Origin of the sequence: Kitasatospora sp. NPDC088391, assembly GCF_044753345.1 — a bacterium.
Lineage (GTDB): Bacteria > Actinomycetota > Actinomycetes > Streptomycetales > Streptomycetaceae > Kitasatospora.
In genome coordinates this window covers 56637-285028 of the sequence record NZ_JBIVNB010000006.1, presented here as the reverse complement: position 1 = coordinate 285028, position 228392 = coordinate 56637, and the positions used below count along the sequence as shown (strand labels likewise).

Here is a 228392-nt window from a genome sequence, read left to right as displayed (position 1 = left end):
GGATCTTCCTGGACGCGGAGGACGGCGTGCTGCACCTGGTCGCCACCGACCGCTACCGGCTGGCGGTCGCCGACTGCCCGGCCGAGCTGTCCGGCCCGGCGGTCTCGGCGCTGCTGCCGACCGCGCTCGCGGACGCCGCGCGGGCCCTGCTCGGCGACGCCGAACAGGCCGAACTGGTCTTCGACGGCGGGCAGTTCACCGTCCGGGCGGGGGGCCGCGCACTCTCCGGGGAGCCCGCCGGGCACGACTTCCCGGACTACCGGCGGCTGCTGCGGCTGGAGCCGACCCACCGGGTGGTGCTGACGGCCGACCAGCTCCGGGCGCTGCCGCTGGACACCGCCGCCGACCCGGACGTCCCGACGGCGGCGCTGACCGCCACCGCCGCCGACGCCCTGCCGGGCGCGGAAGCCCCGGAGGGCCTGCTGGTGCACGTGAACCGGGACTTCCTGCTGGAGGCCGCGGGCGGCGCCGAGCAGCTAGTGCTGGAGCTGGGCGGCCCGATCGCCCCGCTGGCGATCCGCTTCCCGTCCCGGGCCGACACCTTCTCGCTGCTGATGCCGATCGCCCGCTGACACGAGGGTCCGGCGGAGCGCCGTCGCGCCCCGCCGGACCCTCGTGGTCTCCGGGCCGTCAGGCCGCGGTCTGCAGTTCGCGGATCTCGCGCTGCGGGACGGCCAGCACCCGGACGTTGTCCTGGGCGGGCGTCAGGTGGCCGCGCAGCCGGACGGCGAGCGCGACGATCAGCAGGGTGCAGAGCGCCATCGAGGCCAGGTAGAGCGGCCAGGTGCCGGAGCCGACCAGCAGGACGCCGACGGCGGGGCCGACCGCGACCGCGATCTGCTTCACCAGGGCGTACCCGGCGTTGTAGGTGCCGAGCAGCCGGGCCGGGGCGAGGTCCGCGACGATCGGGCCCATGGTGGGCGCGAGCAGCGACTCGCCGACGCCGAACAGGGCGTACACCGCGACGATGGCGACCGTGGCGGCCACCGCGTCGGAGCGGACCACGCCGGCCACCAGGGCCATCGCCCAGGCGCCCAGCCAGACCAGGCCGGCGGCGGCCATCGCGGTGGTGCGGCGGCGGCGCTCGGTCATCCGGACCACGAACATCTGCAGCAGCACGATGGTCAGCGCGTTGGCGCCGATCGCCAGGCCCAGCGTGGACGGCGCGGTGCCGACCGTGTCGGTGGCGAACGCGGCCACGCCGGACTCGAACTGGCCGTAGCAGGTGAAGAAGATCAGTCCGGCCAGCAGGCAGAGCCGGAGCATCGCCTTGTCCGCGACCAGCGCGCGCAGCCCGCCGCCGGGCCGGGCCGCCGGGGCGCCCGGGGCGGCCGGTTCGACGGCCTCGGCGGGCATCCGGGCGGTGCCGGTGACGGCGGCGAGGCCGAGGAAGGTCAGCGCCTCGATGGTGAACAGCCGGGTCAGGCTGGCCGGGTCGGCGGTGTCGACGATCTGGCCGCCGACCAGCGCGCCGATGCCCATGCCCAGGTTGACCAGGGTGAACTGGAGCGCGAAGGCGCGGGACCGCTCGGCCCGGCCGGTGCAGCGGACGATCATCGTGGCGAGCGCGGGCTGGCAGGTGGTGACGCCCGCGCCGAACAGGAAGGAGGACACCAGCAGCGCGGGCGTGCTCGCGGCCTGGCCGAACGCGAAGGCGCCGGCGGCGGCCATCGCGGTGCCGGCCAGCAGCACCGGGCGGGGACCGTACCGGTCGATGCCGCGGCCGGTGAACGGCAGCACGGCGAGCGCGGCCAGCGCGAACACGGTGAACACCGCGCCGGCCGCCGCGGTGCCGAGGCCGCGCACCTGGTCCACGTACACGAACATGTACGGCAGGGTGAACCCGCTGCCGAAGGCGCTGAGCGCGTTCCCGATCTGGACGCGACGCAGTCGGCCGCCCCACTCCTTCACCGCACACCCCTCTTCTTCGTTCGCCGGGGAGCCGGACCCGCGCCCGACTTCAACCCGTAAGATTTCAGACCTAAAGTCTTACCATCGAAACCTTAACGGGTCAAAGGCTTAAGTCCTGCACCCCTCGCGTGGAACAATGGGTGCATGAGCGCACGCAGAGCGGAGCCGGAGACCGCCACCGAACTCGGCATCGCCGAACAGGTGGCCGTCTACCAGCGGGAATTCCCGACCGTGGACCCGCAGGTGGAGACCATCGTGTCGACGCTGTCCCGGCTCGCCCGCCGGATGAACGTGGCCTACGGCCGGCAGCTGTCCACCCTCGGCATCACCTCCGCCGAGTGGGAGGTGCTCAAGGCGCTGGTGATCTCCGGCCGCCCCTACCGGCTGGGCCCGGGAGAGCTGGCCAAGCGGCTCGGACTGACCCCGGCCGCGATGACCCACCGGATCGACCGGATGGTCGCCGAGGGCCTGGTCACCCGGGAGCGCGACGAGGCCAACCGGGTCCGGGTGATCGTCGAGCTGACCCCGGAGGGCCGCGACAAGTGGCTGGAGCTGATGCGGATGGCCGCCGTCTTCGAGGCCGACGTGCTCCAGGACGTCCCGGCGGCGGCCCGCCCCGAACTGTCCGCGACGCTGACCCGGATGCTGCGCCGGATCGAGGAGTCCCAGCCGGACGCCCTCGGCCGCACCGAGGACCTGGACTGCTGACGGTCCCCCGGGAAAAGGACGAGGGGCGCGAGGGAGATGACCTCTCCTCGCGCCCCTCGTCGTCAGGGACGGTCACGCGGCCGGTCGGGGACCGGCGGGATGCCGTGGATCAGCAGGCGCCGTTGTCGGTCCAGACGCCCCACTGGCCGCTCAGCGTCGGGTCCTCGCCCTGGGTCCACCACTTGTTGGTGTAGTTGTGGCCCTTCCACGACACCTTGGTCGGGGCGGCGTAGACGGTGGCGGAGTTCCAGCTCGGCAGGGTGCAGGCGCCGGAGGTGGCGGACTGCGACGGGGAGGCCGAGACGGAGGTCGACGGCGAGGCGGAGACCGAGGTCGACGGGGACGGGCTGGCCGACTGCGAGACCGAGGTCGACGGCGACGGCGAGGCCGACTGGGTCGGGGCGGCCGGGCAGGCGGCGGCGGAGCCGTTGGTCGCGGTCACCATCTTGTCGAACAGGCCGGTCTGGGTGCCCAGGTCGTACATCGAGAAGGCGAAGGAGCCGCCGAGGCCGTTGCAGTGCGCGTAGTCGACCTTGGCCTGGATGGACTGGGCGTTCTCGCCGGACCAGAAGGTGGTGCCGTCGTAGAAGTACGCGGTCTTGGCGGCGTCGTCCCAGTAGGTGTAGTTCGGGTTGTCCACGAAGCCGTTGAGCTCCTTGAACATCCGGATGCCGTTGACGTTGCCGGAGTAGGTGCCGCCGGTCGCCGGGCCGGTCGCCTTCTGGAACAGGCCGTGGTTGGCGCCGGCGGTCACGCCGGTCCAGCCGCGGTAGTAGAACGGGATGCCGACGTTGATCTTCTTCGCCGGGAAGCCGCCGGGGATGCCGTACTGCGGGTCACCCACGGTGTACGCCTTGATGGCGCTGTCCAGCGAGTACTTCCCGTTGCCGCCCGGGACCGGGTTCATCGGGTCGTTGGGGTTGGTGTAGATCGGGGCCTGGTGGTTGGTCGGGCCCTGCGCCTCCCAACCGCCGTGCATGTCGTAGGTCATGATGTCGATGAACGTCAGGTACTGGCCGATCTTGTCGGTCTCGACGTTCTTGATCTTGTCCTGACCGGCGCCGACCGCGGCCGCCAGGCCGTAGGTCTTGTTGTCGGTCTTGCCCTGGGCGTCCAGCTGGCTGCGGAACTCGGCGAGCAGCGAGGTGAAGTTCTGCTTGTCGGCCGGCGCGGCGTGGTTGCCGGTGTGGCCGCCGCCGCCCGGGTACTCCCAGTCCAGGTCGAAGCCGTCGAAGATGCCGGCACCGGTGCCCGCGCCGCCGTAGCCGCCCTCGGAGGGCAGGTTGCCCTTGATGAACATGTCGATGCAGGAGGACACCAGCTTCTTGCGGGAAGCGTCGGTGGCCGCGGCGTCGGAGAAGTACTTCGAGTAGGTCCAGCCGCCGATGGAGAGCAGGACCTTGAGGTTCGGGTTCTTCGCCTTCAGCTTCTTCAGCTGGTTGAAGTTGCCGACGATCGGCTGGTTCCAGGTGTCGCCCACGCCGTCGACCGAGATGTCGGCGCCGAAGCTCTTCTGGTAGTCCGCGAAGGAGTCGCCCGCGCCGTCGCCCGCGTTCGGGTCGTCCTCGTTCTGCGACGCGGCCTTGTTGGCCTCGAAACAGGACAGCGTGGTCGGGTTGATGTTCGCGAAGTCGTAGATCAGGTAGTCGAGCTTCCCGGCGGCACCGGTGTCCTGCATGGTCTTCAGGTAGTAGCCGTTGGCGTAGATCGACCACTGGTCGAAGTACGCGACCTTGATGCCGCCGCTGGTGGCGGGCGCGCCGGTCGAGTTGGTGGGGGCCGCCTGGGCGGTGCCGCCGGTCAGCGCGAGGGTGCCGCCGAGCAGCAGGGAGGCCGCGGTGCCGGCCGCGAGCGCGGCCCAGCCCTTGGGCCGCCGCCGCGCGGGCGACTGGGTGGAAACGGAACGAAGCATGGCTGCGTGACTCCTGGTCGTGGGGGTCCTGCCGCACCCGGGCTCGAACCGTGCGAGGTGGGGCCGCACAGCCATGGGCATGACAGGGGAATCGAGCGATGGCCTGCACAAACATCGGGCGCCGGGAAGCCGAACCGGCGCCGGTGGTATGGACCACCGGCGCCGGCCCAGGGGCTCCCTGCACCTGCCAAGTAAAATGGACTAGACCAACTCGACCGTCAAGAGCGGGTTCTGACGCTTACGCCACGCTTAAGGTTCGGTGTCCGGTCAGTACCGCAGCGCGTTCGCCACCACAGGCGTCACGGTTCCGTTCAGCGCGCGGTTGCTCTTGGCCGTGGCCTGCGCGGACGCCCCGGCGGCCACCTCCGGCACGTTCACCACCGCCGCGTCGAGCAGGTTGCCCGACCCGTCGTCGAAGTTGACCTGAATCGTGTACTTGCCGGACTGGGAACCGTGGTTGGTGACCGTCAGCGGCACCACGACCTTCCCGTCCGCGTCGGTGCTCGCGGTCCCGGCCACCACGTCGGCCTTGGCGTCCAGGCCGCCCTTCACCCCGGCCAGCGCCGAGGAGGCGGCGGCCTGCGCGGAGGCGCCCAGCGAGGCCGCCGCCGAGCCGATCGCGGCCGTCGCGGAGGAGGCCGCCGAGGCCACCGCCGACTTGGCGTTGTCCAGGGCGGAGGACACCCCGGGGGACGGCGAGCCGTCCGAGGAGCAGCCGGCCAGCGCCGCGCCGCCCAGCAGGGCGGCCGCGGTCCAACCGGCGGCGGCCCGCATCGATCGCTTCATCAGTGCTTCCCTTCGGTGAGGGGCGCCCGGCGGGTGCCCGGTGGTGCCCCGCGGCTGCTCAGGAGAGTCCGCTGCCGTCCTCGCGGACCGCCTCGTCGGCGGCCCGCGCCTCCCGCCTGCGCACCTCCTCCTGACGGCGGGTCACCACCGCGGCGGCGCCCAGCGCGCTGGCCGCGAAGGCCAGCAGTCCCATCCAGGGGCGGTCGAGCCGGTGCCCGAGCGCGGCGTCCAGCGAGTAGCGGCCCGCGCCGGAGACGCCCAGCGCCAGGCCGCAGGCGCCCAGCAGCGCCGGGTACTCGTAGCCGCCGCCCTGGGCGAAGAAGCCCGCCGGGGCGTGCACGGAGGTCGCGCCGGCCATGGTGCCGGCCACCATGGCGCCCGCCGCCGGGGTGGCCAGGCCGACCGCGAGCAGCGCGCCGCCGCCCGCCTCGCCCAGGCCCGCCGCCAGCGCGCTGCGCTCGGGCGGGACGAAGCCCATGTGCTCCATCCCCTGCGCGGTGCCGGCCAGGCCCCCGCCGCCGAACCAGCCGAACAGCTTCTGCGTCCCGTGCGCGAACAGGACACCGCCGACGGCTCCGCGCAGCGCCAGCAGACCGAGATCCTTGCGGTGCAGACTGGTCATGGTGTTGCCCCTGGTGTGGGAGAGATGACAGATAGGGCCCATCCCAGCGCGCGCACCGGCCCCGCTCGACCCGGCGAACCCATCCGGGCGACGCCGCCACCGGCAGACAGGAGCTCCCGATGCCCACCGCACCGCAGCCGCCCGCGTACGTCCTGCACGGTGAGCGGGCCACCGGCGAACCCGCCTTCTGGGCCGAACTCGGCCGCGCCGTGCACGCCCCCGACGGCTACTACGGCCGCAACCTGGACGCGCTGGCCGACTGCCTGCGCGGCGGCTTCGCCCCCGAGCCGCCGTTCACCCTGCACTGGCGGCGGGCGATGGACTCGGCGCAGGCGCTGACCCGCCGGGTGACCGGCCCGGACGAGGAGGAGCGCTCCTACTTCGACGCGGTCCTCGACGTGCTCCGCCAGGGTGGCGTCACCGTCCTGCTGGACTGACGCCCCATCATGGGCCCATGTCGACGATCAATCTGAGCACCGTGTTCGTCACCTTCTTCGCCGTCGTCGGCCCGCCCAAGGTGCTGCTCGCGTTCGCGCAGCTCAGCCAGACCCGGACGCTGGCCGAGCTGCGCAAGCTCACCCTGGTCTCCTCACTGGTGGCCGCGCTGGTCGGCCTGGCGCTGGCGTACACCGCGGACTACGCGGCGGCGCTGTTCCACATCTCCGACCAGTCGCTGCAGATCGCCGGCGGGGTGATCTTCTTCATCTACGCGGTGGCCCTGGTGCTCGGGTTCCACCTCGGCGGCGGCGACGACGGCGACCACCTGCAGAACCCGCTGGCCGACGGCGTCCGGGCGCTGCTGCTGCCGTACGTGGCGAGCCCGCTGGCGATCACCGCGCTGCTGGTCGAGTCGCTGACCCGGGACAGCTTCGGCTGGCACTCCACGGTGGCGCTGATGTACGTCGCGGTGATCGCGGTGGACTGCGCCTGCGTGCTGCTGCTCGCCCCGCTGCTGAAGGCCAGCCGGCGCACCTCGCTGGAGGTGGTGTCCCGGCTGCTGGGGCTGCTGCTGGCGGCCGTCGGCGTGGAGATGGTGCTGTACGGGCTGGAGAGCCTGGGCGTGCACTTCGCCGAGTCGCAGAACGGCAGCCACTGACGCCGGGCCGGGACGGCGGGTCCGGTCGGGGCGCCGGGCGGCCGGGCAGCAGCAGGCAGAGCGGGACGGCGAGCAGGGTGAGCGCGGCCGACCAGCCGAAGGCGGTGGCGAAGGCGTCCGCCGGGGCCCCGGTCGCGGCGGACTGGAGGACGGCGGCGAGCAGCGCGGTGCCGAGCGAGCCGCCGATCTGCTGGGCGATCCGGACCAGCACGCCGGCGTCCGGGACCTGCGCCCGCTCCAGGCCGAGGAAGCCGGCGCTGCCCAGCGGGACCATCGCGGTGCCGAGGCCGAGGCCGCGCAGCAGCAGGGCCGCGCCGAGCAGCACCGGGTCGGCGGCGCCGAGCGCGAACGGGACGGTGGCGGCGGCGGTCAGCGCGAACCCGGCGAGGGCGACCGGGCGCGGGCCGTACCGGTCGGTGAGCACCCCGGCCCGGGTGCGGGCCAGCAGCGCGCCGACGCCCTGCGGGATCAGCGCCAGCCCGGCGCCGAGCGCGTCCTGGCCGCGGACCTGCTGCCAGTACAGCGGGAGCAGCAGCATCGCCCCGTAGAGCACGGTGCCGCCGAGCAGGCCGAGTCCGGTGGCGGAGGCCAGCGGGCGGTGGCGCAGCAGCCGCAGGTCGAGCAGGGCGCCGGGGCGGCGCAGGGCGCGGGCGGCGAAGGCGGCCAGCAGGGCGGTGCCGGCCAGCAGCGGGAGCGCGGCGGCGGTGCCGGCGCCGGCCCGGGACAGGCCGTACAGCAGAGCGGCGGTGCCGGGCGGGAGCAGCAGCAGGCCGGGGAGGTCGAGGCGGGGGCGGGGATCGCCGGGGGCGGGGCGGTCGTCGGGGAGGTTGCGGTGGGCGAGCCAGCAGCCGACGGCGCAGAACGGCAGATTGGCGAGGAAGATCCAGCGCCAGCCGGCGACGCTCAGCAGCAGGCCGCCGAGGACCGGGCCGAGCACCGGGCCGAGCGCGGTGGGCAGCGTGACGGCGGCCATCGCCCGGCCGAGGCCGCGGCCGCGGGCGGCCTGGACCACCAGGGTGGCGATCAGCGGCATCATGACGCCGCCGCCGAGGCCCTGGACGACCCGGGCGGCGATCAGTTCGGGGGCGGTGCGGGCCGCCGCGCAGAGCACCGAGCCGAGCAGGAAGACGCCGAGCGCGGCGATCCACAGCCGCTTGCCGCCGAGCCGGGCCTGGGCCCACCCGGCGACCGGGAGGGCGGCGGCGACGGCCAGCAGGTAGCCGGTGCTGACCCACTGGACGGTGGTCGGCGCGGCGGGCAGGTCGGCGGCGAGGTCGGGCAGGGCGACGGTGGTGACGGTGGTGTCGAGGACCACCGCGAGGGCGCCGACCACGACGGTGGCGGCGAGCCGGCGCACGGCGGGGTCGACGGGTTCCCGGGGCGGGGCGGCGGGGCGGGCGGCGGCTGCCGCCGCCGTTCGGGCGTGCCGGATCACGGCAAGGCTCCTTAAGATATAGAGTCCTATCTTGCGAACCTCACGGTAGGGCGCGGAGATAAGATAGGCAAGTCTATCCAAGGAGGACGGATGGCCGAGCGGCGCCGCGGCGCGGAGCTGGAGCGGGCCCTGCTGGACGCGGCCTGGGCGGAACTCGTCGAAACCGGCTACGCCGGGTTCACCATGGACGCCGTGGTCAAGCGGGCCGGCACCAGCCCGCCCGTGCTCTACCGCCGCTGGCCCGACCGGGACGCGCTGGCCCGGGCCGCCATCGCGCACGTGCTGGCCGCCGCCCGGCTGGAGGTCCCCGACACCGGCAGCCTGCGCACGGACCTGCTCACCCTGATGCGGGCGATCAACGCCACCCGCGCCGAACTGGTCGCCCTGATGAGCGTCCAGCTGGCCGGCTACCACCGGGCCACCGGCACCGCCCCCGCCGAACTGCTCGCGGCCGGCGGCCCCGACGGCACCGAGGCGATCTACGACCGCGCGGTGGCCCGCGGCGAGGCCGACCCGGCGAAGCTCACCCCGCGGATCCGCGCGCTGCCCTTCGACCTGCTCCGGCAGGAACTGCTCACCGCGCACGCCCCGGTGCCGGACGAGGTGCTGGCCGAGATCGTCGACACCGTCCTGCTGCCGCTGGTCCGCTGACGGAGCGTCGGGGCGGTCGGGGCGTCGGGCGTTCGGGGCGGTCGGGCCGTCAGGGCGTCAGCGGCCGCCAGGGCACCGGGCTGGACAGGATCATCGAGCTGGTCGGCTGCCCGTAGCCGCCCAGCCGGTCGGTCAGCCGCTCGAACGCCGCCATGTCCGGCACCCCGACCAGCAGCACGCAGCACGCCCCGCCGGTGACCCGGTGCAGCTGGAACACCTCCGGCCAGTGCGGCACCTCCGGGTCGCGCAGCACGCAGCGCGGCCCGTAGCACTGCACCGTCACCAGCGCCATCACCGCCGCCCCGGCCTTCGCCGGGGCCAGGTGGGCGTGGTAGCCGGTGATCACCCCGTCCGCCTCCAGCCGGCGGACCCGCTCGGCGACCGCCGGCGGCGACAGGTTCACCCGGCGGGAGAGCTCGTTGAACGACAGCCGCGCGTCGGCCTGCAGTTCGGCCAGCAGCAGGCGGTCCACCGCGTCCATCGGGGCTCCTTTTCGTTCATGAGGCGATCGGCCGCGATCGGCTTGCGAACAGCAGGCCGACTGGGCCATCCGGGCCACGACGGCCATTCAAGTGCACGCCTCCGCGCCGCACAATGGTGACCGGCCCGTCGAGATCCGGAGCGGGCGGAACCAGGAGGTACCGGCATGACCGGGCAAGCCGACCGTCCACACCTGCGGTTCAGGCCCGAGCAGGAGCCCGGCGTATCCACCCCGTACGCCCGCTACGTGCACCTGGCCGAACTGCACGCGCTCCAGCAGCCCCGCAGCAAGGAGCCCGCGGAGTACTCGTTCATCGTCACCACCCAGGTGATGGAGCTGCTCTTCGACCTGCTGCACCACGAGTGGACGGCCGCCCGCGCCGCGCTGCGCGAGGACGACCTGGACGCCGCGCTCGCCGCGCTCCGCCGCGGCCACCACACCCAGGACGTGCTGGTCTCCTCCTGGGACCTGCTGGCCACCATGACCGCCGCCGAGTTCAACGCCTTCCGGCCGGTCCTCGGCGAGGCCTCCGGCTTCCAGTCCTCCGCCTTCCTGCGGCTGGAGTTCCTGCTCGGCAACAAGAGCGAGCGCCTGCTGACGATGTACCAGGACTCCCCCACCGAGCACCAGGAACTCTCCGCCGCGCTGCGCGCCCCCAGCCTGTACGACGAGGCGCTGGCCCTGCTCGCCCGCCGCGGCCAGGCGATACCCGAGGCGCCCGTCACCGACCGGCACCGGCACGACGACGCCGTCGAGGACGCCTGGCGCGCCGTCTACACCGACCCCGGACTGACCGACCTGGCCCGGCTCGGCGAGGCCCTGCTCGACACCGCCGAGCGGGTCACCCGCTGGCGCCAGCGGCACTACTCCTCGGTCAAGCGCACCATGGGTGCCAAGCCCGGCACCGGCGGCTCCAGCGGCCTCAACTGGCTCAAGCAGGCCGCCGACCAGGACGTCTTCCCCGAACTGTGGACCGTCAGGAACACCCTGTGACCCGAACCCGCGAAACCTCCGCCGCCCTCGACGCCGCCGACCCGCTGCACGCCCTGCGCGCCGAGTTCACCCTCCCCGCCGGGGTGCTCTACCTCGACGGCAACTCGCTCGGCGCGCTCCCCCGCCGCACCCCCGGCCACCTCGCGAAGGTGGTCGAGGGCGAGTGGGGCGACGGCCTGATCCGCTCCTGGAACGACGCCGGCTGGTTCCACCAGCCCGGCCGGCTCGGCGACCGGATCGGCGCCCACCTGCTCGGCGCCGCCCCCGGCCAGGTGGTGGTCTGCGACTCCACCTCCGTCAACCTGTTCAAGGTGCTCGGCGCGGCCCTGCGGCTGCGCCCCGGGCGCACCGCCGTGCTCGCCGAGCGGCGGGCCTTCCCCACCGACCTGTACATCGCCGACGGCCTGACCGGGCTGCACCCCGGCACCCGCCCCGTGCTGCTCGACTCCGCCGCCGACCTGGACGCCGCGCTCGGCCCCGACACCGCCGTGGTGCTGCTCTCGCACGTCGACTACCGCACCGGCGAACTGCTCGACATGGCGGAGACCACCGCCCGGGTGCACGCCGCCGGGGCCCTGGTGGTCTGGGACCTCTGCCACACCGCCGGCGCCCTGCCGATCGAACTGGACGCCGCCGGCGTCGACTTCGCCGTCGGCTGCGGCTACAAGTACCTCAACGGCGGCCCCGGCGCCCCCGCCTACCTGTACGCCGCGCACCGCCACCAGGACGCCGCCCGGCAGCCGCTCACCGGCTGGTTCGGCCACGCCCGGCAGTTCGACTTCGAGCCCGGCTACCGGCCCGCCGACGGCATCACCCGCTTCCTCACCGGCTCCCCGCCGATCCTCGGCCTCGCCGCGCTGGAGGCCGCGCTCGACGTCTGGGAGCTCGCCGACCCGGCCGCCGTCCGCGCCAAGAGCCTCGAACTCACCGACCTCTTCCTGGAGTTGACCGCCGACCTGGACGTCGAACCGGTCACCCCCCGGGAGCACGCCCGCCGCGGCAGCCAGGTCGCGCTGCGCCACCCCGACGGCTACCGGATCGTCCAGGCGCTGATCGCCCGCGGCGTCATCGGCGACTTCCGCGCCCCCGACCTGATGCGCTTCGGCTTCACCCCGCTCTACCTCTCCCGCACCGACGTCCACGACGCCGTCGACGCCCTGCGCGAGGTCCTGGCCACCGGCGAGTGGCGCGAGGAGCGGTTCGGCCGCCGCGGCGAGGTCACCTGACCTGCCGTCACGGCGGAGGGCCGTAACCCCACCACGGGGTTCCGGCCCTCCGACGTGCTCAGCGCACTCAGCTGTGGCGGCCGCGGCCGCGGCGGGCCAGCGCGATCACGCCGCCGCCCAGGCCCAGCAGCACCGCGGCGGCCCCCGCCGCCGGCGCCACCAGTCCGTCACCGGTGCTCGGCAGCGACGGGCCCGACGGCGAGGAGGGCACCGGCTTCGGCGTCCCCGGCGTGCTCCCGGACGGCGCCGGCGCGGAACTGGTGCTCCCCGACGGCGACGGCGAGGCGGAGGACGAACTCGGGCTCGGGCTCGGGCTGCCGCTGTCCGAGGGCGACGGGGACGGGGACGGGCTGGTGGAGTCGCTCGGCGAGGGCGACGGCGAGGGACTGGTGCTGTCGCTCGGCGACGGGGAGGGGCTCGGGCTGGTGCTGTCGCTCGGCGACGGCGACGGGCTGGTGCTGTCGCTCGGGGACGGGGTCGGGGTCGGGGTGGTGCAGACCGGCAGGTCGCCGTCGAACGGGAACGCGTGGAGTTCGGTGCCGGAGCTGGAGTTCTCCTGCACCAGGTTGCCGGCCAGGTACACCCGGCCGTTGGTGCCCGGGTTGGTCAGCGTGGTGGTGCTGCCCGGCTGGCCCGCCATGATCGACCCCATGAACTGGGCCACCCCCGAGATCGTCACGTCGGTGGCGTTCGGGAAGTTCCACATCAGCTTGGACATGATCTGGTTGGTCGAGTCGCCCGGGACCGTCGGCGGCAGCGGGAAGTTGCCGCTGTAGGTGTTGATCAGCACGTCGGTGCCGGTCATGTTGACGATGACGGTCGCCCCGGCCGGGATGTCGGTGAACTCGATGCCCGCCAGGGTGCCCGCCGCGCCGATGTTGCCGCCGAAGTCGAACACCTGCCGGGCGCTGGTGCCGTCGCCCTTGAAGGTGTAGGTGTTGCCGCTCTGCAGCACCACGCCGGTGGCGGTCTGCTGCTTCATGCAGTCGGAGTGGCCCTCGATGATCGGCGTCAGGCCGGTGTACGCGGCCACCGCGTCGGCGCGCTGGATCAGCTGGCCGTCCGGGGTGATGTCCGTGGTGCCGGCGCCCTGGCGCTGGCCGCCGTAGACCACGTTGCCCCACACCGTGCCCTTGGAGTCGCTGCCGCCCGTCCCGAGGATGTTGCCCTGCTCGATGTCCAGGTTCCCGCCGACGGTGACGTGGTCGGTGCCGCTCTGCGGGGGCACCCGGGAGCCGACGCCCGCCACGCCCATGTCGAAGCGTCCGCCGCCGGCCTTGTCGATCTTCAGGTTGCCGATGGTGACGATCTTGCCCTCGGCCTCGGCGGCCCGGCCCTGGACGGTGTAGTTGCCGCCCACGTAGACGTTCAGGTTGTTGTCGTAGCCGGCGAAGTCGCCGTTGTTGTTGTCGTTCGGGTACGGGTTCGGGCAGTTGCCGACGCAGGGCCCCAGCGGCGGGGCCAGCTGGTCGGCCTGCCCGATCGCCGCCAGGGTCAGCACCGGCGCGGCGACGAGGGCGGTCACCACCGCGAACCTGAGCAGCGGATTCCTGGTTCGGACACCGGTTCGCACGGGTACCCCTCTCGCCTGACGGTGGGTCACGGACAGCAGACCCGGCCAGCAAAGGGCCCCGGTGGGCGCGCCCCGGGCAGCGGGCCCCGGACGCGCCGGGGAATCGTTCGAACGGACTATTTTGGGAGTCCGCCGCCGCCGCGTCCCCGCGGCACCCGCCCGTCCGGACGAGGAGCCCCGTGCCGAACCCCCCGCTCGCCGTGCTCGCCACCACCGCCGACGTCCTCGCCCGGCCGGACGCCGACGAGCGGCTGCTCGCCCCGTACGAGCGCGAGCGCGCCGGGCGCTTCCGCCGGGCCGCCGACCGGGACGACTACCTGGCGGCGCACCTGCTGGTGCGGTTCTGCGCGGCCGCGCAGCTCGGCGTCGACCCGGCGGACCTCGCCTTCGGGCAGCGCTGCCCCGGTTGCGGCAGCGACGCGCACGGGCGGCCGCTGCTCACCGACCGGCCGGGGACGTGGCTGAGCCTGTCGCACACCAACGGCATCATCGCGGCGGCGGCCGCGCCCGTCCCGATCGGCGTGGACGTCGAGCACCTGGGCCCGCGCACCACCGATCCGGCGTCCCTCGGGCACGTCCTCACGCCCGCGGAGGCCGCCCTGGTCCGGGCCCACCCGGAGCCCACCCGGGCGTTCCTGCGCCAGTGGGTGCGCAAGGAGGCGCTGATCAAGCTCGGCCGGGCCACCCTCGACTCGCTGCCCGGGCTCGACCTCTCCGCCCTCCCGCTGGACCCGCCCGCCACCCACCGGCACGAGGACCTGTACTACCTCGAACTCACCACCCCCGAGGCGGTGTTCACCGCCGCGGCCACCCTGCCGATCACCCTGGGGTAGCCGCGGCCCGCCGTCCGGCCCGGACCGGCCTCAGAGAATCGTTTCTGCACGCGCGCCGGGCACCAGCGACCCGCCGGACAGCGCGTGGTGGTGCACCGCCCGGGGGTGACGCACCGTCAGCGCAGGAACGTTTCTGCAGGTGCGGGCTTCGACCTGCTCGGCGTCCGGGCCCGGGGGCAGCTCGCCGAACGCCGCGACGAACAGCTCCTCCGCGCGCTCCTCCGCAGACCCCTCGCGGACCGCCCCGTCCCGCAGCACCTCGTCCAGCAGCGCCCCGTCCCGCAGCACCCCGCGGGCCGCCTCGCGCTTGCCGTTCCAGATCGCCTCCAGGCCGAGCAGGTGCCGCAGTTCACCGATCCGGTCCTCGATGCCCTCGGGCTGCGCGGCGAAGGCCCCGCCGACCGGTTCGGGTTCCGGCGGCGAGGACGGCGAGGACGGCGAGGGCGGCTCAGGGCGGTCGATACCCTCCATCCTGGTCTGGAAGTCAGCTTGAATCCGGTCCATCTCGGCCAGAAAGCTGTCCAGCAGGGTGCGCATCCGTGTCCTCCTGTGGCTGTGCCGGTCGCCGGTGTCCGCCCGCACAGCGGTGAGATCGGTCGTCGTTCTTGATCAGATCCGGAATTCCAGACTCCACAACGAGCCCGGTCCGGCCGGGAAACGCCACCCGCCCGATATCACCCGAACAGCCCCACTACGCCCGCTTCGCCCCGTCCTGTCACCGGCCTCCGACGCCCCGCAGCACCCGCAGCAGCTCCGGGTGCGCGCCCGGGGCGGCGGCCACGAAGGAGGCCGCGCCCGGGGTCCACGGGCACCCCTCGGCGTCGGTGACGACGGCGCCCGCCTCGGCGGCCAGCAGGGCGCCGGGGAGCAGGTTCGCCGGGTCCGCGCCGTACTGCCAGAACAGGGTGAGGTGACCGGAGCCGACCTGGGCGGCCTGCAGCGCGGTGGGGCCGAGGTTGCGGACCGCCAGGACGTGCGGCAGCACCGCGGCGAGCGAGGCCCCGGCCGCCCGCAGCGCCACCGGGTCGCCGGCCGCGCCGGGCGGCTGGGCGGTGGCGGCGACCGCGGTGGCCAGGGTGCGGACCCGCGGCGCGCACGGCTCCCCGTCCAGCCGGGTGCCGCCGCCCGCGCACGCCGCGTACGTGCCGCCGAGCAGCGGCGCGTGCACCACGGCCAGCACCGGGGCGCCGTCGCGCAGCAGCGTCGCGGTGACCGCCCACTGCGGCAGGGCGCTCAGGTACTGGACGGCGCCGTCGGTGGCGTCGCAGAGCCACCACTCGCCGGTGGGCGGCACCTCCCGGGCCCACTCGTCGCCCAGCCACCCGGCCTGCGGGCGGAGCGCGCCGAGCCGTTCGCGGAGCAGCGCCGCCGCGGGCCGGTCGTACCGCTCGAAGGCGGCCAGCGCCTCGGCGGGGGCGGCGGCGTCCAGCGGTGCGGCGGGCTGCCGCGCGCGGAGCAGTCCGCCGACCTCGCGCACGGCGGCCTCGGTGGCGTCCAGCAGGTGCCGCATGGGGGTTCTCCTCGGGTCCGGTCTCGGGTTCGGTGTGCCCCGAGGTGTACCGTCGGGGCGGACTTCCGGGACGTCGGAGTGCCGGGAAACGGCGGAGATCGGACAGCGTGGACACTGCGGCGGCGGATGCGGACAGGGTGCTGGACGCGCTGGACCGGCGGCTGGTGCACGCCCTGCAGGTGGACGGGCGGGCCGAGAACGGGCGGATCGCCGAGGTGCTGGGCGTCTCGGCGCGGACGGTGTCCCGGCGGCTGGGGCGGCTGTTCGGGACGGGCACCGTCCGGGTGGTGCGGATGCCGGACACCCGGGCGGCCGCGCTGGGGGCGCTGCTCCTCCGGGTCCGGGTGCTGCGCGGGCGGGTGGACGCGATCGCGCTGGCCCTGGCGGCGCGCGCGGACGTGCCGTTCCTGGACGTGATGCTGGGCGGCCAGGAGGTGTCGGCGGTGGTGCTGGGCGGCGCCGCCGACCGGGACCGGCTGCTGTACGGGCAGCTCCCGGCGACGGACGCGGTGGTGGAGTCGACGGCGTACGCGGTGCTGCACCTGTTCGCGGACGCCTCCGCCTGGCGCTGCGGGGCGTTGACGGCGGATCAGGAGGCAGCGCTGGCCCCGCCCGTGCCGGGCGCCGCCCCGCCGGAGCCGGACGCGCTCGACCACCGGCTGCTGGACCTGCTGGCGGTGGACGCCCGCCGCCCGCACGCCGCGCTGGCGGCGGCGCTGGGCGCGCCCGAGTCGACGGTCCGGCGGCGGCTGCACCGGCTGGCGGCGGGCGGGCTGCTGCGCACCCACGTGAGCGTGGAGCCGCGGCTGCTGGGCGCGGCCGTGGACGCCAACCTGTGGCTGGACGTGGAGCCGGGGCGGCTGGCGGAGACCGGGGCGGCGCTGGCCCGGCACCCGCAGGTGCACGGGGTGCTGGCGACCGGCGGGCCGAGCAACCTGATGGCGGCGGTGTTCTGCCCGGACCACGCGGCGCTGTACCGGTTCCAGACCGAGGTGCTGGGCCCGCTGGGGGTGCGGCGGGCGGAGACCGCGATCGTGGCCCGCCCGGTCAAGCGGGCCGGGGTGCGGCTGCGCCCGCTGTCCTGAAAAGTCCCCGGCGGGCCGGGGCGGCGCGGCAGACTGGGGGCATGTGCCGAAGCATCAAGACCCTGCGCCCGCCGATGACCACCGACGCCGGCCCGGAGGACGTGCACGCGGCGGCGCTCCAGTACGTCCGGAAGATCTCCGGGTTCCGGGCGCCCGCCGCGCACAACCGGGCGGTGTTCGACGCGGCGGTGGCCGCCGTCGCGGCCGCCACCGCCGAACTGCTGGCCGGGCTGGAGGTGCGCGGGGTCACGCCCCCGTCGTCGACCCCGGCCGGATGACCATCAGGACCAGCACCACGGCCCACAGCAGGTTGAACACCCCGGCCGTCATCGGCAGCCTCTTCAGCATGCCGGTGGCGCGGACGGTCTCGGCGTCCCGGTCCTCGGTGGCGTCGAGGGCGTCGACGGTGGCCTGCTGACCGGGCAGCACGAACAGCAGCAGCACGCCTGCGGCCAGCGCGGTCAGCACCATCGAGGCGATCAGCCAGGCGTTGCCGAGCACGCCCATCGCCTGCGCGGTGCCGACGCCGAGCAGCGGCACGGCGAGCCCGATCAGCGCGTACACGTGGCAGATCCGCTGGAGCAGCCGCACCGACGCCTCGGCGCCCGCCTGCTCCGGCCCCTCGGTGAGCGCGGCCTTCGCGCGGCGCGGGAACATGCTCACCGCCACCGCGACCGGTCCGATGCACAGCGCGACCGCCAGCAGGTGCAGACAGAGCAGGAACTTGGCCATCGCGGGCGCAACCCTTCACCACGACTCGGGGGACGGAACGCCCGTCACGCTAGCAGCGCTTATCCGCTCCTCCCGCACGGGCGTCGCGCGGGCGGCGGGCGATGGTCGGCCGGGCGGCGGGCGATGGTCGGCCGGGCGGCGGGCGGTGGTCGGCCGGGCGTCGCGGGCGTCCGGCGGGACTGTTACGGAGCCGGGCGGTGGCCGTTACACGACCGGCGGCCCGCCGAGCGGCGCGGTTCCTAGCGTGAGCGGCGTCAACCGGCGGCCACCGGGCCGCGGGTGACGAACACTCGGAGGAACCCGCATGTCTGGTACCACGTCCGTCCGCCGCGCGGTGCGGTTCGCCCTGGTCTCGGCGGGCGTCGCCGGCGCGCTCGCGCTGCCCGCCACCGCCGCGTTCGCCGACGGCACCCCGGCCCCGACCGCGCCCGCCGCCGTGGCGGCCTCGCCGAGCGCGGCGGCCACCCCCTCGGTGGCGGTCAGCCCGTCGGCCCGCGCCGCGGCCCCGTCGGCCGGCACCCAGGTCACGGCGGTGCCCAAGGGCGGCGCGCAGACCGGTGAGGGCACCGCCTCCTCGTCGCTGCCGCTGGTGCTCGGCACCGGCCTCGCGGCGGTCGGCGCGGCCGGCCTCGGCCTGGTCGTGCTCCGCCGCCGCGCCGGCTCCCGGGCCTAGGACATGACCGATCATTCCCGCCGGACCGGCGGGCGGCGGCGGAGCGCGGACACCGGTGGCACGGCGGACGGCCGCACCGGGACGCCGGTGGCAGCGGACGGGCCGGCCCGGCACGCGCTGCGGCGCCGGCCGGTCGGCGGGGATGGTCGGACCCGCTCCGGACGGCGGCGCGGCCGGCGCCCGGGCTGGGCCCCGGCCCTGGCCGCGGGGCTGCTGGTGGTGGGCGGGGTGACGCTGCTGGCCGCCCGGCACCCGGAGGCCGCGCCGGTGCGGATCTCGGCCGAGCAGGCCGCCCCCTCGGCCCCGTCGACCCCTCCAGGTCCTCTGGCTCCTTCGGTGCCGGCCTCGCCGCCGGTCCGGCTGGTGATCCCGCGGATCGGGGTGGACGCGCCGGTCGAGGACGTCGGCCTGAACCCGGACGGCACCGTGGAGGTGCCGACGCCGGAGCGGGCCGACGAGGTCGGCTGGTACCGGCACGGGCCGCAGCCGGGGCAGCCCGGCCCGGCCGTGCTGCTCGGGCACTACGACACCCGCAAGGGCCCGGCGGTGTTCCACAAGCTGCCGGGGCTGCGGCCCGGCGACCGGATCGACGTCCGGCGGCAGGACGGCAGCACCCTCTCCTACCGGGTGCGCGAGCTGCGGCAGTACGCCAAGAACGCCTTCCCGACCGAGTTGGTCTACGGCGACACAGCGGGGCCGCAACTGCGGCTGATCACCTGCGGCGGCGTCATCGGCGGCGACGGCCACTACACCGACAACATCGTCGTCTTCGCCGACCCGGCCCCCGCCGCCTGACCGCCGGTCGCCCCGCACCGTTCCGACGACCTGCTGTTCCGACGGCCCCCCGTTCCGGCCGGTCGGCGGCGGCCCGTCGGGGTGGTGCGAAACTGGCTGCTCCCCCGACCGCTCCCGAAAGGCGCACCCGACGTGAGGACCCGGCCGACCGTCCGCCGCCCCCTGTCCGGCCGGCTCCCGGCCGTGCTCGCCGTCCTCCTCGCCGTGCTGCTCGGCGCCATCGGCTGCTCGGCGGCCGGCGGGTTGGAGGACGCCGGGGCGACCCGGCCGGTGCGGGCCCATCCGAGCCCGCTGCCGCTCTGGCCGGACGCGGCGGCCGTCGCCCCGGCGACCGCCCCGCAGGTGGCCGCCGACCTGCCGGCCCCCGTCCCGCTGCCCGGGCTGGCCGTCGACTCGCTGACCGCGGTGGACGCCCGCACGGTGCTCGCCAAGGACCCGGAGCTCGGCCCGGGCGAGCGGGCGGCGCTGGACGGCGGCTGCCCGGGCTGCGCCGTCCGGGACGCCCAGTACCGGGACCTGGACGGCGACGGCAGCCCCGAGCTGCTCACCGCCGTGCTGACCGGCGCCGACGCGGGGCGGGCCGTGCTGCACGTCTACCGGCTGCGCGGCCGGGACGTGCTGCCGGTGCTGTCGCTGACCGCGCTGCCGGGCTTCACCGCCGAGACGGTCGGCGCGGACCTGGTGGTCCACGAGCCGACCGGGCAGGCCGCCGAGACCAGCAGCACCTACCGCTGGAACGGCGTCCGGCTGGCCTTCGCCGACCGGCGGATCAAGGCCACCGGCCCCGGCCAGGACGTGCCCGGCTGCCCGCCGGAGGTGGCGGCCGTGCCGTCCCCGGTCCCCTCCCGCCCGGCGGTCGCGCCGTTCCCGGCCGCCACCGCCGCCCCGGTCACCCGGGGCGAGACCGCCCGCCCCACCCCGACGAGGACCCGATGACCGCTCCCGTGCCCGGCGCCCCGCGCATCCTGCTGGTCGAGGACGACGAGGTGATCCGCGAGGCCACCCAACTCGCCCTGGAACGCTACGGGTTCCCGGTCGAGACGGCGGCGGACGGCCTGGAGGGCCTGGAGCGGTTCCGGGCCGCGCCGCCGGACCTGCTGCTGCTCGACGTGATGCTGCCGCTGCTGGACGGGGTCGGCCTGTGCCGACGCATCCGCGAGGAGAGCCGGCTGCCGATCCTGATGATGTCGGCCCGCACCGAGCCGATCGACGTGATCTCCGGCCTGGAGGCGGGGGCCGACGACTACGTGGTCAAGCCCTTCGAGACCGCGGTCCTGGTCGCCCGCATCCGCACCGTGCTGCGGCGCACCGGCCCGCACCCGGCCGCGCCCGCGCCCGCCGTGCCCGCCGCGGCCGGGAGCGGGGCCGCGCTGCGGGTGATCGAGGACCTGGAGGTGGACACCGAGGCGCTGGAGGTCCGGGTGGCGGGCAAGCCCGTCCCGCTCACCCCGACCGAGCTGCGGCTGCTGCTCGAATTCACCGCCGCCCCCGGTGTCCTGATGGAGCGTCAGACCCTGCTGGAGCGGGTCTGGGACTACTCCTGGGGCGCCGACAGCCGGGTCGTGGACGTGCACGTGCAGCGGCTCCGGGCGAAGATCGGCGCGGCCCGGATCGAGACCATCCGCGGTTTCGGCTACAAGCTGCGGCGCACCACGTGACGCTCCGTCGGCAGATCGCCGCGGTGATCGCGCTGGTGTCCTGCCTGGTCGGGACGGCCGTCGGGGTGCTGGTCCACCGGGCCTCGGTGGACCAGCACACCGCGCAGGCCCGGAAGTCCGCGCTGGCCGCCCTCGACACGGTGCTGACCGGCTACGACGCCACCGGGGAGCCGGTCGCGGGCTGGCACGCCGCGGTCGGCGACCCGGCGCTGCCCGCCGAGCTGCGCCGCCTGGCCGAGCGCGGCCGGCAGGGCTCGCTGCTCGGGCCCGGTCCGCGCGGCCCCGCGATGTGGGCCGCCGCCGGGGCGAACGGGCAGGTGCTGTCGGTGCGGATGGACTACGCCGAGGACGCCCGGGCGATCGCCGACCTGGACCGGGCGGTGGCGATCGGCGCGACCCTGTCGGTGCTGGTCACCGTGCTGGCCGGGGTGCTGGCCGCGGACCGGATCAGCAGTCGGCTGCGGACCGCCGCCCGGACCGCCCGGACCATCGCCGGCGGCGACCTGGACGCCCGGATCGGGCCGCTCGGCCGCTCCCGCGACGAGGTCGCCGACCTGGCCGCCGCGGTCGACTCGATGTCGGCGGCGCTGCGCGACCGGCTGGCCGGCGAGCAGCGCTTCACCGCCGACGTGGCGCACGAGCTGCGCACCCCGCTGACCGGGCTGCTGACCGCCTCCGAGCTGCTGCCGCCGGGCCGGCCGACCGAGCTGGTCCGCAACCGGGTGCGCGCGCTGCGGGACCTGACCGAGGACCTGCTGGAGGTGTCCCGGCTGGACGCGGGCGCGGAGACCCCGGAGCTGGCCGAGCTGCCGCTGGGCCCGCTGCTGGCCCGGATCGTGGCCGCCGCCGGGTCCGGGGCCGAGCTGCGCGCCGACGCCGCCGGGACGGTCACCACCGACCCGCGCCGGCTGGCCCGGGTGGTCGACAACCTGGTCGCCAACGCGCAGCGGCACGGTCGGGGCCCGGTCCTGGTCTCCGCCGAGGGCACCGTCGTCACCGTCCGGGACCACGGCCCCGGCTACCCCGAGGAGATCCTCCGCGACGGCCCGCGCCGCTTCCGCACCGGGGCCCGCGAACGCGGCGGCGGCCACGGCCTCGGCCTCACCATCGCCCAGGGCCATGCCGCCGCCCTCGGCGCCGCCCTCCGCCTAGCCAACCACCCGGACGGCGGCGCCGTCGCCGAACTCCGGCTCCCCGGACCGGAGTCGACGCCACCGGCGGGCTGACCGCCGCACGGGAACGGCCCCCGCCGCCGGACCCCGGCCGAAGCCGGGCCCGACCGCGGGGGCCGTCCGTTCAGCGGGTCAGTGGCAGGACTTCTGCACCTGTGCCCGGTAGTCCGAGAGCGTCACGGTCCCGCCCCCGTCCTGCTTCCCGCCCGAGAACCGGACGATCCGGTCCTCGCCGAGCCCGGTGAGCGCGGCGGCGTCCACCGTGAAGGCACCGGTGTGCGGCTGGTCCCCGCGGGCCGCCGACACCCGCACGGAGTAGGTCGCCCCTTCCTGGAGGACGGGCGGTTCTCCTTGGGCCTTCCACCCGGGGGCGAGTGCCCCGGTGTCGACCTGGTCGGTCTTCGCGCCCGTGCTGTCCGCGTCCGCCCGCCAGGTGCCGGTCTCGGTGCCGTTCAGCCTCGTGGTGACCGACACGTGGTCCATGCTCTCGTCCGGGCACCTGCCGGGGTCGACCACGAGGTGTCCCTGCACCACGCGGACCCCGAACACGCGGTCCTCGGCAGGTGTGCACGCGGCCAGCAGGGGCAGCGCGAGGCAGCCGGCGGCCGCGGCGACCGCGATGCGGTGCCGCCGGACGCGCGGGCCGGTGTGTTCACCCGCCACCGGCTCCTGCCTCCTTCGGAAGGACCGCCTCATTTCCAGCCCTCCGCCGTTCGGTAGCTGCCCCAGTAGAGGTTAGCCTCCATCTCGTACTTGTTGGCCAGGGCCGGGTTCCCGGTCGCAATCTTGGACTTGGCGGATTCCAGACCGTAGTTCGCCGAGAACAGGACGGCTCCCTCCCTCGACCACTGCTCGGAGTGGATGACCTCGTGCCGGAACAGGTCCGGTCCGTACTTCTCGGTGAAGTCCGCTCCGCGCTTCTCGGTCATCTGCCGCCGGGTCTCGGCCTCGTCCTTCAACTGGTCGTTGAGGTCCTGCTTGCTGCCGGGGTAGAAGAGCACGTCGCCGACCGTCATCGGCTGCTTGCCGCCGGGCGAACCGCCGTAGCAGATCACCTGCTTCTCGCCGACCTCGCAGGTTTCGGAGTTGTCCATCACCCGTGCCAGTTCATCGGCGCCGTTGAGCTCGTTGGCCCGGCCGAACGGGAACCACCCGAGGCTGTCCAGTGCCATGCCCGCCGTGGTGACGTACTTGCAGGGGCTGTCGCACGGCTTGTAGTACCCCGGCGGCGGCGAGTTCGGTGACGGGGACGGCGTGGGCTTCGAGCCCTTGGACTGCGTCGGACCCGGGGTCGGCGTCGGACCGGGCGTCGGGCTCGGGGGCGGCGTCGGACCGGGCGTCTTGCCACCACCACCGCCGCCACCGCTGTTGCACTTGAGGACGAACGGGTTCGTGCACGTGCTGGTGCTGGGCGGGCACGGCTTCGCCCACATGCTGCCGCCGCAACTCGGGCCCGCCGGGCCGCACTTGTCCTTGATGCCGTCCGCGCAGGGGGCGAGGCCGTCCGGGTCCGTGAGGTTCAGCGGGTTGTTGTTGCCGTAGGCGTAGGCGTTCCACTGCTGCGGATCGGTCGGCCGGAGCAGCGGGTCGGGGTTGACGAAGCGTCCGGTGCGCGGGTCGTACTGGCGGGCGCCGAGGTTGGTGAGGCCGGTGGCGTCGTCCTTGGTGCCGCCGACGAAGCCGTGCGAGCCGGCCCAGGCGCCGGGTTGGGTGCCGCGCGGGTTGCCGAACGGGTCGGTGGGCCTCCTGCTCTCGGCGAGCGTGGTGCCGTCGAGGGCGAGGGTTCCGGTGCCGTGGTGGTCGTCGATCTGCCAGGTGTTGGTGCCGCCCTGGCGGACCAGGTTCAGGCCGCCGGGCATCCGGTAGTAGCGGGTCACGGCCTTGGACTTGACGGCGGTGTCGTAGACGAGTTCGTCGCTGCCGAGGGTGATGGTGGTCTTCCCCGGGTCGCGGCGGACGAGTTGCTTGCCGTCGGGGTCGTAGACGTAGGTGGTGGCGTTGTCGGGGACGGTCCACTTCTGGCCGGCCGGGATCGTGGTGGTGCCGCAGGTGGCGACCACGGTGTCGGTGCCGGAGGTGGTGACGTCACCGGGGACGGCCAGGCAGAGGCCGCTGGCGCCGTTGGTGACGGTGCCGTTGGGCTGTGCGTTCCAGGTCTGTGCCGAACTGCCGTCGCAGGACTGGAGCTTGACCGCCGAGCCGGACGTGCTGCCGGTCGCGGTGAGGCACTTGTTCAGGACCTTGAGCAGGTTGCCGGTGGTGGAGAACTTCTGTGCGCCGCCGGCGGCACAGTTGACGATCTCCGCGGGCGTGCCCGCGGCGGAGCTGCCGTCCTGGGTGGTGAGGCACTTGCCCCCGATGCCCTGGATCTGGACAGCGGGCTTGTAGGCGTCGAGCTTGCCCTCGGCGGTCCAGGCGAGATCGGTGGTGCCGGTCTTGTCGGAGTACTGGGCGGCGGTGTTGCCGGCGGCGTCGTACGTGTTGCCGCCGGAGGTGTCGGTGGTGCCGTTGACGACGGTGCCCGTGCCGGTGAGGGCGTGCGGGCCGCCCTGGCCGTTGCCGTTGTTGACGGTGCCGGCCGCCGTGAAGGTCTGGGTGGTGGCGGTGTCCTTGGCGGTGTCGCCGGACGGGTCGTGCTGGGTGAGGCTCTTGCGGTTGCCGGTCAGGTCGTAGGTGTAGTCCTGCCAGTAGGGGGCGCTGCCGCCGACGGTGTTGGTCGCCGGGGCGACCGCGCCGCTGGTGGGGCTGGTGTTGGCGCAGGCGCCGCGTCCGCCGACGGCCGGGTTGGGGGCGAGGGTGAGGGCGCCCTTGTCCGTCCACGCGGTGGTGAGGCGGCTGAGGTAGTCGTAGGAGAAGCACTGCAGGTCGGTCGCCGACGGCGTGTTGTCCGGGATGCTGCGGATGCCGGTGATCCGCCCGGAGGCGTCGTAGGCGTACGTGGTCTGCTGGACCGCGCCGGTGGCGGCGGTCTGCTTGTCGACGAACTGGGAGAGCTGACGCCCCGTCGACTCGTCGTAGACGTTGGTCAGGACGATCTGGGTGCCCCACGGGTTGACCGTGGTGCGGATCGAACGGCCGTAGGCGTCGTAGTCGTTGGACAGGTCGTAGGTCGACCCGCCGAACGCGCCGTAGCTGCTCAACAGCCCGTACGTGTCGTAGGTGTAGTCGAGCCGCTCCGCGGCCATGGTGTCCAGCTGCGACCGGTTGTCGCGCAGCAGCAGGCCCGTCACCTGGTCGTAGACGGTCTGGTAGGTGTAGGTCAGCGGGCTGGTGTCCGCCGCACCGATCTCCGAACCAGGAATCGTGGTGGTGGCCTTGGTCGGGTGGTACGTCGTGTCGTAGGTGTTGACGGTGGAGACGTAGGCCTTGCCGGACGCCCCGCCCGTGTAGCGGATGGTGGAGGTCGGTCGGCCCTTGACCACCGTGTCGTAGGTGCGGGCGGTCAGCTGCTTGGCCCCGTCGGTGGTCGCTCCGTCGTAGGTGGCCACGGGACGGCCGAGCAGGTCGTAGCTGGTGGTGATCGTCCGGCCCCGGCCGTCCGTGGTGGACGCGGCCCGGCCCGCCGCGTCGTACGCGGTGCTGCTGGTACCGGCGTCCGGGTCGGTGACGGAGGTCTGGCGGCCCCGCGTGTCGTAGCCGTACGACCAGGTGTTTCCGGCCGCGTCCTTGCGGGTGGCGGGCTGGCCGTCGGGGTTGAAGGTGTAGGTGGTGACGTCGGCGTCGGCCGGGTTTCCGGTCGCCGTCGGGGTGCGGTACTGCCACAGCTGGGTGGTCCGGCCGAGGGCGTCGACCACCGTGGAGGTCGGCGCGGTCCCGGACGGCGGGGTGGTGTCAACGCGCTCCGCGCCCGGGTACGCCGTCGTGGTGGTGCTCTGCACCGTCCCGTAGGCCACGAACTCGCTGGTGACCGGGCGGCCCATGCCGTCGTAGACGGTGTGGGTCTGGGCCGGGATCTTCTGGGTGTTGCTCTCCTGGTAGAGCACGGTGCCCGGCCGGGCGGCGTTGTTGTACCAGGTGTTGTTGGCGCGGATCACCCGGCCCTGCGAGTCGTAGGCGGTGTCGGTCAGCAGCCGCCCGGAGTACGCCGACAGCGCGGGCGGGGACTGGGTCTGGATCGTCCGCCCCGTGCCGTCCATGATCGCGGTGGAGGTCACCGAGGTGTAGACGTCGTTGGTGCCGACGCCGACCAGGGTGGTCGTGCTGGTGCTCGGCGGAACCACCTGGCCGTTGACCACGCCGGGGATCGCGTACGCGTAGGCGGTGTTCGGGGACAGCGAGGTGCTGCGGCCCGGGTTCCACACCGCGGTGGTCCGGCCGACCGCGTCGTAACCGACGGTGGTGGCACGGCCGTTGGCGTCGGTCGAGCTCTTGACCAGGCCCCGGGCGCTGTCCAGGACCGTGACGGTGGTGCGGCCGGTGGCCGCGTCGGCGGCTCCGGCCGGGGCCGGGGTCGTCACCGTCATGCCGGTCGGCAGTTCACCGGCCTGCGGCGCGCTGTACGCGGTCGTGGTGGTCGCACCGCCCTTGTGGGCGTCGTCGGTGGTGTTGGGGTCGGTCGCCGTGAGACCCCGGCCGTAGGCGTCGTAGGTCCGGACGCCGGTGACGGTGAACGCGGCCGTGCCGCCGGTGTAGTGGTCGACGGTCTCGGTCGAGGTCGCGTCGCCCTTGCTGCCCGCCTGGCCCAGCGGCTTGCCGTCGTAGTACGTGCGGGTCCAGGAGACGGTGTTCTGCTGCCCGGCGGTGGCGGTGCAGGCACTCGCGCCGCTGACGGTCAGCTCCTCCGACACCAGCGAGGTGACCTGCGGGTCCGGGCCGGCGGCGTAGGAGGTGCGCCTGCAGGTGTCCGGCACCCCGTCGGCGGCGGTGAGGACCGAGACGGTGCGGTTGCCGTGCGCGGCGTCGCCCGTCGTGGTGGTCGTCGTCCCCGTCCACGACCCGTCGCTCTTCAGGGACTTGGCCACGCTGGTGCCGGTGGTGGCGCCGTAGCGGGCGACGAGGGCGGGCAGTCCGGTGCGGTTGTGGGTGGCGGTCGTGGCCGGGCCGGTGCCAGTGGTGACGGTGTAGGCGGCGACGGTGCCGCCGGCCTGCGTGTACGTGTCCGTCTCCAGCGCCCGGCCGGAGAGCCAGTCGGAGTCGGTGACCTGACCGCTCATCGCACCGCCGACCTTCACGGTACGGGTGGTCCCGTCGGCCTTGTAGTCACCGTCCATGCCCTGGTGGTAGGTGGTGGTGCTCTGCGCCTTCGGTCCGTCGTTGCCGTTGCCGGTGACGGTGGTGACGTTCGCGTAGCCGCGGAAGTCGTCCCAGGTGCGGTCCTTGGCGTCGATCATCGGTGAGTTGTTGCGGTGCCAGGCCGCGCTGCCGTACGTGTAGGCGGTGGTCATCGGCGCGGAGCCGGGCGTGCCGGGCGTCACCGTCACCGTCTTCACGGGGTAGCGCTGGAACCAGTCGTCGACCGGGTCCGCGCCCTGCACCTCGTTCGGGGTGTGCCACTTGACGTTGTAGCAGGACCGGATGTCGCTGTCGGCCGAGCCCGGCATCGAGTTGTTCACCCGCGAGCAGTCCGCCGGGTAGTAGTCGACGCCGACCGTGGAGCCGGTCTCGGTGGTGATCAGCTGGATGCGCGGCCGGTTGTACGCCGGGCGGGAGGGCACCAGGTTGGTGCCGTCGACCCGGTTGGGCAGCAGCATCTCGGTGAACGACACCGGCGGCAGCGTCACCGGGGTGGAGCTGGCCTGCTGGTCCTTGCCGGTGCGCTGGACGCTCGCCAGCCACGGGACCTGGGTGTTCTCGGTCGCGTTCTGCACGTTCACGAAGCGGTGGGTGAGCGTGTAGGCGTCGACGTCCTGGTAGGCGCCGTTGTAACGGACCTGCGTGGTGATCGAGTTGAGCCACTTGGTGGACCAGAACGTCGGCCCGTAGTTGGTGCACGCGCCGGTGCTCGCGCACTGCTGGTCCATCGGGACGTCCGGCCAGTCGCCCGCGTGCGCGGAGGTCCGGTTGACCGGGTCGCAGGCCAGGATCGAGGTCACGCAGCGCTCGCCCGAGGCGAAGACGACCTTCGCCGCCGGGTTGTAGCCGCCGTTCGCCGCGATCTGGTCGGAGAGCAGCTGCCCGTACCCGATCGACTGCAGCACACCGGAGCGGGTGTACTGCGTGAGCGTCCCGGAGCCGTTGTTCTGCGCCCCGCCCCGGGAGTAGTTGTTGGTCTCGGGCGCGTAGGTGTACGTGGTCAGGTTGCCGTGCGCGTCCACGACGTAGTCGAGGTTCCAGCGCCAAGCCGTCTGGCACCACGACGACTTGCCCTTGGCGGAGTCGTAGCAGGGGTCCCCGGCATTGGGCGAGTACACCGGCACCGTCCAGGCCGAACCCGAGTCCGGGCCCTTGGTGGACGGGTTGCCGGACGCGTCGGGCAGGTGGTTCAGCCCGAAGTAGTAGACCGTGCCCGAGGTGTCGGTGACCTTGATGTAGGAGCCGTTCCAGGTGCCGTTGGTGGCACCGGTCAGGAACTGCACCTTGCTGCCGTCGTCACCCTTGATCCGCCAGGTGCAGGCCGACTGCTCCATGGTCGCGGCCGCGCCGCTCTGGCAGGAGGCGTCGTCGGGCACCAGTTCGCCCGAGTGGCCGCCCAGCGCCAGCGTCAGGTTGGCCCCCGCCCAGCACTCGTCGCCGGAGTTGGTGATCCCGGCCTTGGAGCACGGCCGGTAGGACCGCTCGACGAAGCCCGAACCGTACTCCCAGCCGTCACCGATCCAGGACGCCTGCGCGTTCGTCGACGAGGTCTTCCCGTCCACCGACGCCGAGTCGTAGGACAGGGACACCGACGGCGCCGTACCGCCCAGGCCCTTCGGCAACCCGACCGGGTACTCGTAGCCGAACGAGCCCGAGGACGAACCCGACGTCCAGCCCTGGGAGACGTTCAACGGCGTCGCCGCGTAGGTGCCCGCACCGCTGGACGCGCCGGACACGGCCGCCAGCACCACGCCCTGCTGCGCGGAGGCCGCGCCGACGCCCTGAATCTGCGTCCGGGCCGCGCCGTCACCACCGGGCAGCACCACGTCGGCCGTCAACTGCCCCGATGCGCGGTCGAGTTGCGACTCCACCGGGGTCTGCTTCAGACAGCCCGCCACCTGCGGCGTCGTCAGCGCACACGCCGGCAGCGCCACCAGTCGCACCCGCGAAGCCCAGTCCGCACCGTAGGCGGGGGCGAGCTTCGCCAGGTCGAGCGAGACCCGCACCGGGCCCTCCCCCGACGCCCCGGCCGCCCGCGACAGCGCCACCACCGGGCCCGGAATCCCCGCCGCACCGGCCGCCTTCGGATCGACCACGTCGACCCCGACCGACTGCTCCGCCACCGCCGAACCCGCCAACGGTGCCAACGCCACCGGCAGACCCGCCGCCCGCGCCGCCTCACCCGCCTCCGGGGTGCCCGAACTCCGCTTCGCCGCAGGCGCCTTCGACAGCCTGACGTCGGCATGCCCCTTCGGTACCGCCACCGGCTTCGCCGGCTGCCACACCGGCGGCACCGGATGCGCCGGCTGCACCGCCCCCAGCAGCGCCGCGTCCTTGCCGTCCACCGACGCCGTCCTCGCCAGCGGCGTGTTCGGCGGCGACCACTTCCGCGACCAGTCCGGCCCCGCCGCGGCCGCCACCGAGACCGGCACCAGCAGCGAGGCGACGACGGCCCCGGCGGCCGCGACGGCGAACCGGGTCCGATGTTTCGGTGGGGATTGAGCCGCTTGACGATAAGTCAGCCACTTTGCCCTTGACATGCTTTGCACCCCTATTGTCCGGATCGGAAGAATCTGATCGACGGTCAGGAAATTGGCGGTGCAGCGTACCAGCGGAAAGTCAATTCGGGTCAACGGAATTTAAAGCGGCAGCATGGTGATCCACGTCACATCGGAGCTTGTGGCGGCCCATTCCCACCGAAGGGGTGACTCGACGTCAAATGTCATGTAAATGCACCATTCACCTGCGCAATCCCGGGAAACCCGACCCCGCGCCGCCCGGCGCGCACCGGCCGGAGGGCGGCCGGGACATTCGATCGATCAGCCCCGAATTCCGGCTCAGTCATCCGATTCGGCGCACGGGAAGCAATCCCGCCCAAATCGTCGCGGCGAGAACGGCGGGACGGGCCCGCCCGAAGGCTTTTCCGAAAAGTCCCGGGCCGGCGGGCGGGCCTTTGCCGCGAGCCTCAGGGGAGTTCGGGGATACGGGCGAGGATCGCGGCGGTGTCGAGGCCGGTCGGGAGAGTGCCGTAGGCCAGGCCGCCGCCGCCGGCCAGGCGGGTGGCGGTGAAGGCCTCGGCGACGGCGGGGTCGCCGTGGCGGAGCAGGACGGAGCCCTGGAGGACGAGGGCGAGGCGCTCGACCGAGTGGCGGGCGCGGTACTCCAGTTGGTCAGGGTCGGCGAGGTCCTTGCGGAGTGCGGCCAGCGCGCCGTCGTAGTGCCGGTCGAGGCCGCTCGCGGCGTCGAGTTCGGCGAACACGGCGGCCACGCTCTCGGGTTGGCGGGCCATCGCGCGCAGCGCGTCCAGCGCGGCGACGTTGCCGGAGCCCTCCCAGATCGAGACCAGCGGGGCCTCCCGGTAGAGCCGGGGCATGCCGGACTCCTCGACGTAGCCGTTGCCGCCGAGGCATTCGAGGGCCTCGGCGGCGTGGCCGGGGCCGCGCTTGCACACCCAGTACTTGGCGACGGCGAGGCCGAGGCGGCGCAGCTGGGCCTCGCCGGTGTCGCCGGCCAGCGCGCGGTCGGTGGCCTCGGCGAGGCGCAGCGCGACCGCGGTGGCGGCCTCGGACTCGACCACCAGGTCGGCGAGGACGTTGCGCATCAGCGGCTGGTCGACCAGCGCCTTGCCGAACGCCCGCCGGTGGGTGGCGTGGTGGAGGGCGCGCAGGGCGCCGTGGCGCATCGCGGAGGCGGCGCCGACGGTGCAGTCCAGCCGGGTCATGTTGACCATCTCGATGATGGTGCGCACGCCCCGGCCCTCCTCGCCGACCAGCCAGCCCACCGCGTCCTCGTACTCGATCTCGGCGGAGGCGTTGGACTTGTTGCCGAGCTTGTCCTTGAGGCGCTGCAGGCGCAGCGCGTTGCGGCTGCCGTCGGGCAGGACGCGCGGCAGCACGAAGCAGGACAGGCCGCCGGGGGCCTGGGCCAGCGTCAGGAACAGGTCGGACATCGGGGCGGAGGTGAACCACTTGTGGCCGGTGAGGCGGTGGGTGCCGTCGCCGGCGGGGACGGCGCGGGTGGTGTTGGCGCGGACGTCGGAGCCGCCCTGCTTCTCGGTCATCGACATGCCGGCGATCAGGCCGCGCTTGCCGTGCGGTTCGCGGAGCCCGAAGTCGTACTCCCGGGCGGCGAGCAGCGGCTCGTAGGCGGCGGCGAGTTCGGGGGTGGTGCGGAGCGCGGGGACGGCGGCGTAGGTCATCGAGACCGGGCAGGTGTGGCCGGCCTCGACCTGGCCCCAGACGTAGAACTTGGCGGCCCGGGCGGTGTGCGCGCCGGGGCGGTCGTCCCGCCAGGGGGCGGCGTGCAGGCCGTGTTCGACGGCGGTGCGCATCAACTCGTGCCAGTACGGGTGGAATTCGACCTCGTCGACGCGGTGGCCGTAGCGGTCGTGGGTGCGCAGCACGGGCGGGTGGTCGTTGGCGAGGCGGGCCCAGTCGGCGGCCTGTTCGCTGCCGGCGAGCCGGCCGAGGGCGTGCAGGTCGTCGGCGGCCCAGCCGGCACCGGCCCGGTCGAGGGCGGCGAGCAGGGTGGGGTCGGCGGCGACGTCGTGGCCGTACGGGTCGGGCACCTGGTTGGTGACCTCGTGGGTGCTTGCCATCAGTGCCCTCCCAGGGCGCGCAGGGTGAAGGTGACCAGTGCGGGCAGCACCGCCTCGGGCGGGCGGCCGTCGGTGAGCGGTCCGACCAGCGCCTCGGCGACGCCGCCGACGATCGCGGCGGCGGTCAACTCGGCGGGCTGGGCGGGGAGTCGGCCGAGTGCGACGGCCCGGTCGATCCGGACGGCGATCAGGTCGCGGAAGGCCCGGCGGAAGACCAGCCGTTCGGCCTCGACGGCCGGGTCGGCGGGTTCGGCGAGCAGGGCGCGGGCGAGCCGGGGCGCCTGGAGGGCGCGGGCGGCGAAGGCGGCGACCAGGGCGGCGATGCCGTCGAGCGGGTCGGCGGCGCGTTCGGCGGCCTCGGTGACGGCGGCGATCTCGCGGCCGCAGACGGTTCGGAACAGGGCGACGGCCAGTTCGGCCTTGCTGCTGAAGTGCTGGTAGACGCTGCCGGTGGCGATGCCCGCGCGTTCGGCGACGGCCGCCATCGAGCAGGCCGCGTAGCCGCGGTCGGCGAGCAGCGCGGCGGCGGCCCGCAGGACGGCTTCGCGCCGGTCGTCGAGGCGGGCTTGGACGGCGGGGGTGCGTCGGTAGGCCACGGCAAGGATTGAAGCACCGATTCACTGCTTCAGGAAGGGTGCGCGCGGCGGGGCCGGCAGGCGCACGGCGGGGAACGCGGCCGGGCGCGCGGCCGGCCGGGAACGCGTCCGGCCACCCGCGGGGAGGGGGTTCGCGGGTGGCCGGACGGGGGTGGGCGCGGCTACGGGCGGGGCAGCACGCAGCCTGCCCTGGTCAGGTCGAGCACGTTGCCCGGGGCGAAGCAGTTCGGGATGGTGTAGGTCTCCTGGGCGTAGTTGATGCCCTGGCGGACCGTCACCGTGCCGTTCTGGTCGACCTCGCAGGGGTTGTCGACGGTGCAGCGTTCGCCGTTCTCGTTGCCGGTGTTGTTCACGGCGACGACCTGGCCGCTGGCGGTGTCGACCACGGGGGAGCCGGAGGTGCCGCCGATGGTGTTGCAGGCGGAGGTGTAGCGGACCGAGTCCTTGAAGGTCCAGCCGCCCTCCTTGAGGCGGTACACGAAGCCGTCCACGTTGCAGGAGTAGATGGTCTTCCAGTAGCCGGAGACCACCTTGATGGCGCTGCCGGCCACGGGGTGGGCGGTGGCCATGGTCAGCGGGGATATCCCGTAGCGGCTCTTGATCGTGGCGTAGCTGCTGCTCAGCCGGTAGAGGGTGACGTCGGTGTCGGTCATCGTCGAGTAGAGGACCCGGTTGGCCTTGACGGTGCCGAGGCTGCTGCCGCTGGAACTCAGCAGGGTGAAGCTGCGGCTGGAGGACTTGTCGGTGACGACCTGTCCGGGGTTCGGCATGCCGGACTCCAGGCAGTGGCCGTTGGTGAGGATCAGGCCGGGGTCGCTGTCGACCGAGTTGGGCATCCGCACCAGCGAGCCGGAGCAGTTGCTGAGCGCGACCGTGCCGGCGAAGTTCACGGTGACGGCGGGGGCGGCGGGGGTCGGGGCGGCAGCGGCGGGGGCGGCGTTCACCAGGGCGGTGGCCCCGGTGACGAGGAGCGCGCAGAGCGCGCCGGTGAGCGGCTTCTTCATGAGGGTGCCTCTCGGAGGGCGTGGGGGTGGGGTTCCCACGGGGGTGCACCTAAATTGGCGCGCCCATGACAGGCTGTCAAGCCCCCTCGCGCCCGGACGCCCGCCGCCGACGGACCGTCAGCCGGCCTTCCAGTGGCGGCTGCCCAGGTTGATCAGCCGCAACTGGGTGCGCACCGTCGCCGCCAGCGCCGCCCGGCCCGCCGGGTCCGCCTCCACCAGCGCCAGCGCCGTCGACACCATCCGGTCCACGTACAGCTCGGCCAGCATCCGGCGGTCCGCCGCCGACCAGTCCGCGGTGTCCGGCTGGACGGCCAGCAGCTGGGCCAACTCCTCGGCGAAGCGCGCCAGTTCGGCGGCGACCGCGTCCCGCACCGGCTTCACCCCGCCGTGCCGCTCACGGGCCAGGAACCGGATGTACGCGGGGTGCGCGGCCACGTGCGCGGCGATCACCTCGACCGAGCGGTCGATCAGCCGCTCCGGGTCGCCCGCGGCCGCGAACACCGCCCGGACCATCTCGTGCAGGTTCGCCAGCGACTCCTCCACCAGCACCACGCCCAGCTCGGCCAGGTCCGCGAAGTGCCGGTAGAACCCGGCCGGGGAGAGGCCGGCGGCCCGGGTCACCTCGCGGACGCCCAGACCGCTCAGGTTCTGCTGCTCCAGCAGGCCGAGCGCGGCGTCCAGCAGGGCGCGGCGGCTGGCCTGCTTCTGGGCCTGGCGGGCCCCCGGGGGCTGGGTGGCCCCGGCGGGTGTCGCGGGGGTCGCCTCGGAGGTCGTCGCGGGGGTCGTCACGGGGTTCAGTAAACAACTGTTTGCCGAATTTGGCGAGCCCCGCTAGAGTACTGACCAGTCTTCAGCGAACACTTGTTAACCGAAATCGGAAGGGGTTCACCGTGCTGCTCGTCGCCCTGCTCGCCCTCGGCCTGCTCGCCGGGGCCGCCGCCCACCTCCCCGGGCCGGTCTTCCTCGCCGCCGCGGCCGCGATCGCCGGCTGGCTGCTGCTCTTCGGCGCCCGCGAACGACTCGGCCGCACCCGCCGCCACTGACCCCGGGAGCACCCGCCATGAACGACACCCGCCGCACCGCCGCCGAGGCCGACCAACTCGCCGTCGCCTCCTTCGTCCTGGGCCTGCTCGGACTCCTCTTCTTCAACCTCGTCCTCGGCCCCCTCGCCCTCACCCTCGCGGCCCTCGCCCTGCACCGCCGCACCACCCGCCCGGCCCGCGCCCTCCTCGGCCTCACCCTCGGCCTCGCCGACCTCGCCCTCCTCGCCGCCACCCTCCACACCGGCCACGGCACCCTCTGGCACCTCGGCTGAAACCGGGGCCCACCGGACGCCCCTGCTTCACGCCGAAGGCCCCGAACGCCTACCTCTCGAACGGGAGGATCGCCGTCGGCGCGTCCTCCGGGGAGGTGGCGAGGTCCTCCCACTCCACGACCCGGTCGATGTCCGCGGCCGCCATCGAGATGTTGGTGACGCGTTCCAGGATCGCCTCGACCACCACCGGGACGCGGAACTCGGCGGCGAGCTTCTTGGCCCGCTCGAACGCGGGCAGCAACTCCTCCGGCCGGGTCACCCGGATCGCCTTGCAGCCCAGCCCCTCGGCGACCCGGACGTGGTCGACGCCGTAGGCGCCGAGTTCGGGCGCGTTGAGGTTCTCGAACTCCAGGTTGACCTGGAAGTCGATGTCGAAGTTGCGCTGCGCCTGCCGGATCAGGCCCAGGTAGGCGTTGTTGAGCAGCACGTGGACGTAGGGGATGCGGTGCTGCGCACCGACCGCCAGCTCCTCGATCATGAACTGGAAGTCGTAGTCGCCGGAGAGCGCGACCACCTGCCCGTCCGGGTCGGCGGTGGCGACGCCGAGCGCGGCGGGGACGGTCCAGCCGAGCGGGCCGGCCTGGCCGCAGTTGATCCAGTGGCGGGGCCGGTGGACGTGCAGCAGTTGCGCGCCCGCGATCTGCGCGAGGCCGATGGTGGTGACGTACCGGGTCTCGGGGCCGAAGGCGCGGTTCATCTCCTCGTAGACGCGCTGCGGCTTGAGCGGCACCTCGTCGAAGTGGGTCCTGCGCTGCAGCGCGGCCCGCCGCCGCCGGGTGCTCGCGGCCCACTCCCGGCGGTCCTTCAGCCGCCCGTCCGCCGCCAGATCCCGGGCCGCCTCCAGCAGCAGGAGCAGCGCGGCCTTCGCGTCGGAGGCGATGCCGAGGTCGGGGGCGAAGATCCGGCCGATCTGGGTGGGTTCGACGTCGATGTGGACGAACGTCCGGCCCGCGGTGTAGACGTCCAGGCCGCCGGTGTGGCGGTTGGCCCAGCGGTTGCCGATGCCGAGGACGAAGTCGGAGGCGAGGAAGTTCTCGTTCCCGTAGCGGTGCGAGGTCTGCAGGCCGACCATGCCCGCGTTCAGCTCGTGGTCGTCGGGGACGACGCCCCAGCCCATCAGCGTCGGGACCACCGGGACGCCCGTCAACTCGGCGAACTCCCGGAGCGGTTCGGCGGCGTCGGCGTTGATGACGCCGCCGCCCGCCACGATCAGCGGCCGCTCGGACGCCTGGAGCAGGGCGAGCGCCTTCCCGATCTGGACCCGGTTGGCGACGGGCCGGTGGACCGGCAGCGGCTGGTACGCCTCGGGGTCGAACTCGATCTCGGTGAGCTGCACGTCGATCGGCAGGTCGACCAGGACCGGGCCGGGCCGTCCGGAGCGCATCAGGTGGAAGGCCTGCTGGAGGACGCCGGGGACCTGCGCGGCCTCCAGCACGGTGGTGGCGGCCTTGGTGACGGGCCGGGCGATGGCGGCGATGTCGACGGCCTGGAAGTCCTCCTTGTGCAGCCGGGCGACCGGGGCCTGGCCGGTGATGCACAGGATCGGGACCGAGTCGGCGATCGCCGAGTACAGGCCGGTGATCATGTCGGTGCCGGCCGGGCCCGAGGTGCCGACGCAGACGCCGATGTTGCCGGCCTTCGCCCGGGTGTAGCCCTCGGCCATGTGCGAGGCGCCCTCGACGTGCCGGGCCAGGGTGTGCCGGATGCCACCGGCGGCCTTGAGCGCGGCGTAGAAGGGGTTGATCGCGGCCCCGGGCACGCCGAACGCGACCTCGACGCCTTCGAGCCGGAGGATCTCCACCGCCGCGCGGGCGGCTGTCATACGGGGCATCGGCTACTCCTGCCGTCGACACTGTCCGGCACTGTTTTCGCAATGCGGAACAATTCTTCTGGGATGCGAAAGCAAGCTAGGCCGGGGCCCGAGCGGCCGTCAAGGTGCGTTCCGACAAGGCATTGCGGCCCGCTCCCCCGCCGCCGACCGCCCCCGCCGCACGGGCTGTCCGTTTTTCACCATCCCCTGTCGGCCCGGCACCTCGCCCACCCCGTCCGACCGGCCGTACGGTCGTTGCGAAGACCGAAAACGACAGACGGGACGATCCGACATGAGCACCATCACCCTGTACGGCGCCACCGGCACCATCGGCTCCCGCGTGCTGGACGAGGCGCTGCGCCGCGGCCACCGCGTCACCGCGGTGGTCCGCGACCCGGCGAAGCTGACCCGGACCCACCCGGCGCTGACCGTGGTGGCCGGCGACGTGCTGGACCCGGCCTCGGTGGCCCGGCACGCCGAGGGCGCGGACGTGGTGGTCAGCGCGGTCGGCGGCGGCGACGGCCCGGGCCACCAGGCGCTGATCGCGCCGTCCTTCGAGGCGCTGGTGGCGGGGCTGCGCACGCTGGGCGCGGACGCGCCGCGGCTGGTCACGGTGGGCGGCGCGGGCTCGCTGCGCACCCCGGACGGCAAGCAGGTGTGGGACACCGAGGGCCTGCCGGAGTTCCTGCTGCAGATCATGCACGCGCACGGCGACGCGCTGGACTTCCTGCGCACCGTCGGCGACGTCCGCTGGACCAACCTCTCCCCCGCGGGCACCATCGCCCCGGGCGAGCGCACCGGCAGCTACCGGGTGGGCCAGGACGACCTGCTGATCGGCGCGGACGGCGAGAGCCGGATCTCCACCGAGGACTACGCGGTGGCGCTGCTGGACGAGATCGAGAACCCGAAGCACCTCGGCGAGCGCTTCACCGTCGCGTACTGATCCCGTCGCACGACGGCGAAGGGCCCCGAACCACCGGGTGGTTCGGGGCCCTTCGCCGCGCTCCCCGGCTCAGTCGGGGACGACCAGCGCGGGGGTCTCGCGGGTGAGCACCTCGCCGCGGAAGAACGCGGGGCTGCGCCGGGTCATCACGGCCATCACCAGCAGGCCGAGCGCCAGCAGGCCGGCCCCGACCACGAACACCGAGCCGACGCCGAACACCGAACTGCCGCTGCCGTAGGACGGATCGACCATGTCGACCAGCGACTTGCCGAAGATCCCGGCCAGGGTGAGCCCGCCGAGCAGCGGGAAGACGCACTTGAGCAGCGCGTCGCGGAGGGAGCGGCGCACCTCGGCGCGGAAGTACCAGGCGCAGGCGAACGCGGTCAGCGAGTAGTAGAAGCAGATCATCAGCGTCAGCGCGGCGATGGTGTCGGCCAGCACGTGCGAGCTGACCAGGGTCATCACGGTGTAGAACGCGCCGGTGCCGACGCCCGCGGTGACGATCGCCCGGCCGGGGGTCCGGTAGCGCTCGCCGACCCTGGCGAAGGACGGCGGCAGCGCCTCGTAGACGCTCATCGCCAGCACGGTGCGGCTGACCGGGATGAAGGTGGTCTGCAGGCTGGCCGAGGCGGAGGCCAGCACGGCGACGAACAGCAGCACGCCGAGCACCGGGCCCATCACCGGACCGGCCAGCACGGCCAGCACGTTGGACGAGGTCTCCGGGTTGCCGAGGCCGGTGCCGGTGGTACCGACGCCCGCGTACATCTGCACCGCGACGGCGGTGAACAGGTAGGAGCCGACCAGCACCACCATGGCCAGCAGCGCGGCCCGGCCCGGGGTCTTCTCGCTGCCGCCGGTCTCCTCGTTGGCGCTCAGGCAGGCGTCCCAGCCCCAGTACATGAAGAGCGACAGCGACAGGCCCGCGACGAAGGCGGTGAAGGAACTGGCCTGGAACGGGTTCAGCCAGCTCCAGGAGAAGTGCAGTGCACCGGCCGCGCCGTGGCCGGTGGACTTGGCGATCGCCATCACGCCGAACAGGCCGAGCACCGCCAACTGGAGCCCCACCAGGGCGTACTGGACGCCCTTGGTGGCCGTCATGCCGCGGTAGCTGATCATGGTGGCGACGGCGATCAGCACCAGGCAGGTGGCGACGTGGATCAGCCGGTCGTCGTTGAGCGCGGCGACCGCGTCGCTCCGGGTGATCTCGCCGAGCAGCAGGTACAGGTACTCGGTGGCGACGCCCGCGAGGTTGGAGAGCACGATGACGGTCGCCACCACCAGGCCCCAGCCGCACATCCAGCCGACCTTCGGGCCGAACGCCTTCACCGTCCAGGTGAAGGAGGTCCCGCTGTCGGGGATCGCCTTGTTCAACTCCCGGTAGGCGAAGGCCACCAGCATCATCGGCAGGAAGCCGGCCAGGAACAGCGCGGGCATCTGCAGGCCGACGGCGGCCACCGTGGTGCCCAGGGTGGTGGTCAGGCAGTAGACCGGGGCGACGGTGGACACGCCGATCACCGCGTTGCCGAGCAGGCCCACCGAGTTGCTGTTGAGGCCCTTGGACCGAACGCCCCCGGGGGCGTCCGCACCGGCGGCGGCCTCGGCGCCGGCCCGCGGGCGGTTGTCGAGCTGAACCATGCCGGAACCGTAACTCCCACTGTTTCCGCAGCTCGCCACGGTCGAAGCCGGTTGATCGCCTGCGTTTCATCGGAGTGATAGGGTTTGTTTCCGTCGATTACATGATCTTTAACCCAAAATTTCCTTCGTTTCAGGCCGCTCGATGGGTGTGGAGCCGGGGACGAAAACCGCAGAGGGTGCGATTTCCGGCTTTTCGACCATCGACGTGAGAAACACCACACACCCTCCCGAACCGGAACCGTCCGTTCGGACACCTCTGGTTCCCGCCGCCCGCCGCCCCTATCGTTCCCCCCGTCACTTCAGGGAGGGGACCGGCATGACCGGCACGCTGACGTCCGAGACCGACACCCGCACCGTCCGGGCCGGCCGCCCCGGGCCGGGGCCGATCCGCTGCTCCGTCGGCGACCTGCTGCTCGCCGACCTCCCGGTCTCGGTGGTCCTGTTCCACCGGCACGCCCTCGACGCCGAGGTCCTCGCCGACGGCCTCGCCCGCGCCCTCGACCGGCTCCCCGAGTTCGCCGGCCGCCTGCGCACCACCGCCGACGGCGACCTGTGGATCGACACCGACGACGCCGGCATCCCGTTCACCGTCGCCGACGCGCCCTACACCCTCGCCGAGTCCTTCGACCGGATGGCACTGCCCGCCAACGGACTGGTCGACCACGTCCGCGCCGCCGAGGCCCGCCGCGGCGGCCACCCGCTGCTCACCGTCCGGCTCAACCGCCTCACCGACGGCGGCAGCGCCCTCGGCATCTCCTGGCACCACGCCGTCGGCGACATGCAGACCTTCGCCACCCTGCTGCGCACCTGGTCCGCCTGCACCGAGGGCACCCCGCTCCCCGAGGTCGACCGCGCCCCCGACCGCGACCACCACCTCGACGCCCACCTGCCCGCACAGGACAGCGGCACCCCCGCCCTCCGGCTCCCCGACCCGGCCGAGAGCGCCGAACTGCGCCGCTCCTTCGCCGCCGCCGCACTCGCCAACCGCACCGTCCAGGTCTGGTTCTCCCCCGCGGAGACCGAACGGCTGCGCGCCGCGCTCTCCGCCGGGGCCGGCCGCCGGCTCTCCGCCAACGACGCCCTCTGCGCCCACCTGCTGCACGTCCTGCGCGAGGTCGACGGCGCCGGCGCGGACGAGCAGACCCTCACCATGCCGGTCAACCTGCGCCGCGTCCTCGGCCTGCCCGACGGCGCGCTCGGCAATCTGCTCGGCGAGATCCGGCTGCCCTGGCGGCCCGGCACCACCCCCGCCCGCTACGCGGCCGAACTCCGCACCGCCGTCGAGGAGTTCACCGAAAAGCACCTCAGCGTCCGGAGCAACCTGCGCTTCCTCGACGCCGTCGGCCGGGACCGCGTCGGCGACTGCGTCCCGATCGGCTTCGACCCCGCCCGCCGCACCCTCACCCTCTCCAGCTGGTGCCGCCTCGGCCTCCAGGACCTCCCGCTGGCCGGCCACCTCCCCGCCGCCTTCAGCCCCGCCGCCACCCTCCAACTCCCCTGGACCTCCTGGCTGGTGGAAGGCCCCGCCGGCCACGGCCACCTCTGGACCGCCGTCCTCCCCACCCGCACCGCCGCCCGCCTCCGCACCGCCGCCGCCCTGCTCCACCCGCACCGCGCGGACGACGACCCACGCCCCGGCCTCGCACCCCGCAAGCTCCTCTGACGCTCAGTCAATGTCCTTTCCCTCTAACCCGTTTACCCTTCCCCCACGGACACCGACGCGGTGGTGTTCGACGTCGGCAACACGCTGACCGACGACACCCGCTACTGGCGGGACCGGGCCGACCGGTTGGGCGTGCCCGCGCACACCGTGTCCGCGCTGGCCGGCATGGTGGTCACCCGGGGCCTGTCGTCGAATGGGGCGCCGCCAAACCCTCGCCGCACTTCTACGCACGGCTCACCGCCTGGACCCCCTCGCCGCCGGCCTGCGCACCGCCCCCTCCGACGCGGACCGATCGGCCTCACCACCGCCGCCGCCCCCGACGCCGACCTCACCGCGGACACGCTCAGCGCGCTCGCGGACCTGCTGCTGCCCCGCCCCCGTCCCCGCCCCTGAGCCGCAACGTCCGCGCCACCGCGTCCAGCCCCGCCTCCCAGTCGAAGCCCCCGCCCCCGTCCACCAGGACCTCCATCCCGGCCTCCCGCAACACCGCCAGGCTGCGGGCGTACTGGGGATGCGCGGCGAGCGCCGCGTTGACACAGGGCGCCACCAGCACCGGCACGCCCTTGCCCACCGCCTCGGCCGCGTAGCCGACCACCCAGGAACCGGTCAGGCCGAGCGCCAGACTGTTGACCGAGTTGAACGTCGCCGGCGCGAACAGCACCGCGTCGGCGGGCGGCAGCACATCCGGCTGCCCCGGCCACCGGTAGGCGCTCTTCACCGGGTGCCCGGTCAACTCCTCCAACTCCGGCACCCGCTCCTCCAACCAGACTCGCGCCGCCGGAGTCAGCCCCACCGCGACGTCCCACCCCCGCCCCACCGCCGACCGCACTACCCCGCCGATCCCCGGCACCACCCCCGCCGCCGAAGCGAACAGGTACACCACCGGCCGCCCGGCCCCCGCGTCTCCCATCCCGCCATGCAACCCCCTCCCCCGGGCCCCGCGCAACGCCCGGCCCCCGGAGGGCACGCATCATGATCCTTCAGGGAAAAACTGGGAGCCGATCTTCGCCGCGGCCGCTCCCCGTCCCCTCCCCGGCCGCCGCCACCGACCCCGGACACACAAACGGCCCGGGCCGGAACTTCCGCTCCGACCTGGGCCTTTGGGTGCCTCAACGCTGTTCACGAGGGTGGGCGCAGACGGTTTCGAACCGCCGACATCCGCCTTGTAAGGGCGGCGCTCTACCGCTGAGCTATGCGCCCTCGCCGCTGTGGACCGGCAGGCCGGTCGCACGACGAATGGACAGACTACCTGGTCCGGGGAGTGGTTCGCCGCTGTGTCCGGAAGGGGGATTCCGCGGGGGGTGCCGGGCGGGGCGGGTGATCGGCAAGAATGGCGGGGAAGCGACGGGACGGTACGGAGCAGGGAGCGCGTGGTGAGGGTGGCCGGCGGCGGTGGCGGGGGACGGGGCGGCTGGTGGGGCGGCGGTCGTCGGGACGCCGCGCGGGAGGACGCCCGGGCGGCCCGGGAGGCGGCCCAGGAGTCGTTCTACGAGCTGGACTCCGCCCAGCGGGACGCGCTGCTCGCGGTCGAGACGGTGAAGTCCGCGGGCGAGCCCGCGACTTCCCGCCGGGTCGAGCAGGAGTTCGCCGATCTGACGGCCCGGATCGACCAGGTCACGGTCGCCTACCTGGGCGCGTTGGACGCCGTCGACCTGGACTCGGCCGAGGTCGATCCGGGCGCCGTCGCCCGGGCCCGGCAGCAGCTCGACCAGGCCAAGCGCGAACTGGACGCCAAGCGCGCCGAACTGGGTGCTTTCCTCAGCCGGCTGCAGCCGCTGGTCGACCACGCCGAGGCGCAGCTGATCCGGGTCACGCCCGCGGTCGAGCGGGCCAAGCAGGCGCTGCTGGCCGCGACCACCGCCCTCGAACAGGCCCGGGGGGCCGGGCTGCGGGCCGACGACCTGGCGGCCCGGCTGGCCGAGCTGGCCCCCGAGCTGACCAGGCTGAACCAGGGCGTCTCGCAGCACGGCGTCCCCGCCACCCTGCAGCGCGCCGAGGACGTGGCCCGGCGGGCCGAGGACGTCCGGGCCGAGGCCGCCCGGCTGCCGGAGCGGGCGGGCGAGATCGACCGCCGGGTCGGCACCCTGCGGACCAGGATCGACGCCCTGGAGAACCGGGCCGGGACGGTCGACCCGGCGCTCAGCGACCTGCGCCGCCGCTTCTCGCTGGCCTGCTGGCAGGACCTGCAGCACGTGCCGGCGCAGACCGCGGAGGCCGTCCGCACCGCGCGGGCCCGGCTCGCCGAGGCGGTCCGGGCCCGGGACGAGCAGCGCTGGGCCGACGCCACCGCGGCGATCGGCACCGTGCGGGCGCTGCTGGACACCGCGGAGGGCTCGGTGTCCGCCGTGAACGAGCGGCTGCGGCAGTTGAACGAGGTGCAGCGCGACCCGCAGCAGGAGATCGAGCGGGCCCGGTTCGCCCTCCGCGACGCGCAGCGGCTCGCGATGGCCGGACGCCAGGCCCCGGACCCCCGGCACGCCGGACCGCTGGACGCGGCGGTGGGCCGGCTGGACCGGGCCGTGGCCTCCCTGGAGGACGCCGGCCGGCACCCCGACTACTGGGCCTTCCTGACCGAGCTGGCGGCCGTCCGGGAGACCGCGGCCGAGGTGGTCACGATGATCCGCGGCCACTGAGCGGCCACTGAGCGGCCGCTGGGCGGCCACCGCCGGAGGACCGCGGCGGGGGGACGGGGCCGCCGGGAAGCGGGCATCCGGCCGCGCCCGCCGGTCCGGGTGGCCGCTTCGCGGGGTGCCCGGCCCGTGCTGGGTACCCTGCTCGGTATGCCTCGCTACGACTTCCGCTGCCGCGCCTGCGGTGCGACCTTCGAACTGAGCCGCCCGATGGCCGAAGCCAACGACCCGGCCACCTGCCCGCAGGGGCACCCCGACACCGTCAAGCTGCTCTCCACCGTCGCCGTCACCGGCGGGGCGGCCGGCTCCTCGGCCCCCGCGCCCAGCGGTGGCGGGGGCGGCTGCTGCGGCGGTGGCTGCTGCGGCTGAGCCCGGTACCGGGCCCGGGGCGGACGCCCCGGGCCCGACGACGGCCGGGCGGGCGGCCGGGTGTCAGACCGGGGTGGGGAGGGTCGCGCCGGAGCGGACCCGTTCCAGCATCTGGCGGATGATCTCCTCGCCCGCCGAGACGCCGATCTCGGTGAGCGCGGTGACGCCCTCGGCCGTCCAGCCGGTCTCGGCGAGTTCGCCGTGCCCGGGGCGCCAGCCGTGGTCGGCGGCGAGCAGGAGTTCGGCGTCGAGCAGGGAGTCGCCGGCGGTGAGGACCGTCCGCGCGCCGGTGCGCTCGCGGACCTCGGCGAGGGCGGCGCTCTTGGAGAGCGGCGCGGGGACGGCGTAGACCTTGCGGCCCTGGAGCGAGACCGTCCAGCCGCGTTCGGCGCACCAGGCGGTGAGGTCCTCGATCCAGCCGGCCGGGAGTTCGGCGCGCTCGACCACCAGGTAGGCGAAGAGCTCGTCGGCGACCCGGCGCTTGTGTGTCCACTCGGGGTCGGCGGTGATCGCGAGGTGCTCGACCACCTCGGCGACGGGGGCGCTGGCGGCCGCCAGCCGGGACCGGATCTCGCGGTGCCAGTCGGGGTCGGGGACGCCGTCGACGAGCAGGTGGCCGCCGTTGGCGCAGACCGCGTACGGGGGGATCCAGCCCGGCGTGGGGCCGGGGAGGTTGATCCGCTCGTACTGGGTGCGGGTGCGGGTGGTGATGGGGACGACCGGGACCTGCGCGGCGAGTTCGGCCAGCAGTTCGGCGGCCGTCTCGGTCATGAAGGAGAGCGCCTTGCCGTCGTGCACCTCCACCGAGAGCAGCCGGGGGGCGAGCCGGTCGGGCACGTCCAGGGCGAGCGCGCGGTTGGAGTAGACGAGGGTGCGGTCGAGGTCGCTGGCGACCAGGAACTGCGGCACGGGCGGGGTCTCCTTCGGTCGGGGATGGGGGGCTCAGGGCTGGACGGCGGTGCCGTCCGCGCCGGTGGCGCCGCGGGTGTAGCGCGGGTGGATCAGCCCGACGCAGGTGTAGGGCAGGTCGTCGGTCTCCTCGACCGGGACGCCGCGCTGGGCGGCGAGCAGCCGCACGTGGTCGAGGTCGGCGCCGGCGCCGCGGCGGGCCAGGATGCGCCAGGGGACGCGGCGCAGCAGGACCCGGGTGGTCTCGCCGACGCCGGGCTTGACCAGGTTGACGCTGTCGATGCCGTACTCGGCGCTGATCCGCTCGACGGCGGCCCAGCCCTCCCAGGTGGGGGTGCGGTCGGCGGTGGCGAGCCGGGCGGTCTCGGCGGCGACGGCGGGGCCGACCGACGGGAAGGCGGCGGCGACGGTGTCGACGAACTGCCGGGAGACGTCGGCGGCGGCCAGGTCCCGGTAGTACTTGGCGCCGTGGAACTCGTCGGGCCCGGTGAGGTCGGCGCGCAGCACGGTGCGGGAGATCAGGCCGGAGACGGTGGAGTTGAGGCAGGCGGAGGGGATCAGGAAGTCGTCGCGGGTGCCGTAGGTGCGAACGCAGCCGCCGGGGTCGGCGAGGACGGCGAGGTCGGGGTCGAAGCCGGTGCCGGCCAGGGCCCCGCCGAGTTCCCGGGTGATGGCGCCCTTGCCCGTCCAGCCGTCGACGAAGACCACGTCGGCGGGGCGGTGGTGGGCGGCGAGGTGGCGCAGGGCGGTGGTGTCGATGCCGCGGCCGCGGACGATGGAGACGGTGTAGTGCGGCACGTCGAGGCCGTGGGCGTGGGCGAGCCAGCGGCGGATCAGGATGCCGACGGGGGTGCCGGCCCGGGCCAGCGAGGCCAGCACCAGGTGCGGGCCGCGTTCGCGCAGCAGGGTCTCGGCGACGACGCCGACGGCGGTGGCGAGGCGGGTGGTGGAGTCGGCCAGCGCGGTGTGGAAGAGCTGCTGGTACTCGGGGCTGGGCTGGTACTCGACCGGGAGCGATTCGGCGTAGTGGGCGCCGCCGGACTGGACGGCCTCCTCGCGCTCCTCGGTGGGCGCTTCGAGCGGGACGTCGGAGAGGTCCTTGAGCAGCCAGGTGACGTCCGCGGCGGGGTAGCTGGAGAAGGCCGGCCCGTGCAGCGGGCGGGCGGCGGGCGGGGCGGGGACGGTGTGTGCGGTCATGCCGGGCCTTCGTCGAGGTGTGCAGCGTGATGCTCGGTCAGCGGGTGGTCGGCGGTGCGTCGGGCGGGTGGCGCGGGGCGGTACGACGGGAGAACGGCGAGCACCACGTGGTCGGCGGCGGTGCGGAGCTGGGGCAGCAGGGCGTCGGGGCCGGTGTGCAGGGCGGGGGTGTCGGCGGGGTCGTCGACGACCAGGACGACGGTGTCGAAGCGGCGGGCCGGGTCGGTGCCGGGGGCGACGTTGTAGGCGTAGCGCTCGGTGGCGTCGGTGTCGGCGGGGTCGTCGTGGGCGGGGAAGACCAGGCCGGTGCGGATGGCGTAGCCGGAGTGGTCGAGGGCGAGCACCGGGGAGCGGGTGGTGGTGGAGAACCGGACCTCGGCGGCGGGGAGCTGCCGCTGGAGGGCGTCGGCGAGCCGCAGCGGGGCGTACATCAGCTCTTCGCAGCCGAGCACCAGGACCCGGCCGGGGCGGGGGCCGACGGCGTCGGCGAGGGCGGTGCCGAGGGCGGGGAGGGCGGCCTCCAGGCGGTGGCGGTGGGCGGGGGTGAAGCCGTGCCGGCCGCCGTCGGGCAGGCCGTCGGGCCAGGGCAGCCGGGCCGTGCTCAGCCGGCCCGGCGCGCCGGCGGGGCGGGGCTGGGCGGGGGCGGCGTCGATCAGGGCGCGGGCCCGGTCGAGGACGCCCTCGGGGAGGTGGACGCCGCCGCCGGCGGTGGCCACCAGGTCGAGGCGGGCGCCCAGCTCGGCGGCGGCGGCGTGCAGCCGCTCGTGGTCGGCGGGGGTGCGCAGGTCGACCAGGGCGACCAGGACGTACCGCTCGCGGGGGTGGGCGGCGTGCAGCGCCCGGATGGTGTTGAGGATGGTGCTGCCGGTGGAGATCTCGTCGTCGACCAGGACCAGCGGGCCGTCGCCGGCCAGCAGGGCGGCGTCCTCGGGGAGCAGCAGGTGGCTGGTGGCGTGCGAGTGCTCCTCCTCGAAGCCGCCGAGCGGGGCGACGCCGGGGACGGGGCGGCGGGTGGAGTGCAGGTAGGGGGCGTCGAGGGCGTCGGCGACGCTGTGGCCGAGGGCGGTGGCGGTCTCCGCGTAGCCGAGGACGGCGGCGCGGGCGGTGTCGGCGGGGCCGAGCAGGTCGGCGACCCGGCGGCCGAGGTCGAGGCCGGCGCCGTGCACCACGGCGGGGCGCTGCGGGACGTGCTTGCCCAGCACCTGGGAGACCAGCAGGTGGGCGCGCTTGGGGTTGCGGCGCAGCGCGAGCCCGATCAGCGAGCCGAGCTCGGGGTCGCCGCTGAGGCGCAGGCCGAGCCGGTCGGTGACCCACTGGCCGGTCCAGACGTCGGCGGTCATCGGAACTCCTGTCACTGTCGCGGGCGGTGCTGGTGGGGCTGGTCGGGCTGGGCACGCTGGTCGGGCTGGTGCGGTCGGTACGGCTGGTGCGGCTGGTGTGACGCACGGTGCCGGTGGTGCCCGGCGGGGCGCACGGGTGTGCGCTCCGGGTTCGAGACTACGGGCCCGGCCGGGGCGCCCGAATCGGCCGACCGGCCGGAGAACGCCCGCCGACCGGCCGGAACGTCCGGGCCGACCGGTGGACGGCCGGGTCGGCCGATCGGCTGACGCGCCGTCAGCCGACGCAGGCGGAGAGCAGTTCGGCGAACGAGACCTCGGGCCGGGCGACGCCGAACACCTCGGCGCGCAGCAGCACCCGCTCGGCCCAGGCCCGGTGCGGCTTGGCCTCGTTCATCTTGTTGGTGTAGGCGGAGCGGCTGACCCCGCCGCCGCCGCGGTGCCGCTGCAGGATGTCCCGGGCGTCGCACAGCTCCTCGTGGGTGACCACGGAGAGCGCGTGCACGGCGGCGACGTGGCTGGGGTGGATGCAGGTCTTGCCGAGCAGCCCGTTGGCGCGGTCGAGCTCGATCTCCCGGATCAGGCCGTCCAGGTCGTGCTCGATCAGCCGCTGGCGGACCCGGTCGGCGGGCGGGGTGGCCTCGGTGAACGGGGTGCGGCGCAGCTGGGGCTTGAACATCCGCTCCTGGAGCGGGAAGTACTCCCAGACCGGCCCGGTGATGGTGTGCCCGGTGCCGTCGGCCCGGCCGAGCACGTTGACCACGTCGCCGATCACGCCGGCCACCAGGGCGACGTCGTAGGCGGTCAGGTCGGGCGAGCGGCGCAGCCCGTACGCGGAGCACAGGTCGGTGACGCCGAGCCGGACGGCGAGCACCCGGGGGCGGTGCTTGTCGAGCAGCCGGGCGATGCCGTGCAGCTGGTCGCGGCGGCTCTCCAGGTGGGCGAGTTCGGGCGATTCGAGGACCGGCATGACGAACAGCCGCCGCCCGCTGCGCTCCTCGGCGGCGCCGAGCGCCTCCAGGAAGGGCAGGCCGCTGTCCTCGGTGAACTTGGGCACCACGAAGCCGCTGAGCAGGCGCAGCGCGGGGCCGAGCCGGGCGGCCAGGTCGGTGATCTGCTCGGGGGTGCGGACCCGGACGAACAGCAGCGGCAGTTCGGCGTCGGCGTCCTGCCCGGCGAGTTCGGTGAGCTGGGCGACCAGGTTGTGCTCGGCGCCGTCGACCTCGTGGTCGGCGATGGCGTCCTCCAGGCAGAGCACCATGGAGACCACGCCGCGGGCGGTCTGCTTGCGGATGTCGCGGGCCAGGGTGGGCCGGGTGGCGGGGCTGTAGAGGGTGGCGCCGAGCGCGGTGGCCAGGACGGCGGTGTCGCTGTCCCGGTCGAAGGCGGCGGGCTGCTCGTGAAAGAGCCGGCTGCGGACGTCGTCCGCGAGATGCCCGAAGTGGCGCAAAATGCTCTCCCGCTGTGGTCTGTTGGGCCCCGCCGGGGGCGGGAACGGCTGTCGGCTCCTCACCAAGTGGGACGGTCGGGGCGAGTGGATAGTTCGCCCGACGCGCCGGGACCGTCGCGGGGAGGGGCGTACCGGGGCCGTTGGCCGCTTATCGTACGGCCGGACGACCTCGGCGAAAGAGTTCGAAACATCGAATTCTCGCAAGATTGTCGGCGTCGTCATCGGGACGCGTCACGAGGGCGCGCCGATGCCGTGCCCCGCGTTGTCCCGGGCCGTGGGCAGACGGCAGGATGGTGCGCTATGACGCACGTGATGGCGAAGGGCGCCAACATCCCGCTGACGGCCGCCGCCGTCCGCGCCGTCCTGCGCTGGACGGATGCCCCGGGCGTCCCGGACCTGGACGCCTCGGCCCTGCTGCTGGACGACCGGGGCAAGGTCCGCGACGACACCGACTTCGTGTTCTACAACCAGCCGCGGCACCCCTCCGGCCTGGTCCGCCACCTGCCGAAGCAGACGGCGGGCGGCGAGGTGTGGGACGCGCTGGAGATCGACCTGGCCCAACTCCCGCCCGAGGTGGACCGGGTGGTGCTGGCCGGGTCCGCCGAGGGCGGCTCCTTCCCGTCCGTGCCGGGCCTGCGGGTGCTGCTGTTCGACGCGGGCGCGCCCGAGGGGACGCCCGCGCTGGCCGAGTTCGCGGTCGACGAGGACGAGCAGGTGACGGCGCTGGTCGCCGCCGAGCTCTACCGCCGGGCCGGGGGCTGGAAGTTCCGCGCCGTCGGCCAGGGCTACCTGGACGGCCTGGTCGCGCTGGCCACCGACTTCGGCATCGCGGTGGACGACGGCATGGCGGACGGCATGACGGGCGGTGCCCCGGCCGAGGCCGCCCCCGGCGGCTCCGCCGACCCGCGGGCGCCCCGCCCCGCCCCCCTGCCGGTGGACGAGGACGACTGGACGCTCGCCCCGGCCGCCCCGGTGCCCGCCCCGCCCCCCGCCCCCGAGCCCGAGGAGCGCCCGGCCGCGGCCCCGCCGGCACCGGTCACCGCCCCGCCGCCGCCCGCGCAGCCGCCGACCGCCCACCACGCCGCGCCGACCGGCGCGCAGCCGCCCGTCCCGGTGCCCGGCGGCTACGGCTACCCCCAGGCCCAGCAGCCCCAGCAGCCCGGCTACGGCTACCCGCCGCCGCCCCCGCAGCAGCACCAGCCGCACCCGCAGGCCGGCGGCTACGGCTACCCCCAGCCGCAGGCGGGCGGTTACGGCTACCCGCAGGCCCAGCCCCGGCCGCAGCAGCCCGGCCCGGGCTACGGCTACCCGCAACAGGGCACCCACCAGCAGCCCGCCCAGCAGCAACCGGCGCCCCAGCCCGCCCCGCAGCAGCCGCAGCAGCCGGGCCCGCCGTTCGCGCTGCCGCCGCAGGGCCCGCAGTTCCAGCCCCGCTGACCGCCGCGCGGCACACCGCCGCGGCACGCCCCCACCGCGCGCCGGGATCGCCGCCGTCCGGCCCGGGAGGACCCGCCTCCCGGGCCGTCGGCCGTCAACTCCCGGGCCGCTCCGGCGTCTTGTAGCCGCGCTCCCACTGCATGCCGAAGCCGTACAGCCGGTCCAGGTCGGACTGGAAGCCGTGCACGTACCGCACCTCGCGGCGGATCGTCAGCTTGCCCTCGCCGTCGTTCTCGATCAGCACCACCGCGCACGAACGGGCCGCCGGGGCGCGCTCGTCCAGCTTGATCTCGATCCGCGGGCCGCTCTGCGGGACGATGGTCAGCACCGCCTGGGTGCGGTCGAAAGCCGGGGTGTCGTCGTAGATGTAGACGAAGATCAGCAGCCGCTTGAACTGGTCCTTCTTCTCCAGGTTGATGTGCATGGTCTCGCCGGAGGGCGCGCCCGACACGTCGTCGCCGGAGAGCTTGATGTACGGCGGCCGGTTCAGGTCGCCGAACAGCCGGCCCAGCGGCTGGACCACGCCCCGCGTGCCGTCGGCGAGTTCGTACATGCAGGCCAGGTCGAGGTCGACGCCGACCGGCGCGGATCCGGCGGTGGCGGGTGCCAGCGGGCGCAGGATGCGCGGGTCGAAGAAGCGGCGCAGCGCGCCGCCCGCGCCGGGCCGTTCGGCGTTGCGGGTCGACCAGTGCAGGTTGATGTACAGGTAGCCGGTGGTGGCCGCGGAGCCGGTGATGGCGTGATGCGGCTGCGACTTGGTCAGCGTGACCTTGAACTGCCCCCCGGTGTCGAAGCTGTCGCCGCGGTCCCCCTTCAGGAACTCCCACACCGAAACCATCGTGTCCTCCCCCAGCACCGGAACCTTCTCGCCTCTCCAATACCCACCCGGGGGGTCCTGAGTCAACGTCAGACCGCTGGCGCGCCCCGCTGGCAGAGGGTTCGTCACTCCCGTACGATGCCCGCCCCCGGGACGCGATATCGTCTCTCCCGCACAGGTGTCCCGTGCGTGTCCCGTGCGCCACCTCCTCCTTCCCCCTGCCCTGCGGAAAGCCGAGGCCCTCCCCGCGATGAACTTCTCCTCCATACAGTTGGTCTGGGCCGTGGTCGGCGGTGCAGCCCTGCTGTTCACGGCCATCCTGGTGGCCTTCCTCCGCTTCAAGAACAACAAGGCCGAAGAGAGCGGCGACTCCTGGGAGCGCAGCGAGGAGCGGCGGCGCCGCAAGGAGGCCGTCTACGGCGGCGCCTCGTACGTCCTGCTGTTCTGCTGCGCCGGTGTCGCGGCGGCGCTGTCGTTCCACGGCCTGGTCGGCTTCGGCCAGCAGAACCTGAACCTGTCCGGCGGCTGGGAGTACCTGGTCCCGTTCGGCCTGGACGGCGCGGCGATGTTCTGCTCCGTGCTCGCGGTCCGCGAGGCCAGCCACGGTGACGCGGCGCTCGGCTCCCGCATGCTGGTCTGGCTGTTCGCGATCGCCTCGGCCTGGTTCAACTGGGTGCACGCGCCGCGCGGCGGCGCGCACGACGGCGCCCCGCAGTTCTTCGCCGGCATGTCGATCTCCGCGGCCGTGCTGTTCGACCGGGCGCTGAAGCAGACCCGCCGGGCCGCGCTGCGCGAGCAGGGCCTGGTGCCGCGCCCGCTGCCGCAGATCCGGGTGGTCCGCTGGCTGCGCGCCCCGCGCGAGACCTACGCGGCCTGGTCGCTGATGCTGCTGGAGAACGTCCGCAGCCTGGACGAGGCGGTCGAGGAGGTGCGCGAGGAGCGCCAGGCGAAGCTGGACGCCAAGTCGCGCGCCCGCAGCGCCGACCGCCGCGAGCGGGCCGAGCTGAAGGCGATCGCCCGGCAGGGCGGCGTGCTGGCCCGGGCCCGGCACGCCCGCCAGGTGCCGGCGCTGGCCGCCGCGGGTGACGCCCCGTCCGCAACGGAGCCTGCCCTAGCCGCCGAGGAGACCACTCTCGACCGGGTGGGCGCCTCCGCCCTGGAGCCCGCCGCCCTGAACGCCGGCCGCCGCCCCCGCGCCGCCGTCGAGTCGACCGGCAGCGGCTCCGCCTCCTCCTCGCCGTACTCGTCCAGCATCGACCTGACCACCGACGAGGACACCCTCTCGATGCCGAAGCTGGACTCGCTGGAGCGCAAGCTCCGCGCCATCGAGCAGCAGCTCGGCTAGCGGCGGCGCGACAGCACCGCGGTACCGAGCAGCAGTACCGAACAGCACCACCGCAGTACCGAGAACGGCCGCGCCCGCCGGGGAACTCCCCCGGCGGGCGCGGCCGTTGCGGTTGGGTACCGGCGGCGCTAGGACTCCGCGCCCGCGCCCTCCAGCGCCTGCTGGCGCTTGTTGCGGACCATCGAGGAGGCCAGGGCCGCGCCGATGAAGGCGACGCCGATCAGGCCGGTGACGATCTCCGGGATGTGGTACTTGATCGAGGCGAGCAGGATCAGCGCCAGCGCGCCGATCGCGTAGTGCGCGCCGTGCTCCAGGTACACGTAGTCGTCCAGGGTGCCCTTGCGGACCAGGAAGACGGTCAGCGAGCGGATGTACATCGCGCCGATGCCGAGGCCCAGGGTGATCTGGAAGATGTCCTGCGAGATGGCGAACGCGCCGACCACGCCGTCGAAGGAGAACGAGGCGTCCAGGACCTCCAGGTAGATGAAGAGGAAGAACGCGGCCTTGCCGCCGACCTGCATGACCGTTCTGCCGCTGCGCTTGGCCTCTTCCTCGGCCTCCTCCTGCTCCTCCAGGCCGGACTCGAAGACCCCGGAGAGGCCGTTCACGGCGAGGTAGGTGGCGAGGCCGCAGACGCCGGCGAGCAGCACCGTCTCGGCGCGGTCACCGGCGAAGAAGCGGGAGGACAGGGCGAGCACGACCAGCGCGATGACCGAGGAGAGCGCGTCCAGCTTGCCGATCTTCTCCAGCGGCTTCTCCAGCCAGCGCAGCCAGTTGAAGTCCTTCTCCTCGAAGATGAAGTCGAGGAAGATCATCAGCAGGAAGACGCCGCCGAAGGCCGCGATGGCCGGGTTGGCGGCCTCCAGGTACTGCGCGTAGGTCTGGCCGTCGTGGGTCTTGGTGGAGTCGAGCGCCAGCTCGATGACCGTCCCGGGGCCGAGCTGGGCGGTCAGGCCGACCACCAGCAGCGGGAAGACCAGGCGCATGCCGAAGACCGCGATCAGCACGCCGACCGTGAGGAAGATCTTCTGCCAGAAGGCGTTCATCCGCTTCAGGACGGTGGCGTTGACGACGGCGTTGTCGAAGGACAGGGAGATCTCGAGGATCGAGAGGATCAGGACGACGCCGAATCCTTCGGCCCCCCAGATCAGGCCGGCGGCGATCAGGCCGGCGATCGTGATGGCGAAGGACCATCCGAACGTACGGAGGAACACGGGGTCGGTTACCTTTCTGGCTACCGGAATTGACCCATTCCGGACTGGTTGTTACTGAACGTTGACGCCGAAGTCGAGCACGATCCCGCGCAGGCCGGAGGCGTAGCCCTGGCCCACCGCGCGGAACTTCCACTCGCCCTGGTAGCGGTACAGCTCGCCGAAGATCATCGCGGTCTCGCCGGAGGCGTCCTCGGACAGGTCGTAGCGCGCGATCTCGCTGCCGTCGGCCAGGTTGACCACCCGGATGTAGGCGTTGGAGACCTGCCCGAAGCTCTGCAGCCGGGCGTCGGCGTCGTAGATGGAGACGGCGAAGACGACCTTGTCGATCTGCACCGGCACCAGGTCGAGGTGGACCTGCACCACCTCGTCGTCCCCGTCACCGTCGCCGGTGAGGTTGTCGCCCTGGTGCTCGACCGAGCCCTCGGGGCTGCGCAGGTTGTTGTAGAACACGAAGTACTCGTCGCCGATGACCCGGCCGCCGGAGCACAGCAGCGCGCTGGCGTCCAGGTCGAAGGGCGCGCCGGTGGTGGACCGGGCGTCCCAGCCGAGGCCGATCTGAACCTGGGTCAGGTTCGGCGCGGCCTTGGTCAGCGAGACGTTCCCGCCCTTGGCGAGGGTGACGGACATCGGACTTCCTCCCAGCTCCCGTCTCCGGGGCTCCCGGGGTGTGCGGCGGAACCGCCGTCGGACCGCCCGGGAGGGCCGGTCCGGCGGATGCGCCCGAAAGGCGCACCCAAGAGGTCTACGCCCCCCGACGGCCGCGCAGTGCTGCACACCCGACTGAACTTCCTGAACTCCGCGCTCCGCCCGGCCCGGTGGCCGCCCCGGGGCCCCCGAGGGCCGCCCCGCGCACTCCCCCCGGCCGGTCGACGGATCGCGGCCGAATCTATCAAGCCCCCGACCCGGCCCTCCCCCGGCGACCCGCCCGGGCCCCGCGGGTACGCTGCTGGCCCGGCCGCCGGAACCGCACCCGGTGCCGCACGCAGAAGCAACGGGGGTACCAGGCCATGCCGTTCGAACCGCTCGACCGCGCCGACCCGGAGACGGTCGGCCCCTACCGGCTGCTGGCCCGGCTCGGCGCCGGCGGCATGGGCCGGGTCTACCTGGCCCGGTCGGCCGGCGGCCGGACCGTCGCGGTCAAGGTGGTGCGCGCCGAACTCGCCGAGGACGCCGACTTCCGCGAGCGGTTCCGCCGCGAGGTGGCGGCCGCCCGCTCGGTGGAGGCCGCCCGCACCGCCCCCGTGGTGGACGCCGACGCCGACGGCACGCCGCCCTGGCTGGCCACCGCGTACGTGCTCGGCCCGGCGCTCGACCGGGCCGTCTCCGCGCACGGCCCGCTGCCGGCCGGCACCGTCCGCACCCTGGGCGCCGGCCTGGCCCGGGCGCTGGCGGCGATCCACGCCGCCGGGCTGGTGCACCGCGACCTGAAGCCCTCCAACGTGCTGCTGGCCGCCGACGGGCCCCGGGTGATCGACTTCGGGATCGCCCGGGCGCTGGACGGCGACCGGATGACCTCCACCGGCGTGGTGGTCGGCTCCCCCGGCTTCATGAGCCCCGAGCAGGCCGCCGGGCGCCGCACCGGCCCGGCCGGCGACGTGTTCTCGCTCGGCTCGGTGCTGGTGCTCGCCGCCACCGGCCACGGCCCGTTCGAGCACGCCGAGGACGGCGGCGCCCCGTCCGCGGCCTCGCTGCTGTACCGGGTGGTGCACGACGGGCCGGACCTGTCCGGCCTGCCCGCGGAGCTCCGCCCGGCCGTCACCGCCTGCCTGGCCAAGGAGCCGGGCGAGCGGCCCGCGCCCGAGGAGCTGGCCGCGCTGCTGGAGGACTCCGCCGCCCCGGCCGGGGCGGGCTGGCTGCCCGCCGCGCTGGCCGCCGAGACGGCCGGCCACGCCGCCGCGGTGCTGGACCTGGAGGCCCCGCTGCGCGCCCACGACCCGCGCCGCGCCCCGGCCGTCCGGACCCCCACCGAGGTCTCCGGCCCGGCCGCCCCGGGCCCGGCCGACCCCGGCACCGTCCGGCTGCGCGCCGCCGACCCGGCCCCCGACGCCGTCACCGCCCCGACCGCGCCCGTCCCCGCCCCGTCCCGCCGCGGACTGCTGCTGGGCGGCGGCGCGGCCGTGCTGGCGGGCGCGGGCGGCCTGGGTGCCTGGATGCTGCGCGGCGGCGGCGCCCCCGGCCCGGGACCGGCCCCGGCCCCGACGACGACCCCGCCCGCCCCGGCCCGCCCGAGCCGCGCCCCGGGCGTGCCGCCGACCCCGCTGTGGACGTACCGGATGTCCTCCAGCAACGTCGGCTCGCTGGGCCTGGTCTTCTCCCCCGGCCTGCTGCACCTGGGCAGCGCCGACCTGATCGCCGTCGACCTGGCGGACGGCAAGGAGAAGTGGATCACCAAGGACGCGATGGCGTACCACCTGGCGCAGGCGGGCGGCTCGCTCTCCTACGGCACGGTCGCGGACCTGATCACGGTGGACGCGGCGACCGGCGCGGTGCTGTGGAAGTACCGCCCGGAGCCCGCGCGGCCGAACGGGGTGCAGATCGCCTCGGACACCGTGCTGGCCGCCGACCGGGACGCGGTGTACGCGATGTGCGCCTACCTGCAGTTGGACGGCTCCGGGCTGCCGGACGCCGGGGCGCGGACCGACAAGGGCATCATGGCGCTGAACCGCAAGGACGGTTCGATGCGCTGGAACCAGCACCGCAACCGGACCGCCGACTACATGGTCAGCTCCGACCTGACCGCGGACACCCTGCTGTACACCGACAGCAAGGAGAACCTGGTCGCCCGCTCGCTCGCCGACGGCAGCCAGAGCTGGGTCGCCCCGACCGACTCCCGGGCCTCCTACCAGCCGGCCCTGCAGGACGGCCTGGTGTTCTGCTCGACCGGCCCGAACGGCCTGCAGGCGGTCCGGGTCGCGGACGGCAAGCAGGTCTGGGCGAAGACCTCGGAGCGCTCGACCCGGCTCTGGTACTCGCCGCCGGCCGCCGGGAAGCACGTCGTCTACGCGGTGCTCGGCGGCATGACGCTGACGGTGCAGGGGACCACCTACACCCCGACCGCCCCGCCCCGGGTGGTGGCCTTCGACGCGGTCCGCGGCACCGAGCTGTGGCACCTGGAGCTGCCGGGCGAGGTCGGGATGGACGACAACCCGGTGCTGGTCGGCGACACCCTCTTCGTCGCGGCCGGCGACCGCGGCGTGCACGCCGTGGACGTGGTGAACCACAAGCTGCGCTGGACGTTCCAGACCGGGGCGAGCGCGTCGCTGCCCTGGCACCTGGCGGGCAACGACGAGCTGCTGATCGCCGTCCAGGGCGACCGGGTGATGGCGCTGCCGCCGGAGTAGCCGCGCCGGGCCGGGACCGCGGACGGTCCCGGCCCGGCTTGCGGCCGCCGGACCGTCAGACGTTGACGCCGAAGTCCTGGGCGATGCCGCGCAGGCCGGAGGCGTAGCCCTGGCCGATGGCCCGGAACTTCCACTCGGCGCCGTTGCGGTACAGCTCGCCGAAGACCATCGCGGTCTCGGTGGAGGCGTCCTCGGACAGGTCGTAGCGGGCGATCTCGGCGCCGCCGGCCTGGTTCAGCACCCGGATGAAGGCGTTCCGGACCTGGCCGAAGCTCTGCTGGCGGTTCTCGGCGTCGTAGATCGACACCGGGAAGACGATCTTGGTGATCTCGGCCGGGACGCCGGCCAGGTTCACCTTGACCTGCTCGTCGTCGCCCTCGCCCTCGCCGGTGAGGTTGTCGCCGGTGTGCTCGACCGAGCCGTCGGCGCTCTTCAGGTTGTTGAAGAAGATGAAGTCGGCGTCGGAGCGGACCTTGCCCTGGTCGGTGCAGAGCAGCGCGCTGGCGTCCAGGTCGAAGTCCGTGCCGGTGGTGGTGCGCACGTCCCAGCCGAGGCCGACGACCACGGCGGTCAGGCCGGGCGCCTCCTTGGTCAGCGAAACGTTGCCGCCCTTGCTGAGGCTGACACCCACGTGGTTCCTCCAAGAATGTTCCGGTTCCCGATCCGTCAACGGCCCGATCGTAGTGCCGGGTTCCCCGACCGCGCCGACAACTCGGCCCGGCCGCCCGGACGAATCCGGGCGGCCGGGCCGGGAGCGCTGCCGGACGGGGCCTCAGAGGGCGCCGAGGGCCGCCAGGTACTCCTTGGTGTCCCGGGCGTCCGGGAGGCCGTTCACGATGCTCCAGCGGACGGTGCCCGCCTTGTCGATCACGAAGGTGCCGCGGACCGCGCAGCCCTTCTCCTCGTTGAACACGCCGTAGGCGCGGGAGACCTCGCCGTGCGGCCAGAAGTCCGAGAGCAGCGGGTACTCCAGGCCCTCCTGCTCGGCGAAGACGCGGAGCGAGAACGGCGCGTCGTTGGAGACGGCGAGCACCTGCACCTCGTCGTTCTGCAGGCGCGGCAGCTCCTTCTGGATCTCGCAGACCTCGCCGGTGCAGACGCCGGTGAAGGCGAACGGGTAGAAGACCAGGACGACGTTCTTCTCGCCGCGGAAGTCGGAGAGCTTCACCGACTCGCCGTGCTGGTTCCTGAGCTCGAAGTCGGGGGCCTGGGCGCCGATCTCGACGGTCATTGCGGGGGCCTTCCTGCCGGAGGGGATGCTGCTGGCAGGGAGATCCTCCCATCCGCCGGGCCCCCGATCGGCCGTCCGGGTGGGGCGGGGCGGTCGGACCGGGCGGTTTCAGCCCTGAGTGAACACCGTGGCGCGGCCGCCCCGGAACGCCGGCGGGGGGGGGGGGGGGGGGGGGGGGGGGGCGGCGCGCCCCCGGGGGGGGGGGGGGGGGGGGGGCGGGGGGGGGGGGGGGGGGGGGGGGGGGGGGGGGGGGGGGGGGGGCGGGGGGGGGGGTTCCCCCCGGGGGGGCCCCCGGGGGGCGCGCCCCCCCCCCCGCGGGGGGGGCCCGGCGGGGGGGGGGGCGCGGGCGGCCCCCGCCGCGGGTCGCGGTCCGAGGGTCAGCGCTTGCCGGCCTTCGAGGCCTTGGGGGTGGCCAGCCGGGTGCCCGCCCAGTCCTTGGCGAGTGCCACCGAACTGGTCTGCGAGAGGCCGGCGGTCTTGGCCGCGTCGGCGATCTCGTGCGCCTCGACGTGGCCGTCCCGGCCGGTCTTCGGCGTCAGCAGCCAGATCAGGCCGCCCTCCGCCAGGTACTCCAGGGCGTCGACCAGGGCGTCGGTGAGATCCCCGTCCTCGTCGCGGTGCCACAGCAGGACGCCGTCGGCGACGTCGTCGTAGTCCTCGTCGACGAGTTCGGTGCCGGTGATCCCCTCGATGCCCTCGCGGAGCTCCTGGTCACTGTCTTCGTCGTACCCGAGCTCCTGGATGACCTGGCCTTCTTCGAAGCCCAGACGGAGAGCGGGGTTGGACTTGTCCGCGGGGTCCGCGGTCGCGCTCACGGGAATAACCTCCAGTATTCGGCCCGGCGTCCGTGCCGGGGCTGTGGCCGTAGTCCACACGGGAGCGGCGGTTCGCGCAAGTACCCGACCCCCGATCCCACCCAAAGGTTGACGTGTCGCGCCGCGACACGCCGCCCATTGTGACCGTGATCGCACCGGTATGTCCGGCTGCGCACCGACATGGATGCTTCGTCTCCTGCCCGCGCGGAGCCCGTTCACACCCCGTACGCCTGCCCGAGATGCGAACGGCATTCGGGCCGGAGGAGGGTGCGGGCGTAAAGTCTCCTGTTGGCCCTCATCCCGGCCGGCCGCCATCGTCCGTCCGGGGTCCCAGGTCGGACCACCTCCTGACCGTACCGCCCAATCGGCGGAACGGTTACCGATCGGTAGATATGACGGATCTCCGAACGCGGTAGCACGATGGAGGGGGCGCGACAACTCAGTTTCGACCGACAGTGAAGGAACAGCGTGGCTTCCGGATCCGATCGCAACCCGATCATCATTGGCGGCCTCCCGAGCCAGGTCCCGGACTTCGATCCCGAGGAGACCGCGGAGTGGCTGGAGTCGCTTGACGCTGCCATCGACGAGCGCGGGCGCGAGCGTGCCCGCTACCTGATGCTGCGGCTGATCGAGCGCGCCCGCGAGAAGCGTGTCGCCGTGCCCGAGATGCGCAGCACGGACTACGTCAACACCATCGCCACCAAGGACGAGCCGTTCTTCCCCGGCAACGAGGAGATCGAACGCAAGATCCTGAACGCGACGCGCTGGAACGCGGCCGTCATGGTCTCCCGCGCCCAGCGCCCGGGCATCGGCGTCGGCGGCCACATCGCCACCTTCGCCTCCTCCGCGTCGCTGTACGACGTGGGCTTCAACTACTTCTTCCGCGGCAAGGACGCCGACGGCGAGTCCGGCGACCAGGTCTTCTTCCAGGGCCACGCCTCGCCCGGCATCTACGCCCGCGCCTTCCTGCTGGACCGGCTGACCGAGCAGCAGCTCGACGCCTTCCGGCAGGAGAAGTCCAAGGCGCCGTTCGGCCTCTCCAGCTACCCGCACCCGCGGCTGATGCCGGACTTCTGGGAGTTCCCGACCGTCTCGATGGGCCTCGGCCCGCTCGGCGCGATCTACCAGGCCCGGATGAACCGCTACCTGGAGCACCGCGGCATCAAGGACACCTCCGACTCGCAGGTGTACGCCTTCCTGGGCGACGGCGAGATGGACGAGCCCGAGTCGCTGGGCCAGCTGTCGCTGGCCGCCCGCGAGGGCCTGGACAACCTGACCTTCGTGGTCAACTGCAACCTGCAGCGCCTGGACGGCCCGGTCCGCGGCAACGGCAAGATCATCCAGGAGCTGGAGTCGCAGTTCCGCGGCGCCGGCTGGAACGTCATCAAGCTGGTCTGGGACCGCTCCTGGGACCCGCTGCTGGCCCAGGACCGCGACGGCGTCCTGGTCAACAAGCTGAACACCACCCCCGACGGCCAGTTCCAGACCTACGCCACCGAGACCGGCTCGTACATCCGCGAGCACTTCTTCGGCGGCGACCTGCGCCTGCGCGCCATGGTCGAGAACATGACGGACCAGCAGATCCAGCACCTGGGCCGCGGCGGCCACGACCACCGCAAGGTCTACGCCGCGTTCAAGGCCGCCCGCGAGCACAAGGGCCAGCCGACCGTCATCCTGGCGCAGACCGTCAAGGGCTGGACGCTGGGCCCCAACTTCGAGGGCCGCAACGCCACCCACCAGATGAAGAAGCTGACGGTCGAGGACCTGAAGCGCTTCCGCGACCGGCTGCACCTGCCGATCACCGACAAGCAGCTGGACGAGGGCTACCCGCCCTACTACCACCCGGGCCGCGACTCGGAGGAGATCCAGTACATGCACGACCGCCGGGAGGAGCTCGGCGGCTACGTGCCCACCCGCAAGGTGCGCCCGCGCAAGCTCGAACTCCCGGGCGACGACGCCTACAAGGCGGTCAAGAAGGGCTCCGGCAACCAGACCATCGCCACCACCATGGCGTTCGTCCGGGTGCTCAAGGACCTGATGCGGGACAAGGGCATCGGCAACCGCTTCGTGCCGATCGCGCCCGACGAGTACCGCACCTTCGGCATGGACTCGCTGTTCCCGTCCGCCAAGATCTACAACCCGCTCGGCCAGACCTACGAGTCGGTCGACCGCGAGCTGCTGCTGGCGTACAAGGAGTCCCCGTCCGGCCAGATGCTGCACGACGGCATCTCCGAGGCCGGCTGCACCGCCTCGCTGATCGCGGCGGGCTCCTCGTACGCGACGCACGGCGAGCCGCTGATCCCGGTGTACGTCTTCTACTCGATGTTCGGGTTCCAGCGCACCGGCGACCAGTTCTGGCAGATGGCCGACCAGCTGGCCCGCGGCTTCGTGATCGGCGCCACCGCCGGCCGCACCACGCTGACCGGCGAGGGCCTGCAGCACGCCGACGGCCACTCGCACCTGCTGGCCTCCACCAACCCCGGTGTGGTCGCCTACGACCCGGCCTACGGGTACGAGATCGCCCACATCGTGCAGGACGGCCTGCGCCGGATGTACGGCTCCTCCGCCGAGCACCCGCACGGCGAGGACGTCTTCTACTACATGACGGTCTACAACGAGCCGATCAAGATGCCCGCCGAGCCCGAGGGCGTGGACGTCGACGGCATCCTCAAGGGCCTCTACCGGCTCAAGGGCGGCGAGGCCGGCCAGATCCCGGCGCAGCTGCTCGCCTCCGGCGTGGCGGTGCCGTGGGCCCTGGAGGCGCAGCGCATCCTCGCCGAGGAGTGGAACGTCAAGGCGGACGTCTGGTCGGCGACCTCCTGGAACGAACTGCGCCGCGACGCCGTCGAGGCGGAGGAGTTCAACCTGCTGCACCCCGAGGAGCCGCAGCGCGTCCCGTACGTGACCAGCAAGCTCTCCGGGGCCGAGGGTCCGTTCGTGGCCGTCTCGGACTGGATGCGGGCCGTCCCGGACCAGATCTCCCGCTGGGTGCCCGGCCAGTGGCAGTCGCTGGGCGCCGACGGCTTCGGCTTCGCGGACACCCGCGGCGCGGCCCGTCGCTTCTTCCACATCGACGCGCAGTCGATCGTCCTGGGCACGCTCACCGAGCTGGCCAAGCAGGGCAAGATCGACCGCTCGGCGCTGAAGGACGCGATCGACCGCTACCGGCTGCTCGACGTGGCCGCCGCCGACCCGGGCGCCGCGGGCGGCGACGCCTGAGCACCACCTGACGCGAAGGTCCGCCCGAGGAGGGAACTCCCCTTCCTCGGGCGGACCTTTCCGTTGCCGGACAGGTGTTCGCGCCCCTGTCGGGGCACCGGGGTCCCGTGAAGTCCCGCACCCCGTGCGGGGATCCGGGGCCCACCGAAGTTCCGCGCCCCGTCAGGGGCGCGGGGAACTGCGGGAGCAACCCCCGCAAGAACAGCGAGGTCCGCCCGAGGAGGGAGATCCCCTCCCCGGGCGGACCCGTGGCAGTACGTCAGATGTGGACGGCCGGGCCGGCGTCGTTGGCGCCGCGCTTGGTGAGCAGGCCGAGGCCGGCGGCGGCCAGCGCGACCACCGCGGCGACCACGAAGGCGGTGCTCATGCCGCTGACGAACGAGGAGTGGACCGCATCGGCCATGCCCTGCACGACGTTCGCCGGGGTGTCGGCCGGGGCCGGCGGGGCGATGCCGAGCTGGGCGGCCTGCTTGAGCTGCTCGCCCTGCTCGCCGGTCGGGAACGGGGCGCCGGTGGCGGCCCACTTGCCGGGCAGCACGTCGGTGACCTTGGAGGCCATCACGGCGCCGAGGACGGCGGTGCCGAGCGAGCCGCCGACCTGCATGGCGGCCTGCTGGAGGCCGCCGGCGACGCCGGACAGCTCCAGCGGGGCGTTGCCGACGATGACCTCGGTGGCGCCGACCATGACGGGGCTGAGGCCGAGGCCCATCAGCACGAACCAGAGCGCCATCGCGCCGTTGCCGGAGCCGATGTCCAGGGTGGACATGCCGAGCATCGCGGCGGTGGTGAACAGCATGCCGCCGACGATCGGGATGCGCGGGCCGACCTTGCCGATCAGGAAGCCGGCCACCGGGGCGCCGACGATCATCATGCCGGTCATCGGGAGCAGGTGGACGCCGGCGTCGACCGGGGCCATCCCGTGCACGTTCTGCAGGTAGAAGGTGACGAAGAAGATGCCGCCGAAGAAGGCGAAGGCCATCAGCACCATCAGCAGGGTGCCGGCCGAGAGCGGCACCGAGCGGAACAGGGCAAGCGGGACCAGCGGTTCCTTCGCGTAGTTCTGCCAGACCGCGAAGAGCACCAGGGCGAGCACCGCGCCGCCGAGGAAGAGCAGGGTGGCGGGGTCGCCCCAGCCCCAGCCCGGGGCCTTGATGATGCCCCAGACCAGCATGAACATCGCGCCGGAGAGCAGCACGATGCCGGGGATGTCGAAGGACTTGGCGGCGTTCTCGGCGCGGACGTCCTTGAGGATCAGCAGGCCGAGCACCAGGGCGAGCGCGCCGACCGGGATGTTGATGAAGAACACCGACTCCCAGCTGACGTGCTCGACCAGCAGGCCGCCGACGATCGGGCCGGCCGCGGTGGAGGCGCCGATGACGCCGCCCCAGATGCCGATCGCCATGTTCAGCTTGTCGGCGGGGAAGGCGCCGCGGAGCAGGCCGAGCGCGGCGGGCTGGAGCAGCGCGCCGAACAGGCCCTGCAGGACGCGGTAGAAGATCACCTGCTGGATCGAGCCGGCGAAGCCGATCGCGGCGGAGGTGGCGGCGAAGCCGACCGCGCCGACCAGGAAGGTGCTCTTGTGGCCGAACCGGTCGCCGATCTTGCCGGCGGTGATCAGGAAGACCGCCAGGGCCAGCAGGTAGCCGCTGGTGACCCACTGGATGTCGGCCGGCGAGGCCTTCAGGTCGAGCTGGATGGCCGGGTTGGCGATGGCGACGACGGTGCCGTCGAGGGCCACCATCATCACGCCGACGGCGACCGTGAGCAGGGTCAGCCAGGGGTGTCCCCGAAGCTTGCCCCCGGCGGCCGGGGCCGCTTCCTTGTCGAGTACAACGGACTGGCTCATGGCTCGGGAGTTCCCCGTTCGTGTGGTCGTGCGCGGGCGCCGCGCCGGACTGCGGCGGCACCCGGCCCCGCCCGTCCCCACGAGCTGCCACGGTCGGGCGCCGCCACCCGCGGAACATTATGTCAGCCGCTGACATTAGACAAAGCGTGACTCCTGTCACTCGATGTCAACTGTCAGGGCGGCGATATCGTTGACCCATGGCCACCACCACCGCCGCCGACCCGATGCCCGTCGGCCTGCGCGAACGCAAGAAGCAGCGGACCCGGGACTCGCTCTGCGGCGCCGCCCTGCGGCTGTTCCTGCGGCAGGGCTACGGGCGGACCACGGTGGACGAGATCGCGGCCGAGGTGGAGGTCTCCCAGCGCACCTTCTTCCGGTACTTCGCCAACAAGGAGGAGGTCGCCCTCGCCGTGCTGGCCGAGGCCGAGGAGGAGTTCCTGGCCCGGCTGCGGGCCCGCCCGGCCGGGGAGAACCCGCTGGAGGCGATGCGCGGCGCGGTCCGCGAGGTCTGGCTGAGCCTGGACGAGGGCCGCGGCTCGGCGTCCGCCGCGCTGGAGCTGTTCGAACTGATCGAGTCCACCCCCACCCTGCTCGCCGCGCACCTGCGGCACGCCATCCAGCAGGAGGTCGAGGTGGCCCGCGTCCTCGCCGAGCGCGAGGGCCTCGACCCGGCCGTCGACCTGCGGCCCCGGCTGCTCGCCGCCGTCTTCGGCACCGTGGTGCGGATCTCGCACCTCTCCTACGCCGCCGCGCCCGACCAGGGCGGCCACGACAAGGACGGCATGCTGGCGCTGATCGAGCGTCACCTCGACCAGCTGGGACCGGCGTTGGCGGGTTCCTGGCGCTGACCCGGGTCCGGGTGCTACCCGGGTAGCACCCGGACCCGGCACCCGGGTATGAGGACAGCGCCCGCGCGCCGCCCTACCCTCGGCCCGGTGAGCACCTGGAAAGACTTCCTCCGCGCCCTGTCCGAACCCGTCCCCGACCGGCGGCCGCCACTGGCGACCGCGCGGCGGAGGTGGGTCCGGCTGGCCCCCTACGGCGCGGTGCTGGCGATGGTCGGCGCGCTGCTGCCCACCGGCATCGTCGCGTTCACCCGGTTCTACGGGGTGGACCCGGCGCTGGGCACCGCGCTGGCCACCGTGCAGGCCGGGTCGCTGGTGCTGGCGCTGACCCGCCCGCTGACCGCCTGGCAGCTGATGGCGCCGTCGGTGGTGGTCGGCGCGGTCGTCACGCACGGGTCGGCCGCCGAGCAGCCCTGGCCGTGGCCGGTGCCCACCCTGCTGGCGTACCTGTTCCTGATGGTCTTCCTGGCGGTCCGCGAGCGCGGCCGCACCCTGCTCGCCGTCTGGCTCGTCACCCTCCTCGGCTGCAGCCTGAGCTGGACCGCCTTCACCGCGCACTTCGACGGCACCTCGGTGGTCGTCGCGGCGGTCTCCGCCGCGGTGCTGCTGCTCGGCTGGAGCCTGCGCGGCCGCGGCGAGGCGCAGCGGCTGCTGGCCGAGCAGGAGCAGATCTCGGAGGCCGAGCGGGCCGGGCGCGCCCTGCTGGAGGAGCGCGCCCGGATCGCCCGCGAGCTGCACGACGTGGTCGCCCACCACATGTCGGTGATCGCCGTGCAGGCCGACAGCGCCCCCTACCGGCTCACCGGCCTGCCCGCGGAGGCGGTCGCCGAGTTCGGGCAGATCGCCACCGCGGCGCGCGGCTCGCTGGCCGAGATGCGCCGCCTGCTGGGCGTGCTGCGCTCCGCCGACACCGCCGCCGACAAGGCCCCCCAGCCCGGCCTGGCCGACCTGCCGCGGCTGCTCGCCACCGTGGGCCAGGCCGGGGTGCGGGCCGAACTCGCCGTCGCCGCGGGCGCGGAGGCGCTCGACCCGGTGCCCGAGGCGGTCGGCCTCTCCGCGTACCGGATCGTCCAGGAGGCGCTGGCCAACGTGGTCCGGCACGCGCCCGGCGCCACCGCCGAGGTCCGGCTGGACGCCGCGGACGGCGCGCTGACCGTCCGGGTCGAGAACGCGCCGCCGCCGGGACGGCCGGGGAAGGCCGCCGGCGTCGAGAGCTCCGGCTCGACCGGGCAGGGCCTGATCGGAATGCGCGAGCGCGTCCGCCTGCTGGCTGGCACCCTGGACACCGGCCCGACCGCCGACGGCGGCTACCGGGTGACCGCCGTCCTGCCGCTGGACGGCACCGATCCGGGGGAGAGCACCGCATGACCATCCGCGTCCTCATCGTCGACGACCAGGCGATGGTCCGCGCCGGGTTCGCCGCCCTGCTCAACGCGCAGAGCGACATCGACGTGGTCGGCGACGCGCCCGACGGCCTGCAGGCGATCGAGGCCAGCGGGCGCACCCACCCCGACGTGGTCCTGATGGACGTCCGGATGCCCGGGATGGACGGCCTGGAGGCCGCCCGCCGCCTGCTCGACCCGCCGCCCGGGGTGGTCCACCGGCCGCGGGTGCTGATGCTCACCACCTTCGACGTCGACGACTACGTGTACGAGGCGCTGCGGGCCGGGGCCAGCGGCTTCCTGCTCAAGGACGCCCCGCCCGCCGACCTGATCGCCGCCGTCCGGGTGGTCGCGGCCGGCGACGCGCTGCTCGCCCCGTCCGTCACCCGGCGGCTGATCGCCGACTTCGCCCGCCACCGGCCCGCGCCGCGCCGCGACCCGCGGCTGCGCCTGAACGGCCTGACGCCGCGCGAGACCGAGGTGCTCGAACTCATCGCCCGCGGCCTCTCCAACCAGGAGATCGCCGCCCACCTGGTGCTCGCCGAGCAGACCGTGAAGACCCACATCGGCCGCATCCTGGCCAAGCTCGACCTGCGCGACCGCGCCCAGGCCGTCGTCCTCGCCTACGAGAGCGGCCTGGTCCAGCCCGGCGCGCAGTAGGGCCGCCCCCGGGTAACCCCCCGGTACGACACGGGGCTTGGCCCCGTGGGGTGACGCCCCGCCGGGTGTCCCGTTCCTACCTTCCTCCCGTTGCCGAAACAGGAGGAGGAACGAGGATGCTGTCACGTCTGCGCCGGGGGACGGCCGCGGCCGGGCTGGTGCTCGCGGCCGTGCTGGGAACGGGGTCGTGGGCGTCCGCCGACACCCAGGCACCGCTGACGGGCCCGCCGCCGGGGGCCGCCGCGTGGGTGGCGGACACCTCGCCGGGCCTGCGGACGCCCGACCCCGGCACCGCCTCCCCCGCCGAGGTCGCCGCCTTCTTCGGGCAGTTGACGCCCGCCCGGCAGGACGCCCTGGTGCTCCGCCACCCGCAGGTGGTCGGCAACCTGGACGGCGTCCCCGCCGCCCTGCGCTACCGGGCCAACGCGCTGGCCCTCGCCGCGGAACTGGACCGGCAGCGCGCCCTGGCCGACGACCCCGCCCGCCCGGCCCGCGACCGCGCGGCCGCCGCCGCGAAGGCCGACCGCTACCGGAGCCTGACCGGCCGCCGGCTGCTCGCCTTCGACCCGCGCGGCCGCGGCCAGGTCGCCGAGGTGTTCGGCGACCTCGCGCCGGGCGGCCGGACGGCCGTCCTGGTGCCCGGCGCCGACGTCGACCTGGGGAACTACGACAGGGCCACCGCCGACGGCTTCGACTCCCTGGCCGGGATGGCGCGTTCGCTGCGCGCCGCGAGCGGCGACCGGGTCGCGGTGGTGGCCTGGGTCGGCTACACCACGCCGCTCGGCATCGGGGTGGACGTGGCCCGCGAGGAGCTGGCGCGGGCCGGCGCGCCCCGGCTGGCCCGGCTGGTGGCGGGCCTCGCCCCGGCGACCGGGCCGGTCACGGTGTTCTGCCACAGCTACGGCTCGGTGGTCTGCGGACTGTCGGAGCCCGACCCGGCGGACGTCGCGGGGCTGGTGGTGCTCGCCTCCCCGGGCATGGGCCTGGACCGGGCCGAGGAACTGGCCGTCCCGGTGTGGGCCGTCCGGCGCAACGCCGAGGACTGGATCTCCGACGTGCCGAACGTCCGGCTGCTCGGCTTCGGCCACGGCGCCGACCCCACCGCCGCGGACTTCCACGCCCGCCCGCTGCCGTCGACCGGCTCGCACGGCCACAGCGGCTACTTCGCCCCGGGCTCGGCCTCCCTCGCCGCCTTCGCCGCCCTCGCCCGGACCGGCTCCCCCACCGCCTGACGCCCCCGCCGCCCGACATCACCACCGCCCGACACCCCCTCAGCGTTCCTCCCGGAAAGGGACTCCCGTGCTGACCACGCTCCGCCGCGCCGCCACGACGACCGACGCCAGGACCCCCGCCACCCGCGACCGCGCCCTGGACGGGCTGCGCGCCCTCGCCCTGCTCTCGGTGCCGGTCGGGCACTGGATGCTCGGCGGCCTCACCCTCACCGACGGCGTGCTGCACAACGCCAGCCCGCTGGGCGCGCTGGGGTTCATGGCCCCGCTCAGCTGGGTGCTGCAGATGCTGGGGGTGTTCTTCCTGGTCGGCGGCCGGGCCTCCGCGCTGTCCTGGCGGCGCGCCGCCGCCCGCGGCACCGGCGCCCGGCAGTGGCTGCGCGGCCGGACGCTGCGGCTGGCCCGGCCGGTGCTCGGGGTGGCCGCCGTCTGGGCGGTGCTGATCCCGCTGCTGCGCGCCCTCGGCGTCCCCGCCGACACGGTGCGCACCGGGGCGGTGCTGATGGTGCAGCCGCTCTGGTACATCGGGATGTACCTGGTGCTGACCGCGCTGACCCCGCTGTGCGTGAAGTTCGGCGCCCGGAGCCGGGGTTGGGGCGCGGGGCTGCTGCTGGCGGCGGTCGCCGCGGTGGACCTGCTGCGGTACGGGCCGTGGGGCGCCGCGATGCCGGGGTGGCTGAGCCTGCTGAACCTGCTGCCGGGCTGGCTGTTCGCCTACCAGCTGGGCGTGGACTGGGCGCACGGCCGGATCACCCGGGCCGGGGCGAGGCTGCTGGCGCTCGGCGGGGCCGCGCTGTTCGCCGTGCTGCTGCTGGTGTTCCACTACCCGGCCAGCATGGTCGGCGTGCCGGGCGCGGCCCGCACCAACTCGCACCCGCCGTCCCTGCTGGTGCTGGCGCTGGCCTCGGCGCAGGGCGGCGCGGCGATGCTGCTGAAGGACCGGCTGGGCCGGGCGCTGCGCCGCCCGCTGCTCTGGCTGCCGGTGGTGGTGGTCAACCTGGGCGCGATGACGGTCTTCTGCTGGCACCAGACCGCGATGTTCCTGACCGCGCTGGCCGGCTCGCGGCTGGGCGGGGCAGTGCCGGGCCTGACCACCGCCCCCGACTCGGGGCTGTGGGCGCTGGAACGGCTGTGCTGGCTGCCGGTGTTCGGCCTGGTGCTGGCGCTGATCGGCAGCCGGGCGCGGCGCTTCGACGGGCCGTGGCCCTCGCGCGCCTGGCGCGCGGCCGCCGGGGCGGGCGCCGCCCTGTTCGCGGTGTACGCCCTCGGCGCGGTCTGAGCGCCCCCAGCACCCCCTCCCCCGGCCGGAACTGACGGCCCGTCGGACGCCGCCGACGGCACGCCGTACGCTGGCGGCCATGGCGACCTTCGAGGAACTGACCGCGCTGGCCCTGGAGCTGCCGCAGGCGCACCGGGAGACCACCTGGGAGCAGGACACCTTCCGGGTCGGCCGGAGGATCTTCGCGATGGGCCGGGCCGAGGCCGGGGCCGCCACCGTGAAGGCCACGCCCGCGGAGCAGGCCGAACTGGTCGCCGCCGCGCCCGCGGTGTACTCGGTCGCCCCGTACACCGGCCGGTTCGGCTGGGTCCGGGTCGAGCTGGCCGGCGTCGGCGCCGAGGAGCTGCGGGAGCTGCTCACCGACGCCTGGCGCTCGGTGGCGCCGAAGCGGGCGCTCCAGGAGTACGACAGGTAGCGTCCGGGCGAATGTGACGGGGAACACTGTTTGCTCCCTGCCTCCGGCACCGGCCGCCCTCTACTCTGGCCACTAGTTGTTGGCAGCTCAGAGCACCGTCGGGCCCGGCCCGCCGAGACGCACCGGCCCGAGGGAGTGGACGCCATGCACCGCAGGCGGGTCAAGCGCATCCTGATCGGCGTCTTCGCGGGCTGCGCCGTGCTGGTGGACGCCGGTGCCGCGGCCGCCCAGGCCGCCGCCTCCACCGAGCAGTTGGCGATCACCACCCCGCCGGCCGGCAGCGCCGCCTGGGTCGCCGACGACTCGCTGGGCCGGGCCCTGCCGGACCCGGCGACCGCCAAGCCGGCCGTGGTCGCCGCCTTCTTCGCCTCGCTGACGCCCGCCGAACTGGACCGGCTGGTCGCCGAGTACCCGCTGGTGGTCGGCAACCTGGACGGGGCCCCGCTGGACGCCCGCTACCGGGCCAACCGGGTCGCGATCACCGCCGAGCGGGACCGGGCCCGGCAGCGTTCCGAGGACCCCGCGCTGGAGCCCGCCGTCCGGGCGCTCGCCGCCTCCCGCGCCCACGACTCGGACCGGCTGCTCGCCGACGGCCGGCAGATCCTCGCCTTCGACCCGCGCGGCCGCGGCCTGGTCACCGAGGTCTGGGGCGACCTGGCCGCCGCCCGGCGGGTCGCCGTCCTGGTGCCCGGCTCGGACGCCGACCTCGGCCACTTCGACCAGACCGCCGACCCGATGCGCTCCCCCGCCGGGATGGCCCGCGCGCTGTACGCCGAGGAGCACGCGCAGTCCCCCGGCACCCGCACCGCGGTGATCGCCTGGACCGGCTACGTCACCCCGCAGGGCCTCGGCCCGGACGCCGTCACCTCCCGGCTCGCCGACGCCGCCGCGCCCCGGCTGGAGCGGCTGCTCGACGGCCTGAAGCAGACCAGCAGCCCCGAGGCGCCGCCCGCGCTGCTCTGCCACTCGTACGGCTCGGTGGTGTGCGGCACCGCCGCCCCGGCCGTGCACGAGGGGCAGCCCACCGACGTGGTGGCGTTCGGCAGTCCCGGCATGGGCGTCGACTCGGTGTCCGAGCTCGGCACCGGCGTCCAGGTGTGGGCCGCCCGCAACCCCGGCGACTGGATCGGCAACGTGCCGTACCTGGAGGTCGGCGGCCTCGGGCACGGCGCCGACCCGACCACCCAGGCGTTCGGCGCGATGGCGATCTCCTCCGCGGGCGCCAACGGCCACAACGGCTACCTGGTCGACGGCACCGCCAGCAGGCACAACTTCGCGGCGATCGCCCTCGGCCACTACGGGGACGTCAGCGCCCGCCCCGTGGACGGGAACTGACGCCCCCTCACCCCCCGAGGGGCCGTCAGAGCTCGCGGGCCTCGGCGGTGGAGCTCATGTCGGCGTAGCGGTCGCCCGCCACCCGGCCGGCGATCGGCTCCAGCTCGGCCAGCTCCTCCGTGGTCAGCCGCAGGCCGGTCGCGGCGACGTTCTCCGCCAGCCGCTCGCGCTTGCGGGTGCCCGGGATCGGCACCACGGACAGGCCGTGCGCCTCGGCGCGCTGCTGCACCCAGGCCAGCGCGACCTGCGCGGGCGTCGCGCCGCGCTCGGCGGCGATCTTCCGCACCGGGGCGATCAGCCCGTCGTTCCCGGCCGCGTTGTCGCCGGTGAACTGCGGCAGGTGGCGGCGGTAGTCGTCGGCGGCCAGCTGCCCGGCGTCGAACGAGCCGGTCAGGAAGCCCCGGCCGAGCGGCGAGTACGGCACCAGCGCCACGCCCAGCTCGGCCGCGGCCGGCACCGCGGAGCGCTCCACGCCCCGGGCGAACAGCGACCACTCGGACTGCAGCGCCGCGATCGGGTGCACCGCGTGCGCCTCCCGCAGCTCCGGGCCGGTCACCTCGGACAGGCCCAGGTGCCGCACCTTGCCGGCCGCCACCAGCTCGCCCATCGCGCCGACCGACTCGGCCAGCGGCACCCGCGGGTCGCGCCGGTGCATGTAGTAGACGTCGATCACGTCCACGCCGAGCCGGCGCAGCGAGGCGTCCACCGCCTGCCGGATGTACGCCGGGTCGTTGCGGATGCCGCGGTAGTGCGGGTCGTCGGCGCGCCGCTCGATGGAGAACTTGGTGGCCAGCACCACCTGGTCGCGGTGCGCCCGGACGAACGGGCCGATCAGCTCCTCGTTGGCGCCCGAGCCGTAGATGTCGGCGGTGTCGAACAGGGTCACCCCGAGTTCCAGTGCCCGCTCCAGGGTGGCCAGCGCCTCCGCCGTGTCGGTCGGGCCGTAGAACTCGCTCATCCCCATGCAGCCCAGGCCCTGCACGCCGACGACCGGGCCGTCGGTGCCGAGCCGGGTGGTCCCGATGCTGTTGCTGCTGCTCATGCGCTCTTCCTGTCCTGTGCGTCGTTCTCGGCTGCTCGTACGTCTTCCGCTTCCCGGGCGTCCACCGCGCCCGGCAGGTCCCCGCAGGGCCGGCCGCCCAGCTCGGCGTAGTGGTCGATCTTCAGGTCGATCACCGCGAGCGTGGCGTGCAGGTCGGCGAGCCGCTGCCGCACCTCCGCGCGGTGCGCGACCAGCAGGTCCCGCCGCTCGGCCCGGGTGCCGTCGCCGGCCCGGAGCAGCTCGACGTACCGCACCATGTCGGCGACCGGCATGCCGGTCAGCCGCAGCTTGGTGAGGAACCCGAGCCGGGCCAGGTCCGCGTCGCTGTACCGGCGCTGCCCGCCGTACGAGCGGTCCACCGGCTCCAGCAGCCCGATCCGCTCGTACCAGCGCAGCGTGTGCGCGGACAGCCCGCTGGCCGCGGAGACCTCGCTGATGCCGTGCCGCGGCGTCGGGTCGGGGGCCCGGCCGGGCCTCCGGAACGCCTGCTCGCACTCGGTGACCTGTGGTGCGGACCCTGCCATCGGAACTGACCCCCGTCTCGGCGACGAACACGACGCTACTGAGTTAGAGCGCGCTCCAAGCAAGCCTGGCACGCCCGGCAGCCGGGCCGGGCCCGGACCGCGCTGGATTAGAGTGCGGCCCATGGAGAGCTTGCGGATGATCGAGGACTGGCCGGTACCCCACGCCGCGGCGGCGGTGGTGCGCGGGAGCGACGGCGCGCTGCTCGGCGCGCACGGGCCACAGGAGCACCTGTTCCCGCTGGCCTCGGTGACCAAGCTGCTCAGCTCCTACGCCGTCCTGGTCGCCGTCGAGGAGGGCGTCTTCGAACTCGACGACCCGGCGGGCCCGCCCGGCTCCACCGTCCGCCACCTCCTCGCCCACACCTCCGGCCTGGCCTTCGACGAGCACCGGGTGATGGCCGAGCCCGGCAACCGGCGCCTCTACTCCAACGCCGGCTTCGACGTCCTCGCGGCGGCCCTCGAAGCGGCGTCCGGCATCCCGTTCGCGCAGTACGCCGCCGAGGCGGTCTTCCGGCCGCTCGGCATGCACGCCACCCTGATCAACACCGCGCACCGGGCGCCCGCCGGCGCGGGCGGCCTCTCCACCGCGGCCGACCTGGCCCGGTTCGCCGCCGAGCTGCAGTCCCCGAAGCTGCTCGACCCGGAGACGGTGCGCGCCGCGACCCGCGAGGTCGCCTTCCCCGGCACCAGCGGCGTGCTGCCCGGCTTCGGCCACCGCCGCCCCAACGACTGGGGCCTCGGCTTCGAGATCCGCGACCACAAGGCCCCGCACTGGACGGGCACCGCCAACTCCCCCGCCACCTTCGGCCACTTCGGCCAGTCCGGCACCTTCCTCTGGGTCGACCCCGCCGCCGACCTCGCCTGCCTCGCCCTCACCGACCGCGACTTCGGCCCGTGGGCCGCCGAGGTCTGGCCCCAGCTCTCCGACGCGATCCTCGCGGAGGCGTGAGCAGACCGGACGCGAAACCGGAGGCGCGGGGAACTGCGCGGCCGAGCGAGCACGCACCGCAAGATCGCGTCGCAGGACGGGAGTTGCACTGCCCTGCGATCTTCCCGGCGCGCTCCTCCGCTTCGCGCAGTTCCCCGCGCCCCTGCTTTCGCTGCCCGGAGCTTCCCGCGTCCTCAGCCGAACCGCACAGGCGTGTGCATCTCCCAGAGCAGCAGTTCCACCCCGTCCTCCCCCGCCGTCGGGTCCGCGAACGCGTCGCCCGTGATCCGGACGGAGTCGCCGGCGGCGGCCGAGCGGCCGCCGCCCTGCGGGCCCGGGACGGTGCGGTAGCCGAGCGAGCCCGCCACCACGTGGGCGTAGCGGAAGGGCGCCGCCGGCAGGGGCGGCAGCGCCGCCCAGGGGCCGACCCGGACCAGCCAGAGCGCGGCGTCGCGGCGGCGCAGCCGCAGGGCCTCGTCGCCGGGCCGCCCGGAGGCGAGCAGGTGCAGGCCGTCCCCGGCGGGGACGGTGCGGAGGCCGACGGCGGGCGCGGCGCCGAACTCGTCGGGCTGGAGCCACATCTGGAGGAAGACCGCGGGTTCGGCGGCCCCGCCGGCGTTGCGCTCGGTGTGGACGACGCCGCCGCCGGTGGACTGCACCTGGACGGTGCCGGGCCGGACCACGCTCGCGTGGCCCGCGTCGTCGCGGTGGGCGAGCGCGCCGGAGACGACCCAGGTGACGATCTCGGTGTCGGTGTGCCGGTGCGCCTCGTACCCGGCACCGACCGCCAGGGTCTCCTCGTTGCAGGCCAGCAGCGCCCCGAAGGAGGTGTTGCGGGGGTCGTAGTGCCCGGCGAAGGAGAAGGCGTGCCGGGCGGTGATCCCTTCGGCGGGTTCCGACAGGTACCGCTCGGCGGTGCGGCGCAGGTCGGCCCGGCCGCGCTCCTTGCGGGCGGGGCCGGACACCGGTTCGAGGGGTTCGGACGTCTGCCCGTCCTGGGGCGAAGAATCCACGCTCACGGGCACCACGGTAGCCGGTGTGACGGGGGCCACCGGACGACATCGGGCCGGGTGGGCACCAGCACCCGTCCGCGTGAGGCAGGCTAGTGCCGTGCCATCCGCTTCAGCGAAACCCGACAAATCATCCGACCGGTCCTCCGGCGAGCGCTCCTCCCCGGAGAAGGCCGCCGAGAAGAAGGCGGCCAGACGCCCGGCAGCGGCCGGGCGGGGCTCCGCCGTGCCGGGGCGGGGACGGATGACGGCCGAGGAGCGGCGGTTGGCCGCGGAGCGGGCCGAGCTGCGGTCGGCCACCCTGAAGCGGCTGGAGAAGTCGGCGGGCAAGCTGGCCTCGGCGGCGATCGCCCGGATGGACGACCAACTGGCCTGGTACCGGCGGATGCCGCCGGAGCACCGGTCGTGGATCGGCCTGGTCGCGCAGGCGGGCATCGCGGCGTTCACCGAGTGGTACCGGCACCCGGAGGCGCCGCAGGCGATCTCCACCGACGTGTTCGGCACCGCGCCGCGCGAGCTGACCCGGGCGATCACGCTGCGGCAGACCGTGGAGCTGATCCGCACCACCATCGAGGTGATGGAGGAGGCCATCGAGGAGGTGGCCGCCCCGGGCGACGAGGCCGGGATGCGCGAGTCGGTGCTGGTCTACGCCCGGGAGATCGCCTTCGCCACCGCCCAGGTGTACGCGCAGGCCGCCGAGGCGCGCGGCGCGTGGGACGCCCGGCTGGAGGCGCTGGTGGTGAACTCGCTGCTGTCCGGCGACGCCGACGAGGGCGTGCTGTCGCGGGCGGCGGCGCTCGGCTGGGGCCAGCCCAGCCAGGTGCGGGTGGTGATGGGCAGTGCCCCGGACGGCGACAGCGAACTGGTGGTCGAGGCGATCCGCCGGGCCGCCCGGTACGCCAAACTGCACGTGCTGACGGGGGTGTTGGGCCGCCGCCTGGTGGTGGTGGTCGGCGGCGACAAGGAGCCGGTGCACGCGGCCCGCGCGCTGATCGGCCAGTTCGCGCCCGGCCCGGTGGTGGTCGGCCCGACCGTCGGCGACCTGCTCTCCGCGACCCGCTCGGCGCACGCCGCCGCCCAGGGCCTGAAGGCGTGCGCGGCCTGGCCGGACGCCCCGCGCCCGGTGCTGGCCGACGACCTGCTGCCCGAACGGGCGCTGGCGGGCGACGAGGTGGCGCGCCATCAGTTGGTGGAGGAGATCTACACACCTCTGGAAGAAGCCGGTTCGGCACTCCTGGAGACGCTGAGTGTCTATCTGGAACAGGCGTCCTCCCTGGAGGGCGCCGCCCGGATGCTCTTCGTTCACCCGAACACCGTGCGCTACCGGCTGCGTCGTGTGACTGATGTCACCGGCTATGCTCCGTCAGACGTACGTTCGGCGTTCACCCTGCGCATCGCCCTTGCTCTGGGGCGTCTCGGTTCCGGGTCCGATCAGGGCTGAGCGAACTGTAGGGAGTCCACAAGCCGACGTGCTTTTCTTCGTCATCGTCGCCTACCCGCCCCCGGGCGTCCGGCGAGAGAGGGTTGAACCGTGCTCGTTATCGTCGCCCCTGGACAGGGTGCTCAGACTCCCGGCTTCCTCAACCCGTGGCTCGAACTGGACGGCGTCGCCGACCGGCTGCGCCAGTGGTCGGAGGTGGCCGGCCTCGACCTGGTGCACGCCGGGACCGGGGCGTCCGAGGAAGAGATCAAGGACACCGCCGTCGCGCAGCCGCTGCTGGTGGCCGCCGGCCTGGTGACCGCGGGGGCGCTGCTCCCGCGGGGCGTGGCCGGCACCGTCGGCGCGCTGGCCGGGCACAGCGTCGGCGAGATCACCGCCGCGGCGCTGGCCGGCGTGCTGTCCGAGCAGGACGCGCTGGCCTTCGTGCGCGAGCGCAGCCTCGGCATGGCCGAGGCCGCGGCCGCCACCGCGACCGGCATGACCGCGGTGCTCGGCGGCGACCCGGCGGAGGTCGCCGCGAAGCTCGCCGAGCACGGCGTGACCCCGGCGAACAACAACGGCGGCGGCCAGATCGTCGCGGCCGGCACGCTGGAGCAGCTGGCCGCGCTGAAGGCGGACCCGCCGGCCGGCGCGCGGCTGATCCCGCTGAAGGTCGCGGGCGCGTTCCACACCGCGCACATGGGCCCGGGCCGGACCCGGCTGGAGAAGCTGGCGCCGACCCTGACCGCCGCGGACCCGGTGACCGCCTACCTGTCCAACCAGGACGGCGCGGTGGTCGGTTCGGGTGCCGAGGTGCTGGCCCGCCTGGTGTCGCAGGTGTCCAACCCGGTCCGCTGGGACCTGTGCATGGAGACGCTGCAGCAGCTGGGCGCCACCGCCGTCATCGAGCTGTCCCCCGCCGGGACGCTCACCAACCTGGTCAAGCGCAACGTCAAGGGTGTCGCCACGCTGGCCCTGAAGACCCCCGCCGATCTCGACAAGGCCCGCGAACTCGTGGCCGAGCACGGCAGCCAGGAGAAGACCGCATGAGCGCAACCATCAAGCCGGTCACCGGCGCCCAGCACTCCCGCATCCTCGGGGTGGGCGGCTACCGCCCGTCCCGGGTGATCCCCAACTCCGAGGTCCTGAACTGGATCGACTCCTCGGACGAGTGGATCAGGACCCGTTCCGGCATCGCCGAGCGCCGCTGGGCGGGCCCGGAGGAGACCGTCGCGGAGATGTCGGTGCAGGCCGCGGGCAAGGCCGTGGCGATGGCCGGGATCACCCCGGAGCAGATCGGCGGCGTCATCGTGGCGACCGTCTCGCACCTGAAGCAGACCCCGGCGATCGCCACCGAGATCGCCCAGCGGCTCGGCTGCGGCACCGCCCCGGCGTTCGACATCTCGGCCGCCTGCGCGGGCTTCGGCTACGGCCTGGGCCTGGCCGACGGCCTGGTGCGCGGCGGCAGCGCCGAGTACGTGCTGGTGATCGGCGTGGAGCGGCTCAGCGACCTGACCGACGTCACCGACCGCTCGACCGCGTTCATCTTCGGCGACGGCGCGGGCGCCGCGATCGTCGGCCCCTCGGACACCCCCGGCATCGGCAAGGTGGTCTGGGGTTCGGACGGCTCGCAGGCCGACGTGATCTCGCAGACCCAGGCCTGGGACACCGCCTTCGCCAAGCCGGACGCCGTCAACGGCGCCGGCGAGGAGATCAAGTGGCCGGCCCTGCGGATGGAGGGCCAGACGGTCTTCCGCTGGGCCGTCTACGACATGGCCAAGGTCGCCCAGCAGGCCCTGGACGCGGCCGGGGTGACGGCCGATCAGCTCGGTGCGTTCATCCCGCACCAGGCGAACATGCGCATCATCGACGCCATGGTCAAGAAGCTGGACCTGCCCCCGAACGTCCCGGTCGCCCGCGACATCGCGGAGACCGGCAACACCTCCGCCGCGTCCATTCCGCTCGCCATGGAGCGGATGCTGGAGCGCGGCGAGGCCAAGAGCGGCGACCTGGCCCTGATCATCGGCTTCGGTGCCGGTCTGGTCTACGCCGCCGCAGTGGTTACTCTCCCCTAGGCGTTTTTTCTCCGCCCCACCCCCTGGAAACCCGCGTCGGCCCGACGGGCCGCACGCAGTCAACACCGAGAAGGAGCAGCCGATATGGCTACCCGCGAAGAGGTTCTCGAAGGTCTCGCCGAGATCGTGAACGAGATCGCCGGCATTCCGGTCGAGGACGTCGCGCTCGACAAGTCCTTCACCGACGACCTGGACGTCGACTCGCTGTCCATGGTCGAGGTCGTCGTCGCCGCCGAGGAGCGCTTCGGCGCGAAGATCCCGGACGACGAGGTCAAGAACCTGAAGACCGTCGGCGACGCGGTGGACTTCATCGTCGCCAACGTCTGACCTCAGGTCAGGCAACCGGTCGGGGCACGCCCGGCGCGCCCCGACCGGCCCCTTTCCGACCGGCCCTCCGGTCCTCCCCCTCAGCTGATGAGAGAAGAAGAAAACCAGTGACTGCTGAAAACCGCACCGTGGTCGTCACGGGTATCGGCGCCTTCACGCCGCTGGGCGGCGACGCCGCCACTTTCTGGGAGGGCCTGCTGGCCGGCAAGTCCGGGGTCCGCGCCCTCACCGAGGACTGGGCCGCCGACCTGCCGGTCCGGATCGCCGCCCGGGTCGCCGTCGAGCCCGGCGAGATCCTGCCCCGCCCGCTGGCCCGCAAGCTGGACCGCTCGGCCCAGTTCGCGCTGATCGCCGCCCGCGAGGCCTGGAAGGACGCCGGCTACGAGGCGCCCGCCACCGACGACGCCAACCCGCTGGCCCCCGAGCGCCTGGGCGCGGTCATCGCCTCCGGCATCGGCGGCGTCACCACCCTGCTCGACCAGTACGACGTGCTCAAGGAGCAGGGCGTCCGCAAGGTCTCCCCGCACACCGTCCCGATGCTGATGCCCAACTCCCCGGCGGCCAACGTCGGCCTGGAGGTCGGCGCCCGCGCGGGCGTGCACACCCCCGTCTCCGCCTGTGCCTCCGGCGCCGAGGCGATCGGCTACGCGATCGAGATGATCCGCACCGGCCGCGCCGACGTCGTGGTGGCCGGCGGCACCGAGGCCGCGGTGCACCCGCTGCCGATCGTCGCCTTCTCCAACATGATGGCGATGTCCAAGAACAACGACGACCCGGAGCACGCCTCCCGCCCGTACGACAAGGGCCGCGACGGCTTCGTGCTCGGCGAGGGCGCGGGCGTGGTCGTGCTGGAGTCCGCCGAGCACGCGGCCGCCCGCGGCGCCCGGGTCTACTGCGAGGCGATCGGCCAGGGCCTGTCCTCGGACGCCCACCACATCGCCCAGCCCGAGCCGACCGGCGCCGGCGTGGCCCGCGCCATCGACGACCTGTTCGCCCGCAACGACCTCGACCGGTCCGAGGTGGTGCACGTCAACGCGCACGCCACCTCGACCCCGCAGGGCGACACCGCCGAGATCAAGGCGCTGCGCCGCACCCTGGGCGAGCACCTCGACCACGTGGCGATCTCCGCCACCAAGTCGATGACCGGCCACCTGCTGGGCGGCGCCGGCGGCATCGAGACCGTCGCCACCGTGCTCGCGCTGTACAACCGGCTGGCCCCGCCGACCGTCAACGTGGTCGACCTGGACGACGACATCGACGCCGACATCGTCCGCGACGAGCCGCGCAAGCTCCCGGTCGACGGCCGGATCGCCGCGCTGAACAACTCCTTCGGCTTCGGCGGCCACAACGTGGTGCTGGCCTTCCGCACCGTCTGACGCACCGTCGGCCCGTGGGGCGGTCCCGGTTCTCCGGGGCCGCCCTGTCGGCTTTCCGGCTCCGTCGGCTTTCCGGCTCCGTCGGCTTTCCGGCTCCGTCGGCTTTCCGGCTCCGCCGCGCCTACGGCTTCGCGGTCAGTTGGACCCCGGTGGCATCCTGGCCGGCCGTGTTGCGGCAGGACCAGTTCCCGGAGGTCCTGGCGTTCAGCAGGGTCAGGCAGCGCCCGAGCGCCAGCTGACCGTAGTAGTTCGGGTGGAAGGACTCCTGGGTGGCGCCCTGGACGGTGCCGCCGTAGTCCAGGAAGCGGGCCCACTCGCTGGTGGTGGCCGACGGCGCGCTGCTCGGCGTGGCCATCCGGGTGCCCTTGGCGCACACCTCGCGGCCCTGCAGCAGGTCGCGCAGGTCGAGGAACTGGACGCCCCGGTCGGCCGCGACGCCGGCCAGCCGGTCGGAGATCTGCGGGACCAGCGCGTCGCGCGCCCAGTCGGCGTCCTGGTCCCAGAACGGGCAGCCGCCGGTGCTGGTCCGGCTCCAGCCGCTCTCCGGGTAGCGGTTCTCCGCGCTGCGCGGGATCGGCGACGGGTAGGACTGCAGCACGATCCGGTAGTCGCCGGGACGGTAGCCGGCGCCCGCCATCACGGCCCGGATCTCGTCGATCGACTTGCCGACCCCGGCCATCGCGGCGTCCATCCGGGCGTCGACCGCGGCCTGCTGGTCGTCGTGGCAGTACGACCACCAGACCTCGTAGTCCTGCACGCAGGTGGAGATCACGTCGGCGAAGCCCAGGTCGTTGCCGCCGATCGAGAGCGTGATCAGCTTGACGTTGTACTGGCCCGCCACCGCGGCGAGCCGGTCGGCCTGCGGGGCCTCGCCCTTGAACGACTGCCCGCCGGAGGCGGCGCGGAAGACGTTGACGGAGGTGGCGCCGGAGCAGGCGAGGTTGACCGCGGTCTGGTTGACGGTGGGGGCGCTGCGCACCTCGGCCACGTCCGAGCGGTCGCACCCGCTCGGGTAGGTGGTGCCGTACACCCGGGTCGGGTCGTAGCCCGTCCCGGTCCAGGCGCGGTCGGTGCCGTCCCGGCTGCCGCCGGTGGTGTCGCTGTTGCCCTTCCAGCGACCGGCCTCTCCGGAGATGTAGCTGTCGCCCATCGAGACCGTCGCGGTGGTCCCGGTGCCGGGGGCGGCGGCGGCCGGGGCGGCGGTGACGACGGGCAGGACGGCGGCGGGCAGGGCGAGCGCCGCTGCGGCGAGCAGGGCGAGGGTCCTCGGGGTGGTGCGTCGGCTCTGGGGCACGGCGGAACTCCTGCGGAGGGCCCCGCGGGTGGGACCGCGGGGCGCTGGTGAGGGTGGGCCGCCGGCCGGTGGCGGGATGAATGTGACATGCCCACCGTTATTACCGCCAGGTATCTGCATCGGGAAACTCACAGCGTCACGGACTTTCTCGCTGCGTCACCGCGGCCCGCCGACCGCCCACCATCTGCCCGCCGTCCGCCCGCCGCCCGCCCGCCGCCTTCGTGGGCCGGGCCCCTGCCGCGGGTCAGACCACCTGGTGGAGCCAGCGCACCGGCGCGCCCTCGCCCGCGTACCGGAACGGCTCCAGCTCGTCGTCCCAGGGCTTGCCGAGCAGCCGGACGATCTCCGACTCCAGGTTGCCGCCCTCGCTGCGGGTGCGCAGCAGCACGGCGCGGAGCCGGTCCTCGGGGATCAGGATGTCGCCGTGGATGCCCGTGACGGCGTGGAAGATGCCGAGGCTGGGCGTGGAGGAGTAGCGCTCGCCCTCCGCCGTGGCGCAGGGCTCGCTGGTCACCTCGTAGCGCAGCAGCTGCCAGTCGCGCAGGGCGGACGCCAGCCGGGAGGCGGTACCGGGCTCCCCCTGCCAGGAGAGTTCGGACCGCCAGTGGCCGGCCGCGGCGGGCTGCCTGATCCAGTCGAGGTTGACCCGCACGCCGAGCACGCCCGCCACCGCCCACTCGACGTGCGGGCACAGCGCGCGGGGCGCGGAGTGGAGGTAGAGCACACCACGTGTCGTCACCGGGACCTCCTGGCTGTGGACGAGGGTCGCCTTCCCCAGCTGCCTCGTGCCGTCGCCGGTCGGTACTGATCCAGTGGCTACCCCGTGAAGCTCAACTTATTCGACATTAGGTCATCAAATCGAGCAAAACGGACAAGCTTTCACCCCATGCTAGTCGGTTCGCCCGGGAGGTCTACCCTCGCAGCGCCCACCTCCCCCGAACGGACCTACGGACGCGCCCCCGCCGGATTCCCTTCCGGCGGGGGCGCGCTGACGGTCCGGAACCCGACGCGGCGTCAGATTCCTTCCGGGGTTCAGAGCTTGACGACCATCTTCCCGGTGTTGGCGCCGCGCAGCATGCCGAGGAAGGCGTCGACGGTGTTCTCCACGCCCTCGACCACGGTCTCGTCGGAGCGCAGCGAGCCGTCCCGCAGCCAGCCGCCGACCTCCTCGAAGAACTGCCCGCGCAGCGCGCCGTGGTCGCCGACGATCATGCCCTGTAGGCGCAGCCGCTTGCCGATGGCGAGCGCGAGGTTGCGCGGCCCGGCGGGCGCGGCGGTGTCGTTGTACTGGGCGATGGCGCCGCACAGGGTGACCCGGCCGTGCGCGTTGAGCGCGCCGATGGCGGCCTCCAGGTGCTCGCCGCCGACGTTGTCGAAGTAGACGTCGATGCCCTCGGGGGCGGCCTGGGCGAGCTGTTCGGCGACCGGGCCGGCCTTGTAGTCGAAGGCGGCGTCGAAGCCGAGTTCGTCGACCAGGGTGGCGACCTTGGCGGCGGAGCCGGCCGAGCCGACGACCCGCTTCGCGCCCTTGAGCCGGGCGATCTGGCCGACCAGGGAGCCGACCGCGCCCGCCGCGCCGGAGACGAAGACGGTGTCGCCGGGCTTGAACGACGCGACCTCCAGCAGGCCGGCGTACGCGGTGAGCCCCGGCATGCCGAGCACGCCCAGGTAGGCGGAGAGCGGGGCGAGGTCCGGATCGACCCGCACGGTGTGCGCGGCGTCCAGCGTGGCGTACTCGCGCCAGCCCAGCCCGTGCAGCACCGCGTCGCCGACCGCGAAGCCCTCGGCCTCCGAGGCGACCACGTACCCGACGGCCCCGCCGTCCATCGGCGCGCCGAGCGCGTACGGCGGGACGTAGGACTTGACGTCGTTCATCCGGCCGCGCATGTACGGGTCCACCGAGAGGTAGGCGTTGCGCACCACGATCTCGCCCGGGCCGGGCTGCCGGACCGGGGCCTCGACCAGGGCGAAGTCGGCGGGCACCGGCCAGCCCTGCGGACGGCCCGCCAGGTGCCACTCGCGGCCGGTCGCGGGGAGGGCCGGGTCCTGCGCCGTCGGGGCCCGGTCTGCCGTCGGGTCTGCCATCACGTACTCCTCAACCTGAAATGTTCAGCGACTCAAGTAATCCTGCGGATGAAAGGTTCATGTTGTCAAATGTTCAGTTAGACTCGATGCCATGGAGAAGGAGCAGCAGCAGGTGCAGGCGCCCCCGGCCGACCCGATCACCCTGGAGGTCGTGGACCTCATGGCGCGCCTGGTCGGACTCTTCCACCGCGAGTACGAGGAGGCCGCGGCCGCCCGCTCGCTCACCGGCGCCCAGGCCAAGGTGCTGGCCCTGCTCCGGCGCGGCCCGATGCCGATGCGGCGGATCGCGCAGACCCTCTCCTGCGAGCCGTCCAACATCACCGGCATCGTCGACCGGCTGGAGAGCCGCGGCTTCGTGACCCGCGAGGCCGACCCGCAGGACCGCCGGGTCAAGCTGGTCGCCGCCACCGGGGCCGGGGTCTCCGCCTCCGCCGAACTGCGCGAGTCGCTGAACTTCGCCCGCGAGCCGCTGGCCGCCCTGGACGACGAGGAGCGCGGCCAGCTGCGCGACCTGCTGCGCCGGATGCTCGACTCCACCGGCAGCAGCGCCGGCGACGGTGGCGCCGACGGCGCCACCGCCGCCGGCACCGAGCGGGGCTGAGCCGCCGCCGGGCGCACCGATTCGAAAATCTCTCGAAAAAGTGATGGTTCGCGGGTAACCAATCCGGTCGCCGAACCGTCCAAGTAGTGACGAGTACCCCGGTCGCGGTGTGGCGGCCGGGGCGAATCCGCCTGCCCTCGGGCGCCCGTTCCCGCCGCCCGCAGAGAGATGCCGGACCGATGACCGACGCCGAACAGCACTCCGCCGCGACCCCGTCCCGCGGCCGTCGAGCAGCCCGGGCCCTCGGGGCCACCGCCGCCGTCCTGGTGGTCGCCGCGGGCGGGCTCGGTGCCTGGTACTACCAGCGGCTCGACCACAACATCACGACCTTCGCCGCCGAGGGCATCGCCACCAGCCGACCGCCGGCCGGACCGGCCGCCACCACCGGCGGACGCCCCGTCAACGTCCTGCTGCTGGGATCGGACACCCGGGACGGCGGCAACAACGCGCTGGGCGGCGGCGACGAGGGGGTCGGCCACTCCGACACCGCGATCCTGCTGCACGTGTACGCCGACCACAAGCACGCGGTCGGCGTGTCGATCCCCCGCGACACCCTGGTCACCGTCCCGCCCTGTCGGCTGCCGAGCGGCAAGTGGACCAGCACGAGGACCAACCAGATGTTCAACTCCGCCTTCACCGTCGGGGAGTTCCCGGCCGGCAACCCGGCCTGCACGCAGAACACCGTCGAGACCCTGACCGGCCTGCGCGTCGACCACACCCTGGTGGTCGACTTCAAGGGCTTCGCCGCCATCACCTCCGCCGTCGGCGGCGTGGACGTGTGCGTGCCCAACAACGTCGACTCCTACGGCATCCACCTCACCAAGGGCCGGCAGACCGTCTCCGGACCGCAGGCCGTCGACTACGTCCGGGCCCGGCACGGCATCGGCGACAGCTCCGACATCGGCCGGATGCGCCGTCAGCAGGCCTTCATGTCCTCGCTGTTCGAGAAGGTCCGGGCGCAGGGCTTCGACCCGGGCACCCTGCTGCCGCTCGCCGACGCCGCCACCCGCTCGCTCACCGTCGACCCCGAACTCGGCTCCCCCTACAAGCTCGTCGAGTTCGCCCAGTCCCTGCGCGACATCAAGCTCTCCGACGTCCAGTTCGTCACCGTGCCCTGGCGCTTCCAGGGTGAGCGCGTCGCCGTCGTCGAACCCGACGCGAGCGTGCTGTGGAACCTGCTGCGCCAGGACCGCACCCTCGACGGCCGCGCCGCCACCGCCCCCGGCACCCCGACGCCCACGGCCCCCGCCCCCGGCCCGACCCCCTCGCCCGACGGCAGCCCCGACCGCACGGCGCTCGCGGTGCCCGTCACCCTCCACAACGCCGCCAAGTCCCCCGGCCTCTCCGGACGCACCGCCACCGCGCTGCGCGGCAGCGGCTACCAGGACGTCACCATCGGCGCCAACACCCCCGCCCGCCCGACCACCCTGATCGAGTACGCCCCCGCCCTGCGCGGTGCCGCCGATCAGCTCGCCCGGCTCTACCCCGGCGCCGAACTCCGCGCCGCCCCCGACACCGAGGGCCTCACCCTCACCCTCGGCCAGGACCGCGCCGACTCCCCCGACCCGAGCGCCACCGGCGCCACCGCCCTGCCCACCGGCATCCCGACCGGCATCACCGAGAACACCCGCCCCGCCGACAGCGACCTCTGCAGCGACCTCAGCTTCGGCTGAACCGACCCCGACGACTGCGGCTGCCCCGAGGCCGGAAGTCGGCGCCGCCACCACGAGCCCGGGGGAAGACGGGGCAGGGAGCAGCGCCAGTGGTGGCCGCAGTCGGCGAACCGGGCTGCCGGGGACGGGTCACCGGGCGGCCGGCAGCCGAGAACAGGCAGCCGGCAGCGAAAAACAAACGGCGGGCGGGGCCGGAGCCCGGCAGTCGGCGGCGGGTGGGCGGCTGTGGACGGCCCGGGATGGGCCGGGATGGGGCGGTACCGGACGACAGGCAGCGAACGGCAGCGAACGGCAGCGAACGGGCGGCAGGCGGCAGCGGCTCAGGCCACCGGGTCGGGGATGCCCGTCACGACCACCGTGACCCGGCAGTCCGCCAAGTCGCCCGCCCGGACCAGCCCGTGGACGGCCTGCAGCGTCTTCGCCACGTACCGGCGCTCGATCGGCACTCCGTGCGCCGCCTCGAACCGTGCGGCGAATCGTTCCAGCTCGGCGGGCACCCGGCCGTAGCCGCCGCCGTGCCAGTCGTGGGTCAGCTCCCAGTTGTCGAACTCCCTTCCGCAGGCAGATCGGTGGAGTGCCGTCACCTCGCGCTCCAGGTAGCCCTCGCCGCGCAGGACCGCCACCCCGAGCGCCCGGGCGCCGGGCGGCAGCCCGGCCGCGATCCCGGCGAGCGTGCCGCCGGTGCCGACGGGGCAGCACACCACGTCCCGTTCGCCCGCCCCGCCCGGGAGTTGGGCCGCCAGCTCCGCGCTGACCACCGCCGCCCCGTGCACCGCGAGCGCGTTCGACCCGCCCTCCGGCAGGACGCAGTAGCCGGGCCGCCGCTCCCGCCGACCGTCCGCGACCTCCCGGTAGGTGGAGCGCTCGACGAACTCCAGCACCATCCCGTCCCGCTCGGCCCGGGCCAGCGACCAGTTCCGCGGCGCGTCCGCCAGCTCCGCGCCGCGGATCACTCCGGTGCTCGCCAGCCCGAGCGCCTTCGCCGCGGCCGCCACCGCCCGGACGTGCGTCGAGTACGCCCCGCCGTACGTCAGCAGGCCCCGGTACCCGGCCGCGACCGCGTGCTCCAGGTTCGGCGCCAGCTTGCGCCACTTGTTGCCCGGCACGGTCGGGTGCGCCAGGTCGTCGCGCTTCAGCCGGAGTTCGACCCCCGCCGCGGCGAGCTCCGGATCGTCGATCACCAGCAGGGGGGTGGGCAGTGCGGCGGGCAGGAGCATCCGCCCACCCTAGGGCCTGGCTTCGAACCCCCCGCGCGGCGAGCAGGCTGCGGGGCTCGGTGTCGTCAGAGCACGGCTATCCCCAGGGGGCGGTGGCCGGCCGCCAGGCGGTGGGTGGCGCCGCTGTCGAGGTCGACCAGGGTGATGCCGTCCCAGGAGCCGTCGCGGGTGAAGCCGCCAGTGACGTAGGCCGTCCGGCCGTCGGCCGATATCGCCACGTCCTCGTGCGGGGTGCCGAGCGGGTGGACCCGTTCGCTGCCGTCGGGTTGGCGGACCGTCAGGCTCGGGCCCCGGTCGTCCCCGGTGATCGGGCCGGAGCCGACCACCAGCAGGCGGCCGTCGGGGGTGAGGGTGGTGCCGTGCTGGTGGGTGTTGGCCGTCATCGGTTCGACGGAGACCTGCCCGGTGCGCGGGTCGACCACCGCGAGCCGCTCGCCCTCGAAGGGCAGCAGCAGTCTGCCGTCGCCCGGCCGGACCGCCGCGTAGTGCGGTTTAAGCCAGGAGCCGAGCCCGCCCTCGGTGCCGTACGGGGCGACCTCGATCCGGCGGGTGGCCAGGGTGTCGGCGGCCACCACCGTCACGTCGAAGGAGTCGTGGCCGGTCGCGTAGACCTCCCGTCCGTCCGGGGAGACGTCGACGTCGAACGGCCGCCGCCCGACCGGGGCCGCCCCGGTGACCTGGCCGGAGGCGGTGTCGACCACCTCCAGCGCCCCGTTCTTCCCCGGCACGTTGACGCCGACGTACAGCCGTCCGCCGTCCGGGGAGAGCGCCAGGCCCATGCCGCCGCCGCGGTACTCGCCCGTCCCGGCGGGGCCGGTGGCCGTCCGGAGCGGGATCAGCCGGGTCAGTGTGCGCGCACGGGTGTCGACCTCGGCGACGCCCTCGGCGGTGCTGACCCAGGACCGGCCGTCGGCCCCGGCCACCACCGCGTACGGCGCCGTGCCGACCCGGACCGAGCCGGTCGCGCCGCGCTGCGGGTCGACGAAGGTGACGGTGTCGGCCCCGAAGTCGGCGACCAGGAGCGTCCCGGCCGCGGTCGGGGAGGCCGCCGGGCCGGTGGCCGGCGACGGGGTCGGCGCGGGGGTCGGCGGCGCGACCGCGACCGACCGGGCCCGGCCACCGCCCCCGGTGCCGCCGTCCGCAGGACCGGCGCAGGCGGCGAGCAGGACGGCGAGCACCGGAGCGGCGACCGCCAACAGCACCGGCAGGGGACGTCGGTGACGGTTCGTCATCGGGAACCTCCGCCTTCGGGAACAGGGGCAGGGGCAGGAGCGGGTTCGGGTGCGGGTGCGGGTTCGGGTGCGGATTCGGGTGCGGGCCGCAGCAGTTCGGCGAGGGCGTCGAAGCCGCGGCGCTCGGCGTGCCGCAGGGGCGTCACCCCGTCGGCGTCGGGGAGGTCGGGCGTCGCGCCGGCGGCGAGCAGCAGGCGGACCACCTCGGTGTGCGCGCGGCCGCCGTCGCCGAGGATCACGGCCTCCAGCAGGGCCGTCCAGCCCAGCCGGTTGACGTGGTCGACGTCGATGTCGGTCTCCGCCAGGACGGCGCGCACGTAGGCGACGTGGCCGCGTTCGGCGGCGGGTATCAGGCTGACCCCGCCGAAGCGGTTGGTCAGCCCGACGTCCGGCCGGGAGGGCAGCAGGGCGCGCAGCATCGGGACGCTGCCGGTGACGCCGGTGGCCAGCCAGGCGCTGTCCTGCCGGTCGTCCTGGGCGTCCGGATCGGCGCCGGCGGCGACCAGGAGTTCGGCGACGGGCACCGCGTCCGCGAGGACGGCGAGCAGCAGCGGTGTCCGCCCCTGCTGGTCCCGGGCCTCCGGCCGGGCGCCGTCCGCCAGGGCGGCCCTTGCGGCGGCGAGGTCGCCGCCGTGCGCGGCCGCGAGCAGGCGCTGGTCGTTCTCGGTCATCACGGTCCTCCTCCTGAGGGACGGCAGGGACGGCAGGTACAGCACGGAATGCCTCAACGGATGCGGGGCTGCGGTGGGGGCCGGACGGGGACCACCGGGCGGGATTGTCGGGCGGGGATGTCGGGTCTATGGGCGGGATGCCGGACGGGGGCCGGGCGGGAAGCCGACGGATCGGCGCCGCACTCCCATATTTGCCCCGCCCCCGGCATCGATTCGTCGTCGAACCGGCCACATCCGGCGAGCGTTCCGGTGGACACCGCCATCGTCCGATCGGTGGATGCGCAACCCGCAACCGCCACATTTCCGCAGCTCAGCAGGCATTCCACCAGCACCGCCCAGCTGGCGCCCGGCACCCGTCCGACCAGCACCCGACCGCCGCGCGACCACCGCCGGGCCACGGCCCGACCGCCGTGCGAGCCCCGGTCCGGCGAGGCGGTGGACGGGCCGGTGACGGCGGAGCGAAGGGCCCGGAAACGGCGGGGCGCGGGGAAGTCGGATCACCATCTGATCTCGGCCCTTCCCACCCCGCCTTTCACTGTGCCATTTTACATGTCACACATCAGATGGCCGGTGCCCCCGCAGCCCGACCACAACCGCTCGGAGCCCCCACCGTGCGTCACATCAAGACAGCCACGGCCCAGTTGGGCCGCCTGCTCGCCCTGGCGTTCGCGCTCGTCCTCACCATCGGACTGTTCGCCCCCCAGGGCAGCGCCCACGCCGCCACCGCCGCCCCCGCCGCGCCCAGCAAGGACACCGCCGCCCAGGACGCCGGCGCCCCGTCCACCCACCCCGTCCCGAAGTCGCCGGACGAGCCGAAGGACGGCCGCCGCACCCCGGGCGAGACCGTGACCGGCACCCGGACCGCGCCGCAGCAGGGCACTGCCACCGCCCCCAGGACGAGCAAGAAGTTCGGTTCGCTCGCCGCCGACGCGAACGGCTGCGACACCGCCGTCTTCGGCTCCCGCAGCGGCAGCGCGCTGGTCCAGGCGGTCACCTCCGCCTCCCTCGACTGCGTGGGCAAGCTCTACAACATCACCGGCGCCGACGCGAAGAACACCTTCCGCGAGCCGCAGATGGTCGCCGTGGCCGACGCCCTGCGCACCGCCGCCACCGGCTACGACGGCACCAACTCGGCGTCCGCCGCCCAACTGGTGACCTTCCTGCGGGCCGGCTACTACGTCCAGTGGAACCAGCCGGACACCGTCGGCGCGTACGGCACCGCCCTGCAGACCTCGATCCGCGGCGCGCTGGACGCGTTCTACGCCGCCCCGCACGCCAAGGACGTCACCGAGGCGAACGGCCAGATCCTCTCCGAGGCCGTCATCCTGATCGACTCCGCCCAGGAGAACGCCCGCTACACCGGCGTGGTCAAGGACCTGCTGGACCGCTACACCGGCTCCTGGTCCGGCGGCATGTGGAACGCCGTCTCCAACACCAAGCTGGTGCTGGAGAACGGCCTCGGCACCGACTCCTTCAACGCCGCGCTGGCCGCCGACCCGTCCGTGGCGGCCTCGATCTCCTCGTTCGTCAAGCGCAACGGCTGGATGATCAACGGCGGCGACCTGGCCACCAACCTGGGCATCGACCTCGGCTCCTTCCTGGAGCAGCCGGTCCTGCAGGCCCAGGCCCGCCCGCTGGTCAAGGACCTGGTCAACGCCTACCCGCTGGTCGGCGCCACCGGCCCGCTGACCATGAACCTCGCCTGGTTCACCGAGAAGAAGGACGCCGGGCACTGCTCCTACTACGGGCTGTGCGACCTGCCGACCCGGCTCGCCCCGCTGGTCCTGACCGTCGACCGGGTCTGCAGCCCGACCCTGCGCATCCGCGCCCAGGCCCTGTCCGCGACCGAGCTGGACAGCACCTGCGCCAGCCTGGCCAACGAGGACGCCCTGTTCCACCGGGTGGTCAAGGACAACGGCCCCGTCCCGGGCGACGTCAACACCCAGCTCGAGGTCGTCGTCTACGACTCCTCCTACGACTACCGCCTGTACGCCTGGTCGATGTACGACATCGAGGTCGACAACGGCGGCATGTACCTGGAGGGCAAGCCGAACGAGGCCGGCAACCAGGCCCGCTTCATCGCCCACGAGGCGGAGTGGCTGCGCCCGTCCTTCCAGATCTGGAACCTCAACCACGAGTACGCGCACTACCTCGACGGCCGGTTCGACTTCTACGGCGACTTCGACGCCGGACAGACCTTCCCGAACATCTGGTGGATCGAGGGCTTCGCCGAGTACATGTCCTACACCTACCGGGACGTGCGCTACGACGACGCGATCGCGCAGGCCGCCAAGGGCACCTACAAGCTCAGCACCCTGTTCGACACCACCTACGACAACACCGACCAGACCCGGACCTACAACTGGGGCTACCTGGCCGTCCGCTACATGCTCCAGTCGCACCCGCAGGACGTCGCCGCCTACCTGACGAAGACCCGCTCCGGCGACTTCGCGGGCGCCCGCGCCGCCATCACCTCGATCGGCACCTCCTACGACACCGACTTCGCCCGCTACCTGACCGCCTGCGGCGCCGGCGACTGCGGCACCCTGGCACCCGCCGTCCCGCTCTGCGCCAACCAGGACGCCCGCTGGTACGACCGGGACTGCCGCCGCGACAACGTCGCCGCCACCACCGGCAACTACAGCTACGGCTTCCTCAACCTGCCGGCCGGCGTGAAGCAGCTGACCATCACCACCTCCGGCGGCACCGGCAACGCCGACCTGTACTGGAACCCGGCCAACTGGGCCACCACCGGCTCCTACGCCGCCAAGTCCGTCAACAACGGCAACGGCGAGACCCTGACCATCACCGACCCGCCCGCGGGCTGGGTGTACTTCAGCCTCTACGCCCAGCAGGGCTTCTCCGGGGTCACCGTCACCACCCAGTACTGACCGACCGTCAACTCCCGCACCGGCCGGGGCCCGCACGTCCGAGGACGCGCGGGCCCCGGCCGCTGTGCCGAACAGGTCCGTTCCCGTCCACGGGCGGGTGAATCGGGGCGCGGCGGGAGGCCGGACGGCGGCCCGGTGCTCTACAGTTTGCGTGGCGCCCCGAGCGGTTCACCGGCTGAGCGGTTCCCCGCGGTGTCCTCGCGCGACGCCCCGGGCTTCGTGCCGGAACAGGGGTCGCGGGTGTGCTGACGTCCCGTCAGCGGCCGAGGTAGGGCGGGTGGGACTCGAACCCACGACCAAGGGATTATGAGTCCCCTGCTCTAACCGGCTGAGCTACCGCCCCCCGACTCGACCTGCCGGGCCGGCGGGCCGGTCCCTGGCAGCAGCAGACGGCCCCTCAGGGCCGCCCCCGGCAGCATAGCCGGTCGATCACCGGTGGTGCGCGCCGGGGGCGCATCCGGGTACGCACGGCCCCGCTCCCGTCGGCGTGTTGGCGACCGGCCCGGCGGCGCGCCCCCGCAGGGCCCGGCCCCCGCAGACGGTTGCCCGGCCGCGCCGGGGCCTGGTAGATCTTGCTGCGACCGCCGCCCGGCCCCGGGCGGACCGGACCGATCCGGCGGAAGCGAGCGACCGTGCCCCGCAGCACCCCAGGCCCCGGCCCGCGCCCGCTCCGCACGGCCGGCGCGACGGCCCTGCTGCTGGCCGCCGCCACGGGCTGCGGCTCCACCGCGCCCGCCCCGACCGACCGGCCCACCGTGACGTCGAGCCCCGCCGCGCCCGACCGGGCCGCCGACCGGGTCGGCCAACTGTTCCTCGACGGCCTCGACGGCGCCCGGTTCTGCACCGCCTCCGTGGTGCACGGCGGCAGCGGCAGCCTGCTGATCACCGCCGCCCACTGCGTCGCCCCGCGGGGCGTCCCCGTGAGCGGCCTGGTGTTCGCCCCCGGCTACCGCGACGGCCGCGCCCCGTACGGGAGTTGGCCCGTCACCGGGGTGAAGGTCGACCCGCACTGGGGCACCGGCGAGGACGACGAGCGCTACGACGTCGCCTTCCTGACCGTCGACCGGCTCGACGGGCGGCGGATCGAGGACGTGCTGGGCGCCGAGCGGTTCAGCACCGACGGCGGCGACGCCGAGGTCACCGTCACCGGCTACCCCAACGCCGGCACCGCGCCGGTCACCTGCCGGACCCGGGCCGTCACGGCCGGGGAGAACGGGCGGCGCTTCGACTGCGCCGGGTTCCCCGACGGCACCAGCGGCAGCCCCTGGGTCACCGGCGACGGCCGGGTGGTCGGCGTCATAGGGGGCTACCAGGAGGGCGGCGACACCGCCGACACCTCGTACAGCCCGGTCTTCGACGAGCGGACCGCCGAGCTCTACCGGCAGGCCGACGGCGGCTGAGCGGCTGAGCGGCCGGGCCGCAGGACCACCGGGCCGCGCGCCCGGCGGGAACCCCCGGGGAAAACACGAGGGCCCCTCGGTCTCGCCGAAGGGCCCTCGCTCTGTACCGATCACCGAGACTTCCGGTGAAGCTCCCCCAATTGGACTCGAACCAATAACCTGCCGATTAACAGTCGGCTGCTCTGCCAATTGAGCTATGGGGGATCGCGCTCCTCCAATTGGACTCGAACCAATAACCTGCCGATTAACAGTCGGCTGCTCTGCCAATTGAGCTATGGAGGATCGTGCTTCCGCCTCGCCCACCCCGGTCTCCGGATCGCTCCGGGGCCCACGGTGCTCGCTGCGGGACATACATTAGCGCACTCAGGGGGGTGTTCCGCCAATCGCTTTCCCCGCCGCCCTCCCCCACCGCGGCCCCGCCGCGGTCGCGGGCCGGTACGGCGCGCCCCGCGCGCGTCCCCCGGTGCGGACGGGGATGCTGGTGCACGGCGGCTCCGGCTGGCCCGGACCCGCCACCGGCCGGGCGGTTCACGGACCGGCCGGGCGGGTAGACGCGGCACACAATCGCGCGGTGACGAAGGGTGGAACCAGGGCATGTGGAAGGTGTCGTTGATCGTGGGCCTCGGGATCGGGTACGTCCTCGGTACCCGGGCCGGGCGCGAACGCTACGAGCAGTTGGCCGGCGCGGCCCGGCAGGTGCGGGAGAACCCGCGGGTGCAGGACGCGGCCGAGAAGGCCAGGCAGCAGGCGGGCGCGGTGGCCGGCAAGGCCGCCGGGGCGGTCGCCGACAAGGTCGGCGAGAAGCTGCCGAACGCGCTGACCGAGCGCGTCCCGTACTTCGCCCGGCAGCACGGCGAGGACGACGGCTGGGGCACCGTCCGCCCCTGAGACCGCCCCCGCACCGCCCGGCGTCCCCCCACCGCCGGGCGTCCCCGGGCCGGGCGTTCCCGGGCCGGGGCGGACGGTGGTCGGACGGGGTGGTTCCGGTACCGACTGGGCAACACTTGCGGCAGTCGGCCCCGCCCCGGCCGCCGACTGCGGCATGATCTCGGCATGGCCATCGTCGCGGGCATCGACAGCTCCACCACTCGCACCCGGATCGTCGCGTGCGACGCCGACACCGGCGCCGTGCTCCGACAGGGCCGGGCCCCGCACCCGCTCCCCGAGGGCGAGGACGCCCGGAGCACGGAGGTGGACCCGCAGAGCTGGCTGCACTCGCTCGGCGACGCCGCCGCCGGGGGCCTGCTGGAGGGCGTCCGGGCGATCGGCGTCTCCGCCCAGCAGCACGGACTGATCGGCCTGGACGCCGGCGGCGTGCTGGTGCGGCCCGCGCTGCTGTGGAACGACCCCCGCTCGGCGGGCGCGGCGGCCGCGCTGCTGGACGCGCTGGGCGGGCCGCAGCCCTGGGCCGAGGCGATCGGCGCGGTGCCGGGCCCCACGTACACGATCGCGAAGCTGCGCTGGCTGGCCGAGTTCGAGCCGGTGTCGGCGCAGCGGATCGCCGAGGTGCTGCTGCCGCACGACTGGCTGGTGTCGCAGCTGCTGGGCGGGCCGAAGCGGCGGACCACGGACCGCGGCGACGCCTCCGGCACCGGCTACTGGTCGCCGGTCACCGGCGAGTACCGGCAGGACCTGGTCAAGCTGGCGCTCGGCCACGAGCTGAAGGTCCCGGACGTGCTGGGCCCCGCCGAGCCCGCCGGGCACACCCCCGAGGGGCTGCTGATCTCGGCCGGCACCGGCGAGAACATGGCCGCCTCGCTGGGCCTGGGCCTGGAGATCGGCGACGCGGTGGTCTCGCTCGGCGGCAACGGCACGATCTTCGCGGTGCACGACCGGGCGGTGGTCGACCCGTCCGGGCTGGTCTCCTCGTTCGCGGACGCCACCGGCCAGCACCTGCCGATGGTGGCGACGCTGAACGCCGCGCAGGTGCTGCGCTCCACCGCCGCGATGCTGGGCACCGACCTGGCGGGCCTGTCGGAGCTGGCGCTGCAGTCCTCGCCGGGCGCGTACGGGATGGTCTTCCTGCCGTACCTGGACGGCGAGCGGACGCCGAAGCTGCCGCAGGCCGCGGGCACCCTGACCGGGCTGCGGGCCGAGTCGATGGCACCGCAGCACGTGGCGCGGGCGGCCGTCGAGGGCATGCTGTGCAACCTGGCCGAGGCGGTGGACGTGCTGCGCGGGCACGGGGTCGCGGTGGACCGGGTGGTCCTGCTGGGCGCGGCCGGGCGGCTGCCCGCCGTGCAGCAGATCGCGCCGCAGGTGTTCGCGCGGCCCGTGGTGGTGCCGCCGCCGGGCGACCACGCGGCGCGCGGCGCGGCCCGGCAGGCCGCCTGGGCGCTGGCCGGGACGGCCGGGCCGCCGCGCTGGGAGCTGCCGGACCTGACGCTGCTCGCCCCCGACCAGGAGCACGACCTGGCGGTCGGCACGGCGGTGCGCCAGCAGTTCGCGGCGATGCGCGAGCAGCACCACCCGGAGACCGCCGCCTCCTGACGGCCCGTCGGGCACCGGCCGGAACCGGTCCCTGAAAGTGCGTCAGGCCGGGCCCGGTGGCACCGTGGGAGCTCCACGAGTGGAGGGACGGTTCGCCATGGCGTTGCACAGGGGACAGGGTTCGGAGGAGCGCCGGCTGCCGTTCAGCCCGCTGCACGTGCTGACCGACCCGATCGGGGCGATGCAGCTCGCGCCGCCGCTGCACCGGCTCCCCCAAGTGCCGGTCCCGCCGCCGGTGGCGTACCAGCTGATCCACGACGAGCTGATGCTCGACGGGAACGCCAAGCTCAACCTGGCGACCTTCGTCACCACGCAGATGGACGAGCACGCGGACCGGCTGATGTCCGAGTGCCGCGACAAGAACATGATCGACAAGGACGAGTACCCGCAGACCGCCGAGCTGGAGCGGCGCTGCGTGGCGATCCTGGCCGACCTGTGGCACGCCCCCGACCCGGCCGCCGCGGTGGGCTGCTCGACCACCGGCTCCAGCGAGGCGTGCATGCTCGCCGGGATGGCGCTGAAGCGGCGCTGGATGCGGCGCAACGCCGACCGGTACGCGGCCGGGGCCCGGCCGAACCTGGTGATGGGCGTCAACGTGCAGGTCTGCTGGGAGAAGTTCTGCAACTTCTGGGAGGTCGAGGCGCGGCTGGTGCCGATGGCGGGCGACCGCTTCCACCTGAGCGCCGAGGAGGCGGTGGCGCACTGCGACGAGAACACCATCGGCGTGGTCGGCATCCTCGGCTCCACCTTCGACGGCTCGTACGAGCCGATCGCCGGGATCTGCGCCGCGCTGGACGACCTGCAGGCGCGCACCGGCCTGGACGTGCCCGTGCACGTGGACGGGGCGTCCGGCGGGATGGTCGCGCCGTTCCTGGACCCGGAGCTGGTCTGGGACTTCCGGCTGCCCCGGGTGGCGTCGATCAACACCAGCGGGCACAAGTACGGACTGGTCTACCCGGGCGTGGGCTGGGCGCTGTGGCGGGACGCCGAGGCGCTGCCCGAGGAGCTGGTGTTCAAGGTCAACTACCTGGGCGGCGAGATGCCGACCTTCGCGCTGAACTTCTCCCGGCCGGGCGCCGAGGTGGTCGCCCAGTACTACTCCTTCCTGCGGCTCGGGCACGCCGGCTACCGGGCCGTCCAGCAGGCCTGCCGGGACGTCTCGACGTACCTGGCCGCGGAGTTGGAGAAGCTCGGCCGGTTCCGGCTGATCACCCGCGGCGACCAGCTGCCGGTGTTCGCCGTCACCACCGTCGAGGACTGCCCGTTCGACGTGTTCGACGTGTCGCGGCGGCTGCGCGAGCGCGGCTGGCAGGTGCCCGCGTACACCTTCCCGGAGGGGCGGACCGACCTGGCGGTGCTCCGGGTGGTGTGCCGCAACGGGTTCACCCGGGACCTCGCGGACCTGCTGCTGGCCGACCTGCGGCGGCTGCTGCCCGAGCTGGAGCGCCAACCCGCGCCGCTCAGCGAGCTGGGCATGCCGCAGCGCAGCGGGTTCCACCACTGAGCGGACGGCGGAGCTAGTCGAGGTAGCCGCGGAGCTGGTCGGCGAAGGCGTGGTCGCGGAGCTTGCCGAGGGTCTTGGCCTCGATCTGGCGGATCCGCTCCCGCGTCACCCCGAACAGGTGGCCGATCTCCTCCAGGGTGCGCGGGCGGCCGTCGTCGAGGCCGTAGCGGAGCTGGACCACCTGGCGCTCGCGCTCGCCGAGGGTGGCCAGCACCGCGTCCAGGTGCTCGCGCAGCAGCAGGAAGGCGGCGCTCTCCGGCGGGGAGGCGGCGTCGGCGTCCTCGATCAGGTCGCCCAGCGCGACGTCGTCCTCCTCGCCGACCGGGGTGTGCAGCGAGACCGGCTCCTGGGCGAGCCGGCGGATCTCCCGGACCCGCTCCGGCGTCAGCTCCAGCACCGCGGCGACCTCGGCGGCGGTCGGTTCGAGGCCGCGCTCCTGCAGCAGGGCGCGCTGCACCCGCAGCACCCGGTTGATCAGCTCGACCACGTGCACCGGCACCCGGATGGTGCGGGCCTGGTCGGCCAGCGCGCGGCTCATCGCCTGGCGTATCCACCAGGTCGCGTAGGTGGAGAACTTGTAGCCGCGCGCGTAGTCGAACTTCTCCACCGCCCGGATCAGGCCGAGGTTGCCCTCCTGCACCAGGTCGAGCAGGGTCAGGCCGCGGCCGACGTAGCGCTTGGCGACCGAGACCACCAGCCGCAGGTTCGCCTCGATCAGGCGGCGCTTGGCGATCCGGCCGAGGACGACCAGCCGGTCCAGGTCGTCGGCGAGGCGCTGGTCGCCGCCCTGGGCGCGGTCCAGGGCCTCCTCGGCGAACAGGCCGGCCTCGATGGCGCGGGCCAGCTCGACCTCCTCGACGGCGGTCAGCAGCCGGACCCGGCCGATCTCCCGCAGGTACTGGCGCAGCAGGTCGGCGGCCGGGCCGGTGCCCTCGTCCAGGGCCGGCTCCGGGGCCTCCGCGGCCAGTTCCTCCGGAGTGGGCCCGGCCTCGGCGGCGGGCTCGACCGGGTCGACCGGGTCGGCGGACGCGGCGGGACCGGCGGGCTCGGCGGGCTCGACCGCTTCGGCGGCTCCGGCGGCTCCGGCGGCTCCGGTGGGCGCAGTGGGTGCGGCGAGGCCGAGCGGGCCGCGGCGGGGTGGGAGCGCGGCGTCCCGGACGGGGGCGGCCTGCGGGGGCCGGGCGGCGGTCTGGTGCTGGCGGGCGACGGAAAGCTCCACGGGCATCCCTCCGGGGGCCGGGCGCGGCCTGGGGGTGCCGCGCCACACCGGAGGGGATACCCAGCCCGGCGGGCCCGGGCACCTGCGGACGGGCAGGAGGTGCGCGAACGGCATCCGCCACGGCGGCAAGTGCCAGGGTCGGCGGGACGCCTGACGACGGGTCAGAGCGCAGCGGAGCCCTTGGAGCGCAACTGCTGGCCGTACTGCTGCAGGGCCCACAGCTCGCTCTGCACCGGGTGCAGCTCCTCGGCGGTGGCGCGGTCGCCGAGCCGGCGCAGGTGGGCGCGGACCTCGGCGACCCGGCGGTCGACGGCCTGCAGGCGCAGCTTGACCAGGAACTCCCCCGCGTACACCTCGTCGGCCTTGCGGCGGGAGCGGATCGGCTCCACGGTCAGCTCGGTGACCAGGCCGCGCACCTGGTCGTCCGGGCTGGCCTCGCGGACGGCGGCGGTGAAGTCGGGCAGGGTCGCGCCGTAGGCGGTGCCGCCGACCTGGCCGACGGCGCGGCGGACGGCGCGGTACGGCGGGGTGGGGAACTCGTCCTCGCCGTACTGGTCGAAGGCCGGGCTGACCAGGTCCGGGTGCTGGAGGGCGAGTTTGAGCAGTTCGCGCTCGACGAACTGGGCCGGGTCGCGCGGGTCGAGCCGGAACGCCGGGCGCTCGGGGCGGGCGGGCTGCTGGGCGGCGGCGTCCGGGCGGCGGAGCATGCGCTGCTGGCCGTTCTGCTGGTTCTCGCGCTGCCAGCGGGCGAGCTGGGCGATCCGGCGGACCACGAACTGCTCGTCCAGGATGCCGACCATGCCGGCCAGTTGGACGGCGTACTCGTGCTGGATCGAGCGGTCCTTGATCTTGACGATGATCCCGGCGGCCTCCTCCAGGGCGGCGGCGCGGCCCTCGGCGGTGTCCACCCGGTGCCGGTCGACCGCCGAGCGGAGGGCGAACTCGAACAGCGGGACGGGGTTCTCGACCAGGGTGCGGACGGCCTCGTCGCCCTGGGCCAGCCGCAGTTCGCACGGGTCCATGCCGCCCGGGGTGATGGCGATGGAGGTGCGGGCGGCGAACTTCTGGTCGTCCTCGAAGGCGCGCAGAGCGGCCTTCTGGCCGGCGGCGTCGCCGTCGAAGGTGAAGACCGTCTCGCCGCGGTACCCCGCGGTGGAGGTGGTGTCCATCAGCAGTCGGCGGATGATCTTGATGTGGTCCTCGCCGAAGGCGGTACCGCAGGTGGCCACCGCCGTGGTGACGCCCGCCAGGTGACAGGCCATCACGTCGGTGTAGCCCTCGACCACCACCGCCCGGCCCGACTTGGCGATCTCCTTGCGGGCCAGGTCGATGCCGTACAGCACGTTCGACTTCTTGTAGAGCGGCGTCTCGGGGGTGTTCAGGTACTTCGGGCCGTTGTCGTCCTCGCGCAGGCGGCGGGCGCCGAAGCCCACCACGTCGCCCGAGCTGTCCCGGATCGGCCAGACCAGGCGGCCCCGGAAGCGGTCGATCAGGCCGCCGCGCTGGCCCTGCGAGGCCAGGCCGCCGACCGAGATCTCCTTGTCGGTGAAGCCGCGGCCGCGCAGGAAGCGCACCAGGTGCTCCCAGCCGGCCGGGGCGTAGCCCACCCCGAAGTGCTTGGCGGCGGCCTCGTCGAAGCCCCGCTCGGCCAGGAAGCGGCGGCCGATCTCGGCCTCCGGCGTGGCCAGCTGCTCCTGGAACCAGGCGGCGGCGACCTTGTGCGCCTCGACCAGCCTGGTCCGCTCGCCCTGCTGGTGGCGCGGGCTGTAGCCGCCCTCCTCGTAGCGCAGGGTGATGCCCGCCTGGGCGGCCATCCGCTCGACCGCCTCCGCGAACGAGCAGTGCTCGATCTTCATCAGGAAGGTGATCGTGTCGCCGGACTCGCCGCAGCCGAAGCAGTGGAAGACGCCCTTGCCCGGGTGCACGTAGAAGGACGCGGACTTCTCGTCGTGGAACGGGCAGACGCCCTTCAGCTGCGCGCCGCCGCCGGCCGCCAACTGCACGTAGTCGCCGACCACGGCGTCGATCGGCAGGGCGGCACGCACCGCCTGCACATCCTCGTCCCTGATCCGACCGGCCACCGGTGAAGTCTACGGGAGCGGGCCCGACAACCCGGCCGGGCGGCCCGGGCCCGGGGCTCAGCCCTTCCGCTCGACCAGGCGGGCGTGCAGGGCGAGCGCGGAGGCGTCGGTGAGGGTGGCGATCCGGTCGATCACGGTGCGCAGCGCGGCCCGGTCGTCCTCGGCCTCGGCGTACTGGGCGGTGAACACCTCGTCCAGCCCGGCCGGGGCGCCGCGCAGCAGGGCGTCGGCCAGCTCGGCGATCACGATCCGCTGGCGGGAGCGGAGTTGGGCCTGCTCGTCGCGCTGCATCACGTACCGGACGGCGACCGCCTTGAGCACCGCGCACTCCAGCCGGACGCCGTGCGGCACCACCAGCTCGGCGGCGTAGCGCGTCAGCGGGCCCGGGCCGTAGCGGGCCCGGGTGGCCTGCTCGGCGGCCAGGCAGAAGCGGCCGATCAGCTGGCTGGTGAGGTCCTTCAGGCCGGCCCGGGCGCGGGCCGTGCCGTCGTAGCCGGTGGGCCACCACTCCTCGGCCTGCAGCCGGTCCAGCGCGGCGGCGAACTCCTCCGGCTCGGCGCCGGGGGCGAACCGCTCGGCGGTCTTGAACAGTTCGGCGCGCTCCTGCGGGGAGCGCAGCGCCGCCGGGTCGATGTGGCGGGCCTGCAGGCCGTCCTCCACGTCGTGGGTGGAGTAGGCCACGTCGTCCGACCAGTCCATCACCGTGGCCTCGAAGCACTTGCGGCCGTCCGGCGCGCCCGCGCGCATCCAGCGGAACACCGGCAGGTCGTCCCCGTACACGCCGTACTTGGTGGAGCCCGGGTCGGTGGGGTGGCCGCCGCGCGCCCACGGGTACTTGGTGGCGGCGTCCAGCGCGGCGCGGGTCAGGTTCAGGCCGACGCTGCGGCCGGGCCACGGCGAGAGCCGGACCTCCGGCTCGTCCGGCGGGGCGAAGCGCTTGGGCTCCAGCCTGGTCAGGATGCGCAGCGACTGCGCGTTGCCCTCGAAGCCGCCGCAGCCCTCGGCGGCCTGGTCGAGCGCCTCCTCGCCGGTGTGGCCGAACGGCGGGTGGCCGATGTCGTGCGCCAGGCAGGCCGTCTCCACCAGATCCGGGTCGCAGCCGAGGGCGGCGCCCAGCTCCCGGCCGACCTGCGCGCACTCCAGCGAGTGCGTCAGCCGGGTGCGCGGGAAGTCGCTGCTCATCGGGGCGACCACCTGCGTCGTCCCCGCCAGGCGGCGCAGCGCGGCCGAGTGCAGCACCCGGGCCCGGTCGCGTTGGAAGGCGGTGCGGCCGGGCCGCTTGTCGGGCTCGGGCACCCAGCGCGCCTCGGACTGCGGATCGTACGGAGCGGTGTTCTTCATATGCCGATCACCGTACGCCCGTTGACGGACATTCGGCCGTGCGCCGCGCGAACCGGCGGTGGCGGGCGGGCGGCGGCGGCCCGTCGGAACGGGTTCCTCCGAATGTTACAGAGGATTCTCTGCAGAGAAGACTATGCAGAGGACTCTCTGCATCCTAGGGTGGAGCCATGAACGAGCACCGCCCCGAAGACCGCCGCCCCGCCGCACCCGCCGCACCCGCCGCACCCGCCGATTCCGCCGACTCCGTGGGCGACCCCGTGGGTGCCGCCGCCGCGGGGGACGCCCCGCGCCGCCGGCTCGACGCCGGTTCGCTGCGCGGGCTCGCCCACCCGCTGCGGATGCGGCTGCTGGACGAGCTGCGGACCAACGGCCCCGCCACCTCGGCACGGCTCGCCGACCGCACCGGCGAGTCCACCGGCACCGTCAGCTGGCACCTGCGGCACCTCGCCGACCACGGCTTCATCGAGGAGGAGACCGGCCGCGGCACCCGGCGGGAGCGCTGGTGGCGGGCCGTGCGCGGCGCCATCGTGCTGTCCGCCGCCGACTTCGACCGGGACCCCGGCGTCCGGGCCGCGCTCTCCGTCTACCAGGCCGAGAACCTGCGCCGGCAGTACCAGCGGGTCGCCGACGCGCTGGCCGCCGACTGGGACGAGGACTGGCGCAACACCGGCTCCGTCACCGACTGGAACAACCTGCGGCTGACGCCCGATCAGCTCCGCGCCCTCGACCTGGAACTGCAGGCCGTGGTCGCCCGCCACACCCCCGACCCGGACGCCGCCCCCGACCCGGCGGCCCGCCCGGTCGTCGTCCAGATCCAGGTACTGCCCCGAAAGGACCCCGAACGGCCATGACCACTCCGGCTTCCGCCCCCGCCGCCGCGCCCACCGCCGCCACCACCGGGCACGGTGGGACCGCCGCCGAGGGGCTCCCGACCGCGCCGGGCACGGGACGGCCGCGCGGGCTGCTGCGCCGCCACCGGGACTTCCGGCACCTGTGGATCGGCGAGACCGCCAACAAGTACGGCTCCGCCGTGACCGGCCTGGCGCTGCCGCTGATCGCGGTCACCTCGCTGGACGCCGACACCTTCCAGGTCGGCCTGCTCGGCGCCGCCGGCTGGCTGCCCTGGCTGCTGATCGGCCTGCCCGCCGGCGTCTGGGTGGACCGGCTGCGCTGCCGCCCGGTCATGCTCACCGCGACGGCGGTCTCCCTGGTGCTGTACGCCACCGTCCCGCTGGCCGCGCTCGCCGGGACGCTCACCCTCTGGCACCTGCTGGTCGTCGCCCTGCTCGCCGGGGCCGCCGGGGTGTTCTTCCAGACCGCCTACACCGCCTTCCTGCCCCAGCTGCTCGACCCCGCCGACCAGGCCGAGGGCAACGCCAAGCTGCACGGCAGCGCCTCCGCCGCGGGCATCGCCGGACTCGGCACCGGCGGCCTGATCGCCCAGCTGGCCGGACCGGTCAACGGGCTGCTCGCCAACACCGCGACCTTCCTGCTCTCGCTCGGCTGCACCGCCCGGATCGGGCACCGCGAGCCCGGCCGCGGCGAACGCCCGCGCCGCGCCCTGCGCCAGGAGATCGGCGAGGGCCTGCGCCTGCTCGGCTCGGACGTCTGGTTCCGCACCTTCACCCTGTTCGGCGCCGCCTCCAACCTGGTCCTGACGGGCTACCAGTCGCTGCTGGTGGTCTTCCTGATCCGCGAGGTCGGCGTCGACAAGGGCACCGTGGGCCTGCTGCTCGCCCTGGCCTCCACCGGCGGCATCGTCGGCGCCGCCGTCGCCCGCCGGGTCGCCGCCCGGCTCGGCACCTCGCGCGGCATGCTGGTGCTGGAGCTCGCGCTGCCCGCGCTGGCCGTCCTGATCCCGCTCACCGGCCCCGGCGCCGGCCTCGGCTGGTACCTGCTCGGCGGGTTCGGCGTCTCCTGCGGGATCGTCGCCGGAAATGTCATCAAGTCGACCTTCCAGCAGCGCTACTGCCCGCCGGACCTGCTCGGCCGGCTCTCCGCGAGCAGCGCTGTGCTCAACTTCGGCGCCATCCCGCTCGGCGCGCTGCTGGCCGGCTTCCTCGGCACCCAGATCGGCGTCCGGCCCGCGATGTGGCTGATGACCGCCGGGGTGCCGCTGGCCGCCCTGATCCTGTGGTGCTCCCCGATGCGCCGCGTCCGCGACCTGCCCACCGAGCGCCGGGCGGAACGGAACTGACAGTCGGTCGGCTCTCCGGTCGGCTCTCCGGTCGGGTTCCGTGGAGCGGACGGTACGCGGCAGCAGGGGCTGCGGTGGTCAGGCGACCGCCAGGACCGTCCGCGACAGGCAGGACCGGTAGCGCTCCAGGACCAGCCGGGCCAGCAGCGGGTGATCGCCGAGCGGCGCCGAGGTCAGGACACCGCCGGCCGCGGCGGCCAGCCGGGCGAAGTCGCCGGGGGCGGTGAAGTAGGAGGCGACCGCGACCCGCGCGTGGCCCTCGGCGGTGAGTTCCCCGACCCGCGCGGCCACGCTGGGGCCCCCGGCCGCCACGTACCCCGGCCGGACGGTGACGCCCAGCCGGGCGGACAGCAGCGCGGCCTGCGCCTCGCTGTCCCGCGCGGCCTCGGGGTCGCGGGAGCCGGAGGCCGCGAGCACCACCGGCTCGCCCCGCCAGCCGGCCGCCGCCAGCCGGTCGGCCAGCGCCTCGGTCAGCAGCGGGTCCGGGCCGAGCGGCGCGGCGCACTGCCCCGCCAGGTGCCCCGCCCCGGCCAGTGTCCGGGGGATGTCGACCTTGCTGTGGTAGCCGCGGCCGAGCAGCAGCGGCACCAGCACGACCCGGCCGCTGAGGCCATCCAGCACCTCGGGCAGCCGGGGGTCGTTCAGGCCCAGGTGCGCGAGCCGGACGTCCAGCTCCGGACGGGCCCGCCGCACCCGGTCGTGCAGCAGGCCGAGCTCGGCGGCCGCGGCCGGATCGTGCGAACCGTGCGCCACCAGCACCAGGGCCGGACGGCGCGCCGCGTGCAGCACCCGCAGCGGGGCGACGCGGCCGGGGATCGAGGTGGTGATGGTCATGACTCCACCATGCCGCACCTCTGTTTCCCCCCGGTTGCCCACCGGTCACGGGGGGTTTCTCCCCTCTCACAGACCGCCACCCGACCGTGAGCGCCGGGGCCGCCGGTGGCGGGTGAGCACCCCGCGGGCGGGTGCACCGGCCGATCAGCGTCCGGCCCGCGACGGGCCGCCGGGCTGACGCGGGACGCGCGGGCACCCGGGCGGGTCGGTGAGGACGGCTCCCGCGCCGGGCGCGGCACCCGGCTCGGCACCGGGATCGGCGACGGTGGCCGCCGTGCGGCGGGCGGGCGCGACGGGAACGGCGGGCACGGCGGCGTGCCACGGGACGGCGGCCCGGGCGTCCGGCTCCCAGCCGTGCTGCCACCGGTCGGCCGCCTCCGCCGCTCCCCCGGACCCGCCGCGCTCCTCGCACTCCTGCAGGAGCATCAGGGCCTCCCGATGGGCGAGCGGGTCGCCCGCCTCGGCGGCCCGGCGGTACCACTCCAGGGCCTGGCCGGTCCGGCGGCGGTCGACCAGCATCCGGGCGCCCGCGAGCAGGGCGTCCCGGTCACCGTCCTCGGCCGCCCGCCGGTACCAGTCGAGCGCCTCCTCGATCCGGCCGCGGCCCTCCAGCATCTCCGCCGCCTCCCGGGCGGCCTGCCGGTCGCCCGCCCCGGCCAGCCGCTGCACCCAGTCGATCGCCCCGTCCGTCCCCACCGAACCGGACAGCATCCGCGCGGCCTCCCGCAGCCGCTCGGGCTCCGGCCGGTCGGTGGCCCGCAGGAGCAGGTCGGCCTCGAAGTAGCGGCCCGCGTCCTTCAGCAGCTCGACCGCCTCCTCCAGCCGGGCGGCGGCCGGCCCTGCCGAGCACCGTTCCACCGGACGGGACTGCGGCCGGTCGGGACGGGAGCCCTCGGGGCGGGGGTCTTCCTGGCAGGAGCCCTCGGCCTCGGGGCGGCCGGTGGCGGGGCGGCTGTCGACCGCCGGGCGGAGGACGGTGGGCGCGGACAGTGCCGGCAGCGCGGGCACCTCGCCCGGTGCCGTCGCCGTCCGCCCGTCGAGGTGCAGCAGGAGCTGCACGGAGTCGGGCAGCGGGTGCCGGTCCCCGGCCCGCTGCGCGGCCAGGTACCAGTCGGCGGACTCCCGCTGTCGGCCCAGTTCGCCGAGCAGGCGGCCGAGTTCACGCATCGCGTAGGTGTCGCCGTAGCGGGCGGCGAGCTGGTGGCAGCGCACCGCACCGGCGCTATCACCGCGCCGTTCGAGCAGGTCCGCGGCCTGGAACAGCGCGGTCTCACTGCCCGCGTCGGCGGCCTTCCGGTACCAGGCCAGCGCGCCGTCCAGGTCCCCGTCGCGCTCGCACTGCTCGGCGCGGTCCCGCAGGGCGTGGTGGTCGCCGAGGTGCGCGTACCAGGGCAGGTTGCCGTACTGGCCCTGCCGGGACAGCATCGCCGCGGCCTCGGGCCAGGCCGCCTCGTCGCCGGACGCGGCCGCCCGCTCCCACCAGGCGGCCGCCTCGTCGACCCGGCCCGCCTCCTCCAGCATCCGGGCGGCCTCGTGCACGGCCGTCGGGGAGCCCTGTTCCCAGGCGCGCTCCCACCAGGTGACCGCCCGGTCGGTCCGACCGGCCGCGGCGTGGTTCCGGGCGCACGCGGCCGCGGCCTCGGGGTGCCCGTCCGCCGCGGCCTGCTCGAACCACTCCAGGGCCTCCTCGGCGCGGCCGAGTCCGGTCAGCAGGCGGCCCGCCCGGTAGCGGGCGTTCGGGTGGCCGATCCGGGCGGCTGCTTCGAAGCGGAGCAGCGCGGGCCCGGTATCGCCGCGCCGACCGAGCAGTTCGGCGGCCCGGCAGAGGGCGTCGGCGTCCCCCGCCTGTCCGGCCCGGTCGAGCCATTCGACGGCCTGCCCGTCCCGACCGGCCTGTTCCAGCAGTTTCGCTGCCCGCATCGGTGCCTCCGGTGCTCCGAGGTCGGCTGCCGCCGCGTACCAGTCGACGGCTTCCGTGACACGGCCCGCCTCGGCGAGCATGGCAGCGCCCACCGACAACGCCCCGGTGTCGCCCGCCTCGACGGCCGCGGCGCACAGGGTGATCGCCGTCCGGGTGTAGCCGCGCCCCGCCGCCGCGCGGGCGAGCGCGGAGCGGGCGGCCGGGTCCGCGTGCCGGACCAGGCACTCCCACAGGCCGGCCGGGACCGCCCGCCCCTCCCGTTCGCGCTCCCGGACCGACTGCCGCGCCAGGACCTCGGACAGCCGCACCCGCCGGTCGTCCCGCGCGTCCTCGCCCGGTGGCGGGTCCGGCGGCGCGGCGGCCCCGCCCGGGGTCCGGTCGACCGTCAGGAGCCGGCCCGTCCCCGGGACCGCCCTGCACAGGTACACCATCGCCTCGGCCACCCATCCGGCTCCGAGGGCGTCGCGCTCACTGTCCGTCAGGTAGTGCGGGGCGGCGGCCACCAGCAGCACCGCGGGCAGCTCCGGACCGTGGCCGAGGCGCACCGCGTCCACTCCGGCGTCGACCAGGGCCCTGGCCGCGGGCGGGGCCGCGCGGTAGCGGCTGAGCAGCCGCCGACCGGCCGGTGTGGAACCCGTCCGCTCCCGGTGGCCGGCATCCGCGGCCGCGCCCGCGCCGGTGTTCGCCGAGGTGCTCGTCGTGGAGGTCGTCGAGGTCGTTGCGGCATTCGTCGCGCCGTTCACCGTGCCGTCCGCTGCCTCGTGCCTCACGCCGCTCGCCGTGCCGTTCGCCGCGCCTGGTTCCCGGCCCGACCGGTCGGGGTCGTGGTCCGGGTCGGCCGCGCCCGCGCGGCCGGGGTCCGGACGGCCGGTGCCGGTGTCGCCGGGGTCCGCGTGGTCGGCCGCCATGAGCGCGGACCAGTACGTGGCCCGGTGCGCGGGTCGGCCGGCGGCACGGGCCAGTTCGCCCGCCACCGCGGTGAGGCGGTCGAGTTCGCGCGGCACGGAGCGGCCGGACAGCCAGCCGTTCAGGGTGGACGGGCCGATGCCGCCGAGTCTGGCGAACCGCTTCTGGGTGACCGTCCGGCCACCGGCCCGGCGGGCCGCCTCCCAGAGCAGGAGCAGCTCGCGCAGCACCGCCGAGTGGGCCGCCCGCCCCCGCACTCGTACGTCTGCTGCCATGCCAGCTCCCCGGCCGGACCCGGATCGGATCTTGGAACCCGCTCCCCTGCGTGCAGGGTACGCACTCCGGTAGTGGGTCGTACCGAGTTCTGCACGAATCACCTACCGAATCGGCGTTCCTGCCCCCGCGCGCCCGCTCCACCTGGTAAAGGCCCCGCGCTGCTCGCCGGGCGGGCCCGGACGCGGGCGCTCTCACAGCGGCTGCCCCGTGCCGCTGAGGTCGAAGTTCCGGCGGTGAAACAGCGCGGCACCGGTCGGGAAACACCCCCCGACCATGCTCGGTGCCACGACAGCGACCGGGCTGCGGGCGGACGGCGGCCCACCCGGTCCGGGCCTCCGGCGGGACCGGGGGCCCGCTGCCGCACCGGGCCGAAGACGGTCCGGTCCACGTCCGGCCAGCCCGCCAGTTCCGGTGGTCCGCCACCCGGAGCACGACCTCGGAGGGACTTCCCGATGACCACCACCAAGCCCACACTGCTCCTGGTCGGCTACGGCATGGTCGGCCACCGCTTCCTGGAGGCCCTGGCCGAATCCGGCGCCGCGACCCGCTTCCGGGTCGTCGTCCTCGCCGAGGAACCCCGGCCCGCCTACGACCGGGTCGGCCTGACCTCGTACTTCTCCGGGAAGACCCCCGAGGACCTGCTGCTCGCGGAGGACGGCTTCACCGATCGGCACGGGTTCGAGGTGCACCTCTCCTCCCCCGCCGTCTCACTCGACCCGGCGGCCCGGACCGTCACCACGGCCGCCGGGCACACCGTCCCCTACGACACCCTGGTGCTGGCCACCGGCTCGTACCCGTTCGTCCCGCCGGTGGACGGCCGGGACGCCGAGGGGTGCTTCGTCTACCGCACCATCGAGGACCTGCAGGCGATCGAGTCCTACGCCGCCGGGGCCAGGGTGGGCGCGGTGGTCGGCGGCGGCCTGCTCGGGCTGGAGGCCGCCGGCGCGCTGACGGGCCTCGGCCTGGAGACCCACGTGGTGGAGTTCGCACCGCGCCTGATGCCCGTTCAGGTCGACGACGCCGGCGGCGCCGCGCTGCGGCGGACCATCGAGTCGATGGGCGTGGTGGTCCACACCGGGATCGGCACCAAGTCGATCACCGTCGCCGAGGGGCGCGCCGTCGGCATGTCCTTCACCGACGACTCGCAGCTGGCGACCGACCTGGTGGTGTTCTCCGCCGGTGTCCGCCCCCGCGACCAGCTGGCCCGGGAGGCCGGTCTGACGGTCGGTGAGCGCGGCGGCATCGCGGTGGACGAACTCTGCCGCACGTCCGACCGGCACATCTACGCCATCGGCGAGTGCGCCCTCGCGGTGGACGGCCGGGTCTACGGCCTGGTCGCCCCCGGCTACGAGATGGCCGTCTCGGTGGCCCGGCAGCTGGCCGAGGAGGCTGCCCGGCCCTTCACCGGCGCGGACCTCTCCACCAAGCTGAAGCTCCTCGGGGTGGACGTCGCCAGCTTCGGCGACGCCTTCGGCGCCACGCCCGGCTCGCTCGACGTCGTGTACTCCGACTCCCGCTCCGGCGTCTACAAGAAGCTGGTGGTCACTCCCGAGGGCGCGCTGCTCGGCGGCATCCTGGTCGGCGACGCCTCGGCCTACGCCACGCTGCGGCCGCTGGCGGGCACCGGGAACCCGCTGCCCGTCCCCGCCGAGTCGCTGGTGCTGCCCGCCGGGGTGGACTCGGCGGTGTCGCTGGGCAGTTCCGCGCTGCCGGACGACGCGGTGGTCTGCAGCTGCAACAACGTCACCAAGGGCACCATCCGGGCCGCCGTCACCGACCACGCGTGCAGCACCGTCCCCGAGGTGAAGAAGTGCACCCGGGCTGGCACCAACTGCGGCTCCTGCGTGAAGCTGGTCGGCACCATCGTCGCCGAGGAGTTGGAGGCGAGCGGCGTCGAGGTCGACAAGGGCCTGTGCCCGTGCTTCGCCCACACCCGCGCCGAGCTCTACGAGATCGTGCTGGTCAAGCGGGTCGCAACGCACCGCCAACTGCTCGCCGAGCACGGCCGGGTGGGTGCGGACGCCGAGGGCTGCGAGGTCTGCAAGCCGACGGTGGCCTCGATCATCGCCTCGCTCGCCCCCGAGCTGGAGGCCTCCGGACACATCCTGGACGGCGAGCAGGGCGCCCTGCAGGACACCAACGACCACTTCCTGGCCAACCTGCAGAAGAACGGCTCCTACTCGGTGGTGCCGCGCATCCCCGGCGGTGAGATCACCCCCGACCGGCTGATCGTGATCGGCGAGGTGGCCAAGGAGTTCGGCCTCTACACCAAGATCACCGGTGGCCAGCGGATCGACCTGTTCGGCGCCAGCGTGGACCAGCTGCCGATGATCTGGAGCCGACTGGTCGCGGCGGGCTTCGAGTCCGGCCACGCGTACGGGAAGTCACTGCGCACCGTGAAGTCCTGCGTCGGCTCGACCTGGTGCCGCTACGGGGTGCAGGACTCGGTCGCCATGGCCATCCAGCTCGAACTCCGCTACCGGGGCCTGCGCTCGCCGCACAAGCTGAAGTCCGCGGTCTCCGGCTGTGCCCGCGAGTGCGCCGAGGCCCGCGGCAAGGACTTCGGCGTCATCGCCACCAGCACCGGCTGGAACCTGTACGTCGGCGGCAACGGCGGCGCCACGCCCCGCCACGCCGACCTGCTCGCCCAGGACCTGGACGACGAGCAGCTGATCCGCCTGATCGACCGGTTCCTGATGTTCTACATCCGGACCGCCGACCGGCTGGAGCGCACCTCCACCTGGTTGGAGCGGATCGAGGGCGGGCTGGACCACGTCCGCGAGGTGGTGGTCGAGGACTCGCTCGGCCTGGCCGCCGAGCTGGAGGCGCTGATGGCCCGGCACATCGGCGACTACCAGGACGAGTGGGCGGCGACCCTGGCCGACCCCGACCGGATGCGCCGCTTCGTCTCCTTCGTCAACGCCCCCGGCGTGCCCGACCCGAGCATCCGGTTCGTGCCCGAGCGCGAGCAGGTCAAGCCGGACCTGGTGCTGCTCGCCACCGAGGAGCAACTGCTCGCCGCCCTCGACCCCGACAACGCCCTGCTCCCCGCCGCCCGACTCCTGGAGGAAGCCCGATGACCGCCACCGCCACCACCGCCCGGGTCGAGCTGTTCTCCGACTCGGCCTCCACCGCCAGCTGGTCCCCGGTCTGCGACTGGGACCTGCTGGTCCCCGGCCGCGGCGTCGCCGTCCTGCTGCCCGACGGCCGCCAGGTCGCCGTGTTCCGCGACGGCGGCGACCGCCTCTACGCCACCGACAACCGCGACCCGTTCACCGGGGCCTACGTCCTCTCCCGGGGGCTGCTCGGCTCCACCCCGGACGGCCGGGTCTACGTGGCCTCCCCGCTGCTCAAGCAGCGCTTCGACCTGGCGACCGGCGAGTGCCTGGACGACGAGAGCGTCCGGATCACCGTGCACGCCGCCCGCGCCGCCTGACCTCCCGCCCCTCTCCCGGCCCTCCAAAACCCGGCCAGCCGGTCCGCCCCGCTGTCCCGCCCTCCCAAAGGTGCGGGACAGCGGGGTCAGTGCTGTCCGAGCGAGGTCAGGACGGCGGCGGCCATGCCCTGCTGGCCCCGGGCGTTGGGGTGGATGGGGGCCAGGCCCGGTGCGGCGCTGAGGGGTTCGATCCAGCGTTCGCCCTCGGCGGCGCACATGTCGTGGCCGGACGAGGCGGCGTAGGTGTCGACGAAGGCGGCGCCCGCGCTCCCGGCGCGCTGCCGCAGCATCGTGTTGAGCTGCTGCTCCTGCTCGGCGACGAAGGCGATGTCGGCGGGTGCGACGCCGCTGCCCAGGGTGCTGGCGCAGCCCGTCGGGTCCTGCGGCAGCAGGGCCGGGTACCCGACGACCAGGACCCGGGCCCGCGGGGCCCGCCGCTTGATCTCGTCGAGCGCGCTGCCCAGCCGGTCGCCGGCGGCGGCGAGTTTCCGCTGGACCTCGCCCCGCCCCGTCCCCGTGGTGTAGTACGCCCGGCAGGGGGCGTCGGCGCCCTCGTCGGCCAGGCTGTTGCGGAGGTTCTCGACCGCGCAGCGGCCCAGGACGTCCAGGAAGCCCGCGTCGTTGCCGCCGATGCCCACCGTCACCAGCCGGGTGGCGGCCCCGACCGCGTCCAGCTGGGGCGGGTTCGCGCCGCCGTCCGTGTGCTGGGCGGCCGTCAGGTCGCCCGTCCGCGCGCCGCTGCAGCTGACGTCGGTGAAGTCCTTGAGGTCCAGCTGACGGGCCACCAGCGACGGGTAGTTGACGCCCGACCGCGCGCAGCCCTGCGGGGTGCCGCCCTGGGGCGGGATGCGCAGGCCGGAGGTGTAGGAGTCGCCGAGCGCCGCGTACGGGCCGGTCACCGGGGCGGCGGACGGGCTCGGCGAGACCGGGCCGGGGGCGGGCCCGGAGCCCGCCCCGCCGCACCCGGCGGCACCGATCAGGGCCGCCGCGGTGACGGCCAGCAGGCGGCGGCGCACCTCAGTCCGCGCCGCGCTCGTGCTCGGCGAGGAACTCCTCGAACCGGCGGCCGAGTTCGTCCGCGGACGGGAGGTCGGTGGTCTCCGCGAGCAGGCTCTCCCGGTCGACGGCGCCGGAGACCGCGTCGTACTGGCCCTCCATGCCCTGGATCGCGGAGCGCAGTTCGCCGTCCCCCTCGGAGAGCTGGTCCTCGATCTCCGCGTAGACCTCGTTCACCCGGCCGCGCAGTTCGCTGCCGGGCAGCACCAGGCCGGTCGCCGACTGGACGGCCTCCAGGATCGCCACCGCGGCCGCCGGGTAGGCGGAGCGCGCGATGTAGTGCGGGACGTGGGCGGCGAAGCCCAGCACGTCGTGCCCGGCCTCGGCGAGCCGGTACTCGACCAGGGCCTGGGCGCTGCCGGGCACCTGGGCCTGGTCGAACCACTTGGGGTGGCCGGCCGCCAGGTCGACGCGGTTGCCGTGCGGGGTGAGCCCGACCGGACGGGTGTGCGGAACACCCATCGGAATGCCGTGGAAAGCCACCGACAGCCTGATCTCGAAGCGTTCCACCAAGTCGGCGACGGCCGCCGCGAACAGCTCCCACTCGGTGTCGGGTTCGGGGCCCGTGAGCACCAGGAAGGGCGCGCCGACCGAGTCGCGCGCCAGGTGGAGCAGGATTTCCGGCGGGTCGTAGTCCGTCCAGGTCTCGCGGTCGAAGGTCATCGCGGGGCGTCGGGCCCGGTAGTCGACCAGGCGGTCGTGGTCGAACCTGGCGACGACCTGCGGAGAGCCGTGCTCCACCAGGTGTCCGACGACCTGACCGCCGGCCTCGCCGGCGTCCATGAAGCCCTCGAGGTGGTACAGCAGCACCAGGCCGGTCCCGGCCTCGGCGGCGGCACGCGCGGCCGCCAGGGCGGTCACCCCCTGCGGTTCCAGCTCGTACAGCTCCTTGGGATCACGCACGGCGCACCCAACCCCGTTTCCGTCTCGTCGTTTCGGAATGCTTCCGGATCTGCTCTGTCCAGCGTGCGGCGGCCCGCCGACATTCCCACCCTGGCACGAGTCTTCACGCCGTCTCTCGAATCCTCTCACCTTCGGACAAAGTGCCTGGTCGTGGACGTGGCACCCGGGTCTGCCGCTACTATTGCGGTGCGTCCCGGCGTGCCGAAAGGACCTGCGCGCCCCGATTGGCGCGCCGCGAAGTGACGCACCGCCTTCTGGCGGGTATCGTCCTCTCGCTGCCTCGCATCGTCGCGTCGTCGCGCCACGCCGTCTGTCACGTCGTGGGCCACGCCCCGGTCCGTTGCGCGGCCAGCCATCCATTGCGCACCTTGCCTTCATCTGGCCGCCGCTTCGCTTCGTGATCTCGTATCTCTCTCGGCCATCTCGCGGACGCACACTGTCCCGTCGCTCATCCCGCCGGATCGGTCCGTCGACCCGTGTCCGTACCGGCACCGCGCTGCCCGCCTCCGGGCTGCCGTCCCTCCGCACGCCCGAGCCTCTGGCGTAGCGCCCCACGGACGGCCGCTCTCCGGGGCCGGGGCGAAACGACCACAGCCCTCGCGCCGCGAACCCGGCACGTGGGCCCCGACGACCGCCGAAGGACCGAAGGATCCGTGCCCGTACCCGTCACCCTCTACGGCCGCACCGTGCGGCTGGAGCCCCTCGCCGAGCACCACGCCGCGGCCCTGGCCGAGGCAGGCGCTGAGGACCGTACGACCTACGCCTTCACCCCCGTCCCGCACGGCCTGGAGGCCGCCCGGGAGTACATCGCGCGCGCCCTCGCCGACCAGGCCGCGGGCCGCTCGCTGCCGTTCGCCACGGTGAGCACGGTGGACAACCGGGTTGTGGGCTCCACCCGGTTCCTGGAACTGGACTACTGGCAGGGCCCGCTGGTCTGGCCGCCCGTGCCCGGCGTGCCGTACGGCGATCCGCTGGAGGCGGTGCCGGACGCCGCCGAGATCGGGAACACCTGGCTGTCCCCGCGGGCACAGGGCACCGGCATCAACACCGAGGCGAAACTGCTGATGCTCCGACACGCCTTCGAGAGCTGGGGCGTTCGGCGGATCTCGCTGCGGGCCGATGCCCGGAACACCCGTTCCCGGATCGCGATCGAGCGGCTGGGCGCCACCTCGGAAGGGGTGCGCCGGGCCCACTCGCGGGGTCTGGACGGTGTCGTCCGGTCCACCGCGTTCTACTCGATCCTGGACGAGGAGTGGCCCGCCGTCCGGGACATCATCGAGCTGCGGATCGCCAACGCGACCTCGCCCAGCGCGCCGGACCCGGCGCCGCGCAACCAGGAGTGCCTTAGACACGGCAGCTCCCTGATCGGCGAGCCTGTGATCGGCAGTTCGCTGATCCCGGCGGCCTGAGGCCGTCCGGTCGGCCCGCCGCAGACGCGGCGGGCCGTTCCCGTTCCCGGGCGGGGTCGACACTCTGTCGAGTTGTCAAGGAGCCGTGATGCCACGCGCTTTGGCCCACCTCCGCTCCTGGATGTGATCATCGCGACACCCGCCGCCCCACTGCTCCGCCGACGCCTCGCTCAGCCGGCTCGGCCCTCGGCCTGGCCGCCCGCCGGACGGGGCTCCGAGCCGGCCGCCTCCGCGGCGGCGGCCAGCTGCTGGAGCGCCGCGAGGTGGGCCGCCAGTGCGGCGCGGCCCTGGGCGGTCGCGGCGAGCCACGTCCGCGGCCGTTTGCCGACGTAGCCCTTGCGGGCCCGCAGGTGGCCGGCCTCCTCCAGGGCCGTGGCGGTCTTGCTGAGCACCGAGTCCGAGACCTGGCAGTAGTCGCGGACCACGGAGAACTCGGCCTCCTGGCAGCCGCTGAGGAACGCCAGGACGGTGAGCCTGGTGGGGTGGTGGAGTATCGGGTCGAGTCCGTTCACCGGCTGCTGCTCATGCTCTGCTCCTCGAGGTGTCGGTTGAACATGGCGATGGCGCCCCAGTGGGCCGAGCCGCCGACGGCACCGGCGGCCGTTATCGCCCAGCGCTGGTCGCCGGTGGCGAACCAGGCGACGAGGCCGCCCAGCGCCGCCGCCAGGACGATGAGGCCGACCGCCCGCAGCACGTACGCCGAGCCGCCGCTCTCCACCAGCCTGGCGACCCCGCCGACCCGGACGGCCGCGCGGAGCAAGGGGGCCAGCACCAGGACCAGGCCGAGCGCGCACAGCGGTATCAGCCACAGCGCCCGGTGCTGGTAGCTCTGGCCGATCGCCGCTCCGTAGGCGGCGAAGGAGAGGCCCACGGCCGGCCCATACCACCGGGGCAGCGGAACGGGCCGGGTCGCCGCGGCCCGCGCCCGCCCGGCGAGGGCCAGCGCCTCGGCGGGCGGGAGCCCGGCCCCGGGCGGGAGTTCGGCGGGGCCGCCGCGCGCGAACCGCTTGTCGTCAGTCATGGGACCCCCCCGGCGGGCATGCCGTCGAATCCGGCCCCGTGCCGGATCAAGTACTGCCACCCTGTCACATACTTTCCGTGATGGAAAGTAATTTTCCGACGGACCGTCAGCAGGCCGGCGCCGGGTGGGACGAGCGGTCAGCAGCGCGGGTCGATCTCCTGGAAGGTGGCGTAGTGGTCGGCCGTCCAGTACTGCTCGCCGATGCCCCCGGTGACGACCCGTCGGGTGCCCCGGTCGTCCGACCCGGGGGTGACCACGGTGAACTCGTGGTAGTAGCCGTTGTTCTGGCGCGGCAGCCGACTCTCCCGGTTCTCGAACACGATGCCGTCCGAACGGTACGGGTAGGGGCCGCCCTTGGCGATCAGGCCGAGGGTGTCGAGGGCCTGCGCGGGCAGCTTGCTCCGGCAGACGTCCGCCAGGGAGGTGCTGGTGGGCACCCAGGCGGATTCGGACGGCTTGGCCGGGGCGGTCGGCACGGGCGACTTGGCCGGAGCGGAGGGCTTGGGCCCGCCCGTGGCCGGGGCCCCGGTGGCCGGCGGCTTCGCGGAGGACTTCGCGGCACTCGGGCTGCCCGAACCGTCCCCACCGGCCGTCAGGGCGGCCACTCCGGCGGCGATGCCCAGCAGTACCAGGACGACGAGGCTGATCAGGCGGCTTCGGTTCTTCATGGCCCCAGCCTGCCGCACCCACTCACCCGAACGGCGCATGCCGCGCACGGCGCCCCCGGATCGCCGGTCCGCGCGGTCGGCCCGGTCTGCCCGGTCTGCCCGGCCCACCCGGTCGGCCCGGTCGGGAAAATGCCGCCGGGGCGGGGACGGACGCCATTGTCCGTTCCCGCCCCGGCTGCTACGTACGGCGGCTCTCCTGCGCCGAGCTCCGCCGTACGCCCCTCCCCTACGGAGGGGTTGCGGTCAGTGAATCGCGCCGCTTCGTGTCAGCGCGAGTCACTTCCCGCCGTCTCGAGGGCGGCGCGGCCTGCCTCCAGGCGCGCCACCGGAATCCGGAAGGGAGAGCAGGATACGTAGTCCAGCCCCACCTCGTGGAAGAAGTGGACCGAGTCGGGGTCGCCGCCGTGCTCGCCGCAGACGCCGAGCTTGAGATCGGGGCGGGTGGCCCGGCCGGCCTCGGCGGCGCTCTTCACCAGGGCGCCGACGCCGTCGCGGTCGATGGTCTCGAACGGGCTGACCCCGAAGATGCCCTTCTCCAGGTAGGAGGTGAAGAAGGAGGCCTCGACGTCGTCGCGGGAGAAGCCCCACACGGTCTGGGTCAGGTCGTTGGTGCCGAAGGAGAAGAAGTCGGCAGCCTCGGCGATCTGACCGGCCGTCACGGCGGCGCGCGGCAGCTCGATCATGGTGCCGAGCTTGATGTCCAGGGCGACGCCGGTGGAGGCGGCGACCTCGGCGAGCACTCGCTCGCACTCGTCGCGGACCAGCTCCAGCTCCTGGACGGTGCCGACCAGCGGGATCATCACCTCGGGGCGCGGGTCGGCGCCGGCCAGCTTGCGCTCCGCCGCGGCCTCGGCGATCGCCCGGACCTGCATGCCGAACAGGCCGGGGATGACCAGGCCGAGGCGGACGCCGCGCAGGCCGAGCATCGGGTTGGCCTCGTGCAGGCGGTGCACGGCCTGGAGCAGGCGCAGGTCGTTCTCGTTCGGGTCCTTGCGGGCCTCGGCGAGGGCGACGCGCACCGAGAGCTCGGTGATGTCGGGCAGGAACTCGTGCAGCGGCGGGTCGAGCAGCCGGACCGTCACCGGGAGTCCGTCCATCGACTGGAACAGCTCCAGGAAGTCGCCCTTCTGCAGCGGCAGCAGGCTGGACAGCGCGGTCTCGCGGTCCTTGTCGTTGTCCGCCAGGATCAGGTGCTCGACCTCCTTGCGGCGCTCCTCGCCGAGGAACATGTGCTCGGTGCGGCACAGGCCGATGCCCTGGGCGCCGTACCGACGGGCGCGGTTCGCGTCCTCGGCGTTGTCCGCGTTGGCGCGCACCGCGAGGCGGCGGCGGCCGTCGGCGTGCGACATCAGGCGGTGCACGGCCTGGACCAGCCCGCCCTGGACGTCGGCGCCGGCGTGCAGGGTGCCCTCGAAGTACTCGACCACCGGGGACGGCAGCACCGGGACCTCGCCCAGGTACACCTTGCCGTTGGCGCCGTCGATGGAGACCACGTCGCCCTCGTGGACGACCTGGCCGTCGGCGGTGGTGAACTTGCGGTTCTTGGTGTCGACCTCCAGCTCCTCGGCGCCGCAGACACAGGTCTTGCCCATGCCGCGGGCCACCACGGCCGCGTGCGAGGTCTTGCCGCCGCGCGAGGTGAGGATGCCCTCGGCCGCGATCATGCCTTCCAGGTCGTCCGGGTTGGTCTCGCGGCGGACCAGGATGACCTGCTCGCCGGAGCGCGACCACTTGACCGCGGTGTACGAGTCGAAGACGACCTTGCCGACCGCCGCGCCGGGCGAGGCGGCGATGCCGTACGCGACCGGCTTGGTCTCGGAGGTGGGCGCGAAGCGCGGGAACATCAGCTGGGCGAGCTGGCCGCCGGTGACCCGGTGCAGCGCCTCGTCCAGGTCGATCAGGCCCTGGTCGACCAGCTGGACGGCGATCCGGAACGCGGCGGCGGCGGTGCGCTTGCCGACCCGGGTCTGCAGCATCCAGAGCTTGCCGCGCTCGATGGTGAACTCGATGTCGCACAGGTCCCGGTAGTGGTTCTCCAGGGTCTGCATGATGGTCATCAGCTCGTCGTACGACTTCTTGTCGAGCTGCTCCAGGTCGGCGAGCTGGAGGGTGTTGCGGATGCCCGCCACCACGTCCTCGCCCTGGGCGTTCTGCAGGTAGTCGCCGTAGACGCCCTGGGTGCCGGTGGAGGGGTCGCGGGTGAAGGCGACACCGGTGCCCGAGTCCTCGCCGAGGTTGCCGAACACCATGGTGCAGACGTTGACCGCGGTGCCGAGGTCGTTCGGGATGCGCTCCTGCCGGCGGTACAGGCGGGCCCGGTCGCCGTTCCAGGAGTGGAAGACCGCGTGGATCGCCAGGTCGAGCTGCTCGCGCGGGTCCTGCGGGAACTCCCGGCCGGTCTCCCGGAGCACGATCGCCTTGAAGGTGGCGACCAGCGACTCCAGGTCCGCGGCGGTGAGGTCCAGGTCGTTGACGGTGCCCTTGGCGTGCTTGGCCTCGTCCAGCGCCTCTTCGAACAGCTCGCCGTCGACGCCCAGCACGGTCTTGCCGAACATCTGCACCAGGCGGCGGTACGAGTCCCAGGCGAAGCGCTCGTTGCCGGACTGGGCGGCGAGCCCGGTCACCGAGACGTCGGAGAGGCCGATGTTCAGGACGGTGTCCATCATGCCGGGCATCGAGAACTTGGCGCCCGAGCGCACCGAGACCAGCAGCGGGTTGTCGGCCTGGCCGAGCTGCTTGCCCATCTCCTGCTCGAGGGCGGCCAGGTGGCCGGAGATCTCCTCGTTGAGCGAACCGGGCTCGCTGCCGGTCTCCAGGAACACCTTGCAGGCGTCAGTGGTGATGGTGAACCCCGGAGGGACGGGGAGACCCAGGTTGGTCATCTCGGCGAGGTTGGCACCCTTGCCGCCGAGAAGGTCCTTGAGGTCCTTGTTTCCTTCGGTGAAGGAGTAAACAAACTTCTGCTGCGCCGCCACGGGTCGTTCTCCTCGCACACGGTTGCCCTGACGCCGGAGAACATACCCATTTCGAAGGCTGCTTAGGGGAGTGAATCGCTCGTACGAGCTTCGGGACTGGCCTTTGGCCAGCAGATCGAATGCCCGGACCGGCGTTTGCCTACGTTGCCGAAATCGTCCGGATGACGCTTGCGATGCTTCAAGAAGTGAACGCATCGCAACATCCAGCTCACCCGAACCGGACAGACGGTGACGGCATTCGCTCCGCCAGGTTTCCCCGGCTTGATTTCCTGCAGACAGCTGCGGCGATCCGCCCGGCGGCCCGTTCGGGAAGCGATCCGCACTTGTACACCTTGGCGAAGTCCACTGACTGACTGTCACTCGCCACGATATGTGGCCAGCGTCACGGGCGCATCTCAGCCGTCGGGCCGAGTGGAGCTACGCTCGCCGTCGCTCCCTGTCGACACTTCCGTCGCTCTGCGTCGCAGATTTCTGCCTAAAAGGAGCCCTGCTGTCCAGGTTGGACAATCCGGCCCGGACGACCCGGCCAGCTGGGAATCCAGTGGATTCTCGCCGGAAAGTACAGATCATCCGCCAGAGGTGTCCGATTCGGCGTCTTCGGCGAGCTTGGCGCACTCGTACGGATCGTCCAACCAGCCTTCGGGCAGGACCACCCGGTTGTTGCCACTGGTCCGGCCGCGGGGGCCGTCCGCGCCGATCGGCCAGCTCTGCTCCTGGTCGACCAGGGCGAGCGTCTCGGCCAGCTCGGTCAGCGAGCTGGAGTTGGCCAGCTTCACCCGCAGCTCGGAGCCGACCGAGAAGCCCTTGGTGTACCAGGCGACGTGCTTGCGGAAGTCGATGACGCCGCGGGCCTCGTCGCCGATCCACTCCCCCAGCAGCTGGGCGTGCCGCACCATGGCCCGGGCCACGTACCCGAAGGTGGGGCGGGCGTAGTCGACGTCGCCCTCGAAGATCGCCACCAGGTCCTTGAACAGCCAGGGCCGGCCCAGGCAGCCGCGGCCGACGACCACGCCGTCGCAGCCGGTCTCGCGCATCATCCGCACCGCGTCGTCCGCGGACCAGATGTCCCCGTTGCCGAGCACCGGGATGCCGGCCGGGACGGCCTCGCGCAGGCGGGCGATGGCCGTCCAGTCCGCGGTGCCGCCGTAGTGCTGGGCGGCGGTGCGGCCGTGCAGGGCTATCGCGGACACGCCCTCCTCGGCGCCGATCCGTCCGGCGTCCAGGAAGGTGAGGTGGTCGTCGTCGATGCCCTTGCGCATCTTCATGGTGACCGGGAGGTCGCCCGCGTTCGCGACCGCCTGGCGCAGGATGTCGCGCAGCAGGTTGCGCTTGTACGGCAGCGCCGAGCCGCCGCCCTTGCGCGTCACCTTGGGGACGGGGCAGCCGAAGTTGAGGTCGATGTGGTCGGCGAGCCCCTCCGCGGAGATCATCCGGGCCGCCTTGCCGACCGTCTCCGGATCGACCCCGTACAGCTGGATCGAGCGTGGCTTCTCGCTCGGGTCGAACTTGATCAGCTGCATGGTCTTGGCGTTGCGCTCGACCAGGGCGCGGGTGGTGATCATCTCGGAGACGTACAGGCCCTTGCCGCCGCTCTGCTCCCGGCACAGGGTGCGGAAGGGCGCGTTGGTGATGCCCGCCATCGGGGCCAGCACCACGGGCGGCCACACCTGCATCGGCCCGATGTTCAGCGGGGCGAACTCCGGCGCGTCGGGTGCGGCCGGGGTCGCCTGGGCGGAATCGGGCGTGATGGTCATGCGCGGCAGATCCTCAACGGGTAGGGGCCCAGCGGCTGGGTTCCGGGCTCTCCATTCTCCCCCACCTCCCGGGTGCGCCTGCCCGCCGATTCCCGGGGTGCCCGGGCGGGCGCGGTCGGGCGGGGTGTGGCGGGCGACAGGGTGGTGGGCTTCAGCGCTCGTTGTCGCGGTCGATGGTCACGCGGCCGGAGCCGGAGGTGATGTCGAGCACCCGGGAGGACTCCTGGTCCGGTACGGAGGTGTCGATCTCCTGGCGGCCGTCGGCCGTGCTGAGATCCGTGCGGTAGCGGCTCCCGTCGGCGGGCAGGTGCAGGATGAAGTTGCCGGAGGCCGTCCGGGCCGTGACCGCCAGGGGCGCCCGGTCGTACTGGAGGGTGATCTGGCCCGAGGACGAGAACAGCTCCGCCGCCGAGGAGGCCAGCCCGTTGCCGATGATCTGCCCCGATCCGCTGACCGCCCGGACCCGGCCGCTGACTCTGGTCAGCTCGACCTGCCCCCGGTCGGTGGAGGCCGAGACGGCGCCGGCGATGCCCAGGATCTCCGTCCGCCCCGAGGAGTTGCGGGAGTGGACCTCCGTATTGGGCGGGACCTGGATCTCCAGGTTCACCGCGCAGCCGAACAGGCTGCGCGCCCGTCCGCCCGGGCAGCCGACGGATATCGACAGCGTGTCGTTCTCGACGTGCTCGCTGACGGTGGGCCTGCTCAAGGCCCAGCCGACTCGCTCGGCCACCAGGACGCGGTCGGTACCCGCGGCCAGGACGCTGACCCGGGCGGGCCCGGAGTCGATCTCGACCCGGGCGATCCGCTCGAAGAACATCCGTTCGTGGCTGGTCTCCCGCTGGATCAGGTTCGCGCCGGTGCTGACGGCGCCGGCCAGCAGGACGAACGCGAGGACCAGCCTGCCGAGGAGCCGCCAGGCCCGGCGCTCGCCGGACCCCGGCTCGGCCGGTGCCGTGGGGGCGAGGTCCGGGAGCCAGCGGGAGAGCCGGCGGTCGGCGGACGGCTGCCGTTCCGGGGCGTCCGGTCGGGTCACTGGCTGACCTCCAGGAAGCGCAGCACCGCGAGGACGCGCCGGTGGACGTCCTCGGCGGGCGGCAGGTCGAGCTTGGTGAGGATGGAGTTGATGTGCTTGGAGACGGCGCTGTCGCTGATCACCAGGGATTCGGCGATGGCCGCGTTGGACCGGCCCTCCGCCATCAGGGCCAGCACGTCCCGCTCCCGGGGGGTCAGGCGGTGCAGCGGATCGCTGTCGCGGCGCAGCAGCAGCTGGGCGACGACCTCGGGGTCGAGGGCGGTGCCTCCCGCGGCGACCCGCTGCAGGGCCTCCAGGAACTCGTCGACGTTGGCGACCCGCTGTTTGAGCAGGTAGCCGACGCCGCTGGTGTTCTTGGCCAGCAGGTCTGCCGCGTAGCGCTCCTCGACGAACTGGGAGAGGAGGACGACCGCCGTGTCGGGCCACTGCCGGCGGATCAGCAGGGCGGCCCGGACCCCCTCGTCGGTGAAGCCGGGCGGCATCCGGACGTCGGAGACGACGATCTGCGGGCGGTGCTCCTCGACGGCGGCGAGCAGCGCCTCGGCGTCCCCGACGGCGGCCGCCACCTCGTAGCCCTCGCTCTCCAGCACCTTGACGATGCCGATCCTCAGGAGGACGGAGTCCTCGGCGATCACAGCTCGCATGGCAGCTCCATGGTGATGGTGGTGGGGCCCCCGCGGGGGCTGGTGATGGCGAAGGTTCCGTCCACCGAGGCGGCCCGCTTGCGCAGGCCGCTGAGCCCGGTGCCGCGCCCGGCGTCGGCGCCGCCGACGCCGTCGTCGGTGATGGTGAGCAGCAGCCGGTCGGCCCGTCTGCGCAGGGCGAGGTCGACCCGGGAGGCCCGGGAGTGCTTGGCGGCGTTGGCGAGGGCCTCGGAGACCGTGAAGTAGGCGACCGCTTCCACCGTGGGCGCCATGCGGCCCGGCAGGTCGACCGTGAGGTGGACGGGGACGGGGCTGCGGGCGGCGATGCCGGACAGGGCCGCGTCCAGCCCGCGGTCCTCCAGCACGGCGGGGTGAAGGCCCCGGACCAGGTCGTGCAGCTCCTTGATGGCGGCCTGGGCCTCGTCGTGCGCGGCCACGATCACCTCCATCGCCTCGGGCGGGACGTTCTTGAGGGTGCGTCTGGCCAGGCCGAGGTTCATCGCCAGGGAGACCAGGCGCTGCTGGGCTCCGTCGTGCAGGTCCCGTTCGATGCGGCGGCGTTCGGCGTCCGCGGCGTCCACCACGTCGACCCGGCTCCGGGTGAGGTGTTCGACCCGGCGCTCCAGCACCTCCGCCCGGTTGGGGCCGAGCAGGGCGCGGACCGTCCACAGGTCGAGGGCGGCGAGCAGGGCGGCGAGCCAGGGCATGGCGAGGAGCAGGAGCAGGCCCCCCGCGGTGACCGCGACCCCGGTCTCCGTCCACCCCGGCTTGCCCCGCATCGGATTGTCCGGCGGCAGCAGCCAGACCCAGCCGAAGAACCCGAGCAGGACGGCGGCGGCCCCCCAGAGGGCGAGGAGGAGCCCGGACGCCAGCGCCTGGAGCGGTGCCACCAGCAGGTGGTGGACGGCCTGACGCCACGTCAGCCCCGCGCGCAGGCGGGCCAGCCAGCCGGCTCCGGGCGGGAGCCGGCTCGGGATCTCCAGCCCGTACAGCGAGCGGACCCGGCTGCGCTGTGCGGTGGTGAGCAGGTCGAGCAGGGCGGTGAGCAGGAGCAGGCCGGGCAGCACCGCGGGTTGCGGGGAGAGGAGGAGGACCACGGTCGGCAGCCCGAGCGGGAGCCCGGCCGCCAGGAACAGCGAGTCCCGTCGAGCGCCCGTGGACCACGGCAGGCGCCGCCCGACGGCGGCCCGGACCGCCGCGGAGCGGACCGTGCGGCGCTCACGCGTGTGGATCTTCGACTGGAACATGCGGCTCAGCGTAGAGGTCCGCCGATCTGCGCTTCCATGGCCCGGGCCTCCGTCTTTGGGGTGTAGCTGGCTACACCCCAAAGACGGAGCCGGACGCTACCGACAAGATCCTTGCCGCGCAGGATTCTTGACGGCATGACGAACACGAACCTGATCCGCAGTGCCCGCAGCCCGCTCGCCCCCGTCCGCACCGCGGTCATGGGCCCCGCCCCGCTGCGGCCCGAACTCCTCGACGGCCCGGGCGGGGTGCGGCTGCTCGGATCGGCCGGCCCGTGGTCGGCCTTCCTCCGCCCGGGGCGCCGCCCGGCCATGGAGGTGTACGCGTACGACGAGTTGCTCGACGTCGTGGTCGATTCCCCGCTCGGCGGTGCCCGGTCGCGCGGCGCGCGGCACCGCCGGGCCGACAGACCGGGGGAAGCGCCGGTCTCGTGCGCTTGGGGGCGGCTGCCCCCGTGCGCGGCGCCCGGGTCGGTGTGCTTCCTCGCCGGTGGGCTGCGCCGCAGGTCGGTGCGGGCCGATGCGGTGCGGGTGGCGGGCCGGTTCTGGTTCGCCTCGGTGGCCGGAGAGTTCCGCCGGGCGCAGGTCCGGTCGGAGTGCCGGTGCGCCGGGCACGGGGCGGGGTGGGCGGCGTGAGCGCCTTCGTCCGGGTTCCCGCCGGGGTCGACGGTGGCGGGGTGGTACGCCCGGGCGGGCGGGCCGTCGCGGGGCCGTCGGTCGGGCGGCTGCCGTTGGAACTCGTCTTCCTCGGCTGCGGGTTGATCCTGCTGCCCTGGGCGGCCCTGCTGGCCACCCTGCCCGGCGGTCCGGGCTGGGCCGTGCTCGATCTGGCCGAGTCGGCGGCGCTCTCGGCCACGGCGGCGCTGCTCCGGCAGGGGCGCGGGGCCCGTACCCCGGCCGCTGCCGCCGGTTTCCTGCTGGCCTCCGACGCCGGGTGCGACCTGGCGACGGCGGCCGGCGGGGTGGATCTGGTGGTCGCCGTGCTGATGGCGGTGTGCGCCGAACTCCCGCTGGCCGGCCTGTGCTGGTGGGTGGCGTCCGGCCGGTCCGCGGCCGGTCCCGCCACGGGCCGGCGGGCGGCCGGTGCTCAGCCGGCGGCGGCCAGGCGGTGGAGCCGCTCCCGGGTCTCCTCGTCCTGGGGCACGTACCCGACCAGCCTGGTCCCGCTCCTGGGGCCCAGCCACAGGTTGGTGTACTCGAACCTGAGCAGGCCGGTCGCGGGCAGCGCGAACTGCTTGAACCCGTTGACCAGTCCCGCCACCTCGTGCCGTTCCCAAGCCTCTTCGAAGTCCGGGGAGACCCTGCGCAGCCGGTCGACCAGGTTCTTCCACGCGGGTTCCGCCGCGTGGTCGGCCATCGAGTTCCGGAAGCGCGCCACCACCCCGGCCCTGGCGGCCGCCCGGTCGACCAGGTTCCGAGCGAAAGGAGTGTCGGTGAAGACCATCCACATGATGTTGCGGTCCTCGTCGGGGATCGTCTCCAGGTCCCCGGTGAGCCAGGTGTACGCGCGGTTGTACGCCAGGATGTCGAACCGGCTGCTGATCACCACGGCGGGGAACGGGTCCAGTTGGGACACCATCGCCCTGATCGAGGGCGACACGGTCGAGCACTCCCGGACGGGCACGGGGTCCTCGGCGCCCGCGAGGGTGAACAGGTGCGACCGCTCGTTGCGGTCGAGCAGCAGGGCCCGGGCCACCGAGTCCAGGACCTGGGCCGACACCTGGATGCCGCGCCCCTGTTCGAGCCAGGTGTACCAGGTGATCCCGACCGCGGCGAGGCCGGCGACCTCCTCGCGGCGCAGCCCCGGCGTCCGGCGGCGGCCCACCGCGGGAAGACCCACCTGCTCGGGCGAGATGCGCTCACGGCGGCTCCGCAGGAAGGTGGCCAGTTCGTGCCGCCGGACGTCGGCGGGGGTCTGAGTGTCCGCGGGGATAGCCATGACACCAGGGTGGACCATCACCGATCCCCTTGCCAGGTAGTCCTTATACCTGGATAGACACCGCCTGGTACCAGGTTGAGAGGAGCCGCATCGTAGTACTCGTGACTCGACAGACAGTGCTTCCCCGCATCCCGTCCCCGGCCCGACCGGCGGCGCCCGTGGTGTCCGCGACACCCGCGCTGGGTACCGCCGGCCTGATCACCGTCCTCCTGGGCGCCTTCCTTCCGATGCTTGACTTCTTCATAGTGAATGTCGCGCTACCGACCATCGACCACGATCTGGTCGCCGGCCCCGCGGTCCTCGAACTCGTCGCGGCCGGCTACGGCATCGCCTTCGCCGTGCTGCTCGTCCTGGGCGGGCGGCTGGGCGACGCCTTCGGACGACGACGGCTGTTCATCGGCGGGGCCGTCGCCTTCGCCCTCACCTCGCTCGCCTGCGGTGCCGCACCCACCGCCTGGACCCTGGTCGCCGCCCGGGTCGCCCAGGGGGCTTCCGCCGCCCTCCTGCTCCCCCAGGTCCTCGCCACCATCACCGCCACCACCAGCGGTCGGCAGCGCGCCCGGGCCCTCGGCGTCTACGGTGCGGTCGGCGGCATCTCGGTGGTGATCGGCCAGGTCCTCGGCGGACTCCTGGTCTCGGCGGACCTCTTCGGCACCGGCTGGCGCGCCGTCTTCCTACTGAACGTCCCCTTCGCCCTCCTCACCGCGGCCCTGGCCTCCCGGTACGTTCCGGAGAGCCGCGCCGAGCGGGCCGCCGGGGTGGACCTGCCGGGCACCCTGCTGCTCAGCGCCGCACTGCTGTCCCTGTTCGTCCCGCTGATGGAGGGCCGGGCCGTCGGCTGGCCGGCCTGGACCTGGGCGTCGCTGGCCGCTTTCCCGGCCTTCGCGGCCGCGTTCCTGGCGGTGGAACGCCGCGCCGAGCGGGCGGGCCGGCTCCCGCTCGTCCCGCTCTCGTTGCTGCGCATCCCGGAGATGCGGCGCGGCCTCGGAGTGGCCGTGCCCTACTTCACCGGTTTCGGCGGCTTCATGTTCGTCGTCGCCCTGATGCTGCAGGACGGCCTGCACAAGGGCCCGGTCGCCGCGGGCTGGGCGCTGGTCCCGATGGCGGTGGGCTACTTCGGGGCCTCGCTGGCCGGGCCCCGGCTGGTCGACCGGTTCGGCAGCCGGGTGATCACCGGCGGAGCGGTGGTCCAGGGCATCGGCCTGCTGACCCTGCTGGCCACCGTGCTGGGCGACTGGGCGCACTTCTCGCCCCTGCGGATGCTCCCCGGGGTCGCGCTGGCCGGCATCGGCCAGGGCCTGGTGGGCATGCCGCTGTTCCGGGTGGTGCTCTCCCGAGTCCCCGCCGAGCGCGCCGGGGTGGGCAGTGGCGTCCTGGCGACCACCCAGCAGTCCAGCCTGGCCCTGGGGGTAGCGACGTTGGGCACTCTCTTCCTCGGTCTCGTACCCGCCCTGGGAATGGCGAACGCGCTGGCTCTGGTGCTCGGCATCCAGACGCTCGGTTCCCTGGCCATCTGCTGGTTGAGCACCCGGCTGCCGCGCTCGGTCGGCTGAGCGGTGCCGCGCTCCGAAGGCCCTGCACCGAAGGCACTGCACCGCAGGCTCTGCGACGAAGGCCCTACGCCGAGAACCCTCTGCCGGGAACGGTGCGTCGAAAAAGGAAAGGCCCGCAGGCCGGGGCCGGTGCGAGGATGGCGCCATGACGGAGAACCCGACCATCGTCCCGGGCGGGACGCGCACCCGCGAGCAGCTGGTGGCAGCGATCGAGTCCGGGGCGCGCCCGAAGTACCTGCACTTCTGGGGCCACCGGCCGCAGCGCGACGGGCAGATCGGCGCCGGTGCCCTCAGCCAGTGGTGGCCCTCGCCGTTCGAGGTCGACGGGGTCCGGTACAGCACCGCCGAGCACTGGATGATGGCGGGCAAGGCCCGGCTGTTCGGCGACGAGGAGATCGTTCCGCGCATCCTCGGCGCCCGGACGCCCGCCGAGGCGAAGAAGCTGGGCCGACTGGTCGGCGGGTTCGACGAGGCCCGCTGGACGGCGCACCGCTTCGACCTGGTGGTGGCGGGCAGCGTCGCGAAGTTCGGGCAGGACGACCGGCTCCGCGCGTACCTGGTCGGCACCGGGAACCGCGTCCTGGTCGAAGCCAGCCCGCTCGACCGGATCTGGGGCATCGGCCTGGCGGCCGACGACGACCGGGCCCATGCGCCCGCGCAGTGGCGCGGCCTGAACCTGCTCGGCTTCGCACTGATGGAAGCCCGCGCAGAACTGACGGGGCGTCAACTCCACTGACCAACAGGCGGATCGGTCGACCGTCGGGCGATAGCGGACCGTCGGGCAAGCGCCCACACCATTCCCAACCCGGGTGATTCGGGCAGGAGTTGACAGGTTTCACAGACCGGAACCCTCTTGCCCCGCACCGGCCTCTCGCATTCCCATCTCGAAAAGGTTAAGACTTGCTCCCGTAACGTGGCCGCCGTACAGCAACGCCAGGATGGCCACCAGTCGTTGTGTTCGGGGGCCAGTCGGGTGGCCTCCATGGAGAGGTCGGGCAGGCCGCGATGACCGTGCGAGAACTGGGGCCGGAACCGGCCGAAATCCAGCTCCTCAGAGCCGAGTTGGACGAACTGCTCAGGGCCCGGCAGTTCGCCGCACAGCGGGAGCGCAGGCTCGCCGAAGCACTGCGGGACCGCCACGAGCCGGACCACTCTCCCGCCCCCCAGCACCCGCCCCGGCAACCCGACCCCGAGCTGGCGCGACAGCTCGCCCAGGCGCAGAACCTCCGTGAAGGTCTCGGCGCCCGTTGCCTGGAGCTGAGCAACCGCCTGCTCGCCGCCGAGGACCGGCTGATGGCCGGACGGCTCGCCGACAGGTCCTCCCGGCAGACCGGTCAGGCCGCGACCGGCCCGGCCACCGCCCCGCCCCGGGCCGACGATCCGCACGGGCCGGGCCCCGCCTTCGTCCCCTCGCAGCGACTGCGCCCGACCGGGGCCCGGTTCGGCGGCACCCGCAACGGAGTCCGGACTCCCCCGGCCGCCGACGCCCCCGACTTCCTTGACGCCACAACGGTCGTACCGGCCCCACCCCCGGCCCAGGACGCGGCCGCCGACACCCCGCCGCTCCGTGGCGCCAGGTTCAGGAGCAACCGCGTCCTCCGCCCCGCCGAGCGGAACGCCGCCACCCCCACCGTCACCGGCGCACCGCCCTCCGACACCCCGGCCGTCGGCACCGGCACCGGCCCGCACTCCGAGGCCGACCACACGCACCCCGGCCACCGCCCGCGCCCGAACACGGGGCCCGGTCCGTCGGGGCAGTATCCGCACGAGACCTCCGCGGCGGGAGCCGCAGACCGGCCGCGCAGCCGGACGAAGGCCGAACTGGCCAGGCTGGTCCAGCGGATCGCCGAACTGCACCGCGAGGGCGCGGTGCACGAGTCCGCGGCGATCGTGGGTCAGGTGGCCCTGCTGGTCACGCCCCTCGACCTGGCCGCACTGGCCGCGCTGCTGAAGTCCGACGGCCCGTCCGGCGCCTCCGCCTACCTGGCCAGGTCGGTGGCCAACGGCACGCCGGAGCACGCGGCGGCCGTCCTCGTGGAGTTGCGCCGCGAAGGGCTGGTGGACGAAGCCGCGGACCTCTTCCACACCCTGTGGTCGGTCGGTTCCCGGGAGCTTCCGGCGCTGCTGGCGGCATTGGAGCGGACCGGCCAGTCCGCCGACGGACAGACCCTGCTGTGGGAGCGGGCCTCCGCCCCGGCCGCCGAACTCGCGGAGCTGACCCACTGGTTGCGGGAGGCCGGCCGGTCCGGCGACGCACGCCACCTGCTCCGGCAGGCGGCCGGTCGACCGGTCGGGGAGGTCGCCGAGATCGCGGCGGCGCTGAGCGAGGGCTCCGCCGTCGAGCTGGTCCGGGAGCTGGTGCGGCTGCGCTCGGCCGGTGACATCGGCCAGTTCGCGGCCGCGATCCACGGATCGGCCGAGTTGTACGACGCGCTGCTGTTCGCCACCGACGGCCTGGAGGAGAGCCGGTCCCGCAGCGCCTTCGCCGCCCTGCGCTCGGCCGGACTGCCCACCGAGCCGGCGCCCCGCCCCCGTTCGCGCTCCCGCCAGCGCCGCTGAGCGCGCGCCCGCGACGGTTCGGCATCCGGAACAGCCGACGCCCCCGGGGCAGCCCGCGCCCGGAACGGCGGTGGGCCCTCCCCGAACACGGGGAGGGCCCACCGGGCGGACCACCGGCAGGTGGTCGGTAACCGCTAGGTCAGCAGTCGATCAGCAGCCGATCAGGCGGGCGCCCAGGTAGGACTTGACCTGGTCCAGGGAGACCCGCTCCTGCGCCATGGTGTCGCGCTCGCGGACGGTCACGGCGTTGTCCTCGAGGGTGTCGAAGTCGACGGTGACGCAGAACGGGGTGCCGATCTCGTCCTGGCGGCGGTAGCGCTTGCCGATCGCGCCGGCGTCGTCGAACTCGACGTTCCAGGCCTGCCGCAGGTCGGCGGCGAGGCCGCGGGCCTTCGGGGAGAGGTCGGCGTTGCGGGAGAGCGGGAGCACCGCGACCTTGACCGGGGCCAGGCGCGGGTCGAGCCGCATGCCGACGCGCTTCTCCATGACGCCCTTGGCGTTCGGCGCCTCGTCCTCGAAGTAGGCGTCGATCAGGAAGGCCAGCATGGCGCGGTTGAGGCCGGCCGCGGGCTCGATGACGTACGGGTAGTACCGCTCGTTCGCGTCCTGGTCGAAGTACTTGAGGTCCTGGCCGGAGGCCTCGCTGTGCACCGTCAGGTCGTAGTCGGTGCGGTTGGCCACGCCCTCCAGCTCGGAGAACTCGCTGCCGCCGAAGTTGAAGCGGTACTCGATGTCCACCGTGCGCTTGGCGTAGTGGGACAGCTTCTCCTTCGGGTGCTCGAAGAAGCGCATGTTCTCGGTGCGCAGGCCCAGGCCGGTGTACCAGTTCCAGCGCTGCTCGAGCCAGTACTCGTGCCAGGTCTCGTCCTCGCCGGGCTTGACGAAGAACTCCATCTCCATCTGCTCGAACTCGCGGGTCCGGAAGATGAAGTTGCCGGGCGTGATCTCGTTGCGGAAGCTCTTGCCGACCTGGGCGATGCCGAACGGCGGCTTCTTGCGCGAAGTGGTCTGCACGGCGCGGAAGTTGGTGAAGATGCCCTGCGCGGTCTCGGGGCGCAGGTAGGCCAGGCCGGCCGCGTCCTCGGTGACGCCGAGGTGCGTCTTCAGCATGCCCGAGAACTCCTTGGGCTCCGTGAAGGCGCCCTTGTTGCCGCAGTTCGGGCAGTTGAGGTCGGCCAGGCCGTTGGCGGGCAGCCGGCCGTGCTTGGCCTCGTAGGCCTCTTCCAGGTGGTCGGCGCGGAAGCGCTTGTGACAGGAGAGGCACTCGGTCAGCGGGTCGTTGAAGGTGGCGACGTGGCCGGAGGCCTCCCACACCTCGCGGGCCAGGATCACCGAGGAGTCGAGTCCGACGACGTCCTCCCGAGCGGTGACCATCGAACGCCACCACTGGCGCTTGATGTTCTCCTTCAGCTCGACGCCCAGCGGACCGTAGTCCCAGGCGGCACGGGTGCCGCCGTAGATCTCGCTGCAGGGGTAGACGAAGCCACGGCGCTTGCTCAGGCTGACGATCGTGTCGATCTTGTCGGCGGCCACAGTGCTCTCTTCAGTACGACGGCACGGTCAGGGCGCCGCTGGTTGCGCGCGCCCGAATAACTCAGGGTACCGGGGATGCAGGGTCAGGATTCAACTCGATACTGGCACGGGCCGACCGCCCGGCGGCTGTACCGGGAATGAACAGCCGCACACCCTCCGGCACATGGGGCGCACCCGGTGGCGGAGCCGACGGAGGCGACGACGGAGGAGCCGCCGGAGCGGGCGGGGCGGGACAGTGTGAGGCCGTCCCGCCGGAAAGCAAGTTGACAATCATTTCCAGATAAGATGAGAATGGTTGTCATGAAGATGCGCCGCCTGCCTGCCTCGACCGCCTTCGCCGCCACGGCCGTTGCCGCCTCCCTGCTGCTCTCCGCCTGCGGCGGCACCAGCAGCGCGGCCGACAAGGACGGCGGGAAGCTGGAGGTCGTGGCGTCGTTCTACCCGATGGAGTTCCTGGCCCGTCAGATAGGCGGGGAGCACGTGAAGGTCGCCGACCTGACCGCCCCGGGAGTGGAGCCGCACGACCTGGAGCTGACGGCCAAGCAGGTCGCGGCGGTCCAGCGGGCCGACGCGGTGGTCTACCTGAAGGGCCTGCAGCCGACCGTCGACCAGGCCGTCGCGCAGTCCCACTCCAAGCACGTGGTGGACGCCACGGCCGCCTCCCCGCTGGTGGACCACCACCTCGACGAGGGCACCACCGAGCCCGAGGGCCACAGCGCCGACGACGGCCACGACCACGAGCACTCCGGCGCCGCCGGCGACCCGCACATCTGGCTCGACCCGACCCGGTACGCGGCCGTGGCGAAGAGCGTGGGCGCCGGGCTGGCCGCCGCGGACCCGGCGAACGCCGCCGAGTACCAGCGCAACACCGACGCCCTGGTGGACCGACTCGCCTCGCTGGACCAGGAGTTCCGGGACGGCCTGAAGAGCGTCGACACCCGGACCTTCATCACCAGCCACGCCGCCTTCGGCTACCTCGCCGACCACTACGGCCTGGACCAGGTCGCGATCAACGGGGTCGACCCGGAGGCCGAGCCCACCCCGTCCCGGCTGGCCGCGATCCAGCAGGCGGCCAAGGAGAACGGCGCCACCACCGTCTTCTTCGAGTCCCTGGTGAGCCCCAAGCTGGCCACCACCATGGCGGGCGACCTCGGGCTGAAGACCGCCGTCCTCGACCCCCTGGAGGGGATCAAGGAGCCGGACAAGAACGACTACTTCTCCGTCATGCGGCAGAACCTGGCCAACCTGCGGACGGCGCTCGGCGCGCACTGAACCGCACCGCCGGGCGGACAGGACCGCCTCCCCGGCGAACCGGACGCACCACGGACCGGACGAACCGAACCCCCGACGGGCCGAACCGCCCGCCCCTGAGCGGCGCGAGCCGAGCGAGGAACCACCATGAGTGCTGTCATCCCGACGACGGACTCCGACCGGCGGCCGCCGTCCCCCCGCAGCGGCGACGGGGCCGGGGCGGACGCCCCCGACCGGAGCGGGGCGGTGCCGGTCCTCGGCCTGCGCGGGGCGGTCGCCACGGTCGGGGGGCGGCCGGTGCTCCGCGGCGTCGACCTCACCGTCCGGCCGGGCGAGGTGGTGGCCCTGCTGGGGGCCAACGGGTCCGGCAAGTCGACGACCGTGAAGACCGTGATCGGGGCGGTCCCGCTGGAGCGGGGCAGCCTGGAGCTGTTCGGGCGGCCGCAGCGCAGGTTCCGGGCCTGGCACCGGATCGGGTACGTGCCGCAGCGCACCACCGCGGCCGGCGGGGTGCCGGCCACGGTCCGCGAGGTGGTCTCCACCGGGCGGCTGCCGCAGCACGGACTGCTGCCGTTCCGCCGCCGGGACCGGGCCGCCGTGGACCGGGCGCTGACCGCCGTCGGCATGCTCGACCGGGCCGGGGACGGCGTGGCGAACCTGTCCGGCGGGCAGCACCAGCGGGTGCTGATCGCCCGCGCCCTGGTCGGCGAACCCGAACTGCTGATCATGGACGAGCCGATGGCCGGCGTCGACGTGGACAGCCAGCAGGTGCTCGCCGACATCCTGCGCAGCGAGGTGGAGCGCGGCTGCGCGGTCCTCCTGGTGCTGCACGAACTCGGCCCGCTGGAGCCGCTGATCGACCGGGCGGTGGTGCTGCGCGACGGCTGCGTGGCGCACGACGGCCCGCCGCCCCGCGGGGTCGGCCAGCACGCGCTGCCCGGCCACGACCACGTCCACCCGCACGCGGACGACCACCACCACCGCACCACCCAGGGACTGCTGGCATGATCGAGATGTTCCAACCCGACTTCATGCAGCGGGCGTTCCTCGCCGCCGTGCTGGTCGGCCTCACCGCTCCCCTGGTCGGCATCTACCTGGTGCAGCGCCGCCAGGCCCTGATGGGCGACGGCATCGGGCACGTCGCGCTGACCGGTGTCGGCCTGGGCTTCCTGTTCCAGGCCAACCCGATCTGGATGGCGGTGCTGGTCTGCGTGCTCGGCGCCGTCGTGATGGAACTGGTCCGCTCCCGCGGCAACCAGCGCGGCGACATCGCGCTGGCGATGCTGTTCTACGGCGGCATGGCCGGCGGCAAGCTGCTGGTCTCGATGAGCAGCCAGGCCGGCTCCGGCAGCCTGGAGAGCTACCTGTGGGGCTCGATCCTCACCGTCTCCCCCGGCGACCTGGCGGTGATCGGCGGGCTGGCCGCGGTCGTCCTCGCGGTCACCGTCGGGCTGCGGCGGCAGCTGTTCGCGATCTGCCAGGACGAGGAGTTCGCCCGGGTGACCGGCCTCCCGGTCCGGGTGCTCAACCTGCTGCTGGCGGTGATGGCGGCCGTCACCGTGACGGTCGCGATGCGGGTGGTCGGCCTGCTGCTGGTCAGCGCGCTGATGGTGGTGCCGGTCGCGGCGGCCCAGCAGCTGACCCGCTCCTTCGCCGCCACCCAGGCCGCCGCGGTCGGCGTGGGCGTGCTCGCGGCGGTCGGCGGCGTCGGCACCTCGTACCAGGCCGACCTGCCGCCCGGTCCGACCATCGTGATCCTGGCGATCCTCGCCTTCGCCCTGTTCAGCCTGGCCGCCGCACCGCTGGCCCGGCGGCGGCACCGGGCGTCCGCCGAGAACGGCCCGGCGGTCTGCGACGTGGCGCTGCCGACCGCGGAAGCCGGGTCGGCGGCCGGAACCGGGCCGGGGGCCGGAGCGGAGGCCCAGGTGCCGTCGCAGGGGGAGTCGCTGTCAAGTCGGGGGCTGGCACAATGATGTGCGAAACCACCCGATCAGCAGGAGGACCCACGGTGACCACCGCAGGCCCGTCGCCGCGCGCACGATCGACCCGGCAGCGCACCGCCGTCTCGGCGGTGCTGGACGAGATCGAGGACTTCCGCAGCGCGCAGGAACTGCACGACATGCTCAAGCACCGGGGCGACTCGGTCGGCCTGACCACCGTCTACCGGACGCTGCAGTCGCTCGCCGAGGCCGGTGAGGTGGACGTGCTGCGCACCGCCGAGGGCGAGGCGGTCTACCGCCGGTGCAGCAGCGGGCACCACCACCACCTGGTGTGCCGGCACTGCGGGGCGACGGTCGAGGTCGAGGGTCCGGCGGTCGAGCGCTGGGCCAACGCGGTCGCCGCCGAGCACGGGTTCAGCGACATCGCGCACACCCTGGAGATCTTCGGCACCTGCGGCGACTGCGCCGCGAAGCTCTCCGCCCAGCAGCAGAGCCAGTAAGCGGCCCGGCCGGTAGCGCAGGCCCACAGCGCAGCTCGTAGCCCAGCCAGGAGCCCCCGAGCGACGAGGGCCCGGATCGGACGGTTCCGATCCGGGCCCTCTGCCGTGGCGCGCGCCCGGCGCGAGCGCTCAGCGCTGGGTCGGCACGTCCGCGGTGTCCGCGGCGTCGACCGCGTTCGGGACCGCACCGCCGAAGCGGCGGTCGCGGCGCGCGTACTGCTCGACGGCGCGCCACAGGTCGCGGCGGTCGAAGTCGGGCCAGAGCACGTCCTGGAACACCAGCTCGGCGTACGCGGACTGCCAGGCCAGGAAGTTGGAGGTGCGCTGCTCGCCGCTGGGGCGCAGGAACAGGTCGACGTCCGGCATGTCCGGGTAGTAGAGGTACTTGGCGAACAGCTTCTCGTTGACCTTCTCCGGGTTGAGCTTCCCGGCGGCGACGTCGCGGGCGATGGCCAGCGCGGCGTCGGCGATCTCGGCCCGGCCGCCGTAGTTGAGGCAGAAGTACATCGTCATGGCGTCGTTGTCCTTGGTCTGCTCCTGGGCGACCTGGAGCTCCTGGACGACGCTCTTCCACATCCGCGGCATCCGGCCGGCCCAGCGGATCCGGATGCCCATGGCGTCCATCTCGTCCCGGCGGCGGCGGATCACGTCCCGGTTGAAGTTCATCAGGAACTTCACCTCGTCCGGGGAGCGCTTCCAGTTCTCGGTGGAGAAGGCGTACAGCGAGAGGTTCTTGACGCCGACCTCCAGGCAGCCGCGCAGCACGTCGAGGACGACGGCCTCGCCGACCTTGTGACCCTCGGTGCGGGGCAGGCCGCGCTCCTTGGCCCAGCGGCCGTTGCCGTCCATGACGCAGGCGATGTGGTTCGGGACCAGTTCGGCCGGGATCTTCGGCGGCCGGGCACCGCTCGGGTGCGGGGCCGGGGCCTCGTACGTCCGCTTGCTGCTGCCGAACAGCCGTCGCGCGACCATGCTCACTTCTCCACGTATCTCATCGAGCGGATGCCCCGCTCCAGGTGCCACTGCAGGTAGGCGGCCACCAGCCCGCTGCCCTCGCGCCAGTACCGCGGCTCGCAGCCGTCGGCCGTCCGCCAGTCTCCGGAGAGCAGCGCGCCGAGCAGTACCAGTGTCTCAGGGGAGGGTACGGCACTTCCGGGCACCCGGCAGTCGCCGCACAGCACGCCGCCGGCCTGCAGCGAGAAGAAGCGGTTGGGGCCGGGCAGTCCGCAGCGGGCGCAGTCGGTGAAGCTGGCGCCGTAGCCGTTGACGGCGAGCGAGCGCAGCAGGAAGGCGTCCAGCACCAGGTGCGACTGGTGGGTGCCGTTGGCGAGGGTGCGCAGGCCGCCGACGAGCAGCAGGTACTGCTGGACGGCGGGCTGGCCCTCGTGCTCGGCGAAGCGTTCGGCGGTCTCCAGCATCGCGGTGCCGGCGGTGTAGCGGGTGTAGTCGTCGACGATCCGGGCGCCGTAGGGGGCGATGGTCTCCACCTGGGTGCACAGCGGCAGGGTGCGGCCGACCAGGTCGCTGCCGCGGCTGAAGAACTGGATGTCGACGTGCGAGAAGGGTTCGAGGCGGGCCCCGAACTTCGACTTGGTCCGGCGCACGCCGCGGGCCACCGCGCGCACCTTGCCGTGCTGGCGGGTGAGGAAGGTGATGATCCGGTCGGCCTCGCCGAGCTTCTGGGTGCGCAGCACGATGCCGTCGTCGCGGAAGAGACTCATGGTGGTGTCATTGTCCCGCATCGCCACGACAGTCCGGCGGGCCCGACCGGAGGCGCGCAGCCGTGAGCCCGCACCGGGGTTGTGGGGGCTTTCACCCGTGCGGTGCGGGTCACAGCAGGGCCCGGGAGGGGGGAGTTCGGGCCCGGTCGGTGGGAGGGGAGGAAGAGCAGAGGGAGGCAGGAGGGGCGGGTCAGTGCGGGGCGCGGGTGGCGGCCTCCAGCAGCCGGTCGACCTGCGCGTCGGTGAGCCGCAGGCAGCGGCCGACCACGCCGAGCGCGGCCCGCTCCTGCGGCAGGTAGCGGCCGTCGGCGAGGGCGACCAGGGCGCCGAGGGTGAGCAGGCGCTCGCGGCCCTGGAGGGCGAGGTGCGGGGCGAGCGGTTCGAGCGCGGCGTGCAGTTCGACGGCCAGACCGCCGCCCTCGACGTCGACGTCCAGCGGCTCGCCGCCGCTGTGCCCGGAGAGCGCGGCGAGCGCGGCCAGCACCTGGGCCTCGCCGCAGTCGTCGAACCCGGCTTCCTTGATCACGGCGCAGGCGGTCTCGCGTCCGGCGCGGCTGCCGGTGCCGCCGGCCGCGAGCGCGGCCAGGGCGACGGTGTACTGGGCGTCGCGCAGCATCGCGCCGAGCCGGAGCGAGGTCAACTGGTCGAGGGCGTCGGTGCCGTGGCGGCCGCGGCAGGAGGTGCACTGGACGCTGCGGACGACGCCGCCGAGCGGCAGGACCGGGGTGCCGAGGAACCGCAGCCACCGCCGGCCGTGCTGCCGGCGGTAGTTGCGGTCCCCGCCGCAGCCCGGGCAGAAGAATTCACCGAGGACATCCGTCCGCCACCGAGGGCGAACACCCCACAACCCTGTCACGGCGCCACTCCCCAGACATGGCAGGCGGCCTGCACATCAATGGGCAGGTCACGCGACCGGAGGCCGGGGTCGTCCCACCGACCGCGGTTCCGGTCCGTCGATGTTGCCACGGTTACCGGCCCGTGTCAGCACCCTGAACGGGTGCCGGGCGGAAAATTTGTGACCGGGGCCACACTCCCCCGCCGCCCGGCCCCGAACGCCCGAACGAAGCTGACGGACCGTCAATCACCGCTCCCGGCAAGGGTTGTGCCGGAACGCGCCGCGCGGGGCGGACCCGCGGCGCCGCGCGGCCCGGACCGGCGGCGCGGCGCCGGACGGATCAGTCCCGCTGCGCGGCCCGGTTGACGGCGCTGACCAGGGCCTTCAGCGAGGCCAGCACGGTGTTGGCGTCGATGCCCACGCCCCACAGCACCTTGTCGCCGACGGCGCACTCGACGTACGCGGCGGCCTGGGCGTCGCCGCCCTCGCTCAGCGCGTGCTCGGCGTAGTCCAGGACCCGGACGTCGACGCCGATCGAGGCCAGCGCGCTGACGAAGGCGGAGACCGGGCCGTTGCCGGTGCCGGTCAGCGTGACGGGGGTGCCGTCGACGACCGCCTCGGTGGTCAGCGCGTCGCGGCCGTCCTCGGTGGTCAGGCTGCGCGAGCCGCTCAGCGAGATCCGGCCCCACGGGTTGGCGGGGGTGGGCAGGTACTCGTCCTGGAAGACCGCCCAGATGTCGCCGGGGGTGACCTCGCCGCCCTCGGCGTCGGTCTTGGCCTGGATGATCTTCGAGAACTCGATCTGCATCCGGCGCGGCAGGTCCAGCTTGTGGTCGTTCTTCAGCACGTAGGCGATGCCGCCCTTGCCGGACTGCGAGTTGACCCGGATCACGGCCTCGTAGCTGCGGCCGACGTCCTTGGGGTCGATCGGCAGGTAGGGCACGCCCCAGGTGTACTCGCCGACCGGGACGCCGGCGGCGGCCGCGTCGGCCTCCAGCGCGTCGAAGCCCTTCTTGATGGCGTCCTGGTGGGAGCCGGAGAAGGAGGTGAAGACCAGGTCGCCCGCGTAGGGGTGGCGCTCGGCGACCGGCATCTGGTTGCAGTACTCGGCGGTGCGGCGGATCTCGTCGATGTCGGAGAAGTCAATCATCGGGTCGACGCCCTGCGAGAACAGGTTCATCCCGACGTTGACCAGGTCCAGGTTGCCGGTGCGCTCGCCCTGGCCGAACAGGCAGCCCTCGACCCGGTCGGCGCCCGCCATCACGGCCAGTTCGGCGGAGGCCACGCCGGTGCCGCGGTCGTTGTGCGGGTGGGTGGACAGGCAGACGAACGCGCGGCGGGACAGGTTCCGCGACATCCACTCGATCTTGTCGGCGTAGACGTTCGGGGTGGAGCGCTCGACGGTGGTCGGCAGGTTCAGGATGATCTCGCGGCCCTCGCCGGGCTGCCAGACGTCCATCACCGCCTCGCAGACCTCCAGCGCGTAGTCCAGCTCGGTGTCGATGAAGATCTCCGGCGAGTACTCGTAGCCGAAGACAGTGTCGTCGCCCAGGATCTTCTCGGCGTACTCCATCACCAGGCGGGTGCCGTCCACCGCGATGGCCTTGATCTCCTCCTTGCTCGCCCGGAACACCACCCGGCGGAACAGCGGCGAGGTGGCGTTGTACAGGTGCACGGTGGCGCGCGGCGCGCCCCGCAGCGACTCGACGGTGCGCTCGATCAGGTCCTCGCGGGCCTGGGTCAGCACCGAGATGGTGACGTCCTCGGGGATCGCGCCCTCTTCGATCAGCGAGCGGACGAAGTGGAAGTCGGTGGCGCCGGAGGAGGGGAAGCCGACCTCGATCTCCTTGTAGCCCATCTTCACCAGCAGGTCGAACATCTTGCGCTTGCGGGCCGGCGACATCGGGTCGATCAGCGCCTGGTTGCCGTCCCGCAGGTCGGTGGACAGCCAGCGCGGGGCCTGCGTGATGACCTTGCTCGGCCAGGTGCGGTCCGGCAGGTCGACGGTGCCGAAGGGTACGTACCGCTCGAACGGCATCCCCGAGGGCTTCTGCTGCACGGTGGCGGCGGTGATCGGGGTGGGGCGGTCGACGAACACGCGGGCGACGGAGGACTGTTCGGTCATGGTGGGGCTCTCGGCTTCCGTTGTCGAAGGCGGTCTGCGGTCGGGGGGTAACAGGACACCCGACTCGGCCGACTGAGTGCGCCGCGAATCACACTGGGCGCAACACGACTCCCCGCGGCGAGGGGGCCGGCCTTCTCTGGACTACAGGCCCTCGCCGCGGCAGCTAAGAAGAAGCAGCCGGATACGCATGATGCAACCCACTGTAACAAGAGCGGCGGGACGGACGCAGTGAGGCTCGCCACGATCCCACCCAGTGAGACGGGCCGGGCACGGGGAGTTGGGGAAAAGCGGCGACGAACCAGCTCACGGCGTAGCACACTGACAGCCATGCGTATCCAGGTCACCCGTACCGGCGGGTTCGCCGGCCTGCTCCGGTATGCCGAGATGGACACCTCGGAGCGCCCGGACGCCCCGCACGTGCACGCGCTGGCCCGGGAGGCGATGGTGGGCGGACTGCGCGCGCCCGCCTACGGCGTCCCGGACGGCTTCCACTACGAGATCACCGTGGACGGCCGGACGGTGCACTGCGCCGACCCGAAGCTCACCGACTCGCAGCGCGAGCTGGTGAGCCTGGTGCTCCGCGAAGGCGCCTGACCCGCCGCCTCCCCGACCGCGAGCCGGACCGCCCGCCCGCGAGCCGGCCGCCCCGGCCCGGCCCTGCCCCCGTCAGACCCAGCCGTCCAGCGAGGCCAGGAAGCCGTCCGGGTCGTCCCGGTGGATGCAGTGCCCGGCGCCCGGCACGGTGCGCACCGTGTAGCCGCGGCGGCGCAGTTCGGCGGCCTCCTCGGAGGTCACCAGCTGGCTGGGGTCGGCGAGTTGGACCAGCGAGGGGACGGCGGGGGCGCCGGGCAGCACGGAGTGCGCGGGGTGCGCCCACAGGCCGGTCGCGGTGTCGCCGTCCCAGGCGGCGAGGGCGGCGAGTTCGGCGTCCACGTCCGCCGCGGACCACTCGGGGCGCATCGCGGTGACGAGTTTCCGGGTGGCGAGCCGCTGGAAGGCGACGAAGGGCTCCGGTCCGACGCCGGGGCGGTCGAAGACGAAGGCGGGGTCGCTGTAGACCGCGCGGGCGGGCGCCAGCCGGTCGGCGGCCAGCCGCAGGGCCAGTGCGCCCAGCGAGTGGCCGATCGCCAGGTCCGCCCCGGCGGGCAGGGTGTCGGCGAGGTCGGCGGCGAACTCCGCCGGCCCGTACCGTTCGGCGGGGCCGGACCCGGCGCCGCGCGGGGAGGCGCCGTGGCCGCGCAGGTCCACGGCCAGCACCCGGTAGCCGCGCTCGGCGAGCGCGGGGCCGATCACCCGCCAGGTCCGGTGGTCGGACTGCAGTCCGTGCACCAGCAGGGCGGTGCGGTCGCCCGCGCCCCAGGTGTGGGTGTACAGCCGCACGGCCCCGCCCCTCCCCCTCGCCCCGACGGGGCGTCAGAAGCCGAGCTTACGCAGCTGCTTGGGGTCGCGCTGCCAGTCCTTGGCGACCTTGACGTGCAGGTCGAGGTAGACGGGGGTGCCGAGCAGCGCCTCGATCTGCTTGCGGGCGGTGGTGCCGACGTGCTTGAGCCGGGCGCCCTTGGCGCCGATCACGATGGCCTTCTGGCTCTGCCGCTCGATGTACACGTTGGCGTGGATGTCCAGCAGCGGGCGGTCGGCGGGCCGGTCCTCGCGCGGGATCATCTCCTCGACCACGACGGCCAGCGAGTGCGGCAGCTCGTCCCGGACGCCTTCCAGCGCGGCTTCCCGGATCAGCTCGGCGACCATGATCAGCTCGGGCTCGTCGGTGAGGTCGCCGTCCGGGTAGAGCGGCATGCCCTCGGGCAGCAGCTTGGTCAGCAGGTCGGCGACCAGGGTGACCTGGCTGTCGCCGACGGCGGAGACCGGGATGATCTCGGCCCACTCGATGCCGAGTTCGGCGCCGAGCTGCTGGATGGCGATCAGCTGTTCGGCGAGCCGCTTGGAGTCCACCAGGTCGGTCTTGGTGACCAGCGCCACCTTGGGGGTGGACTTCTTGATCCCGGCGAGTTCCTTGGCGATGAACTTGTCGCCGGGGCCGAGCTTCTGGTCCGCGGGCACGCAGAAGCCGATCACGTCGACCTCGGCCCAGGTGCTGCGGACCAGGTCGTTGAGCCGCTCGCCGAGGAGGGTGCGGGGCTTGTGCAGGCCGGGCGTGTCGACCAGCACCAGCTGGGCGTCGGGCCGGTGCACGATGCCGCGCACGGTGTGCCGGGTGGTCTGCGGGCGGTCGGAGGTGATCGCGACCTTCGTCCCGACCAGCGCGTTGGTCAGGGTCGACTTGCCCGCGTTGGGACGGCCGACGAAGCACGCGAACCCGGAGCGGTACGGGGAGGAAGGGGCATTCATGGCATCCATTGTCGCCGATCGGCGGGGCCGTCCCGGCCACGGGGTGTTCAGCCGGTCTTCTTCCCGCCGCCGCCGGTGATCCCGCCCACCACGACCAGTGCCAGCAGGACCAGGGTGCCGGCCAGCCACCAGGGGGAGCCGGTCTCGTGCCAGCGGCCGAACCCCATCACGCAGAGCAGCAGTCCGCAGAAGAACGCCGCGACGCCCATGTCCCCTCCCCCGCCGGGACGACCCTCCCGGTCGGTGCGATTATCGCACCGACCGGCCGAGGGGTGGGCTGCGGACGGGCCCTTCCGGCCACCCGCCCGCGCCCCTCACTCCGCCGCGGCGACCAGCTTCAGCACGCCGTCGGGCCCCGCCAGCAGCACCGGCGTCCCGGCCCCGCCCAGGTCCCGCACCGCCGCCAGGTCGGCCGGGTCCGGCACCGCCGCCGCCGACACCACCGCGGCCGCCTCCAGACCCTTCGCCCCGCTGGCCACCGCCATCGCCACCGCCGTGCGCAGCGCGCTCAGCCGCAGCGACTCCAGCTCCACGGTGCCCGCCACGTAGGTGCGGCCGGTCTCGTCGCGCACCGCCGCCCCCTCGGCCACGCCGTTGCGGGCGCGGGCCGAGCGGGCCAGGGTGACGATCTTCTTGTCCTCGGGGTCGAGCTCGGAAATCTCGGTCATGGCCCGAGCATAGGCGGGCCCGGGGCCCGTGACGTCCGCCGCTCAGTCCTTGAACAGCGCGCCCTCAGTCCTTGAGCAGCGCGCCCTCGCCGGCCGGTTCGAAGGCCGCCAGCGCCGCGTCGATCCGCGCCAGCACGTCCGCGTCCAGCGCCAGTTCGGCCGCGGCCTGGTTCTCCGCGATGTGCCGGGGCGTCCGGCTGCCCGGGATCGGCACCACGTGCGCGTCCCGGTGCAGCAGCCAGGCCAGCGCCAACTGGCCGGGGGTGGCGCCCAGTTCCGCGGCGATCGCGCGCACCGGGGCGTACCGGTCGTTGTTCGCGGCCAGGTTCTCGGCCGAGAACCTGGCCTGGTGCTGCCGGAAGTCGCCGTCGTCGACCCGCTGCACGGTGCCGGTCAGGAAGCCGCCGCCGAGCGGGCTCCAGGCCACCACGCCGACGCCCAGCTCGCGGGCCGCGGCCAGCAGCTCCGGGTCGATCGGCTGCCACATCGACCACTGGGTCTGCACCGCCGCCACCGGGTGCACCGCGTGCGCGGCCCGCAGCTGCGCCGCCGTCACGTTGGACACTCCCAGGTGCCGCACCAGGCCCGCCGCGACCAGCTCGGCGACCGCGCCGACCGTCTCCTCGAACGGCACCTGCGGGTCCACGAAGTGCGGGTAGTACAGGTCGATCACGTCGGTGCCGAGGTTGCGCAGCGACTGCTCCGCGTAGCCGCGGACGTACTTCGGGTCGCCGTTCACGGCCAGCTCGCCGAACGCGAAGTGCACCGGGAAGCGGTGCGCCTCGGCGCCCTCGGGTATCCGGAAGCCGAACTTGGTGGCCAGCACCACCTCGTCCCGGCGCCCCCGCAGGGCGCGGCCGACCAGTTGCTCGTTGTGCCCGTCCGGGCCGTAGCCGTCCGCGGTGTCGATCAGCGTGGCCCCGGCGTCGACCGCGGCGAGCAGCGCGTCCTGCCCGCGCCGTTCGTCGGTCTCGCCGTACACGCCGGGCGAGAGCACCATCGCCCCGAACCCGACCGGTGCGGCGGCCAGCGCGCCGAGAGTGCGCTCCGTCATCGTCGTTCCCCCTCCGAGCAGCAGGCGGCCCGGCGGATCTGACGGTCCGTCGGGCCTCGGTGCCCCCACTCTACGACGCGCCGGTCAGTGCCCGGTCGGATTCGGCGGACCGGGCCGGAGCACCTTCACCAGCGCGGGCGGGCCGGCCGGGCGGTCGGCCGCCTTCCCGTGCCGCTCCCGCCAGTACGGATTGTCGTGCGGCAGGTGGCCGCTGACCCGGCCGTACATGCCGAAGGTCAGGATCACGAAGCCGAACACGAAGCTGAAGATCACGTTGGAGATGTGGAAGGCCAGCCGGTTGGCGCCGGAGTCCAGCACCGCCAGGCCGACGAAGCCGGCCAGCACGAACAGCGCGCCCATCGCCATGTTGATGTTCGAGGCGGTGTTGCCGCCGAGCACCGCGCCCAGGACCAGGACCGCGCCGGCCACCAGCGACAGCACGCTGAGCGCGCCGTTGCTGGACAGGCCCAGCACCTCCTTGCCCTCGGTGTCCAGGAAGCCCGGGTGGGTGCCGGTCAGCCCGAGGATGCCGAACACCACCAGGAACAGGCCGCCCAGGCCCGCGCCGTACCGGTACACCGTGCCCAGCCGGTGGTCGGCCGGGAGCTCGTCGTGCAGTCTCATCAGGTCCTCCCCGCGTGGTCGGAGCGGAGGAACGGCACCTCGTGCAGGTACAGCGACCCGCACTGCTGGCAGCAGTGCAGCCCGGTGCCCCAGGCCTCCTCCGGCCTGCTCTCGGCGTCCGAGCCGATCTCGGCGCCGCACATGCCGTGCGAAGGGTCGGCGCCACGCACCACGTGCCACCTGGCCACCCCGCCGGCCGGCCCGCCTGGGCCGTATTCCGCGCGCAGTAGATGTGCCATGTCTTCCACCGTGCGCGCCCGACCGGCGGCACCGCAAACGGGCCCCCGGCCGAACCGTCCGAACCGGCGCTCCGGTTGGGACGGCCCGGCCAAGGGCCCGTCGGGTCCGCGGGTCCGCCCCGGCTCAGGGGGCGGCGTGCTCCTCGGCCGGTTCCGCGGCCTCCGCGTCGGCCCGGACCGGCGCGGCCACCACGGTACCGATCCGGTTGCGGCGGCCCGCCGAGCTCTCCGCGGTCAGCCGGATCGCGGCCAGGCCGCTGCCCTCCGGCACCGGCACCTCGCACGAGGAGCCGGGGATCGGCACCCGGCCCAGGCACTTGGCCAGCAGCCCGCCGACGGTCTCCACGTCCTCGTCGTCCAGCTCGATCCCGAACAGCTCGCCGAGGTCCTCCACGGTCAGCCGGGCGGTGATCCGGTAGCTGCCGTCGCCGAGGTCCTCGACCGGCGCGATCTCCCGGTCGTACTCGTCGGTGATCTCGCCGACGATCTCCTCCAGGATGTCCTCGATGGTGACCAGCCCGGCGGTGCCGCCGTACTCGTCGATCACGATCGCCACGTGCGAGCGCATCTGCTGCATCTCGCGCAGCAGGTCCGCGGCCGGCTTGGAGTCGGGCACGAACACCGCCGGGCGCATCACCGAGTCCACCTGCTCGGACTCCGACTCCCGGTTGACGTGGGTGCGCCGCACCAGGTCCTTGAGGTAGACGATGCCGACCACGTCGTCCTCGTTGTCGCCGACCACCGGGATCCGGGAGAACCCGGAGCGCAGCGCCAGCGTCAGGGTCTGCCGGACGGTCTTGTGCCGCTCGATCATCACCAGGTCGGTGCGCGGCACCATCACCTCGCGGACGATGGTGTCGCCCAGTTCGAAGACCGAGTGCACCATCCGGCGCTCCTCGTCCTCGATCAGGTCGTCCTGCTCGGCCAGGTCGACCAGCGCCCGCAGCTCCGCCTCGGAGGCGAACGGCCCCTCCCGGTAGCCCTTGCCGGGCGTCAGCGCGTTGCCCAGCAGGATCAGCAGCTTCGGGATCGGCCCGAGGATGCGGGCCAGCGGCAGCAGCACGTAGGACGCGGCGGTGACGGTGCTCAGCGGGTGCTGGCGGCCGATCGTGCGCGGGGAGACCCCGACCGCCACGAAGGACACCAGCACCATCACGCCGAACGCCACCAGCACGGCCTGCCAGGTCTGCTGGAAGCCGCGCACGCACACCACGGTGACCAGCACCGCGGCCGCCATCTCGCAGGCCACCCGGATCAGCGTCGCCAGGTTGAGGTAGCGGATGCTGTCGGAGGCCAGCGTCAGCAGCCGGTCGGAGCCGCGCCGGCCCGACCGGACCGCCTCCTCGGCCCGGAACCGGGACATCCGGGAGATGCCCGCCTCCGCGCACGCGGCCAGCCAGCCGAGCACCACCAGCAGGAACGCCCCGACCAGGAAGCTCGTACTCTCACCACTCACAGCGGGCCGGCCCTCAGTGGACGGTCGGCGCGGGCGACAGGCCGGACAGGCCGCGGCCGGCCCGCCAGTCGTCCAGGATCCGCTTCTGCAGCGCGAACATCTCGCGCTCCTCGTCGGGCTCCTCGTGGTCGTAGCCGAGCACGTGCAGCACCCCGTGGACGGTGAGCAGCTGCAGCTCCTCGTCCATCGAGTGCTGCGTCGGGGCGGCCAGGCCCTGCTGCTTCGCGACCTCGGGGCAGAGCACGATGTCGCCGAGCAGGCCCTCCGGCAGGTCCTCGCCCTCCTTGCCGGGACGCAGCTCGTCCATCGGGAAGGACATCACGTCGGTCGGACCGGGCAGGTCCATCCACTGGACGTGCAGCTCCGCCATCGACTCGCTGTCGTAGAGGATCACGGAGAGCTCGGACTGCGGATGAATCCGCATCTGGTCGAGGGCGTAGCGGGCGACGTCGAGGATGGACTCCTCGTCGACGTCCCACCCGGACTCGTTGGCGATGTCGATCGACATGACGGGCTGGGTACTCAGCTTTCGGTGCGATGGGACTGCCGGGGCGCCCGGGCGCCCCGGCGTTGGACGGGTTTGCGGTCGCCGGACTCCTCGGACTCCTGCCGGGCGTCCCAGCGTTCGTACGCGTCGACGATCCGGCCGACCAGCTTGTGCCGGACCACGTCGGTGCTGGTCAGCACCGAGAAGTGGATGTCGGGCACGTCGGCCAGGATCTCCTGGACCACCTTGAGGCCGGACCGGGTGCCGTTCGGCAGGTCGATCTGGCTGGTGTCGCCGGTGACCACCACCCGGGAGTTGAAGCCGAGGCGGGTCAGGAACATCTTCATCTGCTCGGGCGAGGTGTTCTGCGCCTCGTCCAGGATGATGAAGGCGTCGTTCAGGGTGCGGCCGCGCATGTACGCCAGCGGGGCGACCTCGATGGTGCCCGCGGCCATCAGCCGCGGGATCGAGTCCGGGTCCATCATGTCGTGCAGCGCGTCGTACAGCGGGCGCAGGTACGGGTCGATCTTCTCGAACAGGGTGCCGGGCAGGAAGCCCAGCCGCTCCCCCGCCTCGACGGCCGGCCGGGTCAGGATGATCCGGTTGACCTCCTTGGCCTGCAGCGCCTGCACGGCCTTGGCCATCGCCAGGTAGGTCTTGCCGGTGCCGGCCGGGCCGAGGCCGAACACGATGGTGTGCTTGTCGATCGCGTCGACGTACCGCTGCTGGTTCAGCGTCTTGGGGCGGATCGTGCGGCCCCGGTTGGACAGGATGTTCGCCGTGAACACCTCGGACGGGACCGGGTGGGCCGGGTCCTCGGCGGCGTTCCTGAGCATGCCGATGGAACGCTCCACGGCGTCCTCCGTCAGGGGTTGGCCGGTGCGCAGCACCAGCATCATCTCGGTGAAGAGCTGCTTGACGAGCGCGACCTCGGCCGGAGAGCCGGTGGCCGTCACCTCGTTTCCGCGGACGTGGATGTCGGCGCCCGGGAAGCCGTCCTCGATCACTCGCAGGAGCGAGTCGGCCGCACCCAGCAGGGTGACCATCGGGTGCTTCTCCGGAATGGTGATCCGGGTGCTGGCGGGCGCCTCGTCCGGGCGCCGCTGTCCGTCGGTGCGGGTCTGCGGTGTGTCAGTCATGGGTCGGCGCTGCGGCCTGCCTCATCCCAATCCGTCGTGTCGTGTGGCTCGGGCTCTCCGGGTCACCAGGGTACGCCGCGCGGGTGTTCGCCGGAGCGGCGCGGCGGCTTCGATGGTGGGCGCTCCCGGCCCGATGCGCGAGCGGTTTTCCGCACGCCCGTGCGCGGGCGGCGGTCAACGGCGCGGCGGGACGGGGACCCTGGCCAGGTCCTCGGCGACCACGACCTCGCCGTCGAAGTACTTCTCCGCCTCCGCCCGGTGGCCCGCCAGGTCCGGGTAGCGCTGCGAGAAGTGGGTCAGCACCAGCCGCCGGACGCCCGCCTCGGCGGCCACCCGGGCGGCCTGCCCGGCCGTCAGGTGGCCGTGCTCCTCGGCGAGGTGCGCGTCCGCCTCCAGGAAGGTCGCCTCGATCGCCAACAGGTCGGCGCCGTCGGCGAGTTCGAGCACGCCCGGGCAGAGCCGGGTGTCCATCACGAACGCGAAGCGCTGCCCCGGCCGGGTCTCGCCGACCTCGGCGAGCGTGACCGTCCGCCCGTCCACCTCGATCCGGCCCTCGCGCTGCAGCCGGCCCACCGCCGGGCCGCGCACCCCGAGTTCGCGCAGCCGCTCCGGCCGCAGCCGGAAGCCGTCCGGCTCGGTCAGCCGGTAGCCGAACGACTCCACCGGGTGCGAGAGCCGGGCCGCCGCCAGCGCGAACGGCGCGCCGGGCGCGGCCAGCGGGCCGGGTCCGGCGATCGGCCGCTCCCGGATCTCGGCGCCCTCGTGGTAGGCGGAGGCGTACCGCAGCCGGTCGAAGAACACCTGCCCGGACGCCGGGTAGTAGGCGTCCACCGGGTGCGGGACCTTGTCCAGGTTGATCCGCTGCACCACGCCCGGCAGGCCCAGGCAGTGGTCCCCGTGGAAGTGCGAGACCGCGATCCGGGTGATCCCGGTGGCGCTCACCCCGGCGTGCAGCATCTGCCGCTGCGTGCCCTCCCCCGGGTCGAACAGCAGCCCCTCGCCGTCCCAGCGCAGCAGGTACCCGTTGTGGTTCCGGTGCCGGGTCGGCACCTGGCTGGCCGTGCCCAGGACGACGAGTTCACGCTGCGACAACGGTCAGACCAGCCCCTCGGTGAACGGCTCGCCGCCCAGCACGTGCACGTGCGCGTGGAACACCGTCTGCCCGGCCTCCGCGCCCGTGTTGAAGATCAGCCGGTACGCCGCCAGGCCCTCGGCGCGCGCCGCCTCCCCCGCCTCGACGAGCAGTTCGGCCGCGACGGCGGGCTCCGCGGCGGCCAGTTCGGCCGCGTTCGGGTAGTGCACCCGCGGGATGACCAGCAGGTGGGTGGGCGCCTGCGGGCTGATGTCGCGGAAGGCCAGCGTCCGCTCGCTCTTCCGGACCACCGTCGCCGGGATCTCCCCCGCCACGATCCTGCAGAACACACAGTCCGCCTGTGCCTCGCCGGCCATCTTCCGTGCTCCCTCCGCCCGAACGCCCGTCGCTGGTGGCACGACCCTACAGGGATCAGCGCACCGTGATCCGGTAGGTGTCGCGTTCGCCGTAGCTGCTCCTGGTGTCGCCGTCGCACCAGGCGCAGTTGACGACCGTCAGCCCGGTGGTGCCGCGGCCCCTGGACTTGAACACCAGGTACAGCTCGCCGCCGTCGCCCAGGTACTCCGGGTCGCCGGGGACCGCGTCCGCCCCCACGTAGGCCAGCACGCCCGGGTCCGCCAGCGGCCGCACGGGCCGGTGGTCCGTCCCCGGCACCACGCCCAGCCGCCAGTGCAGCGAGAACAGCTCCCCCGGCCGGACCTCGATCTCCGTCACGCCCTTCGGGAACACCCTGCCGTGCGCCAGCCGTCCCTCCTGGCGGACCGGGGCGGTCAGCAGCGGCAGCAGCACCAGGACCAGCAGGATCCGTCGCCCCCTCATCCGCGCCCGCTCGCCCGCCGGACGCCGAGCACCAGCGCGACGGCGTCGAGCCAGTCCGCCACCAGCTCCTCGGTGCCGAGGTCCCCGGGGGCGAGCACCGAGCGGGCCGCCTCCAGCCACTCCCGGGCCAGGGCGGCCGCGTCCGGCCCGGCCAGCGGCTCCGGCAGTTCGGCGGCCGCCCGGAGGCCCGCCGCGCGGACCAGCTCGGCCAGGTAGGCGACGGCGTGCGGCACCGCCCCGCACGCCTCGGCCCGGAGCGCGGCGGCCACCGCGCCCTCGCCGAACAGGCCGCGGCGGTGCGGGCCGGGCCGGGGCAGGCCGAAGCGCAGCAGGACGGGGACGTCCAGGGCCGCGAGTTCGGCGTCGGTCCGGTGCGGGCCGGGGGCGGTCGTCACGGTGCTCACTTCGGGAGGCGGACGCTGACGGCGGTGTTCATCCGGGGCGGGCCGGTCAGCGCGGAGTCCATCCGGTCGTGGACGAAGTCGTCCTCGTCGACCCAGGTGGTGTAACCCCACGGGTTGTAGACCTGGAGCTTGTCGCCGCTGTGCCCGATGATCATGAGTTGGTGTCCCTGGTCCTCGCCCCGGATGCTCACGGGGACGGGTCTGCCCTCGTCCACGGCCTTCTCCACCTCGACCAGGACGTCCCGCCGGGCGTTCCCGTCGTCGAGGGCGACGTTGCGGTAGTCGACCCCGGTCGGGGTGCCGACCTCCCGGTTCATCGCGTCGACCGACTCGCTGTTGGTCATGCCGCCGGGGTCGATGAGCGGCAGGTGGTGGTACCACTCGCGCCCGCCGTCGTAGACCCGGTTCTGCTCGGCCCGCAGCCGGTCGGCGAACGCCTTCGGATTGTCGTACTTCTGGTCGTCGGGGTGGCCGCCGGTGGTGAGCCCCAGGGCGTAGACCGGATCGGCGGCGACCCGGGCCATCACGGTCGAGGACGCCACGCAGGTGTGGGGGCCCTGGTCCCAGGTGACGCCCAGGTAGCCGACCGTCCGCCGGTGCTCCACGCCGGTCCGCGGGTCGGCGGAGTCCAGCCGCAGCGGCCGCAGGTGGTAGTCCAGCCAGGCCGGGGTGCGGTCGTGGATCTGCCGGCCGAAGGCGGCGAGTTCGTCCGCGCCGTGCCCGGCCGCCAGGGCCTTCGTCAGGTAGGCGCGCTCGGTGGGGGAGGCCGCCGCGGCGAGCAGGGCGGTGGTCCGGTCCCGGTCGGCGGGGGTCATCCGGTCCAGGGAGCGGCCGGCCCGTTCGGCGCCGTCGGCGCCGAGGATGCGGTTGCGGTCGCCGATCGCGGCGGGGTCGGTGAGGACGATCCGGTCGGCGGCGCCCAGGCTGCCGCCGCTCATCCGGGCGGCCTCGGCCTGGGCGGCGAGCCGGTTGAGTTCGGCGGCGGCCCGGTGGCCGGCCTCCTCGGCGCGGACGGCGGCGTTCAGCATCAGACCGACGGCGTACCTTGCCTCGGCCTGGGCCTCGTGCATCGTGTCGTCGTCCCACGCGAGCGGGTCGGGCAGGCCGCCCCAGCCGGTGATCCGGTCCAGCAGGTCGGCGGCGTGCTGGAGCGGGCCGCCGGCGCGGGCGTGGGTGGCCTGGGCCTCGGCCAGGGTGTCGCAGAGGTCGGCGAGCACCCGGGCGGCCCGGGTGTGGGCCTCGGTGGTCCGGGTCAGGTCGTGGGCGGTGGCGGTGACGGCCTCGGCGGCCCGCTCGCCGACCCGGCCGGTCCAGGCGGACGGGAGGCTGCCGCGGGCGACGCCGGCCACCTCGGCCTGGACCCGGTCGACCTGGCCGGCGGCCCAGCCGAAGTCCTCGGCGAGCGAGCCGATCGTGCCGGGGACGCCGCTCGGCCCGGGCTGCCGGATCGCCGCGCGGACGGCGCGGCGCAGCTCCCCCGCGCCCCACATCCCGTGCGCGCTCTCGACGGTGCGGTCGAGCGCCTCGACCCGTTCGCGCTGTGTCGACATACTGCTGACTCCCCTTCAGCCGGCTCGGGCCGTCCCCGGGACGCGGTTCAGCCCGGCCGGCCGCCGACCGCGGCGGCCACCGCCGCGTCGGTGTCCCGGTAGTTGGCGGCGCTCTGCCGGACCTTCCCGGCGAGTTCGCGCAGCGCCTCGATGTCGAGCCGGCGCTCGTCCTGCCAGTGCGCGAAGAACCCGGCGGCCGCCTCGGCGACGCCGTAGTCGCCGAAGAAGTCCCGGTCGAAGTGCGGCGGTTCGCGGAACCGCCCGGCCACCGCCTCCAGGTCCTCCCCGGCCCGGTCGAGCCGCTTCGCGCACTCCTCCAGGGCGTCGTGGTCCACGTCGAAGTCCGGTGCTGCCAACGTTCCCCCCGCCGTCGCTCGGTCACTGCGGGCACCCTAGCGGTGACGAGACGCAGTCAACAGGGGGTGCGGAGAACCGGCCCTCTTGACAGCGGCCGGTCCTCCGGTGGCGAACGGTTCCCGGCGCCGGGTCAGTCGAGCGGCGGCGGGGTCTTGGCGGGGGTGCGCTCCAGTGACTCCAGGGCGAGCCGGACGGCGGTCTCCAGCTGCGGGTCGCGGCCGGCCGCCCAGTCGTGCGGCGGGATCGGCACCTCGACGTCGGGGTCGACGCCGTGGTTCTCCACGCCCCAGCCGTAGCCCTCCAGCCAGAACGCGTACTTGGGCTGGGTGACGGCGGTGCCGTCGACCAGCGCGTACTTGCTGTCGATGCCGATGACCCCGCCCCAGGTCCGGGTGCCGACGACCGGGCCGATGCCGAGGGCCTGGACGGCGGCGTTGACGATGTCGCCGTCGGAGCCGGAGGCCTCGTTGGCGAGCGCGACCACGGGGCCGCGCGGGGCGTCGCCGGGGTAGGGCTCGGGGTTGGCGAGGTCGCGGCCGCGGTCCCAGCCGACGATCCGGCGCGACAGCTTCTCGATGATCAGCTGCGAGGTGTGGCCGCCGCGGTTCTCCCGCAGGTCGACCAGCAGGCCCTCGTGCGCCATCTCCACCCGCAGGTCGCGGTGGATCTGCGCCCAGCCGGCGCTCTGCATGTCGGGGACGTGCAGGTAGCCGAGCCGGCCGCCGGACAGTTCGCGGACGGCGGCCCGCCGCCCGGCCACCCAGTCGTGGTAGCGCAGCGCCTCCTCGTCGTCGAGCGGGACGACCACGGGGTGGCGCTCGCCGCCGTCCCGGCCGGCGACGGTGAGTTCGACGGGCTGGTCGGCGGTCCCGGCCAGCAGCGGGGCGGGGCCGGTGACGGGGTCGACGGGGCGGCCGTTGACGGCGAGGATCGCGTCGCCGGGGCGGATCGCCACGCCGGGCGCGGCCAGCGGGGAGCGGGCCCGCGGGTCGGAGGACTCGCCGGGCAGCACCCGGGCCACCCGCCACACCTCGCCGTCCCGGACCAGGTCGGCGCCGAGCAGGCCCTGCCGGCGGGCCGCGTCGGTGCCGCGGCCGGGCGGGACGACGTAGGCGTGCGAGGTGCCGAGCTCGCCGACCGTCTCCCAGAGCAGGTCGACCAGGTCGGAGTGGCTGCCGAGCCGCTCGACCAGCGGCCGGTAGCGGTCCAGCACGCCCGCCCAGTCGACGCCGCCGAGGTCGGCGCGCCAGAAGTTGTCGCGCATCAGGCGGCCGTTCTCGTCGAACATCTGCCGCCACTCGGCGGCCGGGTCGACGGTGACCCGGACCCGGTCCAGGTCGACGTCGGTGACCTCCTCCTCGCCGGCCCGCTGCTCGGACGGCACGATCCGCAGGGCGCCGCCGTCCAGCACGGCCAGCCGGGTGCCGTCGCCGGAGACGTGGAAGCCGTCGACGCCGGAGAGCAGTTCCTCCACCCGGCGCTTGCGCAGGTCGTAGCGCTCCAGCCCGGTGCGGGCCGGCTCGTCGTCCAACGAGGCGGCGGTGTCGCCGAGTTCGCCGGAGAACGGGAGCCTGGTCCACAGCACGCCGTCCTTGGCGGCGCGCAGTTCGCCGAACCGGCCGGCCTCGACCGGGAACGGCACGATCCGGTCGGCCAGGCCCTCCAGGTCGACCCGGGTGGTGGGTGCGGACTCGCCCTTGTCGCCGTCCTTGGCCTCGTCCTCCTCGCCGCCGGCCGGCCGCCCGGCCCGCTGCGGGCCGAACGGCGACGGGGTGTCGGCGGCCAGCGTCAGCAGGAACGGGCGGGTGCCGCCGGGGAAGGACAGGTCGAAGGCGTGCTGGTCGTACACCGGGTCGAAGGTGCGGACCGACAGGAAGGCCAGGTGCCGGCCGTCGGCGGTGAAGGCCGGCGAGTAGTCGTGGAAGCGCTGCGGGGTGGCGTCACTGACGGTCCGTGAGGTCAGGTCGGCGAGCTTGATCTGGCGCAGCGACCAGGGGCCGAACACCGGGTGCGACCAGGCCAGCCAGGCCGAGTCGGGGCTGAACACCAGCCCGGAGACCTCGCCGTCGCCGCTGTGCGCCAGCTCGTTGACCGCGCCGTCGCTGAGCGCGACCAGCAGCACCCGGCCGTCGTGCGAGGCCACCGCGAGCTGCCGGCCGTCCGGGGAGACCACCAGTTCGCGGACCCGGCCGAGCTGCCCGGCGGCGAGGCGGCGGCGCTCGGCGCCGAGCACCGCGGGGGCGTACTCGATGGCGTCGTCGCCCGCCGCGTCGGTCACCCAGACCGCGCCCTGCGCGCCGTCCTCGCCGGGCACCACCCGGACCGTCCGGCCGCGCGCCCCGGGCGTCTCGTCGAGCACCCGGGCCGGGCCCTCCCGGTGGGTGACCCAGTGCACGGTGCCGCGCACCACCACGGCGGCGGCCCGGCCGGTGCGGTCGGCGACGGCGGTCTCGACCTGCCCGGCGGCGGGCGTCGGGTACGGCTGGCGGCCGGTGCGCGGGCCGGCCGGGGCGACGTCGAGGCGGCGCGGCTCGGCCCCGTCCAGGTCGTCCAGCAGCCACAGTCCGCCGGTGCTCTGCCAGACCACCCGGGTGCCGTCGGTGGACGCCTGCCGGGCGTAGAAGGCGGTGTCGGCCGGGCCGTGCGCCCGCAGGTCGGAGCCGTCGGGGAGGCTGGACCAGAGCCGGCCGACGCCCTCGTGGTCGGACAGGAACGCGACCCGGTCGCCGACCCACATCGGGCACTCCAACTGCCCGTCCAGTTCGGCGTGCAGGCGCTCGAACCCGGCGGCGCCGATCCACAGCTTCCCGGCCCGGCCGCCGCGGTAGCGCTTCCAGTGCGCGGCGTCCCGGCCCGCCGTCCCGAGCAGCACCCGGCCGCCGGTCGCGCCCTCCGGCACCGGCTCGAAGGCCAGCGAGCCGATCGGGCCGTACGGCAGCCTGGTCGGCTCGCCGCCGTCCAGCGGCACCGCGAACGCCCAGGTCCGGCGGGTGGTGGCCTGGCCGGCGGCGGTCACCGCGACCGGTCGGCCGTCCGCGGTCCAGCCCGCCACCGCCGTGTACGGGCTGCCCCAGTACGTCAGCCGCCGGGCCGGACCGCCCTCGACCGGGGCGACGTGCACCTCGGGCGCGCCGTCCCGGGTCGAGGTCCAGGCCAGCGTCCGCCCGTCCGGCGCGAAGCGCAGCGACCCGACCGGCGCCCGGTCGGCCGTCAGCCGCCAGGCCCGGCCGCCGTCCAGCGGTGCCAGCCAGACGTCGTCCTCGGCGGCGAAGGCCACGAGGTCGCCGTGCAGATGGGGGTGGCGCAGATAGCCGCGCGTCGAGTCCGTCATCCTGCCACCCTAGGCGGCGGAACCGGCGCGCTGCCGGGGATTCCGGACGGACGGGACGCGTGCCGCGCGGGACGCCGTCGTTCAGCCCCAGCGGCCGGTGCGGCCGAGCAGCAGCGCGGTCGCGGCGACGCCCGCCGTGGAGGTCCGCAGCACCGAGCTGCCGAGGCGGTGCGGGGCGGCCCCGGCCTCGGCGAAGGCCGCGATCTCCTCCGGGGAGACGCCGCCCTCGGGGCCGACCACCAGCACGATGCCGCCCGCGGCGGGCAGTTCGGCGCCGGCCAGCGGCCGGGCGCCCTCCTCGTGCAGGACGGCGGCGAACTCCGCGGCGGCCAGCAGCGGCAGCAGTTGACGGGTCGTCACGAGGTCGTGGACCTCGGGGAAGCGCAGCCGCCGGGACTGCTTGCCGGCCTCCCGCGCGGTGGACCGCCACTTGGCGAGCGCCTTGGCACCGCGTTCGCCCTTCCACTGGGTGATGCAGCGGGACGCCGCCCAGGGCACGATCGCGTCGACGCCGGCCTCGGTCATCGTCTCGACCGCGAGTTCGCCCCGGTCGCCCTTGGGCAGGGCCTGCACCACGGTGATCCGCGGCACCGGCGCGGGCTCCTCCCGGACGGCGGTGACCAGCACGTCCAGCGCGTCCTTGCCGTGCACGGCGGCGACGGTGCCGTCCGCGCCCCGGCCCCGGCCGTCGGCGAGGGTGACGGCCTCGCCGGGCTCCAGGCGCTTGACGGCGGCGGCGTGCCGCCCCTCGGGGCCGTCGAGGCGGACGGTGGCGCCGGGGGCGGCGCCCGCCAGGTCCTCGACGACGAACACCGGTGCGGTCATCGGTACGGCAACCCTCTCGACGGGGGCGCGGCGGGGCTCCGGCGGGCAGCGGCCGGGCCCGCCGCGGCGGGGAACGGGCGGGGGCCGGGGGCGGCGGGACGTGTCGCCCCGCCGCCCCCGGCCCCGGGACGGGCGTCAGCGCCCGTTGAAGGCGTCCTTCAGCCGGGAGAACAGCCCCTGCTGGCCGGGCGCGAACTGCCCGGACGGCCGCTCCTCGCCGCGCAGCACGGCGAGCCGCCGCAGCAGCTCCTCCTGCTCGGGGTCGAGCTTGGTGGGCGTCTGCACCTCGACGTGCACTATCAGGTCGCCCCGGCCGCCGCCGCGCAGGTGCGTGATGCCGCGGCCGTGCAGCGGGATCGACTGGCCGGACTGGGTGCCGGGCCGGATGTCGACCTCCTCCAGGCCGTCCAGGGTCTGCAGCGGCACCTGGGTGCCGAGCGACGCGGCGGTCATCGGGATGGTGACGGTGCAGTGCAGGTCGTCGCCGCGCCGCTGGAAGGTCGGGTGGCTGCTCTCGGCGATCTCCACGTACAGGTCGCCGGCGGGGCCGCCGCCGGGGCCGACCTCGCCCTCGCCCGCCAGCTGGATCCGGGTGCCGTTGTCGACACCGGCCGGGATCTTGACCGTCAGGGTGCGGCGGGCCCGGACCCGGCCGTCGCCGGCGCACTCCGGGCACGGGGTCGGCACGACGGTGCCGAAGCCCTGGCACTGCGGGCAGGGCCGGGAGGTCATGACCTGGCCCAGGAAGGACCGGGTGACCTGGGAGACCTCGCCCTTGCCGCGACACATGTCACAGGTCTGCGCGGAGGTGCCGGGGGCCGCGCCCTCGCCGCTGCAGGTGGTGCAGGTGACGGCGGTGTCGACCTGGAGTTCCTTGGTGGTGCCGAACGCGGCCTCCTCCAGGGTGATCTCCAGCCGGATCATGGCGTCCTGGCCGCGGCGGGTGCGCGAACGCGGGCCGCGCTGGCCGGTCGCGGCGCCGAAGAAGGCGTCCATGATGTCGGAGAAGCCGAACCCGGCCGCGCCCGCGCCGAACCCGCCCGCCCCGCCGCCGGGCGACAGCGGGTCGCCGCCGAGGTCGTAGACCTGACGCTTCTGCGGATCGGAGAGCACCTCGTAGGCGGCGTTGATCTCCTTGAACCGCTCCTGCGTCTTCGGGTCCGGGTTGACGTCCGGGTGCAGTTCACGGGCAAGGCGTCGGAACGCCTTCTTGATCTCGTCCTGCCCCGCGTCGCGTCGGACGCCGAGTACCGCGTAGTAGTCCGTGGCCACCAAATGCTCCGGTTTGTTCCGCCTCTAGAAGTGCTCTGCGATGACGCTGCGTGAGTGTCCCACACAGACCGTGCCGTCCTGAGCAGCTATGACTCGGCCAGGATCTGGCCGACGTACCGTGCCACCGCGCGCACCGCCCCCATTGTGCCCGGGTAATCCATCCTGGTCGGACCGATCACTCCCAGCTTTGCCACGCTCTGGTCGCCCGAACCGTAACCGACCGAGACCACCGACGTGGAATTCAGCCCCTCGTAGGCGATCTCGTGCCCGATCCGGACCGTCATCGCCGAGTCCGCCGTCTCACCCAGCAGGCGCAGCAGCACCACCTGCTCCTCCAGTGCCTCCAGCACCGGACGGATGGTCAGCGGGAAGTCGTGACCGAAACGGGTCAGGTTGGCGGTGCCCGCCAGCATGATCCGCTCCTCGTTCTGTTCGGCCAGCGCCTCGAACAGCACGTTCAGCACGGTGCCGACGACCGCCCGCTCGGCCGGCTCGAAACCGGCCGGCAGGTCCTCCAGGACGGTCGGCACCTCGGGCAGCCGGCAGCCGCCCGCCATGCCGTTCAGCCTGGCCCGCAGGTCTCCCAGCAGGGCCTCGCCGACCTGGCCCGGGCAGTCGACCATCCGCTGCTCGACCCGGCCGGTGTTGGTGATCAGCACCAGCATCAGCTTGGTCGGGGTGAGCGACACCAGTTCGATGTGCCGGACCGTGGAGCGGGTCAGCGACGGGTACTGGACCACCGCGACCTGCCGGGTCAGCTGCGCGAGCAGCCGCACCGTGCGGGCCACCACGTCGTCCAGGTCGACCGCGCCCTCCAGGAAGTGCCGGATCGCCCGGCGCTCCGGCGGCGTCATCGGCTTGACCTCGGCGAGGCGGTCGACGAACAGCCGGTAGCCCTTGTCGGTGGGGATCCGGCCCGCGCTGGTGTGCGGCTGGTGGATGTACCCCTCCTCCTCCAGCGCGGACATGTCGTTGCGGACGGTGGCCGGGGAGACGCCCAGGTTGTGCCGCTCCACCAGCGCCTTGGAACCGACCGGCTCCTCGGTGCCCACGTAGTCCTGGACGATCGCGCGGAGCACCGCCAGTCGCCGCTCGTCCAGCGGACGCACGGACGGGCGGGTCTCGATCAGGCGGCCGTCGGGCTTGCCGTCGGGCTTGCCGTCGTCCGGCATGGTCGGCACCTCCGTCGTCGTCCGTCGGTCTGGTCGGTCCGGTCGCCGGGTGCTCACCGCCCCCGCCTGGCACTCAACTGGGCAGAGTGCCAGAACCTTACGTGCCAGTGTACGGCCCGGGCCTGACGGCAGGAACGGTCCGCCCGCGTGATCCTCGTCCGAAAACCGTCCCCCGCTCCGCGCGTGTCGGATTCCCCCCGGATTCCCCCCGTTTCGCATGGTGCCCGCGGCCCCGCCCGGTGGCAGCATCGAAGGCGAGCGGGGCGGCGTCGGCGCGGCCCCGCCAGGCAGAGGAGGAGCAGCCATGGCTGCGGCACAGCACTCCCGGTTCGCCCCCGATCGCGGACTGACCGGCCGGATGGTCCTGACCATGTTCCTGATCGGCCTGGTCTACGTGGGCTTCACCGGCCTGCTGATCGTGCTGCTGCGCGGCGCCTGGCCGCTGGTGGTGCTGATCTCCGGCGGCCTGTTCGTCGCTCAGTTCTGGTTCTCCGACAAGATCACCGAACGGGCGATGGGCGCCCACCGGGTCACCCCCGAGCAGTACCCCGAACTGCACGGCGCCGTCGACCGACTGTGCGCGCTCGCCGACATGCCCAAGCCCCGGGTCGCGGTCGCCGACAACGACATGCCGAACGCCTTCGCCACCGGCCGCAACCCGCAGAACGCGGTGATCTGCGTGACCACCGGCCTGCTCCGCCGGCTGGAGCCGGAGGAGCTGGAGGGCGTCCTCGCGCACGAGCTGTCGCACGTCGCGCACCGGGACGTCGCGGTGATGACGGTGGCCGGCTTCCTCGGCGTGCTGGCCGGCGCGATCACCAGGATCGCGATGTACGGCGGCATGATGGGCGGCAACAACCGCAACAGCAACGACCAGAACGCGGCGATCGCGATGATCCTGATCCCGCTGGTGTCGATGGTGGTGTACGCGATCAGCTTCCTGCTCACCCGGCTGCTGTCCCGCTACCGCGAACTCGCCGCCGACCGGGCCGCCGCCCAGCTGACCGGCCGCCCCTCCGCGCTGGCCTCGGCGCTCACCAAGGTCACCGGGCAGATCGGCGCCATCCCGACCAAGGACCTGCGGCAGGCCCAGCCCTACAACGCCTTCTACTTCGCGCCCGCGCTGAGCGCCCGGGAGGCCGCCGGCCAGCTGTTCTCCACCCACCCGTCGCTGGAGCAGCGGCTGGCGCAGCTGGCCAAGATCTCCGGCGAACTCGGACAGTGACCGCCGCCTCTCCGCCCTCCCTTCGACTTCCCTCCGCCTTCCCTCCAACGATCCGTGAGGAGCCTTGCCCCGTGGGATTCCTGGACGCGCTGTTCGGCCGGACCAAGCCGGTGAAGCCCGACCTCGACCAGCTGTTCGGCGTCCCCTCGGCGGCGCTGACCCTGCAGGCCGCCGCCGGGTTCACCCCGACCGGGCTCGGCTCGGTCTGCTTCGCCGCCGTCGAGGGCGGCGCCTTCGCCGAAGTGCAGGCCCAGGTCCGGGCCCTGCTGGACGCCGACACCGACCGCGGCGGCACCCCCGTGGAGGCGTCCCGGGACGGGTACGGGTACTCCTGGCTGCTGGCCCGGCACACCCCCGACGAACTGCCCGACCTGGTGAACGACCTGCACGCCGTCAACAGCGAGCTGGAGGCCAACGGCTTCGGCCCGCAACTGCTCTGCTCCCTGGTCGGCTTCCGCGACACCGGCGGCCGGGCACTCGCCCTGGTGTACCTGTACAAGCGCGGCACCTTCTACCCCTTCGCCCCGGTGCCGGGCGGCGGCGAGAAGCGCGACAACGCCCTGGAGCTCCAGGTCAAAGCCATGCTCGGCAACGACCTCCGGATCGAACCCGACCTCTCCCGCTGGTTCCCGGTCTGGGGCGCCCCGGGCCTCGCCTGAACCCGCGCGCCTCTCCTCCGCCCACACCTCCTCCCTCCGGCACCCGCCCTTCACCTCCCCGTCCCCTCTACCGGCCCCGCCTTCGCTGTCCTCCCATCCCCTTGCCCCGCTCCGGGTCCCGCCCCTGCTCCCGCCTCCCTCTCCTCCCTGCATCCGTTCTCCTCCTCCCGGCCTTCGCTCTCCTTCCCCACACGCTTGCCCTTCTCCGGCCTCCCCCTCCTCCTCCCCGCCCCGCGGGTTATTCGCTGGTGGCCGCAGGGGCGCGCGTCTAGGGTGGCCGGTCGTGATCGACTGGAGCGCGCTGCCCGACCGTGACCCGTCCGACGCCGAGCTGGCCTCCGTCGTCGCGGCGCTGCGCTCGCCCGACCCGGTGGAGCGCGACGAGCACGCGTACCCGCGGCTGGCCGGCTGGGTGCCCGGTCTCCCGGAGGGGCGCCGGCTGGCGCTCGGCGACGTGATGGCGGGGCGGTTCGCCGACCCGGAGGTCCAGGCCCGGACCTTCGCCCCGCTGGTGCTGGCCCGTCTCGTCGCGGCCGGCACCCTGCGGCCCGGGTGGGTCGACGCGTTCGCCCGCTGGTACCCCGCCGAGGCCGACCTGCGCGGCCACCATCCCGAGCTGGGCTGGCTGCACGCCGTCGCGCACGGCGCCGATCTGCTGGCCGCGTTCGGGCAGCACCCGGCCGTCGCCCCGGAGCCGCTGCTGTCCCTGGGCGCGGCCCGCCTGCTCGCCCCGACCGGCCACGTCCTGGACGCGATGGAGGACGACCGCCTCGGTTTCGCCCTGGCGCTGACCCTGACCCGCCCGGAGCTGACCGAGGACGCGGCGGTCGGCTGGCTGGACGCGGTCGCCGAGGTGTTCGCCGCCGGGGAGCCCGGGCCGATGCCCGCCGAGGTCTCGAACACGCTGCGCACCCTGCGGGTGGTGCACCTGCTGGCGGTGCGCGGGGTGCGCCCGAAGTGGGGCGGGGACGAGGTGCGGGTGCTGCCGCACGGCGCGGCGGTCGGCGGACGGATCGCCGAGGTGCTCTCCACGGCCGCCCCCTACCTGGGCTGACGGGGCGTCGTCTGCCGTCCTGTCAGCCGCCGGGCCCCGTCGGGTGCGGGGGCGGCCGCGGCGGTTTCGTAGACTGCCACCCATGCGGAGCAGGGAGTACGGACCGGATCTGACCCCGCCGTGGAAGCGGCAGCAGCCCGCCCCCGAGGTCGCGGCGGAGCGCGACCTGGTGGTGGAGGAGGCGGCGACCGGCTTCTGCGGGGCGGTGGTGCGCTGTGAGCGGACCGCCGAAGGCTTCACCGTGACGCTGGAGGACCGGTTCGGCAAGCACCGGGTGTTCCCGCTGGTGCCGCGCGGCTTCCTGCTGGAGGGCCGGGTGGTGACGCTGGTCCGGCCGACCGGTCCGGCCCCGGCGCGCGGGCCCGGGCTGACCGCCTCCGGGTCGGTTGCGGTGCCGGGGGCGCGGGCCCGGGTGGCCCGCGAGTCGCGGATCTACGTCGAGGGGCGGCACGACGCCGAACTGGTCGAGCGGGTCTGGGGCGACGACCTGCGGATCGAGGGCGTGGTGGTGGAGTACCTGGAGGGCGTGGACGACCTGCCCGCGATCGTCGCCGACTTCGCCCCCGGTCCGGGCCGTCGGCTCGGCGTGCTGGTCGACCACCTGCTGCCCGGCACCAAGGAGCACCGGATCGCCGGGCGGGTGACCGGCGAGCACGTGCTGGTCGTCGGCCACCCGTACGTCGACGTCTGGCAGGCCGTCAAGCCCGCCGGGCTGGGCTTCGCCGCCTGGCCCGAGGTGCCGCGCGGCGAGGTGTGGAAGGAGGGCGTCTGCCGCCGCCTGGGCTGGCCGGTGGACACTCCCGCCGCCTGGAAGCGCATCCTCGCCTCGGTCGACGGCTGGAAGGACCTGGAGCCGGAACTGCTCGGCCGGGTCGAGGAGTTGATCGACTTCGTCACCCAGCCGGGCGGCTCCTGACGGTCGCCCGGCCCTGACCCGCGGTCGGTGCCGCAGCCGGCGCCGGTGCCGGTGCTGCCGCCGCCCTGCCGGGCTGGGGCGGGCCGGGGCGGGGCAGGTCCTTCTGGGCGGGGAGGCGTTCGGCGCCGAGCTTGCGGCGGGCCCGGTGCAGCCGGGCCCGGACCGTGGCCTGCGAGACGCCCAGCGCCCGGGCGGCCTCGGCGTGGGTCAGGTCGCGGGTCACCAGCAGGTCGAGCACCGCGCGCAGCGGGGCGCTCAGACCGGCCTGCCGCTCGGCGAGGTCGCGGACGGCGAACTGGGCGTCCATCCGCTCCTCCAGGGCGAGGATGCCCTCCTCGCCGAGCGGCCGGCGGCCCTGCAACCGGCCCAGTGCGCGGCGCTCCCGGTCGTCGCCGCGGTGCTGCCCGGCGATCACGTACCGGGCGATGCCGTGCAGCCAGCCGATCGCCGGGCCGCGCCCGGGGCGGTAGCCGTCGGCGGCCTCCAGGGCGGCGACGAAGACGTCCGCGGTGAGGTCGGCCGCCCGGTGCGGGTCGCCGACCCGGCGGGTGACGAAGTCGAGGACGGCGTCGACGTGCTGGTGGTAGAAGGCGCCGAAGCCGTCCGGGGTGGTCAGGTCCGACGGACGGCCGTCGGTGCGCGCGGCGCGGCGCTCGGGCCGGCAGGTGTGCATGCGCCCTCCTCGGTCGGGGAGCCCTGGTCGGGTTCCTTCACCGAGTACTCGGCCGCCGCGCCCCCGGCGGTTCCACCGCCACTCGTCCGGGTGACGCCGCGCCGCGCCCGGGTCAGTCGACCAGGTCGCGGACCACCGCGTCCGCCAGCAGCCGGCCGCGCAGCGTCAGCGCGGCCCGGCCCGCCGCGTACGGTTCGGGTTGCAGCAGGCCGTCCGCGAGCGCCCGGTCGGCGGCGGCCCGGCCGGCGGCGGTGAGCAGGTCCAGCGGGCAGCCCTCGGCCAGGCGCAGTTCCAGCAGGATGCGCTCGACCCGGCGGTCCTCGTCGGCCAGCACCTCGCGGCCCAGCGCGGGCGTGCGGCCCTCGGCGAGGGCCTGCGCGTACGCGGCCGGGTGCTTGGCGTTCCACCAGCGCACCCCGCCGACGTGGCTGTGCGCGCCCGGGCCGGCGCCCCACCAGTCGGCGCCGGTCCAGTACAGCTCGTTGTGGCGGCAGCGGCCCTCGGGCGTGGTGGACCAGTTGGAGACCTCGTACCAGGAGTACCCGGCGGCGGCGAGCGCCTGATCGGCCATCAGGTAGCGGTCGGCGTGCACGTCGTCGTCGATCATCGGCAGTTCGCCGCGCTTGACCCGGGCGGCGAGCCGGGTGCCGTCCTCGACGATCAGCGAGTACGCGGAGACGTGGTCCGGGCCGGCGCCGATCGCGGCGTCCAGCGAGGCCCGCCAGTCCTGGTCGGACTCGCCCGGGGTGCCGTAGATCAGGTCCAGGTTGACGTGCTCGAACCCGGCCTCGCGGGCCTCGGCGACGCAGGCCTCCGGGCGGCCCGGGGTGTGGTGGCGGTCCAGCAGGGCCAGCACGTGCGGGCGGGCGCTCTGCATGCCGAAGGAGATCCGGTTGTAGCCGCCCTCGCGGAGTTCCGCCAGGTACGCCGGGTCGACGGACTCCGGGTTGGCCTCGGTGGTGACCTCCGCGCCGGGTGCCAGGCCGAACTCCTCGCGCAGCGCGGCCAGCATCCGGACCAGGTCGCGGGCGGGCAGCAGGGTCGGCGTGCCGCCGCCGAGGAACACCGTCCGCACCGGCAGGTCGGCGTCGCCGAGGACGCGGCGGGCCAGCCGGATCTCGGCGACCACGTTGTCGGCGTACGTCTCCTGCGAGGCGACGGCGCCGGAGGAGCGCAGCTCGGTGGCGGTGTACGTGTTGAAGTCGCAGTAGCCGCAGCGGCTGGCGCAGTACGGCACGTGCAGGTAGAAACCGAACGGTCGGCCGCCCAGCCCGTCCAGGGCGCGGGCGGGCAGCGAACCGTCGGACGGCACGGGTTCGCCGTCGGGGAGTGCGGAGGGCATGCGCCCATTGTCCGGTACGGCCGCCGGAACTCCGAAAAGCCGGCGGGCCGTACCGGGCGAGCGGGGCTCAGGCCTCGTTGGTGCCCGCGTACATCGCGGTGACCTCGTCCGCGTAGGTGCGCTCCACCACCGGGCGCTTGATCTTCAGGCTCGGGGTCAGCTCGCCGTGCTCGATGTCCAGGTCCCGCGGGAGCAGCGCGAACTTCTTGACCGTCTGCCAGCGCTGCAGCTCGCCGTTGAGGCGCTTCACGAAGCCGTCGATCAGCGCGACGGTGGCCGGGTCGGCCACCACCTCGGCGTAGGACTTGCCGGCCAGGCCGTGCTCGGCCGCCCACGGCATGATCACCGTCTCGTCCAGGCCGATCAGCGCCGTGCAGTAGTTGCGGCCGTTGCCGATCACCAGGACGTTGCTGACGAACGGGCAGATCGCCTTGAACTTGCCCTCCACCTCGCTGGGCGCGACGTACTTGCCGCCCGAGGTCTTGAACATGTCCTTCTTGCGGTCGGTGATCCGCAGGTAGCCGCCCTCGCCGAGCTCGCCGATGTCGCCGGTGTGGAACCAGCCGTCGGCCTCCAGCACCTCGGCGGTCTGCTCCGGCATCCCGTGGTAGCCGCGCATGACGCCCGGGCCGCGCAGCAGGATCTCGCCGTCCTCGGCGATCCGCACCTCGGTGCCGGGCAGCGGCAGGCCGACCGTGCCGACCCGGAAGTCCTCCGCCCGGTTGACTGTGGAGCCGGCCGAGGTCTCGGTCAGGCCGTAGCCCTCCAGCACCGGGACGCCCGCGCCCTTGAAGAAGTAGCCGATCTCCGGCGCCAGCGCCGCGCTGCCCGACACCGCGCCGCGCAGCCGGCCGCCGAACGCCGCCCGGATCTTGGTGTACACCAGCTTGTCGGCCAGCCCGTGCTGCAGCCGCAGGGCCAGCGGGGCGCTCTCGTGCCCGGTGGCGATCTGGCTGGCCTGGATGGCGTGCGCGTACTCGCGGGCCACCTTGGCCGCCCACATGAAGATCTTGTACTTGGCGCCGCCCTCGGCCCGGGCCTTGCCCGCGATGCCGTTGTAGACCTTCTCGAAGATCCGCGGCGCGGAGGCCATCAGGGTCGGCCGGATCACCGGCAGGTTGTGGATGATCCGGTCCACCCGGCCGTCCACCGCCATCACGTGGCCGGTGGCGATCTGGCCGGAGATCAGCGTCTTGCCGAACACGTGCGACAGCGGCAGCCACATGAACTGCACGTCGTCCGGGCGCAGCAGCCCGCTCTCCTCCTGCGCCACGCCCTCGTACGACCAGCAGTCGTGGACCAGGCGCACGCCCTTGGGGCGGCCGGTGGTGCCGGAGGTGTAGATCAGGGTGGCGAGCTGCTCCTTGTCGAGGGAGTCGATCGCCTTCTCCACCGCGTCCGGGTGCTCGACCAGGTACGCGGCGCCGCGCTCCTCCAGCTCGGCCAGCGTGAGCACGGTCAGGCCGTCGGCGGACGGGGCGTCGGCCGACAGCTCGTCGAAGACGACGACGTACTCCAGCGCGGGCAGCTCCGGCTTCTGCTCGACCGCCTTGCGCAGCTGGCCCTCGTTCTCGGCGAACAGCGCGCGGCTGCCGGAGTTGGCCAGGATGAACGCCGTCTCGTCGGAGTTGGTGCTCGGGTAGACCGTGGTGGTGGCCGCGCCGGCGCACATGTTGCCGAGGTCGGCGAGGATCCACTCGATCCGGGTGGCCGAGGCGATCGCCACCCGGTCCTCGGCGAGGATGCCCAGCGACATCAGGCCCGCCGCCACCGCCTTGATCCGCTCGTTGGCCTGTGCCCAGGTCAGCGAACGCCACTGCTCCGCCCCCGGCGCACCGTCCGCCGCCTGCTCGTCGACCGGAACCGGGTACCGGTAGGCCTCACCGTTCGGGGTGGCCTTTACCCTGCTGAGCAACAGGTGTGCCACGGAGGGCGGGCGCCGCTCGATCATGGACTGCGCGGAACTCAACGAGGACCTCCGGGGGCGGGTGGACCGAGAGTGGGTGAGCGGTGGCCCGTGGGGGGTGGCCACCGACCGACTTAACCGGTGAGTAACAAGAGGGCAATCAGCAGCCTAGGGGGTGGGGGGCCGATCCGTAAGGGGGTGGCGTGAGCTGGCACACTCCCGGGTCGGCAGTGCATCGGTCGTCCAACGCGTGAAGCTTTTCCACAAGTACCCGAATTTGGGATGCGTGCGTCCCCTTCGAAGACGAGAGTGTCACGGTGCTTTTCAGACTCCTACGGGCCCACCTCGGCCCCTACTCCCGCGACATCACGGTGCTGGTGCTGCTCCAGCTGGTCTCCACCATCGGCATGCTCTACCTGCCGACCCTGAACGCCGACATCATCGACAGCGGCGTCCTCAAGGGCGACACCGGATACATCCTCCGGGTCGGCGCGGTGATGGTCGGCGTCTCGCTGGCCCAGGCCGCCTGCTCGATCGGCGCGGTCTACTACGGCGCCCGCACCGCGATGGCCGTCGGCCGCGACCTCCGCGGCGCCGTCTTCGCCCGGGTGCAGGACTTCTCCGCCCGCGAGCTCAACCAGTTCGGCGCCCCCTCCCTGATCACCCGGACCACCAACGACGTCCAGCAGGTGCAGATGCTGGCGCTGATGACCTTCACCCTGATGGTCGCCGCGCCGATCATGTGCGTCGGCGGCGTCATCATGGCGCTCAACCAGGACGTGCCGCTCTCCGGCCTGCTGCTGGCCGTCGTCCCCGCCCTCGGCGCGGTCGTCACCGTGCTGGTCGGCCGGATGCGCCCGCAGTTCCGCGGCATGCAGACCCGGATCGACTCGGTCAACCGGATCATGCGCGAGCAGATCACCGGCATCCGCGTCATCCGCGCCTTCGTCAAGGACGACCACGAGGCCAAGCGGTTCACCGGCGCCAACGGCGAACTCGCCGACTACTCGCTGCGGGTCGGCCGGCTGATGGCGCTGATGTTCCCCGTCGTGATGGGCGTGGTGAACATCTCCAGCGTCGCGGTCTTCTGGTTCGGCGCGCACCGCATCGAGAGCGGCGGCATGCAGATCGGCGCCCTCACCGCCTTCCTCTCCTACCTGATGCAGATCCTGATGAGCGTCATGATGGCCACCTTCATGTTCATGATGGTGCCGCGTGCCGAGGTCTGCGCCGAGCGCATCCAGGAGGTGCTGAACACCGAGTCCAGCGTCGTCCCGCCGCTCAACCCCGTCACCGAGCTGCACGCCCACGGCACCCTCGAACTGCGCGGCGTCGAGTTCCGCTACCCCGGCGCCGAGGTCCCCGTGCTGCGCGGCATCGACCTGACCGCCCGGCCCGGCGAGACCACCGCCGTCATCGGCTCCACCGGCGCCGGCAAGACCACCCTGCTGGGCCTCGTCCCCCGGCTCTTCGACGCCACCGGCGGCGAGGTCCTGATCGACGGCGTCGACGTCCGCGAGCTCGACCCGCAGAAGCTGTCCGAGGTGATCGGCCTCGTCCCGCAGAAGCCCTACCTGTTCTCCGGCACCGTCGCCTCCAACCTGCGCTACGGCAAGCCCGAGGCCACTGACGAAGAGCTGTGGCAGGCCCTGGAGACCGCCCAGGCCAAGGACTTCGTGTCGAAGTTCCCCGAGGGCCTGGACGCCCCGATCTCCCAGGGCGGCACCAACGTCTCCGGCGGACAGCGCCAGCGCCTGGCCATCGCCCGGGCCCTCGTCCGCAAGCCCGAGATCTACCTGTTCGACGACTCCTTCTCGGCCCTCGACTACGCCACCGACGCCCGGCTCCGCGCCGCGCTCGCCCAGGAGACCGAGCAGGCCACCGTGGTGATCGTGGCCCAGCGCGTCTCCACCATCCGGGACGCCGACCGGATCATCGTCCTCGACGAGGGCGCCGTCGTCGGCACCGGCACCCACCAGGAACTGATGGCCGACAACCCGACGTACCGGGAGATCGTGCTCTCCCAGCTCACCGAGCAGGAGGCGGCGTGACCACCCCCGACAAGCCCGAGCAGTCCGGCCCCGACCTGGCCAAGGCCGCCACACCGACCGACGCCGCCCCGGCCGACGCCGCGCCTGCGGACGCCGGGCCTGCGGACGCCGGGCCCGCGGAGAGCGGATCGGCCTCCAACTCCCAGGAGGCGGCGGCCCGTCGCGGCGGCCCCGGCCCCGGGCGGTTCATGGGCGCCCAGGGCACCGAGAAGTCCAAGGACTTCGGCAACTCCGCCAGGCGACTGCTCGGCCTGCTCAAGTCCGAGCGCACCCTGCTGTTCACCGTGCTCGGACTCGGCGCGCTGTCGATCGGCTGCCAGGTCGCCGGGCCCCGGGTGCTCGGCAAGGCGACCGACCTGATCGTGGCCGGTGCCACCGGCCCCCGGTTCGCCGGTGCCCCGAGCAAGCAGGCCGCCATCGACGGCCTGCGCGCCAAGGGCGACGGCGACGTCGCCAACCTGCTCTCCTCGATCGACTTCACGCCCGGCAAGGGCATGGACTTCCACGCCATCGGCACCATCCTCCTCTGGGTGCTGGCCATCTACGTGGCGGCGATCGTGTTCGGTGTGATCCAGGGCCGACTGGCCGCGCTGGCGATCAACCGCACGGTGTTCCGGCTCCGCGAGGAGGTCGAGGCGAAGCTGGCCCGGCTGCCGCTCAGCTACTTCGACCGCCAGCCGCGCGGCGAGGTGCTCAGCCGGGTCACCAACGACATCGACAACATCAACCAGTCCATGCAGCAGACCATGGGCCAGGTGGTGAACTCCCTCCTCACCATCGTCGGCGTGCTGGCGATGATGTTCTGGATCTCGCCGCTGCTGGCGGTGATCGCGCTGGTCTCGGTGCCGGTCTCGGTGGTCGTCGCCACCAAGGTCGGCAAGCGGGCCCAGCCGCAGTTCATCAAGCAGTGGGGCTCCACCGGCAAGCTGAACGCCCACATCGAGGAGATGTTCACCGGGCACAGCCTGGTGAAGGTCTTCGGCCGCCAGAAGGAGGCCGGGGAGCTCTTCGAGCGGGAGAACCAGGCCCTCTACGAGGCCTCCTTCCGGGCGCAGTTCATCTCGGGCATCATCCAGCCCGCGATGATGCTGGTCGGCAACATCAACTACGTGCTGGTCGCGGTGGTCGGCGGTCTGCGGGTCGCCAGCGGGGCGCTGAGCATCGGTGACGTGCAGGCCTTCATCCAGTACTCCCGCCAGTTCAGCCAGCCGCTCAGCCAGGTCGCCTCGATGGCCAACCTGGTGCAGTCCGGGGTCGCCTCCGCCGAGCGGGTCTTCGAACTGCTCGACGCCGACGAGCAGTCCCCCGAGCCGCTGCACCCGGAGCGCCCCGCCGAACTGCGCGGGCGGGTCGCCTTCGAGGACGTCTCCTTCCGCTACTCCCCCGACAAGCCGCTGATCGACGGCCTGTCGCTGAAGGTCGAGCCGGGCCACACCGTGGCCATCGTCGGCCCGACCGGTGCCGGCAAGACCACCATGGTCAACCTCCTGATGCGCTTCTACGAAGTCAGCGGGGGCCGGATCACCCTCGACGGCGTGGACATCTCCGCGATGTCCCGCGAGGACCTGCGCTCCGGCATCGGCATGGTCCTCCAGGACACCTGGCTCTTCGGCGGCACCATTGCCGAGAACATCGCCTACGGTGCCGAGTCCGCCAGCAAGGAGCAGGTCATCGCCGCGGCGAAGGCCGCGCACGCCGACCGCTTCGTGCGGACCCTGCCGGACGGCTACGACACCGTCCTGGACGACGAGGGCTCCGGGGTCAGCGCCGGTGAGAAGCAGCTGATCACCATCGCCCGGGCCTTCCTCGCCCAGCCCTCGATCCTGGTGCTCGACGAGGCCACCAGCTCCGTCGACACCCGTACCGAGGTGCTGATCCAGCGGGCGATGGCCGAACTGCGTACCGGCCGTACCAGCTTCGTGATCGCCCACCGGCTCTCCACCATCCGGGACGCCGACGTGATCCTGGTGATGGAGAACGGCTCGATCGTCGAGCAGGGCAGCCATGACGAACTGATCGCCAAGGACGGTGCCTACGCGCGCCTGTACAAGGCCCAGTTCGCCCAGGCGGTGGCCGAGGTCGACTGACGCCGCGTCAGCGGTGCGCTGCCAGGGGGAGGTCCGTGTCGCGGGCCTCCCCCTGGCGTATCGGGGCGGCCGAACCCGGAGTGGGATCGGGGGCGGGGGTGGCCGCCGGGGTGGGGGCGGCGAGCACGGTGTGGGCGGTCGGCTGCTGGGGCTGACGCTGGCCGAGCAGGGTGGAGCCCAGGGCGAGGGCCATGCCCAGGAGTTGGAGCGCGGTGAGGGCCTGGCCGAGGGCGGCCCAGCCGATCACCGCCGCGGAGACCGGGCTGAGCAGGCCCAGGAAGGCGACCGAGGTGGCGGGGAGCCGGCCGATGCCGCGGAACCAGAGCCAGTACGCCAGCGCGGTGTTGGCCACCGCGAGATAGCCGTACCCGAGCAGGTTGGTGCCGCTGAGCGCCGGCGGGGCGCCCTCGACCAGGGCGGCGACGGGCAGCAGGAGCAGCCCGCCCGCCGTCAGCTGCCAGCCCGTCATGGCCAGCGGGCCGACCCCGGCCGGGCGGCCCCAGCGCTTGGTGAGCACCGTGCCCGCCGCCATCGCCGCGGCGCCGGCCAGGCCGGCGAGGAGGCCGAGCGCGTCCAGGTGGACGGTGGCGCGGAGGACGACCAGGGAGACCCCGAGGACGCCGACGGCACCGGCGACCAGGGAGCGCCGCCCGAACCGCTCGCCCAGCAGCGGCACCGCCAGCGCGGCGGCCAGCAGCGGCTGTATCGCGCCGAGCACCGCCGCGACCCCGCCGGGGAGGCGGTAGGCGGCGACGAAGACCAGCCCGAAGAAGACCCCGATGTTGAGCGCGCCGAGGACGGCCGAGCGCCACCACCAGGCACCGGTGGGAAGTCTCCGCGTCGCGGCCAGCAGGACCAGCCCGGCCGGCAGGGCGCGGAGCGTGGCGGTGAGCAACGGCCTTTCTGCGGGCAGCAGTTCGGTCGTCACGATGTAGGTGGAGCCCCACGCGAGCGGGGCGAGCGCAGTGAGGGCTACGTTTCGCATGGAAAATAGCTTAGCGCCAAGCTACTTAGTGTCCAGCCATTTAATCGAGGCCGTCTCGGCGGCCGCCCGCCGACCGCCCAACGGCCCCGCGCCGCTGTGCCAGACTGGCCGGATGGACCGAGTGGACCCGCGCCTCGCCCCGCACGACCCCGTCGACGCGATCGCCGACCAGTGGCGGCACGAGCGCCCCGACCTGGCCGACCGGACGGAGGCGATGGCCGCGTTCGGCCGGGTGCACCGGGTCTCCCGGGCGGTCGGCGAACTGATGGAGCAGGCGTACGCGCCGTTCGGGATCGGTCGCGGCGAGTTCGACGTGCTGGCCACGCTGCGCCGCGCCGGGGAGCCGTTCTCGCTGTCGCCGCGCGAGCTGACGGCGACGCTGATGCTCACCACCGGCGGGATGACCGGCCGGCTGGACAAGCTGGAGCGGGCCGGACTGGTGACCCGCTCCCCCGACCCGCACGACCGCCGGGGCCTGCGGATCACCCTCACCGAGCAGGGCCGGGAGACCGTCGACCAGGCGGTGGCCGCCGGCCTGGCCGTCCAGCAGCGGATCATCGACCGGCTCGGCGAACGGCGGCTGGCCGAGCTGAACGGCCTGCTCCGGGATCTGCTGCACAGCGTCGAGACGACCGCGCACCCGGCCCCGGCCCGCCGCTGACGGCCGCCGCCGCGCCTTCTCCCCCGGCCGCTCCGGCGATGTGACGCAGGCCACTGTCACACTTCCGGGGGCTGCCCTGTCCTCCTTCCAGAACCGCCACCGGGCGGGGTCCTGAAGGAGGACGAGATGACCGGCAAGCACATCGTGGTGATCGGCGCGGGCTACGCGGGACTGTCGGCCGCCGCCGGGATCGGTCGCGGCCAGGACCGGGTCACCCTGATCGCCCCCGAGCAGCGCTTCCACCACCGGGTCCGCCAGCACGAGATCGCGGCGGGCCACCGGGTCGCCCGCCCCGACGTCGCCCACGTGCTGCGCGGCCGCCGGGTGACCCACCTGGCCACCCGGGTCACCGAACTCGACCTGGCGGCCCGGAAGGTGGCCACCGAGGACGGCGGGCGGCTGGCCTACGACACCCTGGTGTACGCGCTCGGCAGCCGGACCGCCTGGGGCACGGTGCCGGGCGCGGCCGAGCACGCGTACTCGGCGGAGCGCGCCGAGGAGCTGCGCCGCCGGATCGCCGGGGCCCCGGCGCCGGGGACGGTCGCGGTGGTCGGCGGCGGCGCGACCGGCATCGAGCTGGCCACCGAGCTGGCCGAGGCGTACCCGGCCTGGCAGGTCCGGCTGGTCGCGGCGGGCCGGGTCGGCGGCTGGCTGTCGGAGCGCGGCCGGGCGCACGTGCTGAAGGTGCTCGGGCGACTGGGCGCGCGGGTGGACGAGGAGCGGCGGGTCGTCGCCGTCACCGCCGAGGGGCTGGAGACCGACGGCGGCCCGATCCCGGCCGACGTGGTGGTGTGGGCGGCCTCGCTGGAGGCGCACCCGTTGGCGGCGGAGGCCGGGCTGGCCGTCGCCGAGGACGGCCGGGCGCTGGTGGACGGCCACCTGCGCTCGCTCTCGCACCCCGAGGTGCACGTGGTCGGGGACGCCGCCGCGGTTGAGGTCCCCGGCATCGGCCGGCTGCGGATGGCCTGTGCGACCGCGATGCCGCAGGGCCGCTACCTGGCCAAGCTGCTGACCGGCCGCACCGCCGAACCGTTCGCCTTCCGGTACGCCCTCCAGTGCATCAGCCTCGGCCGGGGCGAGGCCCTGGTGCAGCTGATCCACCCGGACGACTCGGTCCGGCCGCGGGTGGTGACGGGCGCGCTCGGCCGGCTGGTCAAGGCGGGCATCGTCAAGGGCCTCCCGCTGTCGCTGCGCTGACGGCGCGTCGGCCGCCGGCCCGGGCCGGGCCGGGCCGGGCCCGTGGCCGCAACGGCGACGGGCCGGAGCCCCCCGCAGGGGACTCCGGCCCGTCGTGGCCGCCGCTTCACGGGCGGCCGAGGAGAGCTACTTCTTCTCCTTGGGCGCCTCGGCGTCCGTCGACAGCGCGGCGATGAAGGCCTCCTGCGGGACCTCCACCCGGCCGACCATCTTCATCCGCTTCTTGCCTTCCTTCTGCTTCTCCAGCAGCTTGCGCTTGCGCGAGATGTCGCCGCCGTAGCACTTGGCGAGGACGTCCTTGCGGATCGCGCGGACCGTCTCGCGGGCGATCACCCGGGAGCCGATCGCGGCCTGGATCGGCACCTCGAACTGCTGCCGCGGGATCAGCTTCTGCAGCTTGCCGGCCATCATCACGCCGTAGTTGTAGGCCTTGTCCTTGTGCACGATCGCGGAGAACGCGTCCACCGCGTCGCCGTGCAGCAGGATGTCGACCTTCACCAGGTCGGCGGTCTGCTCGCCGATCGGCTCGTAGTCGAAGGAGCCGTAACCGCGGGTCTTGGACTTCAGCTGGTCGAAGAAGTCGAAGACGATCTCGGCGAGCGGCAGCGTGTAGCGCAGCTCGACCCGGTCCTCGGAGAGGTAGTCCATGCCCTGCAGGTTGCCGCGGCGGGCCTGGCACAGCTCCATGATCGCGCCGACGAACTCGTTCGGGGCGAGGATGGTGCCGCGCACCACCGGCTCGTACACCTCGGCGATCTTGCCGGTGGGGAACTCGCTCGGGTTGGTGACGGTGTGCTCGCTGCCGTCCTCCATGACCACCCGGTAGATCACGTTCGGGGCGGTGGAGATCAGGTCGAGGTTGAACTCGCGCTCCAGCCGCTCCCGGATGATCTCCAGGTGCAGCAGGCCGAGGAAGCCGCAGCGGTAGCCGAAGCCGAGCGCGACCGAGGTCTCCGGCTCGTAGACCAGCGCGGCGTCGTTCAGGCGCAGCTTGTCCAGCGCGTCGCGGAGCAGCGGGTAGTCCGAGCCGTCCAGCGGGTAGAGGCCGGAGAACACCATCGGGCGCGGGTCCTTGTAGCCGCCGAGCGGCTCGGTCGCGCCCTTGTGCATCGAGGTGATGGTGTCGCCGACCTTGGACTGCCGGACGTCCTTCACGCCGGTGATGATGTAGCCGACCTCGCCGACGCCGAGGCCGTCGGCGACCTTCGGCTCGGGCGAGATGACGCCGATCTCCAGCAGCTCGTGGGTGGCGCCGGTGGACATCATGGCGATCCGCTCACGCTTGGTGAGCTGGCCGTCCACCACTCGCACGTAGGTGACGACGCCGCGGTAGGAGTCGTACACCGAGTCGAAGATCATCGCGCGGGCCGGGGCGTCCTTGACGCCGATCGGGGCGGGGATCCGCTCGACCACGTGGTCGAGCAGGTCCTCCACGCCGAGGCCGGTCTTCGCGGAGACCTTCAGCACGTCCTCGGGGTCGCAGCCGATGATGTGCGCGATCTCGGCGGCGTACTTCTCCGGCTGGGCGGCCGGCAGGTCGATCTTGTTGAGCACGGGGATGATCGTGAGGTCGTTCTCCAGCGCCAGGTACAGGTTGGCGAGGGTCTGCGCCTCGATGCCCTGGGCGGCGTCGACGACCAGGATGGTTCCCTCGCAGGCCGCGAGGGAGCGGGACACCTCGTACGTGAAGTCCACGTGGCCGGGGGTGTCGATCATGTTCAGGATGTGCGTCGTGCCCGCGCGATCGCCGGACCGCGGCGCCCACGGGAGGCGGACGGCCTGGGACTTGATGGTGATGCCGCGCTCGCGCTCGATGTCCATCCGGTCGAGGTACTGGGCGCGCATCTGCCGGGGGTCCACCACGCCGGTGATCTGCAGCATCCGGTCGGCGAGCGTCGACTTGCCGTGGTCGATGTGGGCGATGATGCAGAAGTTGCGAATCACCGCCGGGTCAGTACGGCTGGGCTCTGGCACGTTGCTGGGGGTCGCGGGCACCTTGGTCCGATTTCTGATCCGGTCAATATGGTTCCGCCCATCCTCCCATGCCGAACGACCCGGGGGGGCTTCCCGCCCGAGCGGGTGTGCGGAAGGATCTCCGCATGATCTTGGAAAGTGCCCTGCTCGACGTCCGCCCGGGCCAGGAGGAATCCTTCCTCGCGGCCTTCGCCGAGGCCCGCCCGCTGATCGCGGCCCAGCACGGGTTCCGCTCACTGGAACTGCGCCGCTGCCTGGACGAGGGCGGCGCCTCGCGGTTCCTGCTGCAGGTCGGCTGGGACACGCTGGAGGACCACACCGAGGGCTTCCGCCGCTCCGCCGAGTACGGCCGCTGGCGCGAACTGCTGCACCACTACTACGACCCGTTCCCGGTCGTCGAGCACTACGGCGAACCGCTGCTGACCGCCTGACGGGTGGTCGACCGCGGGGCCCGCGCTCCGGCGGTCCGGCGGCCCGGTTTGGGTCGCCCAGGGCGGCCCTGGTAGCGTGGGGCGCTGCACTCCGCCCTCGGCATGCCCTCTCAGCAGGCCCGAGCGGCAACCGGGTGCGACCCGTTTACCTGTCGATTCACGTCGATTCACACAGACTGAGGCTCTTTCGTGGCGAACATCAAGTCCCAGATCAAGCGCAACAAGACCAACGAGAAGGCGCGCCTGCGCAACAAGGCCGTCAAGTCCTCGCTGAAGACCGCCCTGCGCAAGGCCCGCGAGGCCGCTGCCGCCGGCGAGACCGAGAAGGCCGTCGTGCTGGCCCGTGCCGCCTCCAAGGCGCTCGACAAGGCCGTGAGCAAGGGCGTCATCCACAAGAACCAGGCCGCCAACAAGAAGTCGGCGATCACCAAGCGCGTCAACGTCGCTGCCTGATCCTGGTCCTTCCCGCACGGCCCGGCCGTGCACCCGGTGCCCCGGCACCGAACCGGACGGCGTGACCAGCGGCCCTCTACCCGCTACCGCCGACCCCCGCTCCCGGAAAGCCCCGGCCCTCTACCCGGAGCCCGGCGAGCAGCACGACCCGTACCGCACGCGGCCTGCGTTCGCCACGCGGGTGCGGTACAGCAGCTTCACAGGGAACGCCCGGCGACGGGCCCTCCTTCCACTGCCCGCCCGGGTTCCCCGGGCGGGCAGTGTGCGTTCCGCTCCGGGCCGTGCCCTTGCAACAGGGTGACTCCCTCGCGGTCACAGGGCCGTCACAGCGCCCACGGTGCCGCCAGGGGCGTGGAAGCGTGGGCGTCATGCGTCTGAGACTCCTCGCGGCCGGCCTGACCGCCGCCACCGCCCTCCTGACCCTGACCGCCTGCACCGACGACAGCGGCACCTCCACCAGCGCCGGCAGCAGCACCGCCGGCACCACGTCCGCCGCGCCCGTGCCCGCCGCCAGCTCGGCGGCCCCCACCTCCAGCTCCGGCGCCCACGCGTCCACCACGCCGACGGCCGTGGGCGGGCCGGGCGCCGCGAGCAGCGTCCCGTCGCCGAACGCGGCCCAGACCGCCGGGCTGCTGGCCGGGCTGAAGGCCCTCAACCCGGCGCTCGGCACCGACCAGGGCAAGGCCGTCAGCGCGGCCCGCAGCGTCTGCCAGGAGCTCAAGGAGGGGAAGGAGACGGCCACCGTCGCCACCAACGCCGCCCAGTACTTCAGCGGTGGCAGCGTCAAGCTGACCGCCGAGGACGGCATCGCCATCGTCGCCGCGGTGAAGGTCTCCTTCTGCGCGTGACGCACCACCCTCGCCTGCCGCACCGCGCCCCGGCCGACCGGTCGGTCCGGGTGCGGGCGGCGGCGCCCCGGGAGCGGTGCCCCGGCTAGTACGGGCGGCCGGCCTTGGAGGCGCGGGCCACCGCGACCACGGCCCGCTCCAGGGCGTAGGCGGGGTCGTCGGAGCCGCCCTTGACCGCGGCGTCGGCCTCGGCGACGGCGGTGAGCGCGGCGGCCACGCCGTCGCCCGTCCAGCCGCGCATCTGCTGCCGGACCCGGTCCACCTTCCAGGGCGGCATCCCGAGTTCGCGGGCCAGGTCGCCCGGCCGCATGTTGCGCCCGGCACCGGCGAGCCGGCCGATGCTGCGGACGCCGGAGGCGAGGGCGTAGGTGATGCCCGTCGGCGGCTGGCCGACGGCCAGCGCCCAGCGCAGCCGTTCCAGCGCCTCGGCGGCGCGGCCGGTGACCGCGAGGTCGGCCACTTCGAAGCCCGTCGCCTCGGCCCGCCCGCTGTAGTACTTGGCGACCGCCGCCTCGTCGATCGGGCCTTCGATGTCCGCCGTCAACTGGCTGCACGCGGCGGACAGTTCCCGCAGGTCACTGCCGAGGGAGTCCAACAGCGCCTGGCAGGCCTCGGGGCTGGCGGCGCGTCCGATGGTGCGGAACTCGTTGCGGATGAACGCCAGTTTCTCGCTCGCCTTGGTGAGCTTGGCGCACTGGACCTCGCGGGCCCCCGCCTTCTTCGCCGCGTCCAGCAGGCCCTTGCCCTTGGCCCCGCCCGCGTGCACCAGCACCATGATCACTTCTTCGACGGGGGCGTCCAGGTACGCCTTGATGTCCTTGACCGCGTCGGCCGCCAGGTCCTGGGCGGCCCTGACCACGATGACCTTCCGCTCGGCGAACAGCGAGGGCGTGGTCAACTCGGCGAGCTGGCCGGCCTGCAGGGCACCGGGCGCGAGGTCCCGGACGTCCGTCTCCGGGTCCGCGGCGCGGGCCGCGGCCACCACCTCGGCGACCGCGCGGTCGAGCAGCAACTCCTCCTGGCCGACCGCAACGGTCAGCGGGGCGAGCAGGTCGTCGGGTGCACTCTTCCTGGCCATCGCGTACCAGGATCGCACGCCGGGCCGACAGCTTCCGCCGGTGTCACCGCGCCCGGCACCACCTGCCCGCCGCTGTCCCGCCCCGGCTCGGCAGAATGATGGCGTGACCGAGAACATTGACCGCCAACTGCTCGTCCTGCCCGACCGCGACGCCGCGGAGGAGGTGGCCGAGGAGCTGAACACGCGCTGGCCCGAGCTGGGCGACGTGGAGGTCCTCCGGGACGCCCTCGCGGGCGAGGACGACGCCGAGGACGCCCAGTGGCTGGTGGTGGTGGAGGCACCCGAGGACGGTGGCTGGACGGCACCGCTGCTGACCGCGCTGGACCAGCTCGTCGCCGCGCAGGACGGGTGGCGGGAGCAGGGCTGACCCCGCCCCCGCCTACCCCACCTACTCCCTCGGCCACGGCCCGCCCGGACCGGGTGGGCCGCACCGGGCAGTCAGCCGCGGACGGGACGGGCGTGGGTGGCCACCGCCAGGGTCCGGGCATCGCCCAGGACGGCGATGTCGCCGACCAGGTCGGTGCGGACCACTGTCGCCCCGAGCGCCTTCAGCCCGGTCACGGTCCGCGGCGCGGGATGCCCGTACGGGTTGCCTTCGCCGCAGGAGACCAGGGCGAGTCTCGGCCGGAGCGAGGCCATCAGCGACCAGTCCTGGTTCGCCGACCCGTGGTGGGCCACCTTGAGCACGTCGACCCGCCCGATGCCCGGGGGCGGCCCCGGACCGGCCTGTCTCACGCCGTCCGATGCCACTGCGCCATGTTCCCCTTCCCACAGCTTTTCTGATGCCTCGTCAGTTATCAAAGGCGGGTCGGGGAGGCCGACCCTCGGCGGCGTGCCGAGGCCGAGCACCGCCGCTTGGGCCGGGGGTTCCAGGTCTCCGAGCAGGGCCACTCGCAGGGCGGTCGCGGGCGGGCCGAGGGTGGCGAGCAACGCGATGCTGGAGTTGTTCGGCCCCGAGGCGTCGAGGGCCGGGGACGGGGTCGGCCACAGGACCTGCCAGGTGAGGCGGGCTCCCGCCGTGCGCTGCTCTCCGCGCCGGGCCCGAAGCACCGGGATTCCGTCGGCCGCCGCCCAGCGCAGCACTCTGGCCCGCTCGCCGTCCGGTTCGTCCGAGGTGGTCACCTCGATCGCCCCGACCGACCGGCCACGCAGCACGCCGGGGACGCCTTCCACGTGGTCGGCGTGGAAGTGCGTCAGGATCAGCAGCGGCACCCTGGCCACCCCGAGGTCCCGCAGGCAGGCATCGGCCGCTCCGGCATCCGGCCCGGCGTCCACCACCACGGCAGTACCGGGTTCGACCGGCAGCACGGTCATGTCGCCCTGTCCGATGTCGCACATCGCCAAGCGCCACCCGGCCACCGGCCAGCCGGTCGCCAGGCGCACGACGGACGGTGGGCGCAGCAGCACCAGTGGCAGGACGATCGCGCCGACGAGCGCGATCAGCATCCGGGTCCGGGGGTGCCCGGGCCGCCGCCCGGCTCGCCGCAACGGGATCGCCCAGGCCAGCGACACGATCACCACGATCAGCAGCGCCGAACCGAACAGCCCGGCCGGCCAGGCGAGTTCGGCTCCGGGAAGTTCCGCGCCGCGTCGTGCGACGGCGACCAGCCATCCCACCGGGAGCGCGGCGAGATCCGCCAGGAATTCGGCGGCGCCCTTCGAGAACGGGGCGACGGCCAGGGTGGCGAATCCGAGCAGGGTGGCGGGGGCGACGGCGATCTCGGCCAGCAGGTTGCAGGGGATCCCGACCAGGCTGACCCGCGGTGCCAGCAGGACGGTGACGGGCGAGCAGAAGGCCTGCGCCGCCGCAGTGGCGCCGACCGCCGAGGCGAGGTGGTGCGGCCAGCGGCGAGCCCGCAGGGCCGCTGTCCATCTCGGGCCAAGGAGGAGCAGTCCGGCGGTGGCCAGTGCCGAGAGCAGGAATCCGTAGGAGCGGGCGAGGTAGGGGTCGACCAGAATCAGGATCAGTACCGCGCCGGCCAGGACGGGCACGCCCTGGCGCGGCCTGCCGGTGGCCAGGGCCAGCAGTCCGAGGAGTCCGGTGGCCGCGGCCCGGAGCACGCTCGGGTCCGGGCGGCAGATGGTGACGAAGGCCAGGGTGAGCCCTGTTCCGAGCAGTGCCGTCGTCCGGAAGGAGAGTCCCAACTGCCGGGCCAGGCCGCCGCGGCCCGGTGCGTCGGGCTCGGTGGGGGTGCCGCCGATCAGGACCGCGAGGATGATCGCCAGGTTGGCGCCGCTGACCGCGACCAGGTGGCCGAGGTCGGTGGCCCGGAAGGCTGCTGACAGATCGTCGGGGAGTCTGGACACGTCGCCCACCACGAGTCCCGGGAGCAGTCCCCGGGTGTCCGGTGGCAGGTGGTCGCACGCGTCCCGGAGTCCTTGGCGGAGTTGGGCCGCGAGTCGCTGCGGCAGGTTGGGCGGGGCGATGACGAAGGGTTGTCCCTGAGGGGCGAGCAGGGCCGCCGTGTCGGTGTGGGAGCGTCGGCCGCCTCCGGTCTTCTGCGGTTCCGGCAGCACTTCCACTTCGACCGCGATCCTGGTCGAGGGGATCAACTGCCGCCACTGGTCGATGTCCTGGGCACGGATGAACAGGGTGACGGGCGTCCGGGTGGTGACGGACGGGGATGGTGTGTCCGCCGGGAGGGCGGTCGGGCGGACGCGGGTGACGAGGGCGGGGATGGTGAGGGTCGGCCGGGACAGGCCGCTGCCCCGGGTGTGTGCTCCGTGCGGTTCGGGGTCGCGGGTGACGGTCAGTTCGACGGTGACCCTGGGGTTGGCGGGCTTCTCGCGGTCGGGTTTCCCGGTCTCCGTTCCGGCGATGGCCGCCACCGACGGGTCGGCCTCCGGCGGTGGTGATCCAGGGCCTTCCCGGATCTGTGCCGCCGGTGGCCGCGCCAGTTCCGGGAGGGGTCCGCGGTGCAGGTCCGCGGTGTGGAGGACGGTCGTGGTCGTTGCCGCCGCGGCTGTCAGGAGGACGGCGGCGGCCAGGCGGTGGGCAGAGGGCTGGTGGGTGGAGGGGCGTGGTCCTTTCGCGGTGAGGAGGGTGAGGCCGGTCGCGGCGCTCAGCAGCGCCGCCAGCAGCAACAACGGCTGGTACCGCGGGGCGAGGCCGAGGGCGGCGGCGGTCACCACCCATGCGGTGCAGGCCGGGAGGAGGAGCCGGTGGTCGGTTCGGCCCTGACCGGTCGTGGGCGTGGCGGGCAACGCGGCGCCTCCTCTCGTCTCGTATCGGCGGTGCGGGTGGATGCAGGTGGTGGAGAGGATCGGTCCGGTGACCTTGCCGAGGCAAGGTCCTGACAGAGCTCGGCTGCGAGCGGCCGGTCGGCCGGTCGGCCGGTCGGTGAGCCGCGAACGGCACGAGGTGGTTCGCCGTTCGGGGTGGCGGCGGCCGGCGTGCGGCGGCCTCCGGAGTGACGGGACCGGGCCGGTATCGGCGGTCCGGGTGGGAGGGGACAGCGGGAGGAGGGCGGGGAGGGTGGTCAGAGGGTCAGTAGTGCTTTGAGGTCTTCGTACTTGCGCGCTCCGATGCCGGGGACGTGGCGGAGGTCGTCGACGGACTGGAACGGGCCGTGCGTGAGGCGGTACTGGAGGATGCGCTGGGCCAGGGTGGGCCCCACACCGGGCAGGGAGTCGAGTTGTTCGGCGCTGGCACGGTTGAGGCTGACCGGCCCGGTCGGAGCGGCGGGGGCTCCACCGGCCGGGGTGTCGGTGTCCACGAGGATCTGTTCTCCGTCGGTGAGCGGGCGGGCGAGGTTGAGCAGGCTGGTGTCGGTGCCGGGCAGGGTGCCACCGGCGGCGGTCAGGGCGTCGGCGACCCGCGAACCCGCGGGGAGGGTTCGCAGACCGGGGTGCTGGACCTTGCCCCCGACGTCGATCACGAGGGGCGGCCCGGCGGGACGGGAGGTGCGGGTTCCTTCCTGGGTCGGACCCGTGGCGGATTCGGCCACGGAGATCGTCGGCACGGCGACCGGGTGCGGGCGTCCCAGCCAGAAGTGCTGAACGGCGTAGCCGATGGTGAGGACGAGCAGGACGGTGAGGCCGAGGAGAGCTCGGCGGTCGAAGGCGAGGGCGGCGGGGAGGCGGAAACGCAACGGCAGTCGTGGCTGGGTGGTCCGGGACACGGTGGCGGGTTTCGGAGCTGGCGGCGGATCGGGCGGCGAGGGGGTGGGGTTCGGTTGCGGGTCGGGCCGATGGTCCGCCGGGGCATCGGCGGTGGCCGACCGTTGTTCAGGCAGGGGCTCGGCGGGCGGGGCCCGCTCCGGCACCGCGGACGACGGACGGTGGCCGAAGTCCTGCCCGACCGCCCCGGCCGCGCCTTTCACGGAGGCGCCGGCGGCATCAGCCACATCGGTGAACGCCTCTCGGGCGGGCACCCCATACCTGGCGAGGATCTGCCTCGAGGAGAGCGCCGCAGGAAGGACCGGGGCGTCCTCAGCGGGCCGGGTGAGCCGTTCGAAGTCGGAGCCGCAGGCATCGGCCGTGCCGGGCAGGGGCTCCGACGGATCGTCGGGGGCGGGGTCCGGCATGAGCCGGGACGGGGCTTCGGATGCCTCGTCGACGGCCGAGGGGCCGGCTGCCGGGGCGGGCGGGAAGAGCAGGTCGAGCCGGGAGAGGGTGGTCAGCGCGAGCTGCCGCCGACGGGCCTTGGGTGTGGTGATGGTCCTCATGGCGAGGACAGTAGAACGACGCCGTGGACGTGCCGGAGAATTTCTCCGCCCCTGTGGAAAACCCGGCCCTGTGGAAAACTCCTGTCGCTCGGACGAGTGAGTTTGACGAGTGGTCAGCCGGTGGGATCGACGACCGGGGCCACCACGACGGCCAGCAGGCCGGGGCCCACGTGGGCCCCGATGACGGCCCCCACTTCGCTGACGTAGAGCCGGTTCAGGCCGGGCACCCGTTCCCGGAGCCGTTCGGCCAGCGGTTCGGCCCGCTGTTCGGCGGCCAGGTGGTGCACGGTGATGTCCACCGGCAGCGTTCCCGCGCGTTCGACGGCGATCTCCTCCAGGCGGGCGATCGCCCGGGACGCGGTGCGGACCTTCTCCAGCGGTTCGATCCGGCCGCCGGCCAGGTGGAGCAGCGGCTTCACCGCGAGCGCGGAGCCGACGAGCGCCTGCGCGGTGCCGATCCGGCCGCCGCGCCGCAGGTGCTCCAGGGTGTCGACATAGAAGAAACCGCTGGTGCCGGCCGCCCGGCGCACCGCTGCCTCGACCACCTGGTCGAGGTCCGCCTCGGTACCACCGGGCTCCGCCCGGTCGGAAGCACCGCCGGCCGCGTCCGCGTGGGCGGCGTCAAGGGCGTCGGCCAGTTCGGCGGCGGCCAGCACGCTGCTGCCCAGTGCCATGCCGACCAGCCTGCTGTCGACCACGCGGACCGGGACCGGCGCGGCGGCGGCAGCCAGTTGGGCGGCCTCCGCGGTGCCGGAGAGTTCCGCGGAGAGGTGGATCGAGACGATGCCCCGCGCGCCCGACTCGGCGGCGGCCCGGTAGGCCGCGGCGAAGGTCTCGGGGCTGGGGCGCGAGGTGGTCACCCGCTGCTTGGAGCGGAGAGCCTCGGCCACGTCCTTCGGGGAGATCTCGATGCCTTCGGCGAAGACCTCGTCACCCACTGCGACGCTGAGCGGCACCACGTGGATGCGGTGCCGCTCGACCGCCTCCGGGGGCAGGTACGCGGTGGAATCCGTGACAAGTGCGAGGTGGCCGGGCATGTGCCGGAGGTTACCCGGAGCGGGGCCGGGAGGACAGCGCCCGATCTTCGGTGGTTTGACCCCTGTGAGGGCGGGTAACCACTCTGCGCACGGACAGCGACCGACTCGTGACGCGGGGTCAGGGACGGTTGGGGCCCGCCGGGTTCGGCTTGCGGAGCCGGTCGGCCAGGCGGGCGAGCGGCTCGGCGGCCAGCCCGAGGATTTCCTCGGCGCTGTTCTGCCGCCCGGTGCCCAGGCCCTTCCGGCGGTCGGCGGGATCGTCGGCGGAGGCAGCCGCCCGCTGGTTGCCGGTGCCCGGGGCGGAGCTCGGGTCGGCGGAGGCGGCGCCGCGGTCGGCGGCGGGCTCGGCGGGGGTCCAGTGCCGGAGCGCTCCGGCTTCGTCCTGGCACTCCTGGCTGAGCCGGGAGAGCTCGTCGTCGGCGAAGCGGCGCATGCGGTCCTGGGCGGCCCAGCGCAGTGAGTCCGCGGAGTGCGTGATCCGCTCGGTGCGCTCGCGCAGTTCGGGAAGCTTGGCGGCGATCCGGTCGTTGGCCGGCTCGCGTTCGAGGAGGCGCAGCTCGGCGTCGAGTTCGGCGGCGTGCGAGTCGAGGCGGCCCAGCAGTTGGAGGGCGTCCCCGAGTTGGCCGTCCTGCGGGAGGCCGGACTGCAGGACCTGGCGGGTGGAGTCGAGTGCGGTGCGCAGGGAGAGCCGCAGGGCGGCGATCCGGCCCTGCTCGCCGGGCTTGGCGAAGCTCTTCGCCTTGAGGGTGGCGTTCTCGACCGCCCGCTGGGCGTTGGCTCCGTGCCGCTCCACCTTGGCGGCCACCGCCTTCGCCGCCTTGACCGTTCCGACCACCGCCATCACCAGCAGCGCCACCCCGAACAACGCGACCAGCGCGACCACGACACCGAGCGCTTCCATCGGGAGCCCACCTTCCGCCCGTGACCGGACCGGGACCACCCACCGCGATCCACTCCGTCCGCCGGATCTCCACCGTAGCCCGGTGCGGCCCCGGACTGGAGACCTCGAACGCCCCTTCCGACCGAGATCAGGGAGAGCTCAGGGATTTCCCCCACGTCCTCTCCCCCGAACCGCCACGACGGCCCCGGCCCCAGGGGCCCGGCCCGACAGAACCGGCGGGCGTCCGCCCGTCACCGGTACCGGGGTGCCGCGCCGCGCGCGGTCCCGGAAGCCACGAAGAACGGAGCCACCTTGTTCGCGATCCTCCGGAACACGATCACCCGCCGCCCGTCCGCCGGAACGGCGACGGGCCGGCCACCCCGTGACGGGGGCGGCCGGCCCGGTCGGGCCGACGGCGCGTCGGCCGACGTGTCGTCAGCCCGTGACGATGTTCACCAGCTTCGGCGCGCGCGCGATGACCTTGCGCACCTGGGCCCCGCCGATGGCGGCGACCACGGCGGGGTCCGCCAGGGCCAGCGTCTCCAGCTCGGCGTCCGAGATGGACGGCGCGACCTCCAGCCGGGCCTTCACCTTCCCCTTGATCTGCACGACGCAGGTGACCGTCTCGTCGACCACGTACGCCGGGTCGGCCACCGGGTAGTCCGCGAAGGCCAGCGACTGCTCGTGGCCCAGGCGGCGCCACAGCTCCTCGGCGATGTGCGGCGCCAGCGGGGCGATCAGCAGGACGATCTGCTCGGCGACCGACCGGGGCGTGGAGCCGCGCTTCACCAGGAAGTTGTTCAGTTCGATGGCCTTGGCGACCGCCGTGTTGAACCGCATGCCCGCCATGTCGCCGCGGATGCCGTCGATGGTCTTGTGCAGCGCGCGCAGCGTCGCCTCGTCCGGCTCCTCCTCGGTGACCACCAGCTCGCCGGTGACCTCCGAGACGACGTTGCGCCACAGCCGCTGCAGGAAGCGGTAGGAGCCGACCACGGCGCGGGTGTCCCAGGGGCGGGAGACGTCCAGCGGGCCCATCGCCATCTCGTACAGGCGCAGCGTGTCCGCGCCGTACTCGTCGGCGATCTCGTCGGGGGCGACGGCGTTCTTCAGCGACTTGCCCATCTTGCCCGCCTCGCGGCGGACCGGCTCGCCCTGCCAGGAGTACTGGCCGTCGTGCTCCTCGACCTCGGCCGCCGGCACCGGGAAGCCCCGGTCGTCGCGGTAGACGTCGGCGGTGATCATGCCCTGGTTGAACAGCTTGTGGAACGGCTCGATCGAGGCGACGTGGCCCAGGTCGTGCAGCACCTTGTGCCAGAACCGGGCGTACAGCAGGTGCAGCACGGCGTGCTCGGCACCGCCGACGTACAGGTCGACGCCGCCGGCGGGCTTCTCCGCGGTCGGGCCCATCCAGTAGGACTCGTTGGCGGGGTCGACGACCTCGGAGGAGTTGACCGGGTCGATGTAGCGCAGCTCGTACCAGCAGGAACCCGCCCAGTTGGGCATGGTGTTGGTCTCGCGGCGGTAGGTCCTGACGCCGTCGCCCAGGTCCAGCTCGACGTTGACCCAGTCCTCGTTGCGGGACAGCGGGGTCTTCGGCGAGGAGGCGGCGTCGTCGGGGTCGTAGGTGTGCGGCGAGTAGTCCTCCACCTCGGGGACCTCGACCGGCAGCATCGACTCGGGCAGCGCGTGCATCGCGCCGGTCTCGTCGTAGACGATCGGGAAGGGCTCGCCCCAGTACCGCTGGCGGCTGAACAGCCAGTCGCGCAGGCGGAAGTTGACGGTTCCTTCGCCGATGCCCTGCTCGGCCAGCCAGGCGGTGATCCGGGCCTTGGCGTCGACCACGGACAGGCCGTTCAGCGAGATGCCGTCGCGCTCGGAGTTGACCAGCACCGAGTCGTAGGTGTCGAAGGCGTCGTCCCAGGTGTGCGGGTCCTCGTCGCGGCCGTCGGTGGGCCGGACGACGCAGCGCATCGGCAGGTTGAACGCCTGCGCGAAGGCGAAGTCGCGGCTGTCGTGCGCCGGGACGGCCATGATCGCGCCGGTGCCGTAGCCCATCAGCACGTAGTCGGCGATGAACACCGGGATCTGCTCGCCGCTGACCGGGTTGGTCGCGTAGGCGCCGGTGAACACACCGGTCTTGACCTTGGCGTCGGCCTGCCGCTCGACGTCGGATTTGGCGGCGGCGGCCGCCCGGTAGGCGGCGACGGCGGCGGCCGGGTCGGCGGCGCCACCGGTCCACTCGTCGCGGGTGCCGGCCGGCCACGCGGCCGGGACGACGGTGTCGACCAGGGCGTGCTCGGGCGCCAGCACCATGTAGGTGGCGCCGAACAGGGTGTCGGGGCGGGTGGTGAAGACCGTGACGGTGTCGCCGCCGACGGCGAAGTCGACCCGGGCGCCCTCGGAACGGCCGATCCAGTTGCGCTGCTGCTGCTTGATCGCCTCGGGCCAGTCCAGCAGGTCCAGGTCGTTGATCAGGCGGTCCGCGTAGGCGGTGATCCGCATCATCCACTGGCGCAGGTTGGACTTGAACACCGGGAAGTTGCCGCGCTCGGAGCGGCCGTCCGCGGTGACCTCCTCGTTGGCCAGCACGGTGCCCAGGCCGGGGCACCAGTTGACCGGCACCTCCTTGGAGTAGGCCAGCCGGTACTCGCCCAGCACCTCGTCGCGCTCGACGCCGGACAGTTCGGCCCAGGCCCGGCCGCCCGGCACCGCCCGCTCGCCGGACTCGAACTGCGCGACCAGCTCGGCGATCGGGCGGGCCGCGGCCGCCTCCTCGTCGTACCAGGAGTTGAAGATCTGCAGGAAGATCCACTGGGTCCAGCGGTAGTACTCGGGGTCGATCGTGGAGATCGAGCGGCGCGAGTCGTGGCCCAGGCCCAGCCGGCGCAGCTGGCGGCGCATGTTGGCGATGTTGTCCTCGGTGGACACCCGCGGGTGGACGCCGTGCTGGACGGCGTACTGCTCGGCGGGCAGGCCGAACGCGTCGTAGCCCAGGGTGTGCAGGACGTTGTGGCCGTTCATCCGCTGGAAGCGGGCGTAGACGTCGGTGGCGATGTAGCCCAGCGGGTGGCCCACGTGCAGACCGGCGCCCGACGGGTACGGGAACATGTCCATGATGAAGCTGTGCGGCTTCGTCGCGACGGCCGTCCCGTTGGCCAGCGGGCCGGTGGGGTTGGGGGCGTCGAACGTCCCCTCCTTCTCCCACAGGTCCTGCCAACGGGACTCGATCTCGGCAGCCAGCGCGGCGCCGTAGCGGAAAGGCTCGGTGGCGGCTTCGGCCGCGCCGGAAGCGGGGGTCGTCTCGCTCATGGTCCTTCAGGCTCCATCGTCATCATTCAGCGAACAGGCCGAACAGGCCCCGGAAAGCAGAAAGCCCCTCCACAGGAGGGGACGCCACGCCGACTCCGGCCCTCGGGCCGGTCCTGGTCAGCGCGGCCGGCTAAGAAGCAGGCTCACAGTTCGCATGGGCTCAGGGTACCGCACCCCTTCAACCCGCTTTCCCCGAAACGGCGGCGGCCGCTCCCCCTGTTTCCCCTGTTCCTCAGGCAGTCCGGCCCGGTCCGGCGGCTAGGCCTCGGCGCGCATCGCGGTGTCGAAGTCGCGCAGCGCCCGCGCCACCCGCGCGGACTGCATGCCGGCCGCGAGCAGGCGCGCCCGGTCCGCGGTGCGCTCCGCCTCCTCGCGTTCGCCGGTGCGGCGGTAGGAGTCGGCCAGCCGGACCATCAACAGGGCCTTGGCGCGGGCGCGTTCCGCGGTGAGCGCGTCGATCGCGCCCAGCAGCAGGCCGCGGGCCTGTTCGTGCTCGCCGAGCAGCAGGTAGCCCTCACCGATCATGCCCTCCAGGTCGGCCCGCTCCTGGGCGTGCCCCTGCTGGCCCTCCAGCACCCGGAAGGCCCGCTCGGCGACGGCCTCCGCGCTGATCTGCTCGCCCTTGCGGCCGTGGGCCCGGGCGATCCGCCCGAGCTGCAGCGCCCGCTCGCGGGGGGTCAGCACGCCGTCGGCCGCGCGCAGCGCGGTGGAGAGCATGGCCACCGGGTCGAGGCCGCGCCCGCCGGAGTTGTACGTCGCCTGGACGGCGAGGCAGCCGACCACGCCGACGCCCAGCCGCGGGTCGCCGGAGACGTGCGCGGCCCGCAGCGCGGCGACGAAGGCCCGCTGGGCGGCGGCGTCGTTGCCCATGTCGTAGTTGGCCCAGCCGACCAGCCGGGCCAGCCTGCTGGCCGCCCCGTACAGTTCGCGGCCGAGCGGCTCGTCGTAGCTGCCGAGCTCCAACAGCTTGCCGACCATGGTGAGTTCGGCCTTGGCCAGGTCGAGGATCAGGCCACCGCCGTAGGCGCGCTCCAGCCGCTGCTTGGAGTCGTAGGAGAGCCGCAGGTCGGCCAGCTGCTCGGGGGCGATCCGGAGCGCGCCCTCGCCGCCCGTCACGGGCGGCGGCGGGGAGGCCCAGTGCCGGGCCGCCTGCTCCAGCTCGTCGCCGCGGAAGAGGTCGGTGAGGCGCACCGGCGCGGCGTCCGTGCCGGCCTCGTGCAGCGCGGTCTGCGCGGTGCGGGCCGTCCACGGGTCGGTCAGCAGCCGGGGCGAGAGCATCTTGGCCCCGCGGTGGGAGCCCATCTGCCCCCACAACTGCTCGTAGGTGACGGCGATGCCGACGCTGCGGGCCAGCACCTCGCAGACGGTCTGGTCGTGCGGCGACCGCGGCACCATGCCCCGGTCGCGCCACTTGTACGGCGCCGTCGAGCTGATCGCCATGCCGGGCGGCAGCAGCGCGTTCACCTCGCGGGCCAGCCGCTCCGGACTCCAACCGAGCTGGTGGAGTATCCGGGCGAGCTCGTCGTTGCGTTTTCGCACCAGGTCGGCCATGCCACGACCGTAGCGGCCGGGTGCCCCCACCGGCAGGGAAGTTCCACGAACGACCGGAGGCCGCCCCTCCTGGGACGGCCTCCGGACTACTGTGGAGCTAAGGAGAATCGAACTCCTGACCTATTGCATGCCATGCAATCGCTCTACCAACTGAGCTATAGCCCCGTGCTGTTGTGCCTGTCACCTGCGGTTTCCCTTGGCGACATCGATAACTCTACACGGTCGGGAGTCCAGGCCCTAATCCGTTTCGGCAGCCGCCCCGAGGGCCAGCCCGGCGGCCGCCGGACGACGCGATGCCCACGAACGCGGCCGGCGCGGCCGGCACGACGGCCGCCGGAAAAGACCGAAGGCCGCCACCCTCTTCGGGTAGCGGCCTCGCGGAACTGCTGTGGAGCTAAGGAGAATCGAACTCCTGACCTATTGCATGCCATGCAATCGCTCTACCAACTGAGCTATAGCCCCGCGACACTGACGACCACTCACGGACCACCGGTGCGGAGTGGAGCTAAGGAGAATCGAACTCCTGACCTATTGCATGCCATGCAATCGCTCTACCAACTGAGCTATAGCCCCGCAGTTCCGCGACTCCCGCCCTCGGTTTCCCGTCTGCGTTCCTCGCTGCGAACGAGGAAGACTCTAGCTGGTCAGAGCCGGAACTGTGAAATCCGTGCCGGTCGGCCGTCAGGTCTCGTCGCCGATGACCGGTTGCGGCAGCGTGCCCGCGTTGTGCTCCAGCAGCCGCCAACCGCGCGCGCCCTCGCCGAGCACCGACCAGCAGCAGTTCGAGAGGCCACCGAAGCGCTCCCAGAGCTGCGGCTCCATGCCTAGAAGCCGGCCGATCATGGTGCGGATGGTCCCGCCGTGGCTGACCACCACCAGGGTGCCGTCCTCGGGGAGCTTCTCCCAGGCCTCCAGCACCACGGGGACGGCCCGGTCGGCCACCTCGGTCGCCAGTTCGCCACCGCCGCGCCGGACCGGCTCGCCCTTCGCCCACGCCGCGTACTGCTCCGGGTACCGCTCCCGGATCTCGGCGTTGGTGAGCCCCTGCCACTCGCCCGCGTAGGTCTCCCGCAGGCCCTCGTACTGGTGCACCTCCAGGCCGGTGAGCGCGGCCAGCTCGGCGGCGGTGCGCCGGGCCCGCGTCAGGTCGGAGGAGATCAGCAGGTCGGGCCGGAGGCCGGCCAGCAGCCTGGCGGCCCGCCGGGCCTGGAAGACGCCCTGGTCCGTGAGGTCGATGTCGGTGGTGCCCTGGAACCGCGATTCGAGGTTCCAGGAGGTCTGCCCGTGCCGCCAGAGGACGAGGCGCGGCCCGGCCGCGGCGCGGCTCAGAGGTCGCCGCCGGAGACGGCGTTGCCGGCGGCGTCGGTGACGGCGTTCTCCGGCCGGTTGCGGGTGGCCAGCGCGTCCTCCGGGATGGGGAGTTCGGGGCAGTCCTTCCAGAGGCGGTCGAGCGAGTAGAAGGAGCGCTCCTCGGAGTGCTGGACGTGCACCACGATGTCCAGGTAGTCGAGCAGGATCCAGCGGCCCTCGCGCTCGCCTTCCCGGCGCACCGGCTTGGCGTCCAGCTTCTCGCGCAGCTGGTCCTCGATCTCCTCGGCGATCGCGCGGACCTGGCGGTCGTTGGCGGCCGAGGCGATCACGAAGGCGTCGGTGATCGACAGCACCTCGCTGACGTCGAAGGCGATGATGTCGTGCGCCAGCTTGTCGGCCGCCGCCTGCGCGGCGACGGTGATCAGTTCCTGGCTTCGGTCGGTGACGGTCACAGTGCTCTTCCGGATCGGCTGCGGGGATACCCCTCCAGGATCTCACGAACGCGACGGAGCCCCCGAGCGTTTTGCGCCCGGGGGCTCCGGAAGGCACCTGCGGCGGTGGGCCGGCCGCCGGCTAGGACGTCTTCGCCCCGCCCTGGTAGTCCTTGCCGACCACCAGCACCAGGTCGGCGTTCTGCGCGTCCGTGACCTTCTTCACCGCGGAGTCCGGCAGCCCGAGGCTGGTGGCCAGGGTGAGCGCGGCCGGCTTCTTGGCCTCGTCGGTGTAGCGGATCTCGGAGGTCGCCTGGTCGGGCGCCTTCGCGGTGGAGGGCAGCGCGTCCATGCCCGCGTTGACCACCGCGACCTGCGCCGTGGTCGCCGTCGCGTCGTTGCCGGAGGCGTTCACCACGGTGACGCGGGTGGTGCCGCCGGTGCCCTTGGCGCTGCTGACCGTGCCGCCGAGCACCTCCTTGACCTGCTTGCCCGCCGTGGCGTCGTCCAGGGTGCCGTCCGCCTTGGCGGTGAGCAGCACCGTGGCGAGGTGCCCGGCCTTCGCCTGCTCGGACAGGTTGACCAGCACGCCGGCCAGCGCGCTCTCCGGCAGCGAGGGGTCGGCGACCGAGTTCATCCGGTGCACGTCGTCGGTGGCGTCGGCCAGCGTGGTCGGCATGGCGTTGATCACCGCCGCCATCACCTGCCCGAACCGGGCGAGCTGGGCGCCCCGGTTCTCGCCGGGGGCCTGCAGGGTGGCGTAGGCGACCGCGGCCTGGCCGTTCAGCAGGACGTCCTTGCCGACGGGGGCGAGCACCTTGCCGTCCGCCTTGTTGCCCTCGCGGACCTCGGCGTTGGTGTCGACCTTGACCCCGCCGAGCTGGGAGACCAGCAGCAGCAGGTAGGGGGTGTCCAGCCGCCAGGTGCCGGCCACCTTCGCGCCGAGCACCGAGGAGAGGCCGTCGCGGGTCGCGGAGGCGCCGATCGCGTCGAGCGACTGGCCGACCGTGGTGGTGGCGGAGTCGCCGTTGCTGGGCAGTTGCAGGGTGTCGGGCAGCAGCAGCACCGTCGCCTTCTTCCCGCCCCGGTCGTCGACCAGCAGCGCGGTGGTGACCTTGCCCTGCGGATCGCGCAGGTGCACCACGTTGACGAACCGGCCGCCCGCCGCCGCGGTCGCGTCGTTGCCGCCGCCGAACAGCTTGCCGCTCCACCACAGGTAGCCGACCGCGCCGGCCGCCAGCACGGCGAGCACCACCAGCAGGGCGACCAGCCGGGTCCGCAGCCGGCGCCGGCGCTCGGCCCGCACCTCGCTGCGCGAATCGGCGAACTTCAGCCAGTCGATGGCGTCCTCGGAGTCGTCCGTCTGCTCGTCGACGAAGCTGAACTCGCCCGTGGTGTACGAGTCCCCGCCCTTGGCCTGGGCCCGGGCCCTCGCCCGGGCCGCGGCGGCCCGGCCGCCGACCGCCTCGGACGGCTCGTCGGCCTCCTCGGCCACCGGGGCGGCGGGCGCCGCGGCCTGCGGGCGCACCCGGGGCGGCGGCACCGCTCCGGACACCGAGCCGGGTACCCCGGTCGCCCCGGTGCCCGTCCCGGCCACCCGCGTGACGACCGGAGCGGTGCCCGGGCCGGTGCCCGGAGCGGTGCCCGGCGTCACGGGCGCGGTGGGTGCGGCCGCAGCACCGGGCCCGGCCGACGGCTGCGCCTGCTGGTAGTACCCCTGCGCGGCCTGCTGCTGCGGGTAGGAGGGGTCCTGGGCCTGCTGTCCGTAGGGGTCCGCGGCCGGTCCCGCCGACCCGGTCCGGCCGTCGAACTGCTGCGGGTAGCCGCCCTGTTGGAAGCCCTGCGCCGGGAAGCCGCCGGAGTCGTAGCCGGTGGCCCCGTACCCGGTCGGGTCCTGGCTCCCCGCCCCGTAGCCGTTCGAGTCGTACCCCGTCGACTCGTAGGCGGACTGCCGGTACCCGCGGGCCTCGTGCTCGGGCGCGGCCGGCGGAGTGCCGCCGTACTGCTCCTGCTGCTGCGGGTACCCGGACGGCTGCTGCTGCCCGTACTGGTACGGCTGGGCACCGCCCTGGCCGTAGGGCTGCCCGCCGTAGCCCGGCTGCTGCTGCGCGTACCCGTCCGACTGCCCGTGCCCGGGCTGCTCGTAGCCGCCCTGGCCGTACCCGCTCCGGCCGTACCCGTCCTGGCCGTAGCCGCCCTGCTCGTAGCCGCCCGCCGGGTGGCCCTGCGGGGCCTGGCCCGGCTGCTGCTGCTCGTACTCGTAGGGGTGCTGCTCGTACGGCTGCTGCTGGTAAGGGGGTTGGGGCTGCTGCGGCTGCCGGCCGTACCAGCGGTCGTCGTCGGACGTTCCGGTCACGCCGTCCCTCCCGGGGGTCAAGGGCGGGCCGACGCGTACAGCGCCCGCTTGTGGATGTATCGGACCACGCCGTCCGGCACCAGGTACCAGATGGGGTCGCCCTTGGCGACGCGCACGCGGCAGTCGGTGGAGGAGATGGCGAGGGCGGGCACCTCGACCAGCGAGACGCCGCCGACCGGCAGGCCGGTGTCGGAGAGAGTATGGCCCGGCCGGGTGCAGCCGATGAAGTGGGCGAGCTCGAAGAGCTCCTCGGAGCGGCGCCAGGACAGGATCTGGGCGAGCGCGTCGGCGCCGGTGATGAAGAAGAGCTCGGCGTCGGGGTGGAGGGTGCGCAGCTCGCGCAGCGTGTCGACGGTGTAGGTGAGGCTGTCGCGGTCGATGTCGATCCGGCTGACCGAGAACTGCGGGTTCTCGGCGGTGGCGATCACCGTCATCAGGTAACGGTCCTCGGCCGGGGAGACCTGCCGGTCGGTCTTCTGCCAGGGCTGCCCGGTGGGGACGAAGACCACCTCGTCGAGGTGGAACGCGCTGGCCACCTCGCTCGCGGCCACCAGGTGGCCGTGGTGGATGGGGTCGAAGGTGCCGCCCATCACGCCCAGCCGTCGCCTGCGCGGCGCACCGCCCGCGACCGGACCGCCCGCGGCCGGAGCCACGACGGGGCTCTCTGCGGCCGGGGTGCCCGGCCCGGTGCTGCCCGCTGCCGTGTCCGTCCCGGAGGTCTCGACCTGCTCTCTCATGGCGCCACACCTTACGCGACCCGGGTGTACCGGCGGTTCCGCCCGTTCACCGGCCCCGTGCCGCACCGGCGCCGCACCCGTGCGGACCCCGGTGCCCGCCGCCACGAGGACGGCGGCCCGAGGACGGCGGCACGGGTCGGCGGTGGCCGTCGGCCGCCGCGGCCGTCAGCGGTCGCGGTTGAAGCGGGTGGTGATGTACAGCATCAGCAGCAGGATGAACAGCGCGGCGCCGCCGGTCAGGTAGGGGTTGAGGCTGTCGTGGTTACCACCACCCTCCTCGGCGAGGCGGGCGAGGACGGGGAGGGCGGAAGCGCTCATGATCGGCGGGACCTTCTCGGCTCGGTGTGAGGACCAGGCGGTCACGGACCGTGCGGCCCGCGCGCTCATCGTACGGGGGCCCGACATGCAACCGCGCGGCGGCCCACCGCGTCTGACCACCCGTGAGCCCTCCGCCGGCCACCGACGCCCGGCCACCGACGCCCGGCCACCGACGAACGACCACCGACGAACGACCACCGACGAACGACCACCGACGAACGACCACCGACGACCGACCCGCCGGCCGGGTGCCGCTGCCCACTGGTGCCGACCGGCGCCGACCGGTACGGACAGGGGCCGACCGCCGTCAGCTGCCGTCGGCCGCCGCGGCCCGCTCGCGCTCGGCGGCCCGTTCGGCGGCGCGCTGCGCGTCGCGCTCGGCCCCGGCCTTGCCCGCCCGGGCGAGCGCCCACACCAGCAGGCCGACTCCGACGAAGGAGACGATCAGGATGATCCGCAGGAAGAGCCCGGGGCCCTTCTCGGTGGAGATCGGCCCGGCGAGCAGGACCAGGTCGGCAGGGGACATCACGGGGCTCCTTGTTCAGTGCGGCACAGTCAGGGTAGACCCGTTTATCCGCGCCCCCGGACCGGGCCCGCGGGGACGAGTTCGCACGCCGCGACGTTGAAGTGACAGCAGCGGGGGCCGGCCTGGTGGGCCGGTGCCGGCGTCGATCCAGGAGAGGTACCAATGACCGACATGACCAAGGGTTCCGCGCCGAGCCGTCGCCGCCAGCGCTTCCCGGAGATCTCCACCCGCGCCTGGGAGCACCCGGCGGACCGCTCGGGCCTGGTGGCGCTGCGCAAGCTCAGCGGGTTCGACGACATCCTGAAGAAGCTGGCCGGGCTGGTGTCGGAGCGCAGCGTGCGGCTGCTGTTCCTGGCGACGGCGGTGAAGACGTCGGAGCGCCAGTTCCCGGAGCTGTACGACATGGTGCGGGACGCCGCGTACGTGTTGGACCTGGAGAAGGTGCCGGACCTGTACGTCACCCAGGACCCGACGGTCAACGCGTACTGCATCGGCATGGACTCCCCGGTGATCGTGGTGACCACCGGGCTGGTCGAGCTGATGGACGAGGAGGAGCTGCGCGCGGTGATCGGCCACGAGGTCGGTCACGCGATGTCGGGGCACGCGGTGTACCGGACGATGCTGCTGATCCTGACCAACCTGGCGGCCCGGATCGGCTGGCTGCCGCTGGGCAACCTGGCGATCACCGCGGTGATCACGGCGCTCAAGGAGTGGTTCCGCAAGGCGGAGCTGTCCAGCGACCGGGCGGGCCTGCTGGCCGGTCAGGATCTGCAGGCGTCGATGCGCTCGCTGATGAAGCTGGCCGGCGGCGCGCACATGGCCGAGATGAACGTGGACGCGTTCCTGGAGCAGGCCGCGGAGTACGACAAGGCCGGCGACCTGCGCGACAGCGTGCTGAAGCTGCTCCAGGTGCTGCCGCAGAGCCACCCGTTCGCGGTGGTGCGGGTGGCGCAGCTGAAGAAGTGGGCGGAGAGCGAGGAGTACCGCTCGATCCTGGCGGGGGCGTACCCGCGGCGCGGCGACGACCCGGACGCCTCGGTCGGGGCGCAGTGGAAGGCCGCGGCCGACTCGTACTCGCAGTCGATGAAGGACAGCAAGGACCCGCTGATGGGCCTGCTGCGCGACCTGTCGAACGGGGTGGGCACGGTCGGCGGCAAGCTCCGCGACACCTTCACCGGCGCCGGCCGCACCAACGGCGGCAACGGCAACGGCGGCGACTCCACCGACAGCCGGGACTGATCCGGCACCGGGCCGGCACCGGGCCGGACGGCGGGGCGGCTCAGCCGCTGATCGGCCCGAGCACCCCGCAGGACTGCCAGGCCGGCCGGGCGTGCTCGGCCGGGTCGACGGCGGGCGGGCTGCCCGGGCGGACGCCGGCCGTGGTGGCCAGCACCGGCTGCAGGTAGTCGCTCTGCGGGGTGCCGCAGCCGGTCGGCCCGGCCTGCTGGGCGGTGTCGACCAGCCGGAGCCGTCCGGTGTCCAGGTCGGCCCGGTCGAGTTCGACGCGCACCGCCCGGCGGACGGCGTACAGGCTGACCGCGGGGTCGCTGGTGGTGCCGGCCGGGCGGAGCGCGTAGACCAGGGTGTGGTCGGCGGTGATCTCCAGGGTGTCGGCGTCGAGTTCGCCGACCTGGACGGTGCCGCGGGCCTTGACGGTGCCGGCGGCGAGCGCGATCTGCCCGGGGTCGAAGCGGACCATCCAGCCGGTGGCGGCGTGGTGCTGGTCGTCGCGCGGCGCGTTCAGGCTGTCGTCGTACTGGGCGAGTTCGCCGGAGGTGAGCAGCGCGCGGACCCGGCCGGTCTCGTTGGCGGTCAGGGTGGCGGGGGTCAGCTCGGAGAGCACCAGGTACTGCTGGACGGTGTCCAGGGCGCGCTGCACCTCGGAGCCGGTGAAGTGGGCGGTGGAGTGCGCGGCGGGCACCCCGAGGCCGGCCGGGCCGTCGGCGTAGCCGGCCGGGAGCCCGGCGAACGGGTTCGCGGGGTCGGCGACGGCGCTGACCGTGCCGGCCGGGGCGAGCGGGATGAGGCTGACGGTCAGCTGGGTTCCGCTGGGCGCGGCGACCTGCCCGCGCGGGGAGGTGACCCCGAAGTAGACGGCCGCGGCGAAGGCCAGTGCGACCAGCAGCAGCAGGGCGATCGCCTGCCGGGGCAGGGTGAGCCAGCCCAGGCCGCGCGGCCGGGTGGCCCGGCCGAAAGCGCCCGACAGGCGTTCCCGGGCGGACAGTTCCTGGATCCGGGCAGCCCGGACGAACGATTCGTCGAAGACGACGGACCGGAACTCGTCATCGTTGGAACCACCCTCGGGCGTGCCCCCAGGAGGCTCGCGCGGGTCACCCATGACACCAGGGTAGACTCGCCCGCCGCCCGCGACGAGGGTACGCGGGTAACGAGCCTGCGACGGCGTGTCACCGCGGGCCGGTCGGCACCGCCCCCGCGCCCGGCCGACACCGCCACCACCCGGCCGACGGCAGCGGCGGCAACGGTCCCGTCAGCCGACGGGTACGGCGGCCGCCGCCGTCGAGGGCTGGGCGGGCACCGCCGTCTGGAGCCCGGAGCGCGTCGGCTGGCCGCCCTGGCCGCCGGCCCCGGGGCTGCTGCTGCCGCTGGCCGGCCGGGCGGGGGCCTCGGGCGCGCCGCCGACGCCGCGGTAGACCGCGGCGACCGACAGGGCGACCACGCCGACGCCCATCACCAGTGCCAGTACCCAGGCCACCGGCCGGTGCCAGCGCTGCTGGGCGACGGTGCCGCCGCGCAGCGGGTCGAGGGCGCGCATCCGGGCCCGGCGGGTGCGCCGGTCCTGGCGGTCGCCGCCCGACCACGGGTCCGGGTAGAAGCGGTCCTCGTCCAGGCCGCCGGGCGGCGGGCGCAGCTCCAGCGGCAGCCCCTCCGCCCCGACGGCGGGTCCGCCCGCCTCGGCGAACTCGGTGGTGTCCCAGCTCCGGGCCGCACCGGCCTGTTCCGGCTCGAGCCGGGCCTCGGCGGCGGCGAGTTGCCGCTCCCGGGCGCTCGGCTCGTGCACGGCGGCGGAGCGGACGAAGCTCTCGTCGAGGACCACGGTGGCGAACTCGTCGTCCGCATCACCGTGGTCGGCGCCGTCGGAGTACGGCGAGCCCCCCACATCCTCAGCCACGGATTCAATGTATTACCGGCCGGGGCGTTTGTCTGTGGGTCCGGCCGATCGGGCCCGTACGGGTTACCGCATTCGGCCGCCGGACCGCTCGGCCGGGCCCGCCCGGCCGCCGCCAAACCCCCGCCGGGCTCCCGCGCGCTCAGCCCCCGACGGTCGGCCGGGCCTCGCCGCGGACGTGCCCGTCGCCGGTGACGATGTACTTGGTGCTGGTCAGCTCGGGCAGGCCCATCGGGCCGCGGGCGTGCAGCTTCTGGGTGGAGATGCCGATCTCGGCGCCGAAGCCGAACTCGCCGCCGTCGGTGAACCGGGTGGAGGCGTTGACCGCGACGGTGGTGGAGTCGACGAGCCGGGTGAAGCGGCGGGCCGCGGCCTGCGAGGTGGTGACGATCGCCTCGGTGTGGCCGGAGGACCAGCGGCGGATGTGCTCGACGGCGGCGTCCAGCGAGGGCACCACGGCGGCGGCGAGGTCGAGCGAGAGGTACTCGGTCGCCCAGTCCTCCTCGGTGGCGGGGACGGCCGTGACGGCGCTGCCCTCGGCGGCCTTGAGCACCGCGTCGTCGCCGTGCACGGTGACGCCGGCCTCGGCCAGCGCGGCCAGCGCGAGCGGCAGGAAGGCGTCCGCGACGTCCTGGTGGACCAGCAGCGTCTCGGCGGAGTTGCAGACGCTGACCCGCTGCGCCTTGGAGTTCAGCAGGATGCCGACGGCCATCGCCAGGTCGGTGTCGGCGTCCACGTAGACGTGGCAGTTGCCGGTGCCGGTCTCGATCACGGGGACGGTGGAGCCCTCGACCACGGTGCGGATCAGCGCGGCGCCGCCGCGCGGGATCAGCACGTCGACCAGGCCGCGGGCGCGCATCAGCTCCTGCACCGACTCGCGGCCCTCCCCCGGCACCAGCTGGATCACGTCGGCCGGCAGGCCCGCGCCCGCCACCGCCGCGCGCAGCACCTCGACCAGCGCGGTGTTGGAGCGGTAGGCCGAGCCGGAGCCGCGCAGCAGCACCGCGTTGCCGGACTTCAGGCAGAGCGCGGCGGCGTCCACCGTGACGTTCGGGCGGGCCTCGTAGATGATGCCGACCACGCCGAGCGGCACCCGGACCTGGCGGACGTCCAGCCCGTTGGGGAGGGTGTAGCCGCGCACCACCTCGCCGACCGGGTCGGGCAGGCCGACCACGCTGCGGACGTCGGCGGCGATCGCGGCGACCCGGTCCCGGGTCAGCGTCAGGCGGTCGATCACCGACTCGGCGGTGCCGGCCTCGCGGGCCCGTGCGACGTCCTCCGCGTTGGCGGCGGTGATCTCCGCGGTGCCGGCGACCAGCGCGTCCGCGATCGCCAGCAGCGCGGCGTCCTTGACCGAGCGCGGCACTGGCGCGAGGGCGGCGGCCGCCTCCCGGGCGCGGCGCGCGGCGGCGAGGACGGGGCTGTCGGCGGTGGCGGTGAGGTCGCTCATGCCGTCAAGCCTAGCGATCCGGCCGGGCCGCCCCGCCGCACATTTCGCCCGCTGAGACGGCTGACGGCCTTGACCGCTGATGGCCGACGGCTGACGGCTGACGGCTGACGGCCGGGACCGCTGGGACGACGAAGACGGCGAAGACGGCGAAGACGACGAAGACGGCGGGGAGCGGCGAAGGGCCGCGCCCCCGGGCGGACGCGGTCAGTAGGGGTGCACCCCGCCGAGCTGCGGCGGCGGATCGCCGAAGCCCTCCGCGACCCGCTTGTGGTAGGTCGGGCGGTCGACCACCTCCAGGCCGACGATCTCCCAGGCCGGGAGCTTGGCGCTGACCTTGTGCTCGCCCCACAGCCGGAGCGCGATCGCGGCCGCGTCGTGCAGGTCCCGCGCCTCTTCCCAGTAGCGGACCTCGGCGTGGTCGGCGGCGTAACGGGCCGTCAGGAAGAACGAGTGGTCGTGGGCCAGTTTCTCCAGTGCGGTGCGCAGTTCGGGCAGTGGCGTCGCCGCGCCCGCCACGCTCAGCACCACGTGCCACAGCCGGCCCTGTTCGGGCTCCGGCTCCCGCACGTCCTCGTGCTCCCCGTCGACGCGCCGGCCGCCCTCGATGCTGGTGAGCCGCCGCTCGGGCCTCTGTCCCGGCAGCGCTTCCTCCCGCCTGCGAACCACCGGCGGCCTCCTGTTCAGCGTGTCGCGCGGGCCCCCCGGCCCGCTGCTCCCACCCCCCGTACCGGCCCCGCCGCCCGTGCTCAGCCGCGCAGCACGACCAGGTCGTCGCGGTGGACGACCTCGCGTTCGTACGCGGCGCCGAGCTCCTGGGCCAGTTCTCGGGTGGACCGGCCGAGCAGACGGGGCAACTCCCTCGCATCAAAGTTGACCAGTCCGCGGGCGACGATGTGACCGTTTTCGCCAAGAAGGTCGACGGGATCACCCGCGGCGAACTCCCCGTCCACCCGGGTCACTCCGGCCGGGAGCAGCGACTTCCCTCCGTGCACGACCGCGGCGACCGCCCCGTCGTCCAGGGTGAGCGCGCCGCGCGGCGAGGAGGCGTGCTCCAGCCAGAGCAGCCGGTCCGCGGAGCGGCTGCCGGTGCGGCGGAACAGCGTGCCGGTCGGGCGGCCGGCCAGCGCGTCGGCGGCTTGGCTGGCGGCGGTCAGCACCACGGGGATGCCCGCGCCGGTGGCGATCCGGGCCGCCTCGACCTTGGTCACCATGCCGCCGGTGCCGACGCCGGCCTTGCCGGCGCTGCCGATCTCGATCCCGGCCAGGTCCTCGGGGCCGTTCACCTCGGCGATCCGGCTGGTCCCGGGCCGGGCCGGGTCGCCGTCGTACAGGCCGTCCACGTCGGAGAGCAGCACCAGCAGGTCGGCCCGGACCAGGTGGGCGACCAGCGCGGCCAGCCGGTCGTTGTCGCCGAACCGGATCTCGGCGGTGGCGACCGTGTCGTTCTCGTTGACGATCGGCATCGCGCCCATCACCAGCAGCTGGTCGAGCGTCCGGTAGGCGTTGCGGTAGTGCGCCCGCCGGCTGGCGTCCTCGGCGGTCAGCAGCACCTGGCCGACCCGGACCCCGTAGCGGGCGAACGAGGCGGTGTAGCGGGCCACCAGCAGGCCCTGGCCGACGCTGGCGGCGGCCTGCTGCCGGGCCAGGTCGGTGGGCCGCTTGGCCAGTCCGAGCGGGGCCAGTCCGGCGGCGATGGCGCCCGAGGAGACCAGGACGATCTCCGGCGCGTCCGGGCCCTTGCGGACCTTGGCCAGCGCGTCGACCAGGGCGTCCACCCGGTCCGCGTCCAGCCCGCCGGCGGCGGTGGTCAGCGAGGAGGAGCCGACCTTCACCACGATCCGCCGTGCCGAGCGGACCTCCTCGCGGAGCAACTGACCCACCATCAGTCCCGATCCTTCCGAGCGCACGCACCAGACGCGGCTGTGCCACGCACAGTAGTCATTCGGCAGGCGGGTTGCGAAATCGCCGACGGAACGTGAGACGCGGAGGCGCCGGACCCTACTGGTCGAGCTCCTCGCGGCCGGAGCTGAGCGCCTCGAAGTCGAGGTACTCCTGCTCCGCCGCGTCCCGCCCGCGCTGCCGCTCGCGGCGGCGGTCGACGGCGGGGCGCTGGGTCTCCATCCGGTGGTCCTCGCCGCGGCGGCCGAGCATCTCCGCGCCGGCCGCCATGGTGGGCTCCCAGTCGAAGACGACCGCGTTCTCGTCGGGGCCGATGATGACGGTGTCGCCCTCCTTGGCGCCGATCTTCCACAGCTGCTGCTCGACGCCGAGCCGGGCCAGCCGGTCGGCGAGGTAGCCGACCGCCTCGTCGTTGGCGAAGTCGGTCTGCCGGACCCAGCGTTCGGGCTTGCCGCCGCGGATGCGGTAGGCGCCGTCCTCCTCGTCGATGGTGAAGCCGGCGTCGTCGACGGCGGTGGGCCGGATGACGAGGCGGGTGTTCTCCTCGACGGGCTTGGCGGCGCGCGCGGCGGCGACGATCTCGGCCAGCGCGAAGGACAGTTCGCGCAGGCCCTTGTGGGCGAGCGCGGAGACCTCGAAGACCCGGTAGCCGCGCTCCTCCAGCGAGGCGCGGGTCAGGTCGGCGATGTCCTGGCCGTCCGGGACGTCGACCTTGTTCAGGGCGACCAGCCGCGGCCGGTCCTCCAGGCCGCCGTAGTTGGCGAGTTCGTCCTCGATGGTCTCCAGGTCGGTGAGCGGGTCGCGGCCCGGCTCCAGGGTGGCGCAGTCGAGGACGTGCACCAGCACCTCGCAGCGCTCGACGTGCCGCAGGAACTCCAGGCCGAGGCCGCGGCCCTCGCTGGCGCCGGGGATCAGGCCGGGCACGTCGGCGATGGTGTAGACGGTCTCGCCGGCGGTCACCACGCCGAGGTTGGGGATCAGCGTGGTGAACGGGTAGTCCGCGATCTTCGGCTTGGCGGCGGAGAGCACCGAGATCAGCGAGGACTTGCCGGCGCTCGGGTAGCCGACCAGCGCGACGTCGGCGACGGACTTGAGCTCCATCACGATGTCGCGGGCCTCGCCGGGCTCGCCGAGCAGCGCGAAGCCGGGGGCCTTGCGGCGGGCCGAGGCCAGCGCGGCGTTGCCGAGGCCGCCGCGGCCGCCCTGGGCGGCGACGAAGCTGGTGCCGTGGCCGACCAGGTCGGCGAGCACGTTGCCCTGGCGGTCCAGCACCACGGTGCCGTCCGGCACCGGCAGCACGATGTCGGGGCCGACCGCGCCGGTGCGGTGGCCGCCGGCGCCGGGCTTGCCGTTGGTGGCCTTGCGCTTGGGCGAGTGGTGGTACTCCAGCAGGGTGGTGACCTGCGAGTCGACGACCAGGATCACGGAGCCGCCCTCGCCGCCGTTGCCCCCGTCGGGGCCGCCCAGCGGCTTGAACTTCTCCCGGTGCACGGAGGCGCAGCCGTGGCCTCCGTTACCCGCGGCGACGTGCAGTTCGACGCGGTCCACGAAGGTGGTCATGAGATGTGCCTCTCGTGCGGGGAAATAAGGGGTGTCCTGCGGTAAAGCGGAAGGGTGGGCCCGGATCATCCCGGCCCACCCTTCACAGCGAGTCTGTTCGGACTCAGGCCTCGACGGCCACGATGTTGACGACCTTGCGGCCGCGACGGTTGCCGAACTGGACGGCACCGGCGGTCAGCGCGAACAGGGTGTCGTCGCCACCACGGCCGACGTTGGCGCCCGGGTGGAAGTGGGTGCCGCGCTGGCGGACGATGATCTCGCCGGCGGAGACGACCTGGCCGCCGAAGCGCTTCACGCCGAGGCGCTGGGCGTTCGAGTCACGGCCGTTGCGAGTAGAGCTTGCGCCCTTCTTGTGTGCCATCTGGCTATCCCCTTTCTAGGAAGACCGCAGGAAGTGTTACTTGCTGACCGAGTCGATGCTGGTGATGCGCACCGCGGTGTGCTTCTGGCGGTGGCCCTGACGACGGCGGTAGCCGGTCTTGTTCTTGTAGCGCAGAATGACGATCTTGTCGCCCTTGGTCTGGTCGACGACCTCGGCGTGGGCCTTCACGCCACCGAGCACCCACGGGTCGGAGGTGATGGACTCACCGTCGACGACGAGGATGGTCGAGAGCTCGACCGAGTCACCCGGCTTGGCGTCGATACGGTCGATCTCCAGCACGTCGCCCACGGCGACCTTGTGCTGGCGGCCGCCTGCGCGAACGATCGCGTACATGCGGTACCTACTTTCCTAACTCGGTCGGAACTCCGGATGCCAGCCACCTGGGTATGGACACAAGCGGCCTCCCCCGGAAGCGCCGGGAACGGCGCCCACCTGGGAGGTGAGGTGCTCAGGAGCATGGCGTCAACACGCCGAGGGTCAAGAATACGGACCTGTCCACCCGGGGGCAAACCGGGCCCGTCACCGGGCCGGGGCCGCCACCGCGCGCGGCGGTGGCGGCCCCGGCCGGGCGGTCACTCCGCGGCGCCGTCACCCTCGGCGGCCGCGGCCTTCTTGGCCGCCGCGCTCGTCCGCTTGGTGGCGGTCTTGCGGGCGGTGGTCTTCTTGGCGGCGGCGGTGGTCTTCTTCGCCGCCGTCTTCTTGGCGGGGGCCTTGGCCGCGGTCTTGGCGGCCGTCTTGCGGGCGGCCCGCTTCTTCGGCGCCTCCTCCGCGGGGGCCTCCTCGGCCGCGGCCTCCTCGGCCACCGGCTCCGCCGGCTCCTCGGTCCCGACCAGGACGGCGGCCTCGGCCACCGGCTCCACCTCGGCGGTGGCCTCGACCGCCTCCTCGGCGGCGCTCAGCGCGGCCTCCATGGCGGCCTCGGCCCGGGCCTGCAGCACCACGATCTCGGCCGCGCCGGACGCGCCGGCCGGGGCCGTCGCCTTGCGGACCGCGCGGCGGCGCGGACGGCCACCGGCCGCCGGGGCGGACGGCTCGGCCGCGGGCTCGGCCACCGGCACCGGCTCGGCCACGATCTCGGCCTCGACGGCGGTCTCGACGACCGGCTCGACCACGGCCGCCGGCTCGGCCTCGACCGGCTCGACGACGGCCTCCACCGCGTCGAGCACCTCGAACGCCTCGCCCGTCCCGACCGGCTCGACCGCCTCGTTCTCCGCGCCCGCGCCGCCGCGGCCGCGCCGGCGGCGCTTGCCGCCGCCCTCGCCCGCGGGGGCGGCGGGAGCGTGCCCGCCGTTGCCGTGGTGGCTGTGGCTCGGCTGGTCCATGTGGACGATCACGCCGCGGCCGTTGCAGTGCACGCAGGGCTCGGAGAAGGACTCCAGCAGGCCCTGGCCGACCCGCTTGCGGGTCATCTGGACCAGGCCCAGCGAGGTGACCTCGGCCACCTGGTGCTTGGTCCGGTCCCGGCCCAGGCACTCCAGCAGGCGGCGCAGCACCAGGTCGCGGTTGGACTCCAGCACCATGTCGATGAAGTCGATCACGATGATGCCGCCGAGGTCGCGCAGCCGCAGCTGGCGGACGATCTCCTCGGCCGCCTCGATGTTGTTGCGGGTGACGGTCTCTTCCAGGTTGCCGCCCTGGCCGACGAACTTGCCGGTGTTGACGTCGACGACGATCATCGCCTCGGTCCGGTCGATCACCAGCGAACCGCCCGAGGGCAGCCAGACCTTGCGGTCCAGCGCCTTCATCAGCTGCTCGTCGATCCGGTAGGTGGCGAACACGTCGACGTCCGAGGTCCACCGCTGCAGGCGCTCGGTGAGGTCGGGGGCGACGTTGGAGACGTAGTCGTGGATGGTGCTCCACGCCTCGCCGCCGCTGACGATGACCTTGGTGAAGTCCTCGTTGAAGATGTCGCGGACCACCCGGACCGTCATGTCGGGCTCGCCGTGGAGCAGCGCCGGGGCGTTGCCGGTGGCGGCCTTCTTCTGGATCTCCTCCCACTGCTGCTGCAGGCGCTGCACGTCGCGGGTGAGCTCCTCCTCGGAGGCGCCCTCGGCGGCGGTGCGCACGATCACGCCCGCGTCGTCCGGGACGATCTTCTTGAGGATCTGCTTCAGGCGGGTCCGCTCGTTCTCCGGCAGCTTGCGGGAGATGCCGGTCATCGAGCCCTCGGGCACGTACACCAGGTAGCGGCCGGGCAGCGAGATCTGGCTGGTCAGGCGGGCGCCCTTGTGGCCGATCGGGTCCTTGGAGACCTGCACCAGCACGGACTGGCCGGACTTCAGCACCGACTCGATCCGGCGCGGGCCGCCGTGGCCGAGCGCGCCGAAGTTGACCTCGCCCGCGTACAGCACGGCGTTGCGGCCCTTGCCGATGTCGACGAACGCGGCCTCCATCGACGGCAGCACGTTCTGCACCTTGCCCAGGTACACGTTGCCGACGTAGCTGGTGGCCTGCTCCTTGTTGACGTAGTGCTCGACCAGCACGCCGTCCTCAAGAACGCCGATCTGGGTGCGGTTGCCGCTCTGGCGGACCACCATGACCCGCTCGACGGACTCGCGGCGGGCCAGGAACTCGGCCTCGGTGATGATCGGCACCCGGCGGCGGCCCAGCTCGCGGCCCTCGCGGCGGCGCTGCTTCTTGGCCTCCAGGCGGGTGGAGCCCTTGATCGACTGCACCTCGTCCGGGTCGAAGGAGGGCTCGGCGGAGCGGCGGCGCGGCTCGCGGACCTTCACCACGGTGCGGACGCCGTCCTCGGTGGTCTCCACCGGGTCGGGGCCGCTCTCGCCGGAGCGGCGGCGACGGCGGCGACGGCGGCGCGAGGAGGACAGGCCGGCGGCCAGGTCGTCGTCCTCGTCCTCGTCGTCCTGCGCGTCCTGGGACTCGGGCTCCTCGGGGGCGTCCTCGTCCTGGGCCTCGGTCTCGGCGGCCTCGGCGCCCTCGTGGGCGTCCTCGGACTCGCCGCGGCGGCGGCGACGGCCACCACGACGGCGGCGGCGGGACGGGCGGTCGTCCTCCCACTCGGCGTCCTGCTCCGGGCCGGCGGCGGGCGCCTCGGGCTCGGCGGCCGGGGCCTCCTCGACCGGGGCGGCCTTCACGGCCTTGGCCGGACGGGCGGGCTGCTGGACCCGGACGGCGGTGCGGGTCCGGCGACGGCGGCCGACGCCGCTGTACTCGAACTCCTCCTCGCCCTCGGACTCGGCCGCCGGCTCGGCCGGGGCCGCCTTGGCGGGCTCGGCCTTGGCGACCGGCTCGGCCTTCGGGGCGACGTAGGCGGCGGGCTCCTGGAACACCGGGGCCTGGAAGATCGCGGTGGACGGGCGGACCGCGCGGCGGCGGGAGCGCGGGGCCTCCGGCTGCTCCTCGACGGCGGGCTCCGGCTCGGCGGCCGGCTCCTCCTCGACGGCCTCCGGCTCCTCCTCCTCGGCGGCGGGCTCCTCGACCACCGGGCTCTGCACCGGGGCGGAGGCGCGCTTGCGGGTGCGGCGGGCCCGGGGGGCCGGCTCCTCGGCGGCGGCGGGCTCGGCGGCCGGGGCCTCGACGGCGACCGGCTCGGGCTCGGCGGCGGGGGCCTCCTCGACGGCGGTGCTCTGCACCGGGGCGGAGGCGCGCTTGCGGGTCCGACGGGCCCGGGGGGCCGGCTCCTCGGCGGCGGCGGGCTCGGCGGCCGGGGCCTCGACGGCGACCGGCTCGGGCTCGGCGACCGGGGCAGCGACGGCCTCCGGCGCACCGGCCGGGGACTCGACGCGCTTGCGGGTGCGGCGGGCCCGGGCGGGCTTCTCCTCGGCCGCCGGCTCGGCGGCGGGCGCGGCCGGGGCGGCGGGCTCGGCCGCCGGGGCGGCCTCGGCGGCCGTCGCGGTGCTCTCGCCGGCGGCGGGCTGCGGGGAGCCGGCCGGGCGGGACACCGCGCGGCGCCGGCGGCGCGGCGGGGCGGCGGAGACGCCGTCGGATTCGTTGTGGTCGGCCGCAGCGGACTGCGGTTCGGTGTTTTCGAGCATGCGGGTGTGTCTCCCGTCAGGCCCCCGGGCTCCGCATCGGGCACGACGCGCCACCGCATTCACCAGCCGGCCGCGCTTCGGGCGGTTCCGGCTCCCACGGTGCCGTCGTGCGGACGCGAGGCCGCACAGGGGCTCGTAGTCTCGCTCGATCCCCCGCGGGGCGCGGAGGATCGAAAAGTCTTCTGGTCTGACCAGTTCTTCTCAGTTTTCAAGGGCCGGGCCGAGGGGTGGCCGGGCCTGCGCGCGACGACGCTCGCTCCCCTGGGGAGCCGCGGGGGCCGGGGAGCCGCAGGCCCGGAGCTGGTCTCCGTGCCTGCGCTCCCGCCCACTCGGCGGACGGCGGATGCGCGCGGCGGGGCGGCCTACCGGCCGACCTCGGCCGCGGCGCGGTCGAGCGCCAGCGGGTCGGTCACCGTGCCGGTCTGCTCGTCGAGCGGCCCCTGCGCCAGCCTGGTCACCTCTGCGGGGACCGGCGGCGCGAGGTCGGCCGTCGAACGGAGACCGGACAATACGTCGTCGGGTCGTACGGCGGGTGTGGCGTGTCGTACTACCAGGCGCAGTATCGCACAGGCAGCACCCGTCCGAACATCGTCCGCACCGTCCGTCGCGGTGTCGTCACCGAACCCGACCGGTTCGGACGCATCGGGGCGGACCTCCATCGCGGCGACGGCCGAGCGCGCGTCGAAGACCCGCAGGCCGTTCTTGGTCATCCGCTGGACCTCGACCCGTTCGGCGGCCAGGAACACCTCGGCGGCCTTCGCCGCCTCGGCGGGCTCGACGCCGGGCAGGCGCAGCTGCCACTCGGACGCCTCCAGGCGCTCCACGAAGTTGCTCGTGGCGACCTCGACGGCCTCGGTGATGTCCAGGCCGGGGGGCAGCGACTCGTCCAGTTGGCGGCGGAGCGCCTCCGGGTCGCGGGCCTCGGCGAGGCCGATCTCCAGGTACTCGGCCTCGCTGGCGGTGCCGGTCGGGGCCGCGTTCGCGTAGGAGACCTTGGGGTGCGGGGTGAAGCCCGCGGAGTAGGCCATCGGGACGGCCGAGCGGCGGAGCGCGCGCTCGAACGCCCGCTGGAAGTCCCGGTGGCTGGTGAAGCGCAGACGGCCGCGCTTGGTGTAGCGGAGACGGATGCGCTGCACCGTCGGCGCGGGCGGCGGACCGTCGGGGGTGCGGCGTGCCAGGGAGCTCAGTCCTTCGTCAGTTGTCCCCGTCCGGCCTCGCACCGCTGGCGGCTCCGGCCGGACCCTGTCACCACCAAGGGTACCGGTGGCTCACCCCAGCAGCGCCCGCCGGACCTCCCGGGCCACCCGGCGGATCTCCGCCTTCACCGGCCACCAGACGTCCCGGCGCACCCAGCGGCAGGGGCGGACCACCGTGAAGCGCCAGATCCGGCCGCCGAGCCGCCAGGACCACAGGAACGCCAGCCCGAGCGCGCGCAGCACCGGGTACAGCACCGGCCGCCACAGGCCGTGGTGGAACGCCTTGCCGAGCGGCACCAGCACCCACCGCCAGAGCGCCCGGACCGGCACCGCGACCAGGTAGTACGCCAGCTGGGCGACCACCTTGCCGAACCCGACCGCGAGGTACGCCGTGCCGCGGCCGATCGGGGCCAGCACGTAGTGCCAGAGCGCCTTCAGCGAGGGCAGCAGCACCCACCGCCACAGCCAGGCCAGCGGCACCACCACCAGCCAGTGCCAGAGCCAACCGAGCGGGACGACCACCAGCGGCCGCAGCACCCACCGCCAGAGGAACCGCCCCGGCACCACCAGCAGCTTGTCCAGCAGCCACCCGACCCCGCGGCCGGCCAGCACCACCAGCTCCCACAGCAGCCGCAGCGGCACCACCACCGCCACCACCACCGGCCGCACCACCGCGACCAGGCACCCCCCGCCCTGCTGCCCCTGCGGTCCCTGCTGCTGAGCCATCGTCACTCCCCCGTGGATCGATCGGCCGATGGTAGTACGCGGCCGCCGACCGCCAGGAGACCGATCCGGGTTCCGGCGGCCGACGCGTCCTCAACTCGCCGTACCGCGCGAGCGTTTCGAGGTCGCGGTGACCGCCGGCCTGTCGTCGTCGAGGCCGAACGGGAGGATGTGTCCCGATGTCTGCGCTTCCTGCTCGAAGGCCCCCGCCGCGGGGTCGCGGCGGGGGCCCGGGAGGGCGAGGGGCGTCAGGTGTTGACGACCGTCAGGGGGAGGAGCTTCTTGCCGGTGGGGCCGACCTGGATGTGGGTGTCCATCTGGGGGCAGACGCCGCAGTCGAAGCAGGGGGTCCAGCGGCAGTCCTCGACCTCGACCTCTTCGAGGGCGTCCTGCCAGTCCTCCCAGAGCCAGTCCTTGTCGAGGCCGCTGTCCAGGTGGTCCCAGGGGAGGACCTCCTCGTAGGTGCGCTCGCGGGTGGTGTACCAGTCGACGTCGACGCCGGTGCCGGCCAGGCCCTTCTCGGCGGAGGCCATCCAGCGGTCGTAGGAGAAGTGCTCGCGCCAGCCGTCGAAGCGGCCGCCGTCCTCGTAGACGGCGCGGATCACGGCGCCGATCCGGCGGTCGCCGCGGGAGAGCAGGCCCTCGACGATGCCGGGCTTGCCGTCGTGGTAGCGGAAGCCGATGTTCTTGCCGAACTTGCGGTCGCCGCGGATCGAGTCGCGCAGCTTGGTCAGCCGCTCGTCGGTGGCCTCGGCGGACAGCTGCGGGGCCCACTGGAACGGGGTGTGCGGCTTGGGCACGAAGCCGCCGATCGAGACCGTGCAGCGGACGTCGTTGGTGCCGGTGACCTCGCGGCCCTTGGCGATGACGTTCTTCGCCATGGTGCCGATCTGGAGGACGTCCTCGTCGGTCTCGGTGGGCAGGCCGCACATGAAGTACAGCTTCACCTGGCGCCAGCCGTTGCCGTACGCGGTGGCCACCGTGTTGATCAGGTCCTCTTCGGAGACCATCTTGTTGATGACCTTGCGGATGCGCTCGGAGCCGCCCTCGGGGGCGAAGGTGAGTCCGGAGCGGCGGCCGTTGCGGGACAGCTCGTTGGCGAGGTCGATGTTGAAGGCGTCGACCCGGGTGGAGGGCAGCGAGAGGCCGACCTTGTCCTCGGCGTAGCGGTCGGCGAGGCCCTTGGTGATGTCGGCGATCTCGGAGTGGTCGGCGGAGGAGAGCGAGAGCAGGCCGACCTCCTCGAAGCCGGTCGCCTTCAGGCCCTTCTCCACCATCTCGCCGATGCCGGTGATGCTTCGCTCCCGCACGGGGCGCGTGATCATGCCGGCCTGGCAGAAGCGGCAGCCGCGGGTGCAGCCGCGGAAGATCTCCACCGACATCCGCTCGTGCACGGTCTCGGCGAGCGGGACCAGCGGCTGCTTCGGGTAGGGCCACTCGTCGAGGTCCATCACGGTGTGCTTGGAGACCCGCCACGGCACGCCCGGGCGGTTCGGCACGACGCGGCCGATCCGGCCGTCGGCCAGGTACTCGACGTCGTAGAACCGCGGGATGTACACGCCGCCGGTCTTCGCCAGGCGCAGCAGCAGTTCGTCGCGGCCGCCGGGGCGGCCCTCGGCCTTCCAGGCCCGGACGATGGCGGTGATGTCGAGGACGGCCTGCTCGCCGTCGCCGATGACGGCGGCGTCGATGAAGTCGGCGATCGGCTCGGGGTTGAACGCGGCGTGGCCGCCCGCGAGGACGACCGGGTCGTCCATGGTGCGGTCGGCGGCGTTCAGCGGGATGCCGGCCAGGTCGAGCGCGGTCAGCATGTTGGTGTAGCCGAGCTCGGTGGAGAACGACAGGCCGAACACGTCGAACGCCTTGATCGGGCGGTGCGCGTCGACCGTGAACTGCGGGACGCCGTGCTCGCGCATCAGCGCTTCGAGGTCCGGCCAGACGCTGTAGCTGCGCTCGGCGAGGACGCCCTCGCGCTCGTTCAGCACCTCGTAGAGGATCATGGTGCCCTGGTTGGGCAGGCCGACCTCGTAGGCGTCGGGGTACATCAGCGCCCAGCGGACGTCGCAGGCGTCCCAGTCCTTGACGGTCGAGTTGAGCTCGCCACCGACGTACTGGATCGGCTTCTGGACGTGCGGGAGGAGGGCCTCCAGGCGTGGGAAGACCGATTCGACAGTCATGTGCGAGGACCTTTACGGCAGAAAAAGCAGTGACCCTTCAGGGTAGCCGAGCCCCGAGGGTCACTGTTTCCACACCGATGGCCGGCGCTAGATCCCTATCGGCCGCTGGGAGCGCACCGACTGGAGCAGGCCGATGGCGATCCAGACCGCGAACATCGAGGAGCCGCCGTAGGAGACGAACGGCAGCGGGATGCCCGCGACCGGCATGATGCCGAGGTTCATCCCGATGTTCTCGAAGGCCTGGAAGGCGAACCAGCTGACCGTGCCGGCCGCCAGGACCGTCCCGTACAGGTCGGGGGCCTGGCGGGCGGTCCGGCAGGCCCGCCAGAGGATGACGCCGAGCAGGCCGATCATCAACAGGCCGCCGGCGAAGCCGAGTTCCTCGCCCGCGACCGAGAACACGAAGTCGGTCTGCTGCTCGGGGACGAACTGGCCGGTGGTCTGGGTGCCGTGGAACAGGCCCATGCCGGTGAGGCCGCCGGAGCCGATCGCGATCCGGGCCTGGGCGGTGTTGTAGCCGACGCCGGACGGGTCGAGGGCCGGGTTGGCGAAGGCCGCGAAGCGGTCGATCTGGTACTGGCTGAGGATGCCGAGCTTCCAGACCGCGAGCGCCCCGGCGGTGCCGGCCCCGAGGATGCCGAACACCCAGCGGTTGGCGGCGCCGGAGGCCATCAGCACGCCGAGCATGATGACCGCCATGACCATCACCGAGCCGAGGTCGGGCATCAGCATGACCACGCACATCGGGAAGGCCGCGACCGCCAGGCCCTGCAGCACGCTGCGGGTGGGCGGGTGCTCGCGCTCGCCGGCGTCGACCCGGGCGGAGAGCACCACGGCCATCCCCAGCACGATCGCCAGCTTGGCGAACTCGGCGGGCTGGACGGAGAACCCGCCGCCGAACTGGATCCAGGAGTGCGCGCCGTTGATGGTCGAGCCGAGCGGGCTGAGCACCGCGAACAGCATCAGGATCACGGCGAGGTAGACGAACGGCACCGCGGTGCGCAGCCGGCGGGTGCCGAGCAGGGTCACCCCGACGCACAGGCCGACGCCGATCAGCAGGTTGGTGAGGTGCCGGTAGAGGAAGTACTGCGGGTCGCCGTGGGTCAGCGAGTCCCGGCCGCGGGTGGCGGACCAGACCAGCAGCGAGCCGACCAGGGAGAGCGCCAGCGCGGCCAGGAGCATCACCCAGTCGAGCCGGCGGAGCGGCGAGTCCTTGGCCAGCGCCCGGGACAGCGAGGAGCGCTGCGGGGCCAGCCGGAAGGAGCGGTACGAGCCGTAGGAGGTCATGCCCGTCCCCTCCCGTGCCCGCCGGTCCGGGTGGGTTCGACGGCGGCCGGCAGCAGCGGGGCGGCGGGGGCGGTCCGCTGCGCCGGGGCCGGGTCGAGGAAGGCGGCGCCGTCCTGGTAGGTCCAGGCGGTCGGGACGATCGCGGTGCCGTCCGGGTTGAACTTGGGCAGCTGGGCCTGCGGCTGCGGCAGCAGCGCCTTGCCGTTGTCGATGCCGCCCTTGTCGTCGACGCCGTACAGCGCCTGGTAGATCCGGCGCACCGAGTCGCCGGAGCCGCCGGAGCCGGTGCCGCCCTGACTGATCGTCATGACGACGGCGTAGTCCTTGCTGTAGGTGGTCAGCCAGGAGGTGGTCTGCTTGCCGGCGACCTCGGCGGTGCCGGTCTTGGCGTGCAGCTCGATCTTGCCCTGCGGCCAGCCGGCGCCGGTGAACTTCCAGGCGGCGGTGCCGGCGGTGACGACGCCGGCGGTGGCCTGGTCGATGTACTCCAGCAGCTGCCCCTGGGCGGGGATCTTGCCGTCCTCGTGCGGGGCGATGTCGCGCACCAGGCTGCCGTCGGGGGCGACCACGGCCTTGCCGATGGTGGGCCGGTACAGGGTGCCGCCGTTGGCGAGCGCCGAGTAGATCCGGGCCATCTGGATCGGGGTGACCAGGGTGTCGCCCTGGCCGATCGCGAAGTTGACCATGTCACCGGCGCGCATCTGGTTGCCGTCGGCGCAGTTCTCGCGGGCGATCTCGTCGCTCTCGCTGTGACCGCCCTTGGCCGCCTGCTCGCACCAGGACTGCTTCATCGCGTCGAAGTAGGACTGCTTCCACTGCCGGTCGGGAACCCGGCCGGGCACCTCGCCGGGCAGGTCGACGCCGGTCTTGGCGCCGAGGCCGAACTGGTGGGCGGTCTTGAAGAACCAGTCGCCGGCGTCCTTCTTGGGCTTGAGGCCGCCGTCCTTCATCCACTGGTCGTAGGCGAGGCCGTAGAAGACGGTGTCGCAGGACACCTCCAGGGCCTTCTCCAGCGAGATGTCGCCGAAGTTCTCGGACTCGAAGTTCTTGAACTCGCGGCCGCCGATGGTCAGCGACTTCGGGCACGGGTAGTGGCCGTTGAGCGAGTACCCGGCCTGCACGGCCGCGGTGGTGGAGATCACCTTGAAGGTGGAGCCGGGGGCGGACTGACCCTGTATGGCCCGGTTGATCAGCGGGTAGTTGGAGTCCTTGTTGTTCAGCGACTCGTAGTCCTTGGCGGAGATGCCGCCGACCCACAGGTTGGGGTCGTAGGTGGGGGCGCTGGCCATCGCGACGATCCGGCCGGTGTGCACGTCCATCACCACGGCGGCGCCGGAGTCGGCGACGTAGTTGCGGCTGGTCACCTTGTCGTAGGTCTTGCGGGCCTCGGCCATCGCCTGGGAGAGCTGGTCCTCGACCACCTTCTGCACCCGGGCGTCGATCGAGGTGACCAGGTTGTTGCCGGGCTGGGCGGGGGTGGTGCCGGCGCTGCCGATCACCCGGCCGAGGTTGTCGACCTCCAGCCGGTCGACGCCGGTGGTGCCGCGCAGGTCGTCGTCGTAGACCGACTCCAGGCCGGCCCGGCCGACCTGGTCGGACGGCAGCCGGCGGGCCCGGCCGTCCTTCTGGGCGCTCTTGGTGACCTCGTCGTCGGTGACCGGCGACAGGTAGCCGAGCACCTGGGCGGCGCTGGCGCCCTCGGCGCCGGTGTAGCGGCGCAGCGCGGTGGGCTGGGCGGTGACGCCGGGGAAGTCCTCGCGGCGTTCCATTATCTGCATCGCCTGCTGGGTGGTGGCCTGCTGGGTGACCGGGATCGGCTGGTACGGGGAGCCGTTCCAGCACGGCTGCGGCGTCTTGGCGTCGCAGAGCCGGACCTTGTTCTTCACGTCGTCGGCGGGGACGCCGAGCACCTCGGCGAGCCGGGTCAGCACGGCCTTGCCGTGGTCCTTCTGCTGGAGCAGCGCGGTCCGGGACACCGACACCACCAGCTTGGTCTCGTTGCCGGCCAGGATGCGGCCGGAGGCGTCCAGGATCTCGCCGCGGACGGCGGGTTCCACCACCTCGCGGATGTGGTTGCCCTGGGCCTTGGCGGTGAACTCCTTGCCGTTGCGGATCTGCAGGTACCACAGCCGGCCGCCGAGGGTGGCGAGCAGCGACAGCACCAGCACCTGGAGGACGACCAGGCGGATCGTCACCCGCCGGGTCCGGCCGGTCTCGGGGATGTTGCTCACGTGCGCGGACTCCGTCCGGACGGTCAGGGGCGCTTGGCGAGGCCGAGCGCGCGCTTCTTCTTGTAGGGGGCCGCGCCGGAGGGTTCGCGGGTGGTGCGGTAGCGGGCCAGCGAACCGAGGCCGGAGCCGCCGTCCGCGCCGCGCACCGTCTCGTTGACCACCCGGTCGCCGTCGAAGCGGCGGGCCAGCAGCATCGCCAGCGGCACCGTGAACGGGGCGAGCAGCACGTCGTACAGCAGGGCGCTGAACACCAGCCCGGTCAGGCCGACGTGGCGGGCCGCGGTGTCGCCGACCAGGGCGCCGACCGTGGCGTACAGCAGGGTGGAGGCGACCGCGGCGACCGCGACCACGGCCAGCGCGGAGAGCGCCGAGCGCTGCCGGCCGGCCTCCGGCCTGAGCAGTCCGGCGCCGTAGCCGACCAGGCAGAGCACCAGCGCGTACCGGCCGACCGCGTGGTCGGACGGCGGGGCGAGGTCGGCGAGCAGGCCGGCCGAGAAGCCGACCAGGCAGCCGCCGGTCGGGCCGTAGACCAGGGCCAGGCCGACCACCACCAGCATCAGCAGGTCCGGGGTGGCGCCGGGCAGTTGGAGCCGGCCGAGCACGCTGACCTGGATCACCAGGGCGAGCACCAGCAGGACGGCGGACAGCACGATCCGCATCGGACGCAACATCAGTTCCCCCGGGTGGCCGGCGGTGCGGCGGCGATCGGCGCCTGCGGGTTGCCCGCGGCGGTGGGGGCGGGGACCGGCGGGAGCACCGCGTCCCGCGGGTCGGTGCGCGGCGGCACGACCACCACGCCGACCAGGTCGAGCCGGGTGAACTGCACGTACGGCTCGACCAGGACGGTCTTGGTGAGCTGGCCGGGGGTGGCCTGCACCTCCTTGACGGTGCCGACCGGGACGCCGGGGACGAACGGGCGGCCGCTCTGCGAGCCGAAGGTGACCAGCCGGTCGCCGGCCTTGACCTGGGCCCGGCCGTTGAGCAGCTCGATCCGCATCGGGGAGGCGCCCTGGCCGGCCGCGAAGCCGATCTCGCCGCCGCCCTCCAGCCGGACGCCGGCGGTGAAGCCGGGGTCGGAGGCGAGCAGCACGGTGGCGGTGGTCGGGGCGACGGTGGTGATCCGGCCGACCAGGCCCTGGCCGTCGATGACGGTCATGTCGCGGGTGAGGCCGTCGTCGCTGCCGGCGTCGATGGTGACGGTCCAGGAGAAGCCCTGGGCCGCGCCGATGGCGATCACCTGCGCGGCCTTGACGGTGTAGCCGCCGGTGCCGGCGGTGCGGAGCAGGTCGTCGAGCTGCTTGCCGCGGCCGGCCGCGGTGTCCGAGGAGGCCAGTTTCTGGCGCAGTTCGGTGTTCTCGCGGGTGATCTGGTCGAGCCGCTGCTGGTGGGTGCCGGCGTCGCGGATCGCCCGGATGTAGCCGGCCACCGGGTCGACGGCGCCGGCCGCGGCGTTCTCCACCGGGCCGAGCACGGAGGCGGCGGCCCGGCGCGGGCCGCCGAGCGGGGAGTCCTGGCCGCCCTTGATGTCCACGGTGATCAGTGCGAAGGCCGTCAGGACCAGCAGCACCAGCAGTAGTCGACTCTGTCGGGTGTCCCTCACGGTGCTGCTGCCGCCCCTTCGTGCTGCATGCTCATCAGCTGTATCTCGTGTTCGGTTGCCCTGCTCAACGACGCGGCTGCGCGTCCAGTACCTGCTGCAGCGCCTCGAACTCCTCGACGCACTTGCCCGCCCCGAGCGCCACCGAGTCCAGCGGGTTCTCCGCGATGTGCACCGGCATGCCGGTCTCCCGGCGCAGCCGCTCGTCCAGGCCGCGGAGCAGGGCGCCGCCGCCGGTGAGCACGATGCCGCGGTCCATCACGTCGCCGGCGAGTTCCGGCGGGCACTGGTCGAGGGTGGTCTTCACCGAGTCGATGATCGAGTTCACCGGCTCGTCGATGGCCTCGCGGACCTCGGCGGCGGAGATCACCACGGTCTTCGGCAGGCCGGAGACCAGGTCGCGGCCGCGGATCTCGGCGTGCTCGTCCTTCTCGCCCTCCAGGCCGAAGGCGGAGCCGATGGACATCTTGATCTGCTCGGCGGAGCGCTCGCCCAGCAGCAGGCTGTACTCCTTCTTGATGTGCTGGACGATCGCGTTGTCCAGCTCGTCGCCGGCCACCCGCAGCGACTGGGCGGTGACGATGCCGCCCAGCGAGATCACCGCGACCTCGGTGGTGCCGCCGCCGATGTCGACCACCATGTTGCCGGTCGGCTCGTGCACGGGCAGGCCCGCGCCGATCGCCGCGGCCATCGGCTCCTCGATGATGTGCACCTGGCGCGCGCCGGCCTGCATGCTGGCCTCGACCACCGCGCGGCGCTCCACCCCGGTGATGCCGGAGGGGACGCAGACCACGACCCGGGGGCGGGCCAGGTAGCGGCGGCGGTGGATCTTCAGGATGAAGTAGCGCAGCATCCGCTCGGTGATCTCGAAGTCGGCGATCACGCCGTCCTTGAGCGGGCGGATGGCCACGATGTTGCCCGGGGTGCGGCCGATCATCTTCTTGGCCTCGGCACCCACCGCGAGGATGCCGCCGGTGTTGGTGTTCACCGCGACCACGGACGGCTCGTTCAGCACGATGCCCTTGCCCCGGACGTACACCAGTGTGTTCGCGGTGCCGAGGTCGATCGCCAGGTCCCGGCCGAGGAACGACAGGTTGTTCGCCATGGGATGTCGAGTGCCTTCCCGAATTCGGATCAAGGGCGGGGAGCGGACCGTCCGTCCGGGCCCGGGCATGGGCCGACGGCGGCTGAGCAGCCGCTCCGGGCCCGTGAGGTGGGGTCCATCGTAGTCACGCCGGTCTGCGCGAGCGGCGGGTACGGCATGCCGCCCATTCTCCGGGGGCGGATCGGCTTCTCTTGGCATTGGGACGCCGTGTCGAGGGGTAGGGTTCCGTGATTTGAGGATGAACGCCCAGAGGGAGCAACCCCGTCCTCGTCCGGCCGCTGAGCTGGCCGTTCTCCACCGCGCCGCGCCCCGCGCCGCCGGACGGCGCGGGGCGCGGAATCGCTACGAAATCCTCACGCGTGGGCCGGGAAGAAGATCTTGATCTCGCGCTCGGCCGACTCCGGGGAGTCCGAGGCGTGGATCAGGTTCTCCCGGGTGATGGTCGCGTAGTCGCCGCGGATGGTGCCCGCGCCGGCCTGCAGCGGGTCGGTGGCGCCGGCCAGCGCCCGGATGCCGGGGACGACGTTCTCGCCCTCGACGATCAGCGCGATCGACGGGCCGGAGGTCATGAACTCCAGCAGCGGCTCGTAGAACGGGCGGCCGACGTGCTCGGCGTAGTGCTGCTCCAGGGTGACCCGGTCGAAGGTGCGGAGCTCGATCGCAGCGAACCGCCAGCCGGCCTTGCGTTCGATCCGGCTGATGATCTCGCCGGCCAGGCCGCGCTCCACGGCGTCGGGCTTGAGCAGGACGAGAGTGCGCTGGGACACGGGGCGGCTCCTGTGGGTGTGCGGTGGACCGTCTGTGGCTCCGACACTACCCCGGCCGGGTGGCCGCCCCGTTGACCAGCCCGGTCAGGCCGCCGCGGGGGCAGCCGCGGCGGCGTCGGCCGCTGCTGCGCGCTGCGCCTTGATCGCGTCGATCTTGCGCCCGTAGTGCACCGAGCACCACCACAGCCCGCCGAAGACCACGCCGAACGCGTACATGGTGGGCAGCACCAGCCCACTGGCGAACACCGCCAGCTGCAGCGCCCAGCCCACGTACACCGCGCCGGGGCGGGTGATCACGCCGCAGAGCAGCACGCAGAGCAGCATCGCGACGGCGCTGACCGTCCAGATGGTGCCGGTGCCGACGTCGGTGAGCTTCATCGCGACCAGGCCGGCGAACATGATCAGCAGGGCCTCGCCGATCAGCGTGGAGGAGCACAGGGTCCGCATCGGCGGCTACTTCCTTCCGAACAGCAGGCGGGCCTCGCCCACCGTGATGACCGAGCCGGTGACCAGGACGCCGGCGCCGCCGAGGTCCTCCTCCTCGGCGAGCGTGACGGCGGCGTCGATCGCGTCGTCCAGCCGGGGTTCGACCTGCACCCGGTCCTCGCCGAAGACCTCGACCGCGAGCGCGGCCAGCCGGTCGACCGGCATCGCGCGGTGGGTGGAGTTCTGGGTGATCACCACCTCGGCCAGGATCGGCTCGAAGACCTCCAGCAGGCCGGTGACGTCCTTGTCGCCGCTGGTGGCGATCACGCCGACCAGCTTGGTGAAGCCGAACGCCTCGCCGATCGCGGCGGCGGCGGCCTGCGCGCCGTGCGGGTTGTGCGCGGCGTCCAGGATGACGGTGGGGCTGCGCCGGACCACCTCCAGCCGGCCCGGGGAGGAGACGCCGAACAGCGCCTGCCGGACCTTCTCCTCGTCCAGGTGCTCGGCGCCGCCCTGGCCGATGCCGAAGAACGCCTCGACCGCGGCCAGCGCCAGCGCGGCGTTCTGCGCCTGGTGGTCGCCGTGCAGCGGGATGAAGAGGTCCTGGTACTCGTGGCCGCCGAGGCCGCGCAGGGTGACCAGCTGGCCGCCGATCGCGACCTCGCGGCGCAGCACGCCGAACTCCATGCCCTCGCGGGCCACCGTGGCGTCCACCTCGACGGCGCGGCGGAGGATCTGCTCGGCGGCGTCCAGCTGCTGCTGGGCGACCACGGCGAGCGCGCCGGGCTTGATGATGCCGGACTTCTCGACCGCGATCTTCCCGGTGGTGTCGCCGAGCTTGTCGGTGTGGTCCAGCCCGATCGGGGTGATCACCGCGACCTGGGCGTCGATCACGTTGGTGGCGTCCCAGGAGCCGCCCATGCCGACCTCGACCACCGCGACGTCCACCGGGGCGTCGGCGAAGGCGGCGTAGGCCATGCCGGTCAGCACCTCGAAGAAGGACATCGCGACCGGCTGCGCGGCGTCCACCATCTGCACGTAGGGCGCGATGTCGCGGTACGTCTCGACGAACCTCTCCGGGTCGATCGGCGTGCCGTCCAGGCTGATCCGCTCGGTCACCGACTCCACGTGCGGGGAGGTGTAGCGGCCGGTGCGCAGTTCGAAGGCGCCGAGCAGCTGCTCGACCATCCGGGCGGTGGAGGTCTTGCCGTTGGTGCCGGTGATGTGGATCGACGGGTAGGCCCGCTGGGGCTGGCCGAGGATGTCCATCAGCGCCTCGATCCGGTCGAGCGAGGGCTCCAGCTTGTTCTCCGGCCAGCGGCCGGCCAGCTCGGCCTCGACGGCGCGCAGTTCGGAGTCGGTGCCGCCGGCGTCGGCGGGACGGACGGTGTAGGGGTTGGGCTCGGCCTTGTCGCTCACCCCGCCAGTCTAGGGACTCGCCGGCCGCTCCCCCGACGGGCACCCCGGCGGTCGAACGGCCCGTCCGGGCGGGACCGAAGTCCCGGACGGACGGGCCCGAGGACCACGGCCGGACGGCCCCCGGCCGGGCGAGGCTGGTCGGAGCCGCCGGACGACCCGCCAGGAGAACGCCCCGATGACCGTGCACCAGCTGCCCCGCGAGCCCGCCCCCGAGAGCGTGGCGGTGGTCCTCGGCACCCGGCCCGAGCTGGTGAAGCTGGCCCCGCTGGTGCACGCCCTCGGCCCGGCCGCCCGGCTGGTGCACACCGGGCAGCACTGGGACGAGGCGCTGTCCGGGCAGTTCCTGCGCGACCTGGACCTGCCCGAGCCGCAGCTGCTCACCGGGGTCGGCGGCCGGCCGCGGGCCGGTCAGATCGCCGTCTCGCTGGGCCAGTTGGACGCCGCCTTCGCCGACGACCGCCCGGCCGCCGTGGTGGTGCAGGGCGACACCAACGCCACCCTGGCCGGGGCGCTGGCCGCGAACGCCCGCGGCATCCCGCTGGTGCACGTGGAGGCGGGGCTGCGCAGCCACGACCGGGCGATGCCGGAGGAGCACAACCGGGTGATGGTCGACCACCTCGCCGACCTGCTGTGCGCCGCCACCCCGGAGAACGCCGCCGCGCTGCGCGCCGAGGGCATCGACGGCGACCGGATCGCACTGACCGGCAACACCGTGGTCGAGGTGGTCCGGGACCGGCTGCCCGACCCGGCCGGGCGGGCCGCGCTGCTGGCCCGGTACGGCCTGACCGCGGACGGCTACCTGCTGGCCACCGTGCACCGGCCGGAGAACACCGACACCCCCGGGGCGCTGGGCGCCGTGCTGGAGGCGCTGGCCGCGCTGGCCGGCGACGGCCCGCCGGTGCTGCTGCCGCTGCACCCGCGGACCCGGGCGGCCGCCGAGCGCTTCGGCCTGGCCCCGCTGCTGGCCCGGCTGCGGGTGGTCGAGCCGCTCGGGTACGCCGAGTTCCTCGGCCTGGCCCGGCACGCCGCGCTACTGGTGTCGGACTCCGGCGGCGTGCAGGAGGAGTGCACGGTGCTGGGCCGCCCGCTGCTGGTGGTGCGCCGCTCCACCGAGCGGCCGGAGGCGGTGGCGGCGGGTTTCGCCGCGCTGGTCGCCCCCGGCCCGGAGCTGGTGGCGGCGGCCCGGGCCCGGCTGGCCGAGGGCCCGGCGCTGCCGGCCCGGCTGGCCGCGACGCCGTCCCCGTACGGCGACGGGCGGGCCGCCGAGCGGATCGCCCGGCTGATCCCGGGCCTGGAGTCCGCGGTGCCGCGGGCGGCCTGACGGGCCGTTGGCGCACGGACCGTCACCAGGCCCTCTTGACACCGGAATTGGTCTACTCCACCGTGTGAGTCGCTCCCACGCTCCGCCCCGCACCGCTCGCACCACCCGTACCGCTCCCCGCACCGCACCCCCATCGACACTCCCCCACATGGAGATGGCATGCGTGCACCACAGAACGACCCGCGCCCGGCGCGGGCCCTGCTCGCCGGACTGGTGGCGGCCTCGCTCGGGCTGGCCGGCCTGGTGATGGCCGGCTCCGGCACGGCCTCGGCCGCCCTGCCCAACGTCGACGTGGTCGCCAACGGCGACTTCTCGGCGGGCAACCACATCAGCCCGTGGACCTGCGGCCCGACCGTCGCCGCCGTCAACAACGCGGCCACCGGCTGGGACCTGCAGGGCAGTCCGGCCGGCTCGGACTACGCGAACTGCAGCCAGACCGTCACCGTCCAGCCGAACTCGACGTACACCCTGAGCGCCGTGGTGCAGGGCTCGTACGTGTTCGCGGGCGTCACCGGCACCGGCGGCACCGACCCGTCCACCTGGAGCTCCAACGCCGGGTGGAACACCCTGACCTCGACCTTCACCACCGGCGCGGCCACCCGGTCGGTGTCGGTCTGGTTCCACGGCTGGTACGGGCAGACCCCGTTCCTGGTGGACAAGGTGTCGCTGGTCGGCCCGGGCACCGGCGCCAGCCCCTCGCCGTCGGGCACCGTGATCGTCGACCCGACGCCGTCCGGCTCGGTCAGCAGCTCGCCGTCGCGCTCGGCCTCGCCGTCCGCCTCGACCTCGCCGTCGACCTCCGCCTCGCCGTCCACCAGCAGTTCGCCGACCGCTCCCCCGCCCGGGCCGAAGCACCGGCTGACCGGCTACTGGCAGAACTTCTACAACGGCGCGACCCCGCAGCGGATCAGCGACGTGCCGGCCGCGTACGACATCATCGCGGTGGCCTTCGCGGACGCCACCAGCACCCAGGGGGCGATCTCCTTCACCCTGGACTCCGGGCTGTCCAGCAAGCTCGGCGGCTACACCGACGCCCAGTTCAAGGCCGACATCGCGGCCAAGCACGCGGCCGGCAAGAAGGTGATCGTCTCGGTCGGCGGGCAGAACGGCACCGTCTCGGTGGCCAACTCCACCGCCGCGGCCAACTTCGCCGACTCGGCGTACGGCCTGATCCAGCAGTACGGCTTCGACGGCATCGACATCGACCTGGAGAACGGCGTCAACGCCACCTACATGTCCCAGGCGCTGCACACCCTGGCCGCGCGGGTCGGCTCCGGCTTCGTGCTGACCATGGCGCCGGAGACCATCGGGATGCAGTCCACCGGCGGCGAGTACTTCAAGCTGGCGCTGGCCACCAAGGACATCCTGACCATCGTCAACATGCAGTACTACAACTCCGGAGCGATGCTCGGCTGCGACGGCGGCGTGTACTCGCAGGGCACCGAGAACTTCCTCACCGGGCTGGCCTGCATCCAGTTGCAGGGCGGGCTGCGCCCGGACCAGGTCGGCCTCGGCGTCCCGGCCTCCACCAGCGCGGCGGGCGGCGGCTACACCAGCCCGTCCGTGGTGAACGCGGCGCTGGACTGCCTGGCGGCCGGCACCAACTGCGGCAGTTTCAAGCCGGGCCGGACCTGGCCGACCATCGGCGGCGCGATGACCTGGTCCACCAACTGGGACGCGCTGGCCGGGAACCCGATCGCCACCACGGTCGGCGCGCACCTGCACGCGATGCCGTAGCGCGGGACGGCGGCCTCCCCGCCGGGGAGGCCGCCCCGACGGACCGTCAGACGGCGGCGCGGGCCCGGGGCGTGGGCAGCCGGCCGCCGTGCCGGCGGTGCAGCTCGGCCGCGATCTCCTCGGCCTCGCCCTCGGGCAGCAGCGGCAGCATCATGGCGGTCGCCTGCACCAGGCCGCCGAGCAGGTACGTGGTGTCGGCCGTCCCGGCGACCAGGCCGCGGACCCGCTCGATGTCGCCCGCGGCGACCGCCTCCAGCACCAGCGCGGCGCCGGCCGCCTCCTCGTCGACCGCGACCTGCGCGGTGTCGTGCGGGGCGCGCCGGGCCAGGCCGCGCAGCACCCGGTCGGCGACGCCGGGGGCGTAGGCCTTGCGGACCGCCTCGGCGGCGATCCACACCAGCAGGGTGACCACCTCGCGCTCGGTGCGCTCGGCGAGCAGCAGGTCGAGCTCGGTGTCGAAGGCGAGCTGGTTCCCGTGCCGGAATGCCAGCAGCAGCGTCGCCGCCCGGGCCTTGGCCGCCTCCACCTCTTCCGCCGGCAGTTCGTCCGGAAGTTCGTCGGCCAACTCCCTGGTCGCCACCATGCGCGTGCCCTCCGTCCGTCGCCCCGCCCGAATGGGAACTTCCGCCCACCGTACACATTCGGTGTGCGAAGTTCGCTGAACGCGCGGATCGCCGCAGGAATGCATTCCGACCGGTGTGTGCCGCCAATTGCCCGGTAATGACGCCGAATAGGCGGTGTGAAACCGGTACCGCGGCACGCGGCCAAGGGAATTGACAACCCGTCCGGAACACGTCGGGAAATGGCGGAGGGCCGCCGCTCCGTCGGAGCGGCGGCCCTCACCGGGTGCGGTCGACCCCGCGGTCAGCCCTGCGGCAGCGCCGCGAGCTGGGCGGTGATCCGCTCGATGTCGGCCTCGGCGGCGGACAGCCGGGTGCGGATCTTGGCGACCACCTCGTCCGGCGCCTTGGCCAGGAAGGCCTCGTTGCCGAGCTTGCCGTTGGCCTGCGCCTTCTCCTTCTCGGCCGCCGCCAGGTCCTTCTGCAGGCGCTTGCGTTCGGCCGGGACGTCGATGGTGCCGGACAGGTCGAGCTCGACCGTGGTGCCGGCCACCGGCAGCGCGGCGGTGGCCTGGAAGCCCTCCTCCGGCAGCGTCAGGCGCAGCAGCGAGCGGATCGCCGCCTCGTGCACCTCCAGCCGGTGGCCGGCCAGCGCCAGCCGGGCCGGGACCTTCTGGGCGTCGCGCAGGTTCTGGTCGTTGCGGAACCGGCGGATCTCGGTGACCAGTTGCTGGAGCTGGGCGATCTCCGACTCGGCGTCGGCGTCCCGGTAGCCGGAGTCCTTCGGCCACTCGGCGACCACCACCGACTCGGCGCCGGTGAGGGTCGTCCAGAGCGCCTCGGTGACGAACGGGACGATCGGGTGCAGCAGGCGCAGCGTGGTGTCGAGCACCTCGCCGAGGACGCGGCGGGCCGCGTCGGCCTGCGCGCCGCCCTTGTTGAGCGTGGTCTTGGAGAGCTCGACGTACCAGTCGAAGACCTCGTCCCAGGCGAAGTGGAACAGCGCGTCGGAGACCTTGGCGAACTCGAAGTCCTCGTACAGGGCGTCGACTTCGGCGACCGTGGCGTTCAGCCGGGACAGGATCCAGCGGTCCGCGGCGGTGAGCTCCTCCGGCGCGGGCAGCGGGCCCTGGACGGTGGCGCCGTTCATCAGGGCGAACCGGGTGGCGTTCCAGATCTTGTTGCAGAAGTTCCGCGAGCCCTTGACCCAGTCCTCGCCGATCGGCACGTCGGCGCCGGGGTTGGCGCCGCGGGCCAGCGTGAAGCGGACGGCGTCGGCGCCGTAGGCGTCCATCCAGTCCAGCGGGTCGACGGCGGTGCCGGAGGACTTCGACATCTTCTTGCCGAACTCGTCGCGGACCAGGCCGGTGAGCGCGATGGTCTTGAACGGGATCTCGCCGTCCATCGCGTACAGGCCGAACATCATCATCCGGGCGACCCAGAAGAAGATGATGTCGTGGCCGGTCAGCAGGACGTCGGTCGGGTAGAACTTCTCCAGGTCCGGGGTCTTCTCCGGCCAGCCGAGGGTGGAGAACGGCCACAGGCCGGAGGAGAACCAGGTGTCGAGGACGTCCGGGTCCTGGACCCAGCCCTCGCCGGTGGGCGGCTGCTCGTCCGGTCCGACGCAGACGACCTCGCCGTCCGGGCCGTACCAGACCGGGATGCGGTGGCCCCACCAGAGCTGGCGCGAGATGCACCAGTCGTACATGTTGTCGACCCAGTCGAAGTAGCGGCGCTCCAGCTCCTTCGGGTGGATCTCGACCCGGCCGTCGCGGACCGCGTCGCCCGCGGCCTCGGCCAGCGGGGCGACCTTGACCCACCACTGCAGCGAGAGCCGCGGCTCGACGATGGTGTGGCAGCGCGAGCAGTGGCCGACCGAGTGCTCGTACGGCCGCTTCTCGGCGACGATCCGGCCCTGCTCGCGCAGCGCGCCGACCACGGCGGCCCGGGCGTCGTGCCGGTCCAGGCCGAGGAACGGGCCGTGCACGGTGATGACGCCGCGCTCGTCCATCACCGTCAGGTTCGGCAGGCCGTGCCGCTGGCCGATGGCGAAGTCGTTCGGGTCGTGCGCGGGCGTCACCTTGACGGCGCCGGTGCCGAACTCAGGGTCGACGTGCTCGTCGGCGACGACCGGGATCTCACGGTCCGTCAGCGGCAGCTTGACGGTCCGGCCGACCAGGTGCGCGTAGCGCTCGTCGGACGGGTGGACGGCGATCGCGGTGTCGCCCAGCAGGGTCTCGGCCCGGGTGGTGGCGACCACGATCGAGTCGCCCGCCCGTCGCCCACCACCACCCTCACTCGAATCGCTTCGCTCCCCGTCCTCGATGTCGCCGTAGCGGATCGAGACCAGCTCGCCGGGGACGTTCTCGTGCTCGACCTCGATGTCGGAGAGCGCGGTCAGGCAGCGCGGGCACCAGTTGATGATGCGCTCGGCCCGGTAGATCAGGCCGTCGTCGAAGAGCTTCTTGAAGATGGTCTGGACGGCCTGCGACAGGCCCTCGTCCATGGTGAAGCGCTCGCGCGACCAGTCGACGCCGTCGCCGAGGCGGCGCATCTGGCCGAGGATCCGGCCGCCGTAGTTCTCCTTCCACTCCCAGACCTTCTCGACGAAGGCCTCCCGGCCCAGGTCGTGCCGGGACAGGCCGGCCTCGGCGAGCTGCTGCTCCACCTTGTTCTGGGTGGCGATGCCCGCGTGGTCCATGCCGGGGAGCCAGAGCGCCTCGAAGCCGAGCATCCGCTTGCGGCGGGTCAGCGCGTCCATCAGCGTGTGCTGGAAGGCGTGGCCCAGGTGCAGGGCGCCCGTGACGTTCGGCGGCGGGATGACGATGGTGTACGCCGGCTTCTCGCTCTTCGCATCGGCCGTGAAGTAACCGCGCTCCACCCAGCGCTCGTACAGCTCGCCCTCTACCTCGGCCGGGGCGTAGGTCGTCGGGAGGGTGGCTGCGTCGTCCCCGGGCTTGGAGCTCGCGGGGCGCTGGTTCGTCGTGTCGGTCACGACACACAGTTTACGGAAGGCCGGACCGCGGTTACGAACCGATTGTGCCCGGACCACTCGGGCGCGCCGGGAGGGCCGTACGGTAGCGTGCCCCGCATATATGACCGGACGGGGCCGCGCAGTCGAGCGGCGGGGGAGACGAGGACCATGTACGGCCAGGGGCAGGGACCGCAGCAGTATCCGCAGGGGCAGCCGCAGCAGCCGTACGGCGCGCCCCCGCCGCAGCCGGGCTACGGCGCCCCCCAGCCCCCCGCCTACGGCGCCCCCCAGCAGCCGCCGGCCTACGGTGCCCCGCAGCCCCCCGCGTACGGCGCGCCCCAGCCGCCCGCGTACGGGGCTCCGCAGCAGCCGCAGGCCCCGCAGCCCGGGTACGGCTACCCCCAGCAGCCGCCCGCGCCGGGCCCGCAGCAGTGGGGCGGCGCGCCGGGCCAGCCCGGCCAGCCCGGCTACGGCGGCTACCCGCAGCAGCCCGCACCGTCCAAGGGCAAGGGCGGGATCATCGCCCTGGTGGTCGTCGTGGTGGTGGCGCTGATCGCCGGTGTCGGCTGGTTCGTGCTGAGCGGCGACAAGGGTTCGGACACCGCGGGCAAGTACCGGCTCAGCCCGCCGGACAGCGTCTCGGGCTACACCAAGAAGTCCTCCAACGAGAAGGGCACGCTGAAGGGCCTGGACGGCGTCGGCACCCTGGAGGGCTCGGTCACCGCGACCTACCAGAAGTCGATCACCGACGTGGTCAGCATCAGCGGCAGCTGGGGCAAGATCTCCGACCCCGGCAAGGGCATGTCGGTGGCGACCGACAAGCTGGAGAACGGCGACAGCTCGGACCCGTCGGCGGAGAAGCCGACGTGGAAGGAGAAGCTCACCTCCTTCGACGCCAACGACCCCAAGGACGCGGGCTCCAAGCTGAGTTGCGGCGTGGCCACCTCGGACGCCGGCAAGGCGCAGATGAGCATTCCGATCTGCATCTTCGTCAGCCACTCGACGATCGGCATCGTGGTGCTCGGCGCCTCCGACGGCAAGGCCGTCAGCGCCAGCAGCGCCGCCGACCGGGCCCGCCAGTTCCGCGACGCCGCCACCGTCGCCAAGTAGTCCCCACCTCACCGCAGTTCACCACGAACGGAGTCACCGCGCCGTGTCCGACAACCAGTTCGGCCCGCCCCCCGCCGGGTTCGACAAGCCCCAGCCCGGCGGAGCGATACCCCCGCAGCAGCCCGGCTACGGCCAGCCCGGCCAGGCCCCCCAGGAGCAGTCCTGGGGCGGCGGCGCGGTGCCCCCGCAGGGCGCCCCCGGCTACCCGGCCGGCTACCCCGGCTACCCGGCCCCGGTGAAGAAGTCGCGCAAGGGCCTGTGGATCAC

The 228392-nt window shown here is 73.7% G+C and carries 194 protein-coding genes, 7 tRNA genes and 2 pseudogenes (2 of these 203 cut by a window edge); 77 read left to right on the top strand and 126 right to left on the bottom strand.

Going from position 1 to position 228392, the window contains the following annotated elements:
- Positions 1–572 carry the 3' portion of a MerR family transcriptional regulator gene (locus ACIQBJ_RS20520; RefSeq protein ID WP_400712103.1) on the top strand. The gene continues 448 nt to the left of window position 1, outside the view, so only the last 572 of its 1020 coding nucleotides appear in the window; its start codon lies beyond the left edge, outside the window; the stop codon is at positions 570–572.
- Between the two features lie 58 nt (positions 573–630).
- On the opposite strand, the gene ACIQBJ_RS20515 is transcribed toward ACIQBJ_RS20520, so the two are convergent.
- A complete protein-coding gene (locus ACIQBJ_RS20515) occupies positions 631–1911 on the bottom strand; it encodes an MFS transporter (RefSeq protein ID WP_400712100.1) in 1281 nt (426 codons plus the stop codon).
- A 144-nt stretch (positions 1912–2055) separates the two neighbouring features.
- On the opposite strand from ACIQBJ_RS20515, the gene ACIQBJ_RS20510 reads away from it, so the two are divergent.
- Entirely contained in the window at positions 2056–2619 is a 564-nt protein-coding gene (locus tag ACIQBJ_RS20510) for a MarR family winged helix-turn-helix transcriptional regulator (RefSeq protein WP_400712097.1), read from the top strand.
- Positions 2620–2728: 109 nt separating this feature from the next.
- On the opposite strand, the gene ACIQBJ_RS20505 is transcribed toward ACIQBJ_RS20510, so the two are convergent.
- The 3 genes from ACIQBJ_RS20505 to ACIQBJ_RS20495 all read right to left on the bottom strand — a co-directional run bounded on the left by ACIQBJ_RS20505 (position 2729) and on the right by ACIQBJ_RS20495 (position 5939).
- Complete coding sequence (locus ACIQBJ_RS20505; protein WP_400712094.1) at positions 2729–4531, bottom strand: glycosyl hydrolase family 18 protein; 1803 nt, start codon at positions 4529–4531, stop codon at positions 2729–2731.
- A gap of 267 nt (positions 4532–4798) precedes the next feature.
- Positions 4799–5317, bottom strand: coding sequence for a hypothetical protein (locus ACIQBJ_RS20500; RefSeq protein ID WP_400712091.1), 519 nt, complete (start codon positions 5315–5317; stop codon positions 4799–4801).
- Between the two features lie 58 nt (positions 5318–5375).
- Positions 5376–5939 (bottom strand): DoxX family protein, encoded by a 564-nt coding sequence (locus ACIQBJ_RS20495; protein WP_400712088.1) that lies wholly within the window; start codon positions 5937–5939, stop codon positions 5376–5378.
- Between the two features lie 119 nt (positions 5940–6058).
- Here ACIQBJ_RS20495 and ACIQBJ_RS20490 point away from each other — a divergent pair, with 119 nt between their 5' ends.
- Together ACIQBJ_RS20490 and ACIQBJ_RS20485 are read left to right on the top strand one after the other, a co-directional pair.
- Positions 6059–6376, top strand: coding sequence for a barstar family protein (locus tag ACIQBJ_RS20490; RefSeq protein ID WP_400712085.1), 318 nt, complete (start codon positions 6059–6061; stop codon positions 6374–6376).
- 17 nt (positions 6377–6393) lie between these two features.
- Complete coding sequence (locus ACIQBJ_RS20485) at positions 6394–7035, top strand: MarC family protein (protein WP_400712082.1); 642 nt, start codon at positions 6394–6396, stop codon at positions 7033–7035.
- Here the strand turns inward: ACIQBJ_RS20485 and ACIQBJ_RS20480 are convergent.
- Positions 7028–8467: pseudogene (locus ACIQBJ_RS20480) on the bottom strand (DHA2 family efflux MFS transporter permease subunit); the annotation flags it as partial. The gene ACIQBJ_RS20485 and the pseudogene ACIQBJ_RS20480 sit on opposite strands and share 8 nt — an antisense overlap.
- 93 nt (positions 8468–8560) lie before the next feature.
- On the opposite strand from ACIQBJ_RS20480, the gene ACIQBJ_RS20475 reads away from it, so the two are divergent.
- On the top strand, positions 8561–9121 hold the full coding sequence (locus tag ACIQBJ_RS20475) for a TetR/AcrR family transcriptional regulator (protein ID WP_400712079.1): 561 nt from the start codon (positions 8561–8563) through the stop codon (positions 9119–9121).
- 49 nt (positions 9122–9170) lie between these two features.
- On the opposite strand, the gene ACIQBJ_RS20470 is transcribed toward ACIQBJ_RS20475, so the two are convergent.
- Positions 9171–9602 (bottom strand): Lrp/AsnC family transcriptional regulator, encoded by a 432-nt coding sequence (locus tag ACIQBJ_RS20470; protein ID WP_400712076.1) that lies wholly within the window; start codon positions 9600–9602, stop codon positions 9171–9173.
- A gap of 165 nt (positions 9603–9767) precedes the next feature.
- On the opposite strand from ACIQBJ_RS20470, the gene ACIQBJ_RS20465 reads away from it, so the two are divergent.
- Together ACIQBJ_RS20465 and kynU are read left to right on the top strand one after the other, a co-directional pair.
- Positions 9768–10595: a tryptophan 2,3-dioxygenase gene (locus ACIQBJ_RS20465; protein WP_400712073.1), complete on the top strand. Its 828-nt coding sequence runs from the start codon at positions 9768–9770 to the stop codon at positions 10593–10595.
- Complete coding sequence (kynU, locus tag ACIQBJ_RS20460) at positions 10592–11821, top strand: kynureninase (RefSeq protein WP_400712070.1); 1230 nt, start codon at positions 10592–10594, stop codon at positions 11819–11821. Before ACIQBJ_RS20465 ends, kynU begins: the two co-directional genes overlap by 4 nt.
- A gap of 67 nt (positions 11822–11888) precedes the next feature.
- Here kynU and ACIQBJ_RS20455 read toward each other — a convergent pair whose 3' ends face one another.
- Positions 11889–13394, bottom strand: coding sequence for a choice-of-anchor A family protein (locus tag ACIQBJ_RS20455; protein WP_400712067.1), 1506 nt, complete (start codon positions 13392–13394; stop codon positions 11889–11891).
- 179 nt (positions 13395–13573) lie between these two features.
- Between ACIQBJ_RS20455 and ACIQBJ_RS20450 the strand changes: the two genes are divergently transcribed.
- Positions 13574–14227, top strand: a complete 654-nt coding sequence (locus ACIQBJ_RS20450; RefSeq protein WP_400712064.1) for a 4'-phosphopantetheinyl transferase family protein — start codon at positions 13574–13576, stop codon at positions 14225–14227.
- 30 nt (positions 14228–14257) lie between these two features.
- On the opposite strand, the gene ACIQBJ_RS20445 is transcribed toward ACIQBJ_RS20450, so the two are convergent.
- Complete coding sequence (locus tag ACIQBJ_RS20445; RefSeq protein WP_400712061.1) at positions 14258–14764, bottom strand: hypothetical protein; 507 nt, start codon at positions 14762–14764, stop codon at positions 14258–14260.
- A gap of 178 nt (positions 14765–14942) precedes the next feature.
- Positions 14943–15737 carry an inositol monophosphatase family protein gene (locus ACIQBJ_RS20440; protein ID WP_400712059.1) on the bottom strand — a complete coding sequence of 265 codons (795 nt, stop codon included), beginning with the start codon at positions 15735–15737 and terminating at the stop codon, positions 14943–14945.
- A gap of 107 nt (positions 15738–15844) precedes the next feature.
- Here ACIQBJ_RS20440 and ACIQBJ_RS20435 point away from each other — a divergent pair, with 107 nt between their 5' ends.
- Positions 15845–16822 (top strand): AsnC family transcriptional regulator, encoded by a 978-nt coding sequence (locus ACIQBJ_RS20435; protein ID WP_400712056.1) that lies wholly within the window; start codon positions 15845–15847, stop codon positions 16820–16822.
- 41 nt (positions 16823–16863) lie between these two features.
- On the top strand, positions 16864–17100 hold the full coding sequence (locus tag ACIQBJ_RS20430; RefSeq protein ID WP_400712053.1) for a DUF2277 family protein: 237 nt from the start codon (positions 16864–16866) through the stop codon (positions 17098–17100).
- Here ACIQBJ_RS20430 and ACIQBJ_RS20425 read toward each other — a convergent pair.
- Complete coding sequence (locus ACIQBJ_RS20425) at positions 17069–17554, bottom strand: hypothetical protein (protein WP_400712049.1); 486 nt, start codon at positions 17552–17554, stop codon at positions 17069–17071. The genes ACIQBJ_RS20430 and ACIQBJ_RS20425 overlap by 32 nt on opposite strands.
- A 304-nt stretch (positions 17555–17858) precedes the next feature.
- Here ACIQBJ_RS20425 and ACIQBJ_RS20420 point away from each other — a divergent pair, with 304 nt between their 5' ends.
- The 5 genes from ACIQBJ_RS20420 to ACIQBJ_RS20400 all read left to right on the top strand — a co-directional run bounded on the left by ACIQBJ_RS20420 (position 17859) and on the right by ACIQBJ_RS20400 (position 21906).
- Positions 17859–18227, top strand: a complete 369-nt coding sequence (locus ACIQBJ_RS20420; protein WP_400712046.1) for a hypothetical protein — start codon at positions 17859–17861, stop codon at positions 18225–18227.
- 3 nt (positions 18228–18230) lie between these two features.
- On the top strand, positions 18231–19022 hold the full coding sequence (locus tag ACIQBJ_RS20415; RefSeq protein ID WP_400712043.1) for a class F sortase: 792 nt from the start codon (positions 18231–18233) through the stop codon (positions 19020–19022).
- A gap of 132 nt (positions 19023–19154) precedes the next feature.
- Complete coding sequence (locus ACIQBJ_RS20410; RefSeq protein WP_400712040.1) at positions 19155–19958, top strand: hypothetical protein; 804 nt, start codon at positions 19155–19157, stop codon at positions 19956–19958.
- Positions 19955–20680: a two-component system response regulator CseB gene (gene cseB, locus ACIQBJ_RS20405; RefSeq protein ID WP_400712037.1), complete on the top strand. Its 726-nt coding sequence runs from the start codon at positions 19955–19957 to the stop codon at positions 20678–20680. The genes ACIQBJ_RS20410 and cseB overlap by 4 nt, the downstream gene beginning before the upstream one ends.
- A complete protein-coding gene (locus tag ACIQBJ_RS20400; RefSeq protein ID WP_400712034.1) occupies positions 20677–21906 on the top strand; it encodes a sensor histidine kinase in 1230 nt (409 codons plus the stop codon). The genes cseB and ACIQBJ_RS20400 overlap by 4 nt, the downstream gene beginning before the upstream one ends.
- A gap of 78 nt (positions 21907–21984) precedes the next feature.
- On the opposite strand, the gene ACIQBJ_RS20395 is transcribed toward ACIQBJ_RS20400, so the two are convergent.
- Positions 21985–22515 (bottom strand): hypothetical protein, encoded by a 531-nt coding sequence (locus ACIQBJ_RS20395; protein WP_400712031.1) that lies wholly within the window; start codon positions 22513–22515, stop codon positions 21985–21987.
- Between the two features lie 29 nt (positions 22516–22544).
- Entirely contained in the window at positions 22545–29237 is a 6693-nt protein-coding gene (locus ACIQBJ_RS20390) for a ricin-type beta-trefoil lectin domain protein (protein WP_400712028.1), read from the bottom strand.
- 40 nt (positions 29238–29277) lie between these two features.
- Here ACIQBJ_RS20390 and ACIQBJ_RS20385 point away from each other — a divergent pair, with 40 nt between their 5' ends.
- Positions 29278–29586 carry a hypothetical protein gene (locus tag ACIQBJ_RS20385; RefSeq protein WP_400712025.1) on the top strand — a complete coding sequence of 103 codons (309 nt, stop codon included), beginning with the start codon at positions 29278–29280 and terminating at the stop codon, positions 29584–29586.
- 463 nt (positions 29587–30049) lie between these two features.
- Here the strand turns inward: ACIQBJ_RS20385 and ACIQBJ_RS20380 are convergent, their stop codons facing one another.
- The 4 genes from ACIQBJ_RS20380 to ACIQBJ_RS20365 all read right to left on the bottom strand — a co-directional run bounded on the left by ACIQBJ_RS20380 (position 30050) and on the right by ACIQBJ_RS20365 (position 33965).
- The gene (locus ACIQBJ_RS20380) at positions 30050–31681 is read right to left on the bottom strand and encodes an acyl-CoA dehydrogenase family protein (RefSeq protein ID WP_400712022.1); all 1632 of its coding nucleotides are present in this window, start codon (positions 31679–31681) and stop codon (positions 30050–30052) included.
- Positions 31681–32277, bottom strand: a complete 597-nt coding sequence (locus tag ACIQBJ_RS20375) for a TetR/AcrR family transcriptional regulator (RefSeq protein ID WP_400712019.1) — start codon at positions 32275–32277, stop codon at positions 31681–31683. The genes ACIQBJ_RS20380 and ACIQBJ_RS20375 overlap by 1 nt, the downstream gene beginning before the upstream one ends.
- A 161-nt stretch (positions 32278–32438) precedes the next feature.
- Positions 32439–33281: a serine protease gene (locus ACIQBJ_RS20370; RefSeq protein ID WP_400712016.1), complete on the bottom strand. Its 843-nt coding sequence runs from the start codon at positions 33279–33281 to the stop codon at positions 32439–32441.
- A gap of 117 nt (positions 33282–33398) precedes the next feature.
- Complete coding sequence (locus ACIQBJ_RS20365; protein ID WP_400712564.1) at positions 33399–33965, bottom strand: TetR family transcriptional regulator; 567 nt, start codon at positions 33963–33965, stop codon at positions 33399–33401.
- 206 nt (positions 33966–34171) lie between these two features.
- Here ACIQBJ_RS20365 and ACIQBJ_RS20360 point away from each other — a divergent pair, with 206 nt between their 5' ends.
- Together ACIQBJ_RS20360 and ACIQBJ_RS20355 are read left to right on the top strand one after the other, a co-directional pair.
- The gene (locus ACIQBJ_RS20360; protein WP_400712013.1) at positions 34172–34324 is read left to right on the top strand and encodes a hypothetical protein; all 153 of its coding nucleotides are present in this window, start codon (positions 34172–34174) and stop codon (positions 34322–34324) included.
- Between the two features lie 17 nt (positions 34325–34341).
- Complete coding sequence (locus tag ACIQBJ_RS20355) at positions 34342–34596, top strand: hypothetical protein (protein WP_400712010.1); 255 nt, start codon at positions 34342–34344, stop codon at positions 34594–34596.
- Positions 34597–34645: 49 nt separating this feature from the next.
- Here ACIQBJ_RS20355 and gcl read toward each other — a convergent pair whose 3' ends face one another.
- Positions 34646–36427, bottom strand: coding sequence for a glyoxylate carboligase (gene gcl, locus ACIQBJ_RS20350; protein WP_400712007.1), 1782 nt, complete (start codon positions 36425–36427; stop codon positions 34646–34648).
- 271 nt (positions 36428–36698) lie between these two features.
- On the opposite strand from gcl, the gene ACIQBJ_RS20345 reads away from it, so the two are divergent.
- Complete coding sequence (locus ACIQBJ_RS20345; protein ID WP_400712005.1) at positions 36699–37349, top strand: NAD(P)-dependent oxidoreductase; 651 nt, start codon at positions 36699–36701, stop codon at positions 37347–37349.
- A gap of 69 nt (positions 37350–37418) precedes the next feature.
- Here the strand turns inward: ACIQBJ_RS20345 and ACIQBJ_RS20340 are convergent, their stop codons facing one another.
- Positions 37419–38984: an APC family permease gene (locus tag ACIQBJ_RS20340; RefSeq protein ID WP_400712002.1), complete on the bottom strand. Its 1566-nt coding sequence runs from the start codon at positions 38982–38984 to the stop codon at positions 37419–37421.
- Between the two features lie 316 nt (positions 38985–39300).
- Between ACIQBJ_RS20340 and ACIQBJ_RS20335 the strand changes: the two genes are divergently transcribed.
- Positions 39301–40647 carry an acyltransferase gene (locus ACIQBJ_RS20335; RefSeq protein ID WP_400711999.1) on the top strand — a complete coding sequence of 449 codons (1347 nt, stop codon included), beginning with the start codon at positions 39301–39303 and terminating at the stop codon, positions 40645–40647.
- A gap of 343 nt (positions 40648–40990) precedes the next feature.
- Here ACIQBJ_RS20335 and ACIQBJ_RS20330 read toward each other — a convergent pair whose 3' ends face one another.
- Together ACIQBJ_RS20330 and ACIQBJ_RS20325 are read right to left on the bottom strand one after the other, a co-directional pair.
- Positions 40991–41557, bottom strand: a complete 567-nt coding sequence (locus ACIQBJ_RS20330) for a flavoprotein (RefSeq protein WP_400711996.1) — start codon at positions 41555–41557, stop codon at positions 40991–40993.
- 218 nt (positions 41558–41775) lie between these two features.
- Positions 41776–41847 (bottom strand) — tRNA-Val (locus tag ACIQBJ_RS20325).
- A gap of 173 nt (positions 41848–42020) precedes the next feature.
- Between ACIQBJ_RS20325 and ACIQBJ_RS20320 the strand changes: the two genes are divergently transcribed.
- Both ACIQBJ_RS20320 and ACIQBJ_RS20315 read left to right on the top strand, forming a co-directional pair.
- Positions 42021–43280, top strand: a complete 1260-nt coding sequence (locus ACIQBJ_RS20320; RefSeq protein WP_400711993.1) for a hypothetical protein — start codon at positions 42021–42023, stop codon at positions 43278–43280.
- A gap of 147 nt (positions 43281–43427) precedes the next feature.
- Positions 43428–43646, top strand: coding sequence for a zinc ribbon domain-containing protein (locus ACIQBJ_RS20315; protein ID WP_400711990.1), 219 nt, complete (start codon positions 43428–43430; stop codon positions 43644–43646).
- A gap of 63 nt (positions 43647–43709) precedes the next feature.
- Here the strand turns inward: ACIQBJ_RS20315 and ACIQBJ_RS20310 are convergent, their stop codons facing one another.
- The 3 genes and pseudogenes from ACIQBJ_RS20310 to ACIQBJ_RS20300 form a co-directional block, all read right to left on the bottom strand.
- Positions 43710–44555, bottom strand: a complete 846-nt coding sequence (locus ACIQBJ_RS20310; protein ID WP_400711987.1) for an HAD family hydrolase — start codon at positions 44553–44555, stop codon at positions 43710–43712.
- A 33-nt stretch (positions 44556–44588) separates the two neighbouring features.
- A pseudogene (locus tag ACIQBJ_RS20305) lies at positions 44589–47092 on the bottom strand (phosphoribosyltransferase).
- Between the two features lie 274 nt (positions 47093–47366).
- Positions 47367–48539, bottom strand: a complete 1173-nt coding sequence (locus ACIQBJ_RS20300; protein WP_400711984.1) for an HpcH/HpaI aldolase/citrate lyase family protein — start codon at positions 48537–48539, stop codon at positions 47367–47369.
- A gap of 300 nt (positions 48540–48839) precedes the next feature.
- On the opposite strand from ACIQBJ_RS20300, the gene ACIQBJ_RS20295 reads away from it, so the two are divergent.
- Entirely contained in the window at positions 48840–49976 is a 1137-nt protein-coding gene (locus ACIQBJ_RS20295; RefSeq protein ID WP_400711981.1) for a TerD family protein, read from the top strand.
- A 94-nt stretch (positions 49977–50070) separates the two neighbouring features.
- On the opposite strand, the gene ACIQBJ_RS20290 is transcribed toward ACIQBJ_RS20295, so the two are convergent.
- On the bottom strand, positions 50071–50814 hold the full coding sequence (locus ACIQBJ_RS20290) for a Tellurium resistance (protein ID WP_400711978.1): 744 nt from the start codon (positions 50812–50814) through the stop codon (positions 50071–50073).
- Between the two features lie 229 nt (positions 50815–51043).
- On the opposite strand from ACIQBJ_RS20290, the gene ACIQBJ_RS20285 reads away from it, so the two are divergent.
- Positions 51044–52138: a DUF2637 domain-containing protein gene (locus ACIQBJ_RS20285; protein WP_400711971.1), complete on the top strand. Its 1095-nt coding sequence runs from the start codon at positions 51044–51046 to the stop codon at positions 52136–52138.
- A 128-nt stretch (positions 52139–52266) separates the two neighbouring features.
- Here the strand turns inward: ACIQBJ_RS20285 and ACIQBJ_RS20280 are convergent, their stop codons facing one another.
- Together ACIQBJ_RS20280 and ACIQBJ_RS20275 are read right to left on the bottom strand one after the other, a co-directional pair.
- Entirely contained in the window at positions 52267–53352 is a 1086-nt protein-coding gene (locus tag ACIQBJ_RS20280; protein ID WP_400711968.1) for a DUF475 domain-containing protein, read from the bottom strand.
- Positions 53353–53403: 51 nt separating this feature from the next.
- Positions 53404–53979 (bottom strand): TerD family protein, encoded by a 576-nt coding sequence (locus ACIQBJ_RS20275; RefSeq protein WP_400711965.1) that lies wholly within the window; start codon positions 53977–53979, stop codon positions 53404–53406.
- 380 nt (positions 53980–54359) lie between these two features.
- Between ACIQBJ_RS20275 and ACIQBJ_RS20270 the strand changes: the two genes are divergently transcribed.
- A complete protein-coding gene (locus ACIQBJ_RS20270; protein WP_400711962.1) occupies positions 54360–56693 on the top strand; it encodes a PQQ-binding-like beta-propeller repeat protein in 2334 nt (777 codons plus the stop codon).
- 55 nt (positions 56694–56748) lie between these two features.
- On the opposite strand, the gene ACIQBJ_RS20265 is transcribed toward ACIQBJ_RS20270, so the two are convergent.
- The 3 genes from ACIQBJ_RS20265 to ACIQBJ_RS20255 form a co-directional block, all read right to left on the bottom strand.
- Positions 56749–57324, bottom strand: coding sequence for a TerD family protein (locus ACIQBJ_RS20265; protein ID WP_400711959.1), 576 nt, complete (start codon positions 57322–57324; stop codon positions 56749–56751).
- Positions 57325–57465: 141 nt separating this feature from the next.
- Entirely contained in the window at positions 57466–57924 is a 459-nt protein-coding gene (locus tag ACIQBJ_RS20260) for a peroxiredoxin (RefSeq protein ID WP_400711956.1), read from the bottom strand.
- 377 nt (positions 57925–58301) lie between these two features.
- Complete coding sequence (locus ACIQBJ_RS20255) at positions 58302–58739, bottom strand: DUF3052 domain-containing protein (protein WP_400711953.1); 438 nt, start codon at positions 58737–58739, stop codon at positions 58302–58304.
- 468 nt (positions 58740–59207) lie between these two features.
- Between ACIQBJ_RS20255 and aceE the strand changes: the two genes are divergently transcribed.
- Positions 59208–61958 carry a pyruvate dehydrogenase (acetyl-transferring), homodimeric type gene (gene aceE, locus ACIQBJ_RS20250; protein ID WP_400711950.1) on the top strand — a complete coding sequence of 917 codons (2751 nt, stop codon included), beginning with the start codon at positions 59208–59210 and terminating at the stop codon, positions 61956–61958.
- A gap of 259 nt (positions 61959–62217) precedes the next feature.
- Here the strand turns inward: aceE and ACIQBJ_RS20245 are convergent, their stop codons facing one another.
- Entirely contained in the window at positions 62218–63804 is a 1587-nt protein-coding gene (locus ACIQBJ_RS20245) for an MFS transporter (protein ID WP_400711947.1), read from the bottom strand.
- 197 nt (positions 63805–64001) lie between these two features.
- On the opposite strand from ACIQBJ_RS20245, the gene ACIQBJ_RS20240 reads away from it, so the two are divergent.
- The 7 genes from ACIQBJ_RS20240 to ACIQBJ_RS20210 all read left to right on the top strand — a co-directional run bounded on the left by ACIQBJ_RS20240 (position 64002) and on the right by ACIQBJ_RS20210 (position 70949).
- Positions 64002–64652, top strand: a complete 651-nt coding sequence (locus ACIQBJ_RS20240; protein ID WP_400711944.1) for a TetR/AcrR family transcriptional regulator — start codon at positions 64002–64004, stop codon at positions 64650–64652.
- An 87-nt stretch (positions 64653–64739) separates the two neighbouring features.
- A complete protein-coding gene (locus ACIQBJ_RS20235; RefSeq protein WP_400711941.1) occupies positions 64740–66017 on the top strand; it encodes a sensor histidine kinase in 1278 nt (425 codons plus the stop codon).
- Positions 66014–66691, top strand: a complete 678-nt coding sequence (locus ACIQBJ_RS20230; protein ID WP_400711938.1) for a response regulator — start codon at positions 66014–66016, stop codon at positions 66689–66691. Before ACIQBJ_RS20235 ends, ACIQBJ_RS20230 begins: the two co-directional genes overlap by 4 nt.
- A 116-nt stretch (positions 66692–66807) precedes the next feature.
- Entirely contained in the window at positions 66808–67923 is a 1116-nt protein-coding gene (locus ACIQBJ_RS20225) for an alpha/beta hydrolase (RefSeq protein ID WP_400711935.1), read from the top strand.
- A gap of 67 nt (positions 67924–67990) precedes the next feature.
- A complete protein-coding gene (locus ACIQBJ_RS20220; RefSeq protein ID WP_400711932.1) occupies positions 67991–69199 on the top strand; it encodes an acyltransferase in 1209 nt (402 codons plus the stop codon).
- 79 nt (positions 69200–69278) lie between these two features.
- The gene (locus tag ACIQBJ_RS20215; protein WP_400711929.1) at positions 69279–69614 is read left to right on the top strand and encodes an MmcQ/YjbR family DNA-binding protein; all 336 of its coding nucleotides are present in this window, start codon (positions 69279–69281) and stop codon (positions 69612–69614) included.
- A 144-nt stretch (positions 69615–69758) separates the two neighbouring features.
- The gene (locus ACIQBJ_RS20210; protein WP_400711926.1) at positions 69759–70949 is read left to right on the top strand and encodes an alpha/beta hydrolase; all 1191 of its coding nucleotides are present in this window, start codon (positions 69759–69761) and stop codon (positions 70947–70949) included.
- Between the two features lie 25 nt (positions 70950–70974).
- On the opposite strand, the gene ACIQBJ_RS20205 is transcribed toward ACIQBJ_RS20210, so the two are convergent.
- Positions 70975–71991 (bottom strand): aldo/keto reductase, encoded by a 1017-nt coding sequence (locus tag ACIQBJ_RS20205; protein ID WP_400711923.1) that lies wholly within the window; start codon positions 71989–71991, stop codon positions 70975–70977.
- A complete protein-coding gene (locus tag ACIQBJ_RS20200) occupies positions 71988–72515 on the bottom strand; it encodes a MerR family transcriptional regulator (RefSeq protein WP_400711920.1) in 528 nt (175 codons plus the stop codon). Before ACIQBJ_RS20200 ends, ACIQBJ_RS20205 begins: the two co-directional genes overlap by 4 nt.
- 121 nt (positions 72516–72636) lie before the next feature.
- Between ACIQBJ_RS20200 and ACIQBJ_RS20195 the strand changes: the two genes are divergently transcribed.
- On the top strand, positions 72637–73464 hold the full coding sequence (locus ACIQBJ_RS20195; protein ID WP_400711917.1) for a serine hydrolase domain-containing protein: 828 nt from the start codon (positions 72637–72639) through the stop codon (positions 73462–73464).
- Positions 73465–73637: 173 nt separating this feature from the next.
- Here ACIQBJ_RS20195 and ACIQBJ_RS20190 read toward each other — a convergent pair whose 3' ends face one another.
- A complete protein-coding gene (locus tag ACIQBJ_RS20190; protein WP_400711914.1) occupies positions 73638–74462 on the bottom strand; it encodes a pirin family protein in 825 nt (274 codons plus the stop codon).
- 235 nt (positions 74463–74697) lie between these two features.
- Between ACIQBJ_RS20190 and ACIQBJ_RS20185 the strand changes: the two genes are divergently transcribed.
- The 5 genes from ACIQBJ_RS20185 (at position 74698) to fabF (ending at position 79651) form a co-directional block, all read left to right on the top strand.
- Positions 74698–75894, top strand: a complete 1197-nt coding sequence (locus ACIQBJ_RS20185) for a PucR family transcriptional regulator (protein WP_400712561.1) — start codon at positions 74698–74700, stop codon at positions 75892–75894.
- Positions 75895–75984: 90 nt separating this feature from the next.
- Positions 75985–76923 (top strand): ACP S-malonyltransferase, encoded by a 939-nt coding sequence (locus tag ACIQBJ_RS20180; RefSeq protein ID WP_400711911.1) that lies wholly within the window; start codon positions 75985–75987, stop codon positions 76921–76923.
- A complete protein-coding gene (locus ACIQBJ_RS20175) occupies positions 76920–77948 on the top strand; it encodes a beta-ketoacyl-ACP synthase III (RefSeq protein WP_400711908.1) in 1029 nt (342 codons plus the stop codon). Before ACIQBJ_RS20180 ends, ACIQBJ_RS20175 begins: the two co-directional genes overlap by 4 nt.
- An 84-nt stretch (positions 77949–78032) precedes the next feature.
- Positions 78033–78275, top strand: coding sequence for an acyl carrier protein (locus ACIQBJ_RS20170; protein WP_033222346.1), 243 nt, complete (start codon positions 78033–78035; stop codon positions 78273–78275).
- 107 nt (positions 78276–78382) lie between these two features.
- Positions 78383–79651 (top strand): beta-ketoacyl-ACP synthase II, encoded by a 1269-nt coding sequence (fabF, locus tag ACIQBJ_RS20165; RefSeq protein WP_400711905.1) that lies wholly within the window; start codon positions 78383–78385, stop codon positions 79649–79651.
- A gap of 121 nt (positions 79652–79772) precedes the next feature.
- Here the strand turns inward: fabF and ACIQBJ_RS20160 are convergent, their stop codons facing one another.
- The 3 genes from ACIQBJ_RS20160 to ACIQBJ_RS20150 form a co-directional block, all read right to left on the bottom strand.
- Entirely contained in the window at positions 79773–80945 is a 1173-nt protein-coding gene (locus tag ACIQBJ_RS20160; protein WP_400711902.1) for a GDSL-type esterase/lipase family protein, read from the bottom strand.
- Positions 80946–81189: 244 nt separating this feature from the next.
- Positions 81190–81684, bottom strand: coding sequence for a DUF3145 domain-containing protein (locus ACIQBJ_RS20155; protein ID WP_400711899.1), 495 nt, complete (start codon positions 81682–81684; stop codon positions 81190–81192).
- A 293-nt stretch (positions 81685–81977) separates the two neighbouring features.
- Positions 81978–83030 (bottom strand): NADP-dependent oxidoreductase, encoded by a 1053-nt coding sequence (locus ACIQBJ_RS20150; RefSeq protein ID WP_400711896.1) that lies wholly within the window; start codon positions 83028–83030, stop codon positions 81978–81980.
- A gap of 91 nt (positions 83031–83121) precedes the next feature.
- On the opposite strand from ACIQBJ_RS20150, the gene ACIQBJ_RS20145 reads away from it, so the two are divergent.
- On the top strand, positions 83122–83631 hold the full coding sequence (locus ACIQBJ_RS20145; RefSeq protein ID WP_400711892.1) for a MarR family winged helix-turn-helix transcriptional regulator: 510 nt from the start codon (positions 83122–83124) through the stop codon (positions 83629–83631).
- Positions 83632–83810: 179 nt separating this feature from the next.
- On the top strand, positions 83811–85304 hold the full coding sequence (locus ACIQBJ_RS20140) for an LCP family protein (RefSeq protein WP_400711889.1): 1494 nt from the start codon (positions 83811–83813) through the stop codon (positions 85302–85304).
- A gap of 320 nt (positions 85305–85624) precedes the next feature.
- Here ACIQBJ_RS20140 and ACIQBJ_RS20135 read toward each other — a convergent pair whose 3' ends face one another.
- From ACIQBJ_RS20135 to ACIQBJ_RS20125, 3 genes are all read right to left on the bottom strand, one after another.
- On the bottom strand, positions 85625–86521 hold the full coding sequence (locus ACIQBJ_RS20135) for a 1-aminocyclopropane-1-carboxylate deaminase/D-cysteine desulfhydrase (protein WP_400711886.1): 897 nt from the start codon (positions 86519–86521) through the stop codon (positions 85625–85627).
- 65 nt (positions 86522–86586) lie between these two features.
- The gene (locus tag ACIQBJ_RS20130; protein ID WP_400711883.1) at positions 86587–87753 is read right to left on the bottom strand and encodes a hypothetical protein; all 1167 of its coding nucleotides are present in this window, start codon (positions 87751–87753) and stop codon (positions 86587–86589) included.
- Positions 87750–88424: an ankyrin repeat domain-containing protein gene (locus ACIQBJ_RS20125; RefSeq protein WP_400711880.1), complete on the bottom strand. Its 675-nt coding sequence runs from the start codon at positions 88422–88424 to the stop codon at positions 87750–87752. The genes ACIQBJ_RS20130 and ACIQBJ_RS20125 overlap by 4 nt, the downstream gene beginning before the upstream one ends.
- A 611-nt stretch (positions 88425–89035) precedes the next feature.
- On the opposite strand from ACIQBJ_RS20125, the gene ACIQBJ_RS20120 reads away from it, so the two are divergent.
- Positions 89036–91315, top strand: coding sequence for a M9 family metallopeptidase (locus tag ACIQBJ_RS20120; RefSeq protein WP_400711877.1), 2280 nt, complete (start codon positions 89036–89038; stop codon positions 91313–91315).
- Between the two features lie 269 nt (positions 91316–91584).
- Here the strand turns inward: ACIQBJ_RS20120 and ACIQBJ_RS20115 are convergent.
- Positions 91585–91658 (bottom strand) — tRNA-Ile (locus ACIQBJ_RS20115).
- Positions 91659–91947: 289 nt separating this feature from the next.
- Between ACIQBJ_RS20115 and ACIQBJ_RS20110 the strand changes: the two genes are divergently transcribed.
- Positions 91948–92715: a trypsin-like serine peptidase gene (locus tag ACIQBJ_RS20110; RefSeq protein ID WP_400711874.1), complete on the top strand. Its 768-nt coding sequence runs from the start codon at positions 91948–91950 to the stop codon at positions 92713–92715.
- Between the two features lie 131 nt (positions 92716–92846).
- Here ACIQBJ_RS20110 and ACIQBJ_RS20105 read toward each other — a convergent pair.
- Positions 92847–92919: transfer RNA gene (locus ACIQBJ_RS20105), tRNA-Asn, on the bottom strand.
- Between the two features lie 5 nt (positions 92920–92924).
- Positions 92925–92997, bottom strand: a tRNA-Asn gene (locus tag ACIQBJ_RS20100).
- A 312-nt stretch (positions 92998–93309) separates the two neighbouring features.
- On the opposite strand from ACIQBJ_RS20100, the gene ACIQBJ_RS20095 reads away from it, so the two are divergent.
- The 3 genes from ACIQBJ_RS20095 (at position 93310) to ACIQBJ_RS20085 (ending at position 96709) form a co-directional block, all read left to right on the top strand.
- On the top strand, positions 93310–93603 hold the full coding sequence (locus ACIQBJ_RS20095; RefSeq protein ID WP_400711871.1) for a hypothetical protein: 294 nt from the start codon (positions 93310–93312) through the stop codon (positions 93601–93603).
- 165 nt (positions 93604–93768) lie between these two features.
- Complete coding sequence (locus tag ACIQBJ_RS20090; protein WP_400711868.1) at positions 93769–95205, top strand: FGGY family carbohydrate kinase; 1437 nt, start codon at positions 93769–93771, stop codon at positions 95203–95205.
- Between the two features lie 97 nt (positions 95206–95302).
- Complete coding sequence (locus ACIQBJ_RS20085; protein WP_400711865.1) at positions 95303–96709, top strand: glutamate decarboxylase; 1407 nt, start codon at positions 95303–95305, stop codon at positions 96707–96709.
- Between the two features lie 13 nt (positions 96710–96722).
- Here the strand turns inward: ACIQBJ_RS20085 and ACIQBJ_RS20080 are convergent, their stop codons facing one another.
- The 3 genes from ACIQBJ_RS20080 to ACIQBJ_RS20070 all read right to left on the bottom strand — a co-directional run bounded on the left by ACIQBJ_RS20080 (position 96723) and on the right by ACIQBJ_RS20070 (position 101350).
- Entirely contained in the window at positions 96723–97934 is a 1212-nt protein-coding gene (locus tag ACIQBJ_RS20080) for an RNA polymerase sigma factor (protein WP_400711862.1), read from the bottom strand.
- Between the two features lie 155 nt (positions 97935–98089).
- On the bottom strand, positions 98090–100009 hold the full coding sequence (gene dnaG / locus ACIQBJ_RS20075) for a DNA primase (protein ID WP_400711859.1): 1920 nt from the start codon (positions 100007–100009) through the stop codon (positions 98090–98092).
- Between the two features lie 57 nt (positions 100010–100066).
- Entirely contained in the window at positions 100067–101350 is a 1284-nt protein-coding gene (locus ACIQBJ_RS20070; RefSeq protein ID WP_400711856.1) for a deoxyguanosinetriphosphate triphosphohydrolase, read from the bottom strand.
- 167 nt (positions 101351–101517) lie between these two features.
- Between ACIQBJ_RS20070 and ACIQBJ_RS20065 the strand changes: the two genes are divergently transcribed.
- Together ACIQBJ_RS20065 and ACIQBJ_RS20060 are read left to right on the top strand one after the other, a co-directional pair.
- Positions 101518–102201, top strand: coding sequence for a helix-turn-helix domain-containing protein (locus tag ACIQBJ_RS20065; RefSeq protein ID WP_400711853.1), 684 nt, complete (start codon positions 101518–101520; stop codon positions 102199–102201).
- Positions 102198–103547, top strand: coding sequence for an MFS transporter (locus tag ACIQBJ_RS20060; protein WP_400711850.1), 1350 nt, complete (start codon positions 102198–102200; stop codon positions 103545–103547). Before ACIQBJ_RS20065 ends, ACIQBJ_RS20060 begins: the two co-directional genes overlap by 4 nt.
- A gap of 78 nt (positions 103548–103625) precedes the next feature.
- Here ACIQBJ_RS20060 and ACIQBJ_RS20055 read toward each other — a convergent pair whose 3' ends face one another.
- A complete protein-coding gene (locus ACIQBJ_RS20055) occupies positions 103626–104381 on the bottom strand; it encodes a sirohydrochlorin chelatase (protein ID WP_400711847.1) in 756 nt (251 codons plus the stop codon).
- A 144-nt stretch (positions 104382–104525) separates the two neighbouring features.
- On the bottom strand, positions 104526–107483 hold the full coding sequence (locus ACIQBJ_RS20050; RefSeq protein WP_400711844.1) for a hypothetical protein: 2958 nt from the start codon (positions 107481–107483) through the stop codon (positions 104526–104528).
- 453 nt (positions 107484–107936) lie between these two features.
- On the opposite strand from ACIQBJ_RS20050, the gene nirB reads away from it, so the two are divergent.
- Complete coding sequence (gene nirB / locus ACIQBJ_RS20045) at positions 107937–110564, top strand: nitrite reductase large subunit NirB (protein ID WP_400711841.1); 2628 nt, start codon at positions 107937–107939, stop codon at positions 110562–110564.
- A complete protein-coding gene (gene nirD / locus ACIQBJ_RS20040) occupies positions 110561–110920 on the top strand; it encodes a nitrite reductase small subunit NirD (protein ID WP_400711838.1) in 360 nt (119 codons plus the stop codon). The genes nirB and nirD overlap by 4 nt, the downstream gene beginning before the upstream one ends.
- 86 nt (positions 110921–111006) lie before the next feature.
- Here nirD and ACIQBJ_RS20035 read toward each other — a convergent pair whose 3' ends face one another.
- Positions 111007–111936: an SGNH/GDSL hydrolase family protein gene (locus ACIQBJ_RS20035; protein WP_400711835.1), complete on the bottom strand. Its 930-nt coding sequence runs from the start codon at positions 111934–111936 to the stop codon at positions 111007–111009.
- 1 nt (position 111937) lies between these two features.
- A complete protein-coding gene (locus ACIQBJ_RS20030) occupies positions 111938–112879 on the bottom strand; it encodes a PAC2 family protein (protein ID WP_400711832.1) in 942 nt (313 codons plus the stop codon).
- Positions 112880–113532: 653 nt separating this feature from the next.
- Between ACIQBJ_RS20030 and ACIQBJ_RS20025 the strand changes: the two genes are divergently transcribed.
- Positions 113533–114288, top strand: coding sequence for a GNAT family N-acetyltransferase (locus tag ACIQBJ_RS20025; protein ID WP_400711829.1), 756 nt, complete (start codon positions 113533–113535; stop codon positions 114286–114288).
- 170 nt (positions 114289–114458) lie between these two features.
- On the opposite strand, the gene ACIQBJ_RS20020 is transcribed toward ACIQBJ_RS20025, so the two are convergent.
- From ACIQBJ_RS20020 to ACIQBJ_RS19985, 8 genes are all read right to left on the bottom strand, one after another.
- A complete protein-coding gene (locus ACIQBJ_RS20020) occupies positions 114459–114800 on the bottom strand; it encodes a transcriptional regulator (RefSeq protein WP_400711826.1) in 342 nt (113 codons plus the stop codon).
- Positions 114797–115309 carry a hypothetical protein gene (locus tag ACIQBJ_RS20015; protein ID WP_400711823.1) on the bottom strand — a complete coding sequence of 171 codons (513 nt, stop codon included), beginning with the start codon at positions 115307–115309 and terminating at the stop codon, positions 114797–114799. Before ACIQBJ_RS20015 ends, ACIQBJ_RS20020 begins: the two co-directional genes overlap by 4 nt.
- 137 nt (positions 115310–115446) lie before the next feature.
- A complete protein-coding gene (locus tag ACIQBJ_RS20010; RefSeq protein WP_400711820.1) occupies positions 115447–115977 on the bottom strand; it encodes a ribonuclease domain-containing protein in 531 nt (176 codons plus the stop codon).
- Between the two features lie 266 nt (positions 115978–116243).
- Entirely contained in the window at positions 116244–118970 is a 2727-nt protein-coding gene (gene ppdK / locus ACIQBJ_RS20005; RefSeq protein WP_400711817.1) for a pyruvate, phosphate dikinase, read from the bottom strand.
- Between the two features lie 548 nt (positions 118971–119518).
- On the bottom strand, positions 119519–120625 hold the full coding sequence (dusB, locus tag ACIQBJ_RS20000; protein ID WP_400712558.1) for a tRNA dihydrouridine synthase DusB: 1107 nt from the start codon (positions 120623–120625) through the stop codon (positions 119519–119521).
- A gap of 232 nt (positions 120626–120857) precedes the next feature.
- Positions 120858–121739 carry a DUF4097 family beta strand repeat-containing protein gene (locus ACIQBJ_RS19995; RefSeq protein ID WP_400711814.1) on the bottom strand — a complete coding sequence of 294 codons (882 nt, stop codon included), beginning with the start codon at positions 121737–121739 and terminating at the stop codon, positions 120858–120860.
- The gene (locus tag ACIQBJ_RS19990) at positions 121736–122383 is read right to left on the bottom strand and encodes a response regulator (RefSeq protein WP_400711811.1); all 648 of its coding nucleotides are present in this window, start codon (positions 122381–122383) and stop codon (positions 121736–121738) included. The genes ACIQBJ_RS19995 and ACIQBJ_RS19990 overlap by 4 nt, the downstream gene beginning before the upstream one ends.
- Positions 122371–123630: a sensor histidine kinase gene (locus ACIQBJ_RS19985; RefSeq protein WP_400711808.1), complete on the bottom strand. Its 1260-nt coding sequence runs from the start codon at positions 123628–123630 to the stop codon at positions 122371–122373. The genes ACIQBJ_RS19990 and ACIQBJ_RS19985 overlap by 13 nt, the downstream gene beginning before the upstream one ends.
- Positions 123631–123765: 135 nt before the next feature.
- Here ACIQBJ_RS19985 and ACIQBJ_RS19980 point away from each other — a divergent pair, with 135 nt between their 5' ends.
- A complete protein-coding gene (locus tag ACIQBJ_RS19980; protein WP_400711805.1) occupies positions 123766–124263 on the top strand; it encodes a hypothetical protein in 498 nt (165 codons plus the stop codon).
- A gap of 451 nt (positions 124264–124714) precedes the next feature.
- On the opposite strand, the gene ACIQBJ_RS19975 is transcribed toward ACIQBJ_RS19980, so the two are convergent.
- Entirely contained in the window at positions 124715–125566 is an 852-nt protein-coding gene (locus ACIQBJ_RS19975; RefSeq protein WP_400711802.1) for a helix-turn-helix transcriptional regulator, read from the bottom strand.
- A gap of 101 nt (positions 125567–125667) precedes the next feature.
- Between ACIQBJ_RS19975 and ACIQBJ_RS19970 the strand changes: the two genes are divergently transcribed.
- The 3 genes from ACIQBJ_RS19970 to ACIQBJ_RS19960 all read left to right on the top strand — a co-directional run bounded on the left by ACIQBJ_RS19970 (position 125668) and on the right by ACIQBJ_RS19960 (position 129678).
- Positions 125668–127119: an MFS transporter gene (locus ACIQBJ_RS19970; protein WP_400711799.1), complete on the top strand. Its 1452-nt coding sequence runs from the start codon at positions 125668–125670 to the stop codon at positions 127117–127119.
- A gap of 145 nt (positions 127120–127264) precedes the next feature.
- The gene (locus tag ACIQBJ_RS19965) at positions 127265–127855 is read left to right on the top strand and encodes an NADAR family protein (RefSeq protein ID WP_400711796.1); all 591 of its coding nucleotides are present in this window, start codon (positions 127265–127267) and stop codon (positions 127853–127855) included.
- Between the two features lie 269 nt (positions 127856–128124).
- On the top strand, positions 128125–129678 hold the full coding sequence (locus ACIQBJ_RS19960; RefSeq protein WP_400711793.1) for a hypothetical protein: 1554 nt from the start codon (positions 128125–128127) through the stop codon (positions 129676–129678).
- Positions 129679–129828: 150 nt separating this feature from the next.
- Here ACIQBJ_RS19960 and ACIQBJ_RS19955 read toward each other — a convergent pair whose 3' ends face one another.
- Positions 129829–131211: a glycine--tRNA ligase gene (locus tag ACIQBJ_RS19955; RefSeq protein WP_400711790.1), complete on the bottom strand. Its 1383-nt coding sequence runs from the start codon at positions 131209–131211 to the stop codon at positions 129829–129831.
- Between the two features lie 300 nt (positions 131212–131511).
- Between ACIQBJ_RS19955 and ACIQBJ_RS19950 the strand changes: the two genes are divergently transcribed.
- The 4 genes from ACIQBJ_RS19950 to ACIQBJ_RS19935 all read left to right on the top strand — a co-directional run bounded on the left by ACIQBJ_RS19950 (position 131512) and on the right by ACIQBJ_RS19935 (position 134902).
- On the top strand, positions 131512–132483 hold the full coding sequence (locus ACIQBJ_RS19950) for a metal ABC transporter solute-binding protein, Zn/Mn family (RefSeq protein ID WP_400711787.1): 972 nt from the start codon (positions 131512–131514) through the stop codon (positions 132481–132483).
- 126 nt (positions 132484–132609) lie between these two features.
- Positions 132610–133470, top strand: a complete 861-nt coding sequence (locus ACIQBJ_RS19945; RefSeq protein WP_400711784.1) for a metal ABC transporter ATP-binding protein — start codon at positions 132610–132612, stop codon at positions 133468–133470.
- Positions 133470–134435, top strand: a complete 966-nt coding sequence (locus ACIQBJ_RS19940; RefSeq protein ID WP_400712555.1) for a metal ABC transporter permease — start codon at positions 133470–133472, stop codon at positions 134433–134435. The genes ACIQBJ_RS19945 and ACIQBJ_RS19940 overlap by 1 nt, the downstream gene beginning before the upstream one ends.
- Positions 134436–134470: 35 nt before the next feature.
- Complete coding sequence (locus ACIQBJ_RS19935; RefSeq protein ID WP_400711781.1) at positions 134471–134902, top strand: Fur family transcriptional regulator; 432 nt, start codon at positions 134471–134473, stop codon at positions 134900–134902.
- 129 nt (positions 134903–135031) lie between these two features.
- On the opposite strand, the gene ACIQBJ_RS19930 is transcribed toward ACIQBJ_RS19935, so the two are convergent.
- From ACIQBJ_RS19930 to leuA, 4 genes are all read right to left on the bottom strand, one after another.
- Positions 135032–135874 carry an isoprenyl transferase gene (locus tag ACIQBJ_RS19930; RefSeq protein ID WP_400711778.1) on the bottom strand — a complete coding sequence of 281 codons (843 nt, stop codon included), beginning with the start codon at positions 135872–135874 and terminating at the stop codon, positions 135032–135034.
- Between the two features lie 2 nt (positions 135875–135876).
- Complete coding sequence (gene recO / locus ACIQBJ_RS19925) at positions 135877–136623, bottom strand: DNA repair protein RecO (RefSeq protein ID WP_400711775.1); 747 nt, start codon at positions 136621–136623, stop codon at positions 135877–135879.
- Between the two features lie 190 nt (positions 136624–136813).
- The gene (locus ACIQBJ_RS19920; RefSeq protein ID WP_400711772.1) at positions 136814–137479 is read right to left on the bottom strand and encodes a TerB family tellurite resistance protein; all 666 of its coding nucleotides are present in this window, start codon (positions 137477–137479) and stop codon (positions 136814–136816) included.
- Positions 137480–137798: 319 nt separating this feature from the next.
- Entirely contained in the window at positions 137799–139583 is a 1785-nt protein-coding gene (gene leuA, locus ACIQBJ_RS19915; RefSeq protein ID WP_400711769.1) for a 2-isopropylmalate synthase, read from the bottom strand.
- 327 nt (positions 139584–139910) lie between these two features.
- Here leuA and ACIQBJ_RS19910 point away from each other — a divergent pair, with 327 nt between their 5' ends.
- Complete coding sequence (locus ACIQBJ_RS19910; protein ID WP_400711766.1) at positions 139911–140177, top strand: protealysin inhibitor emfourin; 267 nt, start codon at positions 139911–139913, stop codon at positions 140175–140177.
- Between the two features lie 72 nt (positions 140178–140249).
- Here the strand turns inward: ACIQBJ_RS19910 and ACIQBJ_RS19905 are convergent, their stop codons facing one another.
- From ACIQBJ_RS19905 to hrcA, 20 genes are all read right to left on the bottom strand, one after another.
- Positions 140250–140963 carry an alpha/beta fold hydrolase gene (locus tag ACIQBJ_RS19905; RefSeq protein ID WP_400711763.1) on the bottom strand — a complete coding sequence of 238 codons (714 nt, stop codon included), beginning with the start codon at positions 140961–140963 and terminating at the stop codon, positions 140250–140252.
- A 33-nt stretch (positions 140964–140996) separates the two neighbouring features.
- The gene (era, locus tag ACIQBJ_RS19900; protein WP_400711760.1) at positions 140997–141929 is read right to left on the bottom strand and encodes a GTPase Era; all 933 of its coding nucleotides are present in this window, start codon (positions 141927–141929) and stop codon (positions 140997–140999) included.
- Between the two features lie 47 nt (positions 141930–141976).
- Positions 141977–142138, bottom strand: a complete 162-nt coding sequence (locus ACIQBJ_RS19895) for a hypothetical protein (protein ID WP_400711757.1) — start codon at positions 142136–142138, stop codon at positions 141977–141979.
- Positions 142139–142243: 105 nt separating this feature from the next.
- Positions 142244–142597: a cytidine deaminase gene (locus ACIQBJ_RS19890; RefSeq protein WP_400711754.1), complete on the bottom strand. Its 354-nt coding sequence runs from the start codon at positions 142595–142597 to the stop codon at positions 142244–142246.
- 64 nt (positions 142598–142661) lie between these two features.
- Complete coding sequence (locus ACIQBJ_RS19885; RefSeq protein ID WP_400711751.1) at positions 142662–143651, bottom strand: aldo/keto reductase; 990 nt, start codon at positions 143649–143651, stop codon at positions 142662–142664.
- A gap of 84 nt (positions 143652–143735) precedes the next feature.
- Entirely contained in the window at positions 143736–144275 is a 540-nt protein-coding gene (locus ACIQBJ_RS19880) for a DUF4383 domain-containing protein (protein ID WP_400711748.1), read from the bottom strand.
- Positions 144275–144445 carry a hypothetical protein gene (locus ACIQBJ_RS19875; RefSeq protein WP_400711745.1) on the bottom strand — a complete coding sequence of 57 codons (171 nt, stop codon included), beginning with the start codon at positions 144443–144445 and terminating at the stop codon, positions 144275–144277. The genes ACIQBJ_RS19880 and ACIQBJ_RS19875 overlap by 1 nt, the downstream gene beginning before the upstream one ends.
- A gap of 193 nt (positions 144446–144638) precedes the next feature.
- Positions 144639–145970 (bottom strand): hemolysin family protein, encoded by a 1332-nt coding sequence (locus ACIQBJ_RS19870; protein ID WP_400711742.1) that lies wholly within the window; start codon positions 145968–145970, stop codon positions 144639–144641.
- Between the two features lie 13 nt (positions 145971–145983).
- Complete coding sequence (gene ybeY, locus ACIQBJ_RS19865; protein WP_400711739.1) at positions 145984–146478, bottom strand: rRNA maturation RNase YbeY; 495 nt, start codon at positions 146476–146478, stop codon at positions 145984–145986.
- A 14-nt stretch (positions 146479–146492) separates the two neighbouring features.
- Entirely contained in the window at positions 146493–147596 is a 1104-nt protein-coding gene (locus ACIQBJ_RS19860) for a PhoH family protein (protein ID WP_400711736.1), read from the bottom strand.
- A 174-nt stretch (positions 147597–147770) separates the two neighbouring features.
- Positions 147771–148688 carry a ribonuclease Z gene (locus ACIQBJ_RS19855; protein WP_400711733.1) on the bottom strand — a complete coding sequence of 306 codons (918 nt, stop codon included), beginning with the start codon at positions 148686–148688 and terminating at the stop codon, positions 147771–147773.
- 3 nt (positions 148689–148691) lie between these two features.
- Complete coding sequence (locus ACIQBJ_RS19850; protein WP_400711730.1) at positions 148692–149045, bottom strand: histidine triad nucleotide-binding protein; 354 nt, start codon at positions 149043–149045, stop codon at positions 148692–148694.
- A 55-nt stretch (positions 149046–149100) separates the two neighbouring features.
- On the bottom strand, positions 149101–149508 hold the full coding sequence (locus tag ACIQBJ_RS19845; protein ID WP_400711727.1) for a hypothetical protein: 408 nt from the start codon (positions 149506–149508) through the stop codon (positions 149101–149103).
- The gene (locus tag ACIQBJ_RS19840; protein ID WP_400711724.1) at positions 149505–149912 is read right to left on the bottom strand and encodes a hypothetical protein; all 408 of its coding nucleotides are present in this window, start codon (positions 149910–149912) and stop codon (positions 149505–149507) included. The genes ACIQBJ_RS19845 and ACIQBJ_RS19840 overlap by 4 nt, the downstream gene beginning before the upstream one ends.
- Complete coding sequence (locus tag ACIQBJ_RS19835; RefSeq protein ID WP_400711721.1) at positions 149909–151462, bottom strand: hypothetical protein; 1554 nt, start codon at positions 151460–151462, stop codon at positions 149909–149911. The genes ACIQBJ_RS19840 and ACIQBJ_RS19835 overlap by 4 nt, the downstream gene beginning before the upstream one ends.
- Before the next feature lie 47 nt (positions 151463–151509).
- Positions 151510–151818, bottom strand: coding sequence for a cobalamin biosynthesis protein (locus ACIQBJ_RS19830; RefSeq protein WP_400711718.1), 309 nt, complete (start codon positions 151816–151818; stop codon positions 151510–151512).
- Positions 151819–151949: 131 nt separating this feature from the next.
- Entirely contained in the window at positions 151950–155150 is a 3201-nt protein-coding gene (locus ACIQBJ_RS19825) for a PDZ domain-containing protein (RefSeq protein ID WP_400711715.1), read from the bottom strand.
- Between the two features lie 81 nt (positions 155151–155231).
- Complete coding sequence (locus ACIQBJ_RS19820; protein WP_400711713.1) at positions 155232–155975, bottom strand: 16S rRNA (uracil(1498)-N(3))-methyltransferase; 744 nt, start codon at positions 155973–155975, stop codon at positions 155232–155234.
- A 135-nt stretch (positions 155976–156110) separates the two neighbouring features.
- Positions 156111–157247 (bottom strand): molecular chaperone DnaJ, encoded by a 1137-nt coding sequence (gene dnaJ, locus ACIQBJ_RS19815; protein WP_400711710.1) that lies wholly within the window; start codon positions 157245–157247, stop codon positions 156111–156113.
- A gap of 86 nt (positions 157248–157333) precedes the next feature.
- Positions 157334–158419, bottom strand: coding sequence for a heat-inducible transcriptional repressor HrcA (gene hrcA, locus ACIQBJ_RS19810; protein WP_400711707.1), 1086 nt, complete (start codon positions 158417–158419; stop codon positions 157334–157336).
- A gap of 304 nt (positions 158420–158723) precedes the next feature.
- On the opposite strand from hrcA, the gene htpX reads away from it, so the two are divergent.
- From htpX to ACIQBJ_RS19790, 4 genes are all read left to right on the top strand, one after another.
- Positions 158724–159644, top strand: a complete 921-nt coding sequence (gene htpX, locus ACIQBJ_RS19805) for a zinc metalloprotease HtpX (RefSeq protein ID WP_400711704.1) — start codon at positions 158724–158726, stop codon at positions 159642–159644.
- A gap of 71 nt (positions 159645–159715) precedes the next feature.
- Complete coding sequence (locus ACIQBJ_RS19800) at positions 159716–160303, top strand: hypothetical protein (protein WP_400711701.1); 588 nt, start codon at positions 159716–159718, stop codon at positions 160301–160303.
- A 283-nt stretch (positions 160304–160586) separates the two neighbouring features.
- Entirely contained in the window at positions 160587–161357 is a 771-nt protein-coding gene (locus ACIQBJ_RS19795) for a DUF2785 domain-containing protein (RefSeq protein ID WP_400711698.1), read from the top strand.
- 82 nt (positions 161358–161439) lie between these two features.
- Positions 161440–162273 carry a DUF3097 domain-containing protein gene (locus ACIQBJ_RS19790; protein ID WP_400711695.1) on the top strand — a complete coding sequence of 278 codons (834 nt, stop codon included), beginning with the start codon at positions 161440–161442 and terminating at the stop codon, positions 162271–162273.
- Here ACIQBJ_RS19790 and ACIQBJ_RS19785 read toward each other — a convergent pair.
- From ACIQBJ_RS19785 to ACIQBJ_RS19775, 3 genes are all read right to left on the bottom strand, one after another.
- Complete coding sequence (locus ACIQBJ_RS19785) at positions 162251–162946, bottom strand: RNA polymerase sigma factor (RefSeq protein WP_400711692.1); 696 nt, start codon at positions 162944–162946, stop codon at positions 162251–162253. The two genes, ACIQBJ_RS19790 and ACIQBJ_RS19785, sit on opposite strands and share 23 nt — an antisense overlap.
- A 112-nt stretch (positions 162947–163058) precedes the next feature.
- A complete protein-coding gene (gene hemW / locus ACIQBJ_RS19780; protein ID WP_400711689.1) occupies positions 163059–164288 on the bottom strand; it encodes a radical SAM family heme chaperone HemW in 1230 nt (409 codons plus the stop codon).
- A gap of 67 nt (positions 164289–164355) precedes the next feature.
- Positions 164356–166257 carry an AMP-dependent synthetase/ligase gene (locus ACIQBJ_RS19775; protein WP_400711686.1) on the bottom strand — a complete coding sequence of 634 codons (1902 nt, stop codon included), beginning with the start codon at positions 166255–166257 and terminating at the stop codon, positions 164356–164358.
- A gap of 254 nt (positions 166258–166511) precedes the next feature.
- Here ACIQBJ_RS19775 and ACIQBJ_RS19770 point away from each other — a divergent pair, with 254 nt between their 5' ends.
- Together ACIQBJ_RS19770 and ACIQBJ_RS19765 are read left to right on the top strand one after the other, a co-directional pair.
- Positions 166512–168245 carry an ABC transporter ATP-binding protein gene (locus ACIQBJ_RS19770; protein WP_400711683.1) on the top strand — a complete coding sequence of 578 codons (1734 nt, stop codon included), beginning with the start codon at positions 166512–166514 and terminating at the stop codon, positions 168243–168245.
- A 188-nt stretch (positions 168246–168433) separates the two neighbouring features.
- On the top strand, positions 168434–170332 hold the full coding sequence (locus ACIQBJ_RS19765; RefSeq protein WP_400712552.1) for an ABC transporter ATP-binding protein: 1899 nt from the start codon (positions 168434–168436) through the stop codon (positions 170330–170332).
- Between the two features lie 7 nt (positions 170333–170339).
- Here the strand turns inward: ACIQBJ_RS19765 and ACIQBJ_RS19760 are convergent, their stop codons facing one another.
- Positions 170340–171317, bottom strand: a complete 978-nt coding sequence (locus tag ACIQBJ_RS19760) for an EamA family transporter (RefSeq protein ID WP_400711680.1) — start codon at positions 171315–171317, stop codon at positions 170340–170342.
- Between the two features lie 112 nt (positions 171318–171429).
- Between ACIQBJ_RS19760 and ACIQBJ_RS19755 the strand changes: the two genes are divergently transcribed.
- Together ACIQBJ_RS19755 and ACIQBJ_RS19750 are read left to right on the top strand one after the other, a co-directional pair.
- A complete protein-coding gene (locus tag ACIQBJ_RS19755; RefSeq protein ID WP_400711677.1) occupies positions 171430–171978 on the top strand; it encodes a MarR family winged helix-turn-helix transcriptional regulator in 549 nt (182 codons plus the stop codon).
- A gap of 126 nt (positions 171979–172104) precedes the next feature.
- Positions 172105–173175 carry an NAD(P)/FAD-dependent oxidoreductase gene (locus ACIQBJ_RS19750; protein ID WP_400711674.1) on the top strand — a complete coding sequence of 357 codons (1071 nt, stop codon included), beginning with the start codon at positions 172105–172107 and terminating at the stop codon, positions 173173–173175.
- 126 nt (positions 173176–173301) lie between these two features.
- Here ACIQBJ_RS19750 and lepA read toward each other — a convergent pair whose 3' ends face one another.
- Positions 173302–175170 carry a translation elongation factor 4 gene (lepA, locus tag ACIQBJ_RS19745; protein WP_400711671.1) on the bottom strand — a complete coding sequence of 623 codons (1869 nt, stop codon included), beginning with the start codon at positions 175168–175170 and terminating at the stop codon, positions 173302–173304.
- A 104-nt stretch (positions 175171–175274) separates the two neighbouring features.
- Here lepA and ACIQBJ_RS19740 point away from each other — a divergent pair, with 104 nt between their 5' ends.
- From ACIQBJ_RS19740 to ACIQBJ_RS19730, 3 genes are all read left to right on the top strand, one after another.
- Positions 175275–175580, top strand: coding sequence for an antibiotic biosynthesis monooxygenase family protein (locus ACIQBJ_RS19740; RefSeq protein ID WP_400711668.1), 306 nt, complete (start codon positions 175275–175277; stop codon positions 175578–175580).
- A gap of 189 nt (positions 175581–175769) precedes the next feature.
- Positions 175770–176033: a 30S ribosomal protein S20 gene (gene rpsT, locus ACIQBJ_RS19735; protein WP_099899135.1), complete on the top strand. Its 264-nt coding sequence runs from the start codon at positions 175770–175772 to the stop codon at positions 176031–176033.
- Positions 176034–176401: 368 nt separating this feature from the next.
- Positions 176402–176881: a DUF732 domain-containing protein gene (locus tag ACIQBJ_RS19730; protein WP_400711665.1), complete on the top strand. Its 480-nt coding sequence runs from the start codon at positions 176402–176404 to the stop codon at positions 176879–176881.
- Positions 176882–176966: 85 nt separating this feature from the next.
- On the opposite strand, the gene holA is transcribed toward ACIQBJ_RS19730, so the two are convergent.
- A complete protein-coding gene (gene holA / locus ACIQBJ_RS19725; RefSeq protein ID WP_400711662.1) occupies positions 176967–177959 on the bottom strand; it encodes a DNA polymerase III subunit delta in 993 nt (330 codons plus the stop codon).
- A 103-nt stretch (positions 177960–178062) separates the two neighbouring features.
- On the opposite strand from holA, the gene ACIQBJ_RS19720 reads away from it, so the two are divergent.
- The gene (locus ACIQBJ_RS19720; protein ID WP_400711659.1) at positions 178063–178326 is read left to right on the top strand and encodes a hypothetical protein; all 264 of its coding nucleotides are present in this window, start codon (positions 178063–178065) and stop codon (positions 178324–178326) included.
- A 71-nt stretch (positions 178327–178397) separates the two neighbouring features.
- Here ACIQBJ_RS19720 and ACIQBJ_RS19715 read toward each other — a convergent pair whose 3' ends face one another.
- The 15 genes from ACIQBJ_RS19715 to ACIQBJ_RS19645 all read right to left on the bottom strand — a co-directional run bounded on the left by ACIQBJ_RS19715 (position 178398) and on the right by ACIQBJ_RS19645 (position 195082).
- Positions 178398–181163: a ComEC/Rec2 family competence protein gene (locus ACIQBJ_RS19715; RefSeq protein ID WP_400711656.1), complete on the bottom strand. Its 2766-nt coding sequence runs from the start codon at positions 181161–181163 to the stop codon at positions 178398–178400.
- Positions 181164–181438: 275 nt separating this feature from the next.
- Positions 181439–182080: a helix-hairpin-helix domain-containing protein gene (locus ACIQBJ_RS19710; RefSeq protein WP_400711653.1), complete on the bottom strand. Its 642-nt coding sequence runs from the start codon at positions 182078–182080 to the stop codon at positions 181439–181441.
- A 659-nt stretch (positions 182081–182739) separates the two neighbouring features.
- Positions 182740–183663, bottom strand: a complete 924-nt coding sequence (locus ACIQBJ_RS19705; protein ID WP_400711650.1) for a DegV family protein — start codon at positions 183661–183663, stop codon at positions 182740–182742.
- Positions 183664–183781: 118 nt separating this feature from the next.
- Positions 183782–184564, bottom strand: a complete 783-nt coding sequence (locus ACIQBJ_RS19700; RefSeq protein ID WP_400711647.1) for a hypothetical protein — start codon at positions 184562–184564, stop codon at positions 183782–183784.
- Positions 184565–184978: 414 nt separating this feature from the next.
- On the bottom strand, positions 184979–187852 hold the full coding sequence (gene leuS / locus ACIQBJ_RS19695; protein WP_400711644.1) for a leucine--tRNA ligase: 2874 nt from the start codon (positions 187850–187852) through the stop codon (positions 184979–184981).
- Between the two features lie 258 nt (positions 187853–188110).
- Positions 188111–189403 (bottom strand): hypothetical protein, encoded by a 1293-nt coding sequence (locus tag ACIQBJ_RS19690; RefSeq protein WP_400711641.1) that lies wholly within the window; start codon positions 189401–189403, stop codon positions 188111–188113.
- A 92-nt stretch (positions 189404–189495) separates the two neighbouring features.
- Positions 189496–189568 (bottom strand) — tRNA-Ala (locus tag ACIQBJ_RS19685).
- Between the two features lie 224 nt (positions 189569–189792).
- Positions 189793–189865 (bottom strand) — tRNA-Ala (locus ACIQBJ_RS19680).
- A 38-nt stretch (positions 189866–189903) separates the two neighbouring features.
- Positions 189904–189976, bottom strand: a tRNA-Ala gene (locus tag ACIQBJ_RS19675).
- Between the two features lie 108 nt (positions 189977–190084).
- The gene (locus tag ACIQBJ_RS19670; protein ID WP_400712549.1) at positions 190085–190732 is read right to left on the bottom strand and encodes a histidine phosphatase family protein; all 648 of its coding nucleotides are present in this window, start codon (positions 190730–190732) and stop codon (positions 190085–190087) included.
- On the bottom strand, positions 190729–191166 hold the full coding sequence (rsfS, locus tag ACIQBJ_RS19665; protein ID WP_400711638.1) for a ribosome silencing factor: 438 nt from the start codon (positions 191164–191166) through the stop codon (positions 190729–190731). The genes ACIQBJ_RS19670 and rsfS overlap by 4 nt, the downstream gene beginning before the upstream one ends.
- Before the next feature lie 121 nt (positions 191167–191287).
- Entirely contained in the window at positions 191288–193501 is a 2214-nt protein-coding gene (locus ACIQBJ_RS19660) for a LytR C-terminal domain-containing protein (RefSeq protein WP_400711635.1), read from the bottom strand.
- Between the two features lie 17 nt (positions 193502–193518).
- On the bottom strand, positions 193519–194238 hold the full coding sequence (gene nadD, locus ACIQBJ_RS19655) for a nicotinate-nucleotide adenylyltransferase (protein ID WP_400711632.1): 720 nt from the start codon (positions 194236–194238) through the stop codon (positions 193519–193521).
- 165 nt (positions 194239–194403) lie between these two features.
- Positions 194404–194556: a hypothetical protein gene (locus ACIQBJ_RS19650; protein ID WP_400711629.1), complete on the bottom strand. Its 153-nt coding sequence runs from the start codon at positions 194554–194556 to the stop codon at positions 194404–194406.
- A 307-nt stretch (positions 194557–194863) separates the two neighbouring features.
- Positions 194864–195082 carry a hypothetical protein gene (locus ACIQBJ_RS19645; RefSeq protein ID WP_400711626.1) on the bottom strand — a complete coding sequence of 73 codons (219 nt, stop codon included), beginning with the start codon at positions 195080–195082 and terminating at the stop codon, positions 194864–194866.
- A 162-nt stretch (positions 195083–195244) separates the two neighbouring features.
- On the opposite strand from ACIQBJ_RS19645, the gene ACIQBJ_RS19640 reads away from it, so the two are divergent.
- Positions 195245–196321 (top strand): M48 family metallopeptidase, encoded by a 1077-nt coding sequence (locus tag ACIQBJ_RS19640; RefSeq protein WP_400711623.1) that lies wholly within the window; start codon positions 195245–195247, stop codon positions 196319–196321.
- 40 nt (positions 196322–196361) lie between these two features.
- Here the strand turns inward: ACIQBJ_RS19640 and ACIQBJ_RS19635 are convergent, their stop codons facing one another.
- The 20 genes from ACIQBJ_RS19635 to ACIQBJ_RS19540 form a co-directional block, all read right to left on the bottom strand.
- A complete protein-coding gene (locus tag ACIQBJ_RS19635) occupies positions 196362–197420 on the bottom strand; it encodes a hypothetical protein (protein WP_400711620.1) in 1059 nt (352 codons plus the stop codon).
- Between the two features lie 150 nt (positions 197421–197570).
- Positions 197571–198212: a hypothetical protein gene (locus ACIQBJ_RS19630; RefSeq protein ID WP_400711617.1), complete on the bottom strand. Its 642-nt coding sequence runs from the start codon at positions 198210–198212 to the stop codon at positions 197571–197573.
- Positions 198213–198351: 139 nt separating this feature from the next.
- Positions 198352–199659, bottom strand: coding sequence for a glutamate-5-semialdehyde dehydrogenase (locus ACIQBJ_RS19625; protein ID WP_400711614.1), 1308 nt, complete (start codon positions 199657–199659; stop codon positions 198352–198354).
- A 204-nt stretch (positions 199660–199863) separates the two neighbouring features.
- On the bottom strand, positions 199864–200325 hold the full coding sequence (locus ACIQBJ_RS19620; RefSeq protein ID WP_400711611.1) for a hypothetical protein: 462 nt from the start codon (positions 200323–200325) through the stop codon (positions 199864–199866).
- Between the two features lie 80 nt (positions 200326–200405).
- Positions 200406–201542: a glutamate 5-kinase gene (gene proB, locus ACIQBJ_RS19615; RefSeq protein ID WP_400711608.1), complete on the bottom strand. Its 1137-nt coding sequence runs from the start codon at positions 201540–201542 to the stop codon at positions 200406–200408.
- Positions 201543–201657: 115 nt separating this feature from the next.
- Complete coding sequence (gene obgE, locus ACIQBJ_RS19610; protein ID WP_400711605.1) at positions 201658–203118, bottom strand: GTPase ObgE; 1461 nt, start codon at positions 203116–203118, stop codon at positions 201658–201660.
- A gap of 103 nt (positions 203119–203221) precedes the next feature.
- Positions 203222–203479, bottom strand: a complete 258-nt coding sequence (rpmA, locus tag ACIQBJ_RS19605) for a 50S ribosomal protein L27 (protein WP_014135732.1) — start codon at positions 203477–203479, stop codon at positions 203222–203224.
- A gap of 36 nt (positions 203480–203515) precedes the next feature.
- Positions 203516–203833 carry a 50S ribosomal protein L21 gene (gene rplU / locus ACIQBJ_RS19600; RefSeq protein ID WP_014135733.1) on the bottom strand — a complete coding sequence of 106 codons (318 nt, stop codon included), beginning with the start codon at positions 203831–203833 and terminating at the stop codon, positions 203516–203518.
- 239 nt (positions 203834–204072) lie between these two features.
- Positions 204073–207495 (bottom strand): ribonuclease E/G, encoded by a 3423-nt coding sequence (locus ACIQBJ_RS19595; protein ID WP_400711600.1) that lies wholly within the window; start codon positions 207493–207495, stop codon positions 204073–204075.
- Between the two features lie 362 nt (positions 207496–207857).
- Positions 207858–208631: a TIGR03936 family radical SAM-associated protein gene (locus ACIQBJ_RS19590; protein ID WP_400711597.1), complete on the bottom strand. Its 774-nt coding sequence runs from the start codon at positions 208629–208631 to the stop codon at positions 207858–207860.
- 132 nt (positions 208632–208763) lie between these two features.
- The gene (locus tag ACIQBJ_RS19585) at positions 208764–209417 is read right to left on the bottom strand and encodes a hypothetical protein (RefSeq protein ID WP_400711594.1); all 654 of its coding nucleotides are present in this window, start codon (positions 209415–209417) and stop codon (positions 208764–208766) included.
- A gap of 245 nt (positions 209418–209662) precedes the next feature.
- Positions 209663–211591: a TIGR03960 family B12-binding radical SAM protein gene (locus tag ACIQBJ_RS19580; protein ID WP_400711591.1), complete on the bottom strand. Its 1929-nt coding sequence runs from the start codon at positions 211589–211591 to the stop codon at positions 209663–209665.
- 87 nt (positions 211592–211678) lie between these two features.
- Entirely contained in the window at positions 211679–212878 is a 1200-nt protein-coding gene (rodA, locus tag ACIQBJ_RS19575; protein WP_400711588.1) for a rod shape-determining protein RodA, read from the bottom strand.
- Positions 212875–215109: a penicillin-binding protein 2 gene (gene mrdA, locus ACIQBJ_RS19570; protein WP_400711585.1), complete on the bottom strand. Its 2235-nt coding sequence runs from the start codon at positions 215107–215109 to the stop codon at positions 212875–212877. The genes rodA and mrdA overlap by 4 nt, the downstream gene beginning before the upstream one ends.
- Before the next feature lie 23 nt (positions 215110–215132).
- Positions 215133–215777 carry a rod shape-determining protein MreD gene (gene mreD, locus ACIQBJ_RS19565; protein ID WP_400712546.1) on the bottom strand — a complete coding sequence of 215 codons (645 nt, stop codon included), beginning with the start codon at positions 215775–215777 and terminating at the stop codon, positions 215133–215135.
- Positions 215778–215779: 2 nt separating this feature from the next.
- On the bottom strand, positions 215780–216709 hold the full coding sequence (gene mreC / locus ACIQBJ_RS19560) for a rod shape-determining protein MreC (RefSeq protein ID WP_400711582.1): 930 nt from the start codon (positions 216707–216709) through the stop codon (positions 215780–215782).
- A gap of 64 nt (positions 216710–216773) precedes the next feature.
- Positions 216774–217799 carry a rod shape-determining protein gene (locus ACIQBJ_RS19555; RefSeq protein ID WP_400712543.1) on the bottom strand — a complete coding sequence of 342 codons (1026 nt, stop codon included), beginning with the start codon at positions 217797–217799 and terminating at the stop codon, positions 216774–216776.
- A 365-nt stretch (positions 217800–218164) separates the two neighbouring features.
- Complete coding sequence (gene ndk / locus ACIQBJ_RS19550) at positions 218165–218578, bottom strand: nucleoside-diphosphate kinase (RefSeq protein ID WP_400711579.1); 414 nt, start codon at positions 218576–218578, stop codon at positions 218165–218167.
- 84 nt (positions 218579–218662) lie between these two features.
- On the bottom strand, positions 218663–219025 hold the full coding sequence (locus ACIQBJ_RS19545; RefSeq protein ID WP_400711576.1) for a DUF4233 domain-containing protein: 363 nt from the start codon (positions 219023–219025) through the stop codon (positions 218663–218665).
- A 6-nt stretch (positions 219026–219031) separates the two neighbouring features.
- Positions 219032–220423: a bifunctional folylpolyglutamate synthase/dihydrofolate synthase gene (locus ACIQBJ_RS19540; protein ID WP_400711573.1), complete on the bottom strand. Its 1392-nt coding sequence runs from the start codon at positions 220421–220423 to the stop codon at positions 219032–219034.
- Between the two features lie 175 nt (positions 220424–220598).
- On the opposite strand from ACIQBJ_RS19540, the gene wecB reads away from it, so the two are divergent.
- Both wecB and ACIQBJ_RS19530 read left to right on the top strand, forming a co-directional pair.
- On the top strand, positions 220599–221744 hold the full coding sequence (gene wecB / locus ACIQBJ_RS19535; protein ID WP_400711570.1) for a non-hydrolyzing UDP-N-acetylglucosamine 2-epimerase: 1146 nt from the start codon (positions 220599–220601) through the stop codon (positions 221742–221744).
- A 159-nt stretch (positions 221745–221903) separates the two neighbouring features.
- Positions 221904–223481 carry a chitinase gene (locus tag ACIQBJ_RS19530; protein ID WP_400711567.1) on the top strand — a complete coding sequence of 526 codons (1578 nt, stop codon included), beginning with the start codon at positions 221904–221906 and terminating at the stop codon, positions 223479–223481.
- Positions 223482–223527: 46 nt separating this feature from the next.
- Here ACIQBJ_RS19530 and ACIQBJ_RS19525 read toward each other — a convergent pair whose 3' ends face one another.
- Positions 223528–224064: a hypothetical protein gene (locus ACIQBJ_RS19525; RefSeq protein ID WP_400711564.1), complete on the bottom strand. Its 537-nt coding sequence runs from the start codon at positions 224062–224064 to the stop codon at positions 223528–223530.
- Between the two features lie 281 nt (positions 224065–224345).
- Positions 224346–227036: a valine--tRNA ligase gene (locus ACIQBJ_RS19520; RefSeq protein ID WP_400711561.1), complete on the bottom strand. Its 2691-nt coding sequence runs from the start codon at positions 227034–227036 to the stop codon at positions 224346–224348.
- A gap of 147 nt (positions 227037–227183) precedes the next feature.
- On the opposite strand from ACIQBJ_RS19520, the gene ACIQBJ_RS19515 reads away from it, so the two are divergent.
- Both ACIQBJ_RS19515 and ACIQBJ_RS19510 read left to right on the top strand, forming a co-directional pair.
- A complete protein-coding gene (locus ACIQBJ_RS19515) occupies positions 227184–228125 on the top strand; it encodes a hypothetical protein (RefSeq protein ID WP_400711558.1) in 942 nt (313 codons plus the stop codon).
- 43 nt (positions 228126–228168) lie between these two features.
- Positions 228169–228392, top strand: the beginning of a protein-coding gene (locus ACIQBJ_RS19510; protein WP_400711555.1) for a hypothetical protein. The gene runs 565 nt beyond the window's last position; only the first 224 of its 789 coding nucleotides appear in the window; the start codon lies at positions 228169–228171; its stop codon lies off the right edge, out of view.

Coding starts and splice junctions, on each gene's coding strand:
- ACIQBJ_RS19650 (WP_400711629.1), bottom strand. CDS start 194,556: ATGAGCGCTTCCGCCCTCCCCGTCCTCGCCCGCCTCGCCGAGGAGGGT.
- ACIQBJ_RS20080 (WP_400711862.1), bottom strand. CDS start 97,934: ATGCCCGTGGAGCTTTCCGTCGCCCGCCAGCACCAGACCGCCGCCCGG.
- ACIQBJ_RS20475 (WP_400712079.1), top strand. CDS start 8,561: ATGGCCGAGCGGCGCCGCGGCGCGGAGCTGGAGCGGGCCCTGCTGGAC.
- ACIQBJ_RS20125 (WP_400711880.1), bottom strand. CDS start 88,424: ATGACCGAGAACGACCAGCGCCTGCTCGCGGCCGCGCACGGCGGCGAC.
- ACIQBJ_RS19755 (WP_400711677.1), top strand. CDS start 171,430: ATGGACCGAGTGGACCCGCGCCTCGCCCCGCACGACCCCGTCGACGCG.
- ACIQBJ_RS19635 (WP_400711620.1), bottom strand. CDS start 197,420: ATGGGTGACCCGCGCGAGCCTCCTGGGGGCACGCCCGAGGGTGGTTCC.
- proB (WP_400711608.1), bottom strand. CDS start 201,542: ATGGTGGGTCAGTTGCTCCGCGAGGAGGTCCGCTCGGCACGGCGGATC.
- ACIQBJ_RS20230 (WP_400711938.1), top strand. CDS start 66,014: ATGACCATCCGCGTCCTCATCGTCGACGACCAGGCGATGGTCCGCGCC.
- ACIQBJ_RS20210 (WP_400711926.1), top strand. CDS start 69,759: ATGCACCGCAGGCGGGTCAAGCGCATCCTGATCGGCGTCTTCGCGGGC.
- ACIQBJ_RS19640 (WP_400711623.1), top strand. CDS start 195,245: ATGACCGACATGACCAAGGGTTCCGCGCCGAGCCGTCGCCGCCAGCGC.
- ACIQBJ_RS20200 (WP_400711920.1), bottom strand. CDS start 72,515: ATGGCAGGGTCCGCACCACAGGTCACCGAGTGCGAGCAGGCGTTCCGG.
- ACIQBJ_RS20070 (WP_400711856.1), bottom strand. CDS start 101,350: ATGAAGAACACCGCTCCGTACGATCCGCAGTCCGAGGCGCGCTGGGTG.
- ACIQBJ_RS20050 (WP_400711844.1), bottom strand. CDS start 107,483: ATGGCAGCAGACGTACGAGTGCGGGGGCGGGCGGCCCACTCGGCGGTG.
- ACIQBJ_RS19990 (WP_400711811.1), bottom strand. CDS start 122,383: ATGCGAGCTGTGATCGCCGAGGACTCCGTCCTCCTGAGGATCGGCATC.
- ACIQBJ_RS19950 (WP_400711787.1), top strand. CDS start 131,512: ATGAAGATGCGCCGCCTGCCTGCCTCGACCGCCTTCGCCGCCACGGCC.
- ACIQBJ_RS19975 (WP_400711802.1), bottom strand. CDS start 125,566: ATGGCTATCCCCGCGGACACTCAGACCCCCGCCGACGTCCGGCGGCAC.
- ACIQBJ_RS19690 (WP_400711641.1), bottom strand. CDS start 189,403: ATGGCCGACCTGGTGCGAAAACGCAACGACGAGCTCGCCCGGATACTC.
- ACIQBJ_RS20505 (WP_400712094.1), bottom strand. CDS start 4,531: ATGCTTCGTTCCGTTTCCACCCAGTCGCCCGCGCGGCGGCGGCCCAAG.
- ACIQBJ_RS20055 (WP_400711847.1), bottom strand. CDS start 104,381: ATGACCATCACCACCTCGATCCCCGGCCGCGTCGCCCCGCTGCGGGTG.
- ACIQBJ_RS20095 (WP_400711871.1), top strand. CDS start 93,310: ATGTGGAAGGTGTCGTTGATCGTGGGCCTCGGGATCGGGTACGTCCTC.
- ACIQBJ_RS20380 (WP_400712022.1), bottom strand. CDS start 31,681: ATGGCAAGCACCCACGAGGTCACCAACCAGGTGCCCGACCCGTACGGC.
- ACIQBJ_RS19965 (WP_400711796.1), top strand. CDS start 127,265: ATGACGGAGAACCCGACCATCGTCCCGGGCGGGACGCGCACCCGCGAG.
- ACIQBJ_RS19835 (WP_400711721.1), bottom strand. CDS start 151,462: ATGTCGACACAGCGCGAACGGGTCGAGGCGCTCGACCGCACCGTCGAG.
- ACIQBJ_RS19760 (WP_400711680.1), bottom strand. CDS start 171,317: ATGCGAAACGTAGCCCTCACTGCGCTCGCCCCGCTCGCGTGGGGCTCC.
- ACIQBJ_RS20145 (WP_400711892.1), top strand. CDS start 83,122: ATGGAGAAGGAGCAGCAGCAGGTGCAGGCGCCCCCGGCCGACCCGATC.
- ACIQBJ_RS19740 (WP_400711668.1), top strand. CDS start 175,275: ATGATCTTGGAAAGTGCCCTGCTCGACGTCCGCCCGGGCCAGGAGGAA.
- leuS (WP_400711644.1), bottom strand. CDS start 187,852: ATGAGCGAGACGACCCCCGCTTCCGGCGCGGCCGAAGCCGCCACCGAG.
- cseB (WP_400712037.1), top strand. CDS start 19,955: ATGACCGCTCCCGTGCCCGGCGCCCCGCGCATCCTGCTGGTCGAGGAC.
- ACIQBJ_RS20345 (WP_400712005.1), top strand. CDS start 36,699: ATGAGCACCATCACCCTGTACGGCGCCACCGGCACCATCGGCTCCCGC.
- nirD (WP_400711838.1), top strand. CDS start 110,561: ATGACCGCCACCGCCACCACCGCCCGGGTCGAGCTGTTCTCCGACTCG.
- ACIQBJ_RS19960 (WP_400711793.1), top strand. CDS start 128,125: ATGACCGTGCGAGAACTGGGGCCGGAACCGGCCGAAATCCAGCTCCTC.
- ACIQBJ_RS19585 (WP_400711594.1), bottom strand. CDS start 209,417: ATGGCTCAGCAGCAGGGACCGCAGGGGCAGCAGGGCGGGGGGTGCCTG.
- hrcA (WP_400711707.1), bottom strand. CDS start 158,419: ATGCCGGACGACGGCAAGCCCGACGGCAAGCCCGACGGCCGCCTGATC.
- ACIQBJ_RS19945 (WP_400711784.1), top strand. CDS start 132,610: ATGAGTGCTGTCATCCCGACGACGGACTCCGACCGGCGGCCGCCGTCC.
- ACIQBJ_RS20135 (WP_400711886.1), bottom strand. CDS start 86,521: ATGCTCCTGCCCGCCGCACTGCCCACCCCCCTGCTGGTGATCGACGAT.
- ybeY (WP_400711739.1), bottom strand. CDS start 146,478: ATGTCGATCGACATCGCCAACGAGTCCGGGTGGGACGTCGACGAGGAG.
- ACIQBJ_RS20215 (WP_400711929.1), top strand. CDS start 69,279: ATGGCGACCTTCGAGGAACTGACCGCGCTGGCCCTGGAGCTGCCGCAG.
- ACIQBJ_RS20245 (WP_400711947.1), bottom strand. CDS start 63,804: ATGAGCCAGTCCGTTGTACTCGACAAGGAAGCGGCCCCGGCCGCCGGG.
- ACIQBJ_RS20440 (WP_400712059.1), bottom strand. CDS start 15,737: ATGCGGCACCTGCTGGACGCCACCGAGGCCGCCGTGCGCGAGGTCGGC.
- rodA (WP_400711588.1), bottom strand. CDS start 212,878: ATGACCTCCTACGGCTCGTACCGCTCCTTCCGGCTGGCCCCGCAGCGC.
- ACIQBJ_RS19850 (WP_400711730.1), bottom strand. CDS start 149,045: ATGGCCGGCGAGGCACAGGCGGACTGTGTGTTCTGCAGGATCGTGGCG.
- ACIQBJ_RS19625 (WP_400711614.1), bottom strand. CDS start 199,659: ATGAGCGACCTCACCGCCACCGCCGACAGCCCCGTCCTCGCCGCCGCG.
- ACIQBJ_RS20370 (WP_400712016.1), bottom strand. CDS start 33,281: ATGAAGAAGCCGCTCACCGGCGCGCTCTGCGCGCTCCTCGTCACCGGG.
- ACIQBJ_RS19595 (WP_400711600.1), bottom strand. CDS start 207,495: ATGCTCGAAAACACCGAACCGCAGTCCGCTGCGGCCGACCACAACGAA.
- ACIQBJ_RS20490 (WP_400712085.1), top strand. CDS start 6,059: ATGCCCACCGCACCGCAGCCGCCCGCGTACGTCCTGCACGGTGAGCGG.
- ACIQBJ_RS19525 (WP_400711564.1), bottom strand. CDS start 224,064: ATGGTGGCGACCAGGGAGTTGGCCGACGAACTTCCGGACGAACTGCCG.
- ACIQBJ_RS20185 (WP_400712561.1), top strand. CDS start 74,698: ATGACGGCCGAGGAGCGGCGGTTGGCCGCGGAGCGGGCCGAGCTGCGG.
- ACIQBJ_RS20295 (WP_400711981.1), top strand. CDS start 48,840: ATGACGCACGTGATGGCGAAGGGCGCCAACATCCCGCTGACGGCCGCC.
- wecB (WP_400711570.1), top strand. CDS start 220,599: ATGACCGTGCACCAGCTGCCCCGCGAGCCCGCCCCCGAGAGCGTGGCG.
- holA (WP_400711662.1), bottom strand. CDS start 177,959: ATGGCCAGGAAGAGTGCACCCGACGACCTGCTCGCCCCGCTGACCGTT.
- ACIQBJ_RS19825 (WP_400711715.1), bottom strand. CDS start 155,150: ATGACGGACTCGACGCGCGGCTATCTGCGCCACCCCCATCTGCACGGC.
- ACIQBJ_RS20500 (WP_400712091.1), bottom strand. CDS start 5,317: ATGAAGCGATCGATGCGGGCCGCCGCCGGTTGGACCGCGGCCGCCCTG.
- ACIQBJ_RS20015 (WP_400711823.1), bottom strand. CDS start 115,309: ATGACTGACGACAAGCGGTTCGCGCGCGGCGGCCCCGCCGAACTCCCG.
- ACIQBJ_RS20485 (WP_400712082.1), top strand. CDS start 6,394: ATGTCGACGATCAATCTGAGCACCGTGTTCGTCACCTTCTTCGCCGTC.
- ACIQBJ_RS20060 (WP_400711850.1), top strand. CDS start 102,198: ATGACCACTCCGGCTTCCGCCCCCGCCGCCGCGCCCACCGCCGCCACC.
- ACIQBJ_RS19705 (WP_400711650.1), bottom strand. CDS start 183,663: ATGCCCGGCCACCTCGCACTTGTCACGGATTCCACCGCGTACCTGCCC.
- ACIQBJ_RS19845 (WP_400711727.1), bottom strand. CDS start 149,508: ATGAGGGGGCGACGGATCCTGCTGGTCCTGGTGCTGCTGCCGCTGCTG.
- ACIQBJ_RS19930 (WP_400711778.1), bottom strand. CDS start 135,874: ATGGTCGCGCGACGGCTGTTCGGCAGCAGCAAGCGGACGTACGAGGCC.
- ACIQBJ_RS20470 (WP_400712076.1), bottom strand. CDS start 9,602: ATGGACGCGGTGGACCGCCTGCTGCTGGCCGAACTGCAGGCCGACGCG.
- nirB (WP_400711841.1), top strand. CDS start 107,937: ATGACCACCACCAAGCCCACACTGCTCCTGGTCGGCTACGGCATGGTC.
- ACIQBJ_RS19750 (WP_400711674.1), top strand. CDS start 172,105: ATGACCGGCAAGCACATCGTGGTGATCGGCGCGGGCTACGCGGGACTG.
- ACIQBJ_RS20090 (WP_400711868.1), top strand. CDS start 93,769: ATGGCCATCGTCGCGGGCATCGACAGCTCCACCACTCGCACCCGGATC.
- nadD (WP_400711632.1), bottom strand. CDS start 194,238: ATGAGAGAGCAGGTCGAGACCTCCGGGACGGACACGGCAGCGGGCAGC.
- ACIQBJ_RS20240 (WP_400711944.1), top strand. CDS start 64,002: ATGGCCACCACCACCGCCGCCGACCCGATGCCCGTCGGCCTGCGCGAA.
- ACIQBJ_RS20085 (WP_400711865.1), top strand. CDS start 95,303: ATGGCGTTGCACAGGGGACAGGGTTCGGAGGAGCGCCGGCTGCCGTTC.
- ACIQBJ_RS20260 (WP_400711956.1), bottom strand. CDS start 57,924: ATGACCGTCGAGATCGGCGCCCAGGCCCCCGACTTCGAGCTCAGGAAC.
- ACIQBJ_RS19890 (WP_400711754.1), bottom strand. CDS start 142,597: ATGACCGAGATTTCCGAGCTCGACCCCGAGGACAAGAAGATCGTCACC.
- ACIQBJ_RS20315 (WP_400711990.1), top strand. CDS start 43,428: ATGCCTCGCTACGACTTCCGCTGCCGCGCCTGCGGTGCGACCTTCGAA.
- ACIQBJ_RS19985 (WP_400711808.1), bottom strand. CDS start 123,630: ATGTTCCAGTCGAAGATCCACACGCGTGAGCGCCGCACGGTCCGCTCC.
- ACIQBJ_RS19545 (WP_400711576.1), bottom strand. CDS start 219,025: ATGCGGACCCTGTGCTCCTCCACGCTGATCGGCGAGGCCCTGCTGATC.
- ACIQBJ_RS20430 (WP_400712053.1), top strand. CDS start 16,864: ATGTGCCGAAGCATCAAGACCCTGCGCCCGCCGATGACCACCGACGCC.
- ACIQBJ_RS19530 (WP_400711567.1), top strand. CDS start 221,904: ATGCGTGCACCACAGAACGACCCGCGCCCGGCGCGGGCCCTGCTCGCC.
- ACIQBJ_RS20335 (WP_400711999.1), top strand. CDS start 39,301: ATGACCGGCACGCTGACGTCCGAGACCGACACCCGCACCGTCCGGGCC.
- ACIQBJ_RS19765 (WP_400712552.1), top strand. CDS start 168,434: ATGGGCGCCCAGGGCACCGAGAAGTCCAAGGACTTCGGCAACTCCGCC.
- dusB (WP_400712558.1), bottom strand. CDS start 120,625: ATGCAGGTGTGGCCGCCCGTGGTGCTGGCCCCGATGGCGGGCATCACC.
- ACIQBJ_RS20175 (WP_400711908.1), top strand. CDS start 76,920: ATGAGCGCAACCATCAAGCCGGTCACCGGCGCCCAGCACTCCCGCATC.
- ACIQBJ_RS19785 (WP_400711692.1), bottom strand. CDS start 162,946: ATGCACACCTGCCGGCCCGAGCGCCGCGCCGCGCGCACCGACGGCCGT.
- ACIQBJ_RS19580 (WP_400711591.1), bottom strand. CDS start 211,591: ATGACTGTCGAATCGGTCTTCCCACGCCTGGAGGCCCTCCTCCCGCAC.
- ACIQBJ_RS20340 (WP_400712002.1), bottom strand. CDS start 38,984: ATGGTTCAGCTCGACAACCGCCCGCGGGCCGGCGCCGAGGCCGCCGCC.
- rpmA (WP_014135732.1), bottom strand. CDS start 203,479: ATGGCACACAAGAAGGGCGCAAGCTCTACTCGCAACGGCCGTGACTCG.
- gcl (WP_400712007.1), bottom strand. CDS start 36,427: ATGCCCCGTATGACAGCCGCCCGCGCGGCGGTGGAGATCCTCCGGCTC.
- ACIQBJ_RS19980 (WP_400711805.1), top strand. CDS start 123,766: ATGACGAACACGAACCTGATCCGCAGTGCCCGCAGCCCGCTCGCCCCC.
- ACIQBJ_RS20445 (WP_400712061.1), bottom strand. CDS start 14,764: ATGCGCACCCTGCTGGACAGCTTTCTGGCCGAGATGGACCGGATTCAA.
- ACIQBJ_RS20205 (WP_400711923.1), bottom strand. CDS start 71,991: ATGAGCAGCAGCAACAGCATCGGGACCACCCGGCTCGGCACCGACGGC.
- obgE (WP_400711605.1), bottom strand. CDS start 203,118: ATGACCACCTTCGTGGACCGCGTCGAACTGCACGTCGCCGCGGGTAAC.
- ACIQBJ_RS20285 (WP_400711971.1), top strand. CDS start 51,044: ATGAACTTCTCCTCCATACAGTTGGTCTGGGCCGTGGTCGGCGGTGCA.
- hemW (WP_400711689.1), bottom strand. CDS start 164,288: ATGCCCTCCGCACTCCCCGACGGCGAACCCGTGCCGTCCGACGGTTCG.
- leuA (WP_400711769.1), bottom strand. CDS start 139,583: ATGACCGAACAGTCCTCCGTCGCCCGCGTGTTCGTCGACCGCCCCACC.
- ACIQBJ_RS20495 (WP_400712088.1), bottom strand. CDS start 5,939: ATGACCAGTCTGCACCGCAAGGATCTCGGTCTGCTGGCGCTGCGCGGA.
- ACIQBJ_RS20330 (WP_400711996.1), bottom strand. CDS start 41,557: ATGGGAGACGCGGGGGCCGGGCGGCCGGTGGTGTACCTGTTCGCTTCG.
- ACIQBJ_RS20010 (WP_400711820.1), bottom strand. CDS start 115,977: ATGAAGAACCGAAGCCGCCTGATCAGCCTCGTCGTCCTGGTACTGCTG.
- ACIQBJ_RS19645 (WP_400711626.1), bottom strand. CDS start 195,082: ATGTCCCCTGCCGACCTGGTCCTGCTCGCCGGGCCGATCTCCACCGAG.
- htpX (WP_400711704.1), top strand. CDS start 158,724: ATGGCTGCGGCACAGCACTCCCGGTTCGCCCCCGATCGCGGACTGACC.
- ACIQBJ_RS19880 (WP_400711748.1), bottom strand. CDS start 144,275: ATGAGACTGCACGACGAGCTCCCGGCCGACCACCGGCTGGGCACGGTG.
- ACIQBJ_RS20150 (WP_400711896.1), bottom strand. CDS start 83,030: ATGGCAGACCCGACGGCAGACCGGGCCCCGACGGCGCAGGACCCGGCC.
- ACIQBJ_RS19885 (WP_400711751.1), bottom strand. CDS start 143,651: ATGACGGAGCGCACTCTCGGCGCGCTGGCCGCCGCACCGGTCGGGTTC.
- ACIQBJ_RS20290 (WP_400711978.1), bottom strand. CDS start 50,814: ATGGTTTCGGTGTGGGAGTTCCTGAAGGGGGACCGCGGCGACAGCTTC.
- ACIQBJ_RS19860 (WP_400711736.1), bottom strand. CDS start 147,596: ATGACTGACACACCGCAGACCCGCACCGACGGACAGCGGCGCCCGGAC.
- ACIQBJ_RS20275 (WP_400711965.1), bottom strand. CDS start 53,979: ATGTCCGTCACCCTCGCCAAGGGCGGGAACGTCTCGCTGACCAAGGCC.
- ACIQBJ_RS19895 (WP_400711757.1), bottom strand. CDS start 142,138: ATGGGCGTCGCGGCGTTCTTCTGCGGACTGCTGCTCTGCGTGATGGGG.
- ACIQBJ_RS20355 (WP_400712010.1), top strand. CDS start 34,342: ATGAACGACACCCGCCGCACCGCCGCCGAGGCCGACCAACTCGCCGTC.
- ACIQBJ_RS20195 (WP_400711917.1), top strand. CDS start 72,637: ATGGAGAGCTTGCGGATGATCGAGGACTGGCCGGTACCCCACGCCGCG.
- ACIQBJ_RS20130 (WP_400711883.1), bottom strand. CDS start 87,753: ATGACGAACCGTCACCGACGTCCCCTGCCGGTGCTGTTGGCGGTCGCC.
- ACIQBJ_RS20065 (WP_400711853.1), top strand. CDS start 101,518: ATGAACGAGCACCGCCCCGAAGACCGCCGCCCCGCCGCACCCGCCGCA.
- rplU (WP_014135733.1), bottom strand. CDS start 203,833: ATGTACGCGATCGTTCGCGCAGGCGGCCGCCAGCACAAGGTCGCCGTG.
- ACIQBJ_RS20510 (WP_400712097.1), top strand. CDS start 2,056: ATGAGCGCACGCAGAGCGGAGCCGGAGACCGCCACCGAACTCGGCATC.
- era (WP_400711760.1), bottom strand. CDS start 141,929: ATGAATGCCCCTTCCTCCCCGTACCGCTCCGGGTTCGCGTGCTTCGTC.
- ACIQBJ_RS20140 (WP_400711889.1), top strand. CDS start 83,811: ATGACCGACGCCGAACAGCACTCCGCCGCGACCCCGTCCCGCGGCCGT.
- ACIQBJ_RS20270 (WP_400711962.1), top strand. CDS start 54,360: ATGCCGTTCGAACCGCTCGACCGCGCCGACCCGGAGACGGTCGGCCCC.
- ACIQBJ_RS19790 (WP_400711695.1), top strand. CDS start 161,440: ATGCGGAGCAGGGAGTACGGACCGGATCTGACCCCGCCGTGGAAGCGG.
- ACIQBJ_RS19730 (WP_400711665.1), top strand. CDS start 176,402: ATGCGTCTGAGACTCCTCGCGGCCGGCCTGACCGCCGCCACCGCCCTC.
- ACIQBJ_RS20465 (WP_400712073.1), top strand. CDS start 9,768: ATGACCGGGCAAGCCGACCGTCCACACCTGCGGTTCAGGCCCGAGCAG.
- ACIQBJ_RS19515 (WP_400711558.1), top strand. CDS start 227,184: ATGTACGGCCAGGGGCAGGGACCGCAGCAGTATCCGCAGGGGCAGCCG.
- ACIQBJ_RS20420 (WP_400712046.1), top strand. CDS start 17,859: ATGTCTGGTACCACGTCCGTCCGCCGCGCGGTGCGGTTCGCCCTGGTC.
- ACIQBJ_RS20425 (WP_400712049.1), bottom strand. CDS start 17,554: ATGGCCAAGTTCCTGCTCTGTCTGCACCTGCTGGCGGTCGCGCTGTGC.
- ACIQBJ_RS19700 (WP_400711647.1), bottom strand. CDS start 184,564: ATGGAAGCGCTCGGTGTCGTGGTCGCGCTGGTCGCGTTGTTCGGGGTG.
- recO (WP_400711775.1), bottom strand. CDS start 136,623: ATGAGTCTCTTCCGCGACGACGGCATCGTGCTGCGCACCCAGAAGCTC.
- ACIQBJ_RS20170 (WP_033222346.1), top strand. CDS start 78,033: ATGGCTACCCGCGAAGAGGTTCTCGAAGGTCTCGCCGAGATCGTGAAC.
- ACIQBJ_RS19820 (WP_400711713.1), bottom strand. CDS start 155,975: ATGACCGCACCGGTGTTCGTCGTCGAGGACCTGGCGGGCGCCGCCCCC.
- ACIQBJ_RS20225 (WP_400711935.1), top strand. CDS start 66,808: ATGCTGTCACGTCTGCGCCGGGGGACGGCCGCGGCCGGGCTGGTGCTC.
- ACIQBJ_RS20415 (WP_400712043.1), top strand. CDS start 18,231: ATGACCGATCATTCCCGCCGGACCGGCGGGCGGCGGCGGAGCGCGGAC.
- ACIQBJ_RS19910 (WP_400711766.1), top strand. CDS start 139,911: ATGCGTATCCAGGTCACCCGTACCGGCGGGTTCGCCGGCCTGCTCCGG.